The 170,339-nt window shown below is 55.1% G+C and carries 139 protein-coding genes and 1 pseudogene (1 of these 140 running past the window's edge); 94 read left to right on the top strand and 46 right to left on the bottom strand.

Features of this window, described 5'->3' with window-relative positions; all coding sequences use genetic code 11:
- The first annotated feature begins 181 nt into the window (after positions 1 to 181).
- Positions 182 to 637 carry a DUF4385 domain-containing protein gene (locus tag ACMGGS_RS23230; RefSeq protein WP_414164551.1) on the top strand — a complete coding sequence of 152 codons (456 nt, stop codon included), beginning with the start codon at positions 182 to 184 and terminating at the stop codon, positions 635 to 637.
- A gap of 103 nt (positions 638 to 740) precedes the next feature.
- Entirely contained in the window at positions 741 to 2,042 is a 1,302-nt protein-coding gene (locus tag ACMGGS_RS23225; protein ID WP_414164550.1) for an MFS transporter, read from the top strand.
- Here the strand turns inward: ACMGGS_RS23225 and ACMGGS_RS23220 are convergent.
- From ACMGGS_RS23220 to trxC, 5 genes are all read right to left on the bottom strand, one after another.
- On the bottom strand, positions 2,039 to 2,362 hold the full coding sequence (locus tag ACMGGS_RS23220; RefSeq protein ID WP_414164549.1) for a YfiM family lipoprotein: 324 nt from the start codon (positions 2,360 to 2,362) through the stop codon (positions 2,039 to 2,041). The genes ACMGGS_RS23225 and ACMGGS_RS23220 overlap by 4 nt on opposite strands.
- 42 nt (positions 2,363 to 2,404) lie before the next feature.
- Positions 2,405 to 3,760, bottom strand: a complete 1,356-nt coding sequence (gene pssA, locus ACMGGS_RS23215; RefSeq protein WP_414166339.1) for a CDP-diacylglycerol--serine O-phosphatidyltransferase — start codon at positions 3,758 to 3,760, stop codon at positions 2,405 to 2,407.
- Between the two features lie 114 nt (positions 3,761 to 3,874).
- On the bottom strand, positions 3,875 to 6,535 hold the full coding sequence (locus ACMGGS_RS23210; protein ID WP_414164548.1) for a bifunctional acetate--CoA ligase family protein/GNAT family N-acetyltransferase: 2,661 nt from the start codon (positions 6,533 to 6,535) through the stop codon (positions 3,875 to 3,877).
- Positions 6,536 to 6,570: 35 nt separating this feature from the next.
- Complete coding sequence (locus tag ACMGGS_RS23205) at positions 6,571 to 7,269, bottom strand: tRNA-uridine aminocarboxypropyltransferase (RefSeq protein ID WP_414164547.1); 699 nt, start codon at positions 7,267 to 7,269, stop codon at positions 6,571 to 6,573.
- A 69-nt stretch (positions 7,270 to 7,338) separates the two neighbouring features.
- A complete protein-coding gene (trxC, locus tag ACMGGS_RS23200; RefSeq protein ID WP_176917704.1) occupies positions 7,339 to 7,758 on the bottom strand; it encodes a thioredoxin TrxC in 420 nt (139 codons plus the stop codon).
- Between the two features lie 205 nt (positions 7,759 to 7,963).
- Here trxC and ACMGGS_RS23195 point away from each other — a divergent pair, with 205 nt between their 5' ends.
- Positions 7,964 to 9,010 (top strand): tRNA/rRNA methyltransferase, encoded by a 1,047-nt coding sequence (locus tag ACMGGS_RS23195; RefSeq protein WP_414164546.1) that lies wholly within the window; start codon positions 7,964 to 7,966, stop codon positions 9,008 to 9,010.
- A gap of 165 nt (positions 9,011 to 9,175) precedes the next feature.
- Here the strand turns inward: ACMGGS_RS23195 and ung are convergent, their stop codons facing one another.
- On the bottom strand, positions 9,176 to 9,865 hold the full coding sequence (ung, locus tag ACMGGS_RS23190; RefSeq protein ID WP_414164545.1) for a uracil-DNA glycosylase: 690 nt from the start codon (positions 9,863 to 9,865) through the stop codon (positions 9,176 to 9,178).
- 314 nt (positions 9,866 to 10,179) lie between these two features.
- On the opposite strand from ung, the gene grcA reads away from it, so the two are divergent.
- Positions 10,180 to 10,563 carry an autonomous glycyl radical cofactor GrcA gene (grcA, locus tag ACMGGS_RS23185; protein ID WP_276158126.1) on the top strand — a complete coding sequence of 128 codons (384 nt, stop codon included), beginning with the start codon at positions 10,180 to 10,182 and terminating at the stop codon, positions 10,561 to 10,563.
- A 45-nt stretch (positions 10,564 to 10,608) separates the two neighbouring features.
- Here the strand turns inward: grcA and srmB are convergent, their stop codons facing one another.
- Entirely contained in the window at positions 10,609 to 11,946 is a 1,338-nt protein-coding gene (gene srmB / locus ACMGGS_RS23180) for an ATP-dependent RNA helicase SrmB (protein WP_176917191.1), read from the bottom strand.
- A gap of 131 nt (positions 11,947 to 12,077) precedes the next feature.
- Between srmB and trmN the strand changes: the two genes are divergently transcribed.
- Positions 12,078 to 12,815, top strand: a complete 738-nt coding sequence (gene trmN, locus ACMGGS_RS23175) for a tRNA(1)(Val) (adenine(37)-N(6))-methyltransferase TrmN (RefSeq protein WP_414164544.1) — start codon at positions 12,078 to 12,080, stop codon at positions 12,813 to 12,815.
- Here the strand turns inward: trmN and nadB are convergent.
- Positions 12,800 to 14,419: an L-aspartate oxidase gene (gene nadB, locus ACMGGS_RS23170; protein WP_414164543.1), complete on the bottom strand. Its 1,620-nt coding sequence runs from the start codon at positions 14,417 to 14,419 to the stop codon at positions 12,800 to 12,802. The genes trmN and nadB overlap by 16 nt on opposite strands.
- Before the next feature lie 365 nt (positions 14,420 to 14,784).
- Between nadB and rseD the strand changes: the two genes are divergently transcribed.
- The 12 genes from rseD to acpS all read left to right on the top strand — a co-directional run bounded on the left by rseD (position 14,785) and on the right by acpS (position 24,112).
- The gene (gene rseD / locus ACMGGS_RS23165; RefSeq protein ID WP_176917197.1) at positions 14,785 to 14,844 is read left to right on the top strand and encodes a rpoE leader peptide RseD; all 60 of its coding nucleotides are present in this window, start codon (positions 14,785 to 14,787) and stop codon (positions 14,842 to 14,844) included.
- Positions 14,841 to 15,416, top strand: coding sequence for an RNA polymerase sigma factor RpoE (gene rpoE, locus ACMGGS_RS23160; protein ID WP_176917188.1), 576 nt, complete (start codon positions 14,841 to 14,843; stop codon positions 15,414 to 15,416). Before rseD ends, rpoE begins: the two co-directional genes overlap by 4 nt.
- Positions 15,417 to 15,446: 30 nt before the next feature.
- Positions 15,447 to 16,091: an anti-sigma-E factor RseA gene (gene rseA, locus ACMGGS_RS23155; protein WP_176917187.1), complete on the top strand. Its 645-nt coding sequence runs from the start codon at positions 15,447 to 15,449 to the stop codon at positions 16,089 to 16,091.
- Entirely contained in the window at positions 16,091 to 17,044 is a 954-nt protein-coding gene (gene rseB, locus ACMGGS_RS23150) for a sigma-E factor regulatory protein RseB (RefSeq protein WP_276158115.1), read from the top strand. Before rseA ends, rseB begins: the two co-directional genes overlap by 1 nt.
- Positions 17,041 to 17,499, top strand: a complete 459-nt coding sequence (gene rseC, locus ACMGGS_RS23145) for a SoxR-reducing system protein RseC (protein WP_176917185.1) — start codon at positions 17,041 to 17,043, stop codon at positions 17,497 to 17,499. Before rseB ends, rseC begins: the two co-directional genes overlap by 4 nt.
- Before the next feature lie 139 nt (positions 17,500 to 17,638).
- Positions 17,639 to 19,438 (top strand): translation elongation factor 4, encoded by a 1,800-nt coding sequence (gene lepA, locus ACMGGS_RS23140; protein WP_176917184.1) that lies wholly within the window; start codon positions 17,639 to 17,641, stop codon positions 19,436 to 19,438.
- Between the two features lie 16 nt (positions 19,439 to 19,454).
- Positions 19,455 to 20,429 carry a signal peptidase I gene (gene lepB, locus ACMGGS_RS23135; RefSeq protein ID WP_414164542.1) on the top strand — a complete coding sequence of 325 codons (975 nt, stop codon included), beginning with the start codon at positions 19,455 to 19,457 and terminating at the stop codon, positions 20,427 to 20,429.
- Between the two features lie 225 nt (positions 20,430 to 20,654).
- On the top strand, positions 20,655 to 21,335 hold the full coding sequence (gene rnc / locus ACMGGS_RS23130) for a ribonuclease III (RefSeq protein WP_176917182.1): 681 nt from the start codon (positions 20,655 to 20,657) through the stop codon (positions 21,333 to 21,335).
- Entirely contained in the window at positions 21,332 to 22,237 is a 906-nt protein-coding gene (era, locus tag ACMGGS_RS23125; RefSeq protein WP_103677656.1) for a GTPase Era, read from the top strand. The genes rnc and era overlap by 4 nt, the downstream gene beginning before the upstream one ends.
- 12 nt (positions 22,238 to 22,249) lie before the next feature.
- Positions 22,250 to 22,957: a DNA repair protein RecO gene (recO, locus tag ACMGGS_RS23120; RefSeq protein ID WP_176917181.1), complete on the top strand. Its 708-nt coding sequence runs from the start codon at positions 22,250 to 22,252 to the stop codon at positions 22,955 to 22,957.
- 43 nt (positions 22,958 to 23,000) lie between these two features.
- Positions 23,001 to 23,732: a pyridoxine 5'-phosphate synthase gene (gene pdxJ, locus ACMGGS_RS23115; protein ID WP_414164541.1), complete on the top strand. Its 732-nt coding sequence runs from the start codon at positions 23,001 to 23,003 to the stop codon at positions 23,730 to 23,732.
- Entirely contained in the window at positions 23,732 to 24,112 is a 381-nt protein-coding gene (acpS, locus tag ACMGGS_RS23110; RefSeq protein WP_176917179.1) for a holo-ACP synthase, read from the top strand. The genes pdxJ and acpS overlap by 1 nt, the downstream gene beginning before the upstream one ends.
- Here acpS and ACMGGS_RS23105 read toward each other — a convergent pair.
- Both ACMGGS_RS23105 and ACMGGS_RS23100 read right to left on the bottom strand, forming a co-directional pair.
- Positions 24,109 to 24,369: a YfhL family 4Fe-4S dicluster ferredoxin gene (locus tag ACMGGS_RS23105; RefSeq protein ID WP_414164540.1), complete on the bottom strand. Its 261-nt coding sequence runs from the start codon at positions 24,367 to 24,369 to the stop codon at positions 24,109 to 24,111. The genes acpS and ACMGGS_RS23105 overlap by 4 nt on opposite strands.
- Before the next feature lie 56 nt (positions 24,370 to 24,425).
- Positions 24,426 to 25,274 (bottom strand): MurR/RpiR family transcriptional regulator, encoded by an 849-nt coding sequence (locus ACMGGS_RS23100; RefSeq protein WP_414164539.1) that lies wholly within the window; start codon positions 25,272 to 25,274, stop codon positions 24,426 to 24,428.
- A gap of 108 nt (positions 25,275 to 25,382) precedes the next feature.
- On the opposite strand from ACMGGS_RS23100, the gene murQ reads away from it, so the two are divergent.
- The 3 genes from murQ (at position 25,383) to tadA (ending at position 27,609) form a co-directional block, all read left to right on the top strand.
- A complete protein-coding gene (gene murQ / locus ACMGGS_RS23095; protein ID WP_414164538.1) occupies positions 25,383 to 26,279 on the top strand; it encodes an N-acetylmuramic acid 6-phosphate etherase in 897 nt (298 codons plus the stop codon).
- Between the two features lie 131 nt (positions 26,280 to 26,410).
- Entirely contained in the window at positions 26,411 to 27,046 is a 636-nt protein-coding gene (gene yfhb, locus ACMGGS_RS23090; protein WP_414164537.1) for a phosphatidylglycerophosphatase C, read from the top strand.
- Positions 27,047 to 27,078: 32 nt separating this feature from the next.
- The gene (gene tadA, locus ACMGGS_RS23085; RefSeq protein WP_414164536.1) at positions 27,079 to 27,609 is read left to right on the top strand and encodes a tRNA adenosine(34) deaminase TadA; all 531 of its coding nucleotides are present in this window, start codon (positions 27,079 to 27,081) and stop codon (positions 27,607 to 27,609) included.
- Positions 27,610 to 27,611: 2 nt separating this feature from the next.
- On the opposite strand, the gene mltF is transcribed toward tadA, so the two are convergent.
- A complete protein-coding gene (gene mltF / locus ACMGGS_RS23080; RefSeq protein ID WP_414164535.1) occupies positions 27,612 to 29,150 on the bottom strand; it encodes a membrane-bound lytic murein transglycosylase MltF in 1,539 nt (512 codons plus the stop codon).
- A 256-nt stretch (positions 29,151 to 29,406) separates the two neighbouring features.
- On the opposite strand from mltF, the gene purL reads away from it, so the two are divergent.
- The 5 genes from purL (at position 29,407) to glnB (ending at position 37,915) form a co-directional block, all read left to right on the top strand.
- The gene (gene purL, locus ACMGGS_RS23075; RefSeq protein WP_414164534.1) at positions 29,407 to 33,294 is read left to right on the top strand and encodes a phosphoribosylformylglycinamidine synthase; all 3,888 of its coding nucleotides are present in this window, start codon (positions 29,407 to 29,409) and stop codon (positions 33,292 to 33,294) included.
- 685 nt (positions 33,295 to 33,979) lie between these two features.
- On the top strand, positions 33,980 to 35,413 hold the full coding sequence (gene qseE, locus ACMGGS_RS23070; protein WP_414164533.1) for a two component system sensor histidine kinase QseE/GlrK: 1,434 nt from the start codon (positions 33,980 to 33,982) through the stop codon (positions 35,411 to 35,413).
- Entirely contained in the window at positions 35,410 to 36,168 is a 759-nt protein-coding gene (qseG, locus tag ACMGGS_RS23065; protein WP_414164532.1) for a two-component system QseEF-associated lipoprotein QseG, read from the top strand. The genes qseE and qseG overlap by 4 nt, the downstream gene beginning before the upstream one ends.
- A complete protein-coding gene (gene glrR / locus ACMGGS_RS23060) occupies positions 36,158 to 37,492 on the top strand; it encodes a two-component system response regulator GlrR (RefSeq protein WP_414166338.1) in 1,335 nt (444 codons plus the stop codon). Before qseG ends, glrR begins: the two co-directional genes overlap by 11 nt.
- Positions 37,493 to 37,576: 84 nt before the next feature.
- A complete protein-coding gene (gene glnB, locus ACMGGS_RS23055) occupies positions 37,577 to 37,915 on the top strand; it encodes a nitrogen regulatory protein P-II (protein WP_002438074.1) in 339 nt (112 codons plus the stop codon).
- A 174-nt stretch (positions 37,916 to 38,089) separates the two neighbouring features.
- Here glnB and ACMGGS_RS23050 read toward each other — a convergent pair.
- The 5 genes and pseudogenes from ACMGGS_RS23050 to hmpA all read right to left on the bottom strand — a co-directional run bounded on the left by ACMGGS_RS23050 (position 38,090) and on the right by hmpA (position 46,635).
- A pseudogene (locus ACMGGS_RS23050) lies at positions 38,090 to 39,535 on the bottom strand (oligopeptide:H+ symporter).
- Between the two features lie 177 nt (positions 39,536 to 39,712).
- Positions 39,713 to 41,857, bottom strand: coding sequence for a lysine decarboxylase CadA (cadA, locus tag ACMGGS_RS23045; protein WP_194206816.1), 2,145 nt, complete (start codon positions 41,855 to 41,857; stop codon positions 39,713 to 39,715).
- A gap of 87 nt (positions 41,858 to 41,944) precedes the next feature.
- Positions 41,945 to 43,270, bottom strand: a complete 1,326-nt coding sequence (gene cadB, locus ACMGGS_RS23040; RefSeq protein WP_414164531.1) for a cadaverine/lysine antiporter — start codon at positions 43,268 to 43,270, stop codon at positions 41,945 to 41,947.
- A gap of 352 nt (positions 43,271 to 43,622) precedes the next feature.
- Positions 43,623 to 45,131 (bottom strand): lysine decarboxylation/transport transcriptional activator CadC, encoded by a 1,509-nt coding sequence (cadC, locus tag ACMGGS_RS23035; protein ID WP_414164530.1) that lies wholly within the window; start codon positions 45,129 to 45,131, stop codon positions 43,623 to 43,625.
- A gap of 313 nt (positions 45,132 to 45,444) precedes the next feature.
- Positions 45,445 to 46,635 (bottom strand): NO-inducible flavohemoprotein, encoded by a 1,191-nt coding sequence (gene hmpA, locus ACMGGS_RS23030; RefSeq protein WP_414164529.1) that lies wholly within the window; start codon positions 46,633 to 46,635, stop codon positions 45,445 to 45,447.
- 272 nt (positions 46,636 to 46,907) lie between these two features.
- Between hmpA and glyA the strand changes: the two genes are divergently transcribed.
- Positions 46,908 to 48,161, top strand: a complete 1,254-nt coding sequence (gene glyA / locus ACMGGS_RS23025) for a serine hydroxymethyltransferase (RefSeq protein WP_414164528.1) — start codon at positions 46,908 to 46,910, stop codon at positions 48,159 to 48,161.
- 135 nt (positions 48,162 to 48,296) lie between these two features.
- Entirely contained in the window at positions 48,297 to 49,439 is a 1,143-nt protein-coding gene (locus ACMGGS_RS23020; RefSeq protein WP_414164527.1) for a 3-phenylpropionate MFS transporter, read from the top strand.
- Here ACMGGS_RS23020 and csiE read toward each other — a convergent pair.
- A complete protein-coding gene (gene csiE / locus ACMGGS_RS23015) occupies positions 49,436 to 50,713 on the bottom strand; it encodes a stationary phase inducible protein CsiE (protein WP_414164526.1) in 1,278 nt (425 codons plus the stop codon). The two genes, ACMGGS_RS23020 and csiE, sit on opposite strands and share 4 nt — an antisense overlap.
- A gap of 236 nt (positions 50,714 to 50,949) precedes the next feature.
- Here csiE and ACMGGS_RS23010 point away from each other — a divergent pair, with 236 nt between their 5' ends.
- Both ACMGGS_RS23010 and ACMGGS_RS23005 read left to right on the top strand, forming a co-directional pair.
- On the top strand, positions 50,950 to 51,594 hold the full coding sequence (locus ACMGGS_RS23010; RefSeq protein WP_414166337.1) for a DUF1007 family protein: 645 nt from the start codon (positions 50,950 to 50,952) through the stop codon (positions 51,592 to 51,594).
- A complete protein-coding gene (locus ACMGGS_RS23005; RefSeq protein WP_414164525.1) occupies positions 51,579 to 52,559 on the top strand; it encodes a nickel/cobalt transporter in 981 nt (326 codons plus the stop codon). The genes ACMGGS_RS23010 and ACMGGS_RS23005 overlap by 16 nt, the downstream gene beginning before the upstream one ends.
- On the opposite strand, the gene ACMGGS_RS23000 is transcribed toward ACMGGS_RS23005, so the two are convergent.
- Together ACMGGS_RS23000 and suhB are read right to left on the bottom strand one after the other, a co-directional pair.
- On the bottom strand, positions 52,556 to 53,404 hold the full coding sequence (locus tag ACMGGS_RS23000) for an alpha/beta hydrolase (RefSeq protein ID WP_414164524.1): 849 nt from the start codon (positions 53,402 to 53,404) through the stop codon (positions 52,556 to 52,558). The genes ACMGGS_RS23005 and ACMGGS_RS23000 overlap by 4 nt on opposite strands.
- A 53-nt stretch (positions 53,405 to 53,457) precedes the next feature.
- Entirely contained in the window at positions 53,458 to 54,261 is an 804-nt protein-coding gene (gene suhB / locus ACMGGS_RS22995) for an inositol-1-monophosphatase (protein WP_176917160.1), read from the bottom strand.
- Between the two features lie 120 nt (positions 54,262 to 54,381).
- On the opposite strand from suhB, the gene trmJ reads away from it, so the two are divergent.
- The 11 genes from trmJ to sseB all read left to right on the top strand — a co-directional run bounded on the left by trmJ (position 54,382) and on the right by sseB (position 63,409).
- A complete protein-coding gene (gene trmJ, locus ACMGGS_RS22990) occupies positions 54,382 to 55,119 on the top strand; it encodes a tRNA (cytosine(32)/uridine(32)-2'-O)-methyltransferase TrmJ (protein ID WP_414164523.1) in 738 nt (245 codons plus the stop codon).
- A gap of 422 nt (positions 55,120 to 55,541) precedes the next feature.
- A complete protein-coding gene (gene iscR / locus ACMGGS_RS22985; RefSeq protein WP_276158055.1) occupies positions 55,542 to 56,033 on the top strand; it encodes a Fe-S cluster assembly transcriptional regulator IscR in 492 nt (163 codons plus the stop codon).
- Positions 56,034 to 56,185: 152 nt separating this feature from the next.
- Positions 56,186 to 57,400, top strand: coding sequence for a cysteine desulfurase (gene iscS, locus ACMGGS_RS22980; protein WP_414164522.1), 1,215 nt, complete (start codon positions 56,186 to 56,188; stop codon positions 57,398 to 57,400).
- A gap of 24 nt (positions 57,401 to 57,424) precedes the next feature.
- Positions 57,425 to 57,811 carry a Fe-S cluster assembly scaffold IscU gene (iscU, locus tag ACMGGS_RS22975; RefSeq protein ID WP_103677685.1) on the top strand — a complete coding sequence of 129 codons (387 nt, stop codon included), beginning with the start codon at positions 57,425 to 57,427 and terminating at the stop codon, positions 57,809 to 57,811.
- An 11-nt stretch (positions 57,812 to 57,822) separates the two neighbouring features.
- The gene (gene iscA / locus ACMGGS_RS22970; protein WP_176917156.1) at positions 57,823 to 58,146 is read left to right on the top strand and encodes an iron-sulfur cluster assembly protein IscA; all 324 of its coding nucleotides are present in this window, start codon (positions 57,823 to 57,825) and stop codon (positions 58,144 to 58,146) included.
- A gap of 76 nt (positions 58,147 to 58,222) precedes the next feature.
- Positions 58,223 to 58,738: a co-chaperone HscB gene (gene hscB, locus ACMGGS_RS22965; RefSeq protein ID WP_414164521.1), complete on the top strand. Its 516-nt coding sequence runs from the start codon at positions 58,223 to 58,225 to the stop codon at positions 58,736 to 58,738.
- A 14-nt stretch (positions 58,739 to 58,752) separates the two neighbouring features.
- Positions 58,753 to 60,603: a Fe-S protein assembly chaperone HscA gene (hscA, locus tag ACMGGS_RS22960; RefSeq protein WP_414164520.1), complete on the top strand. Its 1,851-nt coding sequence runs from the start codon at positions 58,753 to 58,755 to the stop codon at positions 60,601 to 60,603.
- A gap of 1 nt (position 60,604) precedes the next feature.
- Positions 60,605 to 60,940, top strand: coding sequence for an ISC system 2Fe-2S type ferredoxin (gene fdx / locus ACMGGS_RS22955; protein WP_176917153.1), 336 nt, complete (start codon positions 60,605 to 60,607; stop codon positions 60,938 to 60,940).
- A gap of 1 nt (position 60,941) precedes the next feature.
- Entirely contained in the window at positions 60,942 to 61,142 is a 201-nt protein-coding gene (iscX, locus tag ACMGGS_RS22950) for a Fe-S cluster assembly protein IscX (protein WP_414164519.1), read from the top strand.
- A gap of 62 nt (positions 61,143 to 61,204) precedes the next feature.
- A complete protein-coding gene (gene pepB, locus ACMGGS_RS22945) occupies positions 61,205 to 62,494 on the top strand; it encodes an aminopeptidase PepB (protein ID WP_414164518.1) in 1,290 nt (429 codons plus the stop codon).
- Positions 62,495 to 62,632: 138 nt separating this feature from the next.
- Positions 62,633 to 63,409 (top strand): enhanced serine sensitivity protein SseB, encoded by a 777-nt coding sequence (gene sseB, locus ACMGGS_RS22940; protein WP_414164517.1) that lies wholly within the window; start codon positions 62,633 to 62,635, stop codon positions 63,407 to 63,409.
- A gap of 238 nt (positions 63,410 to 63,647) precedes the next feature.
- Here sseB and ACMGGS_RS22935 read toward each other — a convergent pair whose 3' ends face one another.
- From ACMGGS_RS22935 to ACMGGS_RS22920, 4 genes are all read right to left on the bottom strand, one after another.
- Positions 63,648 to 64,421 (bottom strand): MurR/RpiR family transcriptional regulator, encoded by a 774-nt coding sequence (locus tag ACMGGS_RS22935; RefSeq protein ID WP_414164516.1) that lies wholly within the window; start codon positions 64,419 to 64,421, stop codon positions 63,648 to 63,650.
- Positions 64,422 to 64,423: 2 nt separating this feature from the next.
- On the bottom strand, positions 64,424 to 65,266 hold the full coding sequence (sseA, locus tag ACMGGS_RS22930; RefSeq protein WP_414164515.1) for a 3-mercaptopyruvate sulfurtransferase: 843 nt from the start codon (positions 65,264 to 65,266) through the stop codon (positions 64,424 to 64,426).
- A gap of 76 nt (positions 65,267 to 65,342) precedes the next feature.
- Complete coding sequence (locus tag ACMGGS_RS22925) at positions 65,343 to 66,707, bottom strand: 6-phospho-alpha-glucosidase (protein ID WP_414164514.1); 1,365 nt, start codon at positions 66,705 to 66,707, stop codon at positions 65,343 to 65,345.
- A gap of 11 nt (positions 66,708 to 66,718) precedes the next feature.
- Positions 66,719 to 68,263 carry a PTS transporter subunit EIIC gene (locus ACMGGS_RS22920; protein WP_414164513.1) on the bottom strand — a complete coding sequence of 515 codons (1,545 nt, stop codon included), beginning with the start codon at positions 68,261 to 68,263 and terminating at the stop codon, positions 66,719 to 66,721.
- A gap of 265 nt (positions 68,264 to 68,528) precedes the next feature.
- On the opposite strand from ACMGGS_RS22920, the gene ACMGGS_RS22915 reads away from it, so the two are divergent.
- The 18 genes from ACMGGS_RS22915 (at position 68,529) to ACMGGS_RS22830 (ending at position 100,179) form a co-directional block, all read left to right on the top strand.
- Positions 68,529 to 73,490 (top strand): alpha-2-macroglobulin family protein, encoded by a 4,962-nt coding sequence (locus tag ACMGGS_RS22915; RefSeq protein WP_414164512.1) that lies wholly within the window; start codon positions 68,529 to 68,531, stop codon positions 73,488 to 73,490.
- A gap of 1 nt (position 73,491) precedes the next feature.
- A complete protein-coding gene (gene pbpC / locus ACMGGS_RS22910; RefSeq protein WP_414164511.1) occupies positions 73,492 to 75,816 on the top strand; it encodes a peptidoglycan glycosyltransferase PbpC in 2,325 nt (774 codons plus the stop codon).
- Positions 75,817 to 75,979: 163 nt separating this feature from the next.
- Positions 75,980 to 78,361, top strand: a complete 2,382-nt coding sequence (locus ACMGGS_RS22905; protein ID WP_414164510.1) for a DMSO/selenate family reductase complex A subunit — start codon at positions 75,980 to 75,982, stop codon at positions 78,359 to 78,361.
- A complete protein-coding gene (locus tag ACMGGS_RS22900; protein ID WP_414164509.1) occupies positions 78,358 to 78,987 on the top strand; it encodes a DMSO/selenate family reductase complex B subunit in 630 nt (209 codons plus the stop codon). The genes ACMGGS_RS22905 and ACMGGS_RS22900 overlap by 4 nt, the downstream gene beginning before the upstream one ends.
- Positions 78,980 to 79,780, top strand: a complete 801-nt coding sequence (locus ACMGGS_RS22895) for a dimethyl sulfoxide reductase anchor subunit family protein (RefSeq protein ID WP_414164508.1) — start codon at positions 78,980 to 78,982, stop codon at positions 79,778 to 79,780. The genes ACMGGS_RS22900 and ACMGGS_RS22895 overlap by 8 nt, the downstream gene beginning before the upstream one ends.
- Positions 79,781 to 79,782: 2 nt before the next feature.
- Positions 79,783 to 80,661 carry a 4Fe-4S binding protein gene (locus ACMGGS_RS22890; RefSeq protein ID WP_414164507.1) on the top strand — a complete coding sequence of 293 codons (879 nt, stop codon included), beginning with the start codon at positions 79,783 to 79,785 and terminating at the stop codon, positions 80,659 to 80,661.
- Between the two features lie 122 nt (positions 80,662 to 80,783).
- On the top strand, positions 80,784 to 81,215 hold the full coding sequence (gene ndk, locus ACMGGS_RS22885) for a nucleoside-diphosphate kinase (protein WP_103677702.1): 432 nt from the start codon (positions 80,784 to 80,786) through the stop codon (positions 81,213 to 81,215).
- 152 nt (positions 81,216 to 81,367) lie between these two features.
- On the top strand, positions 81,368 to 82,534 hold the full coding sequence (locus tag ACMGGS_RS22880) for a bifunctional tRNA (adenosine(37)-C2)-methyltransferase TrmG/ribosomal RNA large subunit methyltransferase RlmN (RefSeq protein WP_414164506.1): 1,167 nt from the start codon (positions 81,368 to 81,370) through the stop codon (positions 82,532 to 82,534).
- Positions 82,535 to 82,812: 278 nt separating this feature from the next.
- Positions 82,813 to 83,817, top strand: a complete 1,005-nt coding sequence (rodZ, locus tag ACMGGS_RS22875; RefSeq protein ID WP_414164505.1) for a cytoskeleton protein RodZ — start codon at positions 82,813 to 82,815, stop codon at positions 83,815 to 83,817.
- A 26-nt stretch (positions 83,818 to 83,843) separates the two neighbouring features.
- Positions 83,844 to 84,962 (top strand): flavodoxin-dependent (E)-4-hydroxy-3-methylbut-2-enyl-diphosphate synthase, encoded by a 1,119-nt coding sequence (ispG, locus tag ACMGGS_RS22870; protein WP_176917136.1) that lies wholly within the window; start codon positions 83,844 to 83,846, stop codon positions 84,960 to 84,962.
- A 111-nt stretch (positions 84,963 to 85,073) separates the two neighbouring features.
- A complete protein-coding gene (gene hisS / locus ACMGGS_RS22865) occupies positions 85,074 to 86,363 on the top strand; it encodes a histidine--tRNA ligase (protein ID WP_414164504.1) in 1,290 nt (429 codons plus the stop codon).
- 13 nt (positions 86,364 to 86,376) lie between these two features.
- Positions 86,377 to 86,997 carry a YfgM family protein gene (locus ACMGGS_RS22860; protein WP_414164503.1) on the top strand — a complete coding sequence of 207 codons (621 nt, stop codon included), beginning with the start codon at positions 86,377 to 86,379 and terminating at the stop codon, positions 86,995 to 86,997.
- A gap of 10 nt (positions 86,998 to 87,007) precedes the next feature.
- Positions 87,008 to 88,186: an outer membrane protein assembly factor BamB gene (gene bamB, locus ACMGGS_RS22855; protein WP_414164502.1), complete on the top strand. Its 1,179-nt coding sequence runs from the start codon at positions 87,008 to 87,010 to the stop codon at positions 88,184 to 88,186.
- A gap of 196 nt (positions 88,187 to 88,382) precedes the next feature.
- A complete protein-coding gene (gene der, locus ACMGGS_RS22850; protein WP_176917132.1) occupies positions 88,383 to 89,861 on the top strand; it encodes a ribosome biogenesis GTPase Der in 1,479 nt (492 codons plus the stop codon).
- A 92-nt stretch (positions 89,862 to 89,953) separates the two neighbouring features.
- The gene (locus tag ACMGGS_RS22845) at positions 89,954 to 90,166 is read left to right on the top strand and encodes a zinc ribbon domain-containing protein (protein WP_414164501.1); all 213 of its coding nucleotides are present in this window, start codon (positions 89,954 to 89,956) and stop codon (positions 90,164 to 90,166) included.
- 204 nt (positions 90,167 to 90,370) lie between these two features.
- Positions 90,371 to 92,560: an intimin-like inverse autotransporter SinH gene (sinH, locus tag ACMGGS_RS22840; RefSeq protein WP_414164500.1), complete on the top strand. Its 2,190-nt coding sequence runs from the start codon at positions 90,371 to 90,373 to the stop codon at positions 92,558 to 92,560.
- 57 nt (positions 92,561 to 92,617) lie between these two features.
- The gene (locus ACMGGS_RS22835) at positions 92,618 to 93,580 is read left to right on the top strand and encodes a SinI family autotransporter-associated protein (RefSeq protein ID WP_414164499.1); all 963 of its coding nucleotides are present in this window, start codon (positions 92,618 to 92,620) and stop codon (positions 93,578 to 93,580) included.
- 98 nt (positions 93,581 to 93,678) lie between these two features.
- The gene (locus tag ACMGGS_RS22830; RefSeq protein WP_414164498.1) at positions 93,679 to 100,179 is read left to right on the top strand and encodes an adhesion domain-containing protein; all 6,501 of its coding nucleotides are present in this window, start codon (positions 93,679 to 93,681) and stop codon (positions 100,177 to 100,179) included.
- 284 nt (positions 100,180 to 100,463) lie between these two features.
- Here ACMGGS_RS22830 and xseA read toward each other — a convergent pair whose 3' ends face one another.
- Positions 100,464 to 101,834 carry an exodeoxyribonuclease VII large subunit gene (xseA, locus tag ACMGGS_RS22825; protein ID WP_414164497.1) on the bottom strand — a complete coding sequence of 457 codons (1,371 nt, stop codon included), beginning with the start codon at positions 101,832 to 101,834 and terminating at the stop codon, positions 100,464 to 100,466.
- Between the two features lie 160 nt (positions 101,835 to 101,994).
- Between xseA and guaB the strand changes: the two genes are divergently transcribed.
- From guaB to ACMGGS_RS22805, 4 genes are all read left to right on the top strand, one after another.
- On the top strand, positions 101,995 to 103,461 hold the full coding sequence (gene guaB / locus ACMGGS_RS22820; protein WP_414164496.1) for an IMP dehydrogenase: 1,467 nt from the start codon (positions 101,995 to 101,997) through the stop codon (positions 103,459 to 103,461).
- A gap of 68 nt (positions 103,462 to 103,529) precedes the next feature.
- On the top strand, positions 103,530 to 105,107 hold the full coding sequence (gene guaA, locus ACMGGS_RS22815; protein ID WP_414164495.1) for a glutamine-hydrolyzing GMP synthase: 1,578 nt from the start codon (positions 103,530 to 103,532) through the stop codon (positions 105,105 to 105,107).
- 215 nt (positions 105,108 to 105,322) lie between these two features.
- Positions 105,323 to 106,321 carry a type IV toxin-antitoxin system AbiEi family antitoxin gene (locus ACMGGS_RS22810; protein ID WP_414164494.1) on the top strand — a complete coding sequence of 333 codons (999 nt, stop codon included), beginning with the start codon at positions 105,323 to 105,325 and terminating at the stop codon, positions 106,319 to 106,321.
- Positions 106,275 to 107,096: a hypothetical protein gene (locus ACMGGS_RS22805; protein ID WP_414164493.1), complete on the top strand. Its 822-nt coding sequence runs from the start codon at positions 106,275 to 106,277 to the stop codon at positions 107,094 to 107,096. The genes ACMGGS_RS22810 and ACMGGS_RS22805 overlap by 47 nt, the downstream gene beginning before the upstream one ends.
- Before the next feature lie 80 nt (positions 107,097 to 107,176).
- On the opposite strand, the gene ACMGGS_RS22800 is transcribed toward ACMGGS_RS22805, so the two are convergent.
- A complete protein-coding gene (locus ACMGGS_RS22800; RefSeq protein ID WP_414164492.1) occupies positions 107,177 to 107,368 on the bottom strand; it encodes a YfgG family protein in 192 nt (63 codons plus the stop codon).
- A gap of 352 nt (positions 107,369 to 107,720) precedes the next feature.
- On the opposite strand from ACMGGS_RS22800, the gene ACMGGS_RS22795 reads away from it, so the two are divergent.
- Positions 107,721 to 109,982, top strand: coding sequence for an EAL domain-containing protein (locus ACMGGS_RS22795; RefSeq protein WP_414164491.1), 2,262 nt, complete (start codon positions 107,721 to 107,723; stop codon positions 109,980 to 109,982).
- Between the two features lie 48 nt (positions 109,983 to 110,030).
- On the opposite strand, the gene ppx is transcribed toward ACMGGS_RS22795, so the two are convergent.
- From ppx to purM, 5 genes are all read right to left on the bottom strand, one after another.
- Positions 110,031 to 111,572: an exopolyphosphatase gene (gene ppx, locus ACMGGS_RS22790; RefSeq protein ID WP_414164490.1), complete on the bottom strand. Its 1,542-nt coding sequence runs from the start codon at positions 111,570 to 111,572 to the stop codon at positions 110,031 to 110,033.
- Between the two features lie 4 nt (positions 111,573 to 111,576).
- On the bottom strand, positions 111,577 to 113,643 hold the full coding sequence (gene ppk1, locus ACMGGS_RS22785) for a polyphosphate kinase 1 (RefSeq protein ID WP_414164489.1): 2,067 nt from the start codon (positions 113,641 to 113,643) through the stop codon (positions 111,577 to 111,579).
- Positions 113,644 to 113,892: 249 nt separating this feature from the next.
- On the bottom strand, positions 113,893 to 115,122 hold the full coding sequence (locus ACMGGS_RS22780; protein WP_414164488.1) for a hypothetical protein: 1,230 nt from the start codon (positions 115,120 to 115,122) through the stop codon (positions 113,893 to 113,895).
- A gap of 279 nt (positions 115,123 to 115,401) precedes the next feature.
- The gene (gene purN, locus ACMGGS_RS22775) at positions 115,402 to 116,040 is read right to left on the bottom strand and encodes a phosphoribosylglycinamide formyltransferase (RefSeq protein ID WP_414164487.1); all 639 of its coding nucleotides are present in this window, start codon (positions 116,038 to 116,040) and stop codon (positions 115,402 to 115,404) included.
- Positions 116,040 to 117,077 (bottom strand): phosphoribosylformylglycinamidine cyclo-ligase, encoded by a 1,038-nt coding sequence (gene purM / locus ACMGGS_RS22770; protein WP_414164486.1) that lies wholly within the window; start codon positions 117,075 to 117,077, stop codon positions 116,040 to 116,042. Before purM ends, purN begins: the two co-directional genes overlap by 1 nt.
- Before the next feature lie 267 nt (positions 117,078 to 117,344).
- Between purM and bglK the strand changes: the two genes are divergently transcribed.
- From bglK to ACMGGS_RS22745, 5 genes are all read left to right on the top strand, one after another.
- Entirely contained in the window at positions 117,345 to 118,238 is an 894-nt protein-coding gene (bglK, locus tag ACMGGS_RS22765; protein WP_414164485.1) for a beta-glucoside kinase BglK, read from the top strand.
- A 10-nt stretch (positions 118,239 to 118,248) separates the two neighbouring features.
- On the top strand, positions 118,249 to 119,679 hold the full coding sequence (locus ACMGGS_RS22760; protein WP_414164484.1) for a 6-phospho-beta-glucosidase: 1,431 nt from the start codon (positions 118,249 to 118,251) through the stop codon (positions 119,677 to 119,679).
- 249 nt (positions 119,680 to 119,928) lie between these two features.
- Complete coding sequence (gene upp, locus ACMGGS_RS22755) at positions 119,929 to 120,555, top strand: uracil phosphoribosyltransferase (protein ID WP_103750926.1); 627 nt, start codon at positions 119,929 to 119,931, stop codon at positions 120,553 to 120,555.
- A gap of 83 nt (positions 120,556 to 120,638) precedes the next feature.
- The gene (gene uraA, locus ACMGGS_RS22750; RefSeq protein WP_414164483.1) at positions 120,639 to 121,919 is read left to right on the top strand and encodes a uracil permease; all 1,281 of its coding nucleotides are present in this window, start codon (positions 120,639 to 120,641) and stop codon (positions 121,917 to 121,919) included.
- Between the two features lie 100 nt (positions 121,920 to 122,019).
- Entirely contained in the window at positions 122,020 to 122,721 is a 702-nt protein-coding gene (locus ACMGGS_RS22745) for a DnaA inactivator Hda (protein ID WP_414166336.1), read from the top strand.
- 29 nt (positions 122,722 to 122,750) lie between these two features.
- On the opposite strand, the gene ACMGGS_RS22740 is transcribed toward ACMGGS_RS22745, so the two are convergent.
- From ACMGGS_RS22740 to ACMGGS_RS22730, 3 genes are read right to left on the bottom strand one after another with little or no spacing between them, the layout of a single operon-like run.
- Entirely contained in the window at positions 122,751 to 124,205 is a 1,455-nt protein-coding gene (locus tag ACMGGS_RS22740; RefSeq protein WP_414164482.1) for a leucyl aminopeptidase family protein, read from the bottom strand.
- A 3-nt stretch (positions 124,206 to 124,208) separates the two neighbouring features.
- A complete protein-coding gene (locus ACMGGS_RS22735; protein WP_414164481.1) occupies positions 124,209 to 125,162 on the bottom strand; it encodes a N(4)-(beta-N-acetylglucosaminyl)-L-asparaginase in 954 nt (317 codons plus the stop codon).
- A gap of 3 nt (positions 125,163 to 125,165) precedes the next feature.
- Positions 125,166 to 126,482, bottom strand: coding sequence for a PTS sugar transporter subunit IIC (locus ACMGGS_RS22730; RefSeq protein ID WP_414164480.1), 1,317 nt, complete (start codon positions 126,480 to 126,482; stop codon positions 125,166 to 125,168).
- A gap of 166 nt (positions 126,483 to 126,648) precedes the next feature.
- Here ACMGGS_RS22730 and ACMGGS_RS22725 point away from each other — a divergent pair, with 166 nt between their 5' ends.
- Positions 126,649 to 127,515, top strand: coding sequence for an XRE family transcriptional regulator (locus ACMGGS_RS22725; protein WP_414164479.1), 867 nt, complete (start codon positions 126,649 to 126,651; stop codon positions 127,513 to 127,515).
- On the opposite strand, the gene arsC is transcribed toward ACMGGS_RS22725, so the two are convergent.
- Both arsC and bepA read right to left on the bottom strand, forming a co-directional pair.
- Positions 127,512 to 127,871, bottom strand: a complete 360-nt coding sequence (arsC, locus tag ACMGGS_RS22720; RefSeq protein WP_414164478.1) for an arsenate reductase (glutaredoxin) — start codon at positions 127,869 to 127,871, stop codon at positions 127,512 to 127,514. The genes ACMGGS_RS22725 and arsC overlap by 4 nt on opposite strands.
- A 9-nt stretch (positions 127,872 to 127,880) precedes the next feature.
- Positions 127,881 to 129,344 (bottom strand): beta-barrel assembly-enhancing protease, encoded by a 1,464-nt coding sequence (bepA, locus tag ACMGGS_RS22715; RefSeq protein WP_194206211.1) that lies wholly within the window; start codon positions 129,342 to 129,344, stop codon positions 127,881 to 127,883.
- Positions 129,345 to 129,565: 221 nt separating this feature from the next.
- On the opposite strand from bepA, the gene ACMGGS_RS22710 reads away from it, so the two are divergent.
- Complete coding sequence (locus tag ACMGGS_RS22710) at positions 129,566 to 130,627, top strand: AI-2E family transporter (RefSeq protein WP_176917102.1); 1,062 nt, start codon at positions 129,566 to 129,568, stop codon at positions 130,625 to 130,627.
- 40 nt (positions 130,628 to 130,667) lie between these two features.
- On the opposite strand, the gene bcp is transcribed toward ACMGGS_RS22710, so the two are convergent.
- Positions 130,668 to 131,138, bottom strand: coding sequence for a thioredoxin-dependent thiol peroxidase (bcp, locus tag ACMGGS_RS22705; protein ID WP_176917101.1), 471 nt, complete (start codon positions 131,136 to 131,138; stop codon positions 130,668 to 130,670).
- A 2-nt stretch (positions 131,139 to 131,140) separates the two neighbouring features.
- Positions 131,141 to 131,710, bottom strand: coding sequence for a glycine cleavage system transcriptional repressor (locus ACMGGS_RS22700; protein ID WP_414164477.1), 570 nt, complete (start codon positions 131,708 to 131,710; stop codon positions 131,141 to 131,143).
- 145 nt (positions 131,711 to 131,855) lie between these two features.
- Here ACMGGS_RS22700 and dapA point away from each other — a divergent pair, with 145 nt between their 5' ends.
- The 6 genes from dapA (at position 131,856) to ypfH (ending at position 138,397) form a co-directional block, all read left to right on the top strand.
- Positions 131,856 to 132,734, top strand: a complete 879-nt coding sequence (gene dapA, locus ACMGGS_RS22695) for a 4-hydroxy-tetrahydrodipicolinate synthase (RefSeq protein WP_176917100.1) — start codon at positions 131,856 to 131,858, stop codon at positions 132,732 to 132,734.
- Between the two features lie 16 nt (positions 132,735 to 132,750).
- Positions 132,751 to 133,785, top strand: coding sequence for an outer membrane protein assembly factor BamC (gene bamC / locus ACMGGS_RS22690; protein WP_414164476.1), 1,035 nt, complete (start codon positions 132,751 to 132,753; stop codon positions 133,783 to 133,785).
- A 107-nt stretch (positions 133,786 to 133,892) separates the two neighbouring features.
- Entirely contained in the window at positions 133,893 to 134,606 is a 714-nt protein-coding gene (gene purC / locus ACMGGS_RS22685; RefSeq protein WP_276157931.1) for a phosphoribosylaminoimidazolesuccinocarboxamide synthase, read from the top strand.
- 131 nt (positions 134,607 to 134,737) lie between these two features.
- Positions 134,738 to 135,604 carry a neutral zinc metallopeptidase gene (locus tag ACMGGS_RS22680; protein WP_414164475.1) on the top strand — a complete coding sequence of 289 codons (867 nt, stop codon included), beginning with the start codon at positions 134,738 to 134,740 and terminating at the stop codon, positions 135,602 to 135,604.
- A 17-nt stretch (positions 135,605 to 135,621) separates the two neighbouring features.
- Positions 135,622 to 137,622, top strand: a complete 2,001-nt coding sequence (locus ACMGGS_RS22675) for a tRNA(Met) cytidine acetyltransferase TmcA (protein WP_414164474.1) — start codon at positions 135,622 to 135,624, stop codon at positions 137,620 to 137,622.
- A 76-nt stretch (positions 137,623 to 137,698) separates the two neighbouring features.
- Positions 137,699 to 138,397, top strand: a complete 699-nt coding sequence (ypfH, locus tag ACMGGS_RS22670; protein ID WP_414164473.1) for an esterase — start codon at positions 137,699 to 137,701, stop codon at positions 138,395 to 138,397.
- A 42-nt stretch (positions 138,398 to 138,439) separates the two neighbouring features.
- On the opposite strand, the gene ACMGGS_RS22665 is transcribed toward ypfH, so the two are convergent.
- Genes ACMGGS_RS22665 through ACMGGS_RS22655 form a run of 3 tightly spaced genes read right to left on the bottom strand, consistent with a single transcriptional unit; the run spans position 138,440 to position 140,144 of the window.
- On the bottom strand, positions 138,440 to 138,628 hold the full coding sequence (locus ACMGGS_RS22665; protein WP_414164472.1) for a YpfN family protein: 189 nt from the start codon (positions 138,626 to 138,628) through the stop codon (positions 138,440 to 138,442).
- Positions 138,629 to 138,656: 28 nt separating this feature from the next.
- A complete protein-coding gene (gene dapE / locus ACMGGS_RS22660; protein ID WP_414164471.1) occupies positions 138,657 to 139,784 on the bottom strand; it encodes a succinyl-diaminopimelate desuccinylase in 1,128 nt (375 codons plus the stop codon).
- Between the two features lie 3 nt (positions 139,785 to 139,787).
- Complete coding sequence (locus ACMGGS_RS22655; protein WP_194206220.1) at positions 139,788 to 140,144, bottom strand: ArsC family reductase; 357 nt, start codon at positions 140,142 to 140,144, stop codon at positions 139,788 to 139,790.
- A gap of 628 nt (positions 140,145 to 140,772) precedes the next feature.
- Between ACMGGS_RS22655 and ypfM the strand changes: the two genes are divergently transcribed.
- Positions 140,773 to 140,832, top strand: a complete 60-nt coding sequence (ypfM, locus tag ACMGGS_RS22650; protein ID WP_015572204.1) for a protein YpfM — start codon at positions 140,773 to 140,775, stop codon at positions 140,830 to 140,832.
- An 86-nt stretch (positions 140,833 to 140,918) separates the two neighbouring features.
- Here the strand turns inward: ypfM and acrD are convergent, their stop codons facing one another.
- Positions 140,919 to 144,032 (bottom strand): multidrug efflux RND transporter permease AcrD, encoded by a 3,114-nt coding sequence (gene acrD / locus ACMGGS_RS22645; RefSeq protein ID WP_414164470.1) that lies wholly within the window; start codon positions 144,030 to 144,032, stop codon positions 140,919 to 140,921.
- A gap of 338 nt (positions 144,033 to 144,370) precedes the next feature.
- Between acrD and aegA the strand changes: the two genes are divergently transcribed.
- The 3 genes from aegA (at position 144,371) to ACMGGS_RS22630 (ending at position 148,140) form a co-directional block, all read left to right on the top strand.
- Positions 144,371 to 146,341: a formate-dependent uric acid utilization protein AegA gene (aegA, locus tag ACMGGS_RS22640; RefSeq protein WP_414164469.1), complete on the top strand. Its 1,971-nt coding sequence runs from the start codon at positions 144,371 to 144,373 to the stop codon at positions 146,339 to 146,341.
- 58 nt (positions 146,342 to 146,399) lie between these two features.
- The gene (gene nudK, locus ACMGGS_RS22635; RefSeq protein ID WP_414164468.1) at positions 146,400 to 146,978 is read left to right on the top strand and encodes a GDP-mannose pyrophosphatase NudK; all 579 of its coding nucleotides are present in this window, start codon (positions 146,400 to 146,402) and stop codon (positions 146,976 to 146,978) included.
- Positions 146,979 to 147,096: 118 nt separating this feature from the next.
- Positions 147,097 to 148,140, top strand: a complete 1,044-nt coding sequence (locus tag ACMGGS_RS22630) for a DUF1176 domain-containing protein (RefSeq protein WP_414164467.1) — start codon at positions 147,097 to 147,099, stop codon at positions 148,138 to 148,140.
- Here the strand turns inward: ACMGGS_RS22630 and tkt are convergent.
- Both tkt and tal read right to left on the bottom strand, forming a co-directional pair.
- Positions 148,130 to 150,124 (bottom strand): transketolase, encoded by a 1,995-nt coding sequence (gene tkt / locus ACMGGS_RS22625; protein ID WP_176917087.1) that lies wholly within the window; start codon positions 150,122 to 150,124, stop codon positions 148,130 to 148,132. The two genes, ACMGGS_RS22630 and tkt, sit on opposite strands and share 11 nt — an antisense overlap.
- A 21-nt stretch (positions 150,125 to 150,145) precedes the next feature.
- The gene (tal, locus tag ACMGGS_RS22620) at positions 150,146 to 151,096 is read right to left on the bottom strand and encodes a transaldolase (RefSeq protein WP_176917086.1); all 951 of its coding nucleotides are present in this window, start codon (positions 151,094 to 151,096) and stop codon (positions 150,146 to 150,148) included.
- A 315-nt stretch (positions 151,097 to 151,411) separates the two neighbouring features.
- Here tal and maeB point away from each other — a divergent pair, with 315 nt between their 5' ends.
- Entirely contained in the window at positions 151,412 to 153,691 is a 2,280-nt protein-coding gene (maeB, locus tag ACMGGS_RS22615; protein WP_414164466.1) for an NADP-dependent oxaloacetate-decarboxylating malate dehydrogenase, read from the top strand.
- A 36-nt stretch (positions 153,692 to 153,727) separates the two neighbouring features.
- On the opposite strand, the gene ACMGGS_RS22610 is transcribed toward maeB, so the two are convergent.
- Positions 153,728 to 154,561: an AraC family ligand binding domain-containing protein gene (locus tag ACMGGS_RS22610; RefSeq protein WP_414164465.1), complete on the bottom strand. Its 834-nt coding sequence runs from the start codon at positions 154,559 to 154,561 to the stop codon at positions 153,728 to 153,730.
- A gap of 112 nt (positions 154,562 to 154,673) precedes the next feature.
- On the opposite strand from ACMGGS_RS22610, the gene ACMGGS_RS22605 reads away from it, so the two are divergent.
- Genes ACMGGS_RS22605 through ACMGGS_RS22595 form a run of 3 tightly spaced genes read left to right on the top strand, consistent with a single transcriptional unit; the run spans position 154,674 to position 159,244 of the window.
- Complete coding sequence (locus tag ACMGGS_RS22605) at positions 154,674 to 156,080, top strand: PTS transporter subunit EIIC (RefSeq protein WP_414164464.1); 1,407 nt, start codon at positions 154,674 to 154,676, stop codon at positions 156,078 to 156,080.
- A gap of 1 nt (position 156,081) precedes the next feature.
- A complete protein-coding gene (locus tag ACMGGS_RS22600) occupies positions 156,082 to 157,572 on the top strand; it encodes a glycoside hydrolase family 32 protein (RefSeq protein WP_414164463.1) in 1,491 nt (496 codons plus the stop codon).
- Complete coding sequence (locus ACMGGS_RS22595; RefSeq protein ID WP_414164462.1) at positions 157,562 to 159,244, top strand: glycoside hydrolase family 13 protein; 1,683 nt, start codon at positions 157,562 to 157,564, stop codon at positions 159,242 to 159,244. The genes ACMGGS_RS22600 and ACMGGS_RS22595 overlap by 11 nt, the downstream gene beginning before the upstream one ends.
- A gap of 3 nt (positions 159,245 to 159,247) precedes the next feature.
- Here the strand turns inward: ACMGGS_RS22595 and hemF are convergent, their stop codons facing one another.
- Positions 159,248 to 160,147 (bottom strand): oxygen-dependent coproporphyrinogen oxidase, encoded by a 900-nt coding sequence (hemF, locus tag ACMGGS_RS22590; protein ID WP_414164461.1) that lies wholly within the window; start codon positions 160,145 to 160,147, stop codon positions 159,248 to 159,250.
- Positions 160,147 to 161,016 carry an N-acetylmuramoyl-L-alanine amidase AmiA gene (amiA, locus tag ACMGGS_RS22585; RefSeq protein ID WP_414164460.1) on the bottom strand — a complete coding sequence of 290 codons (870 nt, stop codon included), beginning with the start codon at positions 161,014 to 161,016 and terminating at the stop codon, positions 160,147 to 160,149. The genes hemF and amiA overlap by 1 nt, the downstream gene beginning before the upstream one ends.
- Before the next feature lie 212 nt (positions 161,017 to 161,228).
- Between amiA and ACMGGS_RS22580 the strand changes: the two genes are divergently transcribed.
- From ACMGGS_RS22580 to cysA, 10 genes are all read left to right on the top strand, one after another.
- Entirely contained in the window at positions 161,229 to 161,654 is a 426-nt protein-coding gene (locus ACMGGS_RS22580; RefSeq protein ID WP_194206228.1) for a GNAT family acetyltransferase, read from the top strand.
- On the top strand, positions 161,641 to 162,096 hold the full coding sequence (locus ACMGGS_RS22575; RefSeq protein ID WP_414164459.1) for a DUF2919 domain-containing protein: 456 nt from the start codon (positions 161,641 to 161,643) through the stop codon (positions 162,094 to 162,096). Before ACMGGS_RS22580 ends, ACMGGS_RS22575 begins: the two co-directional genes overlap by 14 nt.
- A gap of 62 nt (positions 162,097 to 162,158) precedes the next feature.
- Complete coding sequence (locus ACMGGS_RS22570; protein WP_414164458.1) at positions 162,159 to 162,734, top strand: RpoE-regulated lipoprotein; 576 nt, start codon at positions 162,159 to 162,161, stop codon at positions 162,732 to 162,734.
- An 88-nt stretch (positions 162,735 to 162,822) separates the two neighbouring features.
- Positions 162,823 to 163,722 (top strand): Dyp-type peroxidase, encoded by a 900-nt coding sequence (locus tag ACMGGS_RS22565; protein WP_414164457.1) that lies wholly within the window; start codon positions 162,823 to 162,825, stop codon positions 163,720 to 163,722.
- A 555-nt stretch (positions 163,723 to 164,277) separates the two neighbouring features.
- Positions 164,278 to 165,699, top strand: a complete 1,422-nt coding sequence (murP, locus tag ACMGGS_RS22560; RefSeq protein WP_414164456.1) for a PTS N-acetylmuramic acid transporter subunit IIBC — start codon at positions 164,278 to 164,280, stop codon at positions 165,697 to 165,699.
- 10 nt (positions 165,700 to 165,709) lie between these two features.
- Positions 165,710 to 167,011: a penicillin binding protein PBP4B gene (gene pbp4b, locus ACMGGS_RS22555; RefSeq protein WP_414164455.1), complete on the top strand. Its 1,302-nt coding sequence runs from the start codon at positions 165,710 to 165,712 to the stop codon at positions 167,009 to 167,011.
- A gap of 151 nt (positions 167,012 to 167,162) precedes the next feature.
- Positions 167,163 to 168,179, top strand: coding sequence for a sulfate ABC transporter substrate-binding protein (locus tag ACMGGS_RS22550; RefSeq protein ID WP_414164454.1), 1,017 nt, complete (start codon positions 167,163 to 167,165; stop codon positions 168,177 to 168,179).
- A complete protein-coding gene (gene cysT / locus ACMGGS_RS22545; protein ID WP_414164453.1) occupies positions 168,179 to 169,012 on the top strand; it encodes a sulfate/thiosulfate ABC transporter permease CysT in 834 nt (277 codons plus the stop codon). Before ACMGGS_RS22550 ends, cysT begins: the two co-directional genes overlap by 1 nt.
- The gene (gene cysW / locus ACMGGS_RS22540; protein ID WP_414164452.1) at positions 169,012 to 169,887 is read left to right on the top strand and encodes a sulfate/thiosulfate ABC transporter permease CysW; all 876 of its coding nucleotides are present in this window, start codon (positions 169,012 to 169,014) and stop codon (positions 169,885 to 169,887) included. The genes cysT and cysW overlap by 1 nt, the downstream gene beginning before the upstream one ends.
- Positions 169,877 to 170,339: the 5' end (the start) of a sulfate/thiosulfate ABC transporter ATP-binding protein CysA gene (cysA, locus tag ACMGGS_RS22535; RefSeq protein ID WP_176918577.1), read on the top strand. 632 nt of this gene lie beyond the right edge of the window; only the first 463 of its 1,095 coding nucleotides appear in the window; the start codon lies at positions 169,877 to 169,879; its stop codon lies off the right edge, out of view. Before cysW ends, cysA begins: the two co-directional genes overlap by 11 nt.

The raw sequence follows: 170,339 nt of genomic DNA, 5'->3' as shown, positions 1-170,339 counted from the left end.
CAAGTGAGAAGCCCATCCTGACGGATGGGCTTTTTGCGTTTCTGCCATAATAGTTATGCCTGATCCTGCCAGCAAACACGATTATTGTGCCCCTTCCCCCAGGTCCGGTAAGCGCAGCGCCACCAGAACCCACTCCAGTGAACTATCCTTAAGTTGCTTATTCAGGCAAAGAGGATCCCCATTGGCTATCAAACCCTTCAACTACCACCAGGACTTCTCCACTATTAACTTTCGCCAGCATCCCGAGCTATATCAGGTCGGCCGGGGCGAACAAGGTGTATTACTGGTCGAACCCTATAAAAGCGAGATCCTGCCTTTCTGGCGCTATAAAGACGAAGCATCAGCGATCAAATCTGCTGAAAAGATCTACCAACTATTTGAAGATTACCGTCAGCAGGATGATTTTGTCGGTATGGACATGGCGCGTAAATTTATTCAGATGGGGTATACCCGCGCCAGACGCTACGCCAACTATAAAGGCGGCAAAAAGTATGCAGAAGATGGCAGCCTGAATACCCGGGGGAACGATCCTACCAAAGCAGCCGCAGCGACGGTTTTCAAAGGGTGGTGGGACAAAATCCGCGAAGATGATGATTACTTAAAACGTAAACGCCAGCACCAGGCTGAATGGGGATAAAAATTAGCCAACAAATAATTAACACTTTATTTACTTTTTCAGCCCGCGTAATCTGGATCTCCAAAACAAAAGGCTGAACAGGCCTGATATCACGGAGAACAGCATGGCAGAAATTATTCAGCGCACCGATAAAAACAAAGCTGATGCACCGGAAGTGCGGCGGCGCGTATGGGCGATTGTTGGCGCATCCTCAGGTAACCTGGTGGAATGGTTTGATTTCTATGTCTACTCCTTCTGCTCACTCTATTTTGCGCATATCTTTTTCCCGTCTGGTAACACCACGACGCAGTTGTTGCAGACGGCAGGCGTTTTTGCGGCTGGTTTTTTGATGCGACCTATCGGAGGGTGGCTATTTGGGCGTATCGCCGACCGACGCGGACGCAAGGCCTCTATGCTGATTTCAGTATGCATGATGTGCCTCGGCTCTCTGGTGATTGCCTGTCTGCCGGGCTACGACGCCATCGGTACATGGGCACCGGCGCTGTTGCTGATTGCCAGGCTATTCCAGGGGCTTTCCGTTGGCGGCGAATACGGCACCAGCGCGACCTATATGAGTGAAGTCGCCCTTGAAGGACGCAAAGGATTTTTTGCCTCGTTCCAGTACGTTACGCTTATCGGCGGACAGTTACTGGCGCTGCTGGTCGTGGTGATTTTGCAGCAAGTGCTGGATGATGCTGAACTCCGCGCCTGGGGCTGGCGAATTCCGTTTGCCTTAGGCGCTGTGCTGGCTATCGTTGCGCTCTGGTTGCGCCGTCAGCTTGATGAAACCTCGAAGCACGAAACACGCGCCCTGAAAGAGGCCGGATCGTTCAAAGGCCTGTGGCGCAACCGCAAAGCTTTCATTATGGTGCTCGGCTTCACGGCGGGCGGCTCGCTGGCGTTCTATACCTTTACCACCTACATGCAGAAGTATCTGGTGAATACGGCAGGCATGCATGCCAATGTAGCCAGCGGAATTATGACCGCCGCACTGTTTGTGTTTATGCTGCTACAGCCGTTGATTGGTGCATTATCGGACAGAATTGGGCGTCGGGCTTCTATGCTCTGTTTTGGCGGCCTTACCACCTTATTCACCGTCCCCATACTGACCGCGCTGCAAAATGTCACTTCACCTTATGCCGCGTTTGCGCTGGTGATGTGCGCGCTTATCATCGTCAGTTTCTATACCTCGATTAGCGGCATCCTGAAAGCCGAGATGTTTCCGGCGCAGGTTCGCGCTCTTGGAGTGGGACTATCCTACGCGGTGGCTAACGCGCTGTTTGGCGGATCGGCAGAGTATGTTGCGCTGTCGCTGAAATCAATAGGCTCAGAGACTGCTTTCTTCTGGTATGTCACCGCGCTGGGCGCCGTTGCTTTCGTCGTCTCAATGATGCTGCACAAAAAAGGGAAGGGGCTGCGCCTTTAGTGTTGCGCTAATTGCCATACCGTATAACCGGTGGCCGCACCCGCAACATCCCAGGCGAAATCTTTCCAGCTCCAGCCGCTTCCTTCGGAGCGGCTGTCCCACAGTTCTTTCGATGCACCCAGTCCCAGAGAGAACATAACGCCGATAGCCGCGCTACGGTCGCGGCCGATCCCCTGATGCTGAGCATATTCATTACCCGCAGCGGAAAGCAGGGCAGAGGCGATAAAGTGTTGGGCTTTATCCTGACCGCTCCAGCTATCGTTAGCCATATGACTACAGCCAGAGAGGAACAAAATACCGCAAAGCAGTAAAAAGCGCATGGCGAGCCTCATAAAAAAGCCCCGACGCTGCGGGGCTTACCATTACAGGATACGGCTTATTAGCCTGTCGATGCGGATGCGTCGCAGACGGCGGATCAGCTTACGTACCTTCACCGGATATTCAGCGATACTTTGTAGATCGCTATAGTGTTTAACCACCGTCGTATGAGTGCGGATCAGCGCCAGCTCTTTATCTCGCTGCGCAGCCAGCTCCTGACGCGGATCGTGGATTAAAATCGCATTTTCGAGATCCAGACGCCACGCGCGCGGGTTAAGGTTATTCCCGGTCAGCAGCATCCATTCGTCATCCACCCACATGCCTTTCAGATGATAGGTATTGTCCTCGTCTTTCCACAGACGAACAATCAGCTGATCGGTATTCACATAGTATTGTAGACGGCTGAGGAAGCGACGCAGGTTGATCTCGTAAAGATAGGGTAGCGCGCCGATGATTTTAAACGGCTGATCTTCAGGAATATAGAAATCGTTGGCCGTTTTATCGCCCACGATAATTTCCACTTTCTTACCTTCGCGCAGCAAATGAATGATATTGCGTACCAGCACGGCGGGAAGATTAAAATAAGGCGTACAAATCGTCAGCTTCTGCTCTGCGCAGGGCATCAGATGGAAAATCGTTTTGTTCAGCAGGCTGGATTTACCCAGACCGACCAGCGGTGTCACCGCCAGCTGTTCGTTATCCGCATCACCCTGGAAGTGATAACTGGTATCGCGCAATTCCTGGCGATAGAGGCGAACGTCGTTCTTGATTTCCGGGCTTTTAGGACGTGAGTCAGTATCAAGACGATTGACGCCGCGCCCCTGGATCAGGTTTTGATCGACCCAGTCGAACATAATATCGGCCATCCGATCGTTGCGGATCCACTGGTAACGATCGTAGCGGTATTTATCGTGCTGATGCAGATAGACGTCGTTAAGGCTGGCACCGCTATAGATAACGGCATCATCAATAATGAAACCTTTATAGTGCAGGACGCCCAGGGCCTCACGGGTATTTACCGGCACGCCATACACGGGAACGTCCACGCCAGGGTTTTCCTGCGCAGTACGGCAATACCAGTCAGCATTAGTATTTGCTGCGGCGGCACCAATGCGGCCGCGCTGGGCGCGATGCCAGTCGACAAGCACGCGGACATCCAGTTCAGGACGCAGGCGTTTGGCCTCATAGAGAGCCGATAAAATACCCTGACCACCGTCATCCTGCTCCAGATAGAGAGCGATAACGCAAATCCGGCGCGTAGCGCTGGCAATTTTAGCCAACAACGCTTCCCGAAAATCAGCGGGATTATAAAAGAACTTAACATCATCAACTGACTGAGAAAGCTTAGGTAGTTGGGCAAGGTGTTGTTGATGTTTATTACGCTTAAATTTTGACAACATCACAGTGCGGTTCTTCTCTGTTTATTGAAGGGTCCTCTGTACCAGGCAGACGACTTAAGCGAGCAATCATATCATCGTTGCCTGCCAAAGTGATCAACATTTCCAGCAGCTTACTTATGTGTTACCGGACCCGGTCAGCATTAGCGTCAGGCCAACAATGCCATCTTCGAGCTGGATATCGACATCAAATCCCAGTTTACGCGCCAGAGCGACCATACCGCGATTGTTCGGCATGGTAATGCCGTTCAGCCGCTCCAGTCCGTGATCGCGGGTATAATTGATGAGTTTTTCCAGCAGACGTCGACCCAGACCTAATCCCTTTAGATCGGAGCGGACCAGCACGGCAAATTCCGCATCGATATTATCAGGATCTGAGATAGCGCGGGTGACGCCGAGGATTTCTTCACCCTCATCCAACGGACGAATGGCAACAAACGCCATTTCCCGATCGTAGTCTATCTGGGTCATATTCGCTAAATCTTCATGGGTAAATTCGTTGATCTCACTAAAGTAGCGATAGTACAGATCTTCTTTTGTTACCTGGGCTATGAAACGCTGAAGCGACGGCTTATCTTCCGGCAGGATCGGCCGGAACAGGCAGCGTTCACCGTTCTTTAAATCCACCCACTCTTCCAACTGTTGCGGATACGATCGCACTGCCAGCCGACTCTCCCGATCGCCTTCAAAAGGCGCAATCTCCAGCGTGACGTCCAGCACGGTAAACTCTTCTGCCGACGCCAGTAGCGGGTGAATATCCAGCCGCTGAATTTCCGGGCAGTCGACGATCAGGTTTGACACCCGTACCAGTAACTGACTTAAACCCGGGATATCCAGCGAGCGCAACGCGCTACGCCCGCGGATTTTCTTGCTTTTGATCGCCTGGATCACCAGGTAGCGAGCCAGATTCATATTCAGCGGCGGCAGGGCGACGGCCGCCTGATCGTCCGCATGCCATTCAACGTTACCTTCGCCCAGCATGATCAACGGACCGAAAACGGGATCGTGCTCGACGACCACGCGCAACTCCTGCGCCCCGGCACGGTTGGCCATGCTTTGTACTAACAGACCGTGAACGCGCGCCCCCGGCCACGCCATTTTCACCCTATCAAGGATCGCATCGGCGGCCTGCTGTACTTCGCTGGCGGTACGCAGATACAGCATGACGCCCTGAACTTCTGACTTGTGCGGGATATCCGGTGAGCGTAGCTTCAGCGCCACCGGGTAGCCAATTTGTTCGGCGATGTGCACCGCTTCGGCGCTGTCACTGGCAATCCAGGTTGGCAGGGTATGCAGGCCATACGCCTGTAAAATCGGCTGAACCTCATGGGTGTCCAGTGAGGAAGCGCCTTCCGCCAGCGCCTGCTGGAGCAGGCTGTGCGCTTCAGCCGTATTCGCGGCAAGGTTATCCGGCAGGGCGGGCGTTTCCCGCAACTGCTTCTGGTTACGCCGGTATTCCACCATATGCATAAACGCGGTGATGGTACCTTCCGGCGTGCGGTAGGTGGGCAGCCCGGCTTCGCTGAACAGGCGTCGTGCTTCCTGCGAAGAAAACTCCCCGCACCAGTTGGTCAGCACCGTCACGTATTTTCCGCGTGGATGACGTTTGAGCGCATCAATCAGTGCCAGCGCGCAAGCGGTGCCTGGCGCGGCGGCGCTGGGGGCGTGGATCACCATCAGCGCATCGAAATCCTGACTGCTTAACAGGATGTTCAGCGCCGCAAGATAGTGCTCGCTACTGGCGTCGTCGCGCAAATCGAGGGGATTCGTCGCGTTGACCGTGTCCGGTAGCGCCTGGCGCAGTTGTTGACGCGTCTCCTCGCTGAGTGAGGCGAGTTTGCCATTGCGTAGCCACAGCGTATCCAGCGCCAGGGCAGCAGGGGCAGCGCCGTTACTGATAATCATCAGGCGTTCGCCGCGCAAGGGCCGCATATGACTCAGCGTTTCAACGGCGGAAAAGAGTTCATGCGTATCCTGAACACGAAGCAGGCCAGCACGCTGAATCGCGGCATCCCAGGCCGGATCCATTCCGGAATTCACATGGAGCAAACGTTGCGCCTCCGGGCTGCGTCCGCTTTTAATCACCAGAATCGGTTTATTACGTGAGGCGCTACGGGCGGCAGAAACGAAGCGGCGGGCGTCGCTTAAATGTTCAAGATAGAGAAGGATGGCGCTGGTTTTGGTGTCGCGGGCGAGAAAATCCAGCAGCTCATCGACGTCAATATCCAGGCTATCGCCCAGCGCAATGAAATAGGAAAATCCCATCTCCCGCTGCTGCGCCCAGTCCAGAATGGTGTTGGAGACCGCCGCCGACTGGGAAATAAACGCCAGCTTACCACGGGTAATTGGCACCGGGGAAAAACTGGCGTTAAGCCCTTGCCACGGGGCCAGCAGGCCAAGGCTATTCGGGCCGAGAAGGCGCATCTGATAGCGTCGTGCGCAGGATTGTAGCTCGGCAAATTGTTCGGGAGGGGAAGAAAGGATGATACAGGTTTTGCATCCTTTTTCACCGAGCGCCTCAAGCAGCGTGAGGTTGCGGCGCGCATGAGTACAAAGCACGGCCAGGTCGGGCGTAAAAGGTAAGCTGGCGACATCCGGCCAGGCCAGCACCCCGAGGACGGCTTTCCATGCCGGAGTGACCGGCAAAACCGGCCCGCTAAAGCCGCCCGCCAGTAAATTACGCATCATCAGATAACCGGCCCGCTGCGGTTTCATGGATGCCCCGATAACCGCTATCGATTTAGGCCGCAGTAGCGCTTCAAGCCCTCGCTGACTCATTCCTGCCTTCCTTATGGAGAAGTGACTGAATGATTTTAAACGCTTTCTGCTAATGCTGCTGTGACGTTGCCCTGATGCGCTGATTTTCCTGCCAGATAACGCTCACGAAAAAGCGAAAAATGATTGCCAAGCGTCGCGGCTGCCTCAATGTCGCCCGCCAGATCCAGCAGCGCAATCGCCACTTCGGCGGTGCAATACTGGCCTTCGGCGTGAACGTCGCGCAGACGATAAGACGACACCCGCGCCAGATCGACAGAAATCACCGGCAGGCTATCCAGCCACGGACTTTTACGAAACATTTTTCGCGCTTCTGGCCATGTGCCATCCAGCATGATAAACAGCGGTGGTTTGTCCGACGGCGGGGCAGCCAGAACCTGACGTTCCGCACCCGCATAAGAGGCAGGGAAAACCACCAGCGGCTGATAATCCGGATTAGCGACCAGCTCAAGCAACGCCTGAGGCGGCTCAGTGCGCGACCATTGAAAGGCGGTGGTTTGCGGCAAAATATCGGCAATTAAACGACCGGTATTGCTGGGCTTCATCGGTTCGGTGTCAAACATCATCAGACAAAATCGGCTTTGTGCCTGAACTGGTACGATGGTGGCGCAAAGGCAGGTTTTCAACGGCAGAAGACAGCGCTGACAGCGGCGAACGCGATTACCACGGGCAAGAAAAGGACGGGTTGCACGAGCAAGTCGCTCGGCGCGAAGGCGAAGTACGGCGTTATCAGTCATAGAAGGCGCACAGAAAAAACGCCATTGTCGCAGAGGTAAGAACGGGGCACAAGCTGTGCCCCGCTGACGTCAGAGGGATTCGTTCAGCCAGCTATCGAAAGGGGCTTTCGGCACGGCGCCATTAAGCATATCGACAACTTCGCCTTTTTTGAAAATCATGATCGTCGGGATACTGCGGATGCGGAAGCGGGCGCTCAATTCACGCTCGGCTTCGGTATTGACCTTAACGAAACGCACTTTACCATTACGCTCTTCCGCCACGTCTTCGAAAACCGGCGCGAAGTTACGGCAAGGGCCGCACCACGGTGCCCAGAAATCGACGACCACGGGGAGATCATCCTTTAGCAGTTTATCGAGTGTCTCACCGGTCGCGTTGATCACATCGCCGTCGAACAGATCGTGACCGCAGCGTCCACATTTCGCTACATCGTCCATTCGATCGTCTGGAATGCGGTTAAGCGCCTGGCAGCTGGCACAAACGGTATTCATAACTAACCTCAGGGTAAGAAGGTGACAGAATGGCGAGATCGCCAGAATGTTTCTTTAATGTTACATATTATTGTTGAGTCTGTTTTAAACAACAACGTGTTTTATTCGATGAGTACAATAGACACAGGCTTTTGAACGAAAACATGGCGAAGCGAGTGTACATCAGGTAATCTGCGCGCTTCGCGCAGCGCTGGTGGAGGAAAGCATGAACGACAACGACGAAATTAAGAATAAAAGCGGCAAGGTAAAAGTAATGTACGTCCGTAGCGACGACGACTCGGATAAGCGTACTTACAATCCACGAACCGGGAAAGGCGGTGGCCGTCCGGGATCGTCCCGTGCCGAAGGTGGTCGTCGTCCCTCCCGCGAGGATCGAGGCTCACAGGATCGCAACCGCGATCGCGACTCCTCTTCACCGTGGCGCACGGTCTCTCGCGCGCCGACTGATGATACGCCGGTAAAACCCGATCACGGCGGCATCAGCGGTAAGAGCTTTATCGATCCGGAAGTGCTGCGCCGTCAGCGTGCCGAAGAAACCCGCGTTTATGGTGAAAATGCCTGTCAGGCCCTGTTCCAGAGCCGTCCGGACTCCATCGTACGCGCGTGGTTTATCCAGAGCGTTACGCCGCGTTTTAAAGAAGCGTTACGCTGGATGGCGGCGAACCGCAAGGCATATCACGTGGTGGATGATGAAGAACTGGCAAAAGCGTCCGGTACCGATCACCACGGCGGCGTTTGCTTCCTGATCAAAAAACGTAACGGTACGTCAGTGAAGCAGTGGGTTGCGCAGGCCGGCGAGACCGATTGCGTGCTGGCGATGGAAGATATTGCTAACCCGCATAACCTCGGTGCTATCGTGCGTAGCTGTGCCCACTTTGGTATCAAAGGGGTAGTAGTGCATGATGCCGCCGTGCTGGAATCCGGTGCGGCGATCCGTACGGCGGAAGGCGGTGCGGAACACGTCCAGCCTATCACCGGCGACAGCGTGATCGCTGCGCTGGAAGAGTTTCGTCAGGCGGGCTACACCATTGTTGCGACCTGTGGCAATACGGGTACGCCGCTGTTTGACGCTGAACTGCCGCGTAAAATGGTGCTGGTGGTTGGTCAGGAGCGTGACGGCGTCTCTGATGCCGCTCACGAGGTTGCAGATATGAACATCGCTATCGACGGTACAGGCAATGTGGAAAGCCTGAACGTTTCGGTGGCAGCGGGTGTAATGCTTGCCGAGTGGTGGCGACAGAATAAAATCTGACCGTTCTACTGAACTAAAAAGTCCGGCGCTGTGAACACAGGCCGGACTCTGATTGCTGTCAAAGTGGGTTATTAGGGGAAACAACGGGATTGGGTTCCCGGAGGGAGGCCCAACCCGTTGGTCGCCCCGTGTTCCACGGACGGTTTGTCATCAGCCTCACTTTTTTTATTCTGATTCGGCAGGGAGCACCGGCATCCAGTCAATCGGCTTCTCGCCATGCTGCTCCAGCCACTGATTTGCCAGTACGAAGTGATTACTGCCAAAAAAGCCCCGGTGTGCTGAGAGGGGAGAAGGATGCGGCGCTCTCAGAATGTGATGACGTTTGCCATCAATCAGCGCGCTTTTCTTCTGCGCGTGCGATCCCCACAGTAAAAATACGACCCCTTCACGGTGCTCGTTAATAATACTGATCACTTCATCGGTGAAAGTTTCCCAGCCCAGGCTGGCATGAGAATGTGCCTGGCCCGCCCGCACGGTCAACACCGTATTGAGCAACAAAACGCCCTGTCGTGCCCAGCTTTCCAGATAACCATGCGCAGGCCGCGTAAACCCCGATACCGTCGCCTCAAGTTCTTTATACATATTCAATAACGACGGCGGGATCGCCACGCCTGGTCGTACCGAGAAAGACAATCCGTGCGCCTGACCCGGGCCGTGATACGGATCTTGTCCTAAAATTACCACCTTAACCTCGCCAAGTTCCGTAAAACGGAAGGCATTAAAGACATCTTTTTGCGGCGGATAAATGGTGGTGCCCGCCTGACGTTCAGCGGCAACCGTCTTAAGTGTGTTAACAAAGTAAGGCTGCTCTTTCTCTTCCGCCAGTACGTCATGCCAGGTTAAGGACGTGGTCATTTTGCTCTCCTGCAAAGGGTGATAGAGACAGCTTAACTGCTTCTGAGCGCATCACAAAATCCACCACCGTCTTATCAGACGGCAGGCACAAAAAAAGTTTAAACTTTACGAATTTTTTTTGCCCACGCTCAATGTGAAAATTGATATAAAACAATAATATCCAGTATGACCATTTTTGATGTGTGGTTTTTGTTGATTTAAATCAAAGAATGCGGATGGCTTGACTGTTATATATACACTCAAGCAACAATGGTTTTACCAATTGGCCAGAGCTGGTCAACAAGAAAATGAAATGTAGCCCAAGGAGGCATCACATGATTACAGGTATCCAGATTACAAAAGCCGCTAACGACGATCTGCTGAACTCATTCTGGTTGCTGGATAACGAAAAAGGCGAAGCGCGCTGCGTATGTGCAAAAGCGGGATTTGCTGAAGATGATATCGTTCCGGTAACGAAACTGGGTGAAATTGAATACCGCGAAGTGCCGCTGGATGTGCAGCCGGAAGTTCGCGTTGAAGGTGGTCAGCACCTGAACGTTAACGTGCTGCGCCGTGAAACGCTGCTTGATGCCGTTGAGCATCCGGAAAAATATCCGCAGCTGACCATCCGTGTTTCTGGCTATGCGGTGCGTTTTAACTCGCTGACGCCGGAACAGCAACGCGACGTTATCGCCCGTACCTTTACCGAAAGCCTCTGATTTTTAGCGGCAGATAAAAAAACGCCGGGCTTAGCCCGGCGTTTTTTATTTCTCTGAAGATTCTGTCTGCGGCGCGGCCTCAGCACTCGGCTTACGTCGCTTACCGATATTTTTGGTGTCGCGGTGACGTTTTTTCACGCGCGGCTTCTCTTTTTCTTTCTCTTTCTTCTCGGCGCGTTTTGCCAGCACTTTCTTCGACGGTTTGCCGGTCGATTTTTCACTTGGTGCTCGAGTGGTCGGACGCAGCTCATCAATCACACGGGCTTTTAGTGGCTCGTCGATATAGCGACCTGCTTTGCCGAGTAATAAATGGTCGTGTGCTTCTACCAGCGAAATTGCCGTCCCCTTACGCCCCGCACGGCCGGTACGGCCAATACGGTGCAGATAGGCGTCGCCGCTGCGTGGCATATCAAAGTTAAATACGTGGCTGACGTCAGGAATATCGATCCCGCGGGCGGCAACATCGGTGGCAACCAGCACATTCACCCGGCCATCGGTCAGACGCTTGATGGCTTCGTTACGTTTGACTTGCACCATCTCGCCTTCGAGATAGCAGTTATTGATGCCTGCGGAACGCAGCCAGTTTGCCAGCTCGTGCACGCGCTCGCGTTTACGCACGAAGACGATAGAGCGCGTGGCTTCAGGCTGCTTCAGCAGATGAACCAGCAGGGCAGTTTTATGCTCCACATCATCAGCGCGGTAATACCACTGATGGATCTTCTTACGCTCGCGGGTGGACGGCGTGGCTGAAACCTCTACCGGATCTTCCAGCAAACGCTCGGCAAAATCTTTGATCGCCTCATCGCCTTCAAGCGTAGCGGAGAACAGCAGCGTTTGTTTACGCCAGCGGGTTTCACCAGCAATGTGCTCAATATCCTGGGCAAAGCCCATATCCAGCATGCGGTCGGCTTCATCCAGGATCAGCGTCTCAACCGCACGGCAGTCAAAATTCTCTTCTTTAATGTACTGCATCAGGCGACCGGTGGTGGCGACCACGATATCCTGATTTTCACTGAAGACTTCCGCGTGGTTCATATACGCCACACCGCCGGTAATCGTGGCGATATCCAGATGCGTATTTTTTGCCAGCTCGCGGGCATGGTCCGCAACCTGCATCGCCAGTTCACGCGTTGGCGTGAGGATCAGAATACGTGGCGGGCCAGATTTTTTACGTGGGAAGTCAATCAGGTGCTGCAACGCCGGCAGCAAAAATGCCGCCGTTTTACCGGTACCTGTCGGTGCGCAACCAAGGACATCACGGCCCTCCAGCGCAGGCGGAATTGCGGCAGCCTGAATGGCGGTCGGGCGCGTGAAGCCTTTCTCCTGGAGCGCATCCAGCAGGCTATCGTCAAGTTCGAGTTCGGAAAAAGTCGTTACAGTCATGTTCTACCTCAGTGTGGGGCGCTGATTATAGACGTTAAGGCCACAATGTTCATCTGTTTGTGTGGCTATCTGTTCTCCGGTATTGTGCATAACCTTAAGCTATTAAGATGATATCAGGAAGAGTGCTTACGATGTCTCGGTCTAAATCCGTACTGCGCCGGAATGGATTCACGTTTAAACAATTTTTTGTCGCCCACGATCGCTGCGCCATGAAAGTCGGCACCGACGGTATTTTACTCGGTGCGTGGGCACCCGTTGCTCAGGTACAGCGTATCCTGGATATTGGCACAGGAAGCGGACTGCTGGCATTAATGCTGGCTCAGCGTACTGCGGATGATGTGATTATTGATGCCGTCGAACTTGACGAGCAGGCGGCGTTACAGGCGCAGGAAAATATCAGCCAGACGCCCTGGGCCGCACGCATTGCCGTGCATACGGCGGACATCCAGCAGTGGACGCCCCTGCAACACAAGCGTTATCAATTAATCATCAGCAACCCGCCTTATTTTGAAAAAGGGGTTGAGTGCCGCAGCGAGCAGCGTGAGCAGGCTCGCTATACCACGTCACTTGATCACGCGGGATTACTGGCCTGCGCTGCGGAGTGTATCACTGAAGAGGGCTTTTTCTGCGTCGTGCTGCCGGTCGAGGTCGGCATGGCGTTTACGCAACTGGCGGAGTCTGGCGGCTGGCATTTACGCTTGCGGACCGATATCGCTGAAACTGAGACCCGGCTACCGCATCGCGTCCTGCTGGCATTTTCACCGCAGGCCGGGGAGTGCTACAGCGATCGGCTGGCGATCCGCGGGCCAGAGCAGCACTATTCAGAAAGCTATACTGCCCTGACCCGGATGTTTTATCTGTTTATGTAATGCGCAGGGATCAGTACAGAGGGACCGGCGTCCGGCAACTGCTGTGGGTGATCCAGCGTATAATGCAGACCCCGGCTCTCTTTACGCATCATCGCGCAACGTACAATCAGCTCAGCGACCTGCACGAGGTTACGCAGCTCCAGTAAGTTGTTGGAGACGCGGAAATGGGCGTAATACTCATCAATTTCCTGTTGCAGCATCGTGATCCGCCGCAACGCCCGCTGCAGTCGGCGGGTGGTGCGCACAATCCCGACATAATCCCACATCAGCAGCCGCAGCTCGTGCCAGTTATGCTGGATCACCACGCGTTCATCGGCATTATCGACCCGGCTTTCATCCCAGGCGGGAAGGGAGTCCCTCTCCCCGGCCGCCGATGGCCGTTTTTTAATATCCTCGGCGGCGGACCAGCCATAAACCAGACACTCCAGCAGTGAATTAGACGCCATTCGGTTAGCGCCGTGCAGGCCGGTATAACTCACTTCGCCAATGGCATACAGTCCGTCCACATCGGTACGGCCCGCCTCGTCGACCATCACGCCGCCGCAGGTATAGTGCGCGGCGGGCACAATCGGCACGGGTTCCTTCGTCAGGTCAATACCGAGTCCCAGCAGCTTTTCATAAATCATCGGAAAATGCTGGCGGATAAAGGCTTCCGGCTTATGACTGATATCAAGATAGAGACACTCTACGCCAAGACGCTTCATCTCATGATCGATAGCCCGCGCGACAATATCTCGGGGGGCCAGTTCGCCGCGCTCGTCAAAATCAGGCATAAAGCGCGAACCGTCCGGGCGTTTTAAAAATGCGCCTTCACCGCGCAACGCTTCCGTCAGCAGGAAATTACGCGCCTGGGGGTGAAACAGCGCGGTGGGGTGAAACTGATTAAATTCGAGATTGGCGACCCGGCAACCGGCGCGCCACGCCATCGCAATGCCGTCGCCGGAGGCAATATCGGGGTTGGTGGTATATTGATAAACTTTCGATGCGCCGCCCGTGGCCAGCACCACCGCTGTGGCCCGGCAGGTTTCCACTTGCTCCAGATTGCGATTCCAGATCCACGCGCCGATCGCACGACGGGGGCCGGGAAGACCGATCTTATCGGAAACGATGAGATCGACCGCATTGCTGCGTTCAAGAATACGGATATTAGGATGGGCCAGCGCTTTTCCCACCAGCGTCGTTTCAACGGCTTTACCGGTTGCATCGGCGGCGTGCAGGATCCGACGGTGGCTGTGGCCGCCCTCACGGGTCAAATGATAGCCCGCTTCACCGTTGGGCTGAACCTGGGTATCGAAGAGCACACCCTGATCGATAAGCCACTGTACGCAGTGCTTTGCATTACTGGCGACAAAGGAAACGGCGTCTCGCTCGCAGAGTCCCGCGCCTGCGACTAAAGTATCTTCGACGTGTGACGCGATGCTATCTGCCTCGTCAAAAACGGCGGCGATGCCTCCCTGCGCATACAGGGTCGAGCCTTCGTTGACTGGACCTTTACTTAAGACCATCACGGAACGGTCCTCAGCGAGGCGTAATGCCAACGATAAACCCGCGGCTCCGCTGCCAATAATCAGTACATCACAGGAATACTCTGGCGTAGTGTTCATCGTATTTGTTTAATTTACTAAACAGTGTTGCCCGAGCATAGCACCGTATTTACAGTATTAGCACTATTTTTTTACGTTTTGTTGTAATGGCTAAACAGCGAGGCGGAAGAGGCGGTAACGTAAAATCAGGAAAATATTTTGCGAAGCAGATCGTTAGTTGCGGATTTTATGGTGAAATCGTCACTGTGTTACGTTACTCTGCAGGCGTGCTACAGCATTTGCTCACGGAAAGGGCGTAGTACACGTCTAACAGACTTATAATGAGTGATAACGAACGGTCGGTGGACATTCACTAAAACAATGGCGTAACGGAACTTTACATAAAACTGACACTCTAACCTTCTGCTTGCTCATAGTGCAGTGTTATAGAGTGGCGTTTCGATTACGCGTGGATATTGGGTTTGAGGAGACATTACCTCGGATGAGCGAGCAGTTAACGGACCAGATTCTGGTTGAACGGGTCCAGAAGGGAGATCAAAAAGCTTTCAACCTGCTGGTGGTGCGCTATCAGCATAAGGTGGCGAGTCTTGTTTCCCGCTATGTACCTTCAGGCGATGTGCCTGATGTCGTACAGGAATCGTTTATCAAGGCCTATCGCGCGCTGGATTCATTCCGGGGAGATAGTGCTTTTTATACCTGGCTGTACCGCATTGCGGTCAATACGGCCAAAAATTACCTGGTTGCTCAGGGGCGTCGTCCACCGTCCAGCGATGTGGATGCCAGTGAAGCGGAAAACTTCGAAAGTGGCGGCGCGCTGAAAGAAATTTCGAACCCTGAGAACTTAATGTTGTCAGAAGAACTGAGACAGATCGTTTTTCGAACCATAGAGATGCTTCCGGAAGATTTACGCATGGCTATCACCTTGCGTGAGCTGGATGGCCTGAGCTATGAAGAGATAGCCGTCATCATGGATTGTCCGGTAGGTACAGTGCGTTCGCGCATCTTCCGTGCTCGGGAAGCTATTGATAATAAAGTTCAACCGCTTATCAGGCGTTGACGATAGCGGGATACTGAAAGGGTATTAGGCATGCAGAAAGAAAAACTTTCCGCTTTAATGGATGGTGAAATGCTGGATAACGAGCTGCTCAACGAGTTGTCTCGCTCTTCAGAAATGCAAAAAACCTGGGAGAGTTACCATCTTATTCGTGATTCGCTGCGAGGCGAGACGAGTGATGTTCTCCATTTCGATATCTCTTCCCGCGTGATGGCCGCCATCGAGAGCGAACCTGCGTCCCTCATCCCGGAAGCGCAGCCTGCGCCGCACCAGTGGCAGAAAATGCCGTTCTGGCATAAAGTCCGTCCGTGGGCCAGCCAGCTGACGCAAATGGGCGTGGCCGCATGCGTATCGCTTGCAGTTATCGTTGGGGTCCAGCACTATAATGATCAGGGTGAATCAACCCAGCAGCCTGAAACGCCGGTCTTTAATACCTTGCCTATGATGGGTAAAGCGAGTCCGGTAAGCCTGGGCGTGCCAGCCGATTCATCCGTTGCCGCCAGCGGTGGTCAGCAGCAGCAGGTTCAGGAGCAGCGTCGTCGTATTAACGCGATGTTGCAGGACTATGAACTCCAGCGCCGCCTGCATTCTGAACAACTTCAGTTTGAACAGGCACAGACGCAGCAGGCCGCAGTTCAGGTGCCGGGTAACCAGACTTTAGGAACGCAATCGCAGTAATGAAGCAACTTTGGTGTGCCATGTCACTTGTGGCTGGTAGCCTGTTTTTCTCTGTCAACGCCTCGGCTGATGTTTCGTCCGGGGCGTTGTTGCAGCAGATGAACCTGGCCAGCCAGTCACTCAATTACGAGCTGTCTTTCATCAGCATCAATAAACAAGGCGTCGAATCTCTGCGTTATCGTCACGCGCGACTGGACAATCAGACGCTGGCGCAACTTTTGCAGATGGACGGCCCGCGCCGCGAAGTGGTGCAGCGTGGCAACGAGATCAGCTACTTTGAGCCGGGTCTCGATCCCTTCACGCTCAATGGCGATTATATCGTCGATTCGCTGCCCTCGCTGGTCTACACCAACTTCAAACGTCTCTCGCCCTGGTATGATTTCATCTCCGTCGGCAGAACCCGCATTGCGGATCGCCTGTGCGAAGTGATCCGCGTCGTGGCGCGGGATGGCACCCGGTATAGCTACATTGTCTGGCTGGACTCGGAAACCAAACTGCCGATGCGGGTCGACCTGCTGGATCGCGACGGCGAAACGCTGGAGCAGTTCCGCGTTATCGCGTTCAACATGAACGATACCGTCGCCAGCAACATGCAGAATCTGGCGAAAGCCAATCTTCCGCCGCTGCTCTCGGTACCGGCGGGCGATAAAGTCACGTTTAACTGGAATCCGTCATGGCTACCGCAAGGGTTTAGTGAGGTTTCCAGCAGCCGCCGTTCGCTGCCGACGGTGGATGTACCCATCGAATCGCGCCTCTATTCGGACGGCCTGTTCAGTTTCTCCGTGAATGTGAGTCGGGCTACGCCTTCCAGCAGCGATCAAATACTGCGTACCGGGCGACGTACTGTTAGCACCACGCTGCGGGATAACACCGAAATCACCATTGTCGGCGAGTTGCCTCCGCAAACCGCGAAGCGTATTGCTGACAGCGTTAAATTCAGGGCCGTCCAATGATTAAAGAGTGGGCGACCGTTGTCTCCTGGCAAAACGGTCTCGCGCAGGTCAACTGTGATGTAAAATCCTCCTGCAATAGCTGCGCGTCTCGCGCAGGATGCGGCAGTCGCGTGCTGAACAAACTCGGCCCGCAGACCAGCCACACGATTACCGTGCCCAGCGCGCAACCGCTGATCGCGGGTCAAAAGGTCGAGCTTGGTATTGCCGAAGCCAGCCTGCTGAGTTCGGCGCTGCTGGTCTATATGTCGCCGCTGGTGGGGCTGTTTATCGTCGCGTCCCTTTTTCAGCTACTGTTTTCCAGCGATGTTGCCGCATTATGCGGGGCGATCCTTGGCGGCGTTGGCGGCTTCTTAATCGCCCGCGGTTTTTCCGCCACTCTGGCAACGCGTGAAGCGTGGCAGCCGGTGATCCTGAGCGTTGGCCTTCCCCCGGACGAACTACGCATCGCCGAGTAAGACCCTTCCTCTCTCCTGGTACAGGATGAGCATTTCCTCGCGTTCATGTTGTAGTGTAGAATGCGGCGTTTCAGACTAAAAAACGTCAGGCTCAGAATCGTGGCCTCCTGGTATCCGTAAGGCAAAATAATCTCCATATATGAAGAATATACGTAACTTTTCGATCATTGCTCACATTGACCACGGTAAGTCGACGCTGTCTGACCGTATTATCCAGATTTGCGGCGGCCTGTCCGACCGTGAAATGGCAGCTCAGGTACTGGATTCCATGGATCTGGAGCGCGAGCGCGGCATTACGATTAAAGCGCAGAGCGTTACGCTCGATTTTAAAGCGGCTGATGGCGAAACCTATCAGCTGAACTTTATCGACACCCCCGGACACGTTGACTTCTCGTATGAAGTTTCCCGTTCGCTGGCCGCCTGCGAAGGTGCGCTGCTGGTCGTGGATGCCGGGCAGGGCGTTGAAGCGCAAACGCTGGCAAACTGCTACACCGCGATGGAAATGGATCTGGAAGTGGTTCCGGTCCTCAACAAAATTGACCTTCCTGCCGCCGATCCGGATCGCGTGGCGGAAGAAATTGAAGACATCGTCGGCATCGACGCCACCGACGCGGTACGCTGCTCGGCGAAAACCGGCATCGGCGTGCAGGACGTGCTGGAACGTCTGGTACGCGATATTCCTGCGCCGCAGGGCGATCCCGACGGTCCGTTGCAGGCGCTGATCATTGACTCCTGGTTTGATAACTACCTTGGCGTTGTCTCCCTGGTGCGCGTGAAAAACGGCACCCTGCGTAAGGGCGAGAAAATCAAAGTTATGAGTACCGGCCAGACCTATAACGCCGACCGTCTCGGGATCTTCACGCCGAAGCAGGTCGATCGCACCGAATTGAAGTGTGGTGAAGTGGGCTGGCTGGTCTGCGCGATCAAAGACATCCTGGGCGCGCCGGTAGGTGATACCCTGACGCTGGCACGTAATCCAGCGGAAAAAGCGCTGCCGGGCTTCAAAAAAGTGAAGCCGCAGGTCTACGCGGGTCTGTTCCCGGTCAGTTCTGACGACTATGAAAACTTCCGCGACGCGCTGGGTAAACTGAGCCTTAACGATGCGTCCCTGTTCTACGAGCCAGAAAGTTCCTCGGCGCTGGGCTTCGGCTTCCGCTGCGGCTTCCTTGGCCTGCTGCACATGGAAATCATTCAGGAACGTCTGGAGCGTGAATACGATCTCGATCTGATCACCACCGCGCCGACCGTAGTTTATGAAGTTGAAACCACGGCAAAAGAAGTGATTTACGTCGATAGTCCTTCCAAGCTGCCGCCGGTCAACAACATCTTTGAACTGCGCGAGCCGATTGCCGAGTGTCATATGCTGTTGCCGCAGGAATATCTGGGCAACGTGATGACCCTGTGCGTGGAAAAACGCGGCGTACAGACCAACATGGTCTACCACGGCAATCAGGTTGCGCTGACCTATGAAATTCCGATGGCGGAAGTGGTACTCGACTTCTTTGACCGTCTGAAATCGACTTCCCGTGGTTACGCCTCGCTGGATTACAACTTTAAACGTTTCCAGGCTTCGCGGATGGTGCGCGTGGACGTGCTGATCAACGGTGAACGTGTTGACGCCCTGGCGCTGATCACCCACAGCGACAACGCGCCGTACCGCGGTCGCGAGCTGGTGGAGAAAATGAAAGAGCTGATCCCGCGCCAGCAGTTTGATATCGCAATTCAGGCGGCGATTGGCACCCATATCATTGCCCGCTCGACGGTGAAACAGCTGCGTAAAAACGTGCTGGCAAAATGTTATGGCGGCGATATCAGCCGTAAGAAAAAGCTGCTACAGAAGCAGAAAGAAGGTAAGAAGCGAATGAAGCAGGTCGGTAACGTTGAACTGCCGCAGGAAGCCTTCCTCGCCATTCTGCATGTCGGTAAAGACGGTAAATAATTCTTAAGGAGTTGGCATGGCGAATAAATTTGCCCTGATTCTGGTGATTGCCACACTGGTGACGGGCATTTTGTGGTGCATTGATAAGTTCATCTTTGCCCCCAAACGGCGGGAACGTCAGGCTGCGGCACAGGCGGCTGCGGGCGATTCACTGGATAAAAAAACGCTGAAAAAAGTTGGCCCGAAACCGGGCTGGCTGGAAACCGGGGCATCCATATTTCCGGTACTGGCGATTGTGCTGATCGTGCGTTCCTTTATCTATGAACCGTTCCAGATCCCGTCGGGTTCAATGATGCCGACGCTGCTGATCGGTGATTTTATCCTGGTGGAAAAGTTTGCTTACGGCATTAAAGATCCGATCTACCAGCACACGCTCATCGAAACCGGACATCCGAAACGCGGTGACGTGGTAGTGTTTAAATATCCGGAAGATCCGAGCCTTGACTACATCAAGCGCGCCGTGGGCCTGCCGGGTGATAAAGTGACTTACGATCCGGTTGCCAAGCAGGTCACTATCCAGCCGGGCTGTAGTTCTGGTCAGGCCTGCGGCAGCGCGCTGCCGGTGACCTACTCTGACGTAGAACCGAGCGATTTCGTGCAGACCTTTGCCCGTCGTAACGGTGGTGAAGCGACCAGCGGTTTCTTCCAGGTGCCGCAGAACGAGTCGAAGGAAAACGGCATTCGTCTGGCGCAGCGTAAAGAAACGCTGGGCGATGTGACGCATAACATATTGACCGTGCCTATTGCTCAGGACCAGCTTGGCGTCTATTACAAGCAACAGGGTCAGCAGCTGGCGACCTGGATCGTACCGCCGGGACATTACTTCATGATGGGCGACAACCGCGATAATAGCGCGGACAGCCGTTACTGGGGTTTTGTACCGGAAGCGAATCTGGTGGGTCGGGCGACGGCTATCTGGATGAGTTTTGAGAAACAGGAAGGCGAATGGCCGACCGGCGTGCGCTTAAGTCGCATCGGCGGTATCCATTAACCGGTGCTGAAAGTTCATCTTGCTGTCGTTTCGGCGGCAAGATGAATTATTTAAGATATAAATCCCTTCAAACTAACGACATCCTTTGTCGTTGTGTATAGAATATTCCACCGAAGTTTCTGGTTGTCTCCCGCAAGGGGGCGACAGCACACGAAAACGCGTTGATTCCCTCCTCAGGTCGATTTCGTGTGCTGAATTGTTGACGCATTCATTTATTGGTATCGCATGAACCCCATCGTAATTAATCGGCTTCAACGGAAGCTGGGCTACACTTTTCATCATCAGGAATTGTTGCAGCAGGCGTTAACGCATCGTAGCGCCAGTAGTAAACACAACGAGCGTCTGGAGTTTCTCGGCGACTCTATTTTAAGTTATGTCATTGCTAACGCGCTTTACCATCGTTTTCCTCGCGTGGATGAGGGCGATATGAGCCGTATGCGCGCGACGCTGGTGCGCGGCAATACGCTGGCGGAAATTGCCCGCGAATTTGAGCTGGGCGAATGCCTGCGTCTCGGGCCGGGCGAGCTAAAAAGCGGCGGCTTCCGTCGTGAATCTATTCTCGCGGATACGGTCGAAGCATTAATCGGCGGGGTTTTTCTCGACAGCGATATTCAAAACATCGAGAAACTGATCCTGAGCTGGTACCAGACGCGTCTGGATGAAATCAGCCCGGGCGATAAGCAAAAAGATCCGAAAACGCGTTTACAGGAATATTTACAGGGCCGTCACCTGCCGCTGCCATCTTATCTGGTAGTACAGGTACGGGGCGAAGCCCACGATCAGGAATTTACTATCCACTGCCAGGTCAGCGGCCTGAGTGAACCGGTGGTAGGCACAGGTTCCAGCCGTCGTAAGGCGGAGCAGGCTGCCGCCGAACAGGCGCTGAAAAAACTGGAGCTGGAATGAGCGAAGAAAAAAGTTATTGTGGGTTTGTTGCCATCGTAGGGCGTCCTAACGTTGGCAAGTCGACCCTGTTGAACAACCTGCTGGGGCAGAAGATTTCGATCACCTCCCGCAAGGCACAAACGACCCGTCACCGCATTGTCGGTATCCATACTGAAGGCCCGTATCAGGCGATTTACGTCGATACCCCCGGCCTGCACATGGAAGAAAAACGCGCTATCAACCGCCTGATGAACAAAGCGGCCAGCAGCTCTATTGGCGACGTTGAGCTGGTGATTTTCGTGGTCGAAGGCACGCGCTGGACGCCGGACGACGAAATGGTGCTTAACAAGCTGCGTGACGGTAAAGCGCCGGTGATCCTCGCGGTGAATAAAGTCGATAACGTGCAGGAAAAGGCCGATCTACTGCCGCATTTGCAGTTCCTCGCCAGCCAGATGAACTTCCTCGACATCGTACCGATGTCCGCAGAGACCGGGATGAACGTCGATACCGTTGCCGGGATCGTGCGCAAGCACCTGCCGGAAGCGATCCACCATTTCCCGGAAGATTACATCACCGACCGCTCGCAGCGCTTTATGGCCTCTGAAATCATCCGTGAAAAACTGATGCGTTTCCTCGGTGCCGAACTGCCTTACTCGGTGACGGTGGAGATTGAGCGTTTCATCACCAACGAGCGTGGCGGCTACGACATCAACGGCCTGATCCTCGTTGAGCGCGAAGGGCAGAAGAAGATGGTCATTGGCAACAAAGGGGCCAAAATCAAAACCATCGGAATCGAAGCGCGTAAAGACATGGAAGAGATGTTCGAAGCCAAAGTGCATCTTGAGCTGTGGGTGAAAGTGAAATCCGGCTGGGCCGATGACGAACGCGCTTTGCGCAGCCTCGGCTACGTTGACGATCTTTAAGAGCTAAACCTGATGGAAGGCTGGCAGCGCGCATTCGTTCTGCATAGTCGGCCGTGGAGCGAAACCAGCCTGATGCTGGACGTCTTCACGGAAGAGTCGGGACGCGTGCGCCTTGTCGCCAAAGGCGCGCGAGCCAAACGTTCTAACCTCAAAGGCGCTCTCCAGCCTTTTACGCCGCTGCTGGTGCGCTTTGGCGGACGCGGTGAAGTCAAAACCCTGCGTAGCGCCGAAGCCGTCTCTCTGGCGCTCCCCTTAAGCGGTATCACCCTCTACAGCGGCCTGTACGTTAACGAACTGCTCGCCCGCGTGCTGGAACAAGAGACGCGCTTCTCTGAACTCTTCTTTGACTACCTGCACTGCCTTCAGGCGCTGGCGGGTGCGACCGATTCCCCTGAACCTGCGCTACGGCGATTTGAGCTGGCACTGCTCGGCCACCTTGGCTACGGCCTCGATTTTCTGCACTGCGCCGGAAGCGGTGAGCCAGTTGAAGAAACCATGACCTATCGCTACCGTGAAGAAAAAGGCTTTATTGCCAGCGTGGTCATTGATAACAATACCTTTACCGGACACCATCTCAGGGCGCTGGCCAGCCGGGAATTTCCTGATGCTGATACCCTGCGCGCCGCGAAACGCTTTACCCGCATAGCGCTCAAGCCGTATCTTGGTGGTAAACCGTTAAAGAGCCGGGAGCTGTTTCGCCAGTTTGTACCGAAGCGCTAGCGGCTCGCAAAATTTCTGACCTGGAAGACTATTGAGGATTGTCATGGCTGATTTACTGTTAGGCGTCAACATTGATCATATCGCCACGCTACGTAACGCGCGCGGTACGGCGTATCCGGATCCGGTACAGGCGGCGTTTATTGCCGAGCAGGCGGGGGCGGACGGCATTACCGTTCACCTGCGTGAAGATCGCCGTCACATCACCGATCGCGACGTTAAGATCCTGCGTCAGACGCTCGACACCCGCATGAATCTGGAAATGGCCGTCACCGAAGAAATGCTGACCATCGCCTGTGACACGAAACCCCATTTCTGCTGCCTGGTGCCGGAAAAACGCCAGGAAGTGACCACTGAAGGCGGGCTGGACGTAGCCGGGCAACGCGACAAAATGCGCGATGCCTGCCAGCGTCTTGCTGCCGCGGGTATTCAGGTTTCCCTGTTTATCGATGCCGACAACGAGCAGATTAAGGCCGCGGCGGACGTCGGCGCGCCTTACATTGAAATTCATACTGGCTGCTATGCCGATGCGGAAAACGAGGCAGATCGCGCCCGCGAGCTGGCGCGTATCGCTCGTGCGGCGACCTATGCCGCCAGTCTGGGCCTGAAGGTCAATGCCGGTCACGGGCTGACCTATCACAATGTGCAGGCCATCGCCGCACTGCCGGAAATGCATGAACTGAATATCGGGCACGCGATTATTGGCCGGGCAGTGATGAGCGGGCTGAAAGAGGCGGTAGTGGAAATGAAGCGCCTGATGCAGGACGCGCGTCGTTAATGGCGATTCTCGGCTTAGGCACCGATATCGTGGAGATTGCCCGCATTGAGGCGGTGATCTCCCGCAGCGGCGATCGCCTGGCGCGACGGGTGCTCAGCGATAACGAATGGGCCATCTGGGAAGCGCACCAGCAACCGGTGCGTTTTCTGGCTAAGCGTTTCGCGGTCAAAGAAGCGGCAGCGAAAGCCTTCGGCACCGGCATTCGTAACGGTCTGGCGTTTAATCAGTTTGAAGTGTACAACGACGAGCTGGGGAAACCGCGCCTGCGATTCTGGGGTGAGGCGCTGCGTCTGGCAGAAACGATGGGCGTCACCTCAACGCATGTCACGCTGGCGGATGAACGTCATTACGCCTGCGCCACGGTGATCATCGAGCGCTAGATTTTATCCGCATGGTGCATCAGCACAAACTTGTCCCACAGCTGTTCTTCGTTTTCGATGTGTGCCGGATCTTTCAGAATGGTATTGGGGATCGGGCACACTTTCTGGCAGGTCGGCGTCTCATAATGTCCCACGCATTCTGTGCAGCGCTGGCTGTTAATCACATAGATGCTGTCACCCATTGAAATGGCCTCGTTAGGACATTCGGGTTCGCACATATCGCAATTAATGCATTTTTTGGTAATTAACAGCGCCATCAGGAAATTCTCAGAAGCAACACAAACAGGGCGGGCATTATACGCCGATCTTTTGTTCAGACCAGTTTTTTCACCAGCGCCTCGCTCTGGCGGATACGATCCGGCGCGTGCTCCAGATCCTGCTGTACCAGCGCCATAAACAGCAGATCGGTGAGCAGCATCTGCGCGCTGGTGGACGAGATGGCGGCGCTGCGGGTGGCCTGTTCTTCCGCAATAGTATAAAGCGTGTGAGATGCGCGTTGCTGGAGCGTATTAAGCGTAAATCCGGTAATGGCAAACACCTTCGCGCCAACCCGATGCGCTTCCTCAGCGGCCAGACAAATTTCACGTCGTTCGCCGGTATAGGAAATCGCCAGCAGCACATCGTCGGAGGACATCGCCTGCACCACCGCCAGCAGGGCGTGCATATCCAGTTCAATAAGCGCATTCAGGCCAATTTTCATCAGCTTCCAGCCAAAATTTCGCGCCACCAGACCGGAGGCACCGATGCCGGTCAGGATTATCCGCCTTGCGCCGCGCAGTATCTGCACGCTCTCCAGAAGCTTGTCTTCGCTGTTGATATCCAGCGAGGCGTGCATCGCCGCGAGTTTCTCGGCAATCAGTTTTTCACCCACCAGGCGCAGGGGATCGTCTCCGCGAATATGGTTATGCACTGGCATTGAAGGAGGAAGGGAATGGCTGGCCAGCGCTTCGCTAATCGCCAGCTTGAGGGCCGGAAAACCTTTAAAGCCTAATTTCTGAGCAAATTTCACTACGCTGGACTGGCTGACGCCCGCTTCATGAGCAAGCTGCTGCGAGCTGAAATGCCGGGCCTCATTGGGGTGAGAAAGTAAAAAATCCGCCAGCTTTTTATCGCTCTGGGCAAGCGCCGGATAACGCTGACGAATACGGCTCAAACAGTTCATAACTTCTCCAGCGAATAACAGGTTTCTGACGAAAAAAAGCTCGCCTGTCTGAATATTATATTCCAATATAGTCAGATTATTATGAATTAAATATTCTGGAGGGACAAAATGAATCTTGGCTCGCTGATTTCTGAAACCCGAAACACGCGAACGATGGCGCTGGACGGGGTATCGACGCGTGAAATGGTTAGCTTACTAAATCAGGAAGATGCACTGGTCGCGCCAGCGGTGGCTGCCGTGCTGGATGAGGTGGCAAAAGCCGTCGATGCGGCAGCGATGGCGCTACAGGCGGGAGGGCGTGTCATCTATATGGGCGCGGGCACCAGCGGTCGACTGGGCGTACTGGATGCGTCCGAATGTCCTCCGACATTTGGCGTGCCGCACGGTCTGGTGGTGGGACTGATTGCCGGCGGCCCCGGCGCGCTGCTGAAAGCGGTGGAGGGCGCGGAAGATAGCCTGCAACTCGGCGAAGAGGATCTGAAAGCGCTTAATCTGACCGCGGAGGATCTGGTGGTTGGCATTGCTGCTTCCGGGCGCACGCCATACGTGATTGGCGGGCTGCGCTATGCAAAAGCCACCGGCTGCACGACCGTCGCCATCTCCTGCAATCCCGCCTCGCCGATTGCCAGCGAAGCCGCCATCGCGATTTCTCCGGTGGTTGGCCCGGAAGCGCTGACGGGTTCTACGCGCCTGAAATCCGGTACGGCACAGAAAATGGTGCTGAATATGATCTCGACCGGTGCGATGGTGAAGTTTGGCAAGGTGTATCAGAACCTGATGGTGGATATGAAAGCCTCTAACATCAAGCTGGTCGACCGCGCCTGCCGGATGCTGATGGAAGCGACCGGCATTGAGCGCACGCAGGCGGAACAGATGTTACAACAGACCGATCATGAGGTGAAACCCGCGATCCTGATGGTGCTGACCGGGCTGGATGCCGCGAGTGCGCGCGCCCGGCTTGAGGAACATCGCGGCTTTTTGCGCGCCGCGCTGGAAGCCCGTTAACGGTTGACAGCTGGAACTTGTGACGCTCAGGACCGGAAAAATCAGGATCTATCTGTTAGGCTAATTAAAGTATTTACCGCCTGGCGTATTGTGGCCAGGCGACCGCAGCTTAAGATCCTGAGGAGTAAGGTTTGGCAACTAACGAGCGTCGTGTCGTATTTTTTGATCTTGATGGAACGCTGCATCAGCAGGATATGTTCGGCAGTTTCTTGCGCTATCTTCTGCGCCATCAACCCTTAAATGCGCTGCTTGTCCTGCCTTTACTTCCGCTCATCGGCATCGCACTGCTGGTTAAAGGCCGCGCCGCGCGCTGGCCGATGAGCTTATTATTGTGGGGCTGCACCTTCGGCCATAGCGAAGCGCACTTAAAACGGCTGGAAAGCCAGTTTGTCGCCTGGTTTCGCCAGCACGTCACAGCCTTTCCCGTCGTACATAACCGATTAACCGACTATCTGACCAGTACCGATGCCGACGTCTGGTTAATCACCGGATCGCCACAGCCGCTGGTTGAGCAGGTCTACATTGATACGCCCTGGCTGCCGAGAGTCAATCTTATCGCCAGTCAGATCACCCGGCGTAATGGAGGCTGGGTGCTGACCATGCGTTGCCTGGGCCATGAAAAGGTCGCGCAACTGGAGCGTCGCATCGGTACGCCGCTGCGCCTGTACAGTGGCTACAGCGACAGCAAACAGGATAACCCCTTGCTCTATTTCTGCCAGCACCGCTGGCGCGTCACGCCGCTCGGTAAGCTTCAGCAACTCGAATGAGAAGGGTGTTTAAAAGATAACGGCTGTGTATAATGCGCCCCGCTTTTATCTCTGGAGTGTCCGCTTTGTCCGACCACAAACTGAATCATGAACACTGGATGCGTTACGCGCTGACGCTGGCTCAACGGGCCTGGGACGAGGGCGAAGTGCCGGTCGGTGCGGTACTGGTGCATGATAATCAGGTCATAGGCGAGGGCTGGAACCGGCCGATAGGGCGTCACGATCCGACCGCGCATGCGGAAATTATGGCCCTGCGTCAGGGCGGACTGGTGCTACAAAACTATCGCCTGGTCGATACCACGCTGTATGTCACTCTGGAGCCGTGCGTAATGTGCGCCGGGGCGATGGTCCATAGCCGTATCGGGCACCTGGTGTTTGGCGCACGTGACGCCAAAACCGGGGCCGCCGGATCGTTAATGGATGTGCTGCATCATCCCGGCATGAATCACCGGGTTGAATTTACCGAGGGCGTACTGGGGGAAGAATGCGCCGCGCTGCTCAGCGATTTTTTCCGTCATCGCCGGCAGGTCAAGAAAGCCCTCAAGCAGGCAGAAAAAGGGTAGAACTAGCGCCGTGCACCTTCAGTGAGAATCGTTGCTTTCGCAGACGTAGCGTTCTTGTTAAGCATTGATAAGAACGGCACAACAGGCGGCGCTTCCTGTACCAGCGTATCGGCAGGCACCACCGGATAAGCCTGCGAAAGCTGGAGCGCTTTTTCCGTTAACCGGTCTTTCTCCAGCAAATAGCCCACCAGACTGATTTGATACTTACGGATGTTTTCCACAAACGCATAGGCTTCATGTCCCCGCGCATAACCGTAGGTCAGATTGCTATAAATGGGTTTCTGAGCCAGCAGCGGTAAACGCTGTTTGACCTCTGCCCAGCTATCGGGATTGCCGTTTTGTTTTGCGGTTAATGCCCTGACATCCAGCATATGCGCGTAGCCCATATTGTATGCCGCTAGCGCAAACCAGATCCGTTCGTTTTCCGGTACGGTCTCCGGCACCTTGCCGATCAGCTCCCGCAGATAGCGCATCCCGCCGCTGATACTTTGCTCGGCGTCGGTGCGATCGCTTAAGCCCAGGCTTTGCGCCGTATTGCGGGTCAGCATCATCATACCGCGTACCCCGGTCGGCGACGTCGCCAGCGGGTCCCAGTGCGACTCCTGATAAGAGATGGCGGCCAGTAAACGCCAGTCAATACTGTCAGCATACTTCTCAAACAACGGCTGGAAATCCGGCAGGGTGCTGTCAATCGCCCGCAGGAATGAGCGGGTATCGACATAGTCAAAATCCTGGCCGTGACCGAGATACTTCTCTTCCAGACGCGCAATAACTCCCTCTGTGCTCGTCTTACCAAAGAAAACACGCATCGCCTCGGACAGCGTTTTATCGTCATCCTGCACGCTAAACCAGGTGACAGGCTGTTCATCGGTCACGTCCAGCGCCACCGCCAGTTCCGGATGGACGCGCTGGAAGAGGCTGATGGCTCCGGAATCGGCAATGGTATAGTCAATCCGCCCCGCCACCACATCTTCCATCAGAACCTGGCTGCTACGTTTATCGTCGACCGTCCAGTTAAGATCCGGAAACTTCTTTGCCTTCATTTCACGCAGATCGTTGATGACCGCATGACCCGGGGCGATGGTGAGCTGGCTGGCATCAATGGCCGCCAGCGAACGTGGACGAGTGTTTCCCACCCGGTAAACCAGCTGCTGTGAAACAGAGGAGTAGGGTGGACCGGGCTGATAATGTTTTGCCCGCTCGCTATTCCATACCAGACCGGCGGCCAGAATATCGGCCTTACCGTTATCAAGGTCATCAAACAGTTGACCGATGGTTGGCCTGACCGTCACTTTCAGGCGCACGCCAAGCTCGTCGGCAAACTGCTGCGCCAGCTCGTAATCAAAACCTTCGACTTTGCCGTTAATGTTGATGTAGGTCATCGGCGAAGTGACGGTACTGATACGCAGTTCGCCGCGCGCCTTTATCGCTGCAATACGGTTTTCCGGCCAGTGATGCCAGACAAATGCGGCTGACAGGGCCACGAACAGTAGCAGCGCAGCAATGCCCAACAGCGGGTAATTAATCTTTAATTTTTTCAAATAGTTAATTCTCTTCGCTGTGCCTGGCCCTGAGGTTTCACGGCCCGTATAATGTGAGCGGATGTTTCAGAAAGAGCGGCATTTTGCTTAACATTACGCCGTCTGGCAACTTTTTCAGGCCATGTGCCACACTGAATGTTAAAAATGGAAAGGCATTTAATTTCGACGCAAACGGTTTCGTCATGGCTCACTATTCTTTATAATGACGCCCGTTTTCCCCCCTTGCGCACACTGAAAACTGAGAAGACGAGAGATTATGATGGAAATTCTGCGTGGTTCGCCTGCACTGTCGGCATTCCGAATGAATAAACTGCTGGCACGCTTTCAGGCGTTCAACCTGCCGGTAAGCACCCTTTACGCTGAGTACGTCCATTTTGCCGATCTTAACGCACCGCTGACGGCGGAAGAGCACGCCCAACTTGAGCGTTTGCTGACCTACGGCCCGCATCTCAATAGTCATACCCCTTCAGGAAAACTGCTGCTGGTGACGCCACGTCCGGGCACCATCTCTCCCTGGTCTTCTAAAGCCACCGACATCGCTCACAACTGCGGTTTACAGCAGATTAATCGCCTTGAACGCGGCGTGGCATATTATGTCGAAGCGTCAACGCTGACGGCTGAACAGTGGCAGACGGTTGCCGCAGAACTCCACGATCGCATGATGGAGACCGTGTTTACCTCGCAGGAAGAAGCGGAACAGCTGTTTGCGCATCACCAGCCGACACCGGTGACCAGCGTCGATGTGCTGGGGGAAGGGCGTCAGGCACTGGCCGACGCTAACCTGCGCCTTGGGCTGGCGCTGGCGGATGATGAGATTGATTATCTGCACGCTGCCTTCACTAAACTGGGCCGCAATCCCAACGATATCGAACTGTATATGTTTGCGCAGGCTAACTCCGAGCACTGCCGCCACAAGATTTTTAACGCCGACTGGGTCATCGACGGTGAACAGCAGCCGAAATCGCTGTTTAAGATGATCAAAAACACTTTTGAGAAAACCCCGGACTTCGTGCTGTCGGCGTATAAAGACAATGCCGCGGTTATGGAAGGTTCGGCGGTGGGCCGCTACTTTGCCGACCATAAAACCGGGCGCTATGACTTCCACCAGGAAGATGCGCATATCCTGATGAAGGTCGAAACCCATAACCACCCCACGGCGATCTCTCCGTGGCCCGGCGCGGCAACCGGTTCAGGCGGTGAAATCCGTGACGAAGGGGCGACCGGGCGCGGTGCGAAACCTAAAGCCGGGCTGGTGGGCTTCTCCGTTTCTAACCTGCGTATTCCCGGCTTTGAACAGCCGTGGGAAGAAGATTTCGGCAAGCCGGAACGTATTGTCACTGCGCTGGATATCATGACCGATGGCCCGCTGGGCGGCGCGGCGTTTAACAACGAATTTGGCCGTCCGGCGCTGAACGGCTACTTCCGTACTTACGAAGAGAAGGTCAATAGCCACAACGGTGAAGAACTGCGCGGTTACCATAAGCCGATCATGCTGGCCGGTGGGATCGGCAATATCCGTGCCGATCACGTGCAGAAAGGCGAGATCGTGGTCGGAGCGAAGCTCATCGTCCTCGGCGGTCCGGCGATGAATATCGGTCTGGGCGGCGGGGCGGCGTCATCTATGGCCTCCGGGCAGTCTGATGCGGATCTTGATTTTGCTTCAGTGCAGCGTGATAACCCGGAAATGGAGCGCCGCTGTCAGGAAGTGATCGACCGCTGCTGGCAACTGGGCGACGCCAACCCGATCCTCTTTATTCACGATGTGGGCGCGGGCGGCTTGTCTAACGCCATGCCTGAACTGGTCAGTGACGGCGGGCGCGGCGGTAAATTCGAACTGCGCGATGTGCTCAGCGATGAACCCGGCATGAGTCCGCTGGAAATCTGGTGCAACGAATCGCAGGAGCGCTATGTGCTGGCGGTGGCGGCTGACCAGCTTTCACTGTTTGACGAACTGTGCCAGCGCGAACGTGCGCCGTATGCAGTGATCGGTGAAGCGACTGAAGAGCTGCATCTGACGATGAATGACCGTCACTTCGATAATCAGCCTGTCGATCTGCCACTGGATGTACTGCTGGGTAAAACGCCGAAAATGACCCGCGATGTACAGACGCGTAAAGCGGCGGGTGATGCTTTTGATCGCCAGAACATTACCGTCGCGGAGGCGGTGAATCGTGTCCTGCATCTGCCGACGGTGGCAGAGAAAACCTTCCTGGTGACGATTGGAGACCGTACTGTGACCGGCATGGTGGCGCGCGATCAAATGGTCGGTCCATGGCAGATACCGGTCGCTAACTGCGCGGTCACCACCGCCAGCCTCGACAGTTATTATGGTGAAGCCATGTCGCTGGGCGAACGTGCGCCGGTGGCGCTGCTGGATTTCGCCGCCTCTGCGCGTCTGGCGGTCGGCGAAGCGCTGACCAATATTGCCGCCACCCAAATCGGCGACATCAAGCGCATTAAGCTCTCTGCCAACTGGATGGCCGCTGCCGGGCATCCGGGCGAAGACGCCGGTCTGTATGAAGCAGTAAAAGCGGTGGGCGAAGAACTGTGTCCGGCGTTAGGGCTGACCATCCCGGTGGGTAAAGACTCCATGTCAATGAAAACCCGCTGGCAGGAAGGCAGCGAGCAGCGCGAAATGATCTCGCCGCTGTCGCTGGTGATCACCGCGTTTGCCCGTGTAGAAGACGTGCGTCAGACCATTACGCCGCAGCTTTCGCTCGAAGATAACGCCCTGCTGCTGATCGATCTGGGTAAAGGTCATAATGCGCTGGGTGCCACGGCACTGGCGCAGGTTTACCGTCAGTTAGGTCATACGCCAGCCGATGTGCGCAGCGTTGAGCAGCTTAAAGGGTTCTACGATGCCATTCAGGCGCTGGTGGCAGCGCGTCAGTTGCTGGCTTACCACGACCGTTCCGACGGCGGACTGCTGGTTACGCTGGCGGAAATGGCCTTTGCCGGTCACTGTGGCATTGAGGCTGATATTGCCAGCCTCGGTGAGGATCGCCTGGCGGCGCTGTTCAACGAAGAACTGGGCGCGGTCATTCAGGTACGTGCCGCAGAGCGCGAGGCGGTGGAGGGCGTGCTGAACGCGCATGGTCTCGGCGATTGTGTTCACTACCTGGGTCAGGCGGTGTCGGGCGACCGTTTTGTCATTACTGCGGGTGAGCAGGCGGTCTTTAGCGAAAGCCGTACCACATTGCGCCTCTGGTGGGCAGAGACCACCTGGCAGATGCAGCGCCTGCGCGACAACCCGGAATGTGCCGATCAGGAGCACGAGGCAAAGCGCCACGACAACGATCCGGGTCTCAACGTTACGCTCTCGTTTGATCTCAATGAGGATATTGCCGCGCCTTACATCGCTACCGGTGCTCGTCCAAAAGTGGCCGTCTTGCGCGAGCAGGGCGTCAACTCGCATGTTGAAATGGCCGCGGCATTCCACCGCGCCGGTTTTGATGCCATTGATGTGCATATGAGCGATCTGCTGGCAGGGCGTACCGGGCTGGAGAGCTTCCAGGCGTTAGTAGCCTGCGGCGGCTTCTCCTATGGTGATGTGCTGGGCGCAGGGGAAGGCTGGGCCAAATCCATTCTCTTTAATAACCGCGTGCGCGATGAGTTCGAGACGTTCTTCCACCGTCCGCAAACGCTGGCACTTGGCGTCTGCAACGGTTGCCAGATGATGTCGAATCTGCGTGAGCTGATCCCTGGCAGCGAACAGTGGCCGCGCTTTGTGCGTAACCACTCCGATCGCTTCGAGGCCCGTTTTAGCCTGGTGGAAGTGACGCAAAGCCCGTCGCTACTGCTAAAGGGCATGGTAGGATCGCAGATGCCAATTGCTGTGTCGCACGGGGAAGGGCGCGTGGAAGTGCGTGATGCGGCGCATCTGGCGACGCTTGAAAGCAAAGGGCTGGTAGCGCTGCGCTATGTGGACAACTTCGGTAAGGTGACCGAAACCTATCCGGCGAACCCGAACGGCTCGCCAAACGGCATTACCGCCGTCACCAGCGAAAGCGGGCGCGTCACCGTTATGATGCCGCACCCTGAGCGCGTTTTCCGCACCGTCAGCAACTCATGGCATCCGGAAAACTGGGGCGAGGACAGCCCGTGGATGCGTATTTTCCGCAACGCACGTAAGCAGTTGGGTTAAAGGAGGAGGCGGCTTCGCAGCGGGTGCTTCAGCGTATTTTTGCCGGGTGGCGGCTTCGCCTTACCCGGCCTACAATTTCATGAATATCAATTAGTTATTCGTAACCCTCAGTGACCTGTAGGCCCGGTAAGCGCAGCGCCACCGGGCATCATTCCACGATATAACGTTTTTCATCAATCTGCGGCCTGGTGTGAGTTTGATCGCGAAAAGGTGTCTGCAAAACCCGACATTGTGCTTAAGGCGTGTCGCTTAATAGCGACACATAAGCTATTGATTTTATAATGTTAAAAAAATGCTAACTTCAGGTGTTGTTTTTTGGCGACACTTTGGCTGAAAAAACATCGTCGATGAATAGATATTGTTTTGCTATAAACCCTTTATAAAACATAGTAATAACAAATTATTTCCAATGTTGGCACGTATGCTGCATAATATTAATCAGTGGCTCATTCACCTTCTTATGTCAGCCCCTCCGGGACGCGCTACATAAACCTCGAATGACGCACAACAAGGTGCCTGCCGTCCAGCTTCTGATAATAGCCTTGCGCTTTATCAACCATCGGGCGAAACGTCGAGTTAGGCACCGCCTTATTACATAATAAAGCCGGGTTAATACCCGGCTTTATTGTATCTGCCTTCCGCCTCAGTTAGCATCGCCCTATTCGGGTCTGATGAGAGTAACACCTTGAAGCGCTGGTCCATTTTCCCCCGCTCACTACGACAACTGGTTATGCTGGCGTTTTTGCTGATCCTGCTGCCGCTACTGGTACTGGCATGGCAGGCGTGGCAAAGCCTGAACGCGCTCAGTGCGCAGGCCGCGCAGACCAACCGCACGACGTTGATTGACGCGCGTCGCAGCGAGGCGATGACCAATGCAGCGCTGGAGATGGAACGCAGCTATCGTCAGTACTGCGTGCTCGACGATCCTACCCTGGCACGGGTATATCAGGGGCAGCGTAAGCGCTACATCGACATGCTGGATGCGCATGCGGGTGTGCTTCCGGATGACAAGCTCTATCAGATTCTGCGCCAGGATCTCAACGCGCTGGCCCAGTTACAGTGTCTCAATAATGGCCCCACAACCCAATCCGCCCGCCAGTTAGAAGCCTTCGCCAGCGCCAATACCGATATGGTGCAGGCCACGCGTGCCGTTGTCTTTTCCCGTGGTCAGCAACTCCAGCAGGAAATCGCCGAACGCGGCCAGTTTTTTGGCTGGCAGGCGCTGCTCCTCTTTCTGGTTAGCTTGCTGATGGTGCTGCTATTTACCCGGATGATTATTGGACCGGTGAAAGGCATCGAGCGTATGATCAACCGTCTGGGAGAAGGCCGCTCGCTGGGCAACACAGTGGTGTTTCGCGGACCACGCGAGCTACGCTCCGTGGGTCAACGCATTATCTGGCTAAGCGAACGCCTGTCATGGCTCGAAGCGCAGCGTCATCAGTTTTTACGTCATCTCTCCCATGAGCTGAAAACGCCGCTGGCCAGCATGCGTGAAGGCACCGAACTGTTGGCCGATCAGGTAGTTGGGCCGCTTACCGCAGAGCAGGCCGAAGTGGTAAATATCCTTGATGACAGTAGCCGTAATTTGCAAAAGCTAATTGAGCAATTGCTTGATTACAACCGTAAACTGGCGGATAGCGCCATTGAACTTGAGCACGTTGATCTTGCCCCGCTGGTCGACATGGTGATGTCTGCTCATAGTCTTCCGGCGCGGGCAAAAATGATGCAAACCAGCGTCACGCTTGATGAACCCGCCTGTCTGGCAGAGCCGATGCTATTGATGAGCGTGCTGGATAATCTTTATTCGAATGCGGTGCACTATGGCAATGAATCCGGTAACATTTACATTCGCAGTCAGCGCTATGATAACCGGGTGCGCATTGAAGTGAGCAATACCGGTACACCGATCCCGGATGCTGAAAAAGCGATGATTTTCGAACCGTTTTATCAGGGCAGCCATCAGCGTAAAGGCGCGGTTAAAGGTAGTGGGCTGGGCCTGAGTATCGCCCGTGACTGTATTCGCAGGATGCATGGCGAACTTCATCTCGTTGATGAAAGTACGGGCAACGTCTGTTTTCGCATCGAACTTCCCGTGTCGGGGCCGGACAACCTACAATGAATATAAATCTGGTGAATATGTCACACATTCTGGCACGTCTTTATCATGCAGCTTTTCCCCGCCGTTTTTTGACGCTCCCTTTTTCCTGCCTGTTGCTGGCTGGTTGCTCCTCGCATTTACCGCATCGCGCGCTGGATAAAGCCGAGACCAAAATTCCCCAGAGTCAGGTTGCTGATTTTCTCTCAACTGATTGTGCAAACATCTGGACGGCGGGCAATGCCGAAAGTGATAAAAATCCGCTTTACTGGCTGCGTGGCATTGACTGCGCGGAACGCCTGTCTCCTCAGCAGGCGAGATCCGAGGCGCGAACCTATTCAGATGACACCTGGCAGGATGCTTTCCGGCGCGGGATCATGTTGGCAAACGCGAGAATCACCCCGGTTGAACGGCGGGACAGCGTGACCCGTCTTGACGCCTTAAGCCCGCAAATTCCGGCGCAGGTGCGTCCGATGTATCAGCTCTGGCGCGACAGTCAGGCGTTACAATTGCAGCTTTCGGAAGAGCGTTATCGCTACAGTAAACTGCAACAATCTACCGACGGGGAGCTGGATACCCTGCGCCAGCAGCAGCAGTTCTTACAAAGCCAGCTCGATGCCACTACCCGCAAACTGGAGAGCCTGACCGATATCGAACGTCAGCTTTCCTCCCGGAAACCTGCGGGCAATTTTAGTTCCGACGCCAGCCATGCTGGCGATAAACCCGCCGTGCCTAAAGAGAATCAGCCTGCCGACGAGGATAGCCATGATAAGCCGTAAGCCTGCACACCTTTTACTGGTGGATGACGACCCCGGACTCCTCAAACTGCTGGGCATGCGTCTGACCAGCGAAGGATTCAGCGTGGTGACGGCGGAAAGCGGTCAGGAAGGCTTACGCGTACTCAACCGCGAGAAAGTCGATCTGGTGATTAGCGATCTGCGGATGGATGAGATGGACGGCATGCAGCTTTTCGCCGGCATTCAAAAGCTCCAGCCAGGCATGCCGGTGATTATTCTCACCGCCCACGGCTCGATTCCGGATGCGGTCGCCGCGACCCGACAGGGCGTTTTCAGTTTCCTGACCAAGCCGGTAGATAAAGACGCCCTCTATAAAGCGATTAACGATGCGCTGGAACATTCGGCACCGAATACCGATGAGCGGTGGCGGGAATCTATTGTCACCCGCAGTCCGGTGATGCTGCGCTTGCTGGAGCAGGCGCGAATGGTCGCCCAGTCAGACGTGAGCGTATTAATTAACGGTCAGAGCGGTACCGGGAAAGAGGTTTTTGCCCAGGCGATTCATAACGCCAGCCCGCGTAGTAGCCAGCCTTTTATCGCCATTAACTGCGGCGCGCTGCCGGAACAACTGCTGGAATCCGAGCTTTTCGGCCATGCGCGCGGGGCGTTTACCGGGGCGGTCAGTAACCGTGAAGGGCTGTTTCAGGCGGCAGAGGGGGGCACTCTGTTCCTCGATGAAATTGGCGATATGCCGATCCCATTACAGGTCAAACTGCTGCGCGTGCTTCAGGAACGCAAGGTTCGTCCGCTGGGCAGCAACCGCGATCTCGACATTGACGTGCGCATTATCTCTGCCACCCATCGCGACCTGCCAAAAGCGATGGCGCGCGGTGAGTTTCGTGAGGATCTCTTTTATCGCCTCAACGTGGTAAACCTTAAGATCCCAACGCTTGCTGCCCGCACTGAAGATATCCCGCTGCTGGCGAATCATCTGCTGCGGCTTTCAGCCGATCGGCATAAACCTTTCGTGCGTGCTTTTTCCACCGATGCCATGAAGCGGCTCATGACGGCGAGCTGGCCGGGAAACGTGCGCCAACTGGTCAACGTGATTGAACAGTGCGTGGCGCTTACCTCATCGCCGGTGATTAGCGATGCGCTGGTAGAGCAGGCGCTGGAGGGGGAAAATACGGCGCTGCCCACCTTTGCCGATGCGCGTAACCAGTTCGAACTCAACTACCTGCGCAAGCTGCTGCAAATCACCAAAGGTAACGTCACGCATGCGGCGCGGATGGCAGGGCGTAACCGCACCGAATTTTATAAACTGCTTTCGCGTCATGAACTGGATGCTAACGACTTTAAAGAGTAATTTGTCGCGCCTTCCGGGACTGAGATATGATACGGTGAGCAACCGTTTACGCGAATAAACCAGACAACGTTTCCAGGGAACACCATGAAAAAGATCGATGCGATAATCAAACCTTTCAAACTGGATGATGTGCGTGAAGCGCTGGCCGAAGTCGGCATCACCGGAATGACAGTAACGGAAGTCAAAGGTTTTGGCCGGCAAAAAGGCCACACCGAACTGTATCGTGGCGCGGAATACATGGTGGATTTTCTGCCGAAAGTGAAAATTGAAATTGTGGTTACCGACGATATTGTCGATACCTGTGTGGACACCATCATCCGCACCGCGCAGACCGGAAAAATCGGCGACGGTAAAATCTTCGTCTTTGACGTGGCGCGTGTGGTGCGTATCCGTACCGGCGAAGAAGACGACGCAGCGATCTGACAGGTGGCCTGATGGACGGCGAGAGTAAGAGTCAACCAACTCACTCTCGCACCGGAGCACTATGCCGGGTGGCGGCTGCGCCTTACCCGGCCTACAAATTTTGCCATATCAACAAGTTGCACGTAACCCGTAGGCCCGGTAAGCGCAGCGCCACCGGGCAGAATCACGCTATAGCTACTGGCAGCGAACCCGCACCGCCCGGCACCCAATCCAGCGGATGCCGACGACCGCCACCATCACCACCACGCAAACCAGCGTCCATTCTCCCATCTGGCAGAAAAAGCGTCCGTAAGCCGCCACTGCAACATCGCTGATTTGCGATTCGGTGGTTTGTTGGGCGACGATTCCGGCCAGCCAGTTGGCGACTGCGCCGGTTGCCAGCATATAAATCCCGGTCAGCACCCCTGTCACACCCGGCAGATTAAGCCGGGTGATCTGCGCCATTGCTACCGGATCGATAAACAGCTCGGCAAACCCCATTAGCGACAGTCCGGTAATCATCAATCCCATTGATGCCTGTCCGTGCAGTTGAGCGCTATGGGCATTCAGTGCCAGCAGCAGAAAACCCGCACTCATCAGCAACAACCCGACCGCAAATTTCAGCCACACGCGAAGCACCGAGGTCTGAGGGCTGATCAGCCATGCCAGAACGACGCCTGCGACCATCACCGCCACCGCATTCACCGACTGAAACAGCGCCGTTGGCACCTCAAAACTCAGCCAGTGACGATTCACAAAGCGATCGATAAACAAGCTAATCGAACTGCCACCCTGCTGGGCCAGCACCCAGAACAGCGTCCCGGTCAACATCAGTAGAACGATTTGCCACAGCGCGCGTCGGTGCTGAGGAAACGTCAACATAATACGCGCCACAATTCCGGCGGCGACAGCGCTCACCAGCATCAGCAAATAACCAGCCGCATCGTATTTCAACAGCAGGGTAAAGAACAGCGGCGCGATGCACAGCGCCAGCAGCAGCCAGCTCCAGACCGGCAGGGAAAATTTAACCGTTCGTAGCGCCGGGCGATTAACATGTTGCGTATGGCGGAAATGGCGATGACCGCTAATAAAGACCATCAGGCCAATGAACATGCCAATGCCTGCCAGCGCAAAGCCGGTATGCCAGCCGTATCATTGCGCCGCCAGCCCGCAGGCGATGGGGGCCGCGATAGAGCCGATATTCCCGGCTGCGTAGAGCAGGGAAAATCCGCCGTCGCGTCGGGGATCGTCCGGGGCGTAAAGCTCGCCCAGCAGACAGCTAATATTGGATTTAAACAGGCCGTAGCCACAGATAATAATCGCCAGCGCGAGATACAAACTCTGCGCGGAATTGGAGCCTAACCCCAGCACGATATGGCCGAGCGTCATCAGCAGTGCGCCAGCGATAACCGCCGTGCGATTACCGAGCAGGCGGTCGGCAAGCCAGCCGCCGAGAATGGGGGTCACATAAACCAGAGAAGCGTAAGCGCTAAAGAGATCGATGGCATGGCTGTCATTAAGGCCAAGCTGGTGGGTAAGATAAAGAATGAGTAAGGCACGCATGCCGTAAAAGCTGAAGTATTCCCAGATTTGAATCGCCACGATGTAATAAATCGCGCGCGGTTGTGAGGGTGTTTTCATGTCGATTCCTTGTACTTTGAAAAAAACGAGGCGGTTCATGACAAATCGTCCGTGGAACACGGGGCGACCACCGGGTTGGGCCTCCCGCCGGGAACCCAATCCCGGTGTTTCCCCTGACAGTCCACTTTGTCAGCGGTCTGAAGGGAAGCGGCAGGCCGCTTCCCTTCAGGTTTCAACTTACTTGTTATTCTCTTTCAGCACTTTAACGGTATAGCGACCGTCAGCCTGACGATAGGCACCGTGAATATCGGTTTCGAAGCCCGGATAATGCGCGCCGATTTCGCAGAGCATTTGCAGGAACTCCAGCACCGGACGGCTGGCATCGGTGATCATCTCACCCGGCATCACCAGCGGCACACCCGGAGGATAAGGGAGGATCATATTGGCGTTAACGCGACCGACCATCTCTTCGAGATACACCTCTTCGGTTTCACCGTGCAGCTCTTTCTGGAACGCGACATACGGCGTCATTTCCATTGACGGCAGCACTTCAAACGCGCGGAACATCAGGTCCGGCAGATCATGGTGCGCAATCAGTTTATGAATATTCTGCGCCAGGTCCTGAATACGCATATTTTCATAAAACTCCGGCGCTTCCTGATACAGCGAAGGCAGGATATTTTTCACCCGCAGGTTCAGGTCAAACGCACGTTTAAATTCGGTCAGCGCGCGCAGCAGGCTTAGCGCTTTGGTTTTATCGATACCGATGCTGAACAGGAACAGCAGGTTGTACGGACCGGTTTTTTCCACGATGATGCCGCGCTCGTCGAGGTACTTGGCGACCAGACTTGCCGGAATACCAAAGTCATCCATGGTGCCGTCTTTCTTCATACCCGGCATCAGAATGGTGACTTTGATCGGGTCAAGGTACATGTGTTCGTTATCGATGTTTTTGAAACCGTGCCACGCGCTGTCAGAACGCAGCGGCCAGCATTCCGGGCCATCAATATGTTCCGGCTGCCAGACATCAAAGAACCAGCCGTCGGATTCGCCTTTCAGGCGTTTGATCTCTTTACGGAACTTAATCGCACGCTCAATAGAACCATTGATCAAACGCTTACCAGCATTACCTTTCATCATCGCCGCTGCGGTCTCGGTAGAGGCCACGATGCCATAATGCGGAGAGGTGGTGGTATGCATCATAAAGGCTTCGTTGAAGGTCTCTTCGTTGACATCACCTTTCACGTGGATCATGGACGCCTGCGAAAACGCCGCCAGCAGTTTGTGCGTGGACTGGGTTTCATAGATCACCTTGCCCTCAACGCGACCACCGCTCATCCCGCACTTACCGGCATAGATCGGGGAGAAGTTGGTATAAGGCACCCAGGCAGAGTCAAAGTGGATGGATTTCACATCCAGCGTTTTCTTGATGTAGTCGGTGTTATACAACAGGCCGTCATAGGTGGAGTTGGTGATCACCGCATGCACCGGCCAGGTGGCGTTCGGCGTCTCTTTTACGCGTTTTTCAATGGTGGCGCGCTGGAATTCACTCTGCGGAATACCACCGAGGATGCCGTAGGCGTTACGCGTCGGACGGAAATAAATCGGCGTAATATCGCTCATCATCATCAGATGGGTCAGCGATTTGTGGCAGTTACGGTCGATCAGTACGGTGCTGCCCGCTGGTGCCGAGTACATGCCGACGATTTTGTTGGCGGTGGAGGTGCCGTTGGTCACCATGTAGCTACGCTCGGCGTTAAACACGCGGGCGATATACTCTTCAGCTTCTTTATGCGGACCGGTGTGATCCAGCAGAGAACCCAGCTCAGAGACAGAAATCGACACGTCCGATTTCATGGTATTCGGGCCGAAGAAATCGTAAAAGATGCTGCCGACCGGACTTTTCTGGAACGCGGTACCACCCATGTGGCCCGGCGTACAGAAGGTGTATTTACCTTCGCGAACATATTTGAACAGCGCTTTGGTCAGCGGAGGCAGAATGGTGTCGATGTATTCATCGGTATTCTGACGAATTTTTGCCGCAATATCGGCTGCTGCGCCGAGGGCATATTCGAAGAAACGAACCTGCATGCGCAGATCGTTCAGGCTAACGTCCAGTGTGGAATAGCTGTTAGCAAAAGCATAAACCGGCATGTACTCGTTCAGCGCGCTGATTTCCTCGCACAGTTCGAGATTGTATTTATCCCAGTCGAAAATCACACCGCAAAGGCGGGCATTGTTTTCAATCAGTTTCAGTAAATCTTCGCGGTCGTTCGGATAAACGATGCGGAAGTTCAGGCTTTCCAGCGCAAGGTGCAGTTCACGGATAGGCTCTTCTTTGAAATAGACACCCATGTGATTCATGATGGCAATAACATTCATAGACATAGTCTTATTCCAGATAAAGGAGGCCCTTCCCGCGACGATGTGGCAGGTGAAGAGAAGAGCCTTGAAATTAGGGAGTAGTGATTAAAGTGCTTCGGCAGTACCGTCTTCGCTGTTCTGGCGCTGGTGCATTTTGCGACCGTAGAACATCAGAATGATCAGGCTGACGATAAAGGTGCCGGACAGTTCGAAGGAGCTGGCACCCATCAGGGCGATGAAGCAGAACGCGCAGCCGAGAACCGAACAGACCAGGCTTACCGCATTGCGAACGTTGATGCCTTCAAAGCGGATCAGGTCAACGCAGGAGTAGAAGTAAGGCAGCATGGTCAGCAGCACCGCGATACCGGTCAGTTCGCCGAACAGGTCGGACGCTTTACCACCGTTGGAGTTCATGATGGTGATGATGATCATCAGACCGGTCATTTTCAGCGCGGCCAGCAGCAGACCTTTCTTCGGAATACCGTTTTTATCCAGTTCGCCATACACTTTCGGGAAGTTACCGTCGTTGGCAGCGCGAACACCTGCCTGACCGACCAGCATCATCCAGGAACCCAGCGAGGTCAGACACGCAAAGGCGGTGAACGCAGAGACCAGCGGCGCAGCCCAACTGCCCAGAATGGTAGAGGCACTAAGCGCGAACGGTGCACCCGAAGCGGCCATCTGCGATGCCGGATACATACCGGTCATCACCTGAGTCGCGGCAACATACACGATACCAGCCAGTGCAGTTCCCAGAATGGTCGCCAGCGGTACGGTACGTTTCGGGTTTTTTACCATCCCGGTGCTGACGGCAGCGGATTCCACACCGACGAATGCCCACAGGCACAGCAGAATACTTTTAATCACGGCATGCGGATCGGTGGTGGTTGAGGTGTTCCAGTTCGCGTGATAGGTAGCGATATCGAACCAGTGCCAGCCTACAATGGCGGTCAGCACGACCGGGATCAGCACGAGGAACAGGCCGATCGTGGTCAACCGGCTTACCCAGGTTCCGCCCAGCATATTGATAAAGGTAAAGAACCAGACGATAGCAATACAGGCGATCCCGGCAGGAATCGGATTATTTAAAATCGGGAAATAGGTTGAAAGATAGGAAACGGCGGTAATGCCGATGGCCAGGTTACCAATCCAGTTTGCGTGGTAATAAAGTACGCCGGTCTGGAAACCGAAGGCCGGAGATAATTCACCAGCGTATGCAATCGGGCCACCCTGCTGCGGGTTTTTAGTCGCCAGTCGGGCATAGACATAAGCCAGAGACATAGCGCCGATAATAGATATTACCCAACCCCAAATGGCAATACCTCCGATGCTGGCGAGGTTCGCGGGTAATAATGCAATCCCACTCCCCATCATATTACCGGCAACCACACCGGTACAGGCAAATAGCCCGATTTTTTTGGCAGAACTCATGTTTATATCTCCTCAGCGGTATTTTGAGAACCGGATCGGTGAATCATAAATAATCATTGACCCGTCCAACTGCCGACAAGATTACTGAGCAAGCTAAGTAAAGTCCTAAAGTAAAAGTGAAATAAACACAAACATCGTAAAGGTGATAACTTGAGTTTTTTCAGGTAACATGAAAAAGATAAACACATCTGTCAGGAAAAGATAAACATACTTTATTTACAGTCGGTTATGGGATGCGTTGCAGGCGGGGTTTGTGTTTCTAAAATTAACATTGAATATTTTTAATAACATTTTTATTACGTTTTACTGGCATCAGTTAAACGATTTTCTTTCACTGATGCCAGCCCCTGCATTATTCTTTCGCAAGAAAGACCTTAAGATAGGGAACGACTTTGTCTATGGACGTCTGGAATATACCATTTTCAATCCAGTACAATGTATTTTCGCCGGGGCGCAAATTAAATGCGGTGAGATAAGCATCTGCCGCCAGTCGGTTTTCGCCCTTCATTTCGTATACTTTTCCTAACAGCACATAGTTCAGCCAGGACATCTCCAGCGCAATGCTTTTATTAATGGCATCATAAGCGTCATCGACATCGCCTTTGCCCAGCAGATAAATGGTTTGCACTTTATAAAACAGGGAAGTTTGCTGAATTCCGGGAATTTGCGCTAACTCTTTTAGTTCTGCATTTAATGTCGCCATTTGTTGCGGATCGAACGTCTGCTGAGATTGACGCAGGACATCCACCAGCACTTTGCCTTCCTGAGCATAGGTGAACTCAGGAGACTGTTTAATGAGAGCATCCAGAAGCGTGCTGGCTTTATTCAACGACTGGACATCGCCGCTAAAGGCCAACTGACTTGCCTCATATAAACGGGACAATGATGTGGGCTGCGGAACCCGGAACTGGGCGAGTTGCGCCTGCATGCGTTCAGGCCAGGGCTGCGTTAGTACAGTAGACAGACTGTTAAACAGATCGTCCTGGATGGCGATCTGATTGGTGTCGGTAATGAAATAACGCTTATCCAGCATGGTCGAGCCGTCCGCATTATCCAGCAGAAGTACCGACATAAAACACTGCTGGGCGCGATAATGGCGCTGGTTAACAAAGCGAATGGTCAACGTTTTTCCGGAACTGCTGGGTTCGTTGACGCTGTAATTGGTTTTGTCATGCACCATATAGGTAGAGAAGGTGTTAAGCGACGTGGTGATAAGCCCGCCGAGTCCAATGGCATAGGCCTTCTGCGAAACCCAGTTATTACAGGAGTTGCCGCCGTCAAAACGCACATCGATATCGCGGGGATTCAACAGTAGCCGTGATTTGGTTACCGCCGGGTGGTGATGAATAACCGACATCAAAATCAGCGCCATCAGCGCGCTTAGCGAGAGCAGGAACAAAAGCCAGGTGCCGAGACGGGATTTTCTCGTTTTGACAGGAGAAAGTGGCGTGGTCGGCGAGGGCACGGGCGCGGCAGGCAATTCTCCAGGCGCAGCGGGGGCAGGGGGTGGCGGAAGTGCGTTCGCGATTTCCGTCTCGTCGGGCCAGACCACCGATGCGGTCAGTTTGTAACCCCGCTTGGGAACGGTGACGATATATTCAGGACTGTGTTCATCGCCGTCTCGCAGCGATTTGCGAAGTTCGGAAATGCTCTGGGTAACAACGTGGTTGGTGACAATCGTCCGCATCCATACGTTATCAATAATGTTATCGCGGCTGAGGACTTCATCCGGGTGCTGAGCGAAGTACATGAGAAGGTCGATTAAACGTGGTTCGAGGGTAATCTGACGTCCCTGACGACTGATTTGATTAACCGAAGGCGTGACCAGCCATTCCCCGACGCGGACAACAGATTGCTGCATAAAGTCGCTCTAACGAATCAATAGAAACGTTAATAATAACACGCTTTGCCGGCCCATATTTCTGCCAGACGGCAACCTTAAGGGCAAAATGATCGTCGCAAGTCTGGCAAGTGAGAGGCGCTTACAGCAATTCAGATTGATGACAAACGTTATACCGTGGAGTTATGCCTGGCGGCGCTTCGCTTGCACAGGCCTACGGGAGTGAGTAACTTCTTGATATTGATGCTTTTCGTAGGCCGGGTAAGGCGAAGCCGCCACCCGGCAAAACGGCGTACAAAATAGCAAAACCCGGTTTGTCATTAACCTCAGGCGCTTACAGCACCTTATGCGGGCCGAAACATTCGTAGTGAATGTGGTCTTTTGCCACGCCCAGTTCGATCAGCTGTTGCGCGGCGAACTGCATAAATGCCACCGGACCACAGAGATAATACTGGCTTTCAGCATCGCTCAGTGTCCCTTTCAACTGACGCAGATTCATCAAACCTTCGCTATTAAAACGCGCCGCCTGGCGGTCTGCTTCGGTCGGCAGGCGATACCAGATATGGGCGTTAAACTGCGGCAGGGCATTGCCCAGCGCCATCACCTCGTCGGTAAACGCGTGAACGTCGCCGTTTTCCGCCGCGTGATACCAGTTAACCGGCGCGGGATGCTTGCTTTGGGCGAGCGTATCAAGCATCGCCAGCATCGGCGTTTGCCCCACGCCTGCGGAGATAAGCGTCACCGGCGTCTGTGGCGCAACGTGCATAAAGAAATCACCCGCAGGCGCGGCGAGATAGACGACATCGCCAACGTTCGCTTCATTATGCAGCCAGGTAGAAACCTGCCCGCCCGCCTCGCGTTTGACCGCGATGCGATAGCGCTTGTCGTCGCCTTTACGCGTCAGCGAATACTGACGAATCTCCTGGTACGGAAAATCTTTTGGCTTCAGCCAGACGCCGAGGTACTGGCCTGGCTGGTAATCGGCGACCGGACCGCCGTCGACTGGTTCAAATTCGAAGCTGGTGACCAGGCTGCTGCGTGGCGTTTTATCGACGATGCGAAACGCTCGCGTGCCTTTCCAGCCGCCGGTTTTGCTGGCGTGCTCCTGATACAGCTCGGCTTCGCGATTAATAAAGACGCCTGCCAGCACGCCGTAGGCTTTGCCCCACGCGTCCAGCACTTCCTGACCAGGGCTGAGCATCTCATCCAGGGTGGCCAGCAGATGCTCGCCGACGATATCGTACTGCTCCGGCTTGATCTGGAAGCTGGTGTGCTTCTGGGCGATTTTCTCAACCGCTGGCAGCAGCGCCGGGAGGTTATCAATATTACTGGCGTAGGCGGCGATGGCATTAAATAGCGCTTCGCGCTGGTCGCCGTTACGCTGGTTGCTCATATTGAAAATATCTTTAAGTTCTGGATTGTGGTCAAACATGCGATCGTAAAAATGCGCGGTCAGTTTGGGGCCGGTTTCCAGCAGCAGGGGAATGGTGGCTTTCACCGTAGCGATGGTTTGGGAATCAAGCATGGCAACGTCCTTCTTTATAATATGTATTTCAAATGCATCTTATAAAAATAACCTTATCATGTAAATGGTTCTTTGCGACGTGAAAAATCCGCATCTTAAGCCTGAAAAGAATTCCATTGCCGGGCGTAAGCTTTTTAGTGCACAAACCCTGATATGACGCCATGCCAATCGTTTGCGTAAAATCGTTTGTCAAGACCTGTTATCGCGATGGCAATCGGTTATACTGTCCGCCGTTGCCCAATTTTAATTGTTAGCTGAGTCAGGAGATGCGGATGTTAAAGCGTGAAATGAACATTGCCGATTATGATGCCGAACTGTGGCAGGCGATGGAGCAAGAAAAAGTACGTCAGGAAGAGCACATTGAACTGATCGCCTCCGAGAACTACACCAGTCCGCGCGTAATGCAGGCGCAGGGCTCTCAGCTGACCAACAAATACGCTGAAGGTTATCCGGGCAAACGTTACTACGGCGGTTGCGAGTATGTGGATATCGTTGAACAACTGGCGATTAACCGCGCGAAAGAACTGTTCGGCGCAGATTACGCCAACGTTCAGCCGCACTCCGGCTCTCAGGCTAACTTCGCGGTCTATACTGCACTGCTGCAACCGGGCGATACCGTGCTGGGTATGAACCTGGCGCAGGGCGGTCACCTGACTCACGGCTCTCCGGTTAACTTCTCCGGTAAACTGTACAACATCATTCCTTACGGTATCGATGAGTCCGGTAAAATTGACTACGAAGACATGGCGAAGCAGGCGCAGGAACACAAACCTAAGATGATTATCGGCGGCTTCTCTGCTTACTCCGGCGTGGTTGACTGGGCGAAAATGCGTGAAATCGCCGACAGCATCGGTGCCTGGCTGTTCGTCGATATGGCGCACGTCGCAGGACTGATTGCCGCAGGCGTTTACCCGAACCCGGTTCCGCATGCGCACGTTGTGACCACTACTACGCACAAAACGCTGGCCGGCCCGCGTGGCGGCCTGATTCTGGCGAAAGGCGGCGACGAAGATCTGTACAAAAAACTGAACTCTGCCGTATTCCCCAGCGCTCAGGGTGGCCCGCTGATGCATGTTATCGCGGCGAAGGCCGTGGCGCTGAAAGAAGCGATGGAGCCAGAGTTTAAAGTTTACCAGCAGCAGGTAGCGAAAAACGCCAAAGCGATGGTAGACGTGTTCCTGAACCGCGGCTACAAAGTGGTGTCTGGCGGTACTGAAAACCACCTGTTCCTGCTGGACCTGGTAGATAAAAACCTGACCGGTAAAGAAGCGGACGCCGCCCTGGGCCGCGCCAACATCACCGTCAACAAAAACAGCGTGCCGAACGATCCGAAAAGCCCGTTCGTGACGTCCGGTATCCGTATCGGCTCTCCGGCGGTCACTCGTCGCGGCTTCAAAGAAGCGGAAGTGAAAGAGCTGGCCGGCTGGATGTGTGACGTGCTGGACAATATCAATGATGACGCCGTTATCGAGCGCATCAAAGGTAAAGTGCTGGATATCTGCGCACGCTTCCCGGTTTACGCCTGATTCTTTATTGTTTGCAAAGGCCGCCTCGCGCGGTCTTTTTTTTGCCTGTTTTTCAGCAATGTTGATAATGTGTTGCTTAACGTTGCAAGCCGCACCGTTTATCGCCAGACTATCGCCTCCACACGGGAGGGGATCATGGTTTTGCACTCGACGCGCTGGCTGGCGCTCAGTTATTTCACCTACTTTTTTAGCTACGGTATTTTTCTGCCCTTCTGGAGCGTCTGGCTCAAAGGCACCGGGCTGACGCCGGAAACCATCGGTTTACTGCTTGGCTCAGGGCTGGTGGCGCGTTTCCTCGGCAGCCTGCTGATTGCGCCGCGGGTGAGCGATCCCTCTCGTCTGATTATGGCCTTACGCGTACTGGCATTGCTGACGCTGGTGTTTGCGCTGGCCTTCTGGTTTGGCACGCAGGTGGCGTGGCTGATGGTCGTGATGGTGGGGTTCAACCTCTTCTTCTCGCCGCTGGTGCCGTTGACCGATGCGCTGGCGAATACCTGGCAAAAGCAAATTACGATGGACTATGGCCGCGTGCGGTTGTGGGGTTCTATCGCGTTTGTGATTGGCTCCGCGCTAACCGGTAAACTGGTCAGCCTGTATGACTCGCAGGCCATTCTGGCGCTGCTTACCGTGGGCGTGGCGTCGATGCTAATTGGTATGCTGTTGCGTCCGTCGGTTATGCCACAGGGTGAGAGGCGTCAGCAGGAGGCGGCAGGGTGGGGTGCCTGGCGTACTCTGCTGGTCCAGCACTGGCGCTTTCTGGCCTGTGTCTCGTGCCTGCAGGGCGCACATGCGGCCTACTATGGTTTTAGCGCAATTTACTGGCAGGGGGCGGGCTACTCTGCTTCCGCCGTGGGCTATTTATGGTCGTTGGGCGTGGTCGCGGAAGTGGTGACGTTTGCCTTGAGTAAAAAGGTGTTTCGTCGGTTTAGCGCTCGCGACTTGTTACTGCTTTCCGCCGTATGCGGCCTGCTGCGCTGGGGGATTATTGGCTGGTCAACGACGCTACCGTGGCTTGTCGTGGCGCAAATTCTGCACTGCGGCACGTTCACCGTCTGCCACCTTGCGGCAATGCGCTACATTTCCGCACGTCAGGGCAGCGAGGTTATCCGCCTGCAGGCGATGTATTCGGCGGTGGCAATGGGCGGCAGTATTGCCGTCATGACCGTTTTTGCCGGTTTCCTCTATCAGCATCTTCAGCAGGGTGTGTTCTGGGTGATGGCGCTACTGGCGCTCCCGGCGATGCTGCTGCGTCCCCGCGTGGCGGCGCAGCAGCGTTAAGACTCCAGCATTTGCTGAATATGTTCACGCTGATGCACGCTGAGCGGCTGCTCGGCGTGGATTAGCGGCGGAGAAAACAGCGGCAGGAGAGTCACATAAGGCGTGACCACCAGCGTCACTTCCTTCGGCGCGCCCTGCGTCTGAAAGGCATGCAGCGTAAGATATTTAATATTGAGCGGCAACAGCGTTAACTCGCGTAACTGCCGCTCAAGCGCCTGCTCCAGCGCCGGATCGTCGCCGACCAGCAGCAGTACCTGTTTTTCATGCAGATCGTCTTCATGCATTAGCCAGGCTCCGAAGATCACCGCAATCAGCCCGGCTTCATTATCGGTAAACTGAAGATCGTAACCCTCTTCCAGACAGCGCAGCGCCTCGCGGGTGGTGCGCATCAGGCGTGGGTACAGTTGGTTGATCTCTTCCGGCAGACTGTTATCGATCCCGATACCGAAGACGCTACGATCCAGCGCCTGAACCAGATGAATATAAAGCTGGCGGCTCAGTCCCTCTTCATCACTGAAACGTCGGCCTGCCAGCTGCTGAAAGCGAGTGATAAGCTGACCAATCATCAGACGCAGGCGGCTGTCCTGCTGATGCGCGTCACGCAACGGATCCGGCGTCCTCAGCACCATAAACAGCAGGCTCAGAAAAAGATGCTCATTGGCATGAAGTTTTTGCGTCACCCGACGCTGCCAGTGGCGAATAACATCCGTGGTGGCGATATACTCAGCCCGCGCCTGCGTCCAGATCTGCTGGGTTGGGTTAAATTCTGGCGACAGCCCCAGTTGATGCTGAAGCAAACAGTATTGTAAGTAGAGCCGCAGAAAATGCCGGTCGCGACACTCAAATTGCCGCGCCAGCCGCCGGGCGCAGAGATTCACCAGCGCTTGCAGGTTGGTTTCATCATAAAGCGTGCGCGCGATACCCTGCACTTTCATTTGCGATTTCAGTGCAGGCGTGAAGTGCTGATCGATAAAATGCGGACACAGACGCAACGCCCGGCGCAGCCAGTGCAACAGGCACAGGCGCTGGTCGAGAGTGGTGCCTTCAATCCGATAGCTACCGTCAGGCTGTGAGTTGATGGTGAGACGATGATAACGCTGGATCTCCTGATTCGCCTCAGCGATATCCTGCCGGGTCACGGCACTCTCTACGTTATTCACTCTGCCAATAAAGTCAGGGGTAATGGTATGCCCCGGCAGATACAGCATCAACAGCACCTGACATCGGCGCTGCGGACTGGAAAGCACAGACGGTGGAGTGGTAAGTGTCATCATCTGTAAGGTTCCAGTTAACGGGTTAATGTTCGCGATATCCTGCAAATGGCGTCGTGCACATTTACCCCTGCAACGTATTCATGTACGTTGCAGAAAGGCATTTATTGACTGCCCTGATGCAACCTGAAGGATTTGTGTATAAGAATAGCTAAAGGATCGCAGTGCGAAAGCGCAGCCGGACGTCTTTCCATAAGGAATGCTGGGGAATGTCACAGAATTTTTCACGTAAGAAGCTCATGAACAAAGTTAAAGCGTGCGCCCTGGCGCTTATTTTCGGGTTTTTATCGCTACCTGTAGCCGCGCATCCCCACAGTTTTATCAGCATGCGCAGCGAGGCAATAACCGCAAACGGGCAATTTACCGCGCTCAAAATGCGCTGGACGATGGATGAAATCACCTCTGCGGACCTGCTTTATGATGCGGGTGAGGCGAAGCCGGGGGATGAAATCTGGAAAAAGCTGGCGGCGGAAGTGATGGCTAACGTGCTGGGGCAGCACTATTTTAGCGAGATGTGGCACAACGGACAGAAAGTGAAATTTATGAACCGCCCGTCGGAATATCATCTCGCCCGGGAAGGGCACAAGGCGGTGCTGACCTTTGTGCTCCCGCTGGCCGAACCGCAGCCGTTGTCAGGGCAAACGTACACCTTCTCGACCTTCGATCCCACGTACTTCGTTGATATGAGCTACGCCGGGAAAGGTGATATTGCTTTTGCGGGCCAGGATGCCTCACGCTGTACCCTGACGCTCCATACGCCGAAGCCGGATGAAAAAATGACCGCTTACGCGTTGTCGCTGGATAAAGCCGATGCGCCGCCGGAGGACATGGATCTGGGTAAGCAGTTCGCACAACAGGTGGTATTACAATGTCCCTCGTTTTAAATCCGGTTCGCCGCAGGCGACGCTGGCTTCATCTCTGGCCGCTGGCGCTTTTTTTGCTGCTGGCACTGGCAGGCGCAATATGGCTGTGGCATGACTGGCCGCAGGTGATGATCAAAAGCATTATCTGGCAGCGTGACGTAAACCAGCGGATGAGCGCGCTACTCCAGGCGGTTGCCGCCAGTCCGCTGCGGGCCGGGGCTTCGCTGCTGCTGTTTAGTTTCACCTACGGCATACTGCACGCGCTGGGGCCGGGGCACGGCAAAATCGTAATTACTACCTGGCTTGCCACCCATCCTTCGCAGCTTAAATCAAGCATCGGGCTGACGCTGGCGGCATCCCTGCTTCAGGGGCTGGTGGCGATTGCGCTGGTAGTGATTGTTCTCACCGTATTGCAGTTACCCGCGCGGGAATTACACCTCAGCAGCTTCTGGATGGAGAAGGGCAGTTACGCGCTGGTCGGCGTACTGGGCGTATTGCTGTGCTGGCGGGCGCTGAAAAAACTGCGTGTACTCCTGCGCAGGCCAACCTTTACCGCGTTTACGCCTCATCATCAGCATCATGCGCATTGCGGCTGCGGGCATCAGCATTTGCCCACCCCCGAGCAACGGCAGGCGGGCGATGACTGGCGGGCCAGACTAATGATTGTGCTGTCGATGGGAATGCGCCCCTGCTCCGGAGCAATTATGGTGCTGCTGTTCAGCAAGGTGATCGGCGTCTTTAGCTGGGGCGTACTCTCCGCACTGGCGATGGCGGCGGGCACCTCGATTACCATCTCATCGCTGGCGCTGCTGGTGCACAGCTTCCGCTCGCTGGCGGTGAAACTTAGCGACAATAAAGCGCCAGTGCTATGGCGGCAGGTCGGCTGGGCGACGCTGGCACTGGCAGGCGGCGGCGTGCTTATCGCCGCGGCGCTGGTGATGTGGCTCAGCGCACAACCCGTCGCGCGTGGCCTGCGTCCTTTTTAATGCGCCAGCGCGGAGAGATAAAACTCAACCAGTTTATTCCGGTAAGTATCGCCGTGGCGCGAGGCAAACGCGTCGATATGTTTGCCGCCGGGAATAATGATTTTTTGTTTCGGTTCAGCGGCAAGCTCAAACAGCTTTTCAGTATGGTAAGTCGCGATGACGTGATCGTCAGTCCCGTGCAGAAGTAACAATGGGATGGGGCTGAGCGAAGCGATGTATCGCTGCGCGCTATAGTCGTCATCTAACAGAAAACCGATGCCGGGCACGGCATCGTTGGCGCTTGCTGAATACGAAAGAAAGGTTGAATCAATGGCGATGGCTTTAATACCCTGGCGATCGCCGCGCCCGACGGCGGCGATGACGTTATTACCGCCGAGGCTTTGTCCCAGCAGCACGAGGCGCTCAGGATCGATATCTTCCCGCTGGCGCACGTAATCAATCGCACTTTCTGTATCATCACACAGCCCCTCCGGCGTCGGTTTGCCCTCAGAGTCACCAAAGCCGCGATAATCGAACATGAAGACATTGAAGTTGCGTTCAGGCAGCCAGCTGACCAGCGGCCAGTGGGCAGTCATGTTACCCGCATTGCCATGCGCGTGAATAACGGTTGCGTTCGCCTCAAGAGGAGGGGCTTTTGTCGAGGGAATAAACCAGCCCGTCAGGTGCGTGCCGTCTTTGGCGGTAAACTCGACGCGCTCGAAAATATCCGGGCGGTAGCCATAGTAATGGTTATCAGGGTAGTAAAAGAAGTTGAGGGCGACGCGCGGCAACAGAAAGGCGCAGAACGTGAGGACGAAAATAATAAATAAACGCTTCCAGTGCTTTATCAGAATCATGGTATCCATACCGTCTCAGCTTTTAAACCAGCCCCCGACAACGCGGGGGCCAGGTCAGGCGATTAACGCTTCAGCGCTTCGCTCAGTTCGTCACGCATATTCGCCAGCATAGCTTTGACGACACGCGGATTACCGGCAACGATATTGCCCGTCATCATGTAGTTATGGCCACCCGTGAAATCACATACCAGCGCGCCTGCTTCACGTGCCAGCAGTTCACCGGCGGCGAAGTCCCACGGCTTGAGGCCGATTTCAAAGAAACCGTCCACGCGACCCGCGGCGACGTAGGCCAGGTCCAGCGCGGCAGAACCGGTGCGGCGGAAATCAGCACATTCAGTGAACATTTTACCGAGGATCTTCATATACGCAGGAGCGTGCTGTTTCGCTTTGAACGGGAAGCCGGTGGCGATGATGGTGCCATCCAGATCGCGTGCGCTGCTGCCGCGCAGACGATAGCCGTTCAGTTGTGCGCCCTGACCACGGGTGGAGGTGAACAGTTCGTTACGCATAGGATCGTAGACCACTGCGACTTCAGTGCGGCCTTTAATGCGCACGGCGATGGATACCGCGAAGTGCGGCAGACGTTTGATGAAGTTGGTGGTGCCATCCAGTGGATCGATAACCCATTGTACATCCTGATCTTCGCCTGCGTGTTCACCGCTTTCTTCGGTGATAATGGTGTGTTGCGGGTAAGATTTGCGAATGGTTTCGATAATCAGCGCTTCGGCGGCTTTATCGACGTTGGTTACGAAATCATTGCTGCCTTTCTGGCTGGCTTCAACGGAATCAGGCGTTTCGTAATGTTTGGCAATCAGGTTACCCGCCTTGCGCGCTGCGCGCACGGCGATGTTCAGCATCGGATGCATCGGTTATTCTCACTGGATGTTAAAGAACGGGGAAAATCGGCGCATATCATAACAGCGAATTCGGATTATGTCTTCGGTTTATGATAAGATGCCCGAATAATCTTTAGCCGAAGAAAGACAATGCTGCAAAATATTCGAATTGTGCTGGTGGAAACCTCCCACACCGGCAATATGGGCTCTGTGGCCCGCGCAATGAAAACCATGGGCTTAACTAATCTGTGGCTGGTCAATCCTCTGGTCAAACCGGACTCGCAGGCCATCGCGCTGGCGGCTGGCGCGAGTGATGTTATTGGCAACGCTAATATCGTCGATACTCTGGATGAAGCGCTGACCGGCTGTAGCCTGGTGGTCGGCACCAGCGCCCGTTCGCGCACCCTGCCATGGCCGATGCTCGATCCACGTGAGTGCGGGCTGAAAAGCGTGGCCGAGGCTGAACATGCGCCGGTGGCGCTGGTGTTTGGCCGTGAGCGCGTGGGGCTGACCAACGACGAACTACAGAAGTGTCATTATCATGTGGCAATCGCCGCTAACCCGGAATACAGTTCGCTGAATCTGGCAATGGCGGTACAGGTTATCGCCTATGAAGTGCGCATGGCGTGGCTGGCGACGCAGGAGCAGGAGAAGGGTGATATCGCTGCGCCGGAAGAAACGCCGTACCCGCTGGTAGACGATCTTGAACGTTTTTACGGGCATCTGGAGCAAACGCTGCTGGCCACCGGTTTTATTCGCGAAGGCCATCCGGGCCAGGTTATGAATAAGCTGCGCCGTCTGTTCACCCGCGCGCGCCCCGAAAGCCAGGAGTTGAATATCCTGCGCGGGGTGCTGGCGTCGATTGAGCAGAAACATAAAGAAGAGTGACGTTTGCCTGCCTGGCAACGGTAAGCGGCCACGGGTTGACCTGCCCGGCGGCGCTGCGCTTGCCGGGCCTACAATATGGCATCTGGCTTAACCCGATGCACACACTACCCCCTCTCCGTCCGGGAGAGGGCGGGGGTGAGGGACCCTGAAGGCACGGGCCTACGGAGGGTGAATTTCCGTACGTAATGCTGGATCGTACATAATGTATGTAGGCCGGGTAAGCGAAGCGCCACCCGGCATCACAGCCACGGTACACGCGCCATTCGGCCGCCAAACGCACGGAACGTTAAATACCTGACTAAAACAGTCAAGTAAATAGTTGACCATTTTAGTCGGGAATGTCAGACTTGGCCCTGCTATGCAGCACACCCCGATTTTAATAAAAATGCCCAGGCAGGGCCAGGTTTGAGGTTAAGTAAGACATGAGACTGACATCTAAAGGGCGTTATGCCGTGACCGCAATGCTGGACGTTGCGCTCAACTCCGAATCCGGCCCGGTACCGTTGGCTGATATTTCTGAACGTCAGGGGATTTCCCTTTCTTATCTGGAACAACTGTTCTCCCGTCTACGCAAAAACGGTCTGGTTTCCAGCGTGCGTGGACCAGGCGGTGGCTACCTGCTGGGTAAAGATGCAAGCAGCATCGCCGTCGGCGAAGTCATTAGCGCCGTTGACGAATCTGTTGATGCTACCCGCTGTCAGGGTAAAGGCGGCTGCCAGGGTGGCGATAAGTGCCTGACCCATGCGCTGTGGCGCGATCTGAGCGACCGTCTGACCGGTTTCCTGAACAACATTACCCTGGGCGAACTGGTAAATAACCAGGAAATCCTGGATGTGTCCGACCGTCAGCATACCCTTGAGACGCCGCGCACCGCCCGCTCGCAGGACCAGATCAACGTTAAGTTACGCGCCTAATAAAAAGTGCCCGTCGCTCAGATAACTGAACGGCGGAGCAAAAAAAGTATTCTGAATCAGGCCGGGGTGCATTAACTCCGTTAACCCGGTTAACTATCTCGCCGGTTGCCTGATTCCTTGCATTGATGAGTGATGTACGGAGCTTAAGAGCAATGAAATTACCGATTTATCTCGACTACTCCGCAACCACGCCGGTGGACCCGCGTGTTGCCGAGAAAATGATGCAGTGCCTGACCTTAGACGGGACCTTTGGTAATCCGGCCTCCCGTTCACACCGTTTCGGCTGGCAAGCCGAAGAAGCGGTAGATATCGCCCGTAACCAGATTGCCGATCTGGTCGGTGCCGATCCGCGTGAAATGGTCTTTACCTCTGGTGCGACTGAATCTGACAACCTGGCGATTAAAGGTGCAGCCAACTTTTATCAGAAAAAAGGCAAGCACATCATCACCAGCAAAACTGAACATAAAGCCGTGCTGGACACCTGCCGTCAGCTGGAGCGTGAAGGGTTCGAAATCACGTACCTGGCACCGCAGCGTAACGGCATTATTGACCTTAAAGAACTTGAAGCGGCGATGCGTGATGACACTATCCTCGTTTCCATCATGCACGTTAACAACGAAATCGGCGTGGTGCAGGACATCGCGACCATCGGCGACCTGTGCCGTGCGCGTGGCATTATCTATCACGTTGATGCGACTCAAAGCGTTGGCAAACTGCCTATCGACCTGAGCCAGCTGAAAGTGGATCTGATGTCCTTCTCCGGCCACAAAATCTACGGCCCGAAAGGCATCGGCGCGTTGTACGTGCGCCGTAAACCGCGTATCCGCATCGAAGCACAGATGCACGGCGGCGGTCACGAACGCGGTATGCGTTCCGGTACGTTACCGGTTCACCAGATCGTCGGCATGGGCGAAGCGTATCGCATCGCCAAAGAAGAGATGGAAAGCGAGATGGCGCGTCTGCGCGGTCTGCGTAACCGTCTGTGGGAAGGCGTGAAGGACATGGAAGAAGTGTACCTGAACGGCGACCTTGAGCAGGGCGCACCGAATATCCTTAACGTCAGCTTTAACTACGTTGAAGGCGAGTCGCTGATTATGGCGCTGAAAGACCTGGCCGTTTCTTCTGGTTCCGCCTGTACGTCTGCGAGCCTGGAGCCGTCCTACGTGCTGCGCGCGCTCGGCATGACCGATGAGCTGGCACACAGCTCTATCCGTTTCTCTTTAGGTCGTTTCACTACCGAAGAAGAGATTGACTACACCATCAAGCTGGTTCGTAACTCCATTGGCCGTTTGCGCGACCTTTCTCCGCTGTGGGAAATGTTCAAGCAGGGCGTGGATATCAACAGCATCGAATGGTCACATCATTAATCGGTAGATAAGAGGAATTCAATCATGGCATACAGCGAAAAAGTTATTGATCATTACGAGAACCCGCGCAACGTTGGCTCTTTCGACAACAGCGACGAGAACGTTGGCAGCGGCATGGTCGGTGCACCGGCCTGTGGCGACGTCATGAAGTTGCAGATCAAAGTCAATAATGACGGTATCATTGAAGATGCACGCTTCAAGACCTACGGCTGCGGTTCGGCTATCGCCTCCAGCTCGCTGGTCACCGAGTGGGTGAAAGGAAAATCCCTCGACGAAGCGCAGGCAATCAAAAATACCGACATTGCTGATGAACTCGAACTGCCGCCGGTGAAAATTCACTGCTCCATCCTGGCAGAAGACGCCATCAAAGCCGCTATCGCAGATTATAAAAGCAAACGTGAAGTGAAATAACAGAGGTTTCTATGTCGATTACCCTGAGCGACAGTGCTGCCGCGCGAGTAAATACCTTCCTGACCAACCGTGGTAAAGGGTTCGGCCTGCGTCTGGGGGTGAGAACCTCCGGCTGTTCCGGGATGGCCTATGTGCTGGAGTTTGTTGACGAGCCGGCGGCAGAAGACACCGTGTTCGAAGACAAAGGCGTTAAAGTCGTGATCGACGGCAAGAGCCTGCAATTTCTGGACGGCACGCAGCTCGACTTCGTCAAAGAAGGTCTCAACGAAGGGTTTAAATTCACTAACCCGAACGTAAAAGACGAGTGCGGCTGCGGCGAAAGCTTCAACGTTTAACCCCGTGTCATCAACAAACCCCACCGCAGCAACCTGCGCGTGGGGTTTGTTTTAACAGGCTAACCCTAAGATTGTTATGGATTACTTCACTCTTTTTGGTTTACCCGCTCGCTATCCTGTCGATATTCAGGCGCTGACCACACGTTTTCAGGATCTGCAACGTCAGTTTCACCCTGATAAATTTGCCAGCGGTACGGCGGCGGAACAGCTGGCCGCGGTGCAGAAATCGGCGACGATTAACCAGGCCTGGCAAACGCTACGCCATCCGCTGATGCGCGCTGAATACCTGCTTTCGCTGCACGGTTTCGATCTCGCCAGCGAGCAGCATACCGTGCGCGATACCGCTTTCCTGATGGAACAGCTCGAGCTGCGCGAAGAGCTGGATGAGATTGCGCAGGCAAAAGATGAAGCGCGGCTGGAAGGCTTTATCAAACGGGTGAAGGGCATGTATGCCGTCCGCCATCAGCATATGGTAGAACAACTCGATCGTGAGACGTGGGAAGCGGCGGCGGATACCGTGCGTAAACTGCGTTTTCTCGATAAACTGCAAAGCTCAGCAGAACAACTCGAAGAAAAGCTGCTCGATTTTTAATTTCGGAAGCAATTATGGCCTTATTACAAATTAGTGAGCCGGGTCTGAGTGCCGCGCCGCACCAGCGTCGTCTGGCGGCGGGTATTGACTTAGGCACCACCAACTCGCTGGTCGCTACCGTGCGCAGCGGCCAGGCTGAAACGCTGCCTGACCATCAGGGCCGCCATTTACTGCCGTCCGTGGTGCATTACCAGACGCAGGGGCACGTTGTGGGCTATGATGCGCGCGACCGCGCCGCGCAGGACCCCGCAAATACCGTCAGCTCCGTTAAACGCATGATGGGCCGTTCTCTGGCCGACATCACTGCGCGTTATCCGCATTTGCCCTATCAGCTTCAGGCCAGTGAAAACGGCCTGCCGATGATTGCAACGCCTGCGGGCGTGCTGAATCCAGTGCGTATCTCTGCCGATATCCTTAGCGCTCTGAGCGCCCGTGCCAGTGAAGCGCTGGCGGGTGATCTGGACGGCGTGGTGATCACCGTTCCGGCCTATTTCGATGACGCCCAGCGTCAGGGTACCAAAGATGCCGCGCGGCTGGCGGGTCTGCATGTTCTGCGTTTACTGAATGAACCGACCGCGGCGGCGATTGCCTACGGTCTGGATTCCGGCAAAGAGGGCGTGATTGCCGTCTACGATCTCGGCGGCGGCACCTTTGATATTTCCATCCTGCGCTTAAGCCGTGGCGTATTTGAAGTGCTGGCCACCGGCGGGGATTCGGCGCTCGGCGGCGATGATTTCGATCATCTGCTGGCCGATCATTTCCGCGAGCAGGCAAGCCTGACCGACCGCAGCGACGACCGTGTACAGCGTCAGCTTCTCGACGCCGCCATTGCCGTTAAAATCGCGCTGAGCGATGCCGACCGCGTCGCCGTTGAGGTAGCAGGCTGGAAAGGCGAGGTGACCCGCGCACAGTTTAACGATCTCATTTCCGCGCTGGTTAAGCGTACCCTGATGGCCTGCCGTCGCGCCCTGAAAGATGCGGGCGTGGAAGCCGAAGAGGTGCTGGAAGTGGTGATGGTCGGCGGTTCTACCCGCGTACCGCTGGTGCGTGAGCGCGTGGGCGAATTCTTTGGCCGCACGCCGTTGACCTCCATCGACCCGGATAAAGTCGTTGCCATCGGCGCAGCGATCCAGGCGGATATTCTGGTCGGCAACAAACCGGACAGCGAAATGCTGCTGCTGGACGTGATCCCGCTGTCGCTGGGGCTGGAAACCATGGGTGGCCTGGTCGAAAAAGTCATTCCGCGTAATACCACCATTCCGGTGGCCCGCGCGCAGGAATTCACCACCTTTAAAGATGGTCAGACCGCGATGTCCATCCACGTCATGCAGGGCGAGCGTGAGCTGGTGCAGGATTGCCGCTCTCTGGCGCGCTTTGCCCTGCGCGGTATCCCGGCGCTGCCAGCGGGCGGGGCGCATATTCGCGTCACCTTCCAGGTCGATGCCGATGGTCTGCTGAGCGTGACGGCGATGGAAAAATCTACCGGCGTGGAATCGTCCATTCAGGTCAAACCGTCCTACGGGCTGACCGATAGCGAAATCGCCGGCATGATTCAGGACTCCATGAGCTACGCCGCGCAGGATGTCCAGGCGCGGATGCTGGCGGAGCAAAAAGTCGAAGCCGCGCGCGTGCTGGAGAGTTTGACCGGCGCGCTCGCTGCCGATGCCGCGCTGCTAAGCGCCGCAGAGCGTCATGTTATTGACGAGGCCGCAGATGATTTACGCGTTGCAGCCGAAGGCGATGATACTGACGCAATAGAACAAGCCATTAAAAATGTTGATAAGCAAACCCAGGAGTTCGCCGCTCGCCGCATGGACCAGTCCGTCCGCAGCGCGCTGAAAGGCCACTCCGTGGACGAGGTTTAATATGCCAAAGATTGTTTTTCTGCCTCATCAGGATCTCTGTCCCGATGGCGCAGTTCTGGAAGCTGAGACTGGCGAAACGATTCTTGACGTTGCCCTGCGCAACGGTATTGAAATCGAACACGCCTGCGAAAAATCGTGCGCCTGCACGACCTGCCACTGCATTGTGCGTGAAGGGTTTGACTCCCTGGCGGAGAGCACGGAAGACGAGGACGACATGCTGGATAAAGCCTGGGGGCTGGAGCCGGAAAGCCGCTTAGGCTGCCAGGCGCTCGTCACCGATGACGATCTGGTAGTCGAGATCCCTCGCTACACCATTAACCACGCGCGGGAGCATTAAGATGGGATTGAAGTGGACCGACAGCCGCGAAATCGGCGAGGCGCTGTATGACAGCCGTCCGGATCTCGATCCGAAAAGCGTGCGTTTTACCGATCTGCATCAGTGGATCTGCGAACTGTACGATTTCGATGACGATCCAAACGCATCCAATGAAAAAATTCTGGAGGCGATTCTGCTAGTCTGGTTAGATGAAGCAGAATAAGTTGTCGGGCTGCCTTCGGGCGGCCCTTTTGCATACATGGGCTAATAAAAAAGGATAAAACGATGACAACCGACGCCATGAAAATTACGCTTTCCACGCAGCCCGCCGATGCGCGCTGGGGTGAGAAAGCCGCTTACAGCATCAACAATGACGGCATTTCCCTGCACCTGAACGGTAAAGATGACTTGGGCCTGATCCAGCGTGCGGCGCGTAAAATCGACGGGCTGAGCATTAAACACGTCCAGCTGGCTGGCGAAGGCTGGGATGCAGATCGCAGTTGGGCCTTCTGGCAGGGCTATAAAGGGCCGAAGGGCAGCCGTAAAGTGGAGTGGGCGACACTGGAAGCCGCAGAGCAGAAAGAGCTGGATAGCCGTCTGAAAATCATCGACTGGGTGCGCGATATTATCAATGCCTCAGCCGAAGAGGTTGGCCCTGAGCAACTGGCTCAGCGTGCGGTGGACCTCCTGTCCGGCGTGGCGGGCGAGCAGGTCTCTTATCGTATTACCAAAGGTGAAGATCTGCGCGAGCAGAATTACCTCGGTCTGCATACCGTGGGCCGCGGTTCCGACCGTCAGCCGGTGCTGCTGGCGCTCGACTTTAACCCAACGGGCGATAAAAACGCCCCGGTTTACGCCTGTCTGGTAGGTAAAGGCATCACTTTTGACACCGGCGGCTACAGCCTGAAACCGAGCGCCTTTATGGACTCGATGAAATCCGACATGGGCGGCGCGGCGCTGGTGACCGGGGCGCTGGCATTCGCTATTCAGCGTGGTCTCAACAAGCGCGTGAAACTGTACCTGTGCTGCGCTGATAACATGGTCAGCGGTAACGCATTTAAGCTGGGCGATATCATTCATTATCGTAACGGCAAAACCGTTGAAGTGATGAATACCGACGCCGAAGGCCGCCTGGTGCTGGCAGACGGCCTGATTGACGCCGCGGCGCAGAAGCCGGAGCTATTGATTGATGCTGCAACCCTGACCGGGGCAGCGAAAACCGCGCTGGGTAATGACTACCACGCGCTGTTCAGCTTTGACGATGCGCTGGCAAACCGTCTGCTGACGAGCGCGCAGGCGGAGAATGAGCCGTTCTGGCGTCTGCCGCTGGCCGAGTTCCACCGTAGCCAGTTGCCGTCAAACTTTGCCGAGCTGAACAATACCGGCAGCGCCACCTATCCGGCAGGCGCAAGTACCGCCGCCGGGTTCCTGTCGCACTTTGTGGAAAATTATCAGCAGGGCTGGCTGCATATCGACTGCTCTGCGACCTACCGCAAAGGCGCAGTGGAACAGTGGGCTGCAGGTGCGACTGGCCTGGGCGTGCGCACCCTTGCGAATTTGCTGATCGCAGAGTAAATCGTGTGGCGGGGGCGTGTCGCTTACCCGCCTTACCCACTGTTATGGCAGGTGGCGCATTGCGCTTTGCTTACCTCCCCAGCGAACCGTAGGCCGGGTAAGCGAAGCGCCACCCGGCATTTTTGAAGTAGCGAGCTTATGTCTGACACAAAAAACGAATTAGAAACCCTGCTGGAGCAGGCTGCGACCGAACCGGCACACCGTCCGGCATTTTTTCGTACCCTGCTGGAATCGACCGTCTGGGTGCCAGGAACGGCTGCCGAAGGTGAAGCCGTAGTTGCGGATAGCGCGCTGGATCTTCAGCACTGGGAAAAAGACGATGGAACCTCTGTGGTGCCCTTCTTTTCCTCATTGCAGGCGCTACAGCAGGCGGTCACCGCAGAACAGGCTTTTGTTGTGATGCCAGTGCGCACATTGTTTGAGATGACGCTCGGCGAAACGCTGTTCCTCAATGCCAAACTGCCCACCGGGAAGGAGTTTACCCCGCGTGAAATCAGTCATCTGATTGCGGACGAAGGCAACCCGCTCAGCACGCAGCAGGTGCTGGAAGGGGGAACGTCGCTTCTGTTATCCGAAGTCGCGGAACCACCCGCCCAGATGATCGACTCACTGATTACCCTGTTTAAAACCCTGAAAACGGTGAAACGTGCCTTTGTTTGCTCGATCAAAGAAAGCGCGGATCAGCAGCCAAACCTGCTGATTGGTATTGAAGCGGAAGGGGATATCGAAGAGATTATCCACGCTGCCGGTAGCGTGGCGAGCGATACGCTGCCCGGCGATGAGCCTGTCGATCTTTGTCAGGTCACGGAAGGTGAAAAGGGCATCAGCCACTTTATGCTGGCGCATATCACGCCGTTCTACGAAAAGCGCTGGGGCAGTTTCCTGCGTGATTTTAAACAGAACCGGATTATTTGAATGGAAAGCCGCCCCGAAGGGCGGCACAGACTGTTGACAAACGTGATACCGTGGAATTTTGCCCGGTGGCGCTGCGCTTACCGGGCCTACGTTTATGGTGTAACTTGCTGATATTGTAGATTTTCGTAGGCCGGGTAAGGCGAAGCCGCCACCCGGCAAAACGGCGTGCACAATAGCCAAACAGGTTTGTCATCAACCTCAGCCGCCCTGAAGGGCGGCATCCACGCGAATCTGCGTTTTACTCCGTTGCCTCCAGCAGCAGTAAATCAATTAGCAGCACCAGATTCGATTCAAACGAAGTGATCGCGGCTGCTTCAGCCGCAAAATGCACCGCTTCGTCATACAGCGCGAAATGCAGATCCGCCATGGCAGCCAGGCTATTCGCCGAGGCGCGGGTAAACGCCACCACCGTCATGCCGACATTCCTGGCGATCCTTGCTTTATCCAGCACCTGCTCGGTTTCCCCGCTACGCGAAACGGCGATAAACACCTGATAGCGTGCGGCGTTGCTGAGAAAAATATTGCGGCTGTCGCCGGGGCCGGAAATAAACGCCGCTTTACCCAGTACCTGTAATTTTTTGGTCAGGTATTCCGCGAAGAGATAAGAAAACCCCGCGCCGTAAAGAAAAAAGCTCTCTTTATCGCGCAAAAGAGCAGAGAACCGCTGGCGTTTCTCCATGCTGACCCAGCGAAAGGTCTGCTGATAGTTGGCGACAAAGCGCGCAAACAGCTCCGGCAGATGATCAACCGTGTCAGGGGACGGCTCACGGATATGCGGGGTGTCAGACAAGAGTTGCTTACAATGCCAGATAAACTCGCTGTAGCCGCTAAAGCCCAGCTTCTGACACAACCGTACAATCGTCGCGGTGGAGACATAGGTTCTTTTTGCCAGTTCCCGCACCGTGATATGGCCGACCAGCAAGGGATGCTCCGTCAGGTGCGCCAGAGCACGGTATTCCGCGCGGGTTAATAATTCCCCGCGCGAAAGCAGGGAGGCCAGCCGATTATCCATTACTATGCGGGTTCAACCGGCAAATCGGCGCGTGCGCCCCATTCGCTCCAGGAGCCGTCATAGAGCTTCACATCATTGACGCCAAGCGTTGTCAGGGCCAACACGACCACCGCCGCCGTAACGCCGGAGCCGCAGCTGGCGATGATGGGCTTTCTCAGGTCAACGCCCTGGCCCGCAAATATCTCGCTCAGCTCATCGGTCGTTTTCAGCTCGCCGTTGACCACCAGATCGTTCCACGGCACGTTAAGTGCACCGGGAATATGACCGCGGCGCAGACCGGGCCGCGGTTCATCCGCTTCAGCGTTAAAACGGGCGGCGGGACGCGCATCGACCAGTTGCGCCGTCCTCTCATGGCTGACCAGCATCACGTCGGTCAGTCTTTTTACCGCCTCACTGTCATATTCCGCTTCAAACTCGCCTTCGGACACGCTGGCAACCCCTGACTCCAGCGGGAGATCGTCGCGCAACCAGCCAACCAGCCCTCCGGCCAGAATCGAGACGTGCTGAGCGCCAAACGTGCGCAGCATCCACCATGCGCGCGGCGCAGAGAACAGGTTGCCGTCGTCGTAAACCACCAGATGCTTATCTTTACTCACGCCAAGCTCGCGCATGGCAACCGCAAAGGCTTCCGGGCGCGGCATCATATGGGGCAGGGGGTTGGTATGATCGGAAAGCGCTTCAATATCAAATGAAATCGCGCCGGGGATATGCCCGGCGCGATACTCTTCCACTACGTCACGATCGGTCACTCCCGGAGGTGCCATTCGGGCGTCAATAATCTGGATTTCAGGATCCGCAGCGTGTTCAGTCAGCCAGTCGGCCGCGACAAAAAATGAAGTGGACATGCTTGCCTCCGTTGTATTCATCATCTCTGAATTGTCGGTGTTTTTTCTCACGCCGACAAGCAAGCCCACGGCGAAATTATTTGATCGCCTCCCCATTTTGCCAGGCTTGTTGCAGTTGCGGCCAGTAATCGCGGTTGGCCTCGATCATATCATCGAGGATCGCCTTCGCATGCTGCATGGTCGGAACGGTACGGTTCAGCGTAAAAGCCTGAAGCGCTTTCTCATAGCTTCCCTCAATCGTCGCCTCCACCAGCAACTGTTCTGAAGCAAGTTGCTGCATCAGCAGCGTCTGGTGAAACAGCGGCACTGCGCCCATTCTGACCGGCTCCGGCCCTTCGCTGGTGATATAAGCAGGCACTTCGACCATTGCATCATAAGGCAGGTTAGCAATCGCGCCCTTATTCTCGACGATAACCAAATGGCGCTGGCGCAGATCGAAAGCCAGCGAGCAGGCGACATCAACGATAAACGCTCCGTGCACGCCGACGTGAAACGCATCCGGCAAGATCCCGCTGCGCTTATACTCTTCGGCGGCGGCGAACAGCTTTTTCTCGCGCCCGTTCATCACTTCATTCGCGCGGGTGTAATTCGGATCCTGATGCTCCACGATGTCATTGGGCATCAAATAATATTGCAGATACGGATTCGGCAGATACTCGGGGAAATGATCCATAATCGGCTTAATGTTGCGCCAGGTTTTCACCCACGATGGATCGGCATGCTGTGGATCGGTTTGCGCCGCATCCTCGGTCAGCAGACCGAAACCGGAAATATGACGACGCAGTTCAGGCAGGCGATCTTCGCCATCCACCAGTACGCGCGTAAACCAGCCGAAGTGGTTGAGACCAAAATAATCCACCTGCAATTTATGCCTGTCCACGCCGAGGATCGCGCCCATATTGCGCATTGCCGCTACCGGCATGTCGCAAATGTTCAGCACCCGGGCATTAGGCCGCAGGCGGCGCACGCCTTCAGCGACAATCGCCGCCGGGTTTGAATAGTTCACAATCCATGCTTTTTTATCGGCATAGCGTTCCGCCATGTCGATCAGTTCGACCATCGGCAGGATAGTGCGCAGCCCGTAGGCCAGCCCACCTGGTCCACAGGTTTCCTGACCCACCACACCGTGTTTCAGCGGGATTTTTTCATCCTGTTCGCGCATCTTGTACTGGCCGACGCGCATCTGGGCAAAAACAAAATGCGCGCCGCTGAAGGCGGTTTCTGGATCGCCGGTGACGGTAAATTTAATCGACTGACTGTGATCGCGGATGACTTTTTCTACTACCGGCGCAATGGTATTCTGCCGGGCTTCATCAATGTCGTAGAGGCGAATTTCAGCCAGCGGGAAATCCTCCAGCCGCATCATCAGACTTTTGACGATGCCAGGGGTGTAGGTGCTACCACCGCCCGCGATGGATAAAATAAATGGGGGTTTCAACATTTTTGCCTCCTTCAGAGTACCGACTCAACGGCCTCGCGCATTTTTTTCACATGCAGCCCGTAGACTACCTGAACGTTATTGCCTTGTTTGATGACGCCTTTCGCACCGGTGGCCTTCAGACGCGGCTCGTCGATGGTGGCGACGTCTTTGACCGTGACGCGCAGGCGGGTGTAGCAGTTATCGACGACGTCGATATTCTCGCGTCCGCCCAGCCCGGCGATAATCGCTTCGCCAAGTCCGTCATTCTGGCCTTTTGCCTGGTAATCCTGCTTGCTGTACAGGCGCGTCTCCTGCTCCTCTTCCTCACGCCCCGGCGTTTTCATATCGAAATGACGGATCAGGAAGCGGAAGACCACGAAATAGAGCACCGACATAATCAGCCCCACCACGATGTACATCGGCCAGTTGGATTTCTCCGTGCCGAGCGGCAGGTTGTAAAGCACGAAATCGATAATGCCGTTTGCGCCGATGGCATGAACGCCCAGCAGATAAAACAGCATCATGCCGATGCCGGTCAGTACGGCGTGGACCACAAACAGCATCGGCGCGACAAACAGGAAGGAAAACTCGATAGGCTCCGTGACGCCGACCAGCATCGAGGTCAGCGCGGCAGGGATCAGAATCGCTTTTGCCGCCGCTTTACGCTCCGGTCTGGCGGTGACGTACATCGCCAGCGCGGCGGCGGGCAGACCAAACATCTTACTGATGCCGCGCGCGTCCCAGACCACGGTGCTGCTTAATTGCTTAACGTTCGGGCAGGCCATTTCAGCGAAGTAAATATTACGCGCGCCTTGATACATCGCCCCGCAAACATCTGAGGTGCCGCCCAGTTCGGTATACAGAAAAGGGGTATAGACCAGATGATGCAGGCCGGTAGGCACCAGAATACGTTCAAGAAAACCATAAATGGCGACGCCAAAGGCACCCGAGCTTTTAATCAACAACGCCAGCGTGCTGATGCCCTGCTGGGCGAACGGCCAGATTTCGCTCATCACCACGCCGAGAACAATCGACACCGGCAGCATGATAATGGCGACAAAACAGTGACCGGAGTAAATCGCCATCGCCCCGGAAAACTGCACCCCGGAATAGCGGTTATAAAGGTAGCCGGAAAGCGCGCCGGTCAGGATCCCGGCAAACACGCCCATCTCCAGCACCTGCACGCCCAGCACCATACTTTGCCCGGCGGCGCGCATCTGCTCGGCGGGAGCCAGCGCGCCCTGAAGCTGTAACGTCACGTTCATGGCGTTGATAAACACCACAAACGTCACCAGGCCGATCAGTGCCGCATAGCCCTTATCCCGCGTGGCAAGGCCGATGGGAATGCCCACCGCAAACACCAGCGCCAGATTGACCAGCACCGACACGGCGGATTTGGCAATAAGTTGCCCGATGCTCTGCACCAGTGGATAGCCGAGAAAAGGCAGGTATTCGGCCAGATTACCGTTACCCAGAATGTTACCAAAGGCGATAAACAACCCGACGATAGGTAAGATGAGTACCGGGCCGTAAAGTGACTTGCCGAAGTTTTGTAGGGCGTTAACGGCTCGTTTCATACTTTTCCCTCTGTTATGGAACCGCTCGATAGTACTAACGTAGCAGTCTGTCAGGCTGTTAATTCATCTATCTGATTGTTTTAAAAACAAATGACGTCCGATGTAACATGTTACTTTCCAGAGTGTGAGTGATGTAACAACCTGCAATAGCAAAAAATATCTTGCGATAAAGATTCAACAACCATTATTCGGACTTTTGTATTCCTGAAAGTCGCGCATAATATTGTCAACCGTGATTGACGGCTTTTCGGCCAGGGATTAATAAATGAAACAGTTCCGCCTGACGGCACTAACGCTTACGCTGGTGGCCGCCTTCAGCCTTGCTGGATGCTATGACAATAATAAAACTCAGGCGGCGGCTCCGGCAGCCGCGTCGACCTCAACGACAGAGCAGGCGAAAACGCCACCGGCAAAACCGGATGCTGAACAGCTTAAAAAACTGGCGGCGCAAAGTCAGGGCAAGGCGCTGAATTTGCTGGATGCTTCTGAAGTTCAGCTTGAAGGTGCCGCGACGCTGGTGCTCACATTCTCTATCCCCCTCGATCCCGAGCAGGATTTTTCCCGCACCGTCCATCTGGTCGATAAAAAAGAGGGCAAGGTTGACGGCGCGTGGGAACTGGCTCCTAATCTGAAAGAACTGCGTTTGCGCCATCTGGAGCCAAACCGCAACCTGGTGCTCACTGTCGATGCGGGTGTCACCGCGCTCAACAAAGCGACCTTCGGCAAATCTTTTGAGAAAGCCATCACCACGCGTAATATTCAGCCGTCTGTCGGCTTTGCCAGCCGTGGTTCGCTGCTGCCGGGCAAAGTGGTTGAAGGCCTGCCGGTCATGGCGCTGAACGTTGATAACATCGACGTTAATTTTTTCCGCGTGAAACCTGAATCGCTGGCGGCTTTCGTTAGCCAGTGGGAATATCGCAGCTCGCTGTCAAACTGGGAATCGGATGAACTGCTGAAGATGGCCGACCTGGTCTATACCGGGCGTTTCGACCTCAATCCGGCCAAAAATACCCAGGAAAAACTGATGCTGCCGCTTGGCGACATCAAACCGTTACAGCAGGCGGGCGTTTATATTGCGGTCATGAATCAGGCCGGGCATTACAGTTACAGCAATGCCGCCACGCTGTTTACGCTGAGCGATATCGGCCTCTCGACCCACCGCTACCATAACCGGCTGGAAGTCTTTACTCAGAGCCTGGAAAACGGCGCTTTGCAGTCCGGCGTAGAGGTTATGCTGCTGAATGAAAAAGGGCAAACCCTGGCGCAGGCCACCAGCGACAGTCACGGTCGCACTACGCTGCAAAGTGAAAAAGCCGGAGCGTTGCTGCTGGCGCGTAAAGACGGGCAGACCACCTTGCTGGATCTTAATCTCCCGGCGCTGGATCTGGCCGAGTTTAAAATCGCCGGCGACCCGGGTTTTAGTAAACAATTTTTCATGTTTGGCCCTCGCGATCTCTATCGCCCGGGCGAAACGGTGATCCTCAACGGCTTACTGCGTGACAGCGACGGTAAAGCGCTGGCCGATCAGCCGGTTAAGCTGGAAGTCATCAAGCCTGACGGACAAGTGATCCGCACGGTAGTGAGCAAGGCGGAAAACGGGCTATATCGCTTTAACTACCCGCTGGAAAGCACGGCGGCAACCGGGATGTGGCACATTCGCGCCAATACCGGCGATAACCAGCCGCGCCTGTGGGATTTCAACGTTGAAGATTTTATGCCGGAACGGATGGCGCTGAATCTGACCGCGCAAAAAACCCCGCTGGCCCCGGCCGATAGCGTTAATTTTGACGTGGTTGGCTATTATCTGTACGGCGCACCGGCGGCGAGCAACACCCTACAGGGCAAACTGTTCCTGCGCCCGCTGCGTGAGGCGGTTGAAGCTCTGCCTGGCTTCCAGTTCGGCGATGTCAGCGAAGATAACCTCTCGCGCACGCTGGATGAGGTCAACCTGAAGCTGGATGCGAAAGGTCGCGGACAGGTGAGCACTGAGAGCCAGTGGCAGGAAGTGCATTCGCCGTTGCAGGTACTGCTTCAGGCCAGCCTGCTGGAATCCGGTGGTCGTCCGGTCACCCGTCGTGCCGAACAGGCTATCTGGCCGGCGGATACACTGCCGGGTATCCGCCCTCAGTTTGCCAGCAAATCCGTATATGACTATCGCACCGACGCTACCGTCACTCAGCCGGTGGTTGAAGAAAACAGCAACGCGGCGTTTGATATTGTCTACGCCAATGCGCAAGGGCAGAAAAAAGCGGTTTCAGGGTTGCAGGTTCGCCTGATCCGCGAACGCCGCGACTACTACTGGAACTGGTCCGAAAGCGAAGGTTGGGCATCGCAGTTCGATCAGAAAGATCTGGTGGAAGGCGAACAGTCGCTGGATCTGGCCGCAGATGCCACTGGCAAAGTCAGCTTCCCGGTCGAATGGGGTTCTTATCGTCTGGAAGTGAAAGCGCCGAATGACACGGTCAGCAGCGTGCGCTTCTGGGCCGGTTACAGCTGGCAGGATAATAGCGATGGCACTGGCTCAGCACGTCCGGATCGCGTGACCATGAAGCTGGACAAAGCCTTCTATAAACCGGGCGACAGTATTAAGCTGCATATCGCCGCGCCTGCCGCCGGGAAAGGCTATGCGATGGTTGAGTCCAGTGAAGGGCCGCTGTGGTGGCAGGAAATTGACGTTCCCGCCGACGGTATGGACCTCACTATTCCCATCGATAAAAACTGGAACCGTCACGATCTCTATCTGAGTACGCAGGTGGTTCGTCCCGGCGATAAATCCCGCTCGGCCACGCCGAAACGCGCCGTTGGCATTCTGCACCTGCCGATGGGCGATGAAAATCGTCGTCTGAATATTGCGCTGGATAGCCCGGACAAAATGCGTCCTAACCAGCCGCTGACGGTGAAAGTGAAAGCCAGCGTGAAAGAGGGGACGCTGCCGAAACAGGTTAACGTCCTGCTCTCCGCGGTAGATAGCGGCGTGCTGAACATTACTGACTATGTGACGCCGGATCCGTGGAAAGCCTTCTTCGGCCAAAAACGCTATGGCGCGGATATTTACGATATCTACGGTCAGGTCATTGAAGGGCAGGGGCGTCTTGCCAGCCTGCGATTTGGTGGTGACGGTGACGAACTTAACCGTGGGGGTAAACCGCCGGTTAATCACGTTAACATCATCGCTCAGCAGGCACAGCCAGTGGTGCTGGATGACAACGGTGAAGGTACGGTCACGCTGCCCATTGGCGATTTTAACGGTGAACTGCGCGTGATGGCGCAGGCGTGGACGACGGAAGACTTTGGCAGCAGCGAAGATAAAGTGGTGGTTGCCGCGCCGGTGATTGCCGAAATCAATATGCCGCGCTTTATCGCCAGCGGCGATGCTTCTCGTCTGACGCTGGACGTCACTAACCTGACCGATAAACCGCAAACGCTCAACGTCGCCCTTAAAACCAGCGGCCTGCTAACCCTGGAAGGTGCGCAGCCGAAGCCGCTGAAAATCGATCCAGGCGTGCGCGTTACGCTGTTCGTGCCGGTGAGTGCGCAGGAGGGTTATGGCGAGGGGGAAATTGATGCCACCATCAGCGGCGTTAACCTGCCGGGTGAAAATCTGCCGCCGATGCAAAAACAGTGGAAACTTGGCGTGCGTCCGGCTTTCACGGCACAAACCGTGAATATGGGTACCGTGCTTCAGGCGGGTGAAAGCTGGCAGATACCGGCGGGTGCGCTCCAGAACTTCTCGCCGGCGACCCTGCAGGGCCAGTTGCTGCTGAGCGGTAAACCGCCGCTGAATCTGGCGCGCTATATCCGTGAGTTGAAAGCTTATCCTTACGGTTGCCTTGAGCAGACCACCAGCGGCCTTTTCCCGTCGCTTTATACCAGCGCCGCGCAGTTGAAAACGCTGGGTATTAAAGGCGACAGCGATGAACAACGCCGTGCCGCGATTGACCTTGGCATCTCCCGCCTGCTGCAAATGCAGCGCGCAGACGGCGGTTTTGCCCTGTGGGATAAAGAGGGTCAGGAAGAGTACTGGCTTACCGCTTATGTGATGGATTTCCTCGTTCGCGCCAGCGAACAGGGGTATAGCGTTCCGGCAGAGGCGATGAGCAAAGGCAACAACCGTTTGCTGCGCTATCTCCAGGAGCCGGGGCTGATGACCATTCGCTACAGCGATAACGCTCAGGCGAGCCGCTTTGCGGCGCAGGCTTACGCCGCGCTGGTGCTGGCACGTCAGCAGAAAGCGCCGTTGGGTGCACTGCGTGAAATCTGGGATCGTCATGAACAGGCGGCCTCTGGTCTGCCGCTGTTGCAGCTCAGCATCGCGCTGAAAGCGATGGGCGATGCACCGCGCAGCGAGCAGGCGCTTCAACTGGCGATGAAAACGCCGCGGACCAACAATCACGTCTGGGTGGCAGACTACGGCAGCGTGCTGCGCGATGACGCCATGATGCTGACGCTGTTGAAAGAAAACAATCTGCTGCCAGATCAGCAAAACCGTCTGCTGACAACGCTTTCGGAAGAGGCATTTGGTCAGCGCTGGCTTTCAACGCAGGAAACCAACGCCCTGTTCCTTGCCGCCAGAGGATTACAGGATCTGCCGGGTAACTGGCAGGCGCAAACCTCGCTTGATGCGCAGCCGCTCAGCGCCGATAAAGCGCAGGTGCGGAATGTGACGGCCGATCAGCTATCGGCGCTTCAGGTGACCAACACCGGTAGCCAGCCGCTGTGGCTGCGTCTGGACAGCACGGGCTATCCTGAATATGCGCCCGCGCCGTCAAGTAATGTGCTGCATATTGAACGCCATATCTATGACACCAAAGGGCAGACGAAATCACTGAGCGCGCTGCGTAGCGGCGATCTGGTACTCGTCCAGCTTGAAGTGACGGCCAGCCAGAACGTGCCGGACGCGCTGGTGGTCGATCTGCTGCCTGCGGGCCTGGAGCTGGAAAACCAGAACCTTGCCAACAGCAGCGCCAGCCTTGAAGATAATGCTACAGAAGTACAGGCATTGGTCACGCAAATGCAGCAGGCGGATATTCAGCACGTTGAATTCCGCGACGATCGCTTTGTGGCGGCAGTGGCGGTGAATGAAGGGCAGCCGGTGACGCTGGTTTATCTGGCGCGTGCGGTAACGCCGGGGACCTATCAGCTGCCTGCGCCGCAGGTGGAATCCATGTATGTTCCCCAGTGGCGCGCCACCGGAACGACGAATGGACCGCTAATCGTCACGCCATAATATGCCTGCACTGCGTAAAATAAAGACCCGCTGGCTCTGGCTGGCGGGTTTTCCATTGATGCTGTGGCTGGCGGTCTTCACTGCCGATCGCCTGTGGCCGTTGCCGTTAAAAGAGGTTACCCCTGCACGCGTGGTGGTGGCGGAAGACGGCACGCCACTGTGGCGCTTTGCCGATGCTGATGGGATCTGGCGTTATCCGGTTACCCCGGAGGAGGTCTCGCCGCGCTATATCGAGGCGCTGCTGCAATATGAAGACCGCTGGTTCTGGAAACATCCTGGCATTAACCCGCTGGCGATACTCCGTGCTGCCTGGCAGGATCTCACCTCTGGGCATGTCGTCTCTGGCGGCAGCACCCTCACCATGCAGGTGGCGCGCTTGCTTGACCCGCATCCGCGTACCTTTGGCGGCAAGATCCGCCAGGTCTGGCGCGCCCTGCAACTGGAATGGCACCTGTCAAAACGCGATATCCTTACGCTTTATCTCAACCGTGCGCCGTTTGGCGGTACGCTACAGGGTGTTGGCGCGGCCAGCTGGGCCTATCTTGGAAAAGCCCCGGCACAGCTCAGCTATTCGGAAGCCGCGCTATTAGCCGTATTACCGCAGGCCCCCAGCCGCCTGCGCCCGGATCGCTGGCCGGAACGCGCTCAGGCGGCGCGGGACAAAGTCCTTGAACGGATGCTCACCCAGGGCGTCTGGCCCGCGGCGCACGTAAAAGAGGCGCAGCAGGAGCCGGTCTGGCTGTTCCCCCGCCAGATGCCGCAGCTGGCCCCGCTGTTTTCGCGCCGGGTGCTGGCGAAAAGTAAGCAGGATAAAATTGTCACTACCCTCGACGCGACGTTGCAGCGACAGATGGAGGAGCTGGCGATGAACTGGAAATCGCGCCTGCCGCCGCGCAGTTCGCTGGCAATGATCGTTGTCGATCATACCAACATGAAAGTGCGTGGCTGGGTAGGCTCGGCAGATATCAATGATGACAGCCGCTTTGGGCATGTGGACATGGTCGCAGCGATCCGATCGCCGGGATCGGTGCTTAAACCCTTTGTTTATGGAATGGCGATGGATGAGGGGCTGATCCATCCGGCGTCGTTGCTTCAGGACGTGCCGCGTCGGGTCGGTGACTATCGTCCCGGTAACTTTGACAGCGGGTTCCATGGTCCGGTCAGCATGAGCGACGCGCTGGTCCGTTCGCTGAACCTGCCCGCCGTTCAGGTGCTGGAAGCCTACGGGCCGAAACAGTTTGCCGCCCGGCTGCGCAATGCCGGACTACCGTTGATCCTGCCTGCAAACGCCCAGCCTAACCTGTCGCTGATCCTCGGCGGCGCGGGGGCCAGGCTGGAAGATATCACCGCCGCGTACAGCGCTTTTGCCCGTCACGGCAAAGCGGGCCGCCTGCGTCTGCTGCCGGACGATCCGCTGATCGAGCGACCGCTACTGTCGCCGGGGGCCGCGTGGATCATTCGTCGCATCCTCGGCGGAGAAGAGCAACCTCTGCCAGATGGCTCCTTGCCCCGCGTCGCACCACTGGCCTGGAAAACCGGCACCAGCTACGGCTACCGCGATGCCTGGGCGATTGGCTTAAATGCCCGTTATACCATCGGCATCTGGACCGGACGTCCGGACGGGACGCCGGTGGCCGGCCAGTTTGGTTTCGCCAGCGCGGTGCCGCTGCTTAATCAACTTAATAATATTTTGCAATCGTGTCCCGTCACCTCGGGAGAACGTGTGCCGGTCGATCCGCGCCCGTCATCGGTCAGCGCCGCCACGATTTGCTGGCCCGGAGGCCAGGCATTGCCCGCCGGTGATACCAACTGCCGCCGCCGCCTGGCAACCTGGCTGCTGGATCACAGCCAGCCGCCGACGCTGCTGCTGCCAGGTCAGGAAGGCATTCGGGGAATTCGTTTCCCTGTCTGGCTGAATGCTGCCGGACAGCGGGTTGCGGCGGATTGTCCGGACGCCGTGGAAAAAGAGCTTCAGGTCTGGCCGTTGCCGCTGGAGCCATGGCTACCGACAGCGGAGCGCCGCGCCGCGCGTCTTCCGGCGGCTTCCCGCACCTGTCCGCCGCGACAGCAGCAAAACATCCTGCCGCTGGTGCTCTCCGGTGTCCGTGAAGGCGCGGTCATTCGCCATTTGCCAGGCCAGATGACGGTATCGCTGCCGGTTCAGACGACAGGCGGAGAGGGCCGCAGATGGTGGTTTTTAAACGGTGAAGCGCTGAGCGAGGCAGGAAACGTCATCACTCTGCAACTTGAAAAAGTGCAGAGCTATCAGCTTGTGGTGATGGATGACGCAGGGCAGGTCGCGACGGTGACGTTTGAATTACGCTGAAAACAGGCGGAATAAATCAGACTGCTGATAAATGCTCTCCATACAAATAAGAACTATTTCGGTTAAGTTACTTAAAAATTAATAGCTTATGTTTGTTTGACTGTAGTCAAACGCCGTTCATCCGGAAAGCGGCAAAATCGCTTTCATTTATGGATGAAGCGTAATGAGTTCGAAAAATAGCCCACCCGAGGAGTTGTTACCTCATTTAACACGGCGGCATTTCCTCCAGGCCAGTTCCGCCATGATTGCCCTGCCTTTCTTTACCGCGCCAGGCCACGCAGCCAGCGCATCTGTCCAGCCAGCGGCAGAAAGCAGTACCGCTGAGCGCGTGGTCCACACCTGTAGCACCTTCGACTGTGGCGGCAAATGTGACATTCGCGCGCATGTGCAGGATGGTGTTGTTACCCGCATTTCCACGCGCCCGGATGACGCGCTCGACCCGCAAATGCCCATTATGCGCGCCTGCGTGCGTGGTCGCGGCTACCGTAAGTTTGTCTACCATCCGGATCGTCTGAAATACCCGATGAAACGCGTTGGCAAGCGCGGGGAAGGGAAGTTCGAGCGGATTTCCTGGGACGAAGCCACCACGATGATTGCCGATAAGCTGAAAAGCATTACTGCCAAATACGGCCCGGCATCGCGCTATATGCATGTTGGTACCGCCACCTCTGGCGGCACTTTCTCCGGTAATCTTATGGCGCAGCGCCTGCTGAATCTGACGGGGGGCTATCTGGCGAGCTATCACTCGGTCAGTATGGGCAATACCGCCGCCGCCACGCCGTATACCTACGGTGTGGCGGCCAGCGGCAATTCGCTGGACACATTGCTCGACACCAAACTGGTGATCCTCTGGGGACATAATCCAACGGAGACTATCTTTGGTCATACCAACCACTTCTTTCAGCAAATGAAGCAGAACGGAACCCGCTTTATCGTGGTCGATCCGCGCTATTCGGATACCGTCTCGTCGCTGGCCGATCAGTGGATCCCGCTACTGCCTACCACCGATAATGCGCTGATGGATGCGATGATGTACGTCATCATCACCGAGAAGCTGCATGACGAGGCCTTTATTCGTCGTTACACGCTGGGTTTTGATGAAGACTCCATGCCGGAAGGCGTGCCGGCAAACGAATCTCTGGTGGCATACCTCACCGGCGCGAAGGACGGCGTGCATAAAACGCCTGAGTGGGCGGAAGCGATCACCCACGTTCCGGCACAAACCATTCGCCAGCTGGCGCGTGATTACGCCAGTACCAAACCGGCGGCGCTGATTCAGGGCTGGGGTCCGCAGCGTCACAACTGCGGGGAACGTACCGCGCGTGGCTCGACGCTGCTGGCGACTATCACCGGTAACGTCGGCGTAAAAGGCGGCTGGGCGGCGGGCTATGGCGGCTGTGCCAACCGTAAATTCTGCGTCGGGCCAGAAATGCCGGATAACCCGGTCAAAGCCCAAATTTCAGTAATGAACTGGATGCAGGCGGCAGATGACGCCTCTAAAGTCACGCCGCAGGACGGGCTGAAAGAGGCGGAAAAACTCGACAGCAATATTCGCCTGCTGTTTTCGCTGGCCGGTAACTATCTCACCAACCAGAACCCGGATCTGCATCAGGCGGCCCGCCTGCTGGAAGATGAGTCCAAAATAGAATTCATTGTGGCGAGTGATTTGTTCATGACGCCGAGCGCCAAATACGCCGATCTGCTGCTGCCGGAAACCAGCTTTATGGAACGGTGGAATATCGGTGAAACCTGGGGCACTGGCAGCTATCTGGTGCTGTCAGAAAAACTGATCGAGCCTGAGTTTGAACGCCGCTCCGACTACGAGTGGCTGCGTGATGTCGCGGCGAAATTAGGCATCGAAAAAGCGTTCAGTCAGGGACGCGACGAGAAAGCGTGGATCGAACATATCTGGGAGCAAACCCGTCTGGCGATGCCGGATGAGGATCTGCCGGATTTCGCCACCCTGCAAAAAACGCGGCAGCATCTGTTCAAAAGCGAACCCTACATCGCCTTTGAGGACAATATTCGCGATCCAGAAAATCATCCTTTCCCGACGCCATCCGGCAAAATCGAAATTTTTTCAAAGCGGCTGTACGACATGCACCACCCGGAAATTCCGGCGCTGTCGCACTATGTCCCTGCCCATGAAGGGCCAGAAGACGCGCTGAGCGAAAAATATCCGCTACAGATGATTACCTGGAAAGGCAAAAACCGCGCCAACTCCACGCAGTACGCGAACCCCTGGTTGCAGGAAGTGCAGATCCAAAAATTGTGGATCAACCCGCAGGATGCGCAAAAACGCGGCATTAAACAGGGCGACGACGTGCGTATCCATAACGATCGCGGCGTGAGTATTGTGCCGGCAGAAGTGACGCCGCGCATTATTCCCGGCGTGGTGGCAATGCAGGCGGGGGCCTGGTGGCAACCCGATGCACATGGCATCGACCGTGGCGGCTGCGCCAACGTGCTGAGTTCGGCCCGCATTACGGCGCTGGCGAAAGGCAACTCCCATCAAACCATGCTCGTGGAGGTAGCCAAAGCATGAGTCAGTTTAAAGACTATCCGCCGGTGAGCGATAAACAACTGGGCTTTTTTATCGACTCTTCACGCTGCTCGGGCTGCAAAGCCTGTCAGGTCGCCTGCAAAGACAAAAATAACCTGGAAGTGGGCCGCCGTTTCCGTCGCGTCTATGAAGTCACTGGTGGCGGATTTATTCCGACCGGGCAGGGCGGGGTGCAAAACAACGTGTTTGCCTACACGATTTCCATCTCCTGTAACCACTGTGCCGATCCTGTATGCACCAAAAACTGCCCGACCACCGCAATGCACAAGCGTCCGGGCGACGGGATCGTGCGCGTCAATACCGATAAATGCGTGGGCTGTGGCTACTGCGCGTGGTCCTGCCCTTACGGCGCGCCGCAGTTGAATACGCAAACCGGGCAGATGTCCAAATGCGATTTCTGCGTCGATTTACAGGCCAAAGGTGAGCAGCCGGTCTGCGTGGCAACCTGCCCGCTGGGGGCGATTAAGTTCGGTCCCATCGACGAGCTGCGTGCGAAATACGGCAGCGTAGATAGCGTGAAAGGATTACCGGAAGCCAGTATCACGCATCCGAGCCTGGTGATTAAGCCACATCAGGGCGCAGAAAAAGAGGAGCATCGTCATGCATGAGTTACCGTTACTGCTCTTTACGCTGCTACTGCAAGGCTCGGTAGGCGTGACCTTATGGCTGGCGCTGCTGCGTTCGCGTGCCGGCTCCATGCTGCCCGGCGTCGTGCTCGCGTTTGTGATGGCCTGCATTGGCCTGCTGGCCTCAATGCTACATATGGGGTATCCACTGAATGCGCTTAATGCGTTGCGGCACGTTGCCAGCTCCTGGCTCAGCCGCGAGGTGGTCTTTGCCTCTCTCTACCTCGCCGTACTGGGGTTGAGCGGCCTGTTGATGATTGTCCGCAAGCCGGGCGGGAACCTGCTACTGCCACTGGCGGCAGTGTTTGGCATCATTGACGTGTATTGCATGGGGCAGATTTACATGCATACCTCGGTGATCACCTGGCAACACGTCAATACGCTGTTTCTGTTCTACGGCACCGCTGGTATCGTTGGCTCGGTGCTAATCGCATTGATGGCGTTGAAAGGGCGCTGGACCTGCTTACCACCACTGGCGAAGTACGCTGTAGTGGTAGTGGCTATCATGGTCCTGGCCCGGTTGCTGGTCCAGCCACTGTGGTTTAACGCTATCATGGACGCCAGCCAGCAGATCGTCACGCTTCCTCATGCGCCGTTAGTGCGCCTGCAACAGCTACACGATGTGTATATTGCAGGCTGGGTTGTATCGGTGGTGGGCCTTTTTTGCTTCGCTGTCGGCGGCCTGAGAAAAGCCAAGGGCGCGCTCATTCTCGGAAGCCTGCTGCTGGTGATTGCAGAAGTGATCCTGCGCTTTGTCTTTTTTAGCATCGGCTAACCGTGCGTTTCTTACTGGCACAACATCAGGAGGCACCGGCGATCGGTGCCTCCTGCACGCATCATTTTCTGCAACGTTCTTCCTGCCAGGCTTGCGTGGATGTCTGCCCCGTACAGGCGTTGACGTTTGTTGAAGGGAAGGTAACGCTTGCCAGTGAACGCTGCCTGCACTGTGGGGATTGTCTCTTTACCTGCCCCTGCGAAGCCATTCACGGTATTGCCGCGCCGTCCCGCCATTACCGCGAGGATGCGCTGGTTGCGCCGCTGTCTCTTCAGCCTGCGGGCACGGCGGAACTGTTAATCTGGCATCGTCTTTATCACATTCGTGCCGTTGCCTGCGATGTCGATGCGCAGCCCGGCTGGGCGCTGGCGGTGGCGCGTCTGAATCTGGTGCTACAGCGCTATCAGGAGCCAGTCTGGCGTCTGCACCCGCCTGCGGCTACCGGGGTTAACGTAACGAGGCGGGCATTGTTTCAGGCGCGTGAAGCGTCAGTGAATTGTGCCAGCGTGCCGACGGGAAAGCGTCGTTTACGCCAGCTTTATCCGCAATTTAGCGAGACGATCCCGGTCGTTGACCGCCAGCGCTGCTATCTTTGCGGGGCCTGTACACGCGTTTGTCCGGAAACGGCATTACGCCTGACAGGGAATTTTTTTGAGATTGAATCAGCACGTTGTACCGACTGCAAAAATTGCCAGGCGGTTTGTCCCTCTCAGGCCATTACGCTTGAGGCCGGGCCGCGCAGTGAACCCCTGAGCCAGCAAGCGCTGTTTACCGTGCGATGCCCGAACTGCCAGCGTGCTTTTGCCTCCTGGGAGAGTGAGAACGGCTTATGCCCGCTTTGCCGCCAGCATCAGCACGGTATGCGCCGCACTTGTTGCTAAAACTCATTTTATTTTAAAAAAATGTTATCTTCATCCATAGGCAACGTTACAGTTGCTCATTATAATTCGCGCTCCTGGATCCCGCGCGATGTGCAACGGCAGAACAACAAACAGAGGTTATCATGGCTATTGAACGTACTTTTTCCATCATCAAACCGAACGCGGTGGCAAAAAACGTTATTGGCAGCATCTTTGCTCGTTTTGAAACAGCAGGTCTGAAAATTGTCGGTACCAAAATGCTGCATCTCACCTCTGAGAAAGCGGGTGGATTTTATGCTGAGCATCAGGGTAAACCTTTCTTCGACGGCCTGGTTTCTTTTATGACGTCCGGCCCGATCGTGGTTACCGTGCTGGAAGGTGAAGACGCTGTGCGCCGTCATCGTGAAATTCTTGGTGCCACCAACCCGGCGAACGCGCTGGCGGGCACCCTGCGTGCGGATTACGCAGACAGCCTGACCGAAAATGGCACCCACGGCTCCGACTCTGTCGAGTCCGCTGAACGTGAAATCGCTTACTTCTTCGGCGAAGGCGAAGTGTGCCCGCGTACCCGCTAATCCCTCTCTTTACACTTTATTTCACGAATGTCGCGCGCAGGCGTGGCATCTGTGCAGCATAATTTGTACAATGCAGCGCCCCCGTATAACGGGGCGTTTCTTTTTCAACCCTCCAGGGGCCATAACGTGTAATAACGAGGCCGGATTAAATTATGTCAGAACTTAATGTCACGCCTGAGATCGCCATCCCGGCGGTTACCAATAAAGATGGAAAAATTAACCTGCTGGATCTCAACCGTCAGCAGATGCGCGAGTTTTTTAAAGACTTAGGCGAGAAACCCTTCCGCGCCGATCAGGTGATGAAGTGGATGTACCACTATTGCAGCGACAACTTTGATGATATGACGGATATCAACAAGGTGCTGCGCAACAAGCTTAAAGAGGTCGCGGAAATCCGCGCCCCGGAAGTGGTTGAAGAACAGCGTTCTTCCGATGGCACGATTAAATGGGCAATTGCCGTTGGCGATCAGCGCGTCGAGACGGTCTATATTCCGGAAGACGATCGCGCGACGCTGTGCGTCTCCTCACAGGTTGGCTGTGCGTTAGAGTGTAAATTCTGCTCCACCGCTCAGCAGGGCTTTAACCGCAATCTGCGCGTGTCGGAAATTATCGGTCAGGTCTGGCGCGCGGCGAAAATTGTCGGCGCGATGAAAGTCACCGGTACACGTCCTATCACCAACGTCGTCATGATGGGGATGGGAGAGCCGCTGCTTAACCTGACTAACGTGGTGCCAGCAATGGAAATTATGCTGGACGACTTTGGTTTTGGTCTCTCGAAACGTCGCGTTACCCTTTCTACCTCAGGCGTGGTGCCTGCGCTGGATAAGCTGGGTGATATGATTGACGTTGCGCTGGCCATTTCCCTGCACGCGCCTAACGACCAAATCCGTGATGAAATTGTGCCGATTAACAAAAAGTACAATATCGCGACATTCCTCTCTTCAGTACGTCGTTACCTGGATAAGTCCAACGCCAATCAGGGACGGGTAACAATTGAGTATGTCATGCTGGATCACGTTAATGATGGCACCGAGCACGCGCATGAATTAGCAGAACTGCTAAAAGACACGCCGTGTAAGATCAACCTGATCCCATGGAACCCGTTCCCGGGTGCACCGTATGGTCGCAGCTCAAACAGCCGCATTGACCGCTTCTGTAAAGTGCTGATGAGCTATGGTTTTACCACCATTGTGCGTAAAACGCGTGGTGATGATATCGACGCCGCCTGCGGACAGCTGGCAGGGGATGTTATCGACCGTACTAAGCGTACAATGCGTAAACGTATGCAGGGTGAACCGATTGCCGTTAAGGCGGTCTGAAAAGCTGAGCACTACGCGCCATGCCCGGCGCGTAGTGCATAAATATGTTGAATGGTTGGGAGAAACCCACTCGTGAGGACAATAATTACGGTGCGTTTTTGCCAGCTTTAAGGCAGTATGTAGCGATACAACAACAGCTTAGCAACACATGCTTAAGCTGCTCTGTGATAGTTAGCCTGACAGTCATATACTGTCTGTTGTTGACCAGGCAAATTTTTCGCGGTGCGGGCATTGGCCGGCACCAGAATTTTAATTTCACGTACCAGCAGTTGTAGCGAATGAATACTGAAGCCACCCAAGACCAACATGAAGCACAAACCACCGGCGTGCGACTACGCAACGGCCGTGAGCAACTCGGACTCAGCCAACAAGCGGTTGCAGAACGCTTATGCCTGAAGGTGTCCACGGTTCGCGATATTGAAGAAGATAAGGCTCCTGCCGATCTGGCTTCAACATTCCTGCGTGGCTACATCCGCTCCTATGCACGTCTGGTGCATATTCCGGAAGAAGAACTGCTCCCCATGATGGAGAAGCAGACACCGATGAGAGCGGCGAAAGTCGCCCCGATGCAGACATTTGCGCTCGGCAAGCAGCGCAAAAAGCGCGGCGGCTGGATGATGAGCTTTATTACCTGGATTATTTTCTTTGTCGTGCTCAGTTTTACTGGCCTGTGGTGGTGGCAAAACCATAAAGCGCAGCAGGAAGAAATCAATACGATGGAAGCGCAGTCTTCCGCCGAACTGAATGCCAGCGACACTCACGATCAAAGCGTTCCGATGGATACCGGCACGCCGCCGGATTCCGAGCCGTCTAACGCGGTCCCGCTGAATACGACGCCGGATACGGCTTCTGCGCCGCAAACCACGCCAGCGCCGGCCACCACCCCATCTCCTGCCGCCACCGGTCCAGCGGAAAACACGCAGGCAAATACGGTGGTTTCACCTTCTCAGGCCAGTGTTGAGCCAACGGCTGCGCCCGCGCCGCTGCCTACCGATCAGGCTGGTGTAACCACCCCGGCAGATGCCAACGCGCTGGTAATGGATTTCAACGCCGAATGTTGGCTGGAAGTGGCTGACGCTACCGGCAAGAAAATTTACAGCGGCACCCAGCGTAGCGGTGGTCATTTAAATCTTACCGGTCAGCTACCGTATAAGCTTAAAATCGGTGCGCCGGCTGCGGTTCAGATCCAGTTCCAGGGCAAACCGGTCGATTTGAGCCGCTTTGTACGATCTAATCAGGTTGCGCGTCTGACCCTCAATGCCGACCAGTCAGCAGCACAGTAACAGACGGGCACCGCAGGAGAGTTTTCATGCATAACCAGGCCCCTATTCAACGCAGAAAATCGAAACGGATTTACGTGGGGAATGTGCCAATCGGCGATGGTGCGCCCATCGCCGTACAATCAATGACCAACACCCGGACGACGGATGTTGAGGCCACGGTTAACCAAATCAGAGCGCTGGAACGCGTGGGAGCCGATATTGTTCGCGTCTCCGTGCCGACGATGGACGCCGCCGAAGCGTTCAAATTGATCAAACAGCAGGTGAACGTTCCGCTGGTGGCGGACATTCACTTTGACTACCGTATCGCGCTGAAAGTGGCGGAATACGGCGTCGACTGTCTGCGTATTAACCCAGGCAATATCGGTAACGAAGAGCGTATTCGCACCGTTGTCGACTGCGCCCGCGATAAAAACATCCCCATCCGCATCGGCGTTAATGCCGGATCGCTGGAAAAAGATCTGCAGGAAAAATACGGTGAGCCGACGCCGCAGGCGCTGCTCGAATCCGCGATGCGCCATGTGGATCATCTCGATCGTCTTAACTTCGATCAATTCAAAGTCAGCGTAAAAGCCTCCGACGTATTCCTCGCCGTTGAATCCTATCGCCTGCTGGCGAAGCAAATCGATCAGCCGCTGCATCTTGGGATCACCGAAGCGGGCGGCGCACGCAGCGGGGCGGTGAAATCGGCGATCGGTCTCGGACTCCTGCTTTCTGAAGGGATCGGCGACACCCTGCGCGTCTCGCTGGCGGCCGATCCGGTGGAAGAGATCAAAGTGGGCTTTGATATCCTGAAATCGCTGCGCATCCGCGCACGAGGGATCAACTTCATCGCCTGCCCGACCTGCTCGCGTCAGGAGTTCGATGTGATCGGCACGGTCAACGCGCTGGAGCAGCGACTGGAAGATATCATTACGCCGATGGATGTCTCGATCATCGGCTGCGTCGTGAATGGTCCTGGCGAAGCGCTGGTTTCCACGCTTGGCGTAACCGGCGGCAATAAAAAAAGCGGGCTGTATGAAGATGGTGTGCGTAAAGACCGTCTTGATAACGACGATATGATTGGTCAGCTTGAAGCGCGTATTCGGGCGAAGGCCAGCATTCTCGATCAGGCTCGCAGAATTGACGTGCAGCAACTTGAAAAATAACGTGATGGGAAGCGCGTAGCTTCCCGTGTATGATTGAACCCGTATTGCTGCTCCCGCATCGTTCGGAGAAGCGCTTTGGGTTCATATTTATATTCAGAATAGAGAATAAACGTGTCAAAGAAAATTCAGTCTGTACGCGGTATGAATGATTATTTGCCGGAAGATACCGCAGTATGGCAACGAGTTGAGAAGATCATCAAGGGTGTCGTTGAATCCTATGGATACCGTGAAATTCGCACGCCTGTCCTTGAGCAAACGCATCTGTTTAAACGCGCTATTGGTGAAGTCACCGATGTGGTTGAAAAAGAGATGTACACTTTCAACGATCGTGAGCGCGATGCAGAAGAAGTCACCTCATTAACCATGCGTCCTGAAGGCACGGCAGGCTGTGTTCGCGCTGGTATTGAACATGGGCTTCTGCACAACCAGGAACAGCGCCTGTGGTATATCGGTCCGATGTTCCGTCATGAACGCCCGCAAAAAGGGCGCTACCGTCAGTTTCATCAGATGGGGCTGGAAGTCTTTGGCCTGCAGGGACCGGATATCGATGCCGAATTGATCATGCTCACTGCCCGCTGGTGGCGTGAACTGGGTATCGCTGAACACGTAACGCTTGAACTGAATTCGATTGGCTCGCTCGATGCCCGCGCAAATTATCGTGAAGCCTTAGTCGCGTTCCTTGAACAGCATAAAGATCAGCTCGACGAAGACTGCAAACGTCGCATGTACAGCAATCCGCTGCGCGTGCTGGATTCCAAAAATCAGCAGGTGCAGGCGTTGCTGAACGATGCCCCTGAACTGGCTGATTATCTTGATGATGAGTCCCGCGAGCATTTTTCAGGCTTGTGTAAACTGCTGAAAGCGGTAGGCATTCCTTATACTATCAATCAGCGTTTGGTTCGTGGCCTTGACTACTACAACCGCACCGTTTTTGAATGGGTCACCAACAGCCTTGGCGCGCAGGGCACGGTTTGTGCCGGCGGGCGTTACGACGGTCTGGTTGAACAGTTAGGCGGGCGTGCAACGCCGGCGGTTGGTTTTGCGATGGGCCTGGAACGACTTGTTTTATTAGTTCAGGCGGTTAATCCGGAATTTACTGCCGATCCTGTTGTCGATATATACCTGGTAGCTTCAGGCGCGGAAACGCAGTCTGCGGCACTGAACCTTGCTGAGCGTCTGCGTAACGAGTTTCCCGGCGTGAAGTTGATGACAAACCACGGTGGCGGCAACTTTAAGAAACAGTTTGCCCGTGCCGACAAATGGGGTGCCCGCGTTGCACTGGTATTGGGTGAATCTGAAGTTGCTAACCATACCGTTGTAGTGAAGGATTTGCGCTCTGGTGAGCAAACGGCAGTCGAGCAGGATAGTGTTGCCGCGCATTTGCGCACTTTACTGGGCTAAGGAGTAAGACGGCGTGGAAATCTACGAGAACGAAAACGAACAGGTTGAGGCGCTCAAACGCTTCTTCGCTGAAAACGGCAAAGCGCTGGCCGTTGGGGTAATTTTAGGTATAGGCGCGCTGGTAGGCTGGCGTTACTGGACGGGTCATCAGGTTGAGGCGTCAAGAACCTCATCACTCACCTATGACAATACCGTTTCTGCGCTGCGTGCCGATAAACCGGAAACATTGGCTGCTGCTGAGAAATTCGCGGCAGAAAATAAGAACGTCTACGGGGCCTTTGCATCCCTGGAACTGGCGCAGCAGTACGTTGACAAAAACGAACTGGATAAAGCCGGTAAGCAGTTACAGCAAGGGCTAGCCGACGCGTCGGATGAAAACTTGAAGTCCGTGATTAACATGCGCCTCGCCCGCGTGCAGCTTCAGCAAAAACAGGCCGATGCGGCGCTGAAAACGCTGGAAAATATCAAGGGTGAAGGCTGGACGGCTATTGTCGCCGATTTGCGTGGTGAAATATTGCTGAGCAAAGGTGATAAAAAGGGCGCGCACGCTGCATGGGAAGCGGGTGTGAAAAGCGACTCTTCGCCTGCGCTGAGCGAAATGATGCGCATGAAAATGAATAATTTGTCCATCTGAGAGGGACCCGATGCAATTGCGTAAATTACTTCTGCCTGGCGTGCTTTCAGTCACTTTATTAAGCGGCTGCTCACTGTTTAACGGCGAAGAAGACGTTGTCAAAATGTCTCCGCTGCCGCAGGTTGAAAACCAGTTCACGCCGAGCAAGGCGTGGGACACATCCGTGGGAAGCGGAATCGGCGAGTTTTATTCTAACCTCCACCCGGCTTTTGCTGACGGCGTGGTATACGCGGCGGATCGTCGCGGTACTGTCAAAGCCGTCAATGCGGACGACGGTAAAGAGGTCTGGAGCGTTAACCTGGCGGAAAAACAGGGCTGGATGTCCTCTTCTCCGGCGTTGCTGTCTGGCGGCGTGACGGTCCAGGGTGGCCACGTTTATGTCGGTAGCGAAAAAGCGCAGGTGTATGCACTGAATACCAGCGACGGTACCGTTGCCTGGCAGACGAGCGTCGCTGGTGAAGCGCTTTCTCGTCCGGTGGTCAGCGATGGCGTGGTGCTGATCCACACCAGCAATGGCCAGCTTCAGGCGCTGGATCAGGCGAGCGGCGCGGTCAAGTGGACCGTTAACCTCGACATGCCTGCGCTGTCGCTGCGTGGTGAATCCGCGCCGGTGACCGCTTTTGGCGCTGCCATCGTTGGCGGCGACAACGGTCGCGTCAGCGCGGTGCTGATGGAGCAGGGCCAGATGATCTGGCAACAGCGTATTTCCCAGGCGACCGGCCCAACGGAAATCGACCGCCTGAGCGATGTTGATACCACGCCAGTGGTTGTAGACGGGGTGATTTACGCGCTCGCCTATAACGGTAACCTGACGGCGCTGGATCTGCGTAGCGGCCAAATCATGTGGAAACGTGAGCTGGGCTCGGTCAATGATTTCATCGTTGACGGTGGGCATATTTATATCGTCGATCAGAACGACCGTCTGCTGGCGCTGACGACCGACGGCGGCGTGACACAGTGGACGCAGAGCGATCTGCTGCACCGCAATCTGACCGCGCCGGTGCTCTATAACGGCTCCCTGGTAGTTGGCGATGGCGAAGGTTATATGCACTGGATTAATCCTGACGATGGGCATTTCGTCGCACAGCAGGAAGTGGACAGCTCCGGCTTCCTGACTGAACCTGTCGTCGCGGATGGCAAACTGCTGATCCAGGCGAAAGACGGTACGCTGTACGCCATTACGCGTTAACACAGCGCGCTGATCCAGTGAAAAACGGCTCCTGCCAGGTCAGGGGCCGTTTGCTATTTTTATTATTACTGTTTTATGCCCGATGGCGCTTCGCTTATCGGGCCTACAGACTGACAGAATACCTGTAGGCCGGATAAGCAAAGCGCCACCCGGCAAAGCAGATAGTCACAAATTTTGAGTTAAAGAGGCTTTAAACATGATTCCTGTGGTCGCGCTTGTCGGACGCCCTAACGTCGGAAAATCCACGCTATTTAACCGTCTTACACGCACTCGCGATGCGCTGGTGGCGGATTTTCCTGGGCTGACGCGTGACCGTAAGTACGGTCGTGCCGAGGTGGAAGGTCGTGAATTTATCTGCATCGATACCGGCGGTATTGACGGCACGGAAGAGGGCGTCGAAACCCGCATGGCCGAGCAGTCGCTGCTGGCGATTGAAGAGGCCGATGTCGTGCTGTTCATGGTCGACGCCCGCGCTGGCCTGATGCCTGCGGACGAAGGCATTGCTAAGCATCTGCGCTCGCGTCAAAAACCGACGTTTCTCGTCGCCAACAAAACCGATGGCATCGATCCGGATCAGGCCGTCGCAGACTTCTGGTCACTGGGGTTAGGTGACATTCATCCCATCGCCGCTTCGCACGGTCGCGGTGTGGTCAGCCTGCTTGAGCATGTCCTGCTGCCGTTTGTTGACGATGTGAACCCGCCGGAAGAGGTGGATGAAGAGGCCGAGTACTGGAAGCAGTTTGAAGCTGAACAAAACGGGACTGAAGTTGAAGAGGAAGAGGACGACTTCAATCCGCAGGATCTGCCGATCAAAATCGCCATTGTCGGCCGTCCGAACGTAGGTAAGTCCACGCTTACTAACCGCATCCTTGGTGAAGAACGTGTGGTGGTCTACGACATGCCGGGCACCACCCGCGACAGTATTTATATCCCGATGGAGCGCGATGAACGTGAGTATGTGCTCATTGACACCGCCGGGGTGCGTAAGCGCGGAAAAATCACCGATACGGTTGAAAAATTCTCGGTCATTAAAACCCTACAGGCCATTGAAGATGCCAACGTATGCCTGCTGGTGATTGATGCTCGCGAAGGCATCTCCGATCAGGATCTCTCGCTGCTGGGCTTTATCCTCAATAGTGGGCGCTCACTGGTGATTGTGGTCAACAAGTGGGATGGCCTGAGCCAGGAAATCAGAGAACAGGTGAAAGAGACGCTGGACTACCGCCTGGGCTTCATCGACTTCGCACGGGTGCACTTTATCTCTGCACTGCACGGTAGCGGCGTGGGTAACCTGTTTGAATCCATCCGTGAAGCCTACGATAGCTCAACGCGTCGTGTCAGCACGGCGATGCTGACGCGAATCATGACTATGGCCTCTGAAGATCACCAGCCACCGCTGGTACGTGGGCGTCGCGTGAAGCTGAAATATGCCCACGCCGGGGGGTATAACCCGCCGATTGTGGTGATCCACGGCAACCAGGTGAAAGACCTGCCGGATTCTTACAAGCGTTATTTAATGAATTACTTCCGCAAATCGCTGGACGTGATGGGTACGCCGATCCGCATTCAGTTTAAGGAAGGCGAGAACCCGTTTGCCAACAAACGTAATACCCTGACGCCGAATCAGCTGCGCAAACGTAAACGTTTGATTAAACATATTAAGAAAAGCAAGTAATCACTGACCAGGAGCGGGCCGGGAAACCAGCCCGCTTTTATGAGCCGCGCCTCTCTGCGTGATAAGAGAAGGGCGATAAAAACGGAGATGTTATGCAACTCAACTGCCCAACCTGCAATCACCCACTGGAACAAAACGGCGGTCAGGCGCACTGCGCTTCCTGCCATCAGGATTTCACGCTGACGCCACTATGCCCGGAATGTCATCAGCCGCTGGAAGTACTTAAAGCCTGCGGCGCGGTAGATTATTTTTGTCAGAATGGTCATGGATTAATTTCAAAAAAACGCGTTGAATTTAAAATATAACCGCTAAATATATTTACATCATAAATAATTAATTTTTATTAATTCTTATTTTATATATTTAAGCCGCCAGGAATGGCTAATACCCGATTAAGTAATAAGGGTGGCCTATGTATTTTTAGGAATTCATTTAGGTTTTTTCTTGCAATAGTTGGATACAATATTTTTGCCGAGGTATTTAAATAAAATTTAAAAAGGGATTTTTGGATGGTGCGATGGATGCGCTTAATATGTTTAATATTAATTGCAGGAAGCTCGTTTGTAGCTTCCGCGGTCGCTGCCATCGAAAAAACGCCCGCCGAACATAATGAACTTCCCGATTTAGCCAGCAGCGCCGCGCAAAAAGAAGAACAGGAAGAAAAAGGCAAATCCTTTAAAGAACAGACCCGCGATTACCTCACCAGTTCCGCCACTCAGGGGTTTGACAACCTCACGCCGGAAGCGCTGCAATCCCAGGCGCGCAGCTATCTGCAAAATCAAATTACCTCCTCAACGCAGTCCTATATCGAAGGGCTAATGTCGCCCTACGGGAAAGTGCGCACTAATTTATCGGTGGGAGAAGATGGCGATCTTGAAGGCAGTTCGCTGGACTATTTTGTCCCGTGGTATGACAACCAGAGCACGCTGCTGTTCAGCCAGTTTTCCGTCCAGCGCAAGGAAGAGCGCACCATTGGTAACGTGGGGATTGGCGTGCGGCAAAACGTCAGCGACTGGCTGCTCGGTGGCAACGTCTTCTACGATTACGATTTCACGCGTGGCCATCGCCGACTCGGTATAGGCACCGAAGCCTGGACCGATTTTCTGCGTTTTTCCGGTAACTACTATCATCCGCTTTCCGACTGGAAAGACTCCGAAGACTTCGACTTCTATGAAGAGCGTCCGGCACGCGGCTGGGACGTGCGCGCCGAGACGTGGCTACCGTTTTATCCGCAGGTTGGCGCGAAGCTGGTGTTTGAGCAGTATTACGGCGATGAGGTGGCGCTGTTCGGCAAGGACAACCTGCAAAAAGACCCTCATGCGGTCACCCTGGGGCTGAACTATACGCCGGTGCCGCTGCTCACCGTCGGCACGGATTACAAAGCCGGCACCGGCGACAGCAACGATTTCAGCGTGAACGCCACTGTGAACTATCAGTTCGGTACGCCGCTGGCGGCGCAGCTCGACCCGGAAAACGTCAAAATTCAGCACTCGCTTATCGGCAGCCGCACCGATTTTGTCGATCGTAATAACTTCATCATCCTCGAATACCGCGAAAAAGATCCGCTGGACGTCACGCTGTGGCTGAAAGCCTCAGAAGCCAACGTGCATCCGGAATGCGTGGTGAAAGACACGCCGGAAGAGGGCATCGGCCTTGAGAAGTGTCAGTGGACGATTAACGCCCTTATTAACCATCACTACAAAATCGCCACCGCATCATGGCAGGCGAAGAATAACGCTAACCGCACCCTGGTGATGCCGGTGGTGAAGGCCAATACGTTAACCGAAGGCAATAACAACCGCTGGAACCTGGTGCTGCCCGCATGGGGCAACGCCAGCACGGAAGCGGAGCGCGAGGCGCTGAACAGCTGGAAGGTTCGCATCACCCTGGAAGATGAAAAGGGCAACAAAGAGACCTCCGGCGTGGTGGCGATTACCGTCCGCCAGGGGCGCAAGATTGAACTGATTGTCGACAATATTGCCGATCCCGATCGCACCGATCACAGCCATGAGGCCAGCGCGCAGGCGGATGGCGTGGACGGCGTGGTGATGGATGTGCTGCTCACCGACGCCTTCGGCGACAGCACCGACCGCAACGGCAACGAGCTGGTGGATGACGCCATGACGCCGGAGCTGTACGACAACAACGATAAAAAAGTTACCCTGACGGACAAGCCCTGCGCCACGGAAAACCCCTGCGTATTTATCGCCAAACGCGACAAAGAGGCGGGCACGGTCACGCTCTCCAGTACGCTACCCGGCACCTTCCGCTGGAAGGCGAAAGAAGACGCTTACGGCGACAGTAACTTCATCGACGTGACGTTCCTCGGTGACAGCATCGACAACCTCAATGCGCTGATTTATCAAACCAGCGCCAGCAACCCATTGAACCTGATCGACAAACAGGATAAGCCCGTGCCGCTTAATAACACCTATCGCTTTGTCTTATGGCGCGACAAAAACCAGGACGGGGTGTTCCAGATGTCGGAGCAGCTTAGCGAAGACGAAATGGCGCAGTACGAATACGAGTGGGAGTTTACCGGTCAGAGCAACAACGGCCACACCGGGGCGCAGGCTAATACCGCCAACGAGAATTTAGTCCTCCCTGCCACCAACCGCGAAGCGGCGCAGAAATTTGCCGCCAACGAAGAGGATGGCGTGCAGGGATATGGGCTACGTGTGAAGTACAGAAAAAAATAGTGTCGGCGTGAGGCTGACCTGAGCCAGCCGCTGAATTTGAAGACAAGGAGAATCTTTATGCAATCAACATTGACACAGCGGCTGACGAAGGTCGCGCTGGCGCTGATCCTCGCAGGCTATTGTGCCGTACCGGCGGCAATGGCCGACGAGACGCGGGGCAACCTGAAGGAGGGCCAGTGGCAGTTTAGCGGCAATACCGGTTCCATTCAGGGTACCGTACCGTGGATTAACCGTACGCCAACATCAACAACGGACGCGGATAAAAACCACGTAACGTTGACAATCGACCGTGCCGGGCGTACCGCGTCAACCGACGGCGACAAACAGCTGCATATCGGCGATAAGCTGACCGTAAGCTGGGGGATTGGCGATACCCAGGGCGACGTCGACGCGACTAACGTGACCAAAGGCACGATTCAGTGGATGAGCTATGCCGATCAGGATGGCAACGGCGCTACCGAAATCGGTACAAAAGGCAGCGAGACCTACACCATTCAGCCCGGCGACGCGGACAAATACATCGGTCTGAAAATTACCGCTAACACGACCACCGGCGATCCGCGCGTGGCCGAAGAAATTATCCTCAAAGACCTCTCCACCGACGCGGGCGGGGGTTCCGACAGCGACGATATTCCCGAAGGCCCGGTTGTTGACGATAACGTCGGCGTGATCATCGTCGATATGGCTGACCAGTCGGTTAACCTGCTTAACCATACGGAAACCAATCTGCACACCGGCCACACCTATAAAGCGGTGCTGTGGAGAGATACCAACGGTAACAAAACCTACGATTCCGGCACGGATGAGATCGTTAACGACAAGTACGACTACCAGTGGGTCTTCACCGGCGAAAGCGCCACCGACCGTACTACTGCGCCGACCGGCCCGGTCGACTCCAACGTACAGAACCGGGATCTGTTCATACCCGAAACCAACGCCGAGGCAAGCACTGTCCTCACCGGCGCGGGTGCGGACGGCGTTCAGGGTTACGGCCTGTCCGTCAAATACAAACGTAAATAATTTTTACCTCACGCCATTCCCTGCGGGGAATGGTGCTTTCGCATTCTTTGCTTAGCGCCGGGCTAAGCAAAGCGTGTTAAGGCAGCACAACAGGAGTGATGGGCAAGATGCTATCTATCGTCGGTAAATTAAAAACCGTATTCGGCTTTTTACTGCTGCTGATCTTTATCAGCCTATCGGCGTCGGCGGCCTTGCAGGGCGGTTCCTGGCAATGGCCGGGAGCCACCACCGGGCAGGTTAACGGTACCGAGCCGGTGGCCGACAGCGCCTGGATACCGGTCTATCAGGGCAGTTCGCACCTGTTAACCGATGCCGCAAACCCGGTAGCCTATTCCGCCAGACCGAACGAATTCAGCGCGGCGACCGCTCCCGCGCAGATGGAAGTGCTGAACCCGCGCGATACCGAAGGTGATATCTTCGCCACCTCGCCGCTGGACTGGCAAACCCATCAGGCACCGGCCGCGACGGTAGTATGGGCCGATGCCGCCACGCCGGATACGCCGCTTAACCCGCAGCCCGCTGGTAACCTCACTTTTTGCGAACAGAGCCTGACGGATCGGCATCTGGTGGTATGGGCGCAGGTGCCGGAGTCGGAAACCCCGCCCGCACTACAGCTGTTTACCCTTACCGGCCTGCCCAACAGCGCGCCCATTCCGCTTGCCGTGCAAAAATATGCTGTGGATATCGCCCCGGCGGTAAGCAGCCCGGTAGCGGTTAGCGCCAGTCATTATGATGAAGGATTTAAAGCGGCGAAGGTGAAGGTGGGGGAGAGCATTACGCTGACCATTAGCACCAAAAACTGTTCAGGGGAGGTCTACCCGAACGGCAATTTTATTATTACCCGTAAGGATGCGCTCAACCGTAAGGAAGAGGTGAATAACGCCAGCCCGGTACACATTGGCGACACCGAACTGACCACTACTGCCACGGAATATCGCGGCAGGACGGGCGCGGACGGCACCGCAACGGTGACCGTCACCCAGGCCAACGGGCCGGGCGTCAGAACCACGCTTAACGTTCGGGCAGGCAACAATGCGGCGCTTACCGATAGCGTCGACGTTATCTTCACCACCCTGACCAGCCCGGACAGCGCCGAGGCGAAGATGTACGGCCATATGCCGGACAGCGAAACCGCCGAGCTGAATGGCATAACCTATACCTTCACCCGGCCGAAACTGGCGGCGGAAACCAGCGGCACCAGCGGCACCATCATTAAAAATAATGAAACCTGGGCGCAGTTTAGCTGGAACGGTGCGGACAACCACTGCGACATTTTGCCGGACGCTGAACAGCTGATAGCGGCAAGGAACGCGCACAGCACGGCAGCAACCTATCCAGGCTGGCCGCTTGATGAGTACTGGTCTTCCACCAAAGATCAGATTGTTACCAACCACTATGGCGTCGATTTAAACAGCGGCAGCGTCAAGCTTGAGAATGACGCCTCCGCTTTTCTGGTGAGCTGCGTGGATAAGGCTCAGCCGCTGGCGCATCCGCAAATCACGCTTTCCCCGGAAGGGCCGTACATCGCGGAAGTGGGCGAGGCTATCGATATCGTCGTGAGCGTGGTCGATCGCGACAGCAAAAAACCGCTGCCGTACCGCTATATGGAGCTGTATATCGATCCGGCAACCAACCGCCAGGGGCAGCACAACGCCGAATGGGATAACCTGCCCGTCACCGCGGCCAGCGAGGGGATGCGCGCCTCGTCGCCGGAGCACTATGTCGGCACGACCGACGCTAACGGCCAGGTACACCTGACGCTAACGCACGATCGGGGTCTGGGCGTGGAAACGCCGATTCGCATCGTCATGCCAGACGACGAAGGCGCTCAGGTGACGAAGGCTTTCAGCGTCATCTTTACCGTGATTACCAGCCCGGACGTTGACGGGGCCAACATGTGGGGCCATATGCAGGGGATGATCGAGGCCGGAAACCTGTATAAACGCCCGATGCTGGCGGTCGAGGCGGACCATAAAACCGGTACCAAAGAGGAGAATAACGAAACCTGGGCCACCTTTAACTCCGTCGCCGCTGCCGAAAGTCAGTGCGGAAGAGGGCAGGTGCCGGGGCAGCTCTCGCTGGACAGCCTCTATTCCACGCACTCCGGCAATACCATGGAAACGCTGCACGGCTGGCCAACCGCTGATTATTACATCACCGCCGACACTGACGGTACGCAGACCTCGCATGTCAGTCTGGAGACCGGTGCGGACGGTAAGTTTAGCGGCAACGCAGAAAACTATCTGACCTGTTCCGGCAACGAAATGGTGACGGTCATTGAGGCCTGGTTTAACAACGATCCGTCGCGGGAAGATGCCATAGCGAAAGTCAGCGAGCCAATTACGCTGCACGTTCATTCCGTCAATGCGCTGAACAATATGACGGTACCGTATGCTGATTTTACCGTCACCATGACGGCGGGGCGCAATCGCGACGGGCTGATGACCGGCTTTACCGATCCGACCCAGGGCGCGTTAACTTTCACCGACGAAAACGGCGCTCGCGTCTACGGCCCGGCGCAGGGATCGATGGTTTATCACGGTACAACAGACGCGCAGGGTAACGCAGAAATCACGTTGACCCAGCCCAAGGGGGTGGGCCTGAAGACGCTGCTGTCTATCGTGTCCGTGGATTCCTTAATCAGAACGCCGTCGACGCGCAGCGTGACCTTTACCGTGCCCACCAGCCCGGATACGCCGGACGCAAATATGTGGGGCCATATGGATGACACCATCAGCGTCAATGGTGTCAGGTTTGCGCGGCCAAAATTGCAGGCAGAAGCGCCTTCCTCGACGCGAAACCAGGTCGAGAATAACGAAACCTGGGCCCGCGTCTATCATACTGAGGCCGATGGTAACGTAGAGAGCGGCGGCTGTGCAGCCAACCATCTGCCCCGCATCGATCAGTTAAACGCGCTGTACAGCGCCGAAGGCAATGACATACATGCCGTTCACGGCTGGCCAATTCTGCGCGACTACTGGTCTTCCACCTTTGCCAGCGCGAGCACATGGAACGTTATCTCGCTTACCAGCGGTGCCGTGTCCAGCGTGGGTAATGCTGACACGTTCTATGCCACCTGTCTGCGCGCCGAAAACCCGCAGGCGGCGACCATCACCATTGAGCCGGTCGACGCCTCGCTGTGGTACAACGCTAACGGCGAACATGCGGTAAAAGTGAAAAAAGACGATGAGCTGCAATTAAAGGTCACCGTCAAAGACGCCAGCGGCAACCCGCTGCCGGGCGCGCCGTTCGTGCTTAGCCGCGGCGACGGCTATAACCGCCAGAATGTTAAGCATATCGCCGGTAGCGGCGACGGCATCGTTTCGCCGCTGGTTATCGACGGCGAATCGCTTAACGATACCACCACCAAAACGGGGCGGCAGACCGGCACTGACGGCAGCAAAATTATCACCGTCACCCGGCCCGGCACGCACGGAACGAAAGTCGCCATTACCGCCGCGCTGTACAACAACCCGAGCATCAGCGCCAGCATTGACACCATTTTCACCGTCGTCACCAGCCCGGACACGGTAAAAGCCACCATGTGGGGCCATATGCCTGAACAGGTGACGGCGAAGGACGGTACGGTGTTTGAGCGCCCGCGTCTTGCCAGTGAGATAACCGGCGTCAGCGTCGACAGCAACGTGGAAAACAACGAAACCTGGAGCATGGCGAGCTACAGCCAGATGGCACAGCTGTGCGGCGCGGATCGCACGCCAACCTTCGCCAGCCTGACGTCGCTGTACGACGCCTGGCCCGTCGGCGCGATCAACAGCCAGCAGGGCTGGCCGATAAACGGTAAAACGTATCAGACGCAGACGCCCGGCCTTAACACCAGCAGCTTGCAACAGCGCTGGGTGAAAACCATTAACTTAAAAGACGCCAGCGCGCTGGTGCTCTCCTCCACCGACCAGGCCTATTTTGTCTGCCAGCAAACCGCCGTGCCGTTGGCGACGAAACTGCTGATTACCCCTGCACCGTATGATGCGCAGAATAAATACGGCAAAGTGAAGGTCGGCGAAACCATGGCGCTTACCATTACCACCCTCAACGCGGCAGGTAACCCGGTGCCCTATGCGCCCTTTATCCTTCATGATGTCAGCGCGACGGGGCGTTCGGATACGGCTCTGTATGTGGGGACAGAAGCGAATCTGACGCTGAATAACAGCTACACTCTGTCGTCAGGTACGCAATCCGGTATGCTCTATCTGGGCACCGGCGCGGATGGCACCCTGACGCTGCAGGTAAAACAGGATAACGGCGTGGGGTATGACAACCTGGTCGAGGCGTATCTGGACGGTAACGACGCTTCGAAACAGAACGCGCGACTGATCTTTACCGTTCCTACCAGCCCGGACGTTGAAAAGGCGAACTACTGGGGCCATATGCCGGATGAACTGACCGCCAGCGACGGCAAAGTGTATCGCCGTCCGAAGCTGGCGGCGGAGCTTTCTTCAACGCCCGTTTCTACCTATACGCTTACACGCACCAGAAACGGAGATGTAAAAGGCGAGGTCTGGCCGCTGTTTACCGTGGACGACGCCTGGAACGGAACCAACGGCGGCTGCGGGCGTAACTATCTCCCGACGATGAGCGATCTGCACACGCTCTACGCCACATATCCGAACGGTGATATTCATAATGTTCAGGGCTGGCCTGCGAACCCCAATGGTAACCGTTCTTATGAGAGTGGCGGGTGGGCGAGCGACTATTTACTTAATCAAAATGCACTTTCGTATGGCTCGGTCAACCTTATCGATAATAAAGAATCCTATATTAGTGCGGGCGGTTACGAGTCTGATTCCAGGCGCCAGCAGTATTGCCTGGTCTCACAGGGGGAAAATCATATTGCCAGCCAGTTGACGCTGACCTCGGTGAACTGGAATGAGGAGAAGGGCGCGGTCATTGCCAAAAAAGGCGAAACCATTCCGATGGTGATTACGGTGAAAGATGCCTCAGGTCAGCCGGTAGCGGATCAGGCGGTGAAAATCACGCGCGCAGACGCGAAAACTCGCGCTGGCGGGGTCTGGGGCAGAAGCGGTAGCGACGATATCACCTTGCTTAACGTGACGCCGCCGCCGGGCGGAATGCCGCCAACGGTGGCGATGCCGAACGCGGGTGATTTCTTATATATGAAGACGAACGCGCTGGGGCAGATGACGTTCGATGTGGCCCAGGAAAATACCCAGGGCTTAGAAACGCTGCTGACGGCGGTGCTGGCGTCGAATAGCGCCATTCAGGACAGTAAAAATGTCCGCTTCACCGTTCTGACCAGCCCGGATAGCGACAAAGCCAAAATGTGGGGCCATATGCCGGAGACGATTACCGCATCCAATGGCCTTGTCTTCCAGCGCCCTCTGTTGATGGCAGAGCTAAAAACAACCTCGAACACCAGCGTACTGAACGCCGATAACGAGGAGTGGTACACCATCCGGCTATCGACGATTGGCACCCGCAGCGACTGTCCGTCCGCGCGGATGCCGCTGCTGAACGATTTAAAAACGCTGTATAGCGATTACCCCGAAGGGCAGATGAACACCGGGTTTGGTCTGCCTGTCACGGGCGGCGTGCAGTGGGCGGCGATTGATAAAGCTTTCGTCAATCATAGTACGGCACCGAGCACCTGGCAGACTATCGATCTCAGTACGGGGAGCACGACGTCGAACGTCAATAGTACGTCCAGTATGCCGCAGCTCTGCCTTGTCGAGCCGCGCAATGTGCAGATTTCCTTGCTTTCCGACAGAGCATGGGACAGCGAAAAATCAGGCTATGTTCTGAAGCAGGGCGAGACGCTGCCGCTGACCGTGAAGCTCACAGACGGAGCCGGACAGCCTGTTCCGGGCGTGACGTTTAAGCTGTCGCGTGAGGGTTCCTATACCCGTAACGCGCCTGGCGATCCTGGGGGCGGTAAAAAGCCCGGGCCTGCGGTCCTTCAAAACGATGTCGCGATGACGCTGACGTCTCTGTCGCCGGATGCCGATTCGGTTAACTGGAAGTCGGGAAGTAAAGAGTGGTACGGCCTTACGGCCGCCGACGGTACGGTGCGGCTAACTCTTGAGCAGCAGACGGCCCTGGGTTTAAGAACCGGGATCACCGCCACTCTGGCGTATGACAGAAACATTACGACCCGCGATGAGAGAGCGGCCATCTTTACCGTACCGACCAGTCCGGACAGCACCGTGGCGGCTTACTGGGGGCATATGCCGGATACCGTTGAGGTTAACGGCCATACGCTGCAGCGTCCGCCTCTGAAAGCCGAGCTTTCCGCCCAGCCGCCGGAGACATGGACTATCAATAACGAAGTGTGGGCGGGAATGTATGTGGATCAGTATCAACGATCTACGACCTCTATCGTCCCGAACTGCGGCGGTAACGAAAACATTGCCACGATGGCGGATTTGCAGGCTTTACGCACGGTGATTGGTGGGCTGCTCTGGCCAGCGTGGGCCCCTGATGGAGACGCTCGCCACAACGGTTATCTGGCGCAGGACGAAGATGGCGACGGTGAGCATTGCGCGTTAAACGAGGAAACGGGCGAGCAGAACTGCGGTCTTGGTACGAGTTCGCACGGTTTGTTCCGTTCCTGTCTGATCCGCTAGCGGAAGCTGCCGCCAGGCAAATTGCCCGGTGGCGCTGCGCTTACCGGGCCTACGGTGACGTACAGTCCGTTGATATGGCAGGATTTGTTGGTCGGGCAAGGCGCAGCCGCCACCCGGCAAAACGGCGCTGAAGCACCCGCGGTAACTCAGCCCGGTGGCGCTGCGCTTACCGGGCCTACGGTTACGTACAATCCGTTGATATGGCAGGATTTGTAGGCCGGGTAAGGCGCAGCCGCCACCCGGCAAAACGATGCCCGGAATAGATTTGTTATCAACCTCGCGCGTCAGCTTTTACGCTGACGCGGCTTTTTCGTCGGCGTGATGCGGGTGACCTGGCTTTCCAGCCAGCCGTCTTCCAGCCGCGTGGTCATCACGTCGCCGGTATGGACCTGCTTCACTTTCTTCAGGACTTTGCCGTCTACTGCTGCCGAAACGCTGTAGCCGCGTGCCAGCGTCGCCAACGGGCTGACCGCTTCCAGATGGGTAACCGCATTGCCGAACCGTTCGCGCTGTTCGCTTAACCGCGCGCGGATATTTTCCGCCAGACGGTATTCCAGCTGCTGCACGCGCGACTGGGCGCGGTGAATACGCGGCTGCGGGTTTTGCTGATTCAGGCGCTGCGTGACGCGCTGCTGCCGCTGGGCGGCGCGTTTTAGCTGGGATTCAAGCGCGACGCTCATGCGCTGACGCAGCCGCTCCAGCGTGGTCTGCTGGCGGGCGAGCCGCAGTTGCGGATGCTGCTGTTGCAGGCGATGATGCAACTGAGTAAAGCGGCGCTGGCGGTTTGCCAGATAATAATCCATCGCCATTTCAAGGCGCTGCTGCCCGGCCTGCATCTGACGCAACAGCTCCTGCTGATTGCGGCTGACCATCTCCGCCGCCGCCGAAGGCGTCGGCGCGCGCAGGTCGGCGACAAAATCGGCAATCGTGACGTCGGTTTCATGGCCGACGGCGCTGACCACCGGAATACGGCTGGCGAAAATTGCCCGCGCTACCCGCTCGTCATTAAAGCTCCACAAATCTTCCAGCGACCCGCCGCCGCGCCCGACGATCAGCACGTCGCACTCGCCGCGCGCGTTGGCCAGTTCAATGGCGCGCACGATTTGCCCCGGTGCGTCATCGCCCTGTACAGCCGTGGGATAAATCACCACCGGCAGCGAAGGATCGCGGCGTTTCAGGACGTGAAGGATATCGTGCAGCGCCGCGCCGGTTTTCGAGGTGATCACCCCGACGCAGTGGGCAGGCGAGGGCAGCGGCTTTTTAAATTCCTGGCCGAATAGCCCTTCCGCCTGCAGCTTAGCTTTTAGCTGTTCATATTTCTGCTGGAGCAGCCCTTCGCCTGCGGGCTGCATACTCTCGACGATAATCTGATAGTCACCGCGCGGCTCATAGAGCGTGATATTCGCGCGCACCAGCACCTGTTGCCCGTGCTGCGGGCGAAAAGTGACGCGGCGGTTGCTGTTGCGAAACATCGCGCAGCGTACCTGAGCAGTGTCATCTTTGAGCGTGAAGTACCAGTGGCCGGAAGCCGGCTGGGTAAAGTTGGAGATCTCGCCGCTGATCCAGACCTGGCCCATTTCTCGTTCCAGCAGCAAACGCGCGGTCTGATTCAGGCGGCTAACGGTATAAATAGCAGGGGATTGAGATAGTGACATGTGAGCGAGATCAAATTTTAAATCAGCGGGTTATTCGATCGATAGTAACCCGCATGTCAGCAATCGCAAGCATTTTGATAAAAAAATGTAGAAGCAATCGGTTACGCTCTGTATAATGCCACGGCAATATTTAACCACCCCCAGGTCAGAGATATTGCCCATGCTACGTATCGCTAAAGAAGCCCTGACGTTTGACGACGTCCTCCTCGTTCCCGCTCACTCCACCGTTTTGCCGAACACCGCCGATCTCAGCACGCAGCTGACGAAAACCATTCGCCTGAACATTCCGATGCTCTCTGCGGCGATGGATACCGTTACCGAAGCGCGGCTGGCGATTGCGCTGGCGCAGGAAGGCGGCATTGGCTTTATTCATAAAAACATGTCTATCGAGCGTCAGGCGGAAGAAGTGCGTCGCGTGAAGAAACACGAATCCGGCGTGGTGACCGACCCGCAGACCGTGCTGCCAACCACGACGCTGCACGAAGTGAAAGCGCTGACCGAGCGTAACGGCTTCGCAGGCTACCCGGTTGTGACTGAAGACAATGAGCTGGTGGGTATTATCACCGGCCGCGACGTGCGTTTTGTTACCGACCTGAGCCAGCCGGTCAGCGTTTATATGACGCCGAAAGAACGTCTGGTTACCGTGCGTGAAGGTGAAGCGCGTGAAGTCGTGCTGGCTAAAATGCACGAAAAACGTGTTGAAAAAGCGCTGGTCGTTGATAATAGCTTCCATCTGCTCGGCATGATCACCGTAAAAGATTTTCAGAAAGCGGAACGTAAACCAAATTCCTGTAAAGACGAGCAGGGGCGTCTGCGCGTGGGCGCGGCCGTCGGCGCAGGTGCTGGCAACGAAGAACGCGTGGATGCGCTGGTGGCAGCGGGTGTTGACGTACTGCTGATCGACTCTTCCCACGGCCACTCCGAAGGCGTACTGCAACGCATCCGCGAAACCCGTGAAAAATATCCGGATCTGCAAATCATCGGCGGCAACGTGGCGACTGGCGCAGGCGCACGCGCGCTGGCTGAAGCCGGCGTGAGCGCGGTGAAAGTGGGTATCGGCCCCGGTTCAATCTGTACTACCCGCATCGTGACTGGCGTGGGCGTGCCGCAGATCACCGCCGTCTCTGACGCGGTGGAAGCGCTGGAAGGCCTCGGTATTCCGGTTATCGCTGACGGCGGTATTCGTTTCTCCGGCGACATTGCTAAAGCGATCGCCGCTGGCGCAAGCGCAGTCATGGTCGGTTCGATGCTGGCGGGTACGGAAGAATCCCCGGGTGAAATCGAACTCTATCAGGGACGTTCTTACAAATCCTACCGCGGCATGGGTTCGCTCGGTGCGATGTCTAAAGGCTCCTCCGACCGTTACTTCCAGAGTGACAACGCCGCCGACAAACTGGTGCCGGAAGGTATCGAAGGCCGCGTGGCCTATAAAGGCCGCCTGAAAGAGATCATCCATCAGCAGATGGGCGGCCTGCGCTCCTGTATGGGTCTGACCGGCTGTGGTACCATCGACGCGCTGCGTACGAAGGCGGAATTTGTTCGCATCAGCGGCGCGGGCATTCAGGAAAGCCACGTTCACGACGTCACCATTACCAAGGAATCCCCGAACTATCGTATGGGGTCCTGATTTTCTTCGCCCGACTCTGTGTCGGGCGATTTATTTAGCCTGTTTCACTTGCCTCGGAATTAGCGTCAATGACGGAAAACATTCATAAACATCGCATTCTCATTCTGGATTTCGGATCGCAGTACACTCAGCTGGTGGCACGTCGCGTGCGTGAACTTGGCGTTTACTGCGAACTGTGGGCCTGGGATGTTACGGAAGCACAAATTCGCGAATTCAATCCCAGCGGGATCATTCTTTCCGGTGGCCCGGAAAGTACCACCGAAAACAACAGCCCGCGCGCGCCGCAGTATGTTTTTGAGGCTGGCGTGCCGGTGTTCGGCGTTTGTTACGGCATGCAGACCATGGCGATGCAGCTCGGCGGCCACGTTCAGGGCTCGAACGAACGTGAGTTCGGCTATGCGCAGGTTGAAGTGAAAACCGACAGCGCCCTGATCCGCGGCATAGAAGACTCTCTCACCGCCGACGGCAAACCGCTGCTTGATGTATGGATGAGCCACGGCGATAAAGTGACGGCGATCCCGGCGGACTTCGTCACCGTCGCCAGCACCGAAACCTGCCCGTTTGCGATTATGGCGAACGAAGAAAAACGCTTCTACGGCGTGCAGTTCCACCCGGAAGTGACCCATACCCGTCAGGGGATGCGTATGCTGGAGCGTTTCGTGCGCGATATCTGCCAGTGTGAAGCGCTATGGACCCCGGCTAAAATTATTGACGACGCCGTTGCCCGCCTTCGCGAGCAGGTAGGCGATGACAAAGTGATCCTCGGCCTCTCCGGCGGTGTAGATTCCTCCGTTACCGCCATGCTGCTGCACCGCGCCATCGGCAAAAACCTGACCTGCGTGTTTGTCGACAACGGCTTACTGCGACTCAATGAAGCTGAACAGGTGATGGACATGTTTGGCGATCACTTCGGCCTGAATATCGTTCACGTTGAAGGTGAAAAACGCTTCCTTGATGCGCTGGCGGGCGAAAACGATCCGGAAGCCAAGCGTAAGATCATCGGCCGCGTGTTTGTTGAAGTGTTCGACGAAGAAGCGCTGAAGCTGGAAAACGTGAAATGGCTGGCGCAGGGCACTATCTATCCTGACGTTATCGAGTCTGCGGCTTCTGCAACCGGTAAAGCGCATGTCATCAAATCTCATCACAACGTTGGTGGCCTGCCGAAAGAGATGAAGATGGGCCTGGTTGAGCCGCTGCGTGAGTTGTTCAAAGACGAAGTGCGTAAAATCGGTCTGGAGCTGGGCCTGCCTTACGATATGCTCTACCGCCATCCGTTCCCGGGACCGGGCCTCGGCGTGCGCGTACTGGGCGAAGTGAAGAAAGAGTACTGTGACCTGCTGCGTCGCGCTGACGCTATCTTTATTGAAGAGTTGCGTAAAGCGGATCTCTACAACAAAGTCAGCCAGGCGTTTACCGTCTTCCTGCCGGTCCGTTCTGTCGGCGTGATGGGCGATGGCCGTAAGTACGACTGGGTGGTTTCTCTGCGCGCGGTAGAAACCATCGACTTTATGACCGCCCACTGGGCGCACCTGCCGTATGATTTCCTCGGGCGGGTGTCTAACCGTATTATCAATGAAGTCAATGGGATATCGCGCGTGGTGTATGACATCAGCGGGAAGCCGCCAGCGACGATTGAGTGGGAATGATTTTCCAGCCCATTCTGTTCATTTATTGTTGAATATGATTAAGAGAACCCCTCTGTTTTACAGAGGGGTTTTTTATAGGTTGCTATTTCAGGTTATGTATAGCGCCTGACGATAGGAGACCCCCTTGTATTCCTTTAAACCCCTATTGCATACTCCCTGTTTTGTTCATATATTACTTTGTTCATGATTCATGAACAAATGTTGAGGGTGAACAAATGATAGAAGAACAGCTGCTTGCAACGGCCGTAGAAAAACTGCCCAACGCTTTTCATTTCCAGTATGACCTCAATGCTGGATACGATGTTTATGACGGATCGGGCAAACTGACAGGGCCAGATAATGAAACAGTGATGTTTACTCTGTTGATAAAACAGATTCACCGTAAAGAATCCCTGATGGTTGCCCGTGAGCAGATGGCTCGCTTCCCTGCGGAGATACCGGTCTTGCTGGTGTGTAACCGCCTGACACCTGCCCTGGCGGAATATTGCGCCGAGAGCCAAATCAATTTCATTGATACCGCCGGAAATGCCCGTATTCAGGTCCCTGGCTTATACCTGCTTGTTGAAGGGCGGTATGAAAAGAAACCCGTTACTGCTAATAGCCGATTTGCGGAAGGGGTAATGAAGCTGCTTTTTGTGCTGCTGTCCCATCCGGAAACTCTGAATGAGACTTACCGATCGTTGGCGGAAAAAGCGGGGATCTCTCTGGGTATGGTCAGCAAGGCCTTCGGCTACCTCGAGGCGCAGCGCTATTTTCGCAAATCGCTGAAAGGGCGACGATTAATGAATGAAAATGAGTTACAGATTCTGTGGCTGAAGGATTATGCCGCTGCTCTGCGTCCGAAACTGAATTTTCTTAGACTGTCTGCGCCTGCGTCATGGGGTGAGCTAATGCTTGAGCCGGGAGAATACTGGAGCGGAGAGATTATTGCCGAAAAACTGAGCGACGGATATCTGAGACCCGAAAACGGTGTCATTTTTACGCCTCACGTATTATTGCAAAGGCGCAAGGATCTGGCCTTAAAGCCTGTGACTGATGGAAAGCTTCAACTGGTATCCTGTTTTTGGGGACGTTTTACGCTGAACCTTAAAGCTGAAGCGATGCTATGTGTGGCCGAGTTATTAACAAGCGGTGACGACAGGAACCGGGAAACAGTAAGGATAATCAATGACAAATATCTTCATCTTAGTGAATCCCATCTTTTCAGTTACTGAAAGATTATTGAGTCGGATCAACCAAATTTGTACAACACAAGGGATCCCCTTTTTTATTGCGGGCGCGACGGCGCGTGAAATTCTTCTCCATCATGTTTATAACCGAAGTATCGGCCGACGTACGCGCGATATCGATATCGCTGTTTTTGTCGGAGACTGGTCGACATTTGATGCATTAAAGAATGCTTTTCTTGCGGAAGGTGCGCGAGCTGTTCAGGGTAACGCCCATCGTATGATCGCTGAAGGTATTGAACTGGATATTATTCCTTTTGGCGACATTGCTGAGGATAATCAGATCGCCTGGCCGCCAGATCGCGCCATTATTATGGCGGTGGACGGTTTTGACGAGGCATTCTCTCATACCGTGATAGTACAGTTGGATAACGGTGAAAAACTGCCGTTTTGTTCGCTGCCGGGTCTGGCGCTGTTGAAACTGTTTGCCTGGCGCGATCGTGGGCATGGTAACGCCAAAGATGCGACCGATCTCTACAAAATTATTTGTGAATATGGCGCTATTGAAGACGGACGTATCTATGAAGCGCCTGTAAAAGGGGAACGGCTGGGTTGGGAACCTGTACGTATGGGGGCAGTATTATTGGGTCACGATATTGCAGCCATTAGCAAAGCAGCATCCCTTGATGAACTGACGCGGCTTGATAAAGAGCGCCTGATCGACGCTGTCGCGCGGCAGTATGATGTGGGTGATACGGAAAAAATTGAGCAGGTGATTAATGATTTCTGGATGTCATTCATACCTGCCAGTGAGTCGACATGAATTCAATCAGAATGCGCCTGCTGATGCTGGCGCTCACTTTGCGCAATGGCTGGATCGCGTGACGGAAAAGCGCGTGATGTTTAACGGCGATCGGACGTTTCTATGGTCAGGCTGGACTGCTGAGTCTGTTTTTTGTCTTGATGATGATGCCAGGCACCGATGGAAGAGTAGACTAAGCGTCCAAAAAAGAAGAAGAAACTGATAAGCAATACGATACGGGTCATGCGACTGTTAAATCGATGTCGGTTTCGCATACTGGTAACCTGACTCACAAAAGGTCCTTTGAGGTATACCCACAGAGCGGGGCGATAGATACATTAAGACACAGTGTAGCGTAAGGGTCAATTGAATGTGATGTAAAATTCTGTCAGTGGATTCATCAGTTGTTGTTATGAAATATAATTAATATATTTACGTTAATAATTAATAAGTACTACCAGCGCAGTAGAAAAGTAATAATTGATTAATGAGGACTTAGTATTTGATTTATATCAAATATCACTCAGCGTTAATAATTAAAATCTAAGCATTATGTTGCGGGAGCGCCTCTTCGCAACGTTGTTGCCAGGTGGGATACCTGTCTGAAAACGCCCCGCAGGATGCCGGGTTTTCTGCTGAGCATCTATGAAATTAAGTAAAACATACATTAAACACAGAGATAAATGGTGGGGGCTTCCGCTTTTTTTACCCTCCTTGCTGCTACCCGTTTTAAGTAATGCGAATACTTTCGCCCATATCAGTTCGGGAACGGTCGTGCTTTTTTTTCTGCCGCTGGCATTAATGATTAGCCTGATGCTTTTTTTTGGCTGGGCGGCGATACCAGGGATGATCGTTGCGCTTTTCTGGCATAAATATCAGCAGGCAGGGCTGGCGGATAATGTGCTTATCGTGATCCATTTTTTGCTTCCCGTTGTGGTGAGCTGGGCTGGCTATCGCGCTTTTACGCCGAACCGGCGTAACGTCTCACACGGCAACGTCAGGTTAATGTCTCAACGCATCTTCTGGCAGGCAGTTTGCCCCGCGACGTTATTTCTCGCGCTTTATCAGCTCGTTGCTTTTTTCGATATTTATCATCTGCGGCAGAACCTGAATGGCGTAACCCTGTTTACGATCAATATGCTGATTAACTACCAGGCATTATTAGTCGGCAATTTAATCGGGGTGCCGCTTTGCTATTATATCATCCGTATTCTTCGTCATCCTCTCTATATACGCGCCTATTTTTCACAGATGCGTTTGCAGTTTGATCCTAAAGTGACCAAACGAGAAATCGTGGTATGGACGGCGATATTCATTGGGCTAATGGTGATGCTCTGCATGCCTCTCAACCATAGCAGTTCGATATTCGGCACCAATTATACTTTTTCTTTACTGCTGCCGGTGATGTTGTGGGGGGCGATACGCTACGGCTACCGTTTCATGTCGCTGGTCTGGACCCCGGTGCTGATTACGTCCATTCATTTTTTCCACGGTTATATCCCGTTATTTCTGGGGTATGAGACTCAGCTAGCCATTACCTCCTCAAGCTATCTGGTCTATTCATTCATCATCGTTTTCATTTCGATACTGGCGATGCAGCAAAGAACGATTAACCGCCGGGCGCGAATGCTGGCCTTTCTTGATCCGGTGGTACACCTGCCTAATTTACGTGCGCTTAATCGGGCATTACATCGCTTTCCGTGGTCGGTACTCTGTTTTATCCGTATTCCCGAGCTGGAACTGCTGGGCCGAAATTATGGCGTCATGCTGCGTATTCAGTACAAACAGCAACTGGCGAGCTGGATCGGCTCGCAGCTCATGCCTGACGAAGGGGTTTATCAGATGTCAGGTAACGATCTGGTTTTCCGCCTTAATACGGAAGCATATCAGAGCCGGATTGAAGATATTGACCTTCATATTAAGCGTTTTCGCTTTGTCTGGGACGGCATGCCGCTACAGCCGCAGGTCGGGATGAGCTATTGCTACGTCCGTTCGCCAGTGACGCATATCTATTTATTGTTAGGAGAGCTAAGCACGATTGCCGATTTATCGCTGGCAACCAACCATCCGGAAAATTTGCAAAAGCGGGTGGCGATGTATCTTCAGCAGGATCTGAAAGACAAAGTCGCGCTGATGAACCGCTTGCAGTTGGCGCTGGAACAGGATCAATTCTGTTTGATGGCCCAGCCTATTGTCGGCGTTCGCGGCGATACCTATCATGAGATCCTGCTCAGGCTTATTGGTGCTAACGGCGAGATGATCAATCCCAACGACTTTTTGCCGGTCGCTCATGAATTTGGTTTATCGTCGCGCATCGATATCTGGGTACTGGAAAATACGCTGCGGTTTATGGCCCGGCACCGGGAAGAAATGCCCGCCTGTCGTTTTGCGATTAACCTTTCGCCCTCTTCGGTATGCCGCGCCCATTTTCACCGGGAGGTGCAAATGCTGCTCGCACAGTATCAGGTCGAAGCGTGGCAGCTTATTTTTGAAGTAACGGAAAGTGATAGCCTGGCGAATGTCGAGCAGGCCAATCTGACGTTGGCAAAACTGCAAAAAATGGGATGCCGGATAGCCATAGATGATTTCGGTACCGGCTATGCAAGCTATGCGCGTTTAAAAAGCGTGGATGCGGATATCCTTAAAATCGACGGCAGTTTTATCCGCAGTATCGTATCCAATAGCCTGGATTATCAAATCGTGGCGTCTATCTGCCATCTGGCGCGGATGAAAAAGATGCAGGTGGTGGCGGAATATGTCGAAAGCGAAGAGATACGCACCGCAGTAATTTCGCTGGGCATTGATTATCTGCAAGGGTATTTACTCGGCGAACCGCAACTGCTGGAAGAAACGTTGAAAGCGCAGACGGCTGCGAAATCAACTTCCCTCTTTTCTGACGATATTTAAATTCGGCGATAAAAATAACGGGCGTCAGTGGCTGACGCCCGGACAGTCCTACGCCGCGATATCGGGCGAGTTTTCCTCTTCTATATGGAGCAGCCAGCCGGTAACGGCTTCCCAGTACTGCTGCTCTTTTTCCAGATCGAGCAACACCAGCGCGTTCTGGCTGAACCAGCCGTGCGGAAAGCGCAGGGTCCAGTGATTGTCGTCCGTCTCCAGCACCAGGGAAGGCGGCGTGGTAGTCGCCTGGCGCTGATTATTCAGCAGCACACCCAGGCGTAAAAGCTGGATTAACGGCAGGAACTGCTTCTTTTTGAACAGCGTAAACCGCGGCAGGTCATCCAGCTTCACTCCTTTGCGATGATAGCGAACCAGCGTTGCCATCAGGGTTTGTTGCTCCTGATTAAATCCGGGCAGGTCGCTGTTTTGCAGAATATATGCAGAGTGACGATGCAGGCCGCTGTGATTAATATTCAGGCCCACTTCATGCAGCATGGCGGCCCACTTCAGCAGCGCTTCCAGCTGCGGATGCGCCAGCTTCGGCTGCTGCGTCTGCCACTGTTCATACATCTGCATGGTGGTATCCAGCACGCGTCGCGCCTGATCGCTGTCGATGTTGTACTGATTGGCCAGACTTTTGGCGGTGCGGCTGCGCACATCCTGATGACGGAAGCGACCTTCCATCTCATAGAGTACGCCTTCGCGCAACGCGCCGTCGGACAGCCGCAGTTCCCGAATGGCCAGCGCGTCAAAAACGCCGCACAGGATCGCCAGACCCGGTACGAAAACGGCTTTGCGCTCCTCGGACAACCCCGGCAGACTCAGCGCGTCGAAGCTGCGGTGCTGGAGCAACTCCGCCACCAGTTTGTCCAGCCGCTCCGGGGTAATAAAGCCATCTTTTTCGCCCATTTCCAGCAGCACTTCATGCGCGGCTTTAATGGTACCAGAAGCGCCCAGCGCCACGTTCCAGCCCTGGATCCGGTATTGCCAGGTCAGGGATTCGAGCTTTTGCGCCGCCGCCATCCGGGCGCGCTGGAAGTTTTCCTTACTGATGACGCCGCCCGGGAAATAAAGCTGGGCGAAACTGACGCAGCCCATGCGGCGGCTTTCCACCAGCTTCGGTTCAAAATTCTCGCCGATGACCAGTTCCGTTGAACCGCCGCCGATATCAATAACCAGCTTGCGGCCTTTTTCCGGCTGCGTATGTTCGACGCCCATAAAAATCAGGCGTGCTTCTTCGTTCCCGGAGATGATTTCAATCGGGTAGGGGATCACCTTCTCCGCACGCTTAAGAAAATCAGTGGCGTTCAGCGCCTGGCGGAGCGTATGCGTTCCCACGATGCAGACGCTCGACGGCGCGAACCCCTGCAGACGCTCGGCAAATAAAGACAGACAGCTCAGGCCACGCTCCATCGCTTCTTCGCTCAGCATATTATCGTCGCCGAGGCCGTCCGCCAGATGGACGCGCTGTTTCAGGCGACCAATGATTTGCATCGCGCCATCCACCACACGGGCAATGACCATATGAAAACTGTTTGAACCGAGGTCGACCGCCGCGAACTCCTGCGGTCGTGGTGACGAATCATGTATTGGCATAGCGTTAGTCAGGTTGCTCGAGTGATTTGATGTAGTCGTAAATCGCCAGTTGTGACTGCACCTTGCGGCGATTACCGCGCGGCACATAGCGATTGCTCAGTTCTTTATCGATATAACGGGCTTTTACCGTATCGCTAAACAGGATGTCAATAATATCCAGCACCCGCTGTTTGAGGCGCGGGTCGAGGAGCGGGGTAGCCACTTCAATGCGATAGTCGATATTTCGCGTCATCCAGTCCGCGGAGGAGAGATAGACCTGCTTATCGCCGCCGTTCTCAAAGATGTAAACCCGGTCATGCTCAAGGTAGCGGTCAACAATACTGATAACGCGGATATTGTCGCTGAGGCCTTCCAGATTGGGAATAAGCGAGCACATCCCGCGAATCAGCAGATTCACCGGCACGCCGGACCCGGAGGCAGCATACAAACGGTCCACCAGCCCTTTATCGACCAGGTTATTTAATTTTAACGTGATACCAGAAGGTTGACCCTGCTGGGCATGGGCGATTTCCCGGTCGATCATTTCATACAGCAGACGTCGTGAGTTTTGCGGCGATACCAGCAGGTAATCGAAGTTGACCGGGCGATACGGGTTTTCAATAAAGTTAAAGACGCGACGCACTTCATTGGTGATGCGCGCATCGGCGGTTAACAACGAATAGTCGGTATAGAGCCGCGCGGTTTTTTCGTTGAAGTTGCCGGTGCCGATGTGGGCGTAGCGCACCACTTCATCGCCCTCTTTACGCGAGATAAGAAACAGTTTGGCGTGAATTTTCAGCCCTGGCGCGGAGAAAATCACGTGAACGCCCGCTTCCGTCAGACGTTTCGCCCAGTGAATATTCGCTTCTTCGTCGAAGCGCGCCTGCAATTCCACGACCACGGTGACTTTTTTACTGTTATGCGCGGCGTGGATCATGGCGTCGATGATGCGCGAATCTTTGGCCACGCGATAAATATTGATTTTGATCGCCAGCACATTCGGGTCAAAAGACGCCTGACGCAGCAGCTCAAGCACGTGCTCAAAGGTATGGTACGGGTAATAAAGCAGCACATCACGCTCGCGAATCGCGTCGAAACCATTACGGAACTTCTGGTTATCGAACCAGATATGACGCAGGCGCGGCAGCGGCTTATTAACCAGATTCGCTTTACCTACGTTGGGAAAGCTAATGAAATCTTTAAAGTTATGGTAGCGTCCGCCCGGCACGATAGAGTCGTAGCGGGAAATGCTCAGTTTTTCCCGCAGCACTTCCACCAGCGCATTGGGCATATCGCGCTGGTAGACAAAGCGCACCGGCTCAGCGGTCAGACGCTGCTTCAGGCTGGAGGACATTAGTTCCATCAGGCTGGATTCCATCTCATGCACCAGATCATACTCGGCGTCGCGCGTCATCTTCATCGAGTAGGCGTTAAGGGCGTCGTAATCGAAGAAGCCGTGAAAAATGTCATCCAGACAGTAGCGCAGGATGTTATCCAGCAGGATCATCGGCTTACGGCGACGCGGCGCTTCCGGCGGCAGGTTCACAAAGCGTGGCACTTTGTCTGACGGGATTTCCAGCAGCGCGTAGCGCGTGTCGTCGCCACGAATAATTTCAACCGCCAGATAGGTGTAATCATCCTTCAGGAAGTTAACCAGATTCGTTTCACGGTTGATAAGCGTCGGGATAATGTGCTGGCGCAGATGTTGTTTGAAGTAGAGACGCAGCCAGTTTTGTTGGTTAACGGAAAGCTGGCGTTCGTTGATGAGGAAGATCTGGTTGCGCGCCATCTCCAGCAGCAGCTCGTTATACAGGCTGTCGAACTCCTGATCGGCCTTTAGCACCCGCGACTGGATTTTTCCCAGCAAATGCCGCGAACTGGTCTGTATTCCCTGTTCTTCGCTGATAATGATGCGCCGTTTTAACTCGGCGAATCGCACCTTGTAGAATTCATCAAGGTTGTTCGAATAGATCCCCAGAAACCGCATCCGCTCAATCAGCGGGTTGCTTTTATCTGCCGCTTCCTGAAGCACGCGTTCGTTAAAGGATAACCAGCTCAACTCTTTTTCGATGTATAACTTTTCCTGACCCATTACCACCTGTACTCCATTTAATCCACGAGACACTGCCTGTTGCCGGAGGACGCCCATAAAGAATATGCTCTGGAAACGCGATGTCCGCACGTCCCGCATACGCCGTAAGCAAACCGGTTACCGGGCCGATCGCGAGGTTCAGAATGCCGTCTCAGTATGACAGTTATTCGATATTATTGAAGAAATTTGTCTCGACCGGAGCAGGCGCTATCGCAGGGATCACAGCGATAACGCCTTAAAAAAAAGCAGTCAGGCAGGCAGCGACGTTTCAGGAAGCTGACTGGTGATAGTAGAAATATGCAGATGCAGGCCGTTGATTAGCGCAGCGGCGTGACTATTATCCGCTTTAATGAGCAGGTGCGAGACCGCCCAAATCTGTCCGCTGGCCTCTTTATGGATGAGCGGAGTATAGCTGTGTAAAAAGTGATCGGCGAGCGGTGTTGCGACGCAGGTGACTACACGGTAGATTTTTTCCCTGACGCCATGATAGGGCGGGTTACGTAACCACTGCGCAATCCGGGCGTGCATTTCAAGTAAATCATGGGCTTCCGTCGGCTGAGGAGCATCAATATTTTCCAGCGCCTTCACCAGTAGCGCTTCCATACGGTGTTTATTCAGTGCCGCGATCTGGCGAACCGGAATGCAGAGCGTTAACCCTTCAAGCTTATCGCCCTGCGCCAGTTGTAGGGGTTCGCGCGTGGCGTAGCAGGCTTTTTGCAAACTCAGGGCAACATTGTCGGGCAGGGGAAGGCCCTGTTCCTGCATCGTTTTCTCCAGCCAACTCCAGAACTTCTGCTCGCGATTTTTCGTCAGGTTGATGCCATAACGTAGCGGTTCGCAAATGGTAAACAGCTTAATGCAATCTTTCACATGCCACAGAAAAACACTCAGGCCAATAATAACGAAGGCGGTGACGATTTCACCGGTTAGATATAACGCATAATGATTGCTGATGGCTTTAACATGCCAACTAAACCATAGCATCTTAAATATCAGTAGGGTGATAGCCGTCAGGATGATAAAAAAACAGTGGGCGGTTGCACTAAGGGCAATGATGTTACGAAACCAATGGAATAAAGAGGATTTATCTTCAGGGGGTAAATCTTCTTCGTTAAGCTTCCTTACGTGTAAGCACAATCTTTGCGCCAGCACGCCAGAAAAAAAAGCAATAACCGAAAATATACAGCTGAAGATAGCCAGGACGTACTCAGTATTAACGGCGGCAAAATAATAGGGGTAAGTTTCTTTTATGGCTTCATAGCGGTCAACAATGCCAGAGATTGAATATTTTTTCCCATCCCAAACGAAGGTGCCGTTAGCTGCATTTTTGGGGGCCTCCAGCGCGGCATGGTACTGCACGGTGGCTGTGCTGGCGTTAATGTGAATGCGGTTAATGTGGAACCAGGCGTTAAAAGAATAAAACAGAAGAATAACTGGGATAATCCAGATACCAAAAAGTAATACCTTATTTTTAAACATGTTAACTGTCCGGGCAAGAGTAACAAAAGCCGGTGAGCATGCTATTGCGATTATTGCCGAAAATCAAGGAGGCAAGTTCATTTTCGATAAAACATTTTCCGCATTTTTATATATTAGCTGGAAATATATATTTTTTGAATGGAAATGGTGTCAATGATAATTTCTGTCAGGGAATAGATGAAATAAATCTGAATGTACCGGAATAACACGCTATTACTACGAATTCGATTAACATCGCAATAACACCTTCTGACGAGGCATTATTACGATGATAATATTTTAATCTGCGGCATATCCCTGGGGCGGCAGAGGGCTACCGTCCAGCCACGCCGCGTTGTCGCGCATTTCAAGACGGCCAGCAACAAACCAGCTAATCACCAGCGGATAGATGTCATGCTCCTGCGCCTGCACCCGTGCGGTAATATCGTCCTCGTTGTCGCCGCTAAACACCGGCACGTTGGCCTGCAAAATAACCGGGCCGCCGTCCAGCTCGTCAGTGACAAAATGCACCGACGTACCGTGGACTTCATCACCGTTTTCCAGCACCTGCTTATGGGTATTCAGGCCCGGATATTTGGGCAGCAGAGAAGGGTGGATGTTTAACAGCCGTCCCTGATAGTGCGCCACGAATTCCGGGCTTAAAATCCGCATATAGCCCGCCAGCACCACTACATCCGGCGCATAGGCGTCAATTTCCAGCATCAGTTCGCGATCAAAGGCTTCGCGGCTGGCAAACTGACTGGCCGTTAATGCATGCGCAGGAATGTTTGCCTGACGCGCGCGCTCAAGGCCGAACGCGTCGGCCTTATTGCTGAATACCGCACGCAGCGTGCCGCCGATCTTTTTCTGCTCGCAGGCGTCAATAATCGCCTGTAAATTACTGCCGTTGCCGGAGATCAGCACCACGATGTTTTTCATTACTCAATGACCACGCGCTCGTCGGAATCAGAAGATTTAATGATACCGATTTTCCACGCCTTTTCACCCTTCTCATTGAGCAATGCAATGGCTTTATCTGCATTAGCCGCCGGCAGCGCGACGATCATGCCAACGCCACAGTTAAAGGTGCGATACATTTCATGACGGCTGACGTTACCCGCACGCTGCATCCAGCCAAAAATGGCAGGCCACTGCCAGGAGGATTCGTCAATCACCGCCTGGGTATTATCTGGCAGTACGCGCGGAATATTTTCCCAGAAACCGCCGCCAGTGAGGTGGGCAATCGCATGTACCTCAATGTTCTCAATCAGCGACAGAATGGATTTCACATAGATGCGGGTCGGGGTCAGCAGGTGATCCGCCAGCGGCTTGCCGTCAAGATCGGTGGTTAGCGGATCGCAGCCGCTCACTTCCACAATCTTACGCACTAGCGAATAGCCGTTGGAGTGCGGGCCGCTGGAGGCCAGCGCGATCAGCACGTCGCCATCAGCGACCTTACTGCCGTCAATAATTTCCGATTTTTCCACCACGCCCACGCAGAACCCGGCCACGTCGTAATCGTCGCCGTGATACATCCCTGGCATTTCCGCAGTTTCACCGCCCACCAGCGCGCAGCCGGATTGCAGGCAGCCTTCAGCGATACCGTGGATAACGCTGGCCGCCGTATCGACATCCAGCTTGCCGGTGGCGTAGTAATCGAGGAAAAACAGCGGCTCAGCACCCTGGACCACAAGATCGTTGACGCACATCGCCACCAGATCGATACCAATAGTATCGTGACGCTTAAGGTCCATCGCCAGACGCAGCTTCGTTCCCACGCCGTCGGTGCCGGAGACCAGAATCGGCTCGCGATATTTCTGCGGCAGGGCGCACAGCGCGCCAAAGCCACCCAGACCGCCCATCACTTCCGGGCGACGGGTTTTCTTCACTACGCCTTTGATTCGGTCGACCAGAGCGTTGCCCGCATCGATATCAACACCGGCATCTTTATAGCTGAGAGAGGTTTTATCGGTCACTGCTGAGTCCCCACGCGTGTTTGCGGTAGAAATAAAATCGGCGCAATTCTAACAGGGAAAGCAAACGTTTGCGAGCCTGCTTTGTGCCAGACGCTGAACAACATGCAGAGACACAAATTTGATACTGTTCACGAAAATGAAACCGGGTACATTCTTATGCTTGCCTCCATGCCCGTGAGTGACCATCATGCCAATGAAACCGGTTTCTGTTTTTGGTTGAGAAAAGCGGTAAGCGGGTACTGACGGGATTCAGGAGGACGAAACAGGATGAAAATTGCCGCATTTGATATTGGTGGCACCGCGTTAAAAATGGGCGTGGTCACCGCTGCCGGAGAACTGTTGGAAAAAGGAAAGCAGACGATCAACAACAGTGATGGCGACGAGATTTTACAGGCCATGCTGACATGGATAACGGCCCATCCGGAGTGTGAAGGGATTGCCATCAGCGCGCCCGGTTACGTCAACCCGCACACCGGCTTTATTACCATGGGTGGCGCAATCCGCAAATTCGATAATTTCGCCATCAAACACTGGCTGGAAGAAAAGGTCCGGCTTCCCGTCGCCATTGAGAACGACGCTAACTGCGTGCTGCTGGCCGAACGCTGGCAGGGCAAAGGCGCAGAGATGGAAAATTTCCTGGTGTTAACCATCGGTACCGGCGTCGGCGGGGCGATTTTCTGTAACAACCAACTGGTGCACGGCGCGCGTTTTCGCGCAGGCGAGTTTGGCTATATGCAAACCGAACGCCCCGGTTCCCGCGACGTGCGTCGCTATTCCATGAATGAAAACTGCACGCTACGCGTTTTACGCTATCGCTACGCCGAACATATCGGCAAAGCGCTGGAGGAGGTTACCGGCGAGGAGATTTTCGACCGCTTTGATGCAGGCGACGTCGTCTGTCAGCGCCTGGTGACGGATTTCTTAAACGGCCTTGGTACCGGCCTTTATAACCTCGTTAATTTATTTGATCCGCAGACGATTCTGATCGGCGGCGGCATTGTCGAACGCCCGGGTTTTCTGGCGCTGCTGCGCGAACACCTGGCCTGGTTCGGCATTGCGGAATACATCGATACCGTCAGTTACGGCAACGACGCCGGATTGATCGGCGCGGTTTACCATTTCAATCAGCAACATCGGTCGCCAGACGGCGATCGTTCATGAGGGAGAGAACATGTCCGGACTTAAAGAAGGTTTTCTGTGGGGCGGCGCGGTCGCAGCGCATCAGCTGGAAGGCGGCTGGCAGGAAGGCGGTAAAGGCGCGAGCGTGGCCGATGTAATGACCGCCGGTGCGCACGGCGTGGCACGTGAAATTACCGACGGCGTGCTGCCGGGGAAAAACTACCCTAACCACGAAGCCATCGATTTTTATCATCGCTATAAAGAAGACGTTGCGCTGTTTGCCGAGATGGGCTTCAAATGTTTTCGTACCTCAATCGCCTGGACGCGTATTTTCCCGAAAGGCGATGAGCAGGAGCCGAACGAAGCGGGCCTGCAATTCTATGACGATCTGTTTGATGAGTGCCTGAAGTACGGTATTGAGCCGGTGATTACGCTTTCTCACTTCGAGATGCCTTATCATCTGGTCAAGGAATACGGCGGCTGGCGTAACCGCAAGCTGATCGACTTCTTTGTCCGTTTCGCGAAGGTGGTCTTTACCCGCTACCAGCATAAAGTGAAGTACTGGATGACCTTTAACGAGATCAACAACCAGGCTAACTATCACGAAGATTTCGCCCCGTTCACCAACTCCGGGCTGAAATATGCGCCTGGTGAAGATCGTGAGCCGGTGATGTACCAGGCCGCGCACTACGAGCTGGTCGCCAGCGCCCTGTCGGTGAAAGCGGCGAGGGAGATCAACCCGTCATTGCAGGTGGGCTGCATGATCGCCATGTGCCCGATCTACCCGCTGAGCTGTGCGCCGAACGATATGATGATGGCGATGAACGCCATGCATCGTCGCTACTGGTTCACCGATGTTCACGTGCGTGGGATCTATCCGCAGCATCTGCTGAACTATTTCGACCGTCGCGGTTTTAAACTGGATATCACCGAAGACGATCACGCCGCGCTGAAACAGGGCTGCGTCGACTACATTGGCTTTAGTTACTATATGTCGTTCGCCACCAAAGCGACCGCCGACAATCCGCAACTTGATTACGACGAAACGAAAAGCCTGGTCTCCAACCCGCACGTGCAGAAATCCGACTGGGGCTGGCAGATTGACCCGGTGGGCCTGCGCTACTCCCTGAACTGGTTCTGGGATCACTATCAGCTACCGCTGTTTATCGTCGAAAACGGCTTTGGCGCGATCGATGTGCTGGAAAAAGACGGTTCAGTCGACGACCAGTATCGTATTGACTATCTCTCTGCCCATATCGCCGAAATGAAAAAAGCGGTCGTGGAAGATGGGGTGGATCTGATGGGCTATACGCCGTGGGGCTGTATCGATCTGGTCTCCGCCGGCACCGGCGAGATGAAAAAACGCTACGGCTTTATCTACGTCGATAAAGACAACGACGGCAACGGTACGCTGGCCCGCAGCCGCAAAAAATCGTTTGACTGGTATAAGCAGGTGATTGCCACTAACGGCGAAAAACTGTAATCCTCGTTTTAGCGGTCAGTCACCGGCTGGCCGCTTTTTTCTTCCGCTGTAGCCGTCTGTCAACTCGCGAAAGCGAGCGCCATGTGAGTTTCTCTGATTTGCTTCCCCGTAACCTTTTAATTAGTAAATGAAATTTTCCTTTACGCGCATATGCTTGATCGACATCAAACAAAAAAATATTGTCGACCAAAAGAAAGGCGGTATAATCCGTCGATTTTTTTTGTGGCTGCCCCTCAAAGGAGAAAGAGAATGAAGATCGTTGAAGTGAAACACCCACTCGTCAAACACAAGCTGGGTCTGATGCGTGAGCAGGATGTCAGCACGAAACGCTTCCGTGAACTCGCCTCTGAAGTGGGTAGCCTGCTGACCTATGAAGCGACAGCCGATCTGGAAACGGAAAAAGTGACTATCGAAGGCTGGAACGGCCCGGTAGAAATCGACCAGATTAAAGGTAAAAAAATCACCGTTGTGCCTATTCTGCGTGCCGGACTGGGGATGATGGAAGGCGTACTGGAGAACGTACCGAGCGCGCGCATCAGCGTGGTAGGGATGTACCGCAACGAAGAAACGCTTGAGCCAGTACCGTACTTTCAGAAGCTGGTCTCCAATATTGATGAGCGTATGGCGCTGATCGTTGACCCCATGCTGGCAACCGGCGGTTCTGTGATTGCGACCATCGACCTGCTGAAAAATGCGGGCTGCACCAGCATCAAGGTGCTGGTACTGGTGGCGGCACCGGAAGGTATTGCGGCGCTGGAGAAAGCGCATCCGGACGTCGAACTTTATACCGCGTCCATTGATCAGGGACTTAATGAGCACGGATACATTATTCCGGGCCTCGGCGATGCCGGTGACAAGCTCTTTGGTACGAAATAAATGAATAAGTAAAAAAAGCCGACTTTGAGAGTCGGCTTTTTTTTGAGTAAAACAACCCACATACAACATTCAGAGGTAATACTATGACGCGCCGTGCTATCGGGGTGAGTGAAAGACCGCCGCTTTTACAGACAATCCCGCTTAGTTTGCAGCACCTGTTTGCCATGTTTGGTGCAACCGTGCTGGTGCCTGTTTTATTCCACATTAACCCGGCCACGGTGCTGCTGTTTAACGGCATCGGCACATTGCTGTATCTCTTCATATGTAAAGGCAAAATCCCGGCGTACCTCGGGTCGAGTTTTGCCTTTATCTCCCCGGTATTGCTGCTTCTGCCGCTGGGTTATGAAGTGGCGCTCGGCGGCTTTATTATGTGTGGCGTGCTGTTTTGTCTTGTCGCTTTCATTGTCAAAAAAGCCGGTTCTGGCTGGCTGGACGTGATGTTTCCGCCGGCGGCGATGGGGGCCATCGTGGCGGTTATCGGTCTGGAGCTGGCTGGCGTCGCCGCGAATATGGCGGGCTTGCTGCCGCCAGACGGACAATCTGCTGATACTAAAACCATTATTATCTCGCTGGTGACGCTGGCCGTGACCGTCTTTGGTTCGGTGCTGTTCCGCGGCTTCCTGGCGATTATCCCAATCCTGATCGGCGTACTGGTGGGCTACGCGCTCTCATTCGTGATGGGCGCTGTGGATACCACACCGATTGCGCAGGCGCACTGGTTCGCACTGCCGACGTTCTATACCCCGCGTTTTGAGTGGTTTGCTATCTTCACCATTCTGCCTGCCGCACTGGTGGTGATTGCCGAACACGTCGGACATCTGGTGGTTACCGCCAACATCGTCAAAAAAGACCTGATTCGCGATCCGGGCCTGCATCGTTCGATGTTTGCTAACGGACTGTCGACCATCGTTTCTGGTTTCTTTGGCTCTACGCCAAACACCACCTACGGTGAAAATATCGGCGTGATGGCGATCACCCGCGTTTACAGTACCTGGGTTATTGGGGGCGCGGCGATTATTGCTATCCTGCTCTCCTGCGTGGGTAAATTGGCCGCCGCCATACAGATCATCCCGCTGCCGGTGATGGGCGGCGTCTCGCTGCTGCTGTACGGCGTGATTGGCGCATCCGGTATTCGCGTGCTGATCGAATCAAAAGTGGATTACAGCAAAGCGCAAAACCTGATCCTGACCTCGGTCATTCTGATCATCGGCGTTAGCGGTGCGAAAGTGCACATAGGCGCGGCCGAACTGAAAGGCATGGCGCTGGCGACCATCGTGGGTGTTGCCCTGAGCCTGATCTTTAAGCTTATCAGCATGCTGCGTCCGGAAGAAATCGTGCTGGATGCCACGGATAAAGGCGCATAAACAAGATGATCCACTCACCGGGTGGCGATCCACCCGGTTCTCAGTCTCCGGTTTTGTGATAAACTCAAGGCGATTTTTGCAAGCCCAGACAGAGGTCCACCTGAACACACCGGCGCAGCTCTCACTGCCACTCTATCTTCCCGACGACGAAACCTTTGCGAGTTTCTGGCCGGGCGATAACCCCTCTTTGCTGGCCGCACTGCAAAACGTGCTGCGCCAGGATCACAGCGGCTATATCTATATCTGGTCCCGCGAAGGGGCAGGGCGCAGCCACCTGCTGCACGCGGCCTGCGCTGAACTCTCCCAGCGCGGCGATGCGGTGGGCTATGTACCGCTGGATAAACGCACCTGGTTTGTACCGGAAGTGCTGGAAGGAATGGAGCAGCTTTCGCTGGTGTGTATCGATAATATCGAATGCATTGCCGGGGATGAGCCGTGGGAAATGGCGATGTTTAATCTCTATAACCGCATCCTGGAGTCCGGTAAAACCCGCCTGCTGATCACCGGTGATCGGCCGCCGCGGCAACTTAAGCTGGGTCTGCCCGATCTGGCTTCGCGCCTCGACTGGGGGCAAATTTATAAACTCCAGCCGCTGTCGGATGAAGATAAACTCCAGGCTTTGCAGTTGCGCGCGCGCCAGCGGGGTTTTGAGATGCCGGAAGATGTCTGCCGTTTTCTGTTAAAGCGGCTGGATCGGGAGATGCGCACGCTGTTTATGACCCTCGATCAGCTCGATCGGGCCTCGATCACCGCCCAGCGTAAGCTGACCATTCCCTTCGTTAAAGAGATCCTCAAACTGTAGGCGTGCCGGGCGACACGCCTGTGTTCTTATTAACTGCTCGCAATATCGTTAAGCAAATGCTGTATCAGCAGCGGGATCGGCCGCCCGGAGGCAACGCTTCTTCCGCTTTCGCGCCATAGCGCCGTGCCGCTTACGTCAAGATGTGCCCACGGAATAGTTGACGGACAAAAATGGTGCAGCAGCCAGGCAGCGGACGCGCTGATGGCGGCATTGTTGCCCGGGGTATTGCACAGATCGGCGATAGCGCTTTCGGTCTGTTTTTTCAGCCGCGCGTCAAGCGGCAGCGACCAGACTTCATCTCCGCTCTGTTGACCTGCCAGGGTTAACGCCTGGCGCAGGGACTCATTCTGCGTCATCAATCCGCTTAACTCATAGCCCAGCGCTTTTACCACCGCGCCGGTGAGGGTGGCGAGATCGATGATATAACGCGTGTCGGGATGTCGCAGGCTGGCCCAGGCGAGGGCGTCGGACAGCACCAGACGTCCCTCGGCGTCGGTATTATTGATCTCCACCGTCATGCCGTTGCAGGCGCGCGCCACGCTACCGGGCTGCATGGCATTCGGCCCGATAGCGTTTTCCGCAAGCGCCAGCACGCCCATTACCCTTACCGGCAGCGCGAGGCCAGCGATGCTGAGCATCAATCCAAGGACGTTCGCTGCGCCGCACATGTCATATTTCATGGTGTACATGCCGGCACCCTCTTTTAGCCACAGCCCGCCGGTATCAAACGTAATACCTTTGCCAACGTAGCTGCGCACCGGTCCGTCAGCGATGCCGTCATAGTGAATAGCCAGCAGGCGGGGCGGCCGTTCTGCACCTTTACCCACTGCATGCAGCAGACCAAGCCCTTGCTCGACGATAGCATTTTCATCCAGCACCTCGCAGCGCAGCGCAGGAAAGGCGGCGCACAGTCGCTGCGCTTCGTCTACCACATACTGTGGCGTACACTGTTCTGAGGGCAAATCCGCCAGTCGGCGGGCAGCAATCATGCCACTGGCGATAACGTGCTGTTGGTGGAACAGCGTTTCCCGTTGCGGCTGGGTTTCCCGCGGACAGTAGCCGACAACACGGCGCAGGCGGGTCGCCGGTGACGATCCGGTTTTCAGACCCAGATCCACCAGCTGATGCGAGAGGTTAAATAAGAAGCGCAGCGTCTTCGCCAGCACCACCTCATCTATGTGCGAGCAGTCGATAATGACCTGTGGGCACGCCGTGTCGGTGAACAACGGCCGCAGGAGGTTGAGCAGCGCATCGGTGACGCCGTCATGCCAGACGCCGGATGGCAGTAGAGTGATGCGTGCGAAGGGGGCGCAGCCAAAGCGCGTGTCCGCGAGTTTCCCCTGCGTAGCAAGCGCTTCCATTTCGTCAATTATCGGCATCGCCCGATAGAGCGGCTGGTCGAAAAGGGGGCTACCGGGAAACGTGATCAGGTGACTTTGCGTCAGATCGCCGGAAAGCCTGTCGGTAAGAGCATAATCAATCATGTTTTATTCCTCAATGGGCGCGCGGATGCGGGCGTTATACGCCTGCATCCAGTCGTCATCCACCGGCTGATAATGGGTTTTCTCCTGAAGCCGATCGGCGCGGAAAACGGTCAGCGGCTGGGTTGCGGTAGCGACGACGAAGGAGAATGTTTTGATGTTGGTGGCTGCGCCGAATTCGCCATGGCGGTTCATGCATACCACCGACAGATCGCCCGCGCGACCAAAGCGCGACATCAGCTTATCTTCCAGTTCGTAAATTACTGAATCGGCTGCCTGCTGCGGAATCATACCCTGTGCCATGCGGCGGACAATTTCGTAGCTGGTGCAGCCTTTCATTAAATCTTCGCCCACCCCCGTCGCGGTTGCCGCCCCGGTTTCGCTGTCGCAATAGAATCCGGAGCCGATGATGGGCGAGTCCCCCAGTCGGCCGCGCTTTTTCATAAACAGGCCGCTGGTGGACGTGGCGACACTCATTGAGCCTTGTCGGTCAAGAGCGATGACACCCACCGTATCGTGACCGTCGTAGGGGCTGAGGCCCTTATCCAGCGTTTCCCGGCATCGCTTGCGGTAGTGTTGTATCGCGCGGTCAGTTAACATTGTTTTCGGCATAAAGCCCTGACTGAGCGCCCACTCCCGGGCACCCTGACCGACCAGCACGCTGTTATAACGCTGCCGACCCAGCGCATGCGCCACTTTTACCGGATTGGCGATATCTATCAGATTACCCACTGCGCCAAAGGCCAGCGTGTCGCCATCCATCCAGGCGGCATCAAGCTCCACCTCGCCGTTTTCAGTAGGCAGACCGCCATAGCCTACCGATTTATAGAACGGATAATCTTCGACGGTGACGACCGCATCCACTACCGATGTCGCTGCCGCGCTTCCGCCCTGTAGCGCCGTCGCCGATGTTGAAACGCCTTCCAGCGCCATCCGCCAGGTTGCAATAATTCCCCACATTCCTTACTCCTGTTTCGCCAGCGCGTTTGCAGCGTTTTCCATATTACGTTCTGCACTGCGATATTGTTTGTCGACAATGCGTATAAAAGGCAGATACAACATCGCGCCAATCAGCAGATTGAGGAGTTGCATAATGCTGCCGGAAAGGTGTCCGGTAACGATAAATCCGCTGATAACCGGTGGCAGCGTCCATGGAATAAAAACGCCGGTAGTGACTGCTACCGCGCCGATTTTCATCGCCACATACTGCACGGTTACCAGCACCAGCGGCACCAGGTTAAACGGGATCAGCATGATGGGATTCATGATCACCGGCAGGCCAAACAATACCGGCTCGTTGATGTTAAAAAGTGAAGCACCCGCGCCAAGACGCGCGACCTCGCGCATGTTTTTGCTACGTGCGAATATCAGCATGGCGATCACCAGCGATAGCGTGGCGCCCGCGCCACCCATCCAGATCATGTCGAAAAACTGTTCAGTGATGATATGCGGCGGCGTGGTTCCGGCCTGGATCGCGGCAATATTATCGGTCTGATTTTCCATCCACAGCGGGCGGATAATGCCGTTAACCATAGAGCCGGAGTTAATGCCTACCGACCACAGAATAGTAATGCTGAAGACCGTCATCAGCGCGCCGAAATAAGAGGTGCCGAAATGGCGTACCGGTGTGGCCACTACCTCGTAAATAAACTGGTGGATGGTTCGGTAAGGGGTATTTTCAAAGCCAATGCGGATCGCCAGCACCAGGATCATCACCAGCAGGGCGGGGATCAGGGCGGCAAAAGACTCCTGTACTGCCGGTGGAACGCCGTCCGGCATTTTGATCACCAGCTTTTTACGCTTTAGCCAGCAGAACAGTTCCGTCCACAGCAGCGAGCCGATCATCGCCACAAAAAGACCGCGAGTGCCGATCCATTCCACGGGCATCACGGTAATGCCGCCGTTCTCCGCCACTTTCAGGAAGGGCGTGAGGATCAAAAAACAAACCAGCGCCAGCACGCCGCAGGAGAGGCGATCGTCAGCACGCTGCTCAGCCAGACGGTAAGCGACCAGGAAACTGATAAACAGCGCCATGGTTGAGAATACCGCGTTAAACGGGATCTCGACGATAGCACTCCAGTTCTCGCCAAACGCCTGCGACATAAACTGTTGATAGGTCTGATTGGGAAAGGAAGAAATCACCAGCAGGATCGAACCGACGATAATAAACGGCATGAAAGAAACATAGGCACCGCGAATGGCGCACAGATGAGGTTGCTGCGCGGTCCTGGCGGCCAGCGGCATCAGTTTCGCTTCAAGAAATCCCAGAACATTGTTCATTGTGAACTCCGTACAAGATTAATCGGTATTGTGTGTGTTATGTATTGAGAAGCTACAGTGGGATTATTCATTAATCCCTGAGGCAGGAAGGTGAATCTGGTCACATTTTATTTACAGGTCAGAATAAATCTCACATGATTAGTTAGGGTGTGATACAGGAGTTATTATGGAAATTAAGCTGCATGCCAACGCTACCACGACCCCAAGGGTGCGAAAATATTTACAGGAGTCGGATAAAAGCGATCGCGAACTGGCGCTGGAGCTGGGTATTTCGGTGACGACGGTCAGGCGTTGGCGCAGACGGGAAAATACGACTGATCGGCAGACGACGCCTGGAAAAATACACAAAGCACTGAGACAGGAGCAGGCTGCTCTGATCAACGCTCTGCGGGAAATGCTACAGGCACCTCTGGATGATTTGCTGTTTTTCGTGACTCAGGGACTGGAAATCCCCCTGTCGCGTGCGACCCTTAATCGTTACCTGAAACCGGCACGCCCGTCGCGCGGAACGTTGGTACCGAAGGGCAAAAAGGCGCTCAGCGCTGGTATCGTGCCGCAACAGCTCAACCTGCATTACTTTTTACTGTCGCTACACAGGGAAGATGATGGCGAACACCATTTGCTCATGGCGCAGGAGCCGGTAAGTGGCTGGTGGTATGCGCGGATCTATGCGGGAATGTCGTCACGACTGCTGGTGAACTGGCTTGAGGAGGCGCTGACACACTGTCCGGTTAAGATACAATGTGTTGAGACAAAAGGACGCTCGTGGTGCGGTATCGACCTGCCTGCTGCCCTCGATCCGTGGCTGCTGGATAAAGGAATGCACGCCGTCATGATCTCCCCGCCGGTGGATACGCAGCCTGTTATTGTATCACCGCCGCTGGCGGAAATTATCCCGGCGGCCCGCAACGCGACACCTGACGAGCTGGTGACTCGGCTGTGTTTACTGGTTAACGGGGGAAGACCGCAGAAAAAACTGGGAGGGATGACGCCGCAGGCTTTTTTACAGACGCTGCGACGTGATGCTGTCTAACTGACAATTTCCAGCACTTGCTCCGGCGGGCGACCGATGCGTGCCTGACCGTTGTTAACGACAATCGGTCTTTCGATAAGCTTCGGATGTTCCACCATTGCCTGAATCAGTTCCTGCTGGCTGAGATGCTCATCGGCCAGGTTCAGAGAGCGGTAGAGATCCTCTTTCTGGCGCATCAGGTCCCGCGCATCGGTCATGCCGAGCATCGTTAACAGTTCGCGCAGGGTGGCTGCATCCGGTGGGGTTTCCAGATAGAGCACTACGTGTGGGTCAATGCCGTTCGATTTCAGCAGGCTCAGGGTGTCGCGGCTTTTAGAGCAGCGTGGGTTATGATAAATCGTTACCGTGTCGGACATGAACATTCCTCACATTTTTTCATACGGGCGGAAGCGCTGCTGCAGGGCGCGTAACTGGTCGATACGCGCATCGTAGCGCGACTGTTCCTGACTGCCGAGCTTAACCTGCGCGCTGGCGCTGCTCAGTAGCGTGATTGCCTGGTCGAGACGTCCCAGCAGCGCCTGGCCCTCCGCACGGGCAGCCAACTCACGATCGCGATGACCGTTGGCCGCTTCGGCCTGCGCCAGCAGATCCCAGCCGTTAGGATCGTCTTTGTAGGTAAAGGTGTAGCGATTCAGGATAGTCGCAGCTTCACGGGTCTGGCCGGCCTGCACATAGGCGTTCGCCAGGTTGAGTTGTAACACCGGATTGGTACGGATCTCACTGGCATTCTTCAGGCGGGCAATGGCCTCGGCATTTTTCTTCTGTCCCAAATCGATATCCGTGGCAAGGTCAAGATACCAGGCGTTATTCGGCTCGGCTTTCAGCAGCGGCTGTAGCGTCTGGCTGGCTTCTGCAAAGCGACCCGCCTCCATGGCCTGTAATGCCCGACCGTATTGCGCGGCGTGCTGCTCGCGAATATTGCCTTTCGCCCAGCTCTCAAGCATATCGCTGGTGAGCTGATTACGTCCGGAATTGTACATCCCCAGAGTACGCACCTTCGCCAGATAAAAACTGGCAGAAGACTGGACTACCACGGCGGGCATCTGATTGGCACGGTTGCGCGCATCGGACAGTCGGCTTTCCGGCAGCGGGTGGGTGAGCAGAATTTCCGGCGGGCGCGACGAATAGCGCGCCTGATCCAGCAGTTTTTCCAGAAAACCGGGCATCGCTTGCGGATCGAACCCGGAACGTTGCAGCACCTGAATGCCGATGCGATCGGCTTCCTGTTCGTTTTGCTGGGTAAAGGTGATCACTCCCTGGCGCGAACCGGCCAGCGTCCCGGTCAACGCCGCCATCCCGGCCTGCGGACTGGCCATCGCCAGCAGGATCGAACCCAGCGTGCCCGCCCAGGTCAGCGGTGCGTTGTTTTTTTGATCTTCCATCGCCCGCGCCAGGTGGCGCTGGGTGACGTGGGAGATCTCGTGCGCCATCACCGAGGCCAGCTGGCTTTCGTTGTCGGCGTAGCGAAAGAGGGCAGAGTGCAGGACCACGTTGCCGCCAAAGAAGGCGAAGGCGTTAATTTCGTCGTTATTAATCAGATAGAAGTGGAACGGGGTGCGTACGGAGTTGGCGTGCGCGACCAGCCGCATGCCCAGCGAGTTAATATACTGAACCAGTAAAGGGTCGTTGATTAACGGCGCGCTGCCGCGGAGCTGGCGAACGTAGTAATCCCCCATTTGCAGTTCCTGAGCAATGGAGAGCGTGCTTCCTGCGGAGGTGCCCATATCCGGCAGCGTATCCGCGGGATCGGCAAAGGCGGGCAGCGCCTGTCCCAGCGTTAGCGTGGCGATAAGAGTGGCTATCAGCGTTTTTTTCAACTGCCTGAACATAACCTCAATCCTGTTATCTGAATTTGCCAGTTTGACCGGCAATGTCACGTAATGTTCCACCGTTGGTGAGCAGCGAGTGTAGCCGTCTGCCTGCGCAAAGAAAATAATAATTGTGCAACGGATAATGTTTCCGCGATAGCACGTAAAAAGCGAAGTCTTTTTTGTGACAGTTCGATACAATTCTTATCTATTGCTCCAGTCATGCCCGCAGGGAAGGTTCTATGCTAGAAATGTTAATGCAGTGGTATCGCCGTCGCTTTAGCGATCCGGAGGCGATTGCGCTGCTGGTCATCCTGGTAGCGGGTTTTTGTATCCTGTTCTTCTTCAGCGGCCTGCTGGCACCGCTGCTGGTCGCCATCGTACTGGCCTATCTGCTGGAGTGGCCTACCGCACGGCTACAGCGCATCGGCTGCTCCCGACGCTGGGCCGCATCCGTTGTACTGGTGCTGTTTGTCGGTATTCTTCTCTTAATGGCGCTGGTGGTTTTTCCCGTCGCCTGGCAGCAGGGGATTTACCTGATCCGCGATATGCCGGGAATGCTCAATAAGTTGTCTGAGTACGCTGCCAACCTCCCACGGCGTTATCCGGCGTTAATGGACGCGGGCATTATTGATGCGATGGCTGAAAATATGCGCTCGCGGATGCTGACCCTCGGCGATTCAGTGGTGAAATACTCGCTTGCCTCGCTGGTCGGGTTACTGACCATCGCCGTCTACCTGGTGCTGGTGCCGTTGATGGTCTTTTTCCTCGTCAAAGATAAAGAGCAGATGCTCAACGCGGTGCGACGCATTCTGCCGCGTAATCGCGGGCTGGCAGGGCAGGTCTGGAAGGAGATGAACCAGCAAATCACCAATTATATTCGCGGTAAAGTGGTGGAGATGATCGTCGTCGGCGTGGCGACCTGGATTGGGTTTATTTTATTTGGCCTCAATTATTCGCTGCTGCTGGCGGTACTGGTCGGTTTCTCGGTATTGATCCCCTACATTGGTGCCTTTGTTGTCACCATTCCGGTGGTCTGCGTGGCGCTTTTCCAGTTTGGCCTTGGCACCGAGTTCTGGAGCTGTTTTGCGGTCTATCTCATTATTCAGGGGCTGGACGGCAACTTGCTGGTGCCGGTACTGTTTTCTGAAGCGGTCAACCTGCATCCGCTGGTGATCATTCTGTCGGTGGTGATTTTCGGCGGGCTGTGGGGATTCTGGGGCGTATTCTTTGCGATTCCGCTGGCGACGCTAATCAAAGCCGTGGTCCATGCGTGGCCGGATGGATTGACGCTCGACGAGTAGACGAAGCGGCCTGCGCGTAAGCGAGGCCGCATAAGGCATATCACGCGTTGGTTTTCACCCAGTTCAGCACGATATCGTGGTGATTGCTGGTTTTGAAATCGTCAAAAACGTGTTCAATTTTACCGTCAGCGTCAATCAGGAAGCTAATGCGGTGGATGCCGTCATAGGTTTTACCCATGAAGGATTTCTCGCCCCAGACGCCAAATTGTTCGCAAACCTGGTGGTCTTCATCGGAAAGCAGCGTAAAATTCAGCAGTTCTTTTTCGGCAAAGCGTGACAGCTTTTCTGGTTTATCCGTGCTGATGCCCAGCACATCCACACCCGCTTTTTTCAGATCATCCATGTTATCGCGCAAACCACATGCTTGTACGGTGCAGCCTGGCGTCATGGCTTTCGGGTAAAAGTAAACCAGCACTCGCTGCCCCTGGAAGTCGGCCAAATTTACTTGTTCACCGTCTTGATCGGGCAAGCTAAATTTCGGTGCGATATCACCGGCTTTCAGTGGATTCATTACTACACTCCATTCTGTTCATCATGCTGTGAATAATTGACGATGTTTATACTGCCTTGTGCGTTCAATTCTGTACATAGGGCTTTGAACGCTTGTTCAAAAAGTGATGCATCCTGCGAGGCCGGGCTGTGGGCGGTGATCTGAATAAATAACTGCGGAACGACGCTCTCGCTACCGGGCTGAGTACGCGATACCAGTTCGGCAATATTCATCTCATGAGTATAAAACAGGGTGGTGAAGCGCTCAATAAGATGCGGAGAATCATCTACTTCTACCTGAACCCAGACCATCGACGGCATTGCCGGACGCAGGTGGGCGGTGGTGCGCTTCATGACGATCAGTAAATCCAGCTCAGCCCCTTTTAACGGTAGCGTCGATTCGATAAGCGTAATGGCGTTCCAGCTTCCGGAAAGCAGCATAATAAAGGTAAATTCATCGCCAAGCATCGCCAGGCGGCTGTCCTCAATATTACAACCGCAACTACTGACGTGACGGGTGATCGCATTCACGATCCCTGGACGGTCAGCCCCCAGCGCAGTGATAACCAGATAGTGTTGTGATGAGGCTGTCAAACCTGTTCTTCCTGTCAGAGGGAGGGTAATCATTAGGAAAGCACAAAAAAAACCGTCATACAACAGGCTCAAAGGTCTGAGTCTCTTGCTTTTATTGCAGTACCAAACGTACCATTAAGGTTCTTGTCAGCACAGAGGATGGCCCATGTTCACGGGAAGTATTGTAGCGCTTGTCACACCGATGGATGAAAAAGGTAAAGTCTGCCGGTCAAGCCTGAAAAAACTGATTGATTATCATGTGGATAACGGAACGTCAGCTATCGTTTCGGTCGGCACCACGGGTGAGTCTGCAACGCTGAGCCACGATGAGCATGGCGATGTGGTCATGATGACGCTTGAGCTTGCCGATGGTCGCATCCCTGTTATTGCCGGAACGGGAGCGAATGCAACCGCAGAGGCGATCAGCCTGACCCAGCGTTTCAATAACAGCGGTATCGTCGGTTGCCTGACCGTCACGCCGTACTACAACCGTCCGACTCAGGAAGGGTTGTTTCAGCACTTCAAAGCCATTGCCGAGCATACTGACCTGCCGCAAATTCTGTATAATGTGCCTTCCCGTACCGGGTGCGATATGCTGCCTGAAACCGTAGGCCGACTGTCAAAAATAAAAAATATTGTTGGTATTAAGGAAGCGACAGGGAACTTAAGTCGTGTTCATCAGATCAAAGAGCTGGTTTCAGATGACTTTGTTCTGCTGAGCGGCGATGATGCGACCGCGATGGACTTTATGCAACTCGGCGGTCACGGCGTCATTTCGGTGACTACAAACGTTGCAGCCCGTGATATGGCTGAAATGTGTAAACTGGCGGCACAAGGGCAGTTTGCTGAGGCTCGCGTCATTAATCAGCGCCTGATGCCGTTACACACTAAATTATTTGTCGAACCCAATCCGATCCCAGTGAAATGGGCCTGTAAGGAATTGGGACTTGTAGCGACCGATACGATGCGCCTGCCGATGACGCCGATTACCGACCACGGTCGTGAAATCGTCAAAGCAGCGCTGAAGCATGCCGGATTGCTGTAAAGTTTAGGGAGATTTGATGGCTTACTCAGTACAGAAGTCGCGCCTGGCGAAGGTAGCGGGTGTTTCGCTTGTGATGCTTCTCGCCGCCTGTAATTCTGACTCGCGCTACAAGCGTCAGGTCAGCGGCGACGAGTCATACCTGGATGCGGCACCGCTTGCCGAACTACATGCGCCAGCAGGCATGATTCTGCCGGTTCAAAATGGTGATTATAACGTTCCTGTCGCTAACGGCAGCGGGGCGGTGGGTAAAGCACTGGACATCCGTCCGCCGGCTCAGCCGCTGGCACTGGTCTCCGGGGCGCGTACCCAGTTTAACGGTGATACCTCCACGTTGCTGGTTGAAGGTAACCGCAGCAGTTCACTGTGGCCGCAGGTGGTCAGCGTGCTTCAGGCGCAGAACTACGCCATTGATAAACGCGATGATGCCAGCCAGACCCTGACGACAGATTGGGTAAACTGGAACCGTCTGGACGAAGACGAACAGTATCGTGGCCGCTATCAAATCAGCGTGAAGGCACAGGGCTATCAGCAGGCGGTGACCGTCAAACTGGTTAACCTTGAGCAGGCCGGCAAGCCGGTTGCCGACGCCTCTTCATTGCAGCGCTATAGTGCGCAGATGATGAACGTCATTTCGGCCGGTCTGGATAAGAACGCTACCGATGCCCAGAATGCGGCGCAGAGCCGCACCAGCGCCACGCTTGACGTACAGAGCGCTGCTGATGACACCGGTTTACCGATGCTGGTGGTGCGCGGGCCGTTCAACGTTGTCTGGCAGCGTCTGCCAGCCGCGCTGGAAAAAGTGGGCATGAAAGTCACTGACAGCACCCGTTCGCAGGGTAACCTGGCGGTAACCTACAAGCCGTTGTCTGACAGCGACTGGCAGGAGCTGGGCGCACGCGATCCGGGTCTGGTCTCCGGCGACTATAAATTGCAGGTCGGCGATCTCGATAATCGCAGCAGCCTGCAGTTTATTGACCCGAAAGGTCATACGTTGACCCAGTCGCAGAATGACGCGCTGGTCGCCGTATTCCAGGCTGCATTCAGTAAGTAATATCAGGGGCTGGAGCAATCCGGCCCTTTTTTCTGACGACCACGCAAACGTGTGCGTCGGCAAAAAAGTACAATTTTTAACGTTAAATTATAGCTGGGGTAATAAAGATGCAAAAGCAAGCTGAGTTGTATCGTGGTAAAGCGAAAACCGTACACAGCACGGAAAACCCGGATCTGTTGGTGCTCGAATTCCGCAATGATACGTCAGCAGGGGACGGCGCGCGCATTGAGCAGTTTGACCGCAAAGGAATGGTGAATAACAAATTCAACTATTTCATTATGAGCAAACTGGCAGAAGCGGGCATCCCCACGCAGATGGAAGCGCTGCTCTCAGACACTGAATGTCTGGTGAAAAAACTGGATATGGTGCCGGTAGAGTGTGTGGTCCGTAACCGCGCCGCCGGTTCGCTGGTGAAACGTCTGGGCGTTGAAGAAGGTATCGAGCTGAACCCGCCACTGTTTGACCTGTTCCTGAAAAATGATGCCATGCACGATCCGATGATCAACGATTCCTACTGCGAAACCTTCGGCTGGGTGAGCAAAGAAAATCTCGCGCGGATGAAAGAGCTGACTTACAAAGCTAACGACGTGCTGAAAAAGCTGTTTGACGATGCCGGGCTGATCCTGGTCGATTTCAAACTGGAGTTTGGTTTGTACAAAGGCGACATCGTGCTGGGGGATGAATTTTCTCCGGACGGCAGCCGTCTGTGGGACAAAGAAACGCTCGATAAAATGGACAAAGATCGCTTCCGTCAGAGCCTGGGCGGCGTTATCGAAGCCTATGAAGCCGTAGCGAAGCGCCTGGGCGTGAAGCTGGATTAATCTGGTTTCGTTATCCTTCACCAGAGGATGGCCCCATCCTCTGGCTTTTTACCCCCGCTTTGCAGTGGTAATCCTGCGTTATACCGCCTACGATCATAATCAACATCAATAACTAAAAGACAGAGGTCGTTATGCGCTGGCAAGGGCGTCGGGAAAGTGACAACGTAGAGGACAGGCGGAACGACTCTGGATCGCCAATGATGGGCGGCGGTCGGGGATTTCGTATTCCAACGGGCAAAGGCGGGATTGTGATCCTGCTGGTCGTCGTGGTGGCGGGGTATTACGGGGTGGATCTGACCGGTCTGCTCACGGGAGAACCGGTATCTCAGCAGCAGACGCAGCGCTCAGTCAGTCCGCAGGATGAAGAAGCGGCAAAATTCACCAAAGTCATCCTTGCGACCACAGAGGATACGTGGGCCAAACAATTTTCCGCAATGGGGCGTGAGTATCAGCAGCCGCGGCTGGTGATGTATCGTGGCGCGACCCGCACCGGTTGTGGCACCGGACAGTCGGTCATGGGGCCATTTTACTGTCCGGCGGACAGCACCGTGTATATCGATCTCTCGTTTTATGACGATATGAAAAACAAACTTGGCGCGGACGGTGATTTTGCCCAGGGCTACGTCATTGCTCATGAAGTCGGGCATCACGTGCAGAAGCTGCTGGGTATCGAAGCAAAAGTGCGCCAGCAGCAGCAAAATGCATCACAGACGGAGGTGAACCGTCTCTCCGTGCGTATGGAATTGCAGGCCGACTGCTTTGCCGGTGTCTGGGGCAACGATATGCAGAAACAGGATGTGCTGGAAGCGGGTGACGTGCAGGAAGCGCTTAATGCTGCAGAAGCTATCGGTGACGATCGCCTGCAAAAACAAAGCCAGGGCCGCGTGGTGCCGGACAGTTTCACCCACGGTACCTCCGAGCAGCGTTATACCTGGTTTAAACGCGGTTTTGACAGCGGCGATCCGGCGCAGTGTAATACTTTCGGTAAATCACTTTAATTCGACAAAGGGCAGTCATGGACGAACTACGCACGCTGACGGCGACGATGGCACAGGAGGGCATTCGCCGCCTGCTGGTGGTGAGCGGCGATCCGGCATGGAGTCTGACGCAGGCCACTTCCCTGCGCCAGAGCCTGCCCGGTGACTGGCTGAGCGTAAGTCCGCAGGCTATGCCTGAGCCGCATTGTCTGCCCGGCGCGCTGGCCACCCTGCTGGGCCGCGAGTTTCATCACGCCATTTTTGATGCGCGTAATGGCTTTGACGTGGCGGCCTTTGCTGCGCTGGGCGGAACGCTACGGGCCGGAAGCTGGCTGGTGCTGCTGGTGCCGCCGCTGGCGGACTGGCCAGCGCAACCCGACGACGATGCTGTGCGCTGGAGCGACACCTCCGCGCCCCTCCCGACGCCCAATTTCGTCCATCACTTCTGCCGTATCCTTAAATCACACCCTCACACCCTGGTCTGGCAGCAGGGGCAGCCGCTGCGGGTGCCGGTTTATCCCGCCAGACCCGCGTGGTGTCCGGCCTCGGGTGAACCGGATGTTGAGCAGGCGCAGGTGCTTAGCCAGCTTATTCACTCACCGGAAGGTGTCGCGGTACTGACCGCGGAACGCGGGCGTGGAAAATCGGCGCTGGCGGGCATGTTTATCCGTCGATTACGTGGCACCGCTATCGTTACCGCGCCTGCGAAAGCGGCGACCGATGTGCTGGCCGCGTTTGCGGGCGATCGCTATCACTTTATGGCCCCCGATGCGTTGCTGGCATCGCAGGCAGCCGCCGACTGGCTGATTGTTGATGAAGCGGCGGCGATCCCCGGTCCGCTATTGCAGCGGCTAACGACACGTTTTTCGCACGTACTGCTGACCACCACCGTTCAGGGTTACGAAGGCACCGGACGCGGATTTCTGCTCAAGTTTTGTGCTCGCTTTCCGCAACTTAAGACGTTCACGCTCGAACAGCCGCTGCGCTGGGCGCGGAATTGCCCGCTGGAAACGGTCATTAACGCGGCGCTGTTATTTAACGATGAGACGTTCTCCATCCGGCCGGAAGGGACGCTGCAATTTAGTAGTGTAGAGCAGCAGGCGTGGCAGATGCAGCCGCAACTGCCCGCCGCCCTGTATCAACTGCTGTCGGGGGCGCACTACCGCACGTCGCCGCTGGATTTACGCCGGATGATGGACGCGCCGGGGCAACATTTTATCGCCGCCCACAGTGACACCGTTCCGGCTGGGGCGCTATGGCTGGTGGATGAGGGTGGCCTGAGCGCCGGGTTGAGTCAGGCGGTCTGGGCTGGATTTCGCCGCCCGCGCGGTAATCTGGTCGCTCAGTCGCTGGCAGCACACGGCGGCAGCCCGTTTGCCGCCACGCTCAGCGCAAGGCGGATCACACGTATTGCGGTGCATCCGCTACGCCAGCGTGAAGGCATCGGTCAGCGGCTGGTGGAGCGGGCCTGTTGCGCCGCAGAGGGTTGCGACTATCTGTCGGTCAGCTTCGGCTATACGCCCGAGCTATGGCGTTTCTGGCAGCGCTGCGGCTTTATGCTGGTGCGCATAGGCAGTCATCGCGAAGCAAGTAGCGGCTGCTATACCGCGATGGTGATCCGCCCCTTCACTGCCAGTGGACAGGCGCTGGCGACGCATGAGCATCAGCGCTTGAGGCGCGATCTGCGCTGGCTGGTGCCGTGGCTTGACGAGACATTGCCGCTGACTGCCAGCGATGACGCTATGCTTAATGAAGATGACTGGTGGGAACTGGCGGGGTTTGCCTTTGCCCATCGGCCGCTACTCTCCTGTGTCGGCAGCCTCAATCGTCTGCGACAGCAGGTCACTTTGCCGCTCCCCGCGCTGCGTGGAAGGCTGGCGCAACAGAGTGAGGCCGCGCTCTGCGCCGAACTGGAGCTGAGCGGGCGTAAAGCCCTGCTTAACCAGATGCGTCAGGAGGCCGCCTGTGCGATGAAAACACTCGATGCCGTGCAGACGCAATTGCTGCGCGACAAGGTGGTTCAACTGCAATATTTTTAACTAACTCATTCAGTTAAATGGCATGGTCATTACCCCCGGACGGCGTAAACTGCCTGTCAGAACAAAGGAGACAGCCATGAAACACGATCATTTTATCGTCCAGAGTCCGACCACACCGGCGCAGCAATTGCTGCTGCTGTTTCATGGCGTGGGCGATAACCCGGTCTCAATGGGCCAGTTAGGTAGCTGGTTCGCGCCGCTTTTCCCGGATGCGCTGATCGTCAGCATTGGCGGACCGGAACCGTCTGGCCCGGCACCTGGTCGTCAGTGGTTTTCGGTTCAGGACATCACAGAGACCAACCGTCAGGCGCGCATTGACGCCATTATGCCGACCTTTATCGCCACGGTACGCTACTGGCAACAGCAAAGCGGCGTTGGACCACAGGCGACGGCGCTGATTGGCTTTTCTCAGGGGGCGATTATGTCGCTGGAGAGCATTAAGGCAGAACCGCACCTTGCTTCGCGGGTGATTGCCTTTAACGGCCGCTACGCCACGCTGCCAGCAACGGCCTCCACCGCCACCACTATCCATTTTATTCACGGTGGCGACGATCCGGTGATCGACCTTGCCTGGGCGGTTGCCGCGCAGGAAGCGCTGGTCAGCGCAGGTGGCGATGCCACGCTGGACATCGTGGAGGATCTGGGACATGCCATTGACGATCGCAGTATGCAGCTTGCGCTCGATCATCTTCGCTACACCGTACCAAAACGCTACTTTGATGAGGCGTTAAGCGGCGGCAAGCCGAACGATGACGGGATTGTTGAACTGTTCTGAAAATAAACACGGCGGAAAAGGCGCGCTTTTCCGCCGTCAGCATTACTTTTTCTTCGGCCAGTCGTCTTCATCGTCCCACTTATCATTAAAGTCACGATGCGGGGGCAGTTCTGGCTTGTTGGCGAGAAATTTTTTGTGATCGACGCGTTTCAAATCTTTTATTACGTTCAGCAGTACGCCTATCAGAAAAACCAGTACCAGAACCCACCAGTATTTTGTCAGCCATTCCATGTGCGAATCCTCTATGTTGTGCGGCGCGTCAGGCGACGAGTTGTTCCATAATACGCTGATACATTCGGGCCAGCAGTTGCAAATCGGCAGCGTTAACGCACTCATTTATTTTATGAATGGTCGCGTTGACCGGACCGAGTTCAACCACCTGTGCCCCCATGCGGGCGATAAAACGTCCGTCTGACGTGCCGCCTGTGGTTAACAGTTGCGGTTTAATTTCATTATAGTGCTCAATGGCATTGACCACCGCCTCAATCAGTTTGCCGCGGCCAGTAAGGAATGGCTGCCCGGAAAGCCACCAGTCCAGGGTATAGCGCAACTGGTGTTTTTCCAGCAGGGCAACTACATGGGCTTTAATCTGCTCATCCGTCAGTTCGGTGCTGAAACGGAAGTTAAACTGGACGAACAGATCGCCTGGAATGACGTTATTGCTGCCGGTGCCCGCCTGAATATTGGCAATCTGCATACTGGTCTGGGGGAAGTAGTCGTTGCCACGATCCCATTCAATCGCGACCAGTTCGTTTAGCATCGGCGCAGCCCGGTGAACCGGGTTATCGGCCAGATGCGGATAGGCTACGTGGCCCTGTACGCCGTGAATGGTCAGGTTGCAGGTGAGCGAACCGCGACGGCCATTCTTGACGACATCACCCACGACTTCCGTGCTGGAAGGTTCACCCACCAGGCAATAATCCAGTCTTTCACGGCGCGCCATCAGCGCTTCAACAACTTTAACGGTGCCGTTCTTTGCGCTGGCTTCTTCATCTGAGGTAATAAGAAATGCCAGCCGACCCCGGTGATGCGGATATTGCGCCACGAAACGTTCAGCGGCGACCACCATCGCTGCCAGCGAGCCTTTCATGTCCGCCGCACCGCGCCCAAACAGCATACCGTCGCGGATTGTCGGTTCGAACGGTGGGTTGATCCAGCGATCGGCGTCGCCGGCGGGTACCACGTCAGTATGTCCGGCAAAGGCCAGCGTTTCGCCCTGTCCACGCCAGGCCCAGAAATTACGGGTATCGCCCACATCCATATGCTCAATGGTAAAACCAATCGCACGCAGGCGTTCAATCATTAATGCCTGGCATCCCGCGTCATCGGGACTCAGGGAAGGGCGGCGGATAAGCTGCTGTGCCAGCTCAATGACCGGGCAAGACATACACTACACCTCGTCAAAATAGGTCTGGTAACCTGAATCGTTAAAACCAAGCAGCATAGGCTTCCCGGGCGCGCAGAGCAATGGGCGTTTGATGATTGCTGGCATTTCGAGCATCAAGGCGGCGGCTGAATCCGCATCTTTTATCGCCGCTTTTTGCGCCTCATCCAACTTACGCCACGTAGTGCCGCGGGTATTCAACAGCGCTTCCCAGCCAAGCTCACTAATAAACGTGCTCAATAGTTTATCGTCCAGACCGTCGCTACGGTAGTCATGGAATCGATAAGTCTGATCATGCTCATCCAGCCAGCGACGCGCTTTTTTAACGGTGTCACAGTTTTTGATCCCGTACAGAACGATCATATTTAACCCTTTTGCATTGAATTATGGTTTATTGTTCAGATAGTTTGAACGATATTTAGTTATTCATTCTTGTCGCATAACTAATCGCCTGAAAGCAAATTTTATATAAATTGCATAAAAAATACCTGTATTGATCCATCCGTCGTGTAATTTCAGATTGCGCTGAAAATAAAAGCAGGTCATAACAAAAACCTGTGAATAAGCCACTTTTTGTACCCTGACGCTTATTACTTCGCTGGCATCGTTTTTAACGCATGGATAGTCATATTATTGTCATACAGAATCTAATTTGTAACAAGATAAAGTGTACGCTCTAACAATAATGGCATTGATGATTAACACTATTAACCTACTTGTTATATGCGCTGCGCTCAGCAGCCTGGGCAGCAGGCGTGCTGCTGAAGTGCAAATAGCCCCTGAAATTGGTGTGGGTTATATTTACATTTTTCTGAACAAGAATGTTGCAAAATATTGCTATGTGTCACATAAAAAATAACGCACTGCGCTCATATTATGTTTAACCCGCTAAGCGTACCCCAGGAGGCGACAATCATTGCAGTGGTGTAATTTTCTTCACATATAAAAAAGAATTTTGTAAAATAGCGATAATAAGAAAGAGAGGTTGTATATGATTGAACGTGAACTGGGGAACTGGAAAGATTTTATTGAAGGCATGTTGCGCAAATAAAATCCTCAACTGCGTCGGCAGTCAGTACAGTACAATAAAAAAGCGACCGCTAAGGTCGCTTTTTTTGTTCATGGCTGTTGAACATCTTACTCGCGTCGCGGCTTAAGCGGGAAGCGACGGCGCACCAGCATAAAGAACAGCGGGACGAAGAAAATCGCCAGAATGGTCGCTGAGATCATGCCGCCTATCACCCCGGTGCCCACCGCGTGCTGGCTGGCCGAGCCTGCGCCCGTACTGGTTGCCATCGGCAGCACGCCAAAAATGAAGGCCAGCGAGGTCATCAGGATGGGCCTAAGGCGCTGACGGCAGGCGTCAAGCGTCGCTTTCACTAAATCCTCACCCTTCTGGTTCATCTCATTGGCGAACTCGACGATCAGAATGGCGTTTTTCGCCGACAGGCCAATAACGGTCAGCAGCCCGACCTGGAAATAAACATCGTTTTCCAGACCGCGCATCCAGGTGGCGAGCAGCGCACCCAAAATGCCAAGCGGCACCACCAGAATAACGGAGAACGGCACCGACCAGCTCTCATAGAGCGCGGCAAGACACAGGAAAATAACCAGCACCGTGAGGGCATAGAGCGCCGGGGCCTGCGCGCCGGAAAGCCGCTCCTGGTATGACATCGCGGTCCACTCCAGGCCGAAGCCGCCGGGTAGCTGACGCACCAGTTTTTCCATCGTATCCATCGCGCTGCCGGTGCTGACGCCCGGTGCTGCTTCACCGACTATCTCCAGCGCGGAATAGCCGTTATAGCGTTCCAGTCGCGGCGATCCGGTTTCCCAATGCGAGGTCGCAAAGGCGGAGAACGGCACCATATTGCCGTCTTTGTTACGCACGTACCATAGATTAATGTCGCCCGGCAGCATGCGGTATTTGGCCGCCGCCTGGACGTAAACTTTTTTCACCCGCCCGCGATCCATAAAGTCGTTAACGTAGCTGGAACCCCACGCGGTTTGCAGCGTATCGTTAATATCATCGATATCTACGCCCAGCGCCTGCGCTTTACGCTGATCGATATCTATCTGCAATTGTGCGCTGTCGTCGAGGCCGTTGTGGCGCACGCGGGTGAGCGAGGTGTCTTTCCCGGCAAGTTCAAGCAACTGGTCACGGGCGGCCATCAGCGCATCGTGACCTTTGCCGGCGTGGTCCTGCAACTCCATATCAAACCCGGCAGAGCTGCCGAGGCCGCTGATCGCTGGCGGACTGCTGGCATATACGCGCGCTTCATTTATATGCGCAAAAGCCTTCGTCGCGCGTTCAATAATGGCGGAAGAGGAGCCGGTGCTCATATCGCGGTCATCCCAGTCCTTCAGGCGTATGAACATCCGTGCCACGTTCTGCCCGTTGCCCCCTGGTCCAGAGCCAATGGTGGCGAAAATAGAGGTCACGTTGTCTTTCTCGTGGCTAAAGAAATAGTCTTCCACCTTCTGTACCACTTTTAGCGTCTGCTGTTGAGTAGAGCCGCTGGGGAGCTGTATTGAGGTGGTAAACATGCCGCGGTCTTCCTGCGGTAAAAAGGAAGAGGGCAGGCGCAGAAAGATAAACACCACGCCGCCAAGCAGAAGCACGTAAATCAGTATCCAGCGCAGGCTGCGATGGAGAATTTTTGCCACGCCAGATTCATAACGCTGCGCATTACGATTAAACGTGCGGTTAAACCAGCCGAAAAATCCGCGCTGCCCGTGTTGCTCACCTTTATGCAGCGGTTTAAGCAGAGTACAACACAGGGCAGGCGTCAGGATCATCGCGACCAGCACGGACAACACCATGGCCGAGACGATAGTAATTGAGAACTGGCGATATATGGCGCCGGTGGTGCCGCCGAAAAACGCCATGGGCACAAATACGGCGGAAAGTACCATCGCAATCCCGACCAGTGCGCCCTGGATCTGGCCCATCGATTTTCGCGTCGCCTGGCGCGGCGAAAGCCCTTCCTCGCTCATGATACGTTCAACGTTTTCCACCACCACGATGGCGTCATCCACCAGCAGGCCGATAGCCAGTACCATCGCAAACATAGTGAGCGTGTTAATGCTATAGCCAAAGGCGTAAAGCACGGCGAAGGTGCCCATCAGCACCACGGGGACCGCGATAGTGGGGATTAATGTGGCGCGGAAATTTTGCAAAAACAGGTACATCACCAGGAAAACCAGCACAATGGCTTCCAGCAACGTTTTGACCACATCGGTAATAGAGGCTTTGACGAAAGAGGTGGTCTCGTAGGCGACTTTATATTCCAGACCGTGCGGGAAATACGCCGAAAGCTCATCCAGACGGTGCAGCACCCGTTCCGCCGTCGCCATTTCATTGGCTCCGGATGCCAGTTTGACGCCCAGACCGGACGCCGGCTGGCGATTGTAGCGGCTGAGATAGTCATATTTCTCCGCCCCCATTTCGACGCTCGCCACGTCACCCAGCGTTACCTCAGAGCCATCCTGATTCACGCGCAGGGTAATGTCGCGGAACTGCTGCGGCGCTTGCAGTAGCGACTGTGAGTTAATGGTGGCGTTCAACGCTTGCTTATCGACCGACGGCGTGCCGCCGAGCTGACCGACGGCAATCTGCGCGTTTTGCGATTCAATCGCGTCCGTCACATCTTTTGCCGTCAATTGAAAGCTATTCAGTTTGGCCGGGTCCAGCCAGATGCGCATGGAATATTGCGAACCGTAGGCGTCAATATCGCCCACGCCGTTGATACGGCTGAGCGGCTCCTGAATATTACTGGCGACGTAGTCCGCGATGTCCTGCTTATCCATACTGCCATCGGTGGACACAAAGGCGATGGTCAGAATGTTGGTGTCGCCAGTTTTACGTACCGTCACCCCCTGATCCTGCACCGCCTGTGGCAGTTTGCGCATCGCTGACTGAAGCTGATTTTGCACCTGCTGCACGGCTTCGTCAGGATTGGTTCCGGCAATAAAACTCAGGGTTACGGTAGCCTGGCCGGTGGCACTGCTCTGCGACGACATATACATCAAATTGTCGAGGCCGGTCATATTCTGTTCAATAACCTGCGTCACCGTATTTTCCAGCGTCTGTGCAGAAGCACCGGGATAGTTGGCCGTAATACGCACGTTAGGCGGCGCGAGGTCGGGATATTGTTCAACGGGTAGCGAGAAAATTGCCAGGGTCCCCATCAGGCACAGCAGAATTGCCAGCACCCAGGCAAAAATGGGGCGATCAATAAAGAAATTCGCCATCGGAATCAGAACCTCATTTGCTCATTTTTTGTTATTGCATTGCTCGCAACACTGTAGCGGCAAGGCCGGGCGTAATCGTGGAGAAATTAAGGAGATAATGTAAATTATCATGCCGCTTTCCCGCCTTTCTCTACATTCGCTTACCGTGCAGTGTAAACCCTGCTGGCAGCGGCGAATGAAACGTAATTTCAAACGATGCCAGATAAATTGATCTATTACAGGTTCCCACAACATATTGCGGTTTTCCGGGCAAATGTCCATTGCCGGGTCTGCTGAGTTCGGTTAAGAAAATACACCTATTGATATTGAGGCTTATTCCGCAACAAGAGAACCCTGCCATGAATCGTTTTATTATGGCTGATAGTGAAAAATGTATTGCCTGCCACGCTTGTGAAGTCGCCTGCGTGATGGCGCACAATGATGAGCAACACGTTATCGCAAAATCGCATTTCAGGCCGCGCATTACGGTGGTAAAAAATGGGGAGCAGCGCAACGCCGTGACCTGTCACCACTGTGAAGACGCGCCGTGTGCGCGTAGCTGTCCCAACGGTGCCATTCAGTTAGTGGAACGCGCTGTGCAGGTCGATAATGAAAAGTGTATCGGGTGTAAATCCTGCGTGGTGGCCTGTCCGTTTGGCACCATGCAGATGGTCATTGCGCCGGTTGCCTCGGGGCGAGTGAAAGCCAGCGCGCATAAATGTGATTTATGCGCGACGCGGGAGGGCGGGCCGGCCTGCGTGCAGAACTGCCCGGCAGACGCACTGCACATTATGACCTCAGAGCGGCTGGCCGGGCTGGCGAAAGCGCGTCGGCTGAACGCTGCCCGGCGTGAAACGCAGCACTGGCCCGAATCGCAACGCGTGCCGGTACGCAGCAAACGCGATCAAATGAACGATACGCCGCCGCGCGGCGAGCCGGATAAACTGGATATCGCTGCCCGCAAAACCGGGTTTTCGGAGATCTATCTGCCGTTCAGCAATGCTCAGGCGCAGCAAGAAGCCGCACGCTGCCTGACCTGCGGCGAGCACAGTATTTGTGAATGGACCTGTCCGTTACACAATCATATCCCTCAGTGGATTGACCGTGTGAAGCAGGGCGATATTATGGCGGCGGTGGAATTGTCGCACCAGACCAACTGTCTGCCGGAAATAACCGGCCGCGTATGCCCGCAGGATCGGCTGTGCGAAGGTGCCTGCACCGTGCGCGATCCACAGGGTGCGGTGACGATAGGCAACATTGAACGCTATATTTCCGATCGGGCGCTGGCGCAAGGATGGCGACCTGATTTAGGCCACATCACTGCCACCACGAAGCGCGTCGCCATTATTGGCGCAGGGCCAGCGGGCCTGGCCTGCGCCGATGCGCTGGTCCGTCAGGGCGTGCAGCCGGTAGTCTTCGATCTGCATCCGGAAATTGGCGGGCTGCTGACCTTTGGTATTCCCTCCTTCAAGCTGGATAAATCGCTGCTGGCGCGACGTCGGGAAATCTTTACCGCAATGGGCGTCCGTTTTGAGCTTAACTGCGAAATTGATAAAGACATTCCGCTTGCCACGCTGCTGGAAGAGTATGACGCGGTATTCGTCGGCGTCGGCACCTATCGCTCCATGAAAGCCGATCTGCCGAATGAAAATGCCCCTGGCGTCTATGACGCGCTGCCGTTTTTGATCGCCAACACTAAAAACGTGATGGGATTAAGCGAGTCGCCGCAGTCGCCCTGGATCAATACCGGGGGGCAGAATGTCGTAGTGCTGGGCGGCGGCGATACGGCAATGGACTGCGTGCGTACCGCGCTGCGTCACGGGGCCAGTAAAGTGACCTGCGCTTATCGTCGCGACGAAGCCAATATGCCGGGGTCAAAGAAAGAGGTGAAAAACGCCCGGGAAGAGGGGGCAGAATTCGAATTTAACGTTCAGCCGGTGACGATTGAAGTCGATGGGGAAGGGCATGTCAGCGGTGTGCGTTTTCTGCGCACTCAACTCGGTGAACCGGATGCGAAAGGCCGCCGTGCTCCAAAGCCGGTGCCCGGCAGCGAGTTTGTGATGCCAGCGGATGCGGTGATCATGGCCTTTGGTTTTCATCCCCACCGGATGCCGTGGCTGGAAGCGCAGGGTGTCCAGATGGATAGCTGGGGAAGGATTGCCGCCAGCGTGAACAGTCGCTATCGCTATCAAACGAGCAATCCGAAAATCTTCGCGGGCGGCGATGCGGTGCGCGGAGCCGATCTGGTGGTCACCGCGATGGCGGAAGGACGCCACGCGGCGCAGGGTATTTTGCAATGGCTGGGCGTAAGCCAGGTTAAAGCGCATTAACGACAAAACCGGTTCCGCGGCGTAAGATAACCCTTCCTTCTTACATCGCGGAGCCTGTATGTCGTTCAAGATTGACGTAATAAAAGATAAGATCCTCTCCGAAAACTACTTCGTTCTGCGCAACATTACCTACGATTTGACGCGAAAAAATGGTGAAGTCATCCGCCATAAGCGTGAAGTGTACGATCGGGGAAATGGTGCGACCATCCTGCTATACAATCGCGATAAACATACCGTGGTCGTGATCCGCCAGTTCCGCGTGGCGACGTGGGTCAATGGTAATGAAGACGGGCGTCTTATCGAAACCTGCGCGGGTCTGCTGGACGACGACGAGCCGGAAGCCTGTATTCGTAAAGAAGCCATTGAAGAAACGGGTTACCGGGTCGGCGAGGTGCGTAAAGTCTTTGAACTCTACATGTCTCCCGGCGGCGTAACCGAAATTGTCCATTTCTTTATTGCCGAATACGACGATTCGCTACGCGCCAACGCAGGCGGCGGTGTGGAAGATGAAGATATTGAGGTGCTGGAGATTCCGTTTAGCTGCGCCCTGGAAATGGTTGCTAATGGCGAAATCCGCGATGGCAAGACGGTGATCCTGTTGCAATATCTTCAGACATCCGGGCTTATGCAACACTAATTTCCGCTCAACCCCTTTTAATGAGTGCAATCCGATAATTCCGATTGAGCGGCACATTTTTGCCAGTAGAGTTACGCCCTGTGTGAAATGACTCTATTCTGCCGGGGCTGTGCCGTTCATGTATTTTCGCGTTTTGCTGTTTTGGTTTATCGGAGGGTGCTGGGCCTCCGCTGCGTGGGCTGCGCCTGCGCAACAGGCGTTTACCGACTGGCAGGTCACCTGTAATAACCAAAATTTTTGCGTGGCGCGTAATACGGGTCAGCACTTTGGTCTGGTGATGACCATCGGTCGCAGCGCAGGTGCGCATACCGACGCCAGTCTGCGTATTGAGCTTGGAGGAATGGAAACGCCCTTATCGAAACGCTCCGCCATTGCACCACGCCTTCTCTTTGATGGACATCCCCTTAAATTGACTTCTCCGCGCTGGCGCATCGATCCGTTACGCATCATGACCAACGATGGTGCGACGGTCGCCGCGTTTTTAGCCCAGATTCAGGACGGGCAGGCGATCACTCTGAACGGTGGGCAACAAATAATCTCACTCAAGGGCCTGAAGGCCGCGCTGCTGTTTATTGACGATCGGCAAAAACGCGTGGGTAGCCAGACGGCCTGGATTAGCAAAGGGAATAATCCGCCACTCCGCGTCCCACCTGCGCCCGCGCTTAAAGAAGTGGTGGCAGTCAATCCGACGCCAACGCCGTTAAGCCATGAAGAACGCAGCTCGCTGCTGGACTACGGCAACTGGAAAATGAGCAATATTCAGTGTTCATTAGATCCCAGCCGCCGCGAGGTGCGTATCTGGGCGCTGACCGATAATAAAGCGCTGATGGCGATAAGCTGTGAAGCCGGTGCGTATAACACGGTCGACCTCGCCTGGCTGGTGTCGAGACGTAAGCCTTTCACCTCGTATCAGGTACGTTTACGCCTGCCGTTTACGCCGGGCAGCGGTGAGACGGATATGGAATTGATGAACGCCGGATTCGATGAAAAAAATCGCGAACTGACGACGCTGGCAAAAGGGCGGGGAATGGCGGATTGCGGTATTCAGACGCGCTGGCGTTTTGACGGTCAGCGCTTCAGTCTGGTGCGTTATGCGGAGGAACCCAACTGCGATAACTGGCAGGGGCCAGATGCCTGGCCCACGTTGTGGATCACCCGTTAAGCACTTTTTTCGCTTTCTCGACGATATTTTCTACAGTAAAGCCGAAGTACGGGAACAGTTTTTCAGCCGGGGCAGATTCACCATAGCCGGTCATGCCAACAATCGCGCCTTTTAACCCGACATACTTATACCAGTAGTCAGCGATCCCGGCTTCCACCGCAACCCGTTTAGCGACGTCAGATGGCAATACCGATTCACGGTATTCGTCGTCCTGACTGTCAAACGTATCGGTAGAAGGCAGGGAGACCACCCGAACTGCAACCCCTTCCGCGCGCAGTTTTTCTGCGGCCAGCACGGTGATTTCCAGTTCCGAGCCGGTGGCAATCAGGATCAGGTCCGGTTTACCGCCCGCATCTTTCAGCACATAGCCGCCGCGCGCGATATCCGCCACCTGTTCCGGGGTACGCTCCATCTGCGCCAGATTCTGACGAGAGAGGATCAGCGCCGTCGGCCCGTGATGGCGTTCAATCGCCGCTTTCCACGCCACCGCGGTCTCTACCTGATCGCACGGACGCCAGGTGCTGAAGTTTGGCGTCAGGCGCAGGCTGGCAAGCTGCTCGACCGCCTGGTGCGTCGGGCCATCTTCCCCCAGCCCGATGGAGTCATGAGTGTAGACCATGATCTGCCGCGCCTTCATCAGTGCCGCCATACGCGCCGCATTACGCGCATACTCGACAAACATCAGGAAGGTGGCGGTGTAAGGAATAAATCCGCCGTGATGGGCGATGCCGTTAGCGATTGCCGTCATGCCGAATTCACGCACGCCGTAGTGAATATAGTTACCGGCCGGATCTTCTTTCAGCGACACCGACTCTTTCCAGATCGTCAGGTTGCTGGGCGCAAGGTCCGCCGAACCGCCAAGCAGTTCAGGCAGGCTCGGACCATAGGCGTTAAGCGCATTTTGCGAGGCTTTACGGCTGGCGATTTTTGCCGGCTCCGCCTGCAATTTGTTGATGTAATCCTGCACCGTCTGCTGCCAGTCTTCCGGCATTCCGCCGCTCATCCGGCGCTTAAATTCCGCTGCCAGTTCCGGATGCGCCTTCTCATAGGCGGCCATTTTCTCTTTCCATGACTGCTGACCTTTTTCACCCCGCTCGCGTGCGTCCCAGGCGCGGTAGATCTCTTTCGGGATCTCAAAGGCCGGGTGATTCCAGCCCAGCTGCTTGCGGGCCAGCGCCACCTCTTCCTCACCGAGCGCGGAACCGTGCGATTCTTCTTTCCCGGCTTTATTCGGCGAACCAAAACCAATCACCGTCCGGCAGATGATTAATGACGGTTTATCTTTGACGCTTTGCGCTTCCAGGATGGCTTTTTTAATCGCCTCTGGATCGTGACCGTCAATTTCATGCACCACGTGCCAGTGATACGCCTCGAAGCGTTTCGCCGTATCATCGGTAAACCAGCCTTCAGTTTCACCGTCGATAGAAATCCCGTTGTGATCGTAGAAACCGATCAGCTTGCCGAGGCCCAGAGTGCCTGCCAGGGAAGAGACCTCATGCGAAATACCCTCCATCAGACAGCCGTCGCCCATAAACACATAGGTGTAGTGATCGACAATCTCGTGATCCGGCTGGTTAAACTGCGCGGCCAGCGTGCGTTCGGCAATGGCCAGACCAACGGCGTTGGCCAGACCCTGACCGAGCGGGCCGGTGGTCGTCTCAATACCCGGCGTATAGCCAATTTCCGGGTGTCCCGGCGTTTTAGAATGCAGCTGACGGAAGTTCTTCAGCTCTTCTATTGGCAGATCGTAACCGGAAAGATGCAGCAGGCTATACAGCAGCATTGAGGCGTGGCCGTTGGAGAGAATAAAACGGTCACGGTCATACCAGGTGGGATCGGTGGGGTTGTGCTTAAGGAAGTCGTTCCACAGCACCTCAGCAATATCCGCCATGCCCATCGGCGCGCCGGGGTGGCCGGAATTGGCTTTCTGGACCGCATCCATACTCAGGGCGCGGATGGCGTTGGCAAGCTCTCTTCGGGACATAATGTTCTCCGTGACAATAAGTTACAGTTTAGCGGCCAGCAAATCTTCGAGTTTGCGCTGATCGACGGCGAACTGACGAATACCGTCCGACAGCTTTTCTACCGCCATAGGATCCTGGTTATGCTCCCAACGGAACTCGGCTTCGGTCATCGGAGCCGGACGATGGAACGTTGTGGACGGCGGCACCAGCTTGCGCTCAACCGGATCGTTGCTGTCCTGCAATTTTTGCAGCAGGTCCGGAGAAATAGTCAGGCGATCGCAGCCCGCCAGCGCCAGGATCTGTTCGGTTTTGCGGAAGCTCGCGCCCATCACGATCGTGGGGTAGCGATGCTGTTTGTAATAGTCATAGATATTACGTACCGATTTAACGCCCGGATCTTCATCAACGCGATAGGGGTCCATTGGCTTACGTGTGTTATACCAGTCGTAAATACGCCCGACGAAAGGCGAAATCAGGAACACGCCAGCTTCGGCACAGGCGCGCGCCTGGGCGAAGGAGAAAAGCAGCGTCAGGTTACAGTTGATGCCTTCTTTTTCCAGTTCCTCTGCGGCGCGAATACCTTCCCACGTCGAGGCCAGTTTGATCAGAATGCGCGATTTATCGATACCCTGATCCTGATAAAGCTGAACAAATTTTCGCGCTTTATCGATGCTTTTTTGTTTGTCATACGAGAGACGGGCGTCCACTTCGGTGGAGACGCGGCCCGGCACACTTTTCAGAATTTCCACACCAAAATTGACCGCCAGTTTGTCGCTGGCTTCCGCCACCTGCTGTTCCTGCGTCTTACCGCGCTGCTTGCCATACTCAATCGCATCCTTAATAAGGTGAGCGAAGTGGTCGAGCGCCGCCGCTTTCAGCAGCAGGGAAGGGTTGGTGGTCGCGTCTTCTGGCTGGTAGTGGCGAATGGATTCAATATCACCGCTGTCAGCCACGACGGTGGTGAACTGTTTAATACCGTCTAGCTGGTTCATTAAAGACTCCTTAAAAAGCAAAAAGGTATACGAGTGCTTAGGCTCGCACTTCTGGATGAAAAACACTGTACATAACCAAAAAGCATAGCAGACCGGGAGGGTCTTGCTGGCGATAGCTGCAACGAGTTCGTGTGTGTTTTGTTAAAAAATTGTATTTTGAGATAGTAAGAGTTTGGCGGCCTTCAAAGTTTATGAAGTCGTCTGGGGCGATACTAGGGGCTATCCCACCGGTGAGCCTCTCTTACATCGGGATCTCTGTAGACCTCCAGGTGAGCATCAGAATCACCTTTAGTCCGAAATGAAAGGAACAAGAAGATGGATGACCAGTTGAAACAAAGCGCACTTGATTTCCACCAGTACCCTGTTCCGGGGAAAATCCAGGTTTCGCCAACTAAACCGCTCGCTACCCAGCGCGATCTGGCGCTGGCCTACTCTCCGGGCGTAGCGGCACCGTGCCTCGAAATCGAGAAGGATCCGCTGGCGGCGTATAAATACACCGCGCGTGGCAACCTGGTGGCGGTGGTCTCAAACGGTACTGCCGTACTGGGTCTGGGCAATATCGGCGCGCTGGCAGGTAAGCCGGTTATGGAAGGTAAAGGCGTATTGTTTAAAAAATTCGCCGGGATTGACGTCTTTGACATTGAAGTTGACGAGCACGACCCGGACAAACTGATCGACGTGGTTGCCGCGCTGGAACCCACGTTTGGGGGCATCAACCTCGAAGATATCAAAGCTCCTGAGTGCTTCTACATTGAGAAAAAACTGCGCGAGCGCATGAACATTCCGGTGTTCCATGACGACCAGCACGGTACGGCCATCATCAGCACCGCGGCGATTCTCAACGGCCTGCGGGTGGTGGAGAAAAATCTCTCCGACGTGCGGATGGTGGTTTCCGGCGCGGGCGCGGCAGCGATTGCCTGTATGAACCTGCTGGTGGCGCTGGGGATGCAAAAACACAACATCGTGGTGTGCGACTCGAAAGGCGTGATCTATAAAGGCCGCGAGCCGAATATGGCCGAGACCAAAGCCGCGTATGCGGTAGACGATGACGGAAAACGCACGCTGGCTGACGTAGTAGAAGGCGCGGACATTTTCCTCGGCTGCTCGGGTCCGAAAGTGCTGACCCCGGAGATGGTGAAAAAAATGGCGCGCGCGCCGATGATTCTGGCGCTGGCTAACCCGGAACCGGAAATCCTGCCGCCGCTGGCGAAGGAAGTGCGTCCCGATGCGATTCTCTGTACCGGACGCTCGGACTACCCGAACCAGGTCAACAACGTGCTGTGTTTCCCGTTCATCTTCCGTGGCGCGCTGGACGTTGGCGCAACCGCCATCAACGAAGAGATGAAACTGGCGGCTGTACACGCGATTGCCGAACTGGCGCATGCCGAGCAGAGCGAAGTAGTGGCGTCCGCCTATGGCGATCAGGATCTGAGCTTTGGCCCGGAATACATCATTCCTAAACCGTTCGACCCGCGCCTGATTGTCAAAATCGCCCCGGCAGTGGCGAAAGCGGCGATGGATTCCGGCGTCGCGACACGTCCTATCGAAGACTTTGATGCTTACGTCGATAAGCTCAGCGAGTTTGTCTATAAAACCAACCTGTTTATGAAGCCGATCTTCTCTCAGGCACGCAGTGAGCCGAAGCGCATTGTACTGGCGGAAGGGGAAGATAATCGCGTGCTGCACGCGACGCAGGAGCTGGTGACGCTGGGTCTGGCGAAACCGATCCTGGTAGGGCGTCCGGGCGTGATTGAAATGCGTATTCAGAAGCTGGGTCTGCAAATCAAACCCGGTATTGACTTCGAGATCGTCAACAACGAATCCGATCCGCGCTTCAAAGAGTACTGGATGGAGTACTACAACATCATGAAACGCCGTGGCGTGACGCAGGAGCAGGCGCAGCGCGCGGTGATCAGCAACACCACGGTGATCGGCGCGATCATGGTGCAGCGTGGTGAAGCCGATGGCATGATCTGCGGCACGATTGGTGATTACCATGAGCATTTCAACGTCATCCAGCAGCTGTTTGGCTACCGCGAGGGCGTGCATGCGGCAGGGGCGATGAATGCGCTGTTGCTGCCGAGCGGCAACACCTTTATTGCCGATACCTACGTCAACGACGATCCAACGCCGGAACAGCTGGCGGAAATCACCGTCATGGCGGCGGAAACCGTGCGTCGCTTCGGTATCGAACCGCGCGTGGCGCTGCTGTCGCACTCCAACTTCGGTTCATCCAACTGCGCGGCGGCGACCAAAATGCGCGATACGCTGGCGCTGGTGCGCGAACGCGCGCCTGAGCTGATGATTGACGGCGAAATGCACGGCGATGCGGCGCTGGTGGAAAGCATCCGTAACGAGCGGATGCCGGACAGCCCGCTGAAAGGTTCGGCCAATATCCTCGTGATGCCGAATATGGAAGCCGCCCGCATCAGCTACAACCTGCTGCGCGTCTCCAGTTCGGAAGGCGTGACCGTCGGGCCGGTACTGATGGGCGTGGCGAAACCCGTTCACGTATTAACGCCGATCGCCTCGGTACGTCGTATCGTGAATATGGTGGCGCTGGCGGTGGTAGAAGCGCAGACGCAGCCGCTGTAATCATGCTGTATAAGAAGTAAATGATTGCCGCTCACCCTACCGGGGAGCGGCATTTTTCTGTCGGCTCTTACGATAATCGGTGGGTGAAACACCGACGTGATGGCGAAACACTTTTGAAAACAACAGGGCATCCTGATAGCCGACGGATAAGGCAATCGTGGCGATCGCGTATTGCGTGTTGATGAGCAGCGCCTGCGCTTTATCCATTCTGACGCGCGTCAGATACTCTTTAGGGCTTTGCCGGAATTCCTGCGTAAACAACCGGTGTAAATACGTTCTGTCAATGTTCAGGTAACACGCAATGTCGTCAATGCGGATATTTCTGTCGTAGTGATTGCGCATATATTGCATTGCCTGAATGGCGATTCGTTTAGGATTTCTGAGGTCGGAGTGCGCTTCGCTCGGAAAGGTCTGGCATAAAAGGTAAATGATTTCGGTCAGTCTGGAGTTTAATAAAATATCGCTATTCGCGCCCAGGACCGATATTTCAATAATTTCGCTAAACAGATTTTTAATAATCCCGGCCTGACTTTCATGAAATACCGGCTCCTGCGGCGACAACCGGCAACGCTGCAGATAATGTTTGACCAGAGAACCACGAAATCCCATCCAGAAAAATGACCATGGTGTCGTCTGGCTGGCTTCATATTTAATGATTTCCCCCGGCGCGATAAAGAAAAAATCGCCCTGATGGAGCGGCCAGGCTTTACCGCCGCTGGTGAACACGCCATTGCCTGACAAAATATAGTGCAGCATAAAGCCGCTGCGTACCGTTGGTCCGTAGGTATGGCCAGGGCAGGTCGCATCGAAGCCGCAAGAGTAAAGATAAAGTGAATCATTTACAGCGGGGTTGTTATATAAGTAATGCATTTAAAACGCTCCTTGTGCAACAAACTTCCCTTAACTGTCGACATTTTTCCATTCTACTTCTTTGATGGAGTATTTATAGTCGTAGCGTGATTTTTTTATGCAGGATGGCAAAATGAGACACGATTTTCCACAGCACCTTGAGAAATTAATTTCCGCACTGGGCGGTAAAGAAAATATCGCGCATGTTACGCATTGTGCAACGCGTTTACGTTTAGTACTAAAAGACAATAATAAAACACAAATAAATAACATTGAAGACCTCGAAAAGGTAAAAGGCGTCTTTACCGTCGGCGATCAGCTACAAATTATTTATGGGGCCGGTCTGGTGAATGAGGTGTGTCAGGCGTTAAAAGAGAGGCTAACGCTTGATGATAGTGAATACAGTAGTCAGCAGCGGCAAAATATTGTGCAGCGATTTGTTAAATCCATCTCTGATGTTTTTGTGGAAATCATGCCGTCCATCCTCGCTGCCGCTTTGTTAATGGGGCTGACCTCGCTTTTAACTACCCGGGGTATTTTTGGCGATAAAACCATTATTGAGATCTTCCCGCAAATTTCGGGACTCAATAAAATTATTTCAATTGCTTCTTCCGGTATCTTTGCGCTGTTGCCGATGGTCGTCGCCTGGTCGGCAACGCGTCGCTACGGTGGCCGTCCCGCACTGGGCTTAGCCATCGGGGCAATTATGGTGCACCCCGGGCTGGTGGATGCGTTCTCTGCGGCGTCCGGGAAGGTTTCGGTCGAGACTATCAGCTTATTTGGCCTGCCGGTTGAACTGGTGGGCTTCCAGGGCGGGATCATCATTGCATTAATGATCGGCTTTACCGTGGCCTGGCTGGATAAATTTTTCAATCGTACGCTGCCGGATATCATCAAATTTGTCCTGTCGCCGATGCTGACTATTTTGCTCTCCTCCCTTTTGCTCTTTACGCTGATTGGCCCTGTGGGCCGACTTCTCGGCGAGGCCATTACGGGAAGCCTGCTCTGGATGGCGGAATACCTCGGTATTGTCGGCTATATGATTTTCGGTGCGGTACAACAGCTCATCGTCATTACCGGCCTGCACCATACTTTTGGGGCCATAGAGGGACAGCTACTGGCGAGCACCGGACGGGATTTTCTTAACCCGTTGATGTCCGTTGCCCTGATAGGACAGGGCGGGGCGGTGCTTGGCTATATGCTGCTGCACAGAAAAGATAAGAAGGTCTGTACGCTCTGTGTTTCCGCCTTCACCTCTATTCTGTTCGGTATTTCAGAACCTGCGCTGTTCGGCGTGACGCTTAAATATCGTTTTCCCCTTCTGGCGGGATGCGTGGCGGGCGCGGCAGGTGCAGCCTGGGTTTACCTGTCGAAACTGACCGCGGTCGGCTATGGCACCACGGCGCTGCCTGGCATCACCATTGTCGATCCCGCGAATAATGGTCATCTGAATTATATTCTTGCTCATCTGATCGCATTATTTATCGGCGCGCTCCTGACGTTTGTTTTCGGCAAAATGCGCCACGGCCAGGCTAAATAAAATGGAAAATATTGTACGCTTCAAACACTATGTGGATATTCCTGCGGCGATCGTGGCGCAGGCAAAAGCGCTTACCGTCGGTTCGCCCTGGCGTCAGCAGTATCACATCGAGCCTGACACCGGTTTTCTCAACGATCCTAATGGCTTCAGCTTTTTCAATGGTCAGTATCATCTCTGCTATCAGTGGAGTCCGCTACGCTATTGCGCTGGCGTGTGGTATCAGGGCTGGTTTCATCTGACCTCAACCGATTTAGTTAACTGGCAGGCGTGCGGACCGCTGCTGGAACCTGAAACGCCGTATGACAGTCACGGTCCCTATTCCGGTAGCGCTATTGCCAGCGATAATGAGCTACTCATTTTTTATACCGGTAATACCCGTGACGACGCATGGCGTCGTACACCGTATCAGCTTATCGCCCGGATGGATAAAAGCGGGACGATAACGCGGCAATATCCACCAGCGTTAACGGGTCAGCCAACGGGCTATACCGATCATTTCCGCGATCCCAAACTATGGCGACAGGACGGACAGTATTACGCCGTTGTCGGCGCGCAAAACAGACATTTACAGGGACGGTGCGTCGTATTGCACTCGGCTGATGCACACACCTGGCAGGTTAAAGGTGAGATTGATCTCAACGAGACCAGTACAGGCTATATGCTGGAGTGCCCGGATTATTTCGAGCTTGAAGAGCAGGGGATCATTATTTGCTGCCCGCAGGGCCTCTGCGCAGAAAAAACGCGGCAGAACCTTTACGAAGTACATTACCTTGTCGGCGAAAAACTGAATGTCGAAGACCTTTCATTTAACCCGCAGCCCGCCCGCCTGCTGGATCACGGTTTTGATATCTATGCCATCCAGACCATGCAGGCACCTGACGGCAGACGGCTTCTCATGGGATGGATGGGCATTTCAGAGATGCATTACCCGACGGAGGACTTTGGCCACTGCGGCACGCTGACCCTGCCCAGAGAAGTTTCGCTGGTCGATGGCCGACTGTATCAGCGACCGGTAGCGGAGCTCCGCCAGTTACGCGGCTCCTGCCAGCAGCATTCGTCGATGCTGGGTGCGGGCAATCGTGTAAAGATCCACAGCGGGGCGGTGAGTGAAACAATCATTACGTTAGGTCGCATCACGGAGAGCGTGACGATGGCTCTGCGATCTGATGAAACGGGGGAGCGGAAAACGCTATTGACCCTCGACGCCCGCGAGCAGCAGATTGTCCTCGACAGAACCGATGCGGGTCAGCCGATTAACACCGATCACGGCACCCGTCGTCGTTCGGCATGGTCGTTTGGCGAACAGACCAGGGTCCATGTTTTTTCAGATACCACCTCTCTGGAGATATTTATCGATGAGGGGGCATGGGTCTCTTCATCACGGATTTTTCCGCGTGAAGACCAGCGCTGGCTGATTATTGAAAATAAGGGCGCTGAGATGGCAATCACCATCGACTGCTGGCAACTGAAAGGAATGAATAATGACCATTAAAAATGACTGGTGGCGGAACGCTGTCATTTATCAAATCTATCCGAAAAGTTTTATGGACAGTAACGGCGATGGCATTGGCGATCTCAGGGGAATTATTTCCCGGCTTGATTATATCCAACAGCTCGGCGTGGATGCGATTTGGTTAAGCCCCGTTTATTTATCGCCGGGCAAAGACAATGGGTATGATATTGCCGACTATTGCGCTATCGATCCGCAATTTGGCGATATGCGCGATATGGAGCATCTGATAGAAGAGGCCCATCGTCGCGGCTTAAAAGTGATTATGGATCTTGTGGCGAACCATACTTCAGATCAACATCAGTGGTTTCGTGAAAGTCAAAAATCCGCGAACAATGAATGGAGCGACTACTACATCTGGCGGGATGCAAAACCAGATGGCTCGGCCCCGAATAACTGGGGATCAAATTTCGGCGGCAGCGCCTGGACGTGGTGCGAATCGCGTCAGCAATATTATCTGCATTATTACTGTAAAGAGCAGCCGGATCTTAACTGGGAAAACCCGCGAGTGCGGGAGGAGATTTACCGCATTATGCGTTACTGGGCGCAGAAGGGGGTAGACGGCTGGCGCATGGACGTGATCACCGAAATCTCTAAATATACGGACTTCCCGGATTATCCGGCGGACCATACCTTACCCATTGTCGGGTGGATGCACAGCAATGGACCGCGAGTACATGAATTTATCCATGAGATGCATCAGCAGGCGCTGTCTCCCTTCGGAATGATGACCGTGGGCGAAGCGCCAGGTTCCACGCCGGAGGTCGCGCGTCGCTATGTCGAACCGCAGCGCGAAGAGCTGGACATGCTTTTTACCTTTGAACATATGGATATTGATGTTCTGCCCGGCTCGATTAATCGAAAATGGCAGTTGCAGCCGTTTTCTTTACCGCGTTTAAAGACCGTGATGGCGAAGTGGCAAAATGAGCTTGCGGGTCATGGCTGGAATGCGCTTTATCTGGCAAACCATGACCGATCTCGAATTGTCTCGCGCTGGGGGAACGACCAGAACTATCGCCGTTACTGCGCTACGGCCTGGGCCACGATATTGCACGGCATGCAGGGGACACCGTATGTCTACCAGGGTGAAGAAATTGGTATGGTGAACACCCGCTTACCACTGGAGCAGTATAACGACGTCGAAATTATTAATAACTATCGTGCGCTGGTGGAAGAACAACGCACGATTTCTCATGATGACTTTATGGCGGCGGTATACCAGATTGGGCGGGATAACGCTCGCACGCCGATGCAGTGGGATGATTCTGCCCACGCGGGCTTTACCACGGGAGCGCCGTGGTTTCCGGTCAATAGGCGTTTCGCGGAAATCAACGTTAAACAGGACCTGGCGAGTGAAAACTCGGTCTATGGTTATTACCAGCGGCTGATCGCGTTACGCCATAATGAACGCATCCTGACCGAAGGTGATTTCCAGCTATTATTGCCCGACGACCCGGCGCTATTTTGCTACCGCCGGACCCACGCGGAACGCTGCTGGCTGGTGATCGCCAACCTGTCTGACGAGGAAATGTCTTTCCCGGACGGTATTAAGACTGGCGACAGCCTGCGGGTTGTTATCAATAACTATCCTCGGGAGCAAGTGGGAAAAACGCTGTCTCCCTGGCAGGCGATGATAATTGAGATGGTTTGTTGACGGTTAGACCCATTCGCGAACCTGAATAAAGGCATCCAGGGCGGCTTCCGGGCTGCCTTCTTCCGGATGCCAGTCATATTCCCAGCGCACCAGCGGCGGCATCGACATCAAAATAGATTCGGTGCGCCCGCCGGTTTGTAAGCCAAACAGCGTGCCGCGATCCCATACCAGGTTGAATTCCACATAGCGACCGCGACGGTAAAGCTGGAAATCGCGCTCGCGTTTTGTGAATTGTATTCCCCGGCGACGGGCGACAATCGGCATATACGCCTTGGTATAGCCTTTCCCGACCGCCTGCATAAAAGCGAAGCAGGTAGCGAAATCCGGCGTGTTCAGATCGTCAAAAAACAGGCCGCCGATGCCGCGCTGTTCGTTGCGATGTTTGAGAAAGAAGTAGTCGTCGCACCACTTTTTATAGCGTGGATAAACATCATCGCCAAACGGCTGACAGATATCCCGTGCCGTGCCGTGCCAGTGCACCGCGTCTTCTTCAAAACCATAGTAAGGCGTTAAATCAAAACCGCCGCCAAACCACCACACCGGATCGGCTCCTGGTTTTTCGGCGATAAAAAAGCGCACGTTGGCATGGCTGGTAGGCACATACGGATTACGCGGATGAACCACCAGCGATACGCCCATCGCTTCGAAGCTGCGCCCGGCCAGTTCCGGACGGTGCGCGGTAGCGGAAGCGGGCATCTCAGCACCAAAGACGTGCGAAAAATTGACGCCTGCCTGCTCAAAAATGCCGCCATTACGTAGCACCCGGCTGCGTCCTCCACCGCCCGCGTCCCGTTGCCAGTTATCTTCTGTGAAGGTATTACAGCCTTCCGCAGAAAGCTGCTGACAGATATCATCCTGCAACTGGAGTAAAAAGGCTTTTACCTGTTGGGCGTCGGGTTTCATTAGCGTTTCCTGGCGTGAGCTTTTTGGTTATCGAACCAGTTAAAATAGCTGATGATGCCGGAAGCGATAGCATTGGCGATCTTCTGGCGAAACGCCGTCGTACCGAGCAGTTTTTCCTCTGCCGGGTTGGTGATAAATGAGGTTTCCACCAGCACGGAAGGAATGGACGGCGATTTCAGCACCACAAACGCCGCCTGCTCCGTACTGCGGCTATGCAGACGGTGCACCGGCTTAATCTTTTTAAGAATATGCGAGCCGAGCGTCAGGCTGTTTTTAATGGTGTCGGTCTGCACCAAATCAAACAGCACCTGTTGCAGCAGATGATCTTTGTCGGTGGCTTTTTTACCGGCAACTTCATCCGCGCGGTTTTCGCGATCGGAAAGATACTTCGCCATGGCGCTACTCGCGCCGCGGTTGGAGAGGGCAAAAACTGATGCGCCCGCCGCGGAAGGGTTCGTAAAGCCGTCCGCGTGGATCGACATAAACAGATCGGCACCGTGTTTATGGGCGATCTCCACGCGATCGTAAAGCGGAATAAAGGTATCGCCGGTGCGGGTCAGGTGAGCGTCGATGCCGTGACTTTGCAAAATGGCGCGCACGTTTTTGGCAATCGCCAGCACGACATGTTTTTCTTTAGAGCCGCTGCTACCAATCGCGCCGGTATCAATACCGCCATGACCAGGATCGAGGACGACCATGCGTCTGGCACCGGCTTTTTTCGCGGCGGGTTTACTGTGGCTGTTGCTGGTTTTAAGGGCATCGTCTTTGGCTATCGCGTGGGACATACCTGACAGCGTCAGGACAGCCAGCCCGGCTTTAAGTACCTGGCGGCGCGATGCGAGTGTTTTCAGTGGTTTAAAAGTGCTCATTCGGCCTGGGTTGTAAAGAAAAAGGTGACAGATGTTATATCGTATCGCGATGGCCGTTACGAACAATCGCGATGAGAATTGTTTTACTTTTCATTTCAATACATGAACGGGCGACATTATGCCATTTTTTTACTCTGGTTTCGCAAGATATTGGCTAATCGACACGTTCGCGCCATAATCAGTTTTTTTAACCCGAAAAGGCACCCAATACCATGGAGATACGCGTATTTCGCCAGCAAGATTTCGAAGAGGTCATCACTCTGTGGGAGCGCTGCGATCTGCTGCGTCCATGGAACGATCCGGAAATGGACATCGAACGTAAAGTAAATCATGACGTCAGTTTGTTCCTGGTGGCTGAAGTGAACGGCGAAGTGGTTGGCACGGTGATGGGCGGCTATGACGGACATCGCGGTTCAGCGTATTACCTGGGCGTGCATCCGGAATATCGCGGGCGCGGCATTGCTAATGCGCTATTAAACCGGCTGGAGAAAAAACTCATCGCCCGCGGCTGCCCAAAAGTGCAGATCATGGTGCGGGAAGACAATGATGTGGTGCTGGGCATGTATGAGCGGCTGGGTTATGAAACCGCCGACGTACTGATTCTGGGTAAGCGATTGATTGAAGATGAAGAGTACTAAGCCTTTACTGTTTCCTTCTGATTATGACCGTAACGGGCTGTTGAAACTCCCCTTTCTCTTCTGGTGCGTGCTGGTGCTTCAGGCTCGCACCTGGGTGTTGTTTGTGATGGCGGGCGCGTCGCGCGGGCAGGGCGACACGTTGCTGAACCTGTTCTACCCCGATCACGATAACTTCTGGTGGGGCCTGCTGCCGGGTGTACCTGCCGTGGTAGCCTTCTTATTTACCTGCCGCCGCCAGGCGTTTCCCCGCCTCTGGTCTGCATTACGCTGGGTATTGATCCTCGCTCAGATGACGCTTCTGCTCTGGCAACCCGCGCTGTGGTATTTCGGCGAGACGGTCAGCGGGACCGGGCTGGCGCTGGTGGTGCTGGATGTTTATGCCCTGTGGTGGCTGCTGACAAGTCGACGGTTACGCGCTTGTTTTACTCGCCAGGCAGATTAAACGGCACTTTTTGCCGTCGCTGTACTCCAACAGGCGTTGAATTTAAAAGAGAGGATGTGTGAATGAAATCGCTTCGCTTATTGATGTGCGTTATGCCTTTGGCACTGGCAGGGTGTTCAACAATCTCCTCGGTTAACTGGTCGGCAGCAAATCCGTGGAACTGGTTTGACTCCTCCGGCGAAGTAACAGAGCAGGGCGTCGCCGGGATCACCAGCGCGACGCCGCTGAAAGAAGAAGATATCAGCGAGGCACTGGGCAGCAGCTACCATCTTCGTAGCGGCATGAAAACCGATAACGGCAATATCGTGCGCTTTTTTGAAGCGATGAAGGATAATAAGGTCGCGCTGGTGATTAACGGCGATGGCGGTACAGTCAGTCAAATCGATATTCAGGACCCGGATATTAAAACGGCCGACGGTGGTGAAATCGGCAGTGTCTTCAGCGACTTGTATAAAAAAGCCTACGGCAGCTGTCAGAAAGCCTCGGGCGATCACGCTGGCGACATTGAGTGTAAGGCAGAAGGTAGCCAGCATATCAGCTACCTGTTTACTGGCGAATGGAGCGGTCCGGCAGATTTGATGCCGTCCGACGATACGCTGAAAAGCTGGAAAGTGAGCAAAATTATCTGGCGTCGTTAATTTGCGCCTGAACAAATTGCCCTCCTGAAAACGCGGTACAATAGCCGCATTAACGCCACCGTTGCGTGGCTTTTTCTCAGGAGAAGCAATGTCCCAGGTTCAGAGTGGCATTTTGCCAGAACATTGTCGCGCGGCGATTTGGATTGAAGCCAATGTTAAAGGGGAGATCGACTCCCTGCGCGCGGGCAGTAAAATTTTTGCCGATAAGCTGGCAACCTTTCAGGCGCAGTTTCCTGACGCGCAGATCGGTTCGGTGGTGGCTTTTGGACATAAAACGTGGCGTGAACTGAGCGGCGGCGAAGGGGCTGAAGAGCTGAAGGATTTTATTCCTTACGGCAAAGGCCTGGCACCCGCGAGGCAATATGACGTGCTGATCCATATTCTCTCCCTGCGTCATGATGTCAATTTCTCGGTTGCTCAGGCGGCGCTGGAAGCATTCGGCGACGCGCTGGACGTGCAGGAAGAGATCCACGGCTTCCGCTGGGTGGAAGATCGCGATCTGAGCGGCTTCGTTGACGGCACAGAAAACCCGGCAGGTGAAGAAACGCGTCGTGATGTGGCGGTGATCAAAGACGGCGTGGATGTGGGCGGCAGCTATGTATTCGTTCAGCGCTGGGAACATAATCTCAAACAGCTTAATCGGATGAGCGTTCACGATCAGGAAATGATGATTGGTCGTACCAAAAGCGCAAATGAAGAGATCGACGGCGACGAACGTCCCGTGACCTCCCACCTCAGCCGCGTGGATCTGAAAGAGGATGGCAAAGGGCTAAAAATTGTCCGTCAGAGCCTGCCCTACGGCACGGCCAGCGGCACCCATGGCCTCTACTTCTGCGCTTACTGCGCGCGTCTGTACAATATTGAACAACAGTTGCTGAGCATGTTTGGCGATACCGATGGCAAGCGTGATGCCATGCTGCGTTTCACCAAACCGGTAACGGGCGGCTATTACTTTGCGCCGTCTCTTAACAGACTGCTGGCGCTGTAACCAATGTAATCCCCCGAGCGCTCAGGCCGGATAAGGCGCAGCTGACATCCGGCATTATCGCGTACAATGTCTCAGCCCGTGTGCCACGTTGCCCGGCGGCGCATTCGCTTGCACGGGCCTACAGGGGGGGTAATCCTCAAGTATGTGGGCAGGATAAGCCATGTAACCCTGTAGGCCGGATAAGGCGCAGCCGCCATCCGGCATTATCGCGCATAATGCCTCAGCCTGTGTGCCACGTTGCCCGGCGGCGCATTCGCTTGCACGGGCCTACGGGGAGGTAATCCTCAAGTATGTGGGCAGGGTAAGCCATGTAACCCTGTAGGCCGGATAAGGCGCAGCCGCCATCCGGCATTATCGCGCACAATGTCTCAGCCAGTGCGCCCCACTGCATCCCAAACCGCAACGTTCCCCTTGTCATTGTTTTAAAATGCGTTATCCCGCTTTCCCATCCATACTGTGACCGTTCCGGAAAAACCTTTGTCCAACGCTGTGCGCCACGCTCCCTGAGCGCATAATGATGTTATTGATTCTTCTGGGGAACAGATGAGGATAAACATGGCTAAAACAATCGGTAAGGATTTACTGGAGCATATTATTGCCCTTGTCGGCGGGGAAGAAAATATTACCTCATGCGGTAACTGTATGACCCGCCTGCGACTGCGCGTTGCAGACACCGCGTTAGTGGATAACAACATCAGTGAAAAACTCGCCGGACAGGTGAGCGGTGTGGTGATAAACGGTAATGAAGTTCAGGTGGTCTTTGGCGTCGGCAAAGCTCAGCGCGCGGCAGAAGCAATGAATGCGCTCCTCGGTAATCAGGATCTCAAATCCATTGCCGCCGAAAATAAAAGCCAGTTGAAAAGTAAACAGCAATCCTCTGTTCAGCAGTTTCTGGCGAATTTCGCCACCATTTTTACCCCGCTTATCCCCGGCTTTATTGCGGCAGGATTGATGCTTGGGATCGCGACCTTGATCGGCACGCTAATGCATATTGCGCCGGACGCAAAAGGGACGCTCCCGGATGCGCTGAATTTCCTGAAGGTCTTCAGCAAGGGCCTGTTTACTTTCCTGGTGCTGCTGGTCGGCTATAACGCGCAGAAGGCCTTTGGCGGCACCGGCGTTAACGGCGCGATCATCGCCTCGCTCTTTATCCTCGGTTATAACCCGCAGGCAACGGTTGGCTACTACTCCGGGTTGCAGGATTTCTTCGGCATGGCTATCGATCCGCGCGGCAATATCATCGGCGTGCTGCTGGCGGCGTGGGCCGGGGCGAAAATCGAGCGCGTGATCCGGCGCTATGTGCCTGACGAACTGGATATGATCCTGACCTCAATGCTGACGTTAATCATCACCGCTGCGCTGACCTTTATCATCATCATGCCTGTCGGGGTCTGGCTGTTCCAGGGTATGTCCTGGCTATTTATGCATCTTAACAGCAACCCGCTGGGGTGTGCAGTGCTGGCCGGGGTGTTCCTGATTGCGGTGGTCTTCGGCGTTCATCAGGGCTTTATTCCTGTCTATCTGGCGCTAATGGATTCGCAAGGGTTCAACTCCCTGTTCCCCATCCTCTCTATGGCAGGCGCAGGGCAGGTGGGCGCGGCGCTGGCGTTGTACTGGCGCTCTGACAACGCCTCGCTGCTTCGCTCGCAAATTCGTGGCGCGATCATCCCCGGCCTGCTTGGCGTCGGTGAACCGCTGATTTACGGCGTCACGCTGCCGCGCATGAAGCCCTTCGTTACCGCCTGTCTGGGCGGCGCGGTCGGCGGCTTGTTTATCGGGACGATTGCCTGGCTGGGGCTACCGGTCGGGCTGAATAGCGCCTTTGGCCCTTCCGGTCTGGTGGCCTTGCCGCTGATGACCTCCCACGACGGGATCCTGCCCGCGATTGCGGTTTACGGCGGGGGGATCCTGGTGGCTTACGTCGCGGGATTTATCATCACCGCGCTATTTGGCTGTAAAAATGTCGATCTGAGTTAAAGGAATAGCAATGAAAACAACTCTTTTACTGGCGGCGCTGCTCGCCGTCTGGGTTCCCGCTCAGGCGGCGGATTTTCCGCCGTTAACCCATGCCAGCCCGGAATCAGCAGGTTTTGATAGCCAGAAACTGCATCAACTGGATGTCTGGATCCAGCAGCAGGTTGACGCGGGCTATCCGGGGATGAACCTGCTTATTCTGAAGGATAATCACATTGTTTATCAGAAAGCCTGGGGCTACGCGAAAAAATACGACGGCTCAACATTAATGGCTGCGCCCGTTAAGGCCACGCCAGAGACCCTGTACGATCTCGCCTCCAATACGAAAATGTATGCCACCAACTTCGCGCTGCAAAAGCTGGTGTACGAGGGGAAAATCAGCGTCGACGATCTCGTCTCTAAATACCTCCCCGGTTTTGCCGATAGGCCCACGGATAAGATCAAGGGCAAGGACCGGCTGCGTATTGCCGATATTTTACATCACACCGCCGGTTTCCCCGCCGATCCGCAATACCCGAATAAAAAGGTGGCGGGTGAGTTATATTCGCAGGATAAAGCCACCACGCTTGAAATGATCAAGCGCACGCCACTGGATTATTCCCCCGGTACCCGACACGTTTATAGCGATGTCGATTATATGATCCTCGGCTTTATCATCGAATCGGTCACCGGCATGCCGCTGGATAAATACGTCGAAGAAACGATTTATCGCCCGCTGGGCCTGACGCATACGGTCTTTAATCCGCTGCAAAAAGGCTTTCAGCGCCAGCAGATTGCCGCGACGGAACTGCACGGCAATACCCGCGACGGCGTTATCGACTTTCCCCATATTCGTACCTCCACCCTGCAGGGCGAAGTGCACGATGAAAAAGCCTGGTACGCGATGGGCGGCGTTTCCGGCCACGCCGGGCTGTTTTCCAACACCGGTGATATGGCCGTCCTGATGCAGCTGATGCTCAACGGCGGCAGCTATAAAAACGTTACGTTGTTCGATCGGAAAACCGTCGAGGCGTTTACCCATAGTTCAAAAGACGATCCCACGTTTGGCCTGGGCTGGCGCGTCAATGCTAACGCCTTCATGACCGCGACCTTCGGCGTGCTGGCTCCCCCGCAGACCTACGGCCATACCGGCTGGACGGGTACGCTGACGGCTATCGATCCGGTCAACCATATGGCCATCGTGATCCTCGGCAACAAACCCCACTCGCCGGTAGCGGATCCGCAGGCGAATCCCAACGTCTTTGTCAGCGGCCAGCTTCCGGCGGCCACCTACGGCTGGATTGTCGACGGCGTCTACGGCGCTCTGAAGCGCTAGTCAAATGGGGCAGCGCGCCATGCTGCCCCGCTATTTCTTATTCCCTTTTCGACTGGCAAATCACCAAACGGTATATAAAACCGTTACTCCTTTAGTGTCCGTTATAAATATTATGGCTATTAGAAAGTCATCAAATTTATAAGGGTGCGCAATGGCCGCTAAATCACTGAAAAAAGGGTATCTGGTTCTGGCGGCGTCAATGCTGCTGGCCGCGCAGGCGCAGGCGACCGAACTGCTGAACAGTTCCTACGATGTTTCCCGCGAGTTATTTGCCGCCCTGAATCCTCCTTTTGAACAGCAATGGGCGAAGGACAACGGCGGCGATAAGCTGACCATTAAACAATCGCATGCCGGGTCATCAAAACAGGCGCTGGCGATCCTTCAGGGGCTGAAGGCCGATGTGGTGACCTACAATCAGGTCACCGACGTGCAGATCCTGCATGACAAAGGCAAGCTGATCCCGGCGGACTGGCAGAGCCGCCTGCCGAATAACAGCTCGCCGTTCTACTCGACGATGGCCTTCCTGGTGCGCAAGGGCAACCCGAAAAATATTCACGACTGGAATGACTTAGTGCGTTCTGACGTAAAACTGATTTTCCCGAACCCGAAAACCTCCGGCAACGCGCGTTACACCTACCTGGCGGCGTGGGGCGCGGCGGATAAAGCCGACGGTGGCGATAAAGCGAAAACCGGGCAGTTTATGACCCAGTTCCTGAAGAACGTCGAAGTGTTTGATACCGGCGGCCGCGGGGCCACCACCACCTTTGTTGAACGCGGGTTGGGCGACGTGCTAATCACTTTTGAGTCGGAAGTGAATAACATCCGCAAACAATATGAAGCGCAGGGCTTCGAGGTTGTGGTGCCGAAGGTCAACATTCTGGCGGAGTTCCCGGTGGCGTGGGTGGATAAAAATGTGAAAGCCAACGGTACTGAGAAAGCCGCGAAGGCGTACCTGAACTGGCTCTATAGCCCACAGGCGCAGACCATCATCACCGATTATTACTATCGTGTGAACGACGCGCAGGTGATGGATAAACTGAAAGACAAATTCCCGCAGACCGAGCTATTCCGCGTGGAAGACCGTTTCGGCTCCTGGCCTGAGGTGATGAAAACGCACTTCGCCAGCGGTGGCGAATTAGACAAGCTGTTAGCGGCGGGGCGTAAGTAATGTTTGCTGTTTCCACCCGGCGCGTGCTGCCGGGCTTTACCTTAAGTCTCGGCACCAGCCTGCTGTTTGTCTGCCTGATCATGCTGCTGCCGTTAAGCGCGCTGGTCATGCAGCTTTCCCAGATGAGCTGGGCGCAATACTGGGAGGTGATCACCAATCCGCAGGTGGTCGCCGCCTATAAAGTGACGCTGCTGTCGGCGTTTGTGGCCTCGGTATTCAACGGCGTGTTTGGCCTGCTGATGGCGTGGATCTTAACCCGCTATCGCTTCCCCGGACGCACGCTGCTGGATGCACTTATCGATCTGCCGTTTGCGCTGCCGACGGCGGTGGCCGGTCTGACGCTGGCGTCGCTGTTCTCGGTAAATGGCTTTTACGGCGAGTGGCTGGCGAAGTTTGATATCAAAGTGACCTATACCTGGCTGGGGATTGCCGTAGCGATGGCCTTTACCAGTATCCCGTTTGTGGTGCGAACCGTTCAGCCGGTACTGGAAGAACTCGGACCTGAGTATGAAGAGGCGGCGGAAACACTCGGCGCGACCCGGCTGCAAAGCTTCCGCAAAGTGGTGCTGCCCGAGCTTTCCCCGGCGCTGCTGGCGGGCGTGGCGCTCTCATTTACCCGTAGCCTCGGCGAATTTGGCGCGGTGATCTTCATCGCCGGCAATATCGCCTGGAAAACAGAAGTGACCTCGCTGATGATTTTTGTGCGTCTGCAGGAGTTTGATTATCCGGCGGCCAGCGCCATCGCCTCGGTGATCCTCGCGGTCTCGCTGCTGCTGCTTTTCTCAATCAATACGCTGCAAAGTCGCTTTGGTCGGCGCGTGGTAGGTCATTAATGGCGGAATTGACTCAATTGAAACGTTATGACGCTCCCCGCGTGAACTGGGGGAAATGGTTCCTGATCGGCGCGGGCGTCCTGCTGTCGGTGTTCATTCTGGTCGTGCCGATGATTTATATCTTCGTGCAGGCCTTCAGCAAAGGGCTGGCTCCGGTACTGCAAAACTTAAGCGATCCGGACATGCTGCACGCCATCTGGCTGACGGTGCTGATTGCGCTTATTACCGTACCGGTAAACCTGCTTTTCGGCACGCTGCTGGCCTGGCTGGTGACGCGCTTTAACTTTCCTGGCCGCCAGCTATTGCTGACGCTGCTGGACATTCCCTTTGCTGTGTCGCCGGTGGTGGCGGGGCTGATTTATCTGCTGTTTTACGGCTCGAACGGTCCGCTTGGCGGCTGGCTGGATGAGCATAATCTACAGGTGATGTTTGCCTGGCCGGGCATGGTGCTGGTGACTATCTTTGTGACCTGTCCATTTGTGGTGCGCGAGCTGGTGCCGGTAATGCTCAGCCAGGGTAGCCATGAAGATGAGGCGGCGATTTTACTCGGTGCGTCTGGCTGGAAGATGTTCCGCCGCGTTACGCTGCCAAATATTCGTTGGGCGTTATTGTACGGCGTGGTGCTGACCAACGCCCGCGCCATTGGCGAGTTCGGCGCGGTGTCGGTGGTATCCGGCTCTATTCGCGGCGAGACCTTATCGCTGCCGCTGCAAATTGAACTGCTGGAGCAGGACTATAACACCGTCGGCTCGTTTACCGCCGCCGCCCTGCTGGCGTTGATGGCGATTTTGACCCTGTTTTTAAAGAGTGCGTTGCAATGGCGGTTGAGCAATCAGGAGCGCCGCCTGCAACAGGAGGGAAATCATGAGCATTGAGATTGCCAGAATTAAGAAGTCTTTTGGTCGCACCCAGGTGCTGAATGATATCTCGCTGGATATCCCCTCCGGACAAATGGTGGCGCTGCTGGGGCCGTCTGGTTCCGGTAAAACGACGCTGCTGCGCATTATCGCCGGGCTTGAGCATCAAACCAGCGGCAATATTCGCTTTCACGGCACCGACGTCAGCCGCCTGCACGCGCGCGATCGCAAAGTAGGCTTTGTGTTTCAGCACTATGCGCTGTTTCGCCATATGACGGTGTTTGACAATATTGCTTTCGGCCTGACCGTCCTGCCGCGTCGCGAGCGTCCGAATGCCGCGACCATCAAAGCCAAAGTGACCCGTCTGCTGGAGATGGTTCAGCTTGCGCATCTTGCTGAACGTTACCCGGCGCAGTTGTCCGGCGGGCAGAAGCAGCGGGTGGCGCTGGCACGTGCGCTGGCCGTGGAGC

The sequence above is a fragment of the Superficieibacter sp. BNK-5 genome, from assembly GCF_047456055.1.
Classification (GTDB): domain Bacteria; phylum Pseudomonadota; class Gammaproteobacteria; order Enterobacterales; family Enterobacteriaceae; genus Superficieibacter.
The sequence above is the reverse complement of the archived record's forward strand: the minus strand, read 5'-3'. Positions and strand labels throughout refer to the sequence as shown.

Bases quoted from the DNA above. Each gene is read 5' to 3' on its own strand.
- ACMGGS_RS23005 (WP_414164525.1), top strand. From the start codon at position 51,579: ATGTCCCTCGTTTTAAATCCGGTTCGCCGCAGGCGACGCTGGCTTCAT.
- rseA (WP_176917187.1), top strand. From the start codon at position 15,447: ATGCAGAAAGAAAAACTTTCCGCTTTAATGGATGGTGAAATGCTGGAT.
- iscA (WP_176917156.1), top strand. From the start codon at position 57,823: ATGTCGATTACCCTGAGCGACAGTGCTGCCGCGCGAGTAAATACCTTC.
- ACMGGS_RS22810 (WP_414164494.1), top strand. From the start codon at position 105,323: ATGATAGAAGAACAGCTGCTTGCAACGGCCGTAGAAAAACTGCCCAAC.
- ACMGGS_RS22655 (WP_194206220.1), bottom strand. From the start codon at position 140,144: ATGATCGTTCTGTACGGGATCAAAAACTGTGACACCGTTAAAAAAGCG.
- bcp (WP_176917101.1), bottom strand. From the start codon at position 131,138: ATGAATCCACTGAAAGCCGGTGATATCGCACCGAAATTTAGCTTGCCC.
- trmN (WP_414164544.1), top strand. From the start codon at position 12,078: ATGTCTCGGTCTAAATCCGTACTGCGCCGGAATGGATTCACGTTTAAA.
- hscB (WP_414164521.1), top strand. From the start codon at position 58,223: ATGGATTACTTCACTCTTTTTGGTTTACCCGCTCGCTATCCTGTCGAT.
- ACMGGS_RS23105 (WP_414164540.1), bottom strand. From the start codon at position 24,369: ATGGCGCTGTTAATTACCAAAAAATGCATTAATTGCGATATGTGCGAA.
- ACMGGS_RS23225 (WP_414164550.1), top strand. From the start codon at position 741: ATGGCAGAAATTATTCAGCGCACCGATAAAAACAAAGCTGATGCACCG.
- ACMGGS_RS22925 (WP_414164514.1), bottom strand. From the start codon at position 66,707: ATGTTGAAACCCCCATTTATTTTATCCATCGCGGGCGGTGGTAGCACC.
- ACMGGS_RS22630 (WP_414164467.1), top strand. From the start codon at position 147,097: ATGTATTTTCGCGTTTTGCTGTTTTGGTTTATCGGAGGGTGCTGGGCC.
- acrD (WP_414164470.1), bottom strand. From the start codon at position 144,032: ATGGCGAATTTCTTTATTGATCGCCCCATTTTTGCCTGGGTGCTGGCA.
- suhB (WP_176917160.1), bottom strand. From the start codon at position 54,261: ATGCATCCGATGCTGAACATCGCCGTGCGCGCAGCGCGCAAGGCGGGT.
- ACMGGS_RS22725 (WP_414164479.1), top strand. From the start codon at position 126,649: ATGGAAATTAAGCTGCATGCCAACGCTACCACGACCCCAAGGGTGCGA.
- pepB (WP_414164518.1), top strand. From the start codon at position 61,205: ATGACAACCGACGCCATGAAAATTACGCTTTCCACGCAGCCCGCCGAT.
- arsC (WP_414164478.1), bottom strand. From the start codon at position 127,871: ATGTCCGACACGGTAACGATTTATCATAACCCACGCTGCTCTAAAAGC.
- ACMGGS_RS23000 (WP_414164524.1), bottom strand. From the start codon at position 53,404: ATGGATACCATGATTCTGATAAAGCACTGGAAGCGTTTATTTATTATT.
- purC (WP_276157931.1), top strand. From the start codon at position 133,893: ATGCAAAAGCAAGCTGAGTTGTATCGTGGTAAAGCGAAAACCGTACAC.
- ispG (WP_176917136.1), top strand. From the start codon at position 83,844: ATGCATAACCAGGCCCCTATTCAACGCAGAAAATCGAAACGGATTTAC.
- pssA (WP_414166339.1), bottom strand. From the start codon at position 3,760: ATGTTGTCAAAATTTAAGCGTAATAAACATCAACAACACCTTGCCCAA.
- ACMGGS_RS22675 (WP_414164474.1), top strand. From the start codon at position 135,622: ATGGACGAACTACGCACGCTGACGGCGACGATGGCACAGGAGGGCATT.
- iscR (WP_276158055.1), top strand. From the start codon at position 55,542: ATGAGACTGACATCTAAAGGGCGTTATGCCGTGACCGCAATGCTGGAC.
- tadA (WP_414164536.1), top strand. From the start codon at position 27,079: ATGCGCCCCGCTTTTATCTCTGGAGTGTCCGCTTTGTCCGACCACAAA.
- acpS (WP_176917179.1), top strand. From the start codon at position 23,732: ATGGCGATTCTCGGCTTAGGCACCGATATCGTGGAGATTGCCCGCATT.
- guaA (WP_414164495.1), top strand. From the start codon at position 103,530: ATGACGGAAAACATTCATAAACATCGCATTCTCATTCTGGATTTCGGA.
- ACMGGS_RS22730 (WP_414164480.1), bottom strand. From the start codon at position 126,482: ATGAACAATGTTCTGGGATTTCTTGAAGCGAAACTGATGCCGCTGGCC.
- ACMGGS_RS22595 (WP_414164462.1), top strand. From the start codon at position 157,562: ATGACCATTAAAAATGACTGGTGGCGGAACGCTGTCATTTATCAAATC.
- ppx (WP_414164490.1), bottom strand. From the start codon at position 111,572: ATGCCAATACATGATTCGTCACCACGACCGCAGGAGTTCGCGGCGGTC.
- ACMGGS_RS23195 (WP_414164546.1), top strand. From the start codon at position 7,964: ATGAACGACAACGACGAAATTAAGAATAAAAGCGGCAAGGTAAAAGTA.
- murP (WP_414164456.1), top strand. From the start codon at position 164,278: ATGGCTAAAACAATCGGTAAGGATTTACTGGAGCATATTATTGCCCTT.
- ACMGGS_RS22580 (WP_194206228.1), top strand. From the start codon at position 161,229: ATGGAGATACGCGTATTTCGCCAGCAAGATTTCGAAGAGGTCATCACT.
- lepB (WP_414164542.1), top strand. From the start codon at position 19,455: ATGGCGAATAAATTTGCCCTGATTCTGGTGATTGCCACACTGGTGACG.
- ACMGGS_RS23210 (WP_414164548.1), bottom strand. From the start codon at position 6,535: ATGAGTCAGCGAGGGCTTGAAGCGCTACTGCGGCCTAAATCGATAGCG.
- ACMGGS_RS22605 (WP_414164464.1), top strand. From the start codon at position 154,674: ATGAGACACGATTTTCCACAGCACCTTGAGAAATTAATTTCCGCACTG.
- ACMGGS_RS22600 (WP_414164463.1), top strand. From the start codon at position 156,082: ATGGAAAATATTGTACGCTTCAAACACTATGTGGATATTCCTGCGGCG.
- nudK (WP_414164468.1), top strand. From the start codon at position 146,400: ATGTCGTTCAAGATTGACGTAATAAAAGATAAGATCCTCTCCGAAAAC.
- ACMGGS_RS22550 (WP_414164454.1), top strand. From the start codon at position 167,163: ATGGCCGCTAAATCACTGAAAAAAGGGTATCTGGTTCTGGCGGCGTCA.
- amiA (WP_414164460.1), bottom strand. From the start codon at position 161,016: ATGAGCACTTTTAAACCACTGAAAACACTCGCATCGCGCCGCCAGGTA.
- rseB (WP_276158115.1), top strand. From the start codon at position 16,091: ATGAAGCAACTTTGGTGTGCCATGTCACTTGTGGCTGGTAGCCTGTTT.
- ACMGGS_RS22905 (WP_414164510.1), top strand. From the start codon at position 75,980: ATGAGTTCGAAAAATAGCCCACCCGAGGAGTTGTTACCTCATTTAACA.
- sseA (WP_414164515.1), bottom strand. From the start codon at position 65,266: ATGTCCACTTCATTTTTTGTCGCGGCCGACTGGCTGACTGAACACGCT.
- csiE (WP_414164526.1), bottom strand. From the start codon at position 50,713: ATGATGACACTTACCACTCCACCGTCTGTGCTTTCCAGTCCGCAGCGC.
- pbp4b (WP_414164455.1), top strand. From the start codon at position 165,710: ATGAAAACAACTCTTTTACTGGCGGCGCTGCTCGCCGTCTGGGTTCCC.
- bepA (WP_194206211.1), bottom strand. From the start codon at position 129,344: ATGTTCAGGCAGTTGAAAAAAACGCTGATAGCCACTCTTATCGCCACG.
- iscS (WP_414164522.1), top strand. From the start codon at position 56,186: ATGAAATTACCGATTTATCTCGACTACTCCGCAACCACGCCGGTGGAC.
- qseG (WP_414164532.1), top strand. From the start codon at position 35,410: ATGAATATAAATCTGGTGAATATGTCACACATTCTGGCACGTCTTTAT.
- ACMGGS_RS22795 (WP_414164491.1), top strand. From the start codon at position 107,721: ATGAAATTAAGTAAAACATACATTAAACACAGAGATAAATGGTGGGGG.
- ACMGGS_RS22740 (WP_414164482.1), bottom strand. From the start codon at position 124,205: ATGATTGATTATGCTCTTACCGACAGGCTTTCCGGCGATCTGACGCAA.
- ACMGGS_RS23020 (WP_414164527.1), top strand. From the start codon at position 48,297: ATGGTTTTGCACTCGACGCGCTGGCTGGCGCTCAGTTATTTCACCTAC.
- ppk1 (WP_414164489.1), bottom strand. From the start codon at position 113,643: ATGGGTCAGGAAAAGTTATACATCGAAAAAGAGTTGAGCTGGTTATCC.
- trxC (WP_176917704.1), bottom strand. From the start codon at position 7,758: ATGAATACCGTTTGTGCCAGCTGCCAGGCGCTTAACCGCATTCCAGAC.
- ung (WP_414164545.1), bottom strand. From the start codon at position 9,865: ATGACCACGTCCTTAACCTGGCATGACGTACTGGCGGAAGAGAAAGAG.
- ACMGGS_RS22680 (WP_414164475.1), top strand. From the start codon at position 134,738: ATGCGCTGGCAAGGGCGTCGGGAAAGTGACAACGTAGAGGACAGGCGG.
- ndk (WP_103677702.1), top strand. From the start codon at position 80,784: ATGGCTATTGAACGTACTTTTTCCATCATCAAACCGAACGCGGTGGCA.
- ACMGGS_RS22710 (WP_176917102.1), top strand. From the start codon at position 129,566: ATGCTAGAAATGTTAATGCAGTGGTATCGCCGTCGCTTTAGCGATCCG.
- purN (WP_414164487.1), bottom strand. From the start codon at position 116,040: ATGAAAAACATCGTGGTGCTGATCTCCGGCAACGGCAGTAATTTACAG.
- hmpA (WP_414164529.1), bottom strand. From the start codon at position 46,635: ATGCTTGATTCCCAAACCATCGCTACGGTGAAAGCCACCATTCCCCTG.
- rpoE (WP_176917188.1), top strand. From the start codon at position 14,841: ATGAGCGAGCAGTTAACGGACCAGATTCTGGTTGAACGGGTCCAGAAG.
- glyA (WP_414164528.1), top strand. From the start codon at position 46,908: ATGTTAAAGCGTGAAATGAACATTGCCGATTATGATGCCGAACTGTGG.
- ACMGGS_RS23100 (WP_414164539.1), bottom strand. From the start codon at position 25,274: ATGAACTGTTTGAGCCGTATTCGTCAGCGTTATCCGGCGCTTGCCCAG.
- cadA (WP_194206816.1), bottom strand. From the start codon at position 41,857: ATGAATGTTATTGCCATCATGAATCACATGGGTGTCTATTTCAAAGAA.
- ACMGGS_RS23205 (WP_414164547.1), bottom strand. From the start codon at position 7,269: ATGACTGATAACGCCGTACTTCGCCTTCGCGCCGAGCGACTTGCTCGT.
- ACMGGS_RS22805 (WP_414164493.1), top strand. From the start codon at position 106,275: ATGACAAATATCTTCATCTTAGTGAATCCCATCTTTTCAGTTACTGAA.
- aegA (WP_414164469.1), top strand. From the start codon at position 144,371: ATGAATCGTTTTATTATGGCTGATAGTGAAAAATGTATTGCCTGCCAC.
- sinH (WP_414164500.1), top strand. From the start codon at position 90,371: ATGGTGCGATGGATGCGCTTAATATGTTTAATATTAATTGCAGGAAGC.
- fdx (WP_176917153.1), top strand. From the start codon at position 60,605: ATGCCAAAGATTGTTTTTCTGCCTCATCAGGATCTCTGTCCCGATGGC.
- upp (WP_103750926.1), top strand. From the start codon at position 119,929: ATGAAGATCGTTGAAGTGAAACACCCACTCGTCAAACACAAGCTGGGT.
- srmB (WP_176917191.1), bottom strand. From the start codon at position 11,946: ATGACTGTAACGACTTTTTCCGAACTCGAACTTGACGATAGCCTGCTG.
- ACMGGS_RS23010 (WP_414166337.1), top strand. From the start codon at position 50,950: ATGAACAAAGTTAAAGCGTGCGCCCTGGCGCTTATTTTCGGGTTTTTA.
- cadB (WP_414164531.1), bottom strand. From the start codon at position 43,270: ATGAGTTCTGCCAAAAAAATCGGGCTATTTGCCTGTACCGGTGTGGTT.
- nadB (WP_414164543.1), bottom strand. From the start codon at position 14,419: ATGAACACTACGCCAGAGTATTCCTGTGATGTACTGATTATTGGCAGC.
- purL (WP_414164534.1), top strand. From the start codon at position 29,407: ATGATGGAAATTCTGCGTGGTTCGCCTGCACTGTCGGCATTCCGAATG.
- ACMGGS_RS22835 (WP_414164499.1), top strand. From the start codon at position 92,618: ATGCAATCAACATTGACACAGCGGCTGACGAAGGTCGCGCTGGCGCTG.
- era (WP_103677656.1), top strand. From the start codon at position 21,332: ATGAGCGAAGAAAAAAGTTATTGTGGGTTTGTTGCCATCGTAGGGCGT.
- ACMGGS_RS22760 (WP_414164484.1), top strand. From the start codon at position 118,249: ATGTCCGGACTTAAAGAAGGTTTTCTGTGGGGCGGCGCGGTCGCAGCG.
- ACMGGS_RS22830 (WP_414164498.1), top strand. From the start codon at position 93,679: ATGGGCAAGATGCTATCTATCGTCGGTAAATTAAAAACCGTATTCGGC.
- bamC (WP_414164476.1), top strand. From the start codon at position 132,751: ATGGCTTACTCAGTACAGAAGTCGCGCCTGGCGAAGGTAGCGGGTGTT.
- ACMGGS_RS22900 (WP_414164509.1), top strand. From the start codon at position 78,358: ATGAGTCAGTTTAAAGACTATCCGCCGGTGAGCGATAAACAACTGGGC.
- bamB (WP_414164502.1), top strand. From the start codon at position 87,008: ATGCAATTGCGTAAATTACTTCTGCCTGGCGTGCTTTCAGTCACTTTA.
- ACMGGS_RS22570 (WP_414164458.1), top strand. From the start codon at position 162,159: ATGAAATCGCTTCGCTTATTGATGTGCGTTATGCCTTTGGCACTGGCA.
- ypfH (WP_414164473.1), top strand. From the start codon at position 137,699: ATGAAACACGATCATTTTATCGTCCAGAGTCCGACCACACCGGCGCAG.
- ACMGGS_RS23220 (WP_414164549.1), bottom strand. From the start codon at position 2,362: ATGCGCTTTTTACTGCTTTGCGGTATTTTGTTCCTCTCTGGCTGTAGT.
- trmJ (WP_414164523.1), top strand. From the start codon at position 54,382: ATGCTGCAAAATATTCGAATTGTGCTGGTGGAAACCTCCCACACCGGC.
- cysW (WP_414164452.1), top strand. From the start codon at position 169,012: ATGGCGGAATTGACTCAATTGAAACGTTATGACGCTCCCCGCGTGAAC.
- lepA (WP_176917184.1), top strand. From the start codon at position 17,639: ATGAAGAATATACGTAACTTTTCGATCATTGCTCACATTGACCACGGT.
- sseB (WP_414164517.1), top strand. From the start codon at position 62,633: ATGTCTGACACAAAAAACGAATTAGAAACCCTGCTGGAGCAGGCTGCG.
- tkt (WP_176917087.1), bottom strand. From the start codon at position 150,124: ATGTCCCGAAGAGAGCTTGCCAACGCCATCCGCGCCCTGAGTATGGAT.
- ACMGGS_RS22920 (WP_414164513.1), bottom strand. From the start codon at position 68,263: ATGAAACGAGCCGTTAACGCCCTACAAAACTTCGGCAAGTCACTTTAC.
- grcA (WP_276158126.1), top strand. From the start codon at position 10,180: ATGATTACAGGTATCCAGATTACAAAAGCCGCTAACGACGATCTGCTG.
- der (WP_176917132.1), top strand. From the start codon at position 88,383: ATGATTCCTGTGGTCGCGCTTGTCGGACGCCCTAACGTCGGAAAATCC.
- tal (WP_176917086.1), bottom strand. From the start codon at position 151,096: ATGAACCAGCTAGACGGTATTAAACAGTTCACCACCGTCGTGGCTGAC.
- pdxJ (WP_414164541.1), top strand. From the start codon at position 23,001: ATGGCTGATTTACTGTTAGGCGTCAACATTGATCATATCGCCACGCTA.
- dapA (WP_176917100.1), top strand. From the start codon at position 131,856: ATGTTCACGGGAAGTATTGTAGCGCTTGTCACACCGATGGATGAAAAA.
- murQ (WP_414164538.1), top strand. From the start codon at position 25,383: ATGAATCTTGGCTCGCTGATTTCTGAAACCCGAAACACGCGAACGATG.
- dapE (WP_414164471.1), bottom strand. From the start codon at position 139,784: ATGTCTTGCCCGGTCATTGAGCTGGCACAGCAGCTTATCCGCCGCCCT.
- ACMGGS_RS22880 (WP_414164506.1), top strand. From the start codon at position 81,368: ATGTCAGAACTTAATGTCACGCCTGAGATCGCCATCCCGGCGGTTACC.
- hemF (WP_414164461.1), bottom strand. From the start codon at position 160,147: ATGAAACCCGACGCCCAACAGGTAAAAGCCTTTTTACTCCAGTTGCAG.
- glnB (WP_002438074.1), top strand. From the start codon at position 37,577: ATGAAAAAGATCGATGCGATAATCAAACCTTTCAAACTGGATGATGTG.
- ACMGGS_RS22610 (WP_414164465.1), bottom strand. From the start codon at position 154,561: ATGCATTACTTATATAACAACCCCGCTGTAAATGATTCACTTTATCTT.
- cadC (WP_414164530.1), bottom strand. From the start codon at position 45,131: ATGCAGCAATCTGTTGTCCGCGTCGGGGAATGGCTGGTCACGCCTTCG.
- ACMGGS_RS22895 (WP_414164508.1), top strand. From the start codon at position 78,980: ATGCATGAGTTACCGTTACTGCTCTTTACGCTGCTACTGCAAGGCTCG.
- rnc (WP_176917182.1), top strand. From the start codon at position 20,655: ATGAACCCCATCGTAATTAATCGGCTTCAACGGAAGCTGGGCTACACT.
- iscX (WP_414164519.1), top strand. From the start codon at position 60,942: ATGGGATTGAAGTGGACCGACAGCCGCGAAATCGGCGAGGCGCTGTAT.
- ACMGGS_RS22575 (WP_414164459.1), top strand. From the start codon at position 161,641: ATGAAGAGTACTAAGCCTTTACTGTTTCCTTCTGATTATGACCGTAAC.
- bglK (WP_414164485.1), top strand. From the start codon at position 117,345: ATGAAAATTGCCGCATTTGATATTGGTGGCACCGCGTTAAAAATGGGC.
- guaB (WP_414164496.1), top strand. From the start codon at position 101,995: ATGCTACGTATCGCTAAAGAAGCCCTGACGTTTGACGACGTCCTCCTC.
- ACMGGS_RS22565 (WP_414164457.1), top strand. From the start codon at position 162,823: ATGTCCCAGGTTCAGAGTGGCATTTTGCCAGAACATTGTCGCGCGGCG.
- xseA (WP_414164497.1), bottom strand. From the start codon at position 101,834: ATGTCACTATCTCAATCCCCTGCTATTTATACCGTTAGCCGCCTGAAT.
- recO (WP_176917181.1), top strand. From the start codon at position 22,250: ATGGAAGGCTGGCAGCGCGCATTCGTTCTGCATAGTCGGCCGTGGAGC.
- pbpC (WP_414164511.1), top strand. From the start codon at position 73,492: ATGCCTGCACTGCGTAAAATAAAGACCCGCTGGCTCTGGCTGGCGGGT.
- ACMGGS_RS22665 (WP_414164472.1), bottom strand. From the start codon at position 138,628: ATGGAATGGCTGACAAAATACTGGTGGGTTCTGGTACTGGTTTTTCTG.
- rseC (WP_176917185.1), top strand. From the start codon at position 17,041: ATGATTAAAGAGTGGGCGACCGTTGTCTCCTGGCAAAACGGTCTCGCG.
- rodZ (WP_414164505.1), top strand. From the start codon at position 82,813: ATGAATACTGAAGCCACCCAAGACCAACATGAAGCACAAACCACCGGC.
- ACMGGS_RS22735 (WP_414164481.1), bottom strand. From the start codon at position 125,162: ATGTGGGGAATTATTGCAACCTGGCGGATGGCGCTGGAAGGCGTTTCA.
- hscA (WP_414164520.1), top strand. From the start codon at position 58,753: ATGGCCTTATTACAAATTAGTGAGCCGGGTCTGAGTGCCGCGCCGCAC.
- ACMGGS_RS22780 (WP_414164488.1), bottom strand. From the start codon at position 115,122: ATGTTTAAAAATAAGGTATTACTTTTTGGTATCTGGATTATCCCAGTT.
- ACMGGS_RS22935 (WP_414164516.1), bottom strand. From the start codon at position 64,421: ATGGATAATCGGCTGGCCTCCCTGCTTTCGCGCGGGGAATTATTAACC.
- ACMGGS_RS22845 (WP_414164501.1), top strand. From the start codon at position 89,954: ATGCAACTCAACTGCCCAACCTGCAATCACCCACTGGAACAAAACGGC.
- cysT (WP_414164453.1), top strand. From the start codon at position 168,179: ATGTTTGCTGTTTCCACCCGGCGCGTGCTGCCGGGCTTTACCTTAAGT.
- uraA (WP_414164483.1), top strand. From the start codon at position 120,639: ATGACGCGCCGTGCTATCGGGGTGAGTGAAAGACCGCCGCTTTTACAG.
- ACMGGS_RS22915 (WP_414164512.1), top strand. From the start codon at position 68,529: ATGAAACAGTTCCGCCTGACGGCACTAACGCTTACGCTGGTGGCCGCC.
- maeB (WP_414164466.1), top strand. From the start codon at position 151,412: ATGGATGACCAGTTGAAACAAAGCGCACTTGATTTCCACCAGTACCCT.
- iscU (WP_103677685.1), top strand. From the start codon at position 57,425: ATGGCATACAGCGAAAAAGTTATTGATCATTACGAGAACCCGCGCAAC.